This window comes from Enterococcus sp. 22-H-5-01, assembly GCF_050310005.1.
Taxonomy (GTDB): domain Bacteria; phylum Bacillota; class Bacilli; order Lactobacillales; family Enterococcaceae; genus Enterococcus_A; species Enterococcus_A hailinensis.
Genome location: NZ_CP189993.1, coordinates 287536 through 518221, shown reverse-complemented (window position 1 = coordinate 518221; position 230686 = coordinate 287536). Strand labels below are relative to the sequence as shown.

225 protein-coding genes, 2 tRNA genes, 6 pseudogenes, 2 riboswitches and 2 other annotated features (2 of these 237 running past the window's edge) are annotated in these 230686 nt (G+C 37.0%); of the genes and pseudogenes, 39 read left to right on the top strand and 194 right to left on the bottom strand.

Annotated elements, in window-relative coordinates; translation table 11 throughout:
- Both ACQKTA_RS02625 and ACQKTA_RS02620 read right to left on the bottom strand, forming a co-directional pair.
- On the bottom strand, nt 1-228 hold the 5' portion of the coding sequence (locus ACQKTA_RS02625; RefSeq protein WP_332580507.1) for an NAD(P)/FAD-dependent oxidoreductase. 981 nt of this gene lie to the left of the window's left edge; 228 of the gene's 1209 nt are visible here — the first part of the coding sequence; its start codon is at nt 226-228; the stop codon falls past the left edge of the window.
- A gap of 66 nt (nt 229-294) precedes the next feature.
- Nucleotides 295-1197 carry a prenyltransferase gene (locus tag ACQKTA_RS02620; RefSeq protein ID WP_427814083.1) on the bottom strand — a complete coding sequence of 301 codons (903 nt, stop codon included), beginning with the start codon at nt 1195-1197 and terminating at the stop codon, nt 295-297.
- 182 nt (nt 1198-1379) lie between these two features.
- Between ACQKTA_RS02620 and ACQKTA_RS02615 the strand changes: the two genes are divergently transcribed.
- Nucleotides 1380-2354 (top strand): polyprenyl synthetase family protein, encoded by a 975-nt coding sequence (locus tag ACQKTA_RS02615; RefSeq protein ID WP_427814082.1) that lies wholly within the window; start codon nt 1380-1382, stop codon nt 2352-2354.
- 46 nt (nt 2355-2400) lie between these two features.
- Here ACQKTA_RS02615 and pheT read toward each other — a convergent pair whose 3' ends face one another.
- The 6 genes and pseudogenes from pheT to lepB (ACQKTA_RS02585) all read right to left on the bottom strand — a co-directional run bounded on the left by pheT (nt 2401) and on the right by lepB (ACQKTA_RS02585) (nt 14458).
- Nucleotides 2401-4818 carry a phenylalanine--tRNA ligase subunit beta gene (gene pheT / locus ACQKTA_RS02610; protein WP_427814081.1) on the bottom strand — a complete coding sequence of 806 codons (2418 nt, stop codon included), beginning with the start codon at nt 4816-4818 and terminating at the stop codon, nt 2401-2403.
- A 6-nt stretch (nt 4819-4824) separates the two neighbouring features.
- Entirely contained in the window at nt 4825-5868 is a 1044-nt protein-coding gene (gene pheS / locus ACQKTA_RS02605) for a phenylalanine--tRNA ligase subunit alpha (RefSeq protein ID WP_332580511.1), read from the bottom strand.
- A gap of 94 nt (nt 5869-5962) precedes the next feature.
- Nucleotides 5963-6160 (bottom strand) — a binding site (T-box leader).
- 47 nt (nt 6161-6207) lie between these two features.
- The gene (locus ACQKTA_RS02600) at nt 6208-6552 is read right to left on the bottom strand and encodes a winged helix-turn-helix transcriptional regulator (RefSeq protein WP_071856986.1); all 345 of its coding nucleotides are present in this window, start codon (nt 6550-6552) and stop codon (nt 6208-6210) included.
- Nucleotides 6553-6618: 66 nt separating this feature from the next.
- Nucleotides 6619-10304: pseudogene (gene addA, locus ACQKTA_RS02595) on the bottom strand (helicase-exonuclease AddAB subunit AddA).
- On the bottom strand, nt 10294-13776 hold the full coding sequence (locus ACQKTA_RS02590; RefSeq protein WP_427814080.1) for a PD-(D/E)XK nuclease family protein: 3483 nt from the start codon (nt 13774-13776) through the stop codon (nt 10294-10296). The pseudogene addA and the gene ACQKTA_RS02590 overlap by 11 nt, the downstream one beginning before the upstream one ends.
- Before the next feature lie 139 nt (nt 13777-13915).
- Complete coding sequence (gene lepB / locus ACQKTA_RS02585; RefSeq protein ID WP_427814079.1) at nt 13916-14458, bottom strand: signal peptidase I; 543 nt, start codon at nt 14456-14458, stop codon at nt 13916-13918.
- Between the two features lie 178 nt (nt 14459-14636).
- Here lepB (ACQKTA_RS02585) and ACQKTA_RS02580 point away from each other — a divergent pair, with 178 nt between their 5' ends.
- Nucleotides 14637-15233, top strand: coding sequence for a nitroreductase family protein (locus ACQKTA_RS02580; RefSeq protein ID WP_427814078.1), 597 nt, complete (start codon nt 14637-14639; stop codon nt 15231-15233).
- A gap of 91 nt (nt 15234-15324) precedes the next feature.
- Here ACQKTA_RS02580 and ACQKTA_RS02575 read toward each other — a convergent pair whose 3' ends face one another.
- Nucleotides 15325-15819 (bottom strand): hypothetical protein, encoded by a 495-nt coding sequence (locus ACQKTA_RS02575; RefSeq protein WP_427814077.1) that lies wholly within the window; start codon nt 15817-15819, stop codon nt 15325-15327.
- A gap of 12 nt (nt 15820-15831) precedes the next feature.
- Nucleotides 15832-16035: a hypothetical protein gene (locus ACQKTA_RS02570; RefSeq protein ID WP_332580517.1), complete on the bottom strand. Its 204-nt coding sequence runs from the start codon at nt 16033-16035 to the stop codon at nt 15832-15834.
- A 207-nt stretch (nt 16036-16242) separates the two neighbouring features.
- Here ACQKTA_RS02570 and ACQKTA_RS02565 point away from each other — a divergent pair, with 207 nt between their 5' ends.
- The 3 genes from ACQKTA_RS02565 (at nt 16243) to ACQKTA_RS02555 (ending at nt 17309) form a co-directional block, all read left to right on the top strand.
- The gene (locus ACQKTA_RS02565; protein WP_427814499.1) at nt 16243-16722 is read left to right on the top strand and encodes an HdeD family acid-resistance protein; all 480 of its coding nucleotides are present in this window, start codon (nt 16243-16245) and stop codon (nt 16720-16722) included.
- Between the two features lie 60 nt (nt 16723-16782).
- The gene (locus ACQKTA_RS02560) at nt 16783-17181 is read left to right on the top strand and encodes a hypothetical protein (RefSeq protein ID WP_427814076.1); all 399 of its coding nucleotides are present in this window, start codon (nt 16783-16785) and stop codon (nt 17179-17181) included.
- Between the two features lie 55 nt (nt 17182-17236).
- A tRNA-Gln gene (locus ACQKTA_RS02555) sits at nt 17237-17309 on the top strand.
- 36 nt (nt 17310-17345) lie between these two features.
- Here ACQKTA_RS02555 and ACQKTA_RS02550 read toward each other — a convergent pair.
- Complete coding sequence (locus tag ACQKTA_RS02550) at nt 17346-17777, bottom strand: universal stress protein (protein WP_427814075.1); 432 nt, start codon at nt 17775-17777, stop codon at nt 17346-17348.
- Between the two features lie 219 nt (nt 17778-17996).
- On the opposite strand from ACQKTA_RS02550, the gene ACQKTA_RS02545 reads away from it, so the two are divergent.
- From ACQKTA_RS02545 to ACQKTA_RS02530, 4 genes are all read left to right on the top strand, one after another.
- Nucleotides 17997-18707, top strand: a complete 711-nt coding sequence (locus ACQKTA_RS02545; protein ID WP_427814074.1) for an AzlC family ABC transporter permease — start codon at nt 17997-17999, stop codon at nt 18705-18707.
- A complete protein-coding gene (locus ACQKTA_RS02540; RefSeq protein ID WP_427814073.1) occupies nt 18700-19020 on the top strand; it encodes an AzlD domain-containing protein in 321 nt (106 codons plus the stop codon). The genes ACQKTA_RS02545 and ACQKTA_RS02540 overlap by 8 nt, the downstream gene beginning before the upstream one ends.
- 88 nt (nt 19021-19108) lie before the next feature.
- The gene (locus tag ACQKTA_RS02535; RefSeq protein WP_332580523.1) at nt 19109-19327 is read left to right on the top strand and encodes a hypothetical protein; all 219 of its coding nucleotides are present in this window, start codon (nt 19109-19111) and stop codon (nt 19325-19327) included.
- A 579-nt stretch (nt 19328-19906) separates the two neighbouring features.
- Entirely contained in the window at nt 19907-20239 is a 333-nt protein-coding gene (locus tag ACQKTA_RS02530; RefSeq protein WP_427814072.1) for a hypothetical protein, read from the top strand.
- A gap of 33 nt (nt 20240-20272) precedes the next feature.
- Here ACQKTA_RS02530 and ACQKTA_RS02525 read toward each other — a convergent pair whose 3' ends face one another.
- From ACQKTA_RS02525 to ACQKTA_RS02460, 14 genes are all read right to left on the bottom strand, one after another.
- Nucleotides 20273-20950, bottom strand: a complete 678-nt coding sequence (locus ACQKTA_RS02525) for a TVP38/TMEM64 family protein (RefSeq protein ID WP_427814071.1) — start codon at nt 20948-20950, stop codon at nt 20273-20275.
- 13 nt (nt 20951-20963) lie between these two features.
- On the bottom strand, nt 20964-21818 hold the full coding sequence (locus ACQKTA_RS02520; protein ID WP_427814070.1) for a nucleoside hydrolase: 855 nt from the start codon (nt 21816-21818) through the stop codon (nt 20964-20966).
- Entirely contained in the window at nt 21815-22480 is a 666-nt protein-coding gene (locus tag ACQKTA_RS02515) for a TIGR04282 family arsenosugar biosynthesis glycosyltransferase (protein WP_427814069.1), read from the bottom strand. The genes ACQKTA_RS02520 and ACQKTA_RS02515 overlap by 4 nt, the downstream gene beginning before the upstream one ends.
- On the bottom strand, nt 22473-23468 hold the full coding sequence (locus ACQKTA_RS02510; RefSeq protein ID WP_427814068.1) for an aminoglycoside phosphotransferase family protein: 996 nt from the start codon (nt 23466-23468) through the stop codon (nt 22473-22475). The genes ACQKTA_RS02515 and ACQKTA_RS02510 overlap by 8 nt, the downstream gene beginning before the upstream one ends.
- A gap of 12 nt (nt 23469-23480) precedes the next feature.
- Nucleotides 23481-24161: a TIGR04283 family arsenosugar biosynthesis glycosyltransferase gene (locus ACQKTA_RS02505; protein WP_427814067.1), complete on the bottom strand. Its 681-nt coding sequence runs from the start codon at nt 24159-24161 to the stop codon at nt 23481-23483.
- Nucleotides 24158-25150 (bottom strand): ABC transporter ATP-binding protein, encoded by a 993-nt coding sequence (locus ACQKTA_RS02500; protein ID WP_427814066.1) that lies wholly within the window; start codon nt 25148-25150, stop codon nt 24158-24160. Before ACQKTA_RS02500 ends, ACQKTA_RS02505 begins: the two co-directional genes overlap by 4 nt.
- Nucleotides 25131-25928 (bottom strand): ABC transporter permease, encoded by a 798-nt coding sequence (locus tag ACQKTA_RS02495; RefSeq protein WP_427814065.1) that lies wholly within the window; start codon nt 25926-25928, stop codon nt 25131-25133. The genes ACQKTA_RS02500 and ACQKTA_RS02495 overlap by 20 nt, the downstream gene beginning before the upstream one ends.
- Nucleotides 25925-26779 carry an ABC transporter permease gene (locus tag ACQKTA_RS02490; protein WP_427814064.1) on the bottom strand — a complete coding sequence of 285 codons (855 nt, stop codon included), beginning with the start codon at nt 26777-26779 and terminating at the stop codon, nt 25925-25927. The genes ACQKTA_RS02495 and ACQKTA_RS02490 overlap by 4 nt, the downstream gene beginning before the upstream one ends.
- Nucleotides 26772-26894, bottom strand: coding sequence for a hypothetical protein (locus ACQKTA_RS02485; protein WP_427814063.1), 123 nt, complete (start codon nt 26892-26894; stop codon nt 26772-26774). The genes ACQKTA_RS02490 and ACQKTA_RS02485 overlap by 8 nt, the downstream gene beginning before the upstream one ends.
- Nucleotides 26895-26899: 5 nt before the next feature.
- On the bottom strand, nt 26900-28018 hold the full coding sequence (locus tag ACQKTA_RS02480; RefSeq protein ID WP_427814062.1) for an ABC transporter substrate-binding protein: 1119 nt from the start codon (nt 28016-28018) through the stop codon (nt 26900-26902).
- Between the two features lie 9 nt (nt 28019-28027).
- Complete coding sequence (locus ACQKTA_RS02475) at nt 28028-28783, bottom strand: heterodisulfide reductase-related iron-sulfur binding cluster (protein ID WP_427814061.1); 756 nt, start codon at nt 28781-28783, stop codon at nt 28028-28030.
- Nucleotides 28784-28790: 7 nt separating this feature from the next.
- On the bottom strand, nt 28791-29144 hold the full coding sequence (locus tag ACQKTA_RS02470; RefSeq protein WP_427814060.1) for a 4Fe-4S dicluster domain-containing protein: 354 nt from the start codon (nt 29142-29144) through the stop codon (nt 28791-28793).
- A 374-nt stretch (nt 29145-29518) separates the two neighbouring features.
- Entirely contained in the window at nt 29519-30550 is a 1032-nt protein-coding gene (locus ACQKTA_RS02465; RefSeq protein ID WP_427814059.1) for a sulfurtransferase, read from the bottom strand.
- Nucleotides 30551-31086: 536 nt separating this feature from the next.
- The gene (locus tag ACQKTA_RS02460) at nt 31087-31584 is read right to left on the bottom strand and encodes a TIR domain-containing protein (RefSeq protein ID WP_427814058.1); all 498 of its coding nucleotides are present in this window, start codon (nt 31582-31584) and stop codon (nt 31087-31089) included.
- Between the two features lie 216 nt (nt 31585-31800).
- On the opposite strand from ACQKTA_RS02460, the gene ACQKTA_RS02455 reads away from it, so the two are divergent.
- The gene (locus ACQKTA_RS02455) at nt 31801-32007 is read left to right on the top strand and encodes a hypothetical protein (protein ID WP_427814057.1); all 207 of its coding nucleotides are present in this window, start codon (nt 31801-31803) and stop codon (nt 32005-32007) included.
- Between the two features lie 60 nt (nt 32008-32067).
- Here ACQKTA_RS02455 and msrA read toward each other — a convergent pair whose 3' ends face one another.
- From msrA to lepA, 4 genes are all read right to left on the bottom strand, one after another.
- Entirely contained in the window at nt 32068-32577 is a 510-nt protein-coding gene (gene msrA, locus ACQKTA_RS02450; RefSeq protein ID WP_427814056.1) for a peptide-methionine (S)-S-oxide reductase MsrA, read from the bottom strand.
- A gap of 33 nt (nt 32578-32610) precedes the next feature.
- On the bottom strand, nt 32611-33429 hold the full coding sequence (locus ACQKTA_RS02445) for a MetQ/NlpA family ABC transporter substrate-binding protein (RefSeq protein ID WP_427814055.1): 819 nt from the start codon (nt 33427-33429) through the stop codon (nt 32611-32613).
- 72 nt (nt 33430-33501) lie between these two features.
- Nucleotides 33502-33734: a binding site (T-box leader), on the bottom strand.
- Nucleotides 33735-34019: 285 nt separating this feature from the next.
- Nucleotides 34020-35051 carry an FUSC family protein gene (locus ACQKTA_RS02440; protein ID WP_332581426.1) on the bottom strand — a complete coding sequence of 344 codons (1032 nt, stop codon included), beginning with the start codon at nt 35049-35051 and terminating at the stop codon, nt 34020-34022.
- A 301-nt stretch (nt 35052-35352) separates the two neighbouring features.
- Complete coding sequence (gene lepA / locus ACQKTA_RS02435; RefSeq protein ID WP_427814054.1) at nt 35353-37170, bottom strand: translation elongation factor 4; 1818 nt, start codon at nt 37168-37170, stop codon at nt 35353-35355.
- Nucleotides 37171-37411: 241 nt separating this feature from the next.
- Between lepA and ACQKTA_RS02430 the strand changes: the two genes are divergently transcribed.
- From ACQKTA_RS02430 to ACQKTA_RS02420, 3 genes are read left to right on the top strand one after another with little or no spacing between them, the layout of a single operon-like run.
- Entirely contained in the window at nt 37412-38629 is a 1218-nt protein-coding gene (locus ACQKTA_RS02430; protein ID WP_427814053.1) for a GNAT family N-acetyltransferase, read from the top strand.
- Nucleotides 38616-39125 (top strand): nucleoside 2-deoxyribosyltransferase, encoded by a 510-nt coding sequence (locus ACQKTA_RS02425; RefSeq protein ID WP_427814052.1) that lies wholly within the window; start codon nt 38616-38618, stop codon nt 39123-39125. The genes ACQKTA_RS02430 and ACQKTA_RS02425 overlap by 14 nt, the downstream gene beginning before the upstream one ends.
- Nucleotides 39115-39774: a hypothetical protein gene (locus ACQKTA_RS02420; RefSeq protein WP_427814051.1), complete on the top strand. Its 660-nt coding sequence runs from the start codon at nt 39115-39117 to the stop codon at nt 39772-39774. Before ACQKTA_RS02425 ends, ACQKTA_RS02420 begins: the two co-directional genes overlap by 11 nt.
- 43 nt (nt 39775-39817) lie before the next feature.
- Here the strand turns inward: ACQKTA_RS02420 and ACQKTA_RS02415 are convergent, their stop codons facing one another.
- The 7 genes and pseudogenes from ACQKTA_RS02415 to ACQKTA_RS02385 all read right to left on the bottom strand — a co-directional run bounded on the left by ACQKTA_RS02415 (nt 39818) and on the right by ACQKTA_RS02385 (nt 46952).
- Nucleotides 39818-40678 carry a triphosphoribosyl-dephospho-CoA synthase gene (locus tag ACQKTA_RS02415; RefSeq protein ID WP_427814050.1) on the bottom strand — a complete coding sequence of 287 codons (861 nt, stop codon included), beginning with the start codon at nt 40676-40678 and terminating at the stop codon, nt 39818-39820.
- A 17-nt stretch (nt 40679-40695) separates the two neighbouring features.
- Nucleotides 40696-41781 (bottom strand): acyltransferase family protein, encoded by a 1086-nt coding sequence (locus tag ACQKTA_RS02410; RefSeq protein WP_427814049.1) that lies wholly within the window; start codon nt 41779-41781, stop codon nt 40696-40698.
- 25 nt (nt 41782-41806) lie between these two features.
- Nucleotides 41807-42400: a malonate decarboxylase holo-ACP synthase gene (locus ACQKTA_RS02405; RefSeq protein WP_427814048.1), complete on the bottom strand. Its 594-nt coding sequence runs from the start codon at nt 42398-42400 to the stop codon at nt 41807-41809.
- A gap of 3 nt (nt 42401-42403) precedes the next feature.
- Nucleotides 42404-44085: pseudogene (gene mdcD / locus ACQKTA_RS02400) on the bottom strand (biotin-independent malonate decarboxylase subunit beta).
- Nucleotides 44075-44374 (bottom strand): malonate decarboxylase subunit delta, encoded by a 300-nt coding sequence (locus ACQKTA_RS02395; protein WP_427814047.1) that lies wholly within the window; start codon nt 44372-44374, stop codon nt 44075-44077. The pseudogene mdcD and the gene ACQKTA_RS02395 overlap by 11 nt, the downstream one beginning before the upstream one ends.
- A 15-nt stretch (nt 44375-44389) precedes the next feature.
- Nucleotides 44390-46035 (bottom strand): annotated as a pseudogene (gene mdcA / locus ACQKTA_RS02390) (malonate decarboxylase subunit alpha).
- Nucleotides 46036-46040: 5 nt separating this feature from the next.
- Nucleotides 46041-46952, bottom strand: a complete 912-nt coding sequence (locus ACQKTA_RS02385) for an ACP S-malonyltransferase (RefSeq protein WP_427814046.1) — start codon at nt 46950-46952, stop codon at nt 46041-46043.
- Between the two features lie 118 nt (nt 46953-47070).
- Here ACQKTA_RS02385 and ACQKTA_RS02380 point away from each other — a divergent pair.
- Nucleotides 47071-47925, top strand: a pseudogene (locus ACQKTA_RS02380) (LysR family transcriptional regulator).
- Nucleotides 47926-48151: 226 nt separating this feature from the next.
- Nucleotides 48152-48884 (top strand): annotated as a pseudogene (locus ACQKTA_RS02375) (HAD family hydrolase).
- 46 nt (nt 48885-48930) lie between these two features.
- On the opposite strand, the gene ACQKTA_RS02370 reads toward ACQKTA_RS02375, so the two are convergent.
- The 5 genes from ACQKTA_RS02370 to ACQKTA_RS02350 all read right to left on the bottom strand — a co-directional run bounded on the left by ACQKTA_RS02370 (nt 48931) and on the right by ACQKTA_RS02350 (nt 52496).
- Nucleotides 48931-49710 carry a C39 family peptidase gene (locus ACQKTA_RS02370; RefSeq protein WP_407856914.1) on the bottom strand — a complete coding sequence of 260 codons (780 nt, stop codon included), beginning with the start codon at nt 49708-49710 and terminating at the stop codon, nt 48931-48933.
- Between the two features lie 93 nt (nt 49711-49803).
- The gene (locus tag ACQKTA_RS02365) at nt 49804-50493 is read right to left on the bottom strand and encodes a hydrolase (protein ID WP_427814045.1); all 690 of its coding nucleotides are present in this window, start codon (nt 50491-50493) and stop codon (nt 49804-49806) included.
- Nucleotides 50494-50535: 42 nt separating this feature from the next.
- Nucleotides 50536-51147, bottom strand: a complete 612-nt coding sequence (locus ACQKTA_RS02360) for a glycoside hydrolase family 73 protein (RefSeq protein ID WP_427814044.1) — start codon at nt 51145-51147, stop codon at nt 50536-50538.
- Between the two features lie 9 nt (nt 51148-51156).
- A complete protein-coding gene (locus ACQKTA_RS02355; RefSeq protein WP_332581409.1) occupies nt 51157-51945 on the bottom strand; it encodes a M15 family metallopeptidase in 789 nt (262 codons plus the stop codon).
- A 17-nt stretch (nt 51946-51962) separates the two neighbouring features.
- Entirely contained in the window at nt 51963-52496 is a 534-nt protein-coding gene (locus ACQKTA_RS02350) for a hypothetical protein (protein ID WP_332581408.1), read from the bottom strand.
- A gap of 169 nt (nt 52497-52665) precedes the next feature.
- On the opposite strand from ACQKTA_RS02350, the gene ACQKTA_RS02345 reads away from it, so the two are divergent.
- Together ACQKTA_RS02345 and ACQKTA_RS02340 are read left to right on the top strand one after the other, a co-directional pair.
- Nucleotides 52666-53616, top strand: a complete 951-nt coding sequence (locus ACQKTA_RS02345; protein ID WP_427814043.1) for a Gfo/Idh/MocA family protein — start codon at nt 52666-52668, stop codon at nt 53614-53616.
- A gap of 104 nt (nt 53617-53720) precedes the next feature.
- Complete coding sequence (locus ACQKTA_RS02340; RefSeq protein ID WP_427814042.1) at nt 53721-54314, top strand: FUSC family protein; 594 nt, start codon at nt 53721-53723, stop codon at nt 54312-54314.
- A gap of 101 nt (nt 54315-54415) precedes the next feature.
- Here ACQKTA_RS02340 and nagA read toward each other — a convergent pair whose 3' ends face one another.
- Nucleotides 54416-55561: an N-acetylglucosamine-6-phosphate deacetylase gene (nagA, locus tag ACQKTA_RS02335; protein ID WP_427814041.1), complete on the bottom strand. Its 1146-nt coding sequence runs from the start codon at nt 55559-55561 to the stop codon at nt 54416-54418.
- 78 nt (nt 55562-55639) lie between these two features.
- Nucleotides 55640-56464 carry a helix-turn-helix domain-containing protein gene (locus tag ACQKTA_RS02330; RefSeq protein ID WP_332581404.1) on the bottom strand — a complete coding sequence of 275 codons (825 nt, stop codon included), beginning with the start codon at nt 56462-56464 and terminating at the stop codon, nt 55640-55642.
- Between the two features lie 298 nt (nt 56465-56762).
- Here ACQKTA_RS02330 and ACQKTA_RS02325 point away from each other — a divergent pair, with 298 nt between their 5' ends.
- Nucleotides 56763-56948, top strand: coding sequence for a hypothetical protein (locus ACQKTA_RS02325; RefSeq protein ID WP_332581403.1), 186 nt, complete (start codon nt 56763-56765; stop codon nt 56946-56948).
- A 58-nt stretch (nt 56949-57006) separates the two neighbouring features.
- On the opposite strand, the gene ACQKTA_RS02320 is transcribed toward ACQKTA_RS02325, so the two are convergent.
- The 9 genes from ACQKTA_RS02320 to glgB all read right to left on the bottom strand — a co-directional run bounded on the left by ACQKTA_RS02320 (nt 57007) and on the right by glgB (nt 68056).
- A tRNA-Leu gene (locus ACQKTA_RS02320) sits at nt 57007-57090 on the bottom strand.
- Between the two features lie 15 nt (nt 57091-57105).
- A complete protein-coding gene (locus tag ACQKTA_RS02315; RefSeq protein WP_332581342.1) occupies nt 57106-57291 on the bottom strand; it encodes a hypothetical protein in 186 nt (61 codons plus the stop codon).
- 80 nt (nt 57292-57371) lie between these two features.
- Entirely contained in the window at nt 57372-57971 is a 600-nt protein-coding gene (locus tag ACQKTA_RS02310; protein WP_427814040.1) for a hypothetical protein, read from the bottom strand.
- A gap of 95 nt (nt 57972-58066) precedes the next feature.
- Nucleotides 58067-59896 carry a glycoside hydrolase family 13 protein gene (locus ACQKTA_RS02305; RefSeq protein WP_427814039.1) on the bottom strand — a complete coding sequence of 610 codons (1830 nt, stop codon included), beginning with the start codon at nt 59894-59896 and terminating at the stop codon, nt 58067-58069.
- On the bottom strand, nt 59877-62315 hold the full coding sequence (locus ACQKTA_RS02300) for a glycogen/starch/alpha-glucan phosphorylase (RefSeq protein ID WP_427814498.1): 2439 nt from the start codon (nt 62313-62315) through the stop codon (nt 59877-59879). Before ACQKTA_RS02300 ends, ACQKTA_RS02305 begins: the two co-directional genes overlap by 20 nt.
- 90 nt (nt 62316-62405) lie before the next feature.
- Nucleotides 62406-63833 carry a glycogen synthase GlgA gene (glgA, locus tag ACQKTA_RS02295; protein ID WP_427814038.1) on the bottom strand — a complete coding sequence of 476 codons (1428 nt, stop codon included), beginning with the start codon at nt 63831-63833 and terminating at the stop codon, nt 62406-62408.
- A 2-nt stretch (nt 63834-63835) separates the two neighbouring features.
- The gene (glgD, locus tag ACQKTA_RS02290; protein WP_427814037.1) at nt 63836-64984 is read right to left on the bottom strand and encodes a glucose-1-phosphate adenylyltransferase subunit GlgD; all 1149 of its coding nucleotides are present in this window, start codon (nt 64982-64984) and stop codon (nt 63836-63838) included.
- A complete protein-coding gene (locus ACQKTA_RS02285) occupies nt 64971-66116 on the bottom strand; it encodes a glucose-1-phosphate adenylyltransferase (RefSeq protein WP_332581348.1) in 1146 nt (381 codons plus the stop codon). The genes glgD and ACQKTA_RS02285 overlap by 14 nt, the downstream gene beginning before the upstream one ends.
- Nucleotides 66117-66154: 38 nt before the next feature.
- Nucleotides 66155-68056: a 1,4-alpha-glucan branching protein GlgB gene (gene glgB, locus ACQKTA_RS02280; RefSeq protein WP_427814036.1), complete on the bottom strand. Its 1902-nt coding sequence runs from the start codon at nt 68054-68056 to the stop codon at nt 66155-66157.
- 398 nt (nt 68057-68454) lie between these two features.
- On the opposite strand from glgB, the gene ACQKTA_RS02275 reads away from it, so the two are divergent.
- Nucleotides 68455-69009 (top strand): DUF2179 domain-containing protein, encoded by a 555-nt coding sequence (locus ACQKTA_RS02275; RefSeq protein WP_332581350.1) that lies wholly within the window; start codon nt 68455-68457, stop codon nt 69007-69009.
- Here ACQKTA_RS02275 and ACQKTA_RS02270 read toward each other — a convergent pair.
- From ACQKTA_RS02270 to ACQKTA_RS02235, 8 genes are all read right to left on the bottom strand, one after another.
- On the bottom strand, nt 69006-69875 hold the full coding sequence (locus ACQKTA_RS02270) for an alpha/beta hydrolase (RefSeq protein ID WP_427814035.1): 870 nt from the start codon (nt 69873-69875) through the stop codon (nt 69006-69008). The genes ACQKTA_RS02275 and ACQKTA_RS02270 overlap by 4 nt on opposite strands.
- Before the next feature lie 3 nt (nt 69876-69878).
- The gene (locus ACQKTA_RS02265) at nt 69879-70679 is read right to left on the bottom strand and encodes a DUF1803 domain-containing protein (RefSeq protein ID WP_427814034.1); all 801 of its coding nucleotides are present in this window, start codon (nt 70677-70679) and stop codon (nt 69879-69881) included.
- A gap of 90 nt (nt 70680-70769) precedes the next feature.
- Nucleotides 70770-71699 (bottom strand): manganese-dependent inorganic pyrophosphatase, encoded by a 930-nt coding sequence (locus tag ACQKTA_RS02260; RefSeq protein WP_427814033.1) that lies wholly within the window; start codon nt 71697-71699, stop codon nt 70770-70772.
- 87 nt (nt 71700-71786) lie between these two features.
- Nucleotides 71787-72566 (bottom strand): pyruvate formate-lyase-activating protein, encoded by a 780-nt coding sequence (gene pflA / locus ACQKTA_RS02255; protein WP_332581354.1) that lies wholly within the window; start codon nt 72564-72566, stop codon nt 71787-71789.
- A 103-nt stretch (nt 72567-72669) separates the two neighbouring features.
- A complete protein-coding gene (gene pflB / locus ACQKTA_RS02250) occupies nt 72670-74961 on the bottom strand; it encodes a formate C-acetyltransferase (protein WP_427814032.1) in 2292 nt (763 codons plus the stop codon).
- Nucleotides 74962-75244: 283 nt separating this feature from the next.
- On the bottom strand, nt 75245-77692 hold the full coding sequence (gene parC, locus ACQKTA_RS02245) for a DNA topoisomerase IV subunit A (protein ID WP_427814030.1): 2448 nt from the start codon (nt 77690-77692) through the stop codon (nt 75245-75247).
- A gap of 14 nt (nt 77693-77706) precedes the next feature.
- A complete protein-coding gene (gene parE / locus ACQKTA_RS02240; RefSeq protein ID WP_427814028.1) occupies nt 77707-79743 on the bottom strand; it encodes a DNA topoisomerase IV subunit B in 2037 nt (678 codons plus the stop codon).
- A 255-nt stretch (nt 79744-79998) separates the two neighbouring features.
- On the bottom strand, nt 79999-80421 hold the full coding sequence (locus ACQKTA_RS02235) for a CoA-binding protein (protein WP_427814026.1): 423 nt from the start codon (nt 80419-80421) through the stop codon (nt 79999-80001).
- 128 nt (nt 80422-80549) lie between these two features.
- Here ACQKTA_RS02235 and plsY point away from each other — a divergent pair, with 128 nt between their 5' ends.
- Both plsY and ACQKTA_RS02225 read left to right on the top strand, forming a co-directional pair.
- Nucleotides 80550-81179 (top strand): glycerol-3-phosphate 1-O-acyltransferase PlsY, encoded by a 630-nt coding sequence (plsY, locus tag ACQKTA_RS02230; protein WP_332581359.1) that lies wholly within the window; start codon nt 80550-80552, stop codon nt 81177-81179.
- Entirely contained in the window at nt 81180-81794 is a 615-nt protein-coding gene (locus ACQKTA_RS02225) for an NUDIX hydrolase N-terminal domain-containing protein (RefSeq protein ID WP_427814024.1), read from the top strand. It abuts the gene before it with no gap.
- A gap of 32 nt (nt 81795-81826) precedes the next feature.
- On the opposite strand, the gene ACQKTA_RS02220 is transcribed toward ACQKTA_RS02225, so the two are convergent.
- From ACQKTA_RS02220 to ACQKTA_RS02105, 24 genes and pseudogenes are all read right to left on the bottom strand, one after another.
- Nucleotides 81827-82300, bottom strand: a complete 474-nt coding sequence (locus ACQKTA_RS02220; RefSeq protein WP_332581287.1) for a GNAT family N-acetyltransferase — start codon at nt 82298-82300, stop codon at nt 81827-81829.
- Nucleotides 82301-82421: 121 nt separating this feature from the next.
- The gene (locus ACQKTA_RS02215; RefSeq protein WP_427814023.1) at nt 82422-83291 is read right to left on the bottom strand and encodes an aldose 1-epimerase family protein; all 870 of its coding nucleotides are present in this window, start codon (nt 83289-83291) and stop codon (nt 82422-82424) included.
- 14 nt (nt 83292-83305) lie between these two features.
- Nucleotides 83306-84094: a GTP-sensing pleiotropic transcriptional regulator CodY gene (gene codY / locus ACQKTA_RS02210; protein WP_427814021.1), complete on the bottom strand. Its 789-nt coding sequence runs from the start codon at nt 84092-84094 to the stop codon at nt 83306-83308.
- A gap of 16 nt (nt 84095-84110) precedes the next feature.
- Nucleotides 84111-85502, bottom strand: a complete 1392-nt coding sequence (gene hslU / locus ACQKTA_RS02205; protein WP_407856046.1) for an ATP-dependent protease ATPase subunit HslU — start codon at nt 85500-85502, stop codon at nt 84111-84113.
- A gap of 48 nt (nt 85503-85550) precedes the next feature.
- The gene (gene hslV, locus ACQKTA_RS02200; protein WP_332581291.1) at nt 85551-86096 is read right to left on the bottom strand and encodes an ATP-dependent protease subunit HslV; all 546 of its coding nucleotides are present in this window, start codon (nt 86094-86096) and stop codon (nt 85551-85553) included.
- Between the two features lie 40 nt (nt 86097-86136).
- Nucleotides 86137-87036 (bottom strand): tyrosine recombinase XerC, encoded by a 900-nt coding sequence (xerC, locus tag ACQKTA_RS02195; protein ID WP_427814020.1) that lies wholly within the window; start codon nt 87034-87036, stop codon nt 86137-86139.
- Between the two features lie 196 nt (nt 87037-87232).
- A complete protein-coding gene (gene trmFO / locus ACQKTA_RS02190) occupies nt 87233-88531 on the bottom strand; it encodes an FADH(2)-oxidizing methylenetetrahydrofolate--tRNA-(uracil(54)-C(5))-methyltransferase TrmFO (protein ID WP_427814018.1) in 1299 nt (432 codons plus the stop codon).
- A gap of 21 nt (nt 88532-88552) precedes the next feature.
- A complete protein-coding gene (gene topA, locus ACQKTA_RS02185; protein ID WP_427814016.1) occupies nt 88553-90631 on the bottom strand; it encodes a type I DNA topoisomerase in 2079 nt (692 codons plus the stop codon).
- A gap of 94 nt (nt 90632-90725) precedes the next feature.
- Nucleotides 90726-91586, bottom strand: a pseudogene (gene dprA / locus ACQKTA_RS02180) (DNA-processing protein DprA).
- A 57-nt stretch (nt 91587-91643) separates the two neighbouring features.
- The gene (locus tag ACQKTA_RS02175; RefSeq protein WP_427814015.1) at nt 91644-92408 is read right to left on the bottom strand and encodes a ribonuclease HII; all 765 of its coding nucleotides are present in this window, start codon (nt 92406-92408) and stop codon (nt 91644-91646) included.
- Nucleotides 92408-93259, bottom strand: coding sequence for a ribosome biogenesis GTPase YlqF (ylqF, locus tag ACQKTA_RS02170; RefSeq protein ID WP_427814014.1), 852 nt, complete (start codon nt 93257-93259; stop codon nt 92408-92410). Before ylqF ends, ACQKTA_RS02175 begins: the two co-directional genes overlap by 1 nt.
- 163 nt (nt 93260-93422) lie before the next feature.
- A complete protein-coding gene (gene lepB / locus ACQKTA_RS02165; RefSeq protein ID WP_427814013.1) occupies nt 93423-93971 on the bottom strand; it encodes a signal peptidase I in 549 nt (182 codons plus the stop codon).
- Nucleotides 93972-94016: 45 nt separating this feature from the next.
- A complete protein-coding gene (locus ACQKTA_RS02160; protein ID WP_427814012.1) occupies nt 94017-95435 on the bottom strand; it encodes a S41 family peptidase in 1419 nt (472 codons plus the stop codon).
- 83 nt (nt 95436-95518) lie between these two features.
- Entirely contained in the window at nt 95519-95740 is a 222-nt protein-coding gene (locus tag ACQKTA_RS02155; protein WP_332581300.1) for a YozE family protein, read from the bottom strand.
- Nucleotides 95741-95771: 31 nt separating this feature from the next.
- Nucleotides 95772-96377: a YpmS family protein gene (locus ACQKTA_RS02150; protein WP_407856055.1), complete on the bottom strand. Its 606-nt coding sequence runs from the start codon at nt 96375-96377 to the stop codon at nt 95772-95774.
- A complete protein-coding gene (locus ACQKTA_RS02145; RefSeq protein ID WP_427814011.1) occupies nt 96377-97258 on the bottom strand; it encodes an SGNH/GDSL hydrolase family protein in 882 nt (293 codons plus the stop codon). Before ACQKTA_RS02145 ends, ACQKTA_RS02150 begins: the two co-directional genes overlap by 1 nt.
- A gap of 55 nt (nt 97259-97313) precedes the next feature.
- Complete coding sequence (locus tag ACQKTA_RS02140; protein ID WP_427814010.1) at nt 97314-98153, bottom strand: DegV family protein; 840 nt, start codon at nt 98151-98153, stop codon at nt 97314-97316.
- Nucleotides 98154-98257: 104 nt separating this feature from the next.
- A complete protein-coding gene (locus tag ACQKTA_RS02135) occupies nt 98258-98755 on the bottom strand; it encodes a dihydrofolate reductase (RefSeq protein WP_427814009.1) in 498 nt (165 codons plus the stop codon).
- Nucleotides 98756-98783: 28 nt separating this feature from the next.
- Nucleotides 98784-100658, bottom strand: coding sequence for an ABC-F family ATP-binding cassette domain-containing protein (locus ACQKTA_RS02130; RefSeq protein WP_427814008.1), 1875 nt, complete (start codon nt 100656-100658; stop codon nt 98784-98786).
- Between the two features lie 104 nt (nt 100659-100762).
- Entirely contained in the window at nt 100763-101338 is a 576-nt protein-coding gene (locus ACQKTA_RS02125; protein WP_427814007.1) for a MarR family winged helix-turn-helix transcriptional regulator, read from the bottom strand.
- Nucleotides 101339-101581: 243 nt separating this feature from the next.
- Nucleotides 101582-102034, bottom strand: a complete 453-nt coding sequence (locus ACQKTA_RS02120; protein WP_407856061.1) for a hypothetical protein — start codon at nt 102032-102034, stop codon at nt 101582-101584.
- A gap of 72 nt (nt 102035-102106) precedes the next feature.
- Nucleotides 102107-102391 carry a thioesterase family protein gene (locus ACQKTA_RS02115; protein ID WP_427814005.1) on the bottom strand — a complete coding sequence of 95 codons (285 nt, stop codon included), beginning with the start codon at nt 102389-102391 and terminating at the stop codon, nt 102107-102109.
- 74 nt (nt 102392-102465) lie between these two features.
- The gene (locus ACQKTA_RS02110) at nt 102466-103683 is read right to left on the bottom strand and encodes a CCA tRNA nucleotidyltransferase (RefSeq protein ID WP_427814004.1); all 1218 of its coding nucleotides are present in this window, start codon (nt 103681-103683) and stop codon (nt 102466-102468) included.
- Nucleotides 103680-104030, bottom strand: a complete 351-nt coding sequence (locus ACQKTA_RS02105; protein WP_407856064.1) for a nucleotide pyrophosphohydrolase — start codon at nt 104028-104030, stop codon at nt 103680-103682. The genes ACQKTA_RS02110 and ACQKTA_RS02105 overlap by 4 nt, the downstream gene beginning before the upstream one ends.
- Nucleotides 104031-104339: 309 nt before the next feature.
- On the opposite strand from ACQKTA_RS02105, the gene ACQKTA_RS02100 reads away from it, so the two are divergent.
- Nucleotides 104340-105230: a YitT family protein gene (locus ACQKTA_RS02100; protein ID WP_427814003.1), complete on the top strand. Its 891-nt coding sequence runs from the start codon at nt 104340-104342 to the stop codon at nt 105228-105230.
- Between the two features lie 38 nt (nt 105231-105268).
- Here the strand turns inward: ACQKTA_RS02100 and ACQKTA_RS02095 are convergent, their stop codons facing one another.
- The 11 genes from ACQKTA_RS02095 to ACQKTA_RS02045 form a co-directional block, all read right to left on the bottom strand.
- Nucleotides 105269-105814: a YpiB family protein gene (locus tag ACQKTA_RS02095; RefSeq protein ID WP_427814002.1), complete on the bottom strand. Its 546-nt coding sequence runs from the start codon at nt 105812-105814 to the stop codon at nt 105269-105271.
- A gap of 14 nt (nt 105815-105828) precedes the next feature.
- Complete coding sequence (locus tag ACQKTA_RS02090) at nt 105829-107076, bottom strand: tetratricopeptide repeat protein (RefSeq protein ID WP_427814001.1); 1248 nt, start codon at nt 107074-107076, stop codon at nt 105829-105831.
- Entirely contained in the window at nt 107077-108120 is a 1044-nt protein-coding gene (locus ACQKTA_RS02085; RefSeq protein ID WP_427814497.1) for a hypothetical protein, read from the bottom strand.
- A gap of 110 nt (nt 108121-108230) precedes the next feature.
- Nucleotides 108231-108866: a hypothetical protein gene (locus ACQKTA_RS02080; protein ID WP_427814000.1), complete on the bottom strand. Its 636-nt coding sequence runs from the start codon at nt 108864-108866 to the stop codon at nt 108231-108233.
- A 173-nt stretch (nt 108867-109039) separates the two neighbouring features.
- Complete coding sequence (locus ACQKTA_RS02075) at nt 109040-109315, bottom strand: HU family DNA-binding protein (protein ID WP_332581011.1); 276 nt, start codon at nt 109313-109315, stop codon at nt 109040-109042.
- Nucleotides 109316-109535: 220 nt separating this feature from the next.
- Nucleotides 109536-110846, bottom strand: coding sequence for a ribosome biogenesis GTPase Der (gene der, locus ACQKTA_RS02070; RefSeq protein ID WP_427813999.1), 1311 nt, complete (start codon nt 110844-110846; stop codon nt 109536-109538).
- A 321-nt stretch (nt 110847-111167) separates the two neighbouring features.
- Complete coding sequence (gene rpsA, locus ACQKTA_RS02065; RefSeq protein WP_332581013.1) at nt 111168-112388, bottom strand: 30S ribosomal protein S1; 1221 nt, start codon at nt 112386-112388, stop codon at nt 111168-111170.
- A 145-nt stretch (nt 112389-112533) separates the two neighbouring features.
- Complete coding sequence (gene cmk / locus ACQKTA_RS02060; RefSeq protein WP_407856068.1) at nt 112534-113205, bottom strand: (d)CMP kinase; 672 nt, start codon at nt 113203-113205, stop codon at nt 112534-112536.
- Between the two features lie 57 nt (nt 113206-113262).
- Nucleotides 113263-113946, bottom strand: coding sequence for a LysM peptidoglycan-binding domain-containing protein (locus ACQKTA_RS02055; RefSeq protein ID WP_427813998.1), 684 nt, complete (start codon nt 113944-113946; stop codon nt 113263-113265).
- Nucleotides 113947-114014: 68 nt separating this feature from the next.
- Nucleotides 114015-115409 (bottom strand): RecQ family ATP-dependent DNA helicase, encoded by a 1395-nt coding sequence (locus ACQKTA_RS02050; RefSeq protein ID WP_427813997.1) that lies wholly within the window; start codon nt 115407-115409, stop codon nt 114015-114017.
- Nucleotides 115400-116386 carry a helix-turn-helix domain-containing protein gene (locus ACQKTA_RS02045; RefSeq protein ID WP_427813996.1) on the bottom strand — a complete coding sequence of 329 codons (987 nt, stop codon included), beginning with the start codon at nt 116384-116386 and terminating at the stop codon, nt 115400-115402. The genes ACQKTA_RS02050 and ACQKTA_RS02045 overlap by 10 nt, the downstream gene beginning before the upstream one ends.
- A 28-nt stretch (nt 116387-116414) precedes the next feature.
- Between ACQKTA_RS02045 and ACQKTA_RS02040 the strand changes: the two genes are divergently transcribed.
- On the top strand, nt 116415-116630 hold the full coding sequence (locus tag ACQKTA_RS02040; protein ID WP_332581018.1) for a ferredoxin: 216 nt from the start codon (nt 116415-116417) through the stop codon (nt 116628-116630).
- 103 nt (nt 116631-116733) lie between these two features.
- Here ACQKTA_RS02040 and ACQKTA_RS02035 read toward each other — a convergent pair whose 3' ends face one another.
- The 12 genes from ACQKTA_RS02035 to ACQKTA_RS01980 form a co-directional block, all read right to left on the bottom strand.
- Complete coding sequence (locus ACQKTA_RS02035; RefSeq protein ID WP_332581019.1) at nt 116734-117327, bottom strand: ECF transporter S component; 594 nt, start codon at nt 117325-117327, stop codon at nt 116734-116736.
- Nucleotides 117328-117453: 126 nt separating this feature from the next.
- Nucleotides 117454-117572: riboswitch (FMN riboswitch) on the bottom strand.
- Between the two features lie 68 nt (nt 117573-117640).
- Nucleotides 117641-118357, bottom strand: coding sequence for a pseudouridine synthase (locus ACQKTA_RS02030; RefSeq protein ID WP_332581020.1), 717 nt, complete (start codon nt 118355-118357; stop codon nt 117641-117643).
- Nucleotides 118358-118939, bottom strand: a complete 582-nt coding sequence (gene scpB / locus ACQKTA_RS02025; RefSeq protein WP_332581021.1) for an SMC-Scp complex subunit ScpB — start codon at nt 118937-118939, stop codon at nt 118358-118360.
- A complete protein-coding gene (locus tag ACQKTA_RS02020; RefSeq protein WP_427813995.1) occupies nt 118936-119682 on the bottom strand; it encodes a segregation/condensation protein A in 747 nt (248 codons plus the stop codon). Before ACQKTA_RS02020 ends, scpB begins: the two co-directional genes overlap by 4 nt.
- A 1-nt stretch (nt 119683) precedes the next feature.
- Nucleotides 119684-120049 carry a GNAT family N-acetyltransferase gene (locus ACQKTA_RS02015; protein ID WP_427813994.1) on the bottom strand — a complete coding sequence of 122 codons (366 nt, stop codon included), beginning with the start codon at nt 120047-120049 and terminating at the stop codon, nt 119684-119686.
- Nucleotides 120050-120063: 14 nt separating this feature from the next.
- Complete coding sequence (gene xerD / locus ACQKTA_RS02010; RefSeq protein ID WP_332581024.1) at nt 120064-120954, bottom strand: site-specific tyrosine recombinase XerD; 891 nt, start codon at nt 120952-120954, stop codon at nt 120064-120066.
- Between the two features lie 109 nt (nt 120955-121063).
- Nucleotides 121064-121519: a Fur family transcriptional regulator gene (locus ACQKTA_RS02005; protein WP_332581025.1), complete on the bottom strand. Its 456-nt coding sequence runs from the start codon at nt 121517-121519 to the stop codon at nt 121064-121066.
- Between the two features lie 112 nt (nt 121520-121631).
- On the bottom strand, nt 121632-122486 hold the full coding sequence (locus ACQKTA_RS02000) for a CvfB family protein (protein ID WP_332581026.1): 855 nt from the start codon (nt 122484-122486) through the stop codon (nt 121632-121634).
- 130 nt (nt 122487-122616) lie between these two features.
- On the bottom strand, nt 122617-124530 hold the full coding sequence (locus ACQKTA_RS01995; protein ID WP_427813993.1) for a cell division site-positioning protein MapZ family protein: 1914 nt from the start codon (nt 124528-124530) through the stop codon (nt 122617-122619).
- A 178-nt stretch (nt 124531-124708) separates the two neighbouring features.
- On the bottom strand, nt 124709-125818 hold the full coding sequence (gene rpoD / locus ACQKTA_RS01990; protein ID WP_407857092.1) for an RNA polymerase sigma factor RpoD: 1110 nt from the start codon (nt 125816-125818) through the stop codon (nt 124709-124711).
- 22 nt (nt 125819-125840) lie between these two features.
- Nucleotides 125841-127661 (bottom strand): DNA primase, encoded by a 1821-nt coding sequence (gene dnaG, locus ACQKTA_RS01985; protein WP_407856073.1) that lies wholly within the window; start codon nt 127659-127661, stop codon nt 125841-125843.
- A gap of 150 nt (nt 127662-127811) precedes the next feature.
- Nucleotides 127812-128447, bottom strand: coding sequence for a lysozyme family protein (locus ACQKTA_RS01980; RefSeq protein ID WP_427813992.1), 636 nt, complete (start codon nt 128445-128447; stop codon nt 127812-127814).
- A 187-nt stretch (nt 128448-128634) separates the two neighbouring features.
- On the opposite strand from ACQKTA_RS01980, the gene ACQKTA_RS01975 reads away from it, so the two are divergent.
- Both ACQKTA_RS01975 and mprF read left to right on the top strand, forming a co-directional pair.
- Nucleotides 128635-129354, top strand: a complete 720-nt coding sequence (locus ACQKTA_RS01975; protein ID WP_427813991.1) for an alpha/beta fold hydrolase — start codon at nt 128635-128637, stop codon at nt 129352-129354.
- A 4-nt stretch (nt 129355-129358) separates the two neighbouring features.
- Nucleotides 129359-131938: a bifunctional lysylphosphatidylglycerol flippase/synthetase MprF gene (gene mprF, locus ACQKTA_RS01970; RefSeq protein WP_427813990.1), complete on the top strand. Its 2580-nt coding sequence runs from the start codon at nt 129359-129361 to the stop codon at nt 131936-131938.
- A 38-nt stretch (nt 131939-131976) separates the two neighbouring features.
- On the opposite strand, the gene dnaJ is transcribed toward mprF, so the two are convergent.
- The 5 genes from dnaJ to hemW all read right to left on the bottom strand — a co-directional run bounded on the left by dnaJ (nt 131977) and on the right by hemW (nt 138062).
- Entirely contained in the window at nt 131977-133137 is a 1161-nt protein-coding gene (dnaJ, locus tag ACQKTA_RS01965) for a molecular chaperone DnaJ (protein ID WP_427813989.1), read from the bottom strand.
- Nucleotides 133138-133283: 146 nt separating this feature from the next.
- Nucleotides 133284-135113, bottom strand: coding sequence for a molecular chaperone DnaK (dnaK, locus tag ACQKTA_RS01960; protein WP_332581034.1), 1830 nt, complete (start codon nt 135111-135113; stop codon nt 133284-133286).
- Between the two features lie 53 nt (nt 135114-135166).
- Nucleotides 135167-135718 (bottom strand): nucleotide exchange factor GrpE, encoded by a 552-nt coding sequence (gene grpE, locus ACQKTA_RS01955; protein ID WP_427813988.1) that lies wholly within the window; start codon nt 135716-135718, stop codon nt 135167-135169.
- Between the two features lie 33 nt (nt 135719-135751).
- Nucleotides 135752-136792, bottom strand: coding sequence for a heat-inducible transcriptional repressor HrcA (gene hrcA / locus ACQKTA_RS01950; RefSeq protein ID WP_427813987.1), 1041 nt, complete (start codon nt 136790-136792; stop codon nt 135752-135754).
- A gap of 127 nt (nt 136793-136919) precedes the next feature.
- Complete coding sequence (gene hemW / locus ACQKTA_RS01945) at nt 136920-138062, bottom strand: radical SAM family heme chaperone HemW (protein ID WP_427813986.1); 1143 nt, start codon at nt 138060-138062, stop codon at nt 136920-136922.
- A 351-nt stretch (nt 138063-138413) separates the two neighbouring features.
- Here hemW and ACQKTA_RS01940 point away from each other — a divergent pair, with 351 nt between their 5' ends.
- The 3 genes from ACQKTA_RS01940 (at nt 138414) to cutC (ACQKTA_RS01930) (ending at nt 142416) form a co-directional block, all read left to right on the top strand.
- Entirely contained in the window at nt 138414-139421 is a 1008-nt protein-coding gene (locus ACQKTA_RS01940; RefSeq protein ID WP_427813985.1) for a DMT family transporter, read from the top strand.
- Nucleotides 139422-139424: 3 nt separating this feature from the next.
- Complete coding sequence (locus tag ACQKTA_RS01935; RefSeq protein ID WP_427813984.1) at nt 139425-139718, top strand: hypothetical protein; 294 nt, start codon at nt 139425-139427, stop codon at nt 139716-139718.
- A gap of 325 nt (nt 139719-140043) precedes the next feature.
- Nucleotides 140044-142416 (top strand): choline trimethylamine-lyase, encoded by a 2373-nt coding sequence (gene cutC, locus ACQKTA_RS01930; RefSeq protein ID WP_427813983.1) that lies wholly within the window; start codon nt 140044-140046, stop codon nt 142414-142416.
- Between the two features lie 108 nt (nt 142417-142524).
- On the opposite strand, the gene ACQKTA_RS01925 is transcribed toward cutC (ACQKTA_RS01930), so the two are convergent.
- The 20 genes from ACQKTA_RS01925 to ACQKTA_RS01830 form a co-directional block, all read right to left on the bottom strand.
- The gene (locus ACQKTA_RS01925; RefSeq protein WP_427813982.1) at nt 142525-143223 is read right to left on the bottom strand and encodes a response regulator transcription factor; all 699 of its coding nucleotides are present in this window, start codon (nt 143221-143223) and stop codon (nt 142525-142527) included.
- A 67-nt stretch (nt 143224-143290) separates the two neighbouring features.
- Nucleotides 143291-144478 carry a histidine kinase gene (locus ACQKTA_RS01920; RefSeq protein ID WP_427813981.1) on the bottom strand — a complete coding sequence of 396 codons (1188 nt, stop codon included), beginning with the start codon at nt 144476-144478 and terminating at the stop codon, nt 143291-143293.
- A 220-nt stretch (nt 144479-144698) separates the two neighbouring features.
- Entirely contained in the window at nt 144699-144980 is a 282-nt protein-coding gene (gene eutM / locus ACQKTA_RS01915; RefSeq protein ID WP_088932243.1) for an ethanolamine utilization microcompartment protein EutM, read from the bottom strand.
- Nucleotides 144981-144998: 18 nt separating this feature from the next.
- Nucleotides 144999-145628 carry a phosphate propanoyltransferase gene (gene pduL, locus ACQKTA_RS01910; protein ID WP_427813980.1) on the bottom strand — a complete coding sequence of 210 codons (630 nt, stop codon included), beginning with the start codon at nt 145626-145628 and terminating at the stop codon, nt 144999-145001.
- Nucleotide 145629: 1 nt separating this feature from the next.
- Entirely contained in the window at nt 145630-147096 is a 1467-nt protein-coding gene (locus ACQKTA_RS01905) for an acetaldehyde dehydrogenase (acetylating) (protein WP_427813979.1), read from the bottom strand.
- 16 nt (nt 147097-147112) lie between these two features.
- Nucleotides 147113-147667, bottom strand: coding sequence for a BMC domain-containing protein (locus tag ACQKTA_RS01900; RefSeq protein ID WP_427813978.1), 555 nt, complete (start codon nt 147665-147667; stop codon nt 147113-147115).
- A gap of 13 nt (nt 147668-147680) precedes the next feature.
- The gene (locus ACQKTA_RS01895; RefSeq protein WP_427813977.1) at nt 147681-147845 is read right to left on the bottom strand and encodes a cupin domain-containing protein; all 165 of its coding nucleotides are present in this window, start codon (nt 147843-147845) and stop codon (nt 147681-147683) included.
- Nucleotides 147846-147903: 58 nt separating this feature from the next.
- Nucleotides 147904-148263 carry a hypothetical protein gene (locus ACQKTA_RS01890; protein WP_427813976.1) on the bottom strand — a complete coding sequence of 120 codons (360 nt, stop codon included), beginning with the start codon at nt 148261-148263 and terminating at the stop codon, nt 147904-147906.
- A gap of 17 nt (nt 148264-148280) precedes the next feature.
- Complete coding sequence (locus ACQKTA_RS01885; RefSeq protein ID WP_427813975.1) at nt 148281-148541, bottom strand: EutN/CcmL family microcompartment protein; 261 nt, start codon at nt 148539-148541, stop codon at nt 148281-148283.
- 10 nt (nt 148542-148551) lie between these two features.
- Entirely contained in the window at nt 148552-148851 is a 300-nt protein-coding gene (locus tag ACQKTA_RS01880; RefSeq protein WP_427813974.1) for a BMC domain protein, read from the bottom strand.
- Between the two features lie 14 nt (nt 148852-148865).
- The gene (gene eutJ, locus ACQKTA_RS01875; RefSeq protein WP_427813973.1) at nt 148866-149708 is read right to left on the bottom strand and encodes an ethanolamine utilization protein EutJ; all 843 of its coding nucleotides are present in this window, start codon (nt 149706-149708) and stop codon (nt 148866-148868) included.
- Nucleotides 149705-150241: a hypothetical protein gene (locus ACQKTA_RS01870; RefSeq protein WP_427813972.1), complete on the bottom strand. Its 537-nt coding sequence runs from the start codon at nt 150239-150241 to the stop codon at nt 149705-149707. Before ACQKTA_RS01870 ends, eutJ begins: the two co-directional genes overlap by 4 nt.
- 9 nt (nt 150242-150250) lie before the next feature.
- Nucleotides 150251-150676 (bottom strand): EutP/PduV family microcompartment system protein, encoded by a 426-nt coding sequence (locus tag ACQKTA_RS01865; protein ID WP_427813971.1) that lies wholly within the window; start codon nt 150674-150676, stop codon nt 150251-150253.
- Entirely contained in the window at nt 150673-151020 is a 348-nt protein-coding gene (locus ACQKTA_RS01860; RefSeq protein ID WP_427814496.1) for a BMC domain-containing protein, read from the bottom strand. Before ACQKTA_RS01860 ends, ACQKTA_RS01865 begins: the two co-directional genes overlap by 4 nt.
- Nucleotides 151016-151960, bottom strand: coding sequence for a choline TMA-lyase-activating enzyme (cutD, locus tag ACQKTA_RS01855; RefSeq protein ID WP_427813970.1), 945 nt, complete (start codon nt 151958-151960; stop codon nt 151016-151018). Before cutD ends, ACQKTA_RS01860 begins: the two co-directional genes overlap by 5 nt.
- A gap of 30 nt (nt 151961-151990) precedes the next feature.
- On the bottom strand, nt 151991-154564 hold the full coding sequence (gene cutC / locus ACQKTA_RS01850; RefSeq protein ID WP_427813969.1) for a choline trimethylamine-lyase: 2574 nt from the start codon (nt 154562-154564) through the stop codon (nt 151991-151993).
- Between the two features lie 19 nt (nt 154565-154583).
- On the bottom strand, nt 154584-155654 hold the full coding sequence (locus ACQKTA_RS01845; RefSeq protein WP_427813968.1) for a 1-propanol dehydrogenase PduQ: 1071 nt from the start codon (nt 155652-155654) through the stop codon (nt 154584-154586).
- Between the two features lie 70 nt (nt 155655-155724).
- Nucleotides 155725-157182 carry an aldehyde dehydrogenase family protein gene (locus ACQKTA_RS01840; protein WP_427813967.1) on the bottom strand — a complete coding sequence of 486 codons (1458 nt, stop codon included), beginning with the start codon at nt 157180-157182 and terminating at the stop codon, nt 155725-155727.
- A 23-nt stretch (nt 157183-157205) separates the two neighbouring features.
- Nucleotides 157206-157490 carry a BMC domain-containing protein gene (locus ACQKTA_RS01835; RefSeq protein WP_427813966.1) on the bottom strand — a complete coding sequence of 95 codons (285 nt, stop codon included), beginning with the start codon at nt 157488-157490 and terminating at the stop codon, nt 157206-157208.
- A 20-nt stretch (nt 157491-157510) separates the two neighbouring features.
- Nucleotides 157511-157810 (bottom strand): BMC domain-containing protein, encoded by a 300-nt coding sequence (locus tag ACQKTA_RS01830; RefSeq protein WP_427813965.1) that lies wholly within the window; start codon nt 157808-157810, stop codon nt 157511-157513.
- Between the two features lie 315 nt (nt 157811-158125).
- Between ACQKTA_RS01830 and ACQKTA_RS01825 the strand changes: the two genes are divergently transcribed.
- Nucleotides 158126-159091 (top strand): phosphotransferase, encoded by a 966-nt coding sequence (locus ACQKTA_RS01825; RefSeq protein WP_427813964.1) that lies wholly within the window; start codon nt 158126-158128, stop codon nt 159089-159091.
- A 79-nt stretch (nt 159092-159170) separates the two neighbouring features.
- Here ACQKTA_RS01825 and grdD read toward each other — a convergent pair whose 3' ends face one another.
- The 9 genes from grdD to ACQKTA_RS01780 form a co-directional block, all read right to left on the bottom strand.
- Entirely contained in the window at nt 159171-160328 is a 1158-nt protein-coding gene (grdD, locus tag ACQKTA_RS01820) for a glycine/sarcosine/betaine reductase complex component C subunit alpha (RefSeq protein WP_427813963.1), read from the bottom strand.
- A 10-nt stretch (nt 160329-160338) separates the two neighbouring features.
- Entirely contained in the window at nt 160339-161874 is a 1536-nt protein-coding gene (gene grdC, locus ACQKTA_RS01815; RefSeq protein ID WP_427813962.1) for a glycine/sarcosine/betaine reductase complex component C subunit beta, read from the bottom strand.
- Nucleotides 161875-161886: 12 nt separating this feature from the next.
- Nucleotides 161887-162210 (bottom strand): thioredoxin TrxA, encoded by a 324-nt coding sequence (trxA, locus tag ACQKTA_RS01810; RefSeq protein ID WP_427813961.1) that lies wholly within the window; start codon nt 162208-162210, stop codon nt 161887-161889.
- Complete coding sequence (locus tag ACQKTA_RS01805) at nt 162207-163175, bottom strand: NAD(P)/FAD-dependent oxidoreductase (protein ID WP_427813960.1); 969 nt, start codon at nt 163173-163175, stop codon at nt 162207-162209. Before ACQKTA_RS01805 ends, trxA begins: the two co-directional genes overlap by 4 nt.
- Nucleotides 163176-163278: 103 nt before the next feature.
- Complete coding sequence (gene grdB / locus ACQKTA_RS01800; RefSeq protein ID WP_427813959.1) at nt 163279-164580, bottom strand: glycine reductase complex selenoprotein B; 1302 nt, start codon at nt 164578-164580, stop codon at nt 163279-163281.
- 17 nt (nt 164581-164597) lie between these two features.
- Nucleotides 164598-165071 carry a glycine/sarcosine/betaine reductase complex selenoprotein A gene (gene grdA, locus ACQKTA_RS01795; protein WP_427813958.1) on the bottom strand — a complete coding sequence of 158 codons (474 nt, stop codon included), beginning with the start codon at nt 165069-165071 and terminating at the stop codon, nt 164598-164600.
- Nucleotides 165072-165096: 25 nt separating this feature from the next.
- Nucleotides 165097-166383: a glycine/sarcosine/betaine reductase component B subunit gene (locus tag ACQKTA_RS01790; protein WP_427813957.1), complete on the bottom strand. Its 1287-nt coding sequence runs from the start codon at nt 166381-166383 to the stop codon at nt 165097-165099.
- 41 nt (nt 166384-166424) lie between these two features.
- A complete protein-coding gene (locus ACQKTA_RS01785; RefSeq protein ID WP_427813956.1) occupies nt 166425-166811 on the bottom strand; it encodes a GrdX family protein in 387 nt (128 codons plus the stop codon).
- Between the two features lie 177 nt (nt 166812-166988).
- A riboswitch (glycine riboswitch) is annotated at nt 166989-167091 on the bottom strand.
- Nucleotides 167092-167353: 262 nt separating this feature from the next.
- Nucleotides 167354-167764 (bottom strand): MarR family winged helix-turn-helix transcriptional regulator, encoded by a 411-nt coding sequence (locus ACQKTA_RS01780; RefSeq protein ID WP_427813955.1) that lies wholly within the window; start codon nt 167762-167764, stop codon nt 167354-167356.
- A 143-nt stretch (nt 167765-167907) separates the two neighbouring features.
- Between ACQKTA_RS01780 and ACQKTA_RS01775 the strand changes: the two genes are divergently transcribed.
- Nucleotides 167908-168609: an SDR family NAD(P)-dependent oxidoreductase gene (locus ACQKTA_RS01775; RefSeq protein WP_427813954.1), complete on the top strand. Its 702-nt coding sequence runs from the start codon at nt 167908-167910 to the stop codon at nt 168607-168609.
- A gap of 43 nt (nt 168610-168652) precedes the next feature.
- Here ACQKTA_RS01775 and ACQKTA_RS01770 read toward each other — a convergent pair whose 3' ends face one another.
- From ACQKTA_RS01770 to ACQKTA_RS01755, 4 genes are all read right to left on the bottom strand, one after another.
- Nucleotides 168653-169165 carry a PadR family transcriptional regulator gene (locus ACQKTA_RS01770; protein WP_332581048.1) on the bottom strand — a complete coding sequence of 171 codons (513 nt, stop codon included), beginning with the start codon at nt 169163-169165 and terminating at the stop codon, nt 168653-168655.
- Nucleotides 169162-170007 carry a sialate O-acetylesterase gene (locus ACQKTA_RS01765; RefSeq protein ID WP_427813953.1) on the bottom strand — a complete coding sequence of 282 codons (846 nt, stop codon included), beginning with the start codon at nt 170005-170007 and terminating at the stop codon, nt 169162-169164. The genes ACQKTA_RS01770 and ACQKTA_RS01765 overlap by 4 nt, the downstream gene beginning before the upstream one ends.
- A gap of 89 nt (nt 170008-170096) precedes the next feature.
- Entirely contained in the window at nt 170097-171488 is a 1392-nt protein-coding gene (locus ACQKTA_RS01760) for a gluconokinase (RefSeq protein WP_427813952.1), read from the bottom strand.
- A 150-nt stretch (nt 171489-171638) separates the two neighbouring features.
- Complete coding sequence (locus tag ACQKTA_RS01755) at nt 171639-173369, bottom strand: CocE/NonD family hydrolase (RefSeq protein ID WP_427813951.1); 1731 nt, start codon at nt 173367-173369, stop codon at nt 171639-171641.
- Between the two features lie 155 nt (nt 173370-173524).
- Here ACQKTA_RS01755 and ACQKTA_RS01750 point away from each other — a divergent pair, with 155 nt between their 5' ends.
- On the top strand, nt 173525-174424 hold the full coding sequence (locus ACQKTA_RS01750; protein ID WP_427813950.1) for a LysR family transcriptional regulator: 900 nt from the start codon (nt 173525-173527) through the stop codon (nt 174422-174424).
- 100 nt (nt 174425-174524) lie between these two features.
- Here ACQKTA_RS01750 and mmuM read toward each other — a convergent pair whose 3' ends face one another.
- The 8 genes from mmuM to rpsP all read right to left on the bottom strand — a co-directional run bounded on the left by mmuM (nt 174525) and on the right by rpsP (nt 180392).
- Nucleotides 174525-175436, bottom strand: coding sequence for a homocysteine S-methyltransferase (mmuM, locus tag ACQKTA_RS01745; protein ID WP_427813949.1), 912 nt, complete (start codon nt 175434-175436; stop codon nt 174525-174527).
- The gene (locus tag ACQKTA_RS01740) at nt 175429-176826 is read right to left on the bottom strand and encodes an amino acid permease (protein ID WP_427813948.1); all 1398 of its coding nucleotides are present in this window, start codon (nt 176824-176826) and stop codon (nt 175429-175431) included. Before ACQKTA_RS01740 ends, mmuM begins: the two co-directional genes overlap by 8 nt.
- Before the next feature lie 344 nt (nt 176827-177170).
- Nucleotides 177171-177518: a 50S ribosomal protein L19 gene (gene rplS, locus ACQKTA_RS01735; RefSeq protein ID WP_071857139.1), complete on the bottom strand. Its 348-nt coding sequence runs from the start codon at nt 177516-177518 to the stop codon at nt 177171-177173.
- Between the two features lie 139 nt (nt 177519-177657).
- Entirely contained in the window at nt 177658-178392 is a 735-nt protein-coding gene (trmD, locus tag ACQKTA_RS01730) for a tRNA (guanosine(37)-N1)-methyltransferase TrmD (RefSeq protein ID WP_427813947.1), read from the bottom strand.
- Nucleotides 178382-178906, bottom strand: a complete 525-nt coding sequence (rimM, locus tag ACQKTA_RS01725; protein WP_332581084.1) for a ribosome maturation factor RimM — start codon at nt 178904-178906, stop codon at nt 178382-178384. The genes trmD and rimM overlap by 11 nt, the downstream gene beginning before the upstream one ends.
- Nucleotides 178907-178934: 28 nt before the next feature.
- Complete coding sequence (locus ACQKTA_RS01720; RefSeq protein ID WP_427813946.1) at nt 178935-179780, bottom strand: membrane lipoprotein lipid attachment site-containing protein; 846 nt, start codon at nt 179778-179780, stop codon at nt 178935-178937.
- Between the two features lie 79 nt (nt 179781-179859).
- Nucleotides 179860-180105 carry a KH domain-containing protein gene (locus tag ACQKTA_RS01715; protein WP_071857143.1) on the bottom strand — a complete coding sequence of 82 codons (246 nt, stop codon included), beginning with the start codon at nt 180103-180105 and terminating at the stop codon, nt 179860-179862.
- Between the two features lie 11 nt (nt 180106-180116).
- The gene (gene rpsP, locus ACQKTA_RS01710) at nt 180117-180392 is read right to left on the bottom strand and encodes a 30S ribosomal protein S16 (protein WP_071857144.1); all 276 of its coding nucleotides are present in this window, start codon (nt 180390-180392) and stop codon (nt 180117-180119) included.
- 197 nt (nt 180393-180589) lie between these two features.
- Here rpsP and ACQKTA_RS01705 point away from each other — a divergent pair, with 197 nt between their 5' ends.
- Together ACQKTA_RS01705 and ACQKTA_RS01700 are read left to right on the top strand one after the other, a co-directional pair.
- Nucleotides 180590-181144, top strand: coding sequence for an NADPH-dependent FMN reductase (locus tag ACQKTA_RS01705; RefSeq protein ID WP_407855990.1), 555 nt, complete (start codon nt 180590-180592; stop codon nt 181142-181144).
- Nucleotides 181145-181260: 116 nt separating this feature from the next.
- A complete protein-coding gene (locus ACQKTA_RS01700; protein WP_427813945.1) occupies nt 181261-181851 on the top strand; it encodes a GNAT family N-acetyltransferase in 591 nt (196 codons plus the stop codon).
- Nucleotides 181852-181911: 60 nt separating this feature from the next.
- On the opposite strand, the gene ACQKTA_RS01695 is transcribed toward ACQKTA_RS01700, so the two are convergent.
- The 5 genes from ACQKTA_RS01695 to ACQKTA_RS01675 all read right to left on the bottom strand — a co-directional run bounded on the left by ACQKTA_RS01695 (nt 181912) and on the right by ACQKTA_RS01675 (nt 185622).
- A complete protein-coding gene (locus ACQKTA_RS01695) occupies nt 181912-182427 on the bottom strand; it encodes a dihydrofolate reductase family protein (RefSeq protein WP_427813944.1) in 516 nt (171 codons plus the stop codon).
- A 220-nt stretch (nt 182428-182647) separates the two neighbouring features.
- Nucleotides 182648-183214 carry a DNA-3-methyladenine glycosylase I gene (locus ACQKTA_RS01690; protein WP_427813943.1) on the bottom strand — a complete coding sequence of 189 codons (567 nt, stop codon included), beginning with the start codon at nt 183212-183214 and terminating at the stop codon, nt 182648-182650.
- A gap of 111 nt (nt 183215-183325) precedes the next feature.
- The gene (ffh, locus tag ACQKTA_RS01685; RefSeq protein ID WP_407855986.1) at nt 183326-184741 is read right to left on the bottom strand and encodes a signal recognition particle protein; all 1416 of its coding nucleotides are present in this window, start codon (nt 184739-184741) and stop codon (nt 183326-183328) included.
- Nucleotides 184742-184822: 81 nt separating this feature from the next.
- Nucleotides 184823-185161 (bottom strand): putative DNA-binding protein, encoded by a 339-nt coding sequence (locus tag ACQKTA_RS01680; RefSeq protein WP_427813942.1) that lies wholly within the window; start codon nt 185159-185161, stop codon nt 184823-184825.
- Nucleotides 185161-185622: a DUF523 domain-containing protein gene (locus tag ACQKTA_RS01675; protein WP_427814495.1), complete on the bottom strand. Its 462-nt coding sequence runs from the start codon at nt 185620-185622 to the stop codon at nt 185161-185163. The genes ACQKTA_RS01680 and ACQKTA_RS01675 overlap by 1 nt, the downstream gene beginning before the upstream one ends.
- A gap of 159 nt (nt 185623-185781) precedes the next feature.
- Here ACQKTA_RS01675 and ACQKTA_RS01670 point away from each other — a divergent pair, with 159 nt between their 5' ends.
- Entirely contained in the window at nt 185782-186477 is a 696-nt protein-coding gene (locus ACQKTA_RS01670) for a response regulator transcription factor (protein WP_332581094.1), read from the top strand.
- Nucleotides 186474-188210, top strand: a complete 1737-nt coding sequence (locus ACQKTA_RS01665) for an ATP-binding protein (RefSeq protein WP_427813941.1) — start codon at nt 186474-186476, stop codon at nt 188208-188210. Before ACQKTA_RS01670 ends, ACQKTA_RS01665 begins: the two co-directional genes overlap by 4 nt.
- An 80-nt stretch (nt 188211-188290) precedes the next feature.
- On the opposite strand, the gene ACQKTA_RS01660 is transcribed toward ACQKTA_RS01665, so the two are convergent.
- A complete protein-coding gene (locus ACQKTA_RS01660; RefSeq protein WP_407855983.1) occupies nt 188291-189163 on the bottom strand; it encodes a phosphate ABC transporter substrate-binding protein PstS family protein in 873 nt (290 codons plus the stop codon).
- A gap of 191 nt (nt 189164-189354) precedes the next feature.
- Here ACQKTA_RS01660 and ACQKTA_RS01655 point away from each other — a divergent pair, with 191 nt between their 5' ends.
- Nucleotides 189355-189555 carry a hypothetical protein gene (locus ACQKTA_RS01655; RefSeq protein WP_332581097.1) on the top strand — a complete coding sequence of 67 codons (201 nt, stop codon included), beginning with the start codon at nt 189355-189357 and terminating at the stop codon, nt 189553-189555.
- 43 nt (nt 189556-189598) lie between these two features.
- Here the strand turns inward: ACQKTA_RS01655 and ACQKTA_RS01650 are convergent, their stop codons facing one another.
- A complete protein-coding gene (locus ACQKTA_RS01650; protein WP_332581098.1) occupies nt 189599-190765 on the bottom strand; it encodes a pyridoxal phosphate-dependent aminotransferase in 1167 nt (388 codons plus the stop codon).
- 347 nt (nt 190766-191112) lie between these two features.
- Here ACQKTA_RS01650 and ACQKTA_RS01645 point away from each other — a divergent pair, with 347 nt between their 5' ends.
- Nucleotides 191113-191481 carry a hypothetical protein gene (locus ACQKTA_RS01645; RefSeq protein WP_427813940.1) on the top strand — a complete coding sequence of 123 codons (369 nt, stop codon included), beginning with the start codon at nt 191113-191115 and terminating at the stop codon, nt 191479-191481.
- A 47-nt stretch (nt 191482-191528) separates the two neighbouring features.
- Here the strand turns inward: ACQKTA_RS01645 and ACQKTA_RS01640 are convergent, their stop codons facing one another.
- The 19 genes from ACQKTA_RS01640 to rpsB all read right to left on the bottom strand — a co-directional run bounded on the left by ACQKTA_RS01640 (nt 191529) and on the right by rpsB (nt 212812).
- Entirely contained in the window at nt 191529-191714 is a 186-nt protein-coding gene (locus ACQKTA_RS01640) for a DUF6440 family protein (RefSeq protein WP_427813939.1), read from the bottom strand.
- A gap of 124 nt (nt 191715-191838) precedes the next feature.
- Nucleotides 191839-192777, bottom strand: a complete 939-nt coding sequence (gene ribF / locus ACQKTA_RS01635; RefSeq protein ID WP_427813938.1) for a riboflavin biosynthesis protein RibF — start codon at nt 192775-192777, stop codon at nt 191839-191841.
- Between the two features lie 4 nt (nt 192778-192781).
- Nucleotides 192782-193705 carry a tRNA pseudouridine(55) synthase TruB gene (gene truB / locus ACQKTA_RS01630; protein WP_427813937.1) on the bottom strand — a complete coding sequence of 308 codons (924 nt, stop codon included), beginning with the start codon at nt 193703-193705 and terminating at the stop codon, nt 192782-192784.
- 132 nt (nt 193706-193837) lie between these two features.
- Nucleotides 193838-195910, bottom strand: coding sequence for a cation:proton antiporter (locus tag ACQKTA_RS01625; protein ID WP_427813936.1), 2073 nt, complete (start codon nt 195908-195910; stop codon nt 193838-193840).
- Nucleotides 195911-195914: 4 nt separating this feature from the next.
- On the bottom strand, nt 195915-196205 hold the full coding sequence (locus ACQKTA_RS01620) for a hypothetical protein (protein ID WP_332581104.1): 291 nt from the start codon (nt 196203-196205) through the stop codon (nt 195915-195917).
- 121 nt (nt 196206-196326) lie between these two features.
- Nucleotides 196327-196674 carry a 30S ribosome-binding factor RbfA gene (rbfA, locus tag ACQKTA_RS01615; protein ID WP_332581105.1) on the bottom strand — a complete coding sequence of 116 codons (348 nt, stop codon included), beginning with the start codon at nt 196672-196674 and terminating at the stop codon, nt 196327-196329.
- A gap of 124 nt (nt 196675-196798) precedes the next feature.
- Nucleotides 196799-199453 (bottom strand): translation initiation factor IF-2, encoded by a 2655-nt coding sequence (gene infB, locus ACQKTA_RS01610; protein WP_427813935.1) that lies wholly within the window; start codon nt 199451-199453, stop codon nt 196799-196801.
- 12 nt (nt 199454-199465) lie between these two features.
- Nucleotides 199466-199768 (bottom strand): L7Ae/L30e/S12e/Gadd45 family ribosomal protein, encoded by a 303-nt coding sequence (locus ACQKTA_RS01605; protein WP_332581108.1) that lies wholly within the window; start codon nt 199766-199768, stop codon nt 199466-199468.
- A complete protein-coding gene (gene rnpM / locus ACQKTA_RS01600) occupies nt 199761-200057 on the bottom strand; it encodes an RNase P modulator RnpM (protein ID WP_427813934.1) in 297 nt (98 codons plus the stop codon). The genes ACQKTA_RS01605 and rnpM overlap by 8 nt, the downstream gene beginning before the upstream one ends.
- Before the next feature lie 18 nt (nt 200058-200075).
- Complete coding sequence (gene nusA / locus ACQKTA_RS01595) at nt 200076-201260, bottom strand: transcription termination factor NusA (protein WP_332581110.1); 1185 nt, start codon at nt 201258-201260, stop codon at nt 200076-200078.
- 57 nt (nt 201261-201317) lie between these two features.
- A complete protein-coding gene (rimP, locus tag ACQKTA_RS01590) occupies nt 201318-201791 on the bottom strand; it encodes a ribosome maturation factor RimP (protein ID WP_332581111.1) in 474 nt (157 codons plus the stop codon).
- A gap of 166 nt (nt 201792-201957) precedes the next feature.
- On the bottom strand, nt 201958-206283 hold the full coding sequence (locus ACQKTA_RS01585) for a PolC-type DNA polymerase III (protein WP_427814494.1): 4326 nt from the start codon (nt 206281-206283) through the stop codon (nt 201958-201960).
- A 149-nt stretch (nt 206284-206432) separates the two neighbouring features.
- Nucleotides 206433-207701: an RIP metalloprotease RseP gene (gene rseP, locus ACQKTA_RS01580; protein WP_427814493.1), complete on the bottom strand. Its 1269-nt coding sequence runs from the start codon at nt 207699-207701 to the stop codon at nt 206433-206435.
- Between the two features lie 163 nt (nt 207702-207864).
- Complete coding sequence (locus tag ACQKTA_RS01575; protein WP_332581113.1) at nt 207865-208659, bottom strand: phosphatidate cytidylyltransferase; 795 nt, start codon at nt 208657-208659, stop codon at nt 207865-207867.
- A complete protein-coding gene (locus ACQKTA_RS01570; RefSeq protein ID WP_427813933.1) occupies nt 208656-209456 on the bottom strand; it encodes an isoprenyl transferase in 801 nt (266 codons plus the stop codon). The genes ACQKTA_RS01575 and ACQKTA_RS01570 overlap by 4 nt, the downstream gene beginning before the upstream one ends.
- Before the next feature lie 183 nt (nt 209457-209639).
- Complete coding sequence (gene frr / locus ACQKTA_RS01565; RefSeq protein ID WP_332581115.1) at nt 209640-210197, bottom strand: ribosome recycling factor; 558 nt, start codon at nt 210195-210197, stop codon at nt 209640-209642.
- A 1-nt stretch (nt 210198) separates the two neighbouring features.
- On the bottom strand, nt 210199-210921 hold the full coding sequence (gene pyrH, locus ACQKTA_RS01560; protein ID WP_071858314.1) for a UMP kinase: 723 nt from the start codon (nt 210919-210921) through the stop codon (nt 210199-210201).
- A 129-nt stretch (nt 210922-211050) separates the two neighbouring features.
- Nucleotides 211051-211935 carry a translation elongation factor Ts gene (gene tsf / locus ACQKTA_RS01555; protein ID WP_332581116.1) on the bottom strand — a complete coding sequence of 295 codons (885 nt, stop codon included), beginning with the start codon at nt 211933-211935 and terminating at the stop codon, nt 211051-211053.
- 79 nt (nt 211936-212014) lie between these two features.
- Nucleotides 212015-212812, bottom strand: coding sequence for a 30S ribosomal protein S2 (gene rpsB / locus ACQKTA_RS01550; protein WP_332653427.1), 798 nt, complete (start codon nt 212810-212812; stop codon nt 212015-212017).
- Nucleotides 212813-213201: 389 nt separating this feature from the next.
- On the opposite strand from rpsB, the gene ACQKTA_RS01545 reads away from it, so the two are divergent.
- The gene (locus ACQKTA_RS01545) at nt 213202-213687 is read left to right on the top strand and encodes an arginine repressor (RefSeq protein ID WP_427813932.1); all 486 of its coding nucleotides are present in this window, start codon (nt 213202-213204) and stop codon (nt 213685-213687) included.
- Between the two features lie 67 nt (nt 213688-213754).
- Here ACQKTA_RS01545 and ACQKTA_RS01540 read toward each other — a convergent pair whose 3' ends face one another.
- The 11 genes from ACQKTA_RS01540 to galE all read right to left on the bottom strand — a co-directional run bounded on the left by ACQKTA_RS01540 (nt 213755) and on the right by galE (nt 226949).
- On the bottom strand, nt 213755-215305 hold the full coding sequence (locus tag ACQKTA_RS01540) for a mucin-binding protein (protein WP_427813931.1): 1551 nt from the start codon (nt 215303-215305) through the stop codon (nt 213755-213757).
- Nucleotides 215306-215553: 248 nt separating this feature from the next.
- Nucleotides 215554-217245, bottom strand: a complete 1692-nt coding sequence (argS, locus tag ACQKTA_RS01535; RefSeq protein ID WP_332580331.1) for an arginine--tRNA ligase — start codon at nt 217243-217245, stop codon at nt 215554-215556.
- Between the two features lie 347 nt (nt 217246-217592).
- The gene (gene argF, locus ACQKTA_RS01530) at nt 217593-218606 is read right to left on the bottom strand and encodes an ornithine carbamoyltransferase (RefSeq protein WP_427813930.1); all 1014 of its coding nucleotides are present in this window, start codon (nt 218604-218606) and stop codon (nt 217593-217595) included.
- Nucleotides 218607-218742: 136 nt separating this feature from the next.
- On the bottom strand, nt 218743-219987 hold the full coding sequence (locus ACQKTA_RS01525) for a cation:dicarboxylate symporter family transporter (protein WP_427813929.1): 1245 nt from the start codon (nt 219985-219987) through the stop codon (nt 218743-218745).
- Between the two features lie 609 nt (nt 219988-220596).
- Nucleotides 220597-221619 carry a tRNA (adenosine(37)-N6)-threonylcarbamoyltransferase complex transferase subunit TsaD gene (tsaD, locus tag ACQKTA_RS01520; RefSeq protein ID WP_427813928.1) on the bottom strand — a complete coding sequence of 341 codons (1023 nt, stop codon included), beginning with the start codon at nt 221617-221619 and terminating at the stop codon, nt 220597-220599.
- Entirely contained in the window at nt 221612-222037 is a 426-nt protein-coding gene (gene rimI / locus ACQKTA_RS01515; RefSeq protein WP_427813927.1) for a ribosomal protein S18-alanine N-acetyltransferase, read from the bottom strand. Before rimI (ACQKTA_RS01515) ends, tsaD begins: the two co-directional genes overlap by 8 nt.
- Nucleotides 222038-222039: 2 nt before the next feature.
- Nucleotides 222040-222588, bottom strand: a complete 549-nt coding sequence (gene rimI, locus ACQKTA_RS01510) for a ribosomal protein S18-alanine N-acetyltransferase (protein ID WP_332580336.1) — start codon at nt 222586-222588, stop codon at nt 222040-222042.
- On the bottom strand, nt 222572-223279 hold the full coding sequence (gene tsaB, locus ACQKTA_RS01505) for a tRNA (adenosine(37)-N6)-threonylcarbamoyltransferase complex dimerization subunit type 1 TsaB (RefSeq protein WP_332580337.1): 708 nt from the start codon (nt 223277-223279) through the stop codon (nt 222572-222574). Before tsaB ends, rimI (ACQKTA_RS01510) begins: the two co-directional genes overlap by 17 nt.
- A gap of 126 nt (nt 223280-223405) precedes the next feature.
- Nucleotides 223406-224389 (bottom strand): LacI family DNA-binding transcriptional regulator, encoded by a 984-nt coding sequence (locus ACQKTA_RS01500; protein WP_332580338.1) that lies wholly within the window; start codon nt 224387-224389, stop codon nt 223406-223408.
- A gap of 12 nt (nt 224390-224401) precedes the next feature.
- Nucleotides 224402-225883, bottom strand: a complete 1482-nt coding sequence (gene galT / locus ACQKTA_RS01495; RefSeq protein ID WP_427813926.1) for a UDP-glucose--hexose-1-phosphate uridylyltransferase — start codon at nt 225881-225883, stop codon at nt 224402-224404.
- Nucleotides 225884-225959: 76 nt separating this feature from the next.
- Nucleotides 225960-226949: a UDP-glucose 4-epimerase GalE gene (gene galE / locus ACQKTA_RS01490; protein WP_427813925.1), complete on the bottom strand. Its 990-nt coding sequence runs from the start codon at nt 226947-226949 to the stop codon at nt 225960-225962.
- 140 nt (nt 226950-227089) lie between these two features.
- On the opposite strand from galE, the gene ACQKTA_RS01485 reads away from it, so the two are divergent.
- On the top strand, nt 227090-227257 hold the full coding sequence (locus ACQKTA_RS01485) for a DUF3042 family protein (protein ID WP_071858302.1): 168 nt from the start codon (nt 227090-227092) through the stop codon (nt 227255-227257).
- A 27-nt stretch (nt 227258-227284) separates the two neighbouring features.
- Here ACQKTA_RS01485 and ACQKTA_RS01480 read toward each other — a convergent pair whose 3' ends face one another.
- The 4 genes from ACQKTA_RS01480 to ACQKTA_RS01465 all read right to left on the bottom strand — a co-directional run.
- Nucleotides 227285-229057 carry an FAD/NAD(P)-binding protein gene (locus ACQKTA_RS01480; protein ID WP_427813924.1) on the bottom strand — a complete coding sequence of 591 codons (1773 nt, stop codon included), beginning with the start codon at nt 229055-229057 and terminating at the stop codon, nt 227285-227287.
- Nucleotides 229058-229157: 100 nt separating this feature from the next.
- On the bottom strand, nt 229158-229973 hold the full coding sequence (yidA, locus tag ACQKTA_RS01475; protein ID WP_332580342.1) for a sugar-phosphatase: 816 nt from the start codon (nt 229971-229973) through the stop codon (nt 229158-229160).
- A 140-nt stretch (nt 229974-230113) separates the two neighbouring features.
- Entirely contained in the window at nt 230114-230515 is a 402-nt protein-coding gene (locus ACQKTA_RS01470) for a rhodanese-like domain-containing protein (protein ID WP_332580343.1), read from the bottom strand.
- 27 nt (nt 230516-230542) lie between these two features.
- Nucleotides 230543-230686, bottom strand: the 3' end of a protein-coding gene (locus tag ACQKTA_RS01465; RefSeq protein ID WP_332580344.1) for an ROK family glucokinase. The gene runs 813 nt beyond the window's last position; 144 of the gene's 957 nt are visible here — the last part of the coding sequence; its start codon lies beyond the right edge, outside the window; its stop codon occupies nt 230543-230545.

The window sequence follows — 230686 nt, the reverse complement described above, 5'->3', positions numbered from 1 at the left end:
CGTATCTTGAACAAAAACGGTTTTATTTGGATTGATGACATCTTTGATTTTATAACAAATTTTTTCATCAGGTTGCGTACCTGCTGCTACTTCATGCAGACTAGTTGCTTCATAGTGGTAATCATTTCGATCTACTAAAGTAATATGGATATCTGCTGCTGATTTTTGTAATACGTGCAACGCGCGTAAGCCTGCGTACCCTGCACCTAGAATAACGATTTCTTTCATTTCTTTCTCCTCCTAATACATCCATGGCTTTTTGTAAGCCTACTAATATTAATAATGAATAAATTTTTAAAATAAAAAGATAATAGCAAAACTAATCACTTGAGCAACCGCACCGACCGCCAATATTCGTACGGCGCAAATAAATGTTTCTCGTTTGATTTGTTTCTCTAAAAACAAAAGGACTTGTTTGAAAATAAATGGCGCCACAAAAAAAGTCCCTAACATCGTCCAGGGGGCGATCCCAATCAATACTGCTAAAATCACAGCCATAAAAGCAGCTATATTCAGACCAATAAATAGATCAATCGCAGCTTGTTTCCCCAAATAATGGACCAATGTAAAGCGTTCATTTTTTTCGTCTTCTTCTAAATCACAGATATTGTTCGCCAACATCAAGTTTGCGATCCACAATGTATTCGGTAAAGAAATCAGGAATATTTCACTCAACGTTCTAAAATTCCATTGAAATACCTCAAATGCATTCAGGTAAACACACAAACAAGTAATCATAAACCCCATAGTCAATCCTGAAAAAATTTCGCCAAGCGGCAAGCTAGATAATGGTTTGGGACCTGATGAATAAAAAATACCCACACCATAACAAAATAACCCCATCAATAAAAATGGCCAACCAACAACAAATGTCAGACCAATTCCAATCAAAGCGGAAACAACGATCATTCCTACCATTAAGTTAAAGACTAATTTTAAATCGATCTTTTCACGTCCAATGATATTGGTTTTCTCTCGGTAATCATGAATCTCAGTCGCATGATGATAGTCATTATAATTATCTAAAATGTCTACTGCCATATTAAAAATAAACATAGCCACGAAAAACAACAAAACTAATCCTAAATGAAGTTTGTGAAAGTTATATAGGCTAAAACAAATCCCAATAAAAAAAGGCAGGACGCTTGCGGTTTTCGCTTTAAACTCCACAAGTTCCAAGAAAACGGTTAAACTCATTTCACCCAACTTTCTCATATTTTCTTTTCAATATCCATTATGCTATTTTTATGGGTTTAGTTCAAAAGATTTGCTTATTAGCCATGTGTTTCCTCTCACTAAATATTAATGAAGCATTCTAGTAGTCATTCTGTGAAGCATACGATAAAATAGTATTGAAAACGTTGTTAAAAGGAGCACCTATGTTAGACTACTGGAATGACTACCCCGAATTACAGAAAAATTTAATCAAAGTAAAAGAATTAATTTCACAAAGACTTGTTATTAATAATCAATCGATCGAAGAGGCCATCACAAAATTTTCTTCTACAGGAGGAAAGATGATTCGTCCGGCTCTCTTCTTTCTTTTCGCTGATTTTGGCAATAAAAAAGAGTCAGATCAATTAATAAAAATTGCCGCTTCATTGGAATTACTGCATTCTGCAACTTTAGTTCATGATGATATTATTGACGATGCTGACACACGTCGTGGGATGCCATCTATTCAATCACGTTTTGGTAAAGATGTTGCAGTTTACACTGGCGATTTTATGTATACTAGTTATTTTGAATTGTTAGCTGAGTCGATGAGTGATACACCCTTTTTATTAAAAAATGCTCGGGCAATGAAAAAAATATTACAAGGTGAATTGACACAAATGACGTGTGCCTTCCATCCTGACCAAACGCTTTGTGAATATCTCCGAAATATTAATGGTAAAACAGCTGAATTGATTCGTTTAAGTTGTCATGAAGGTGCTTATTTTGGTGGAAGTGATAAAAAAATCCAAGCGCGGGCAAAACGGATCGGATCTTCCATTGGTCTTGCCTTTCAAATCTATGATGATATTTTAAACTTTTCGATTGGATTAGGTGATGAACAAAAACCGATTCTAACAGATGTACAGCAGGGCATATTTACCCTACCATTATTAATTGCACGTGATAATCGACCAGATATTATTCGTCCTTATCTAGAGACACCTGAACAGTTATCGAAAAAAGAACTCATGCAATTGGCTGCTTATGTTTCAGAGTTTGATGGTATCTCTGGCGCACTCGCCTTTGCAGAAAAATTGACCCACAAAGCAATTAAAGAAATACAGCAACTTCCTGATTGCGATAGTAAAATGATTTTAACAAATGTTGCGACTCAATTATTGACACGCAGCTACTAAAAAAGACTCCGGAAATTAATTCCCGGAGTCTTTTGGTTTAATCAAATTAACGAATGACCGCACCTAATTTTTCTGTTAAGTTTTTAACTACTTTTTCCATCGCACGATTGATCTCTTCATCAGTCAATGTTGCTTCTGGATTTACAAATGTTAAGCTATAAGCCATTGATTTCTTACCTGCTTCGATATTTTTTCCTTGATAAACATCAAATACTTGAACATTTGTTAAGAATTTACCGGCTGCTTCGCGAATCACTGATGAAATTTCAGCATTGGCACTTGTTTCATCAACTAACATAGCAATATCACGACTGACAGCTGGGTATTTAGAAACAGCTTCAAACACTAGCGGTGCTTGTTCATATCCAATTAAAGCTTCTAGATTTATTTCGGCTACATACGTCGCTTTTAATTCATAACTTGAAGCCGTTTTAGGATGAACTTGACCTACAAAGCCGATTAATTCTTCTGCTAAATAGATTCCTGCTGTTTGGCCTGGATGCATTTCAGGCATTTTGATTGAACGATAAGAAATTTCTTCTGTTAAGCCCAATCCCTCAACCAACTCTTCGACCATTCCTTTGATCGTGTAATAATCACATGGTTCAGCTTTAGCTGCCCATGATTTATCTGCAATATTTCCAGTTACTGCGATTGCAACATGATTTTGTTCAATTGGCAGATCTTTTTGCGGATCATTATTTTGATAGAATACATGGCCAATTTCATAGAATGCGACATCGTTATTTTTACGTGCAACATTATAAGCTAAATCTTCTAATAAACCGCTGATCAAATTCAAACGCATTGTTGAGCGATCTTCACTCATTGGCCAAGCTACACGAGTAACACGACTTTCGCCAATTAAAAATTGTTGTGCTTTTGTTTCTGTTGTCAATGCGTAACTAATTGCTTCTGAAAGACCACTGCCTTCCAATAAATTACGAACTTTACGTGTTGCTTTTTGAGATTCTGTTAAAAAGCCGGCAACAGTTTGACCTTCAGGTAAAGTTGAAGGTAAATTATTATAACCATAGATACGAGCGATTTCCTCCATCAAGTCGGCTTCAATCGTAATATCCCAACGACGTGGCGGTACGCTAACAGTTGTTACACCAGATTCGACAGTTGTTTCAAATCCAAGTGCTGCAAAAATTTCATTGACTTGTTCTTGAGTCAAATCTGTTCCTAGGAAACGATTAACGTTTTCTAGTTTTGTGCTGACTTCGATATTTTTTGCTTCCACTTCACTGCCTTTAACTGAACCGTTTAAAACCGTCCCCTGTGCTAATTCAGCGATCATTGCAGCAGCTACTTCACCCGCTAAACTAATCTCACCTTGGTTGATACCTTTTTCAAAACGCATAGATGCTTCACTGCGCAGATTATAGCTTTGAGATGTCCGTCGAACAGATGTATGATCAAACATCGTCATTTCCAATGCTACCGTAGTTGTTTCAGCTGAAATTTCTGAATCCAATCCACCCATGACACCAGCTAATGCGACTGGTACATCGCCATTCGTGATAACAATATTTTCTGGATTCAATGTACGTTCTACACTATCCAAAGTTGTAAATGGTTCATCTTGTTTCGCACGACGAACATGGATTTCTTTACTACCTAATTTATCATAGTCAAATGCATGTAACGGTTGTCCGAACAATAACAAGATATAATTTGTAATATCGACTACATTACTGATTGGACGGATTCCCTCGTTCATTAAACGATTTTGCAACCATTGCGGACTTGGTCCAATTTTTACATTTTCAATGATTCGGATTTCATAATGCGGTGCATCATTTTTATCTTCGACTGATACTTTGATTTTATCGCTAGCTTTTTCAGCTGCTTCAGCTAAGTTCACTGAAGGAAAGTTCGCTTCTTTATTATAAATTGCAGCTACTTCATGAGCCACACCACGAATGCTCAAAGCATCTGCTCGGTTCGGTGTGATCGACAGATCAATGATCGTATCATCCATTTCAAGATATGAAAAGACTGGTTCACCTGCTACAGCATTTTCGGGCATATAATAAATACCTTCAGCGTATTCTTTTGGAATCACTGATTCACCGTATCCAAGTTCTTGCAATGAACAAACCATTCCGTTTGAAACTTGACCGCGCATTTTTCCTTTTTTGATTTTCACATTTCCGCCAATACGTGACCCAGGCAAAGCAACGATTACTTTTACACCGGCTTTGATATTAGGTGCACCACAAACGATTTGTGATAATTCCTCTTCGCCAATATCGATTTGGCAGATAGATAGATGATCAGAATCAGGATGAGGAACACATTCCTTTACATCGCCAACAACGATTTTTTTCAATCCTTCTTCTGGTGATTCTAAACCTTCGACTTCGATCCCTGTAAGCGAAAGACGATCGGCTAATTCTGTTGGTGTAATGTCTTTCAAATCGACATATTCATTTAACCATTTATATGAAACTAACATTGCTTTTTACTCCCCCTTGAATTGTTCCAAGAAACGAACATCGTTTAAATAGAAATTTCGAATATCATTAACGCCATATCGCAACATCGCGATTCGATCTGGTCCCAATCCAAAAGCAAAACCTGAATATTCTTTTGAATCGATGCCTGACATTTCTAAAACATCTGGGTGAACCATACCAGCGCCAAGAATTTCGATCCAGCCAGTATGTTTGCAGACGTTACATCCTTTACCACCACATTTAAAGCAGCTGACGTCCACTTCCACTGATGGTTCAGTAAATGGGAAGTAACTTGGGCGTAAACGGATGCTGCGGTCAGCACCAAACAATTCTTTCAATAAAACTTCTAGCGTTCCTTTTAAATCGCCCATCGTGATCCCTTTATCGACCACTAAACCTTCGATTTGATGGAATTGATGGCTATGTGTTGCATCATCTGTATCGCGACGGAAAACTTTTCCGGGTGAGATCATGCGTAACGCACCTTTTGAAAAATCATGTTTTTCCATTGTCCGTGCTTGAACTGGTGATGTATGAGTACGTAATAATACTTCATCAGAAATATAAAATGTATCTTGCATATCCCGAGCCGGATGATCTTTAGGTAAGTTCATTCGTTCGAAATTGTAATGATCGGATTCAATTTCAGTTCCTTCAATGACTTGATAACCCATTCCTACAAAAGTATCTTCGATTTCTTCCATGATTTGAGTCAAGACATGACGCGTACCATGAGCAACCTTTTTACCTGGTAGCGTAACATCTAAAGATTCTGATGCTAATTGTTTTTCTAATGCTAATTCGGTTAATTCTGCTTTCCGTTCTTCAACAGCTTGAGCTAATAAATCACGGATTTCGTTAGCAAAGGCACCTACTTTAGGTCGTTCTTCTGCAGAAAGATCTCGCATGCCTCGCAATACTTCAGTGATGGGGCCTTTTTTTCCTAGTGTTTCTACACGAATCGATTCAATTGCAGAAAGAACATCCGCTGCTTCGATTTTTGCTAACGTCTGACTTTTAAGTTCTTCTAATTGTTCTTGTAAACTCATTATTTTCTTCCTTTCTTTAATGCTAAAGTGGTAATTATCCACTTATTTCTCCGATTGATTCATCAATTATAAATCACAAAAAGACCTCGTCCCATAAAGGAACGAGGTCTCGCGATACCATCCTAATTCGCCAATTACTTGGCGCTCTTACTTATGATTTAACGGCTTTACCGGTCTTGCGACAAGCTCCAGAAGTGAACTTCATCTTTTTCTTTCTCAGTCTGCTTCCAGTCAATGACAGACATTCCCTTTAAGATCAAAAAAGATTACTCTTTTCTATCAACGCTTTTTAAACTATTTAATTGACTATCCCAATACTACAAGAAATCAATAAAATTATCAACTACATTCTTCAGCAGTAATCCAAGTGTCGCCCCATTGATGAATTTCCTTCATCACATTTTCCAGTGCCTCACCTTTACTTGTCAAGCAATAATCCATCCGTTTTTGACTTCCGCAAGCAACTACACGAGTAACGATTCCTTCAGCTTCTAATTCTTTTAGCCGTTCGGTCAACACACGATCACTTACTTCTGGAATCATTGCAGCAATATCGACAAATCGTTTTGGTCCATCTTCTAATAATACATCAATGATCAAACCGTTCCATTTTTTGCCTAAAATTTGGAAACCTTTTTCAAATTTTGGACAGAGTGAAAAGTTAATTGTCTCTATTTGTTCCATCATTCTCACCTCGATAGAGAGAGTATAGCACAGCACTTACCTTTTATAAGTATAAACTGCCTATCACTAAAGAGATTTTAATAAATCTATCGCTTTATTCCCTTGTAAAAATATTAAATATGCATTTGTAACCGGCTTGTTTTTGGCTTTTTCTAATGCATCCTTATAGAGATGCAACTGTCCACGATAACGTGCAAGCAATTGAGGTTCACGTTTTTCAGTATAATAATCTGTTTTTAAATCATATAATACAATATGGTCTTCAAACTCTAGATAACCGTCAATGATCCCATGTATCAAGATTTCATCTTGATTTTGATAATCTTTAAACAGCTGATTGGCTGGCATCAACATCGCAAATGGTTCTTCTCGATATAAAAAATCTGCATTTTTAATAACGTAATTCCCGATTTCGGAATCAAAAAAAGCGAGAATACTATCAATGGATATTTTTTCAGCTATCTCTAACGTTAATGCCTTTCGTTCAACTAAGTCAGCAATCAGCTCTTCAATCATTTTTTTCTGCGGCCTTACTTTTAGCGAAAGTAACTGCATGACTAAATGCGTTGCCGTTCCGATTTCTGCCGGCGAAAGTTCCTTTTTAGTACTCAAAAATCTCGGCTCACTCAATTCTGTTTCCGTAAAACGATAGTGATTTTGCCTTTGAGTGGATTCATTTAATTCTAACGTTTCGCGATTATCTGGATCATCATAAAGACGTTTCAACTCTGAAACTGATTGATAACTGGTCGTCTTGGTCGCTTCTGGGTAAGGATAATTGAATAGCAGCCGTTTTTTTAGCGGTTGGATATCGATTACACCTTGTGGTATTTCCAATGTCTTTATTTCTGGCAGATAGCTTTGGACCGCTTCAGCAATTTTTTGCGGCTCAACAAAATCGATTGAAAATGTAGCCGGATGATTTTTTATTCGAGCTGGCTGATTGATCGAATATTCTGTTTGATATTGTTCCATTTTAGGATGTCTGAAGAGCGTCATCCCTACCCAATCAAAATAACTATCTTTTTGTCCGCTCCGTAACCCAGCATCTAAAACGGTTTGTTCATTGAGAGCACCTTTGCTCCAAGTTTTCAAAGCTGCTTCCTGATCGTCATAAGAGCCAACTAAATAAATTTTTTGTTCTGCTCGAGTTAGAGCGACATACAGCTTGCGCATTTCTTCAGATAATAATTTATTCAAGTTTTTTTGCTTGACCGTTTGGAAGAGCAAGGTCTCTTTTCTGATTCGATCATCCGGTGTGAGCAATTTCACTCCCAGCCCTAAGCGTTCGTCGAATACATAATTTTTTCGTGTGTCTTGCAGATTAAAACTTTTACTCATATCCATCAAAAAGACAATCGGAAATTCTAAACCTTTACTGCCGTGGATCGTCATCACCCGAACAGCATCGACCAACTCTTCTGTCGGCGGTTCACCCAAGTCTTTTTCTTTTTCCTGCATCTTTTCAATAAATCGAATGAATTGATACAGTCCCCGGAAACTGCTGCGTTCATAATCTTTCGCTCGTTCGATCAAAGCCAAAAGATTGGCATGTCGTTGCTGACCTGCCGGCATCCCTAACACATAATCTAAATAGGCTGTCTCGTTATAAATTTTAACTAATAAATCAGATAAAGATTCACGACGCGCATACTCGCGCCATTGGTTCAATTGTTCTAAAAACTGAGTCAATTTTTTAGCGATCTCATCTGTATTGACTTCACTATAAAGTTGGACTGCTTGATAATACTCTTTTTGCGGCAAAGCTAAACGAATCTGAGCCAGCGCTTCTTCTTGTAATCCAACGATCGGTGAGCGTAAGACTGCAGCTAATGGAATATCTTGGTACGGATTATCAATGATTTGTAATAATGAAATCATGATCCGCAGTTCTGTCGACTGAAAATAATTTTGCGTATCGCTGATAGCTAACGGAATCCCTAACTGTTTGAATACTTCTAAAATGGTTAAATTATTACTTCTAGTCGGTGTTAACAATACGATATCTTCATATCGAACCGGACGCATAGCTTTTATTTTTTTATCATAAATCTCAAAACCTTGATCGATCAGCTGACGAATCTTAGTGGCAGTCATAAAGACCTCCCCCATCGCCTTGTCTTCGATCCATTCTGGGACTTCACCTTTTTTCTGATAAACCAATAATTCCGGTTCAAACGTTTCTTTTGGTGGAAAAGCAGTAAATCCATTGATTAGTTCCGCTTGTTGGTCGTATTCTATTTGCCCTACTGCTTGATCCATTAATTGTGTAAAAATTAAATTAGTAAAATCCAATACTTCTTTACGCGAGCGGAAATTTTCGGCCAAAATAATTCTTCGGCCACCCTCTTCCTCTGCAAAATCGTGGTATTTTTGGATGAATAACGTCGGATCTGCTAAACGGAAGCCATAAATCGACTGTTTCACATCCCCTACCATAAAGAGGTTTCCCGGTTTTTCTGAGCTTAGTTCTTGTAAAATCGTTTCTTGCAGCTGATTGATATCTTGATACTCATCTACTAAGACCTCTGTAAAGCGTTGACGATAATAGGTTTCTGCTGGGCGATCGCCTTCGATTTGCGTCTGTAAGATTTGCAACGTGAAATGCTCCAAATCATTGAAATCCAGCATCCCTTTTTCTCTTTTTTATCGGAATAAGAAGCGATAAAACTTTTTTCAACTCGGACTAATTCTTCAACGATCGGCAGCGCTTCTTGCAGCCGTTCTACTTGTTCATTAGGCGAAACTGAAAAATACATTGCTTGGATTTCTTGTAAGTTTTTTTTCGCTTGATCTCGATAATTTTTACATTCAGCGATCACGTCTCCGTAAAGTTCCTTCACCTCTTTTTTTCGTGGTGATGGATATGTTGAGAATTTCAACTGTTCAAAAATTTTGAAGGCGTCGTCTAAACGGTCTTCTGTCATCGCTTGTTGAATTTGTAAAGTAATTGCTGCTTCATTTTTAGCTAAATCGGTAATTTTTTGTAGCTCATCACTTCCTTGACTGGCCGACTCCATCCATTGATACGTTTGATGGATCTCGCCTAATGCGGTCAATACTTGTGGCCGGATCAAATCTTTATACAAAGTTGAATCTGCTAGCTCTTCAATCCGATAATTATCAACTAAACTATCCAACCAAGTAAAAGGCTGTGGATTTGCTCGTGCAAAATCGTACATTGCTAAAACTAGATCCTCTAGTCCACTATCACTGCGGTCATTTGAGAAATTTTCAGTCAAACGATAAAAAATTTCCTGATTTTCTTCATAGAAAGTTTCTCGTAATTCATCCCAAACATCTTCTTTTAATAAAATCGTCTCTGTATCGTCTGTCAACATCCGGTAACTCGGATCCAAATCGATCAAATAGAAGAAACGTTGGATAACTTTTGAACAAAATGAATGCAACGTCGAGATAGTCGCTGTCGGCAACAACGTTAATTGATGAGTAAAATGATTTTTCAATTCTTGATCTGTTTCTAAGTTGATCGCTTCTTGTAACGCTGATTGGATTCGTTCTTTCATCTCACTTGCGGCAGCTTCCGTAAAAGTAACGACTAATAATTGATCCACCGATAATTGTTGCCGTTTGATTTTTTCGATCACCCGTTTGACTAAGACCGCTGTTTTACCTGATCCTGCTGAAGCAGAAACTAACAAATTAGTTCCTTGATCATAAATCGCTTGCCATTGAGAATCTGTATACATTTCGTTGGGTGCTTTAGGAGGAATGGGATAGTTAGTTGTCATGTAGTTCGTCCTCCATTCTTTTTAAAACTTCTTCTTTTGATAATTTTTCTAGGCGATGGTAATTATTTTCCTTCAACATCGCATCAAATTTGCAGACACTGCGAAATGGGCATTGCTGACAAGCAATGCGCTGATTGTCTTTATACGTGGGATTTAATTTGATTTCACCAGAAACGATTTGATCGCCTGCTTGCTGGATTTTTTCCCGATTGTATTTGCGCAATAAATCGATTTCTGATAAATCATAGAATTTATCTTTCGACTGTGGCACCATCACTGTTTGTCCTTTGCTATCCTTTTTGATTGGGAATAGTAATGAACTTTCTTTTTCCTGTAGACTTTGATCTAGCTGATCGTAAAGCTCAGGTTCTTTGGCAAACAGTCCATCGTATTGATAAGCTTTCAACATTTCTTTTTCAATATTTTTAGGTTCTTTCAATACTGGGTTATGGACGTGGAGATAATATGCACCGGCCGGTTTGATTTCTTTTCCACTTGCTTGACTAAAATCTGTCACTGCTACATCTAAATATGTGATCAACTGCAAAGCAATTCCATAGTACGCATCTGCCACGTTGAAACTGTGAGGACTTGACTTATAATCGATCACACTCAACCAATCATTTTCATTCCCTTGTAACTGATCCAAACGATCGATTTTCCCGCGGATCGCTACTTCACCGCCGTTACGCAATGGCAAATTAATTCCTGGGATTCCCTTTTGTCCACCGATCGAACCAAAAATGATTTCGGTTTGTTGCGGTTCAAGTTTGGTTCGCATACCTTGCTGAACCAGCCCCCAACTCACCTTTTGAATTGTTTGCGACAATTGATAACGAATATAATTCATCCGAGCAGAACTTGAAAGAATTGCAAATTTCAATTCACCAAAAATAGCTTTTAATACTTGGTCAGCTAATTCGTTGCGTTGGGCTTCATTCAATTCTGCCAAACGTAATCCCTGTTCATTCAACATGCGGAAGAAGTGATCCAATGCCTCATGATAAAAATCGCCCGCAGCCGCCGGAGTCAATCCATAAACCGTCCGTTCTTTTAATCCTAAACCAAAGTTAGCAAAATATTTATATTGGCAATTATAAAAATTTTCGATACGTGAAACAGAAACATAGAGATTTTTACCGTATAATCGCTCCGCTGTTTCAGGCAACAATTCTCTTGGTACATTGAGATCTTGTAAACTTTTGAATACACGCTGAGCCATCGGTGCCCATGAACTGTTCTGGATAAATTTCTGTAGCTCGCGCCAGACTGGTAAAAAGGCCCGGTTTTCATCTTGTGCTAAACGATTTAGCGTGATCAAATCAGATAATAATGTGCGCATCGTTCCTAAGTGTTCATTCGGATCACTGTCTAATTTAAGCGCAGGACTTTCATTGATTGGAAGATTCAATCCATTACTTAATTGACGTAAAAAAGTCGAGACTTCTAATTTTTTTTCACCATCAACATTTGTAGCCAAGCTTAAATACAGTTTTTCGGTTGCTGATAGAAAAACAGAATAGGCTAAAAACGGTTCTCGATTGACCTTGGAACTATTACTTTCAGGCAGGAACTTTCCTTCTGGTAATTGTTGATTGAAGGACGAACGCTCTTCTGCTGATAATAATCCTTTGTCATCAAAACGCGCAGGAAAATCGTTATTATTCAATCCAACAGCAAAAGTTATTTTCATTTGATCTACCCGTGCTAACTCCAAATCATTCACTCGGACTTGATCGATCGCTGTTGGGATTTTCCCGTAAGTCAGATTCATTAAACCTGCTAAAAAGATTTCTTGAAAAGCTGACCAATCGAAAGAATCTTCACCATAGATTAAGACGTATTCATCTAATAAATCTAATAAAGCCTGCCACGTTTGCTCATGATTACGAGCTTTGTCCAGTGAGCCTCGTGCAACTTCTTGATCACGCCAAAAAAGTAATTGGCGTTTGACACCGCTTTGTTCTAAAAAGCGATAAAAGATCGTGGCTGCTTCTAAGCCTGTCTCGGCCTGTTTGATGTGTTTAAAAAAGACTGGAACGATTTGTTGTACTGAGCGACGCACTTCGTTGGTTATTGTTTCTAATTGTTTGGCATCGTTGAATACATCGACCTCAAAATCGTAATCAACAAATTCCCAATCAGCCTTTTTAGTCCAAGCATTGCCTCGGAAATTATAGGCTAAACAAACATTTTCTGTTTGATCGATTTTTTCGCGATAGGCTTGTTGTTCCATAAACCAGGTAGTTGAATTCCAATCGAAAGGCGCAAACAACTCTGTCCGCAGCATCCGAAATAAATCGTTAATCCGATAGTTATACGTATCAACTAAAAATAAGGCTTGTAAAAACTCAATCAGCGGATGGGCTGCCATCTCTTGGGTCTCATCGAGATAAAATGGAATTTCTAATTTTTGAAATAAGTCTGGCAAAATACTGTTGTAGATTTGAGGATTGCGCATCAAAATTTGAATATCTTTATAACGATATCCTTCAACACTGACAAGTCGTCGAATCTCATCGCCTGTCTTACGAATCTCTTCAGCAAGAGTGGCATATTTTGTCATTTGGATCTGAGTGTTACCAGCCATATTCAACCGCTTTTGGTTTGCCCAAAAATCTCCGATTTGATTAAAGACTGTTTTTCGTTCATGTGAATATTGATCCGTTCTCACAGGAATCTGCTGTACATCCGCACTCCGTTTTAACTGATAGTATGTTTTTCCAGGATCAGCAAATAAATTCAATGGATTGGGTTCTTCATTTGGATACGGCCGATCTAGCTCTAAGGAAACATACAGCTCTCCGCAAGTCATCAAAGCATTTAAGACACTAAGTTCACGGGCATTAAAACGTGTAAACCCGCTTACGATAAACAAACAATTAGAAAGATCTTGTGTCACCAAATAATTTTGGAGCAATAATAACGGATCTTCGTTTGCGACTTGATAGGTAATCAAAGCTTCTTCATACGCCGCAAAAACTTTTTGCAGATCTTTTAACTTTAAGATTTGATCCTGTTCTGTTCCATTTTCAACCAAATCTGAAACAGACACATTACCGATTTGCATTTCTTGATAAAAGCCAACCAATTGTTGGATAAATCCTGTTTTATTGACTTCACCGCGGAAAATCGTCAGCTCTTCTCGTTGTTCATGCAAAATTTTTCGCAAAATCATGGCATTTCCAGCTTCAGATAAAATATTTCCAGGTACGTGACCATCTCTTTGCAAAAAATACCAAGCTAAACGCTGAAAACTGAAAACTTGCGTTTGAATCGTACTGAATTCTTCAAAACCACGACTTTTTTTCATTGCTGATAGAAGACTGATTTCCTGTTCGAATTTATTGTAATTGGGGACTAAGAAAAACACGCGATTCGCTGAATTCTTCGCCAACCAAGCTTGCGCAGTTTGGACCATCCGTTCTATCGCATCGTTTTGTCCAGCACCTAACAGAAATTGTAACGGCATCGTTTCCCCTCATTTCTTTGAATTGTGTTACTTATTTATTATAACAGTCTGTCCGACAGGAAGCACGATAGGTGATGTTCAATTTAAGCTAAATTCAATATCGCTGATTGGTACAAAATAAAAATAGACTAGCAACATGCTAGTCTATCGTTCCGAATCGTTTTATCGGCCAAAAAACAAATTTTACATCAGCCATAATATCCTTTTCTTTGATCGTACCAATGATACGACTATCTTTTGAAATTCTACGATTGTCTCCCATAACGAACAGTTCACCCGCAGGAACTTTTTCAGAACCGTATAATTCGTTTAAATCAAAATCATCCGTTAAAGGCTGCCCATCAGTCAACTTACTTTTATATTCATCTAAATAAGGTTCGGCATATTTTTTTCCATTAATGTATAAGACATCCTTTTTGTACTCAACCGTATCACCTGGAAGACCGATGACTCGTTTGATATAATTTTTTCCTACATCATCTGGTGCTGGAAAAGTCACGATATCAAAGCGCTGGATTTCAGTATTTTTCAACGCAATTACGCGCTCACCGTCAATCAATGTAGGATCCATCGAATCACCTTTTACTACTACTGGAGTAAAAACAAATTGGCGCAAGCCAATTAAAATTGCTGCTAATACTACTAAATAAAGGAACGTTTTTCCTATTTCTTTCATGTTCACTAATAGCCCTCCATATTTTCTACTGCTAGTTTAGCATAATATCAGCGTTTTCATGAAAGTTATTCAATATCTTTTGAAAAAAATCTATTTGTTTGAGCATATTACTTTCCTTACTTTTAGTAAGATGTTAAAGTAGTTTTTGTAAACAAGAAGAAAACAAGAAAAGGTGGAACTTATTATGTCTCAATTTTTAGGATCATTAAAAGAACGTCGCTCATTTTATGCTTTAGGACGCGACATCAACTTATCTGAAGAAGAAATCACAACGTTAGTTAAAGACGCTGTTAAACATAGTCCTACAGCTTTCAACGCACAATCTCCACGTGCAGTTATTCTTTTCGGTGCTGCACATGAAAAATTATGGAATATTGTTGAAGAAGCATTAAAACCTTTGACTCCAGCAGAAGCTTTCCCTAATACTCAAGCTAAAATTGCTGGTTTTAGAGGCGCTTATGGAACTGCTTTATTCTTTAAAGAAACAGATACAGTGAAAAATCTACAAGAACAATTCGCTTTATATGCTGATAATTTCCCAGATTGGGCAGAACAATCAAACGGAATTGCGACAGCAAACACTTGGACTGCTCTTAACGAAGCTGGTCTTGGCGCGAACTTACAACATTACAATCCCGTTATTGATGATGCAGTAGCTAAAGAATGGGATATTCCAGCTAACTGGCAATTACGTTCACAATTGGTCTTCGGTTCTAAAGAAGGCGCAGCGAACGAAAAAGAATTCTTAGCTGATGACGAACGCTTCCGTGTATTCCATTAATCATTAAAATGTTGGAACAAAAGTGACTTTACTTTTGTTCCAACATTTTTTATTTTCCACAAAAAAAAGATGGCATCTCTGCCATCTTACTTCACTGACCATTTTTGTCTTGATCGTCTTTAGTTAAAATTTCTAACGTACTGCCTTCATTGAGGTGTGTCGAAAGAAAAACAACAAATTCAGTAAATGAATAATCAAAGGTCAAAATGGGCCCCCGACGATTTTTGCGAAAATAATTTAATTTGATCAAACCGCTCTCCTCTTGAAACAAAACAACACGTTCGATTTCACTTAATGGAACTCCACGATTATCTAAACTGAATAAAACTAAACTATTCTCGGTAAATCCTCTTTTATCCAATAAAAAGCTCAGCATGACTAACGCAGCCAAAATCGATTGAACACGACTATTTAAGTCGGTTTCACCGCTAAAGCCTACAAAAAGAATCAAGCAGGCAAAAAAAAGATAAAATGGCGAAAATTTACGTCGTTTGAAGATTGGAACTACAATATCTCTGCGTGCTAATAATAAAAAGACATACAAAACAATTGTAAAAATCCCTAACAAATAGGTGAATATATTCAAAAGAAACCCCTTCTAACTTGGAACGAAACTAGAATATTTTACCACAACCATGTTAGATTTGTCATCTCTTTGTTCTTGATCGATTGATTCACATTGATTGATACGAACGACTGCGCAATTTGTCATTTTAGAAACGACTTCGCCTTCGACGCATTCTTCAAAACCGATTGGATGACACCGATAATTTCTTCCTAATTCAATTTCTTCTTCATTCATAAATAAGCCCTCCAGTACCAACATTCATTTGTTTGTTTAACTTTTGGATCAATGTTACTCGCATTATACATAAGTATGGACCGGTTTACAATCGAAAACCATTCTATATTCGCAAAAATGCCTGGAATCAGTTAAAATCAATTATAAGGAGTGATATTTATGTCTAATTTTTTTGAATCTATCAAATAGTATGGCTACCTAAGAAGTATCTGTTACTTAATTTTCGGCTTTGCAATCTTACTTCAGCCTCGAAGTATTTTTAAAGCCGTCGTGTACATCATCTTTTTATATTTATTGATTTTTGGCGTTACTCAGTTAATTCGTGGTTTAAAAGTAAAAAAATATACTGGAAATGTCGGTGTCGAGACAACAGGCGGAGCCGTTCGAATCGTATTGGCTTTCGTAGTACTGATTTTCTCCAAAATGATTATCAGTATTTTACCAATGTTTTTAGGTTTCATTATCTTCATTTTTGCGATTAGTCGCTTTTGGCAAAATTGGACTGCTAGAAGAAATGGTTTCCCAGTAACGGGACAATTAATTTATACTGGCGTGATGGCGCTGGCAGGGATCTTACTTTTATTCAATCCATTCAGCAGCTTGATGGTTCTTTTCCAACTTTTCGGATTTCTTTTGATTACTATGGCTGTTTCAGAATTCATCAATACTCGCCGCTTATCTAAATAAAGAATTGTTTCTACTATACAAAAGTTTTATACTAGTATTACTAAATTAAGCGAGGATATTATGAACACAGCAAAAGAACTTTATCGATTCACAAAACATTATGGGATCAATTACAACACGGGAGAAGCAAAAGGCATAGAGTTGTATGAAAAATTTCTACAAACCTTTCCTAAAATAAATTTTTCTTTCTCTTTTATCGGATTTCACAAATATGAGAGTTTAAAAAAACAAGAAGGTTTGACTGCTTATGGTATTTCAGGCACGATGCTCTACGCGTTGAGCAAACAAAAAGCTTATAAATACAACTTATACCAATGCAAAGAAATCAGTGGCAAAAAGAAACTGAACGGTATCCGTTTAAGCTTAGTCTTTGAAAAAGAAACAATCAAAATCAACCTCGGTTTTGCTGATGGAAATATCGTATTAGCCGCCTTAAAACAAGCTGGTAAAAAAATTTAGAGACCTTAACAGTTGAAGAATAGGAAAACTAGCGTTATAATTTTTCTGTTCTTAGTGGGATATGGCCAAATTGGTAAGGCGCCTGACTCTGAATCAGGTAAGTGTAGGTTCGAGCCCTACCATCCCAATAAAAAAAGAACTTGCTATAGAAGCAAGTTCTTTTTTTATGCTCTTACTACCATTACATTGCATTTTGCATTGTTTACTACATGAGCAGTGGTTGATCCTACGATGGCTCGTTCAACTGCACCTTGACCTGTTGCGCCTACTACGATCAAGTCTACTTGATTTTCAGCCGCATACTCAATAATTTTGTGTTTAGGATTACCAGAATCGATTTTTGTCTCATAATCAAAATCACTGATATTGGATTCAGATACCAATTTTTCTAGTTCAATTTCAGCATTATTTAAATGAAATTTTAGTGCATCATTGATAAATGCTGGATCACCAATTGAAAACTTATAATCTACGACTGTTAATAAAAACAACTTTGACTCATTTCTTTCGGCAATATCCAACGCTTCATGAAATGCATCTGTCGAAGATGGTGAACCATCTACAGCAATCAAGATTTTTTTATATTTTTCTTTCACTGAAAACGCCTCCCTTTTATCCATTATACCTCATCCAACTTTGATAAATAAAATCTAAGGTATATTTTCTAATAATTAATCTTTGCTGATTATTTTATTTATATTCAGAAAACATATTTACCAAAAGAAACAATTTATGATGACGTAATCACTTAAACTTCTATTGTCATTTTATTCTTTATAGTCTAATATGATTAAAAAAAGATGAGAGGAGTTATTATGGATACACGACTAATTAAAACTGCTTCATTTATTGATGGCGTGAAGGCTTGCCTTCCTACGATCATGGGTTACTTAGGAATCGGGATTGCTCTTGGGATTGTTGGAAAATCAGCAAATCTAACTATTTTCCAGATTTTTTTAATGTCTACTTTGGTGTATGCCGGAAGTGCTCAGTTCATTTTATGCGGCTTGCTTCTTTTAAATGCACCAATTCTATCAATCATTTTTACTGTTTTTCTTATTAATTTACGTCACTTACTGATGAGTCTCTCTGTTGCCAGCTATTTTAAAAAAGATTCTTTATTAAATGGTATCGGCATCGGGACATTATTGACAGATGAATCTTATGGTGTGTTGATGTCTACCTTGGCTCAAGAAAAAAATGTCACTAGTCGATGGCTACATGGATTAAATTTAACTGCTTATCTAGTTTGGGTTTTATCAACCGTCATCGGAGCCTTGTTAGGAAATTTTATTCCTGACCCAACGATGTTTGGTTTTGACTTCGCCTTAACTGCCATGTTTTTAGGATTGTTTCTCTTTCAAGTAAAATTACCCCTGATTAGACAAAAAACAAAAACAATTAACATTCTATTAGTAACGATTATCAGTCTCTATGTAGCTATGCGCTTTTTATCAGCAGAAATGTCAGTTATTGTGGCAACTTTATTGGGCTGTTTAACGGGGGTGGTAATAAAAAATGAGTAATTCTTACTACTTAGCTACTATTTTAGGGTGTGCTGTAGTTACTTGGATTCCACGTATCGCTCCATTTATTTTAACGAAAGCTTTTACCTTGCCAACAATGGTAGAAGAATTTTTGAGTTATTTGCCTATGACGATTTTAACAGCACTTTTATTGCAAAGTTTATTGGAATTTCATACTGCCCAATTTCCAACTTTAAAAATCCCTGAAATGATCGCCTGTATCCCAGCGCTAATTGTTGGCATCAGAACCAATGATCTTATGAAAATTGTAGTCACTGGTGTACTCTGCATCGCATTATTGCGACTCTTTTAAAATTACAAGTGTTATAGAGCATATTTCTGGTTATACCTATACCATTGATGTAATATATAACAAAATAATCCTATAAGGAGTTGCTTTAATGAAAAAGATTGTTGGTTATTTCTTTCAAAAACCGTTGAATTTGGCAGATAAAAAAGCCTTTGAGGTTCATTTACCTTCCGATACTTTGTATAGCGAAACAAAAAATGTTCTAAAATCAGATCACACTATTTTGACTGCTATCGGCAAAAAATATGAACATCCATTAGAAACGTTGCACAATTTTTTTGTCATTTCAGAAATCACGGATGCAGAATAAAAAAACCTTCCTCAATGATTTTTCATTGAGGAAGGTTTTTATTTTACTGTTTATTTTGTCCATTTTCATTTAAAAAAAATTAGTAAGCCTAGCCAAAATTAAGTATGTGTTACCTTTTAATTTTTTATAAATATAAAAAAATCAAAAGGTAATATTAATGTTATTTATTACTCTTATAAAATTTGCTATACTATTAACAAAGGAGGGTTTTTTATGGATGTCGGATTTCTAGTATCATTTGTTATTTATACTATTTTTATATTCATGACAATCATTTACTTTTGGTTATTCAGAAATGATCGTGGATTAATTCGTCTATACCTTTCTTTGATACCAACCTTTATTTGCATTTATTTATTAATCAATCATTCCCATACGCAATCTGTTGAAGGCGCACTGGGGTTAGGTTTTTTACTCTTATTCTCTCTTTTGACATGCTTACTATATTGGACTATGTACTCTTTGAAAAAAAATAAATAAGTTTTACCTTGTTACCTTCACAAATATTTCGAAAATATCTGAGAATTTCTATGCTATAATATTTTGTGTTAACTAAACCTAGTTTAAAGGAGCGTTCCTATGCCCATAGTATTAACTATACTAATCGATTTATTGATGGCGATATTATTAGCATTTCGTATTATAAAAAATGATCAAGTCGTTTCAATTATTAGTGTCATTTTACAAGCTACGTTGTTTATCGATTTACTAGCCATTGTTTTTCTTAGAAATCCAAAACGAAAAGTGACCGAAATCAATACAGCTCCTGTTGAAATGACTCGTAGAAAATCACGTAAAGTCAAAGTAACTAAACCAGTTCGTGGTGGTTTTTTCATTCAAGCATCTTGTATTATTTCCCTGCTGATTTTAGCTTATTATGTTTACTCCGTCATTTATCTTTTTATTAAATAATAAATAGCCAACCTAGATAAAAGTCTAGGTTGGCTATTTCGTTTTATTATACTCAGTATCTAGACGATGGATCTTTCGACTAATTTTTTTTGGTAAATAGGCTAATAATGATAGCAAAATCCCTGCGACTGCTAACTCAATGAATACGGAAAAAGAAATCCCTTTACTTGCGATTTCTGATGCCATAAACGTATATACAAAACTAGCAGGCATCATCGTCAGAAAAGAAATCAGACTAAATTTTTTGAGGCTCATCGGAGTTAAAGCATATGCGTAACTTTGGATTGCAAATGGAAATATCGGAACTAAGCGTGTAAAAATCAAAAAAGAAATACCATTTTCTCGCACACCCTGTTCTATTTCTTGAAATGTTGCATCATTTTTAAACCGTTGAACAATGTAATCTCGTGCAAGATATTTTCCAATAATAAATGAAATCGTACAGCCTAGTGAAGCGCCTATGATCGTCAGACATCCCCCGACAAAACCACCATAAACCAAACCTCCAACAATAGCTAAAAATTGTCCTGGTAGTAGGAAGACCGCTACAACAATCGATAATAAGATGAAAAAGAGATAACCAACCCATCCTAGTCTTTCTAAAATATTGCGCAAATTGTCAATGTTTGTCAATAATTCAATAAATCCAAAATGATTAGCCAAAATGAAAATACCCAGTATAAATAAGATAGAACCGAGAATTTTTTTCATTGATCTGCTCCTCCTAGCTACTCAATCCTTTAGTCATACGATCAATCACTAACTGATTGAATTCAATGATATTTGTTAACTGATCCGGCATTTTAATTAAATAAGCTGAAGTGTCTACAATTCTCATTTTCCCAACCATTAGTTCGGGTTGTTTAGCTGCTAGATAATAATTTTCAGCACTAAATAATTCAGGCTGTTCTAAGTACACTGCTGTCGTCATATCCCAATTGCAAAATCCTTTAAAATTAAACTGTTTTTCATTCCACTGTATCCAACTTTCCAAGGTCGACTTGAACCAGTTAAAACTTTGTACTGAAAGGCATCCACTTATCTTAGTAAGAAAAATTTCTAAATCATTCTTTGAAAAAAATGCTTGGGCGGTCATATGGCCATTCATAATCGTGAGCTTAGCTTGGCTTAAAAGCACTTTTTCTGTAGCGAGAGCATCGCTTGAAAAATTCAACTCTTCAACATGTGTTTGATTGACTACTAGTGGTTTCACCACCCCACCCATCAAAATGATTTCTTTTACTTTACTAAAAAAAGCAGGATCTATCGTTTGGGCTTGCGCCAAATTTGTCAATGCGCCTGTCGCTAAAAGAGTGATTTCACCAGGATAGCGGTTCACTTGATCAACTAAAAATTGCGCTTGATTTCTAGCGTAATAATTAAATGAAAGATTTAGTTTTTGATAAAAGTCCTGTGTTATTTTTTCAACATCAGTTAAATCACTATTGCCAAAAGTTAGCGTAACGCCTGATATTTCAATCGTCGGAGCACCTAGTAAATAAAGTAGTGTTAAACCATCATCGATATCATGACCTGGTAGCCCAAAAGTATTATCACAATCAAAAATAACTTTCTTCATAGGATTAGTCCTCGATTTTCTTCCAACCATCGATTAAAAAAATGGTTATCTTTTCTGCTATGCTCTATCGCTTCTAATAAATCTTCAGGATAGTCGATGTCTTTTAATGTTGGTAGTAAATAAATCTTACTTTTAGATAAGATCGCTATCGTTGTCTGCAAAACAGCTTGCTTTCCCCAGTCAATTTTCGATTGAAAAATTAGTGATAAATCGATCAAAGATGTCGAACCGATCAAATAATATCCACCATCAGCTGAAGGACCGATCACGACTTCTTCCAGATTGGCGAACGCCTGCTGGAGTATTTTTTGATTTAGATTTGGAATATCACTTCCAGTCAAAATGACTTGTTCATAGCCTTTAGCAAAAATTGTTTTGATTGCATTATCCATTCGCTCACCAATTGTTTCCCCTATCTGCGGGAATGACTCAAAGTTTTCAGGCAGACTTTTTAAAAATATAGTCGGATCAGCTTCATCTGAGTACGCTAAAAAAAGATCAATCCCATTGTTTTTTAATGTTTCAAATTTAATGAAACTATCTTTTAAAAGTTCTAGTTGTACTTGAGCGGCTTCTTCTCCAGTAAGTTTTGGTTGCAACCGCGTTTTTACTTTATTTGGAGTTGGAATACGTGTGAACAGTATATATGCTTTTTTATTCAATGATCTGCTCCTTTAAGGCTTCACGCAAAAAATCCTCTTGCAAATATGTTTTTACTTTCTCGAAAATTTCTTGATTTTGTAATTCCTTCGTATTTCTTTGATAGCTATCATAAGCCATTGCTGACCAAGATAAGGCGCGTAACATCAAATATGGATGATAAATATGGAGTGCCTCTTTGAATATTTCACCGTCAAAATTGGTTACTTTCAAATACTCTTGAATAAACTGTTCTTTTTCCGTTTGTTTCAAAACAATATTGCTGCGCCATAAAGTAGTTGTCGACGCTAAAAATTGTGAAATGTCTTGGACTGCATGACTGATGACCGGTTTTTCCCAGTCAATCAAAAAACCTTGTTGACCGATAATAAAATTATGTGAGTTTACTTCCGTATTCACTACACACCAATGATCCAAATCAATGAAGAATTGTTGCTGATCCACATTTTTTTTGCACCAATCCAAGCCATCAGCTAATTGATTCTTGGCCGATTTAGAAACATAGTTGCTCTTGAAAACTGGCTCAAGTAACTGTTCGCATTCAGCCACCCGAGCAGCAAGGATTGATTGCTTTTCTTTAACAAATAAACGATCTGCAGCCTCATCTAGTGGTTGTTGATGAATCTCACCAAATATTTTTGCCGCTTTTGATAAGTCCTTGCGATAATCTAAAGGCTCACCTGCTAGATATTCCATAATCAATATGCCTTGATCAAAAAATTTTTTTTGATCGTCCACGTGATAAACTCGAGGTGTACGTTTTGTCCGTTCTAGCCATTTCAATGCTTGATATTCATACTGGATTTGGTTCTTCAAATGAAGTTGACTACCATAATTCAAGCGGAAAACAAATTTCTTTGTTCGATCTGAAATCAAGAAATTTTGATTGTATTCACCCTTAGCTAAAAACTCGATTATAACTGGATCAGAAAGTTGGAGTTTCTCAATCAAATGATATTCTTTTAAATACGTATGGATTTTGATTAACATTATGATCTCCTTCTATTTGTAATAACGCTCAACTAATTTTTTAGGCGATACTCCAAACAAATACAACAATTTTATTTGATGCATTCTTAAATGCGTACGCAATTTCCCTTTTTGAAAGCGACGACTGGATGTTTGAATAGTATATGGAAGCAGCTGGAATTTTCCGATTTTTCTTAAACGGCGGCTTAGACACCAATCTTCCATTAAAGGAAGCGATTCAAAACCACCTGCTTTCTCATAATTTTCACGAGTCGTTACTAATCCTTGATCGCCAAAGATTAATCCTAAAAAGCGTGCTCGTAAAGTCGAGGTCGCTGCTAAATAGCGATAAAAAAATTCAGTTGAATCAAATTTTATTCTAAAAAAAGCTGCACTATAACTTGGATCGAGAACGTTTTTTTCAATGGTCGTTAATATGTCGTTCGTTGTTTCAAGCACAGTATCGCTATGTAAAAACCATAAGATGTCACCAGAACTTTTCATTGCTCCGTAAGCAAGCTGGGCACCTCGATTGGCATCCAACAATTGATAGACTTGGCCGTAGTTTTTTGCTAGCGATACGGTCTGATCATTACTGCCGCCATCAACAATAATCAATTCAAACGGAACGGAAGTGGTCATACTTTCAAATTGATCCAATAATTTTTCAATTGTTTTTTCTTCATTTAGTGTTGGGATAATAATTGAGATCATGGATTTACCACTAAAAGCGGTTCTTCAAATCGAAGCAAAACTTCTTCCACCTTTGGTTGTAAAGAAAGATTTGTTAGTAGACATCTTGTCCCCGCAATTTCAGCTTGAACTCGTTGACCATTCGGTGTCCAATCGACTGATTTTATTTTGCATGGAATCCCTGATTCAGCACATTTTATTTTTGTATTTGAAGGAATATATAACATCGATTGATTATTGATTGCTTCTGGATTTGAAATTTGAATTTCTTCGCCATTCAAATAGAAGGAATTATTTCTAATCGTCCCTTTGACAAAATTATATTCTCCGATTGCTTTTGCTATTTGTTGATTTTTAGGAGATCGATAAATTTCTTCAGGGGATGCATCCTGTTTGAGCTGACCATCTAAAAGCATGATCATTCGATCAGCTAGTTGGAATGCTTCTTCACGATCATGCGTCACCATAATAATTCCAAAATGGTACTTCTTCTTTAATGCAATCAAATATTGGCGCATTGAATCTTTTAAATGACTATCTAAATTGGCAAATGGTTCATCTAACAGAAGTAATTTAGGTTCTAAAACAATTGCTCGCGCAAGAGCTACTCGTTGCTTTTGACCACCCGATAATTGATCTGGATATTGATTTTCTAACCCAATTAGATCAAAGACAGTTATCATTTGAGCAATTTTTTGGTTGATCACTGATTTTGCAAATTTTCGTGCTTTCAATCCGAAAGCAATATTTTCGCTAACCGTCATATGTGGGAACAGCCAGAAATCTTGAAAAACTAAAATCGTATCTGCCTGACTATCGTTACCATTAAATTGGATTGATCCTTTCTTTACAGGTTGGATTCCAGCAATCATTTTTAGTAAACTGGTCTTCCCTACTCCTGAAGGCCCAAACAAAGCAATTACTTCTTCATCAAAGAGATCAAAAGATATATTTTCTAGAATTGCTTTTTTCCCATAATGAAGTGCTAAATTACGAACACTTACTCCCATGACTGATTCCTCCAATCATCATTTTTAGCATAAAGACACCGATTAGTGTACATCCTAAAAAAATCAAGCTATATGCCGAAGCAATACCTAAACGGCCATTATTGGCGTAAGGTAAAAGTAATAATGGTAAAGTAATAATGCGACCGCCTCCGATAAAGAAAGTCGGCAAATATTGACTGCACGACACAATGAATACTAATGAAGCCGAAGTAATAATTCCCGGTCGTAATAGCGGTAATGTCACTAAATAAAAAGTACGTAGACTTCCCGCCCCTAAAGTGTACGCCGTTGCACTGTATTCTTCCCCCATTTTCCGATAACTCTCTAACAGAATTTGCATTGCATAAGGCAAGCAAAAATAAATATGGATTAATACAACACCACTAAAACTACCAGTTAAATGAAATTTCAAGAATAAAATTTGACTTGCGGTTGTAATGGCGATCACAGGTAAAATCAATGGTAAATAAATCAGAATCTCCACAAAACGTTGCGACCACTTTTTTTGGAAAGCAAAGTACCGGGCAGCTGGTAATGCAATCAGTAAACTGCCTATAGTTGCCCCCATTCCAATCAATACGGTATTTAAAATAGCTGATAAAAAGTTAGGTTCTTGCAGCATTTGACGAAATATTTTCAACGTATATTGTTCTGGAAACACAGCTGGATACATCCATTTACCATTAAAGGACCAAAAAAACAATAAACTTAATGGGAGAGTAATCAGCAATGCTATGACACCTAAGAAAATAAAGGAAATTCTTTTTTTTATTTTCACTTAGTACTTCTCCCTCCTGGTAATAGACGACTAATAACAAATAATAAAACACTGACAAAAAGGCAAATACCTGACATCACAAGGTTTAAAGCAAATGCTTGAGGTCTTGACGCTAGATCTGCTTGCGTAAATAAATCATATGCTGCCATCGCAACAGTTTCGTAGCTGGGATTCCCCAATAAAAATGGTACTTCGAATGAAGCAAAAGTAAAACAAAACAGAATAACAAACATCGAGCAAATCGTTTTTTGGATCATTGGTAAGATAATCGTCGTTAAAATTCTAACCTGTGATGCACCTAAATTTTTAGCTACATCGATATATCCAAATTGGAGCTGTTTTAAAATAGCTAAAATCGTAATTGCTACATAAGGAATTTCTTTATATAAAAAGACAAAAAGAATTCCATAACCCTTTACATCATGAATCAGTAATGGGAATTGTCCAATATCATTTATCCAACCTATTTGATAAAAAAAGCGAGAAATAATACCTGTTTGACTGAATAATTGTAATGCTAATAAAGCTACAATGATATGAGGCAATGAGATTGGGAGACTTATTACTTTTTGCAAAAAGCTAGAATTGGTTTTCAGCAATAAAAAAGCCATCCAAATTCCGCAGACCAACGCCAAAAAAGTCGCGGTTAGTGCTATATAGCAACTATAACCTAACGACTTTTGAAAGTAGGCGGTCGTTAAGACCTGTTTAAAATAATTAACTGTTATATCACGCAGCCCTATCAACGGATAGTAACCGAGACTTACTTGCAGTCCTTTGAACAGCGCAACAAAAATAATAACGCCGTTCAATAACAAATAAGGAGCTGCTAACAATAGCTTTCTATTCATTTAATACATGTTCTTTCCATAGCGCTTCAATGATTGGGATCTTTTCTGCTTGCACTTCAGGAATTTGTTTTTCTTGCATTTCTTCTAATGAAAGTACTCCTTGATTTTTGTACAAATCAGTCAATTTTTGATTGGTCGTCTCAGAAAGTTTTTCAGAATCGAATGGTGGAATACTGTATCCATATTTAGCTTCAGCTTTTTTAGTTGCGCCGATTCACTAGTCATCTCATTTACTAATAACAATGCTCCTGCTTTTACTTTAGACGTATTGGCAATTGCTAAGTAACTTTGATTAGCGATCGTTCCTTTATCAAATAAAAATGATTCTGTTGTGTCTTTGAATTCATTATCACTACGTTTTTCGGCTACATGCATTTGAGCGTAGCTGTAACTCATATCGATTTGGCCTGCGGCAAACATTTGATCTAATTCTGCAGTTGTCGTTGGGTAGGTTTTTCCAGCTTGCCATAAATAAGGTTTGATCTCATTTAAATAATCCAATCCTGGTTTGATTACTTTGTATAGTTCTTCCTTGTCTGCTGAAGCATTTTCTACCTTATCATATCCAACAATATCACAAATAATATTACGAACAAATGCACTTCCCGTAAATTCTGGCGGTGCTGTATAAGTAATCTTACCTGGATTCGCTTTGGCATAAGTTAATAAAGCCTGGCTATCGGTTGGAAATCCATCTTTGAATCGTTCTTTATCCCCAGCAAAAACCAGTTGAGCACTTCCATAAGGCACCTCATAGCCATCGATTTTCACTCCAAAATCATAGTTAGAATTATGCCCATTCACATCCATTAATTTTTCGAAGCTTTCTACCTTATCTGTAATTGGTCCATACAATAAATCGGCTTGTTTAGCAGTATAAAAATTTTCTCCATTGATCCAGATTACATCAATGTCTCCAGTTTTAGAACCCGCTTCTTTTTCAGTCATTAATTTATTTAATATTTGATCAATATCCATTGGGACACGTTTGACTTTGATATCATATTTTTCTTTCATTGCAGGAGCGACTACTTCATCTACCCACGAATTAGCTTTTTCATCTCCGCCGTAACCATAAAAAGTGACCGTTTGCCCTTTGCCTTCTTGTTCGGCTTGAGAAAATGTACTAATCGAAGCTTCTGTTTTTGCTTCTTTTGATTTTGTGGTTTTGCATGCTGCTAACGAAAATAATAACCCAACTGCTAAAATACTAACTATTGCCTTTTTTACCTTTTTCAATTTTTACACCTAACTCCTAGTTACAATTTTTTTTGATTGATAACGATTCTTCCATGCTTTAAGAGGATTTGCTAGTGGATGTGCTTCACTTTTATCCTGCTCATAAATGACCGGACCAAAAATCAAATCTAACAAATGCCATGCTTGGCCTCCTCCAAGAACCATTGCTGAAGTACAGCTCGCACAGTAAGTTACGATATGCTTGGTACCAAAATCTTCTACCCGTTTTTCTGCAAATTCTTTGGCTAAAGATGGATTCGTTACGCCACACATCCCACCCATTCCGCAACACAAAGTATTTTTACCACTTAAGCGACTCTTAGCGACTTGATACCCCAATTGTTCTAAAATGGACCGAACAGCTTGATGGATTTCGGTCACTTCTTTTGTCGGACAAGAATCCTGAACAGAAAATACGACATCGCTCTCTGCCGCCTTACCTATTACTTCTTTAGGTAAGCCGCATTCGACCATTTTTACCCATAAAGAAACCGTCGGAAATTGATTTTGGATCGTCATTGTTTTGATACAACCCTGGCAAGCCACAATCAATTCGTCAATGTCAGCTTGTCGAATTTGTTCAGTCAATTGGCTAAAGCGTTCTTGAAATAATGTTTCTTGGCCGATCATCCTAGTTGGCTTCCCACAGCATCCTTGAATAACTGCCAAGTTTGGGTAGAATTTTTTTAGATACTCAATACTATTTTTGACTTGTTCTGGACTGCTTGAGCTAAGCGCACAGCCAGCCATGAATCCATATTTCATCTCAGCTTCACTTCCCCTCATTCACTGTAGTAAATAATTTACTAATTGAAAGTTTTTGATGCAATTCCACGCTTTTTAATTGCTTCAATGGAAGACCTTCTTTTATCATATCCCGTCGAATCGAAAGAAATGCATCATCTAATTTCAATTGCAATGGACATACTACAGCACAGCGGCCACAAAACATGCATGAATAAGGAATAATCGGTTCTAATCCTTCTGATAAAAAACGTTGAAACAATTCTTGAGGATCCTCACAATAACGTTGTAAAAAAAGACAATCCTTCATACAACGTTTACAGCCTGTACACGTTTCAGCAATCATTTCAGCCAATTCAAGTGTCTCATGTGAATAATCCATTTTTTAACTCCTTTTTGTTACTACTATGATTCCTTGTATCAGAATAATTAGGCAAAGCAAGCCACAAACTAAATAATAAATAGGCATTGTTTGTAATTCAAATAAGAATATCCATCCTAGAAAAACGATGCTAAAAAATAATAGCAGAATTTTTTCTAAGTCTATTTTTTTTATTATTAGTAAAAGTGCTAGCACAAGAAACACAAGCGGTAGCAAATAAACTTTGCTACCGATCATGCTATTGTCAAATTTTTGTGAGTAATAAGAAACATTTCGCATAAAGCCTAAATGATTCGCATAGAGATCACGAACTAGATACATGCCGTAAAGCAACCCAATTTGCAATAAATGCAGAATAATACGCAACAATTTCATTAGTTTAAAATTTCTACTTTGTCTTTATCTCTAGGATCACCGATTTGAACAGGATATTTAGCTGGATCTTTTTGATGCGCTTTATCCCAATCGTACCAGCCACCATCAAACAAGCGGACATCTTTCCAACCTTCTTGTTTAGTAATGAAAAAGGCCGTTGCTGCTCTCCAGCCAGTTCCACAATAAAAAGCAACTTCTTTATCTGGTGTGATACCCCATTTTTCCCAAGCTGCAAAAATCTTAGTTGGATCTTTGACTGTACCATCAGTATTCATCAATTGAGCGACATCAGCACTTGTTTTACTGGATTTAGCATAGACAGCCCATTCAGGTTCACCTGCATTTTCAATATAGTCATAACCACTAGTTTTGCCTGTAAATTCTTTCCACGAACGAATACTTGCAAGTACTAAGTCAGGATTTTTTTCTTTTGCTGCTAATAAATCAGCTGAAGTTGAAATCAAACTTTCTGGTCTTCCTGGTACAGCTGCTCCAAAATCTTTGGCTGCGGTTCCCTTTTCAGTTCCTTTTTCAACTTTATAGTCTGCTTTTTCCCAAGCATCAAATCCGCCATCTAAAATTTTTACTTGATCAACACCTAACCAATAAGCTACAAAAGCCACCCTTGAAGCCGCATTGATATCGCTTGAATAGATGACTACTGGTGTTGTTTTGGTAACCCCACGTTTTAAGAAAACTTCTTTACATGTTTCTGCATCTAGAATATTCCAGTTATTTTCTTCCGTTTCGATTTCCATCGTGTCGACATGCAAAGCTCCTGGAATATGCGCTTTCTTATAGTCTTTCCCTTCACCATAAGAAGCTTCGATCACAACAGTTTTATCATCATCTTTCATTTGTTTCTTCAACCATTTTGCATCTACAAAGAAATCATCTGATTTAATATCTTTTCTGTCGACCAGTCGTTGAACTTTACTAGTTTTTTTTGCTGCTTTGACCTCATTTGTTTTTGTCCCCACAATTAAAATGGTCAATAATAAACAACTTACTACCGCTACAATTTTCTTCATTTTTTCACTCCTATTTAAGTTTATATTTTCACTTGAAACGGTTTCTAAAATGACAGAACTGACTTTTGGATACGACAAAAAAACATACCTATTTAAATAGTATGTTCCTCAAAGAGCAGTCGATTAATTGGAAAAACGCATATTTTTACGCTTCAAATAAAAGACTCGGAGGAATATTGATTTGTCTCACTTGCTTAGAAACTCTAAGTAAAAATGGGTTTCATAGTCATTTTCTATCATTCTTATACACGTGAGCACCTCCATAACCTTATTTGAAACCGAGTTCTTTTCTTTACGAGTATAACGAAACCTATTTAGATTATCAAGCCTATTTTGAGTTTAAAAAAACAAATTATTTATTTGTGAATAAAATTCAATCATGATGATTTTTATAAAATTTAAAGTAATTTAGTATCTATAAAGAAACTAAAATTTAATCAAATTTATTCAAAAAGAGCAGGTGCTTATTTATCCACTAAGCACCTGTTCTTAAAAAAATATTCCTGTCTAGTTTGTTGCTTTGCTATAGGTTGTACTCAAGCATATTTTTTAACACGTGTTTGTTCTACTTGTTCGACCCATTGTTCAAGCTTTTCAAAACCATTATGTTTGATATAGTCGTATTCCGCATCGATGATTTCGTCAAACCACAGAAGTTCATCTAATTTATTTCTCCCAATGATTTTAACGGTTGATTGACTAAAAGATGTTCGCTTATTCAAGTTTTTAATTTGACCTATTTTAATTGCGATAAGAGCATTCCCTCTTGCATAACTCTGCTGGATACCATATTGGACAAACTCTGAATCTAAAGTTTCACTGCCAATCAAAACAACTGTCACACTTGTATCAACTAATTGTTTATCGATCCAACTTTTTACATTTTCTCTTCCATCTCGTTTTATTCGTTCAAACTCTGCATTATTAATAAATCCAGCTTCTTCGTTTTCTTTTAGTGTCCAATTATTTTTAACTACTAAAGCCCGTGCTAAGTCTGTTTCGTAATCAAAACTGAAGAAAACTCTTCTAACCATGCTTTTTCCTCCTATAAATCATTATGATATATCCGTCTGGTTCTTCTCTTATTATATGAGATTCCATTTAGTGAATGGCTTCAAAATCTTTAAAGTCCCAGATTTTTCTACTGAGTAAACTAATGTCTTATGATAGTTAAAATCACAAAATATGAAACTTCTCGACTTATCCAATTTCATAAAACAGAAAATAAATTCGATAAAAGATTTAGCTCAATGACCGCATTTTTAAATCGAAGTAAATTATATATAATAGAAGAAATAATTTATTTGATTGTTGTCTTAGGTAAGGAAAAATTCTGTACATATTCTCAAAATGGAAAAGATTTATTAGAAAACTTGATTAGTAGTGCTCAGTTTATGCAACGCTCTTCAGCTGCAGAAAAAAACGCTAGTCCAGTAATGGACCAGCGCTTTGTTTAGTGCTAATGTTTTTTTCTCAATTGCATAGCACAAAATTTCTGCTCTTTGTTATTCTTCGTTCTATTCCCAAAACTCTTTGATGAATTTCTTTCTACGTTCAGCATTTATTGTATAATTTTCAGGATTTCTTTGATAATATTCTTGATGTTCTTCTTCCGCAGGATAAAAAGTCGTCGCTGGTTCAATCTGAGTAATAATCTTTTCCGTAAAACGTCCGCTATTTTGCAATTTATCTCGGCTCACCTTGGCAATTTCTTTTTGATTTTCATCAAAGAAATAGATTACTGGTCGATAACTACTGCCACGATCTTCGAACTGACCAAATGCATCTGTCGGATCTGTTTGCTGCCAATAAATCTCTACTAATTCATTATACGAAATCACTGATGGATCATAAATGATTTCAACTGCTTCTGTATGCCCGGTTTTACCACTTTTCACTTCTAAATAAGTTGGATTTTCACTGGTTCCTCCTGTATAGCCTGAGATAACTGATTCAATTCCCGGTAAACTATCAAAGGGTTTGACCATACACCAAAAACATCCGCCTGCAAATATTGCTCTTTCCATTAACAATCACTCTTTCTTACATAAATTCTTTTTTTATTCATCTACTGGTACGACTGAGCCGCCCCATTTTTTCTCAATCCACTTTTGTACAGCTGGTTCATGCAACACTTCGACAATTTTTTTGATATCTTTATTATTTTTATCGCTTGTTTTTGTTGCCACGATATTAACATATGGAGAATCGTTCGACTCGATCATCAATGAGTCTTTGACTGGATTTAGACCTTTTTCATAAGCAAAATTAGAATTGATTGCTACCAAATCACCTTCATTATTTTCGTAAGCTGATGTTAATAATGTCGGATCAACACTATGGTCAAACACCAGATTTTTAGGATTTTCAGTAATATCATCAAATGTGGCTTTATCGATTTGAACACCATCTTTAATTTTTATTAGTTTATTTTTTTCAAAAATATTTAAAATCCGTCCCCACTCCGAAGGAACATTTGAAACAATGACTTTCGCTCCAGCAGGTATATCACTGACTTTTTTTATCTTGTGTGAATAGATCCCCATAGGCTCTAAATGAATTGCTCCAACATTTGCGAAATCATAATTATTCTCTTTTTTCTGTAAGTTAAAGTACGGAACAGTAGAAAAATAATTCGCATCGATATCGCCGTTTTCCAATGCTTTATTTGGCAATACGTAATCATCGAATTTGACGATTTCAAGATCAATACCTTTCTTTTTCAATTCCGGTTTGATATGTTCTAAAATTTCTGCGTGCGGTGTCGGTGAAGCACCAATTTTTATCTTATCATTTTTTGTTGCTGCCGAATTCGTTCCGCAAGCTGCAAATAATGTCAAACAACTTATTAATACCAATAAAAAACCAATTTTTTTCATCCTTAACACTCCTCGATTAGTTTGATAAATAAAAAAAATATCCATCCCTTTATTTATCAGATATCTGATAAATAAAGGGACGAATATTTTCGCGTTACCACCCTTATTCGTATTGCTCTTACAAACAATACCTCACCGGTACAAATATACCCGGCGATATAACGGTCGCATCCCGTTTGGCCTGCGTGAACAAAACCAAATACTCAGAGCTCATCTTCATTGATTTTCCTCGATCCCTCTTTTCACCTACCAATGGTCTCTTTAATCGTCTCATGATCAATTACTCTTCTCTTCAATGTTTCATTATTAATTTAGGTAATCATAATACAAATCTTTTTTAATTGCAATATAAAAATTTATTAAATCATTCAATTATTTTACTTCTAAAATAAGAGACCTATATGTTAACTGATACCGTACAATGAATCAACTATCTAAAAATTTCAAAACATCTCCCATTTTTTAATTGTTTTAATTCAAAAATGGGACAAAATAATTGTGATTTTCAACGATCGATACAAATGGCGTTCAGTTATTAGAATTCACCACTATATAAAGAACAAGCTGTCAATTTTGATTGACAGCTTGTTTTATTCTTCTTTAAAATGTATCATCGTTTGCTCCATTTGTTTAAGGGACCAGTCCATTACAAAAATCAATAGCATTGCTAACAAACTACCAATCAATGCTCCAGAAAAGCGTAATGGTATCAATTGTAAGGGAGTAAAACTACTGCCAATCGTCATTAAAAGTAAAACTTGTGGATTAGTAAAAAAGTTCGCAATCGTGTAATTGATTGGCATAAATAACTCAGTCAGAAAATTAAGTACAATCAAAACGACCGCTAAAATGGGTAAAGGTAAATGTAACGACATCAATAAAAAACCCAAAAGTAATCCGACGATCCCGCCAACCACGCGTCCAATCGTTCGATTTTTTATTTTTTCCATATGTTCACCTGCTAAAACAGCTGCTGCTGAAATCAAGATCCAGTACCCGTTACTATCCCTTAATAAATAAGCAATATACGTTGCGATAAATAAAATAATTGAAAAATGGAGGGCCTTCAATACCATTTCTGGTTGCTGGTACAGAGCCAAATAATATTTATCCTGGAATGATAATTTTTGAAATCTAGTTGTTTCAGTATGTAGTGGTAATCGTTCTACCAATGACACTAGTAGCCCAGAAAAAATTGAGCCCGCTAAACCATAAAGCAAATAGGAACTTTGATGCAGAATAATTCCTACCGTATTAGCATGAAAATTAAAACCTGTAGCATATAACATTAAAACAAAAAAATAATCTGGTTTAGGAAGACGATAGATTTTAGAAAATAGAAAAGCTGAATAAGATAAACAACCGATGATAAACGGCGCACTCCAAGGAACTAGAGCGGTCAATGCCCCTAAAATAAACGCTAGCAGCAATGTCACTCCATGGATCAAAATCGCCTTTAAATTATAAACTATCGATATACGTTGGAAAGCCAAATAAGAAAAGGCTCCCATCGCTCCTACAGAACTTATCCGTGGATCTTTCAGTACTATCCCTAAAACTAACGGAACGCCCATTGCCAATCCAGAACCTAAAGGACGCAAAAATTTTCGTATATCTTTCATGTATTACCTTCTCTCAAAAATTAGTAATAAAAATACTTACGTAGCAAAAGATGCCCTCGCTAGATCCTTATTTAGTATACGTATCACTTAAGAAATTATCAAATTTATTTCAGTAAATACTGATTAAAAATTATTTTATTTCAAGTTAATTCAATCAAGGAATGCACTATAGGAGGGGCTAAAAATTCAATACATAAAAAAATGCCTATTAGTTACAATCAATGTAACTAGTAGGCATTTTTATAGAAATCATTATAAATCGATATTTTCAAAGAAACCCTTATTTCTTCTTAGGTTCATCTTAGTCCATTTTCAAGACAGCCATAAAGGCTTCTTGAGGAACTTCAACTGAACCGATTTGTTTCATTCGTTTCTTACCTTCTTTTTGTTTCTCCAACAGTTTACGTTTACGTGAAATATCGCCACCATAACATTTTGCCAATACATTTTTGCGCAAGGCCTTGATGTCTGTTCGAGCAACGATTTTTGTTCCAATTGTTGCTTGGATCGGTACTTCAAATTGTTGGCGTGGAATCAATGTTTTTAATTTATCTACAATCGCACGGCCACGTTCTTGGGCGAACTCGCGGTGGACGATAAAACTCAAAGCATCGACTTTCTCAGCATTCAATAGAATATCCATTTTCACTAAACGGCTTTCACGGTAATCTGCCATTTCATAATCTAGAGAAGCGTAACCCTTCGTACTTGATTTTAATTTATCAAAGAAATCGAAAACAATTTCCGATAACGGAATATTGTAAACGACATTTACTCGATAATCATCCAAATAATCCATGGTAATAAACTCGCCACGTTTGCGTTGTGATAACTCCATCACTGCCCCAACATATTCATTTGGTACCATGATATTCGCTTTTACAAAAGGTTCTTCCACGTTTTGAATTTTTGATGGGTCTGGGAAATCTGAAGGATTATCTACGACTAATTGAGTGCCGTCTGTTAAGTTCACATGATAAATAACCGATGGTGCTGTCGTGATCAATTCAAGATTAAATTCACGTTCTAAACGTTCTTGCACGACATCCATATGCAGCAATCCTAAAAATCCACAACGGAAACCAAAGCCTAATGCTTGAGAAGTTTCTGGTTCAAATTGCAATGCAGCATCGTTCAATTGTAATTTTTCTAATGCTTCACGCAAATCATTATAACGAGAAGTATCGATTGGATAAAGTCCACAGAAAACCATTGGATTCATTTTACGATAACCAGCCAACGCTTCTTGTGCGGGATTGTCTGCTAGTGTTACTGTATCCCCCACACGTGTATCTTGAACAGATTTTATGCTGGCAGTGATATAACCAACATCTCCCACCATCAAATAATCTCTTTGAACTGTTTTTGGTGAGAATACACCGACTTCTGTTACATCGAAAGTTTTACCATTGCTCATCATTTGGATTTTATCCCCTGGACGAACAACGCCATCCGTAATACGAACGTTTAAAACAACACCACGATAGCTATCATAAATTGAATCGAAAACCAATGCTTTCAATGGCGCATTTAAATCACCACTAGGTGCAGGTACATTGGTTACGATTTGTTCTAAGATATCTTCAATTCCGATTCCTGCTTTAGCACTGGCTAAAACCGCCTCTTCTGCATCGATACCGATAACATCCTCGATTTCTTTACGAACCCGTTCTGGGTCTGCAGCTGGTAAATCAATTTTATTAATGACTGGTAAAATTTCTAAATCATTATCTAATGCTAAATAAACATTCGCTAATGTTTGAGCTTCGATTCCTTGTGCCGCATCAACAACTAACACAGCTCCTTCACAGGCCGCTAAACTTCTTGAAACTTCATACGTAAAATCGACGTGTCCTGGAGTGTCGATTAAATGAAAAATATAAGTTTTACCATTTTTGGCAGTGTAATTTAATTCAACAGCATTTAACTTGATCGTGATTCCACGTTCGCGTTCTAAATCCATTGAGTCTAAAAGTTGTGCTTGCATTTCGCGGGAACTTACAGTATTTGTTTGTTCTAAAATTCGGTCAGCCAACGTCGACTTTCCATGGTCAATATGCGCGATGATCGAAAAATTACGAATCATCTCTTGGCGTTTCTTCATATCTTCTATATTCATTAAAGTTCCTCATTTCTTTTAATCAGCACTTTCAATTATACCAACGTTTCAAGGAGAAAAAAAGTCTTTTCCCTTATTTCTCAATGCTGATAAGAGAAATATATGATTCCTTTTGCTATACTAAAATTGTAAATCAAGAGAGTAGTTGCTTCATTAGCTGATACAAGTTAAGAATTATTCTCTTTCTGAAATCAATTTACTTGATTGATTCTTTAGATTACAAAAAATAGGAGATGACAGAATGGATAGTGACTTTAAGAAACGATTAGTCTTGAAGCCAGTGGGTGAAGAACATTTAGCCCAATACGATGAATTATTAAGTTATGTCTTTCAAGTAACTGAAAGTGATATCGAAAATAGCGGATATGAAAATAAACGTGAAATGGTTCGTGCAAAAAAGCCAGTATTAGAACAATCAAAAGTGTTTGGTTGGTTCAATCAAGATAATTTAATTTCTCAAATTGCAATCTACCCTTGCGAAGTGAATATTCATGGGAAATTATTTCAAATGGGTGGTATCACTGGTGTTGGTACCTACCCAGAGTATGCCAATCATGGATTAATGAAAGAATTGATCGAAAAAGCTTTGCAGGAAATGCGCGCAGATCACCAATGGATCTCTTATCTGTATCCATATAGTATTCCCTACTATCGCCGTAAGGGTTGGGAAATCATGTCTGACAAATTAAGCTTCAAGATTAAAGACACTCAATTACCTAAACAAGTTGATTTGCCTGGAATCGTAGAACGAAAAGAAGTCGATGATCCCGATGTTTATCAGGTCTATCATGAGTTTGCCTTAAAAAATCATGGAGCAATGATTCGGAAAGAATTGAATTGGGAAGAATATTGGCGTTTCGAAAATGAAGAAGAACGAATTGCAGCTATCTACTATGATGCAGATAAGAGACCAACTGGTGTTTTATTTTATTGGATTTCTGAGGAAGTTTTTCATATCAAAGAAATGTTTTATTTGAACCAAGAAGCTCGAAATGGTTTGTGGAATTTTATCAGCGCACATTTTTCGATGGTTTACTGGGTCAAAGGCGATATTTTCAAAAATGAGCCTCTTTCTTTTCTATTAGAAGATAGTGAAATCCACGAAACGATCGCCCCTTTCTTTATGGCTCGCATCGTGGATGTAAAAGAGTTCTTATTAGAATACCCATTTGCTAAAACAGCTAAGCCGTTTTATTTTGTCGTAGAAGATCCCGTAGCAACATGGAACACTGGAATTTTTGCATTAGAGTGGGATTCATCTGGCAAATTGACTGTTTCTGATCAGCCAAAAGGCAAACGGATTGCATTAACTATCCAAACTTTAACGTGTATGCTGATGAATTATCGTCGCGCTGCATACTTAGCACGAATCGAACGACTAGATGCTGATAAAGAAGCGATTGAATTATTAGAAACAATTATTCCCGATATGGAGGCGTATTTTAGTGACTATTTCTAGACATATTTATTTTGCTGCACCCTTATTTTCACAAAGTGATTTACTTTATAATCGCTACTTAGCAGAAAAAATCCGAGCGTTAGGCTCGGATTTGACAATTTATTTACCACAAGAAAATGAAGGAATCAATGATAAAAGTGCTTATGCCGACAGTAAGATGATCGCCTTGGCAGATACTGAGGAAGTGCTGAAAAGTGATTTGATGATTGCTTTATTAGACGGCCTGACAATCGATGCAGGAGTAGCTTCAGAAATTGGTGTAGCCTATGCAAAAGGTATTCCAGTGATCGGTTTATATACGGATTCCCGTCAACAAGGTGCTGACAATCAACAAAAAATCGCGGCGCTACAAAAACCGGCGGAAAATCAATTTCATTATTTAAATTTGTATACAGTTGGACTGATTAAATTGAACGGATTGATCGTAAATAGTGAAGCAGACTTACTAGACCACGTTCATTCATTTTTAGAAAGTGGTGAATTAAATGAATTATAAAAAATACCGTATGGCTTTAATTATTTTTGGTCTCATTTGTCTGCTCTATAATGTTTATGAAGTGATCATTGCCAAATATTCGACCAAACAAGGAATTATTTTTGTTGTTGAATGCTTAGCTGGAATTGCACTTATTTTTCTTCCAGAAATCATTGAGAAAGTTCTAAAAATCTCATTACCTGAAAAAATTATTTATTTTTATTGGTTCTTTTTAGTTATCTCGGTCTTTTTAGGTACCTCATTACACATGATTTCGATCATTTCATTTTGGGATAAGATTTTACACTCTGTTAGTCCAATGGTCTTGACTGCTCTTGGCTATGGTCTAATCGGTTTCTTGATGAAAGATGCCGATATCAGCAAAACTTCTCCTTGGTTATTTTTATTATTTGGTTTTGCTTTTGCTGGTGTCTGTGGCGTTTTTTGGGAATTTTGGGAATTCCTTTGCGATACGATCGCAGATATGAATTTGCAACGTTATGCAACTTCTGCTGGAACTTTACTTATCGGTCGTGCTGCTTTAATGGATACAATGGGTGATTTGCTTACCAATACGATTGGCGCGTTGCTGATGGGTATTTATGCTAGTATCCAAAGCCGAGGAAACGCTGCGTATTTTGAAGAATACCGCTTGAAAAAAATTAAATAAAAAAAGAGTCAAAACCTGATTTTCATCAGGTTTTGACTCTTTTTTATTTGACCGCTGCAAATAAAACAGTTTTATTCGTTAAATGCTCTAATGACAGTAAAAAGAAACTAGCAGCCAATAGGTCCGCACTTCCTCCTGGAGAAACAGCCTGTGTTTGACAGTATGTATGAAGTTGCTCAAAATTTTTATTAGGTAACGATTGTTCATTCGCTTTTCGAGCTAGTGATTGTACTTGAGCTAAAACAGTTTGATCGCTTCGATACAAAATACAGGTATCATCCAATGAAGCAATAATTGCTAGTAGCATATGCAATCTTTTTTCAGTCGAATCTTCTTGTGATCGATTGAAATAATCCGAAAGAGCTACTTGAACGTGCGGAAAACCTGCGGCAGCTTCCGCAAAAGCTCCCCCATTACCATATTTTTTCTTTACTTTCTCTCCATGAGAAAGTGGAAGATTTTTTTCAACAAAGCGGTCTGGAAAAGATACTAATATTTGAATGTCAGAAAATATCTTAGGTAAAAACAATTGCTGGGTAAGACTGTATTGACTGCTGACTGCAGTAATAAGAAGTCCCATTGCCCAAATCGCTCCTTTATGGGTATTCACACCGCCAGTCGCTCGAAACATAGCTGCTTCAGCACGTCGACCAATTTCAACAATTTTTTCTCTTATGGTTTGTGTCATTGGATGATTCCACGAAACAAGCGCCATTTCTTCGAAAAAAGGTGTTAATGTTTTAGCAGAAATCAGAAATAATTCATGATTCATATCTGTGTGAGTACCTGTGTTCAGAGCATCAACCAATCCTGGTTTTGGCGATAATTCTACTTCAGCTATTAAAGCTCGTTCAACTAACAAAGCGAATTCGTGACATGTAACAGCAATTGTATGTTCTTCCATCAGATATTCCTTCTTCTTTATTTAGTAATCGTACCTTTAATTGCTTGCCAAATGACATGTAATAGATAGCTTAGTAAAAAGGCACAACTTGCTGTAGCTACATATGCTACGATGATCATGATTCCAGTTGGTAATTTTAATAATAAATCTTTGAAACAAAGCAATAATACTTGGAATACAAAGACATTTGCTAAATACGTACGATATGCGTAAGTTGATAACCATTTAAATGCACGTAATTGTGGCGCATTATTTTTGATCATTGTTGAACCAAACATAAATACACCAAAAATAACGATCACACTATACAAACTTTGTAATGAATTCAAATATGGTGCATGAGCAAATGTTAAATCTCCCGAATAGCTTAATAAGTGATTTGCAGAAACAAGTGCTACGGCAAGACCCATCGGTAATAGTGCATAACGTACTTTATATAAAGCATTGTAAATGGCTTCATGATAATTCAAAGCCGCACAACCGTATACCCCGTAAATCATAAAGCTGACAACAAAACGGTCTAACAAGTACCAGCTATCATGATGAGTGCCAGCAAAAACTTGAGTATCATAGAAAATATACCAAGCGACATAGATAGCCGTTGCAATAATCAATACCGGCCAAACAGCTTTTTTATTCGTAAATACTTTATACCCTAACCATACGAAAAATGGCATCAATAATTGGATTTGTAACATCATCACTGTATACCATAGATGCGGTGCACCATCACCAGTGATATATTTCAATAAAAATGTAGCTGTATTTGTGTAAGGATTTCCTTGTTGAACAGCTGGGAAAAGCCATAAATAAGCAGATGTCCATAATATATAAGGAACAACTAATTCAAAAAACTTTTCCTTTAAAAATTCAAAGTAAGATAGATGTTGACTTGTCTTAACCATGTTATAAACAATTGCAAAAATAAATAGATGGGCGGTATATTTGACCATTACATATAATGTTCCAATACACGCAGCTGTTGTTTCATTATGAGTATTTGCTAACGCAAAGCTCAAAATCGTTTGCAACATAACAGCTGTTACAGCGAATACTTTTTGAAAGTCGCTGATATTGATCTTGATTTCCTTATTCTCAAACATTGTTTCCGCTCACTTTTCCTAATATTTACCAAATCTCAGTAGTGAGTTTTGGTCCTTCATTTGTTTTAAGTAAAATTTTCTTTGATGGTTGACTCAAAAATTCTTTCAAGGCAAATCCACCCTTTTGGCTAATGATTTGAGTATCTAACTTTTCAAAAAATGCTAGATTCTCTTTAATTATTTCCATTGGTAGTTCAGCGGCAGAGTTTGCATATAACAACAGATCCAGATCACTACTTGGTTTGATCGTTGCCCGTTGTGTCGCTAATTCAAAACCCAAACTACCGCCAACTCCCCAATGATGATTTTTCAACAATAATTGTGCTTCACGATATTGTTGATAGACAGAATACTCCGTGACTTCAGCTTCCCGAAAGCTATTTCTAGTTACTAATTCCCAAGGATGAATAACTTCTTCAACTTTATTTAACGTTGTTTCAAAACCAAAACGCTGCTGTCTTTCGCGACCTCTTAAACCAACTAAGACGGAGTCAGCTTCGATTGGCATCCCACGACGTACAGTCGCAAATAATTGATCTGTTTCTTCAACCCATTCAGGTAATTCAACATTTTTAAGAGCTGTTTTATCTAACAATACAATATCGTGAGCACGAATCATTGATTAATCATCCCATTCTTTATTCATACGATCAAAAACTTTATTCGTTTCCACACGACCGACATTTACAGCAATCGAATTAGTATAACGATTGGTCAACATTGTGTCATTAGTTTTACGAACATCTGTAATCGCTGCATTAATTGCTGTAATAACTTCAGCTACATGTTCAGCAGATGTACTTTGATCAGTGATTGATTCTAAGAAAGTAAATAGTGCACCTAATTTGTTATAGTTTTGCACGTCATAAGCAATACTTGGAACTTTTTCTGCTGCGGCTTCGATGTCGGCGATAGAACGTTTTGTAATCCGGCTAGCACTTTCTTTAGACATTGCTTGGATCATAATATCATTACTATTCAAAGCAACCAATCGACTTGATTGTAAGCCATGAGCTAAGAAAGCTCCTGAAATAGCATTTCCAGCAATAAATCCAATTACTGGGTGACCCGCTTGGCGAAGTTTTGCATAAGCAGCTGCACTATTAGCTAAAGCAATGTGGATACCGATTAATTCTTCGTTATAACCATAAGCTTGACTTGGTACATCAATTACAGCAATAATTGGACGTTTCACTGCTTTGTCTTTGTCTTCTTGATAAATAGATTCTAATAGATGGCCCATTTCAAAACCTTCAACTAAACCTACTTCACCGTTACGTACTCGGTACATTGGGTTGTTGCCATTCGGTACGATAGCTGTCACAACTGCATCTTCAACAAATAATTTTGATGGTGCTGAGTAGACAGTCGCACTTGTAGAAGTTGGATGAGCTAATCCAGTTAATGCTGCAAACCATTGGTAACCAACACTTGTAGAGGCATCTTCTTTACCTTCAGTTACTTCAATTGCTTTCACTGCATCCACTTTGTGAGCAGCTAATGCTTCATTATATGCGTCAATTGTCATTGGTTTTGACAAATCAAGTTTTGCCAATAATGACAAATAGAAATCTGCACTTTCACTGCGATGGCTATCTTTTTTCTCTTCGATAGCTGTAATCACAGCTTGACGAATCGTTTCAACACTATTCGTAACTAATTCATCAACGACGTTTGCTTCCAAACGTTGACGTGCACCAATTGTATTCCAGATTAAATCTTTATCGCTAGAATCAAATTCACGAACTCCAGCTTCAACTTCGATTACTTCTGGACCATTCAAGCCAATACGTGCTTTTTTAGTAGCAATTAAATAACTCATAAGAGCTGAAGTAATTGACATACCACCAAAAGAGCCAACACGTCCTGGAACTAATCCGATAACTGGAACGTATTTTTTCAATGCTACGATTAAATTACCGATTTCAGAAATTGACAATAGACCATAGTTAGCTTCTTGTAAACGAACACCACCAGTATCTAATACGATCACTGGATAGATCTCATTGCCAGCTTCATTTTCTTTCAACGCTAATGTTAAAGCTGAAATAATTTTGCCCCAGAGACTTCACCGATACCGCCGCCTTGGAATTTACCTTCCATTGCAATGACGATGACATTTTTTCCGTTGATTTCTCCACGGCTGACAACGATTCCGTCATCACTTTGTGGAACGATGTTTTGAGCTACTAGATTAGGTGCGATCATTTGATCAAAAGGATCAATTAATTCATGACCTGTTTTAGTATCTAATAATGCATGAACACGTTCGCGTGCATTTAATTCTACAAAACTATTTTTCATCTGAAAGTTCCTCCATTGCTTGTGTTAATCGAAGATAGACAGCTCCAGGAGTAGCTCCGAAATCGTTGATCACGATATCGGCTGTAATTGGATAACGATCAAAGAATCTAGTTAATACATTTTTCCAAACATCTCCAAAACCATCACTACCGGTACATACACGGACTGAAGTTTCAGATTTTTCTGTTGGGAAAAGTAAAATTTCCAAATCACCTGAACCTACCACACCAACATGAATTTTTTTGTCAATTGGTTTTGTTGTTTTATAGCTGTATGATAATTGTTCCATCTGTTCTTCTCTCCTTTAAGACCAAGTTCTGAATTTCATTGGGGGTTCATATAAACCATCTGACCATTCAATCAAATCATCGACTGTTTGAGCAGCTAATAATGAACGTTTTGCATCGCTGCGTTTAATTCCAAGATCTTCTGGTAATTTAACGATTCCAGCTTTACGTAATTCATCTAAAGATTCTTTTGTACTTGTCATTCCTAATGGTGTTACTCCACCGATGGCAGCAATTGCTGCTTGTTTTTGTTCTTTTGAAGTTGCTTTATAAAGATAAGCAATTCCTTCTTCAGTAACAATATGAGTGGTATCTTCGCTATAAATCATGACCGGTGCATTTGCTAAACCAGCTTGTTTTTGAACATCTAATGCATCAAGATTTTCTACGAATACAGGTTTTTTGTTTGAACCATAGGTTTCAACCATTTGAACAACTAATTTTTGACCTTTTCCTAATGGATCATTTTCATCACGCAATGATTGCCAAGCAGGAGTTGAATGACGACGTCCGCCAGGATTGTGTCCCATGTTTGGTGCACCACCAAAACCAGATAAACGTCTTTTGTTACAGTTGAAGAATTTCCTTCATAGTCTAATTGTAAAGTTGATCCGATGAACATATCGACTGCATATTGTCCAGCAACTTGTGATAACGTACGGTTACTACGCATTGATCCATCTTTGCCGACAAAGAAAACATCTGGACGAGCAGAAATGTATTTTTCCATACCGACTTCGCCACCGAAACTGTGGATACTTTCAACCCAACCAGATTCGATTGCTGGAATCATTGTTGGATGTGGATTTAATACCCAGTTTTTAGCAACTTTTCCTTTGATTCCTAGTGTTTCACCATAAGTTGGCAATAATAATTCAATTGCTGCTGTATTGAAACCAATCCCGTGATTCAATGATTGCACTTCATGTTCAGCGTAAATTCCTTTTAATGCCATCATAGCCATTAAAATTTGTAATTCAGTGATATTTTGTGGATCACGAGTGAATAATGCTTCTAATTGATAAGGTTGATCTGCTAAGACAACAACATCGATCCAATCACTTGGGATGTCTACACGTGGTAATTCATCAACTATTTCATTGACTTGAACAATTACGATACCATCTTTGAAAGCAGCAGCTTCAACGATTGTTGGTGTTTCTTCCGTATTGAACCCTGTATAAAGGTTTCCTTGACGGTCAGCTTTGTCAGCCGCAACTAAGACAACGTTCGGAACTAAATCAATGAATAAACGACCATATAATTCTAAATATGTGTGGATATCGCCTAATTTCATTGTGCCGTCTTCGATCATTTGAGCAACACGAGTACTTTGAGCACCGGCATAAGAAAAATCGATTTTTGCAGCGATTCCTTTTTCAAAAATTGTTAAGTGTTCAGGACGAGAAATGCTTGACATGATCATGTGTAATTGATTTACTTTGTCTGAGTCCACTTGTTCTAAACTTGTAGAAAGAAAGCTGGCTTGTTTTTGATTGTCTCCTTCAAGTACCACTTTATCGCCGGGTTGGATCAATTTTTCCAAGACTTCGATAATGGCTTCTGTCGGAACATATTTTCCATCAAGCAAATGTTCAATTTTTTTCATTTTTTGAGCTTTTTTTTCGCGTTTACTTGCCCAATTTCTTGCTGGTTTTTCCATTCTTGTCATCTCCATTTTTGATATAAGAATAAAGTGTCATCAATGCCATGTTGGTCAATGTTGATCGTTCGAATCGATTTATTTTCACCGAACTTGACATGAATCAATTTTGTGAGGGTATTACCGGGAGGGAATTCTAGAGCCAGATCTATTCCGACTTCTTGAGCTACATCCATCATCTTATTCCATTGCACTGGATGTGCGATATTATGCAAAAGATCTTTACGAATTTCAGCTGGATCCGTTGTGATTCGGCCATCGATGTTTTTTAGATACGGACATATCGTTGCATCAAGAGTGACTGAATCCATAATCGGAGCGAATTGCTCCACTGTCGCATCCATCAATGTACAATGAGAAGGAACTGGAACAGCTAATAATTTCGCCGTTTGTGCGTGATAGGTCTTTGCCAGTGCCAGTGTTTGTTTTAATCCATGAATATGTCCAGAAATCGTATGCTGCATTGGACAATTTTCATTGGATAAATAGACTGGAAAAGCTGCGTCAAAACTTTCAGCGACAACTTTTTCTGCTTCGCTTCTAGTTAATCCGACAATCACACCCATTGCATAATCTTTGGGATAAGCCTTTTTCATTAAGTCAGCACGGTGGTAAACAAGTTTTGCAGCATCTTCAAAGCTTAAAGCTCCACTTGCTACTGCCGCACAAAAGGCTCCGATTGAATGACCTGCAACTAAATCAGGCTGGATGCCTGACTCTTTCAGTTGATCGGTATAATAAACAGCTTTAAGAAGTAATGCTAATTGGATATAAACAGTATCTTGTTCGATATCCGTCGCATCTTTTAAACGATATCCTGTGACTTTTTCTAAGGAATCAAAATAGCTCATTGGAATGTCTTGTAACATCTCACTCGTTTGACTACCTTGTCCGGGATATAAGAAACCTGTACTCATGATAAGCCTCCTTAAGCAATTTCTCTTACGTGTGTTATCTTAGCTAAAATTTGATATAATAAAAAATGCCAATTTCAGAACGATCCATAACAAAAAGGTATGGATCAAGGAGGGTCTCATGAATCTTGACCATTTACGCTATTTTAAAAAAGTAGCAGAGTCTAAAAACATTACTCAATCTGCCCAATAATTATACATTTCACAGCCCGCGCTCAGTCGTGCAATGAAACATTTAGAACACGAATTAGGAGTACCTTTGTTTTATCACTCAGGCCATCACATTGAGTTAACAATGTATGCTGAAAGTTTTTATCCTTATGTACTTCAAACACTCGCCCAATTTGACCAAGGACTTGCTGCCATTCAAGCTCTTAATGAAGAAATATTGCCAGCGATTACTATTTATTCTGAGGTTGCTTCCGTCTCGATCCCTAATCTAGTAAAATCATTCAGTGAAAAGCACCCTGAAATTCAATTATCTATCCAGCAACACGGTGCTACTGAAAAGGCTCAAGAAAAAGTTTTCTATATTACTTCTGAACCTAAAGTTGGTTTAACGAATCTACCTATCTTTACTGAAGAGATCTTGTTGGCCATCCCTAAAAATCAGCCATTAGCCGAAAAAAAAGTAATTGAAACATCCGATATTCAAGATATTTCGTTATTGATGTTAACGTCGAATTCGCCCTTAAGACGGACTCTTGATGCCGCTTTTGAAACACAAAAAACTAAACTAAAAGTTGGGGCAACGACCGACGACCCTGCAACTTTACGTTCCATGATCAATCAAGGATTGGGAATGACCTTTTTTCCAAAAATTACTTGGGGCTATGACAAAAAAGCACCTTTTGTTTTACGAAAAATAGAAAATCTTTCACTTTCTCGTACAATTTATTTGGCTTCTAGTTTTACTGAAGAAAATCCTATGGCAAAGATGATCGCTAAAACACTGAAAGAATTTTTTATGCCTTAATTAAATAAAAAGCCCTCACTAGTAAAAATGACTAGCGTGGGCTTTTTTGATTGCTAAATTAAAATTCAAAAAGAATTCTTTTTTTCAGTCACATAAACTGAAAACTGTTAGCTTGCGATTTTTCTTTTTCAGTAGCAAAAACCTTTTCTAATCAACGATTTACGCTTTTTTTGTTGTTTTTTTTATACTAGAATACTTACTGTAATTAATTGAAAATTTGCTGAAAATGAAAGGCGTGTCTATTTTGATTGAAACTGTCGTATTTGATATCGATGATACTATCTACGATCAACAAGAACCATTTCGTAAAGCGGTTCAAAAATTATTCCCTCTAGTAAGTGAAGCTGATATGCTTCCGTTGTATACTCGTTTCCGCGTCCACAGTGACAATAATTTTAACAAAGTCATCACTCAAGAATGGACATTAGAATACATGCGGTCACATCGCATCAATCAATCATTGCAAGATTTAAATTATCCCCCGATCACTGATGAACAATCATTGCGTTTCCAAAATGTTTATGAAGAAGAACTAGACTCGATTTCGATGCATCTAGAAGTTGAAAAAACGCTAGATTTTTTAAAAGAAAAACAAGTACCGATCAGTATTATCACAAACGGTCCGACTGATCATCAATATAAGAAAATCTTACAATTAGGTCTGCTTAACTGGGTCGATGAGGATAACATTATTATTTCTCAAGCAACTGGTTATGAAAAACCTGATGTTGAAATTTTTGAATTAGGTAAAAAACAGTTTGCTTTAAATCCTGAAAAAGCCTTGTATGTAGGCGATAATTTTAAAAATGATGTGCTTGGTTCTACTCGCGCCGGTTGGCACGCACTATGGTTAAAATCACCGTAACCGCAAATTACCTGAAGGTACTTCTCAAATTCATGATATTGAATTGACATCATTTGAACAATTATTACCTACCTTCCAAAATATTTTTGCCTAAAATAATTTTATAAAATAAAGACGTGTGACCATATGGTCACACGTCTTTATTCATTTGTTTCAAGATATAGTGATTCACTTCCCATTGCTTGAAAAATTTCTTCAAATTCTGAGCGATCAACGATTCGATTTTTATAGCCATATGGGTCATTGACATAAACATGCTGACTATCCACACCAGTCACCACTACCGCATGACATAAAGGGGAAACAGTAATTTCTCCACTAGTAGTTTGCCAAATTAGAAAATCGTCCGCTGTTGGCACTTGAAAGTCCACAGTCGTCACGACCCAAACAGGCGTACCGGCTTGAACAATGTTTGCTAGCTCAGTAAAATCAGTTGATGAACTAGCAACGATTGAGTGAGTCATTTCAACATAGTCAGCAGCAACCGCTGCAATCGGTTCAACAGCCACACCCATAGCATCATAACCGCCATAAATATTTCCAACAAATCCATCATGAGGATTCCCGTGAATATCTTGCCATTCATTTTCATATAACGGAACATAACTTAGTTGTTCGGCCAATTCATTTTTATTCGTTTCATAGCCGTAGTAATTCAGCAACATAGACAGTGCAGTAATCTCACAACCATTTTCTAATGGGATGCTTCCTTCATTTTGATTTTCTAAAGGAACATCGATAATTGTCGTACCGTTTTCTTTTTCTTCACTTTTCTCAGCTAGTAATTCAACTTTTGTACCTTCTGTCTCTTCTGTTACTTCAATCGATTCTCGATTATTGAATGAAAACAGTAAAAAACAGATTCCTGTTGGTACAATTAGAAAGGTCCACCAATTCATTAAGTGCTTGATCTTACTCACCTCACTATTCGACACTGTAAGTATCGCAAGCGAAGCTTAACTATAACTTAAATATAAGAAAAGCGAGAATCATTTTACGATTCTCGCTTTCGTTTATTCCTCTTGATCTTCCTTATATTCCATTTCCCGATATTTCTCCATTTTACGACTGAATAAAACACCATTAGAAGGTGGCGTATACGTTATGGCATTCGCCCCTGCCGCAATTGTCGCTTCGATTGTTTCATCATCAGGTCCGCCTGTGGCAATGATTGGTAATTCTGGATACAGTTCACGAAAATATTTTACTGTCTTTACGGTATCTTTTCCAGCACTGATATTGATGATATCAACTCCAGCCGATAATTTTTCTTCAATTTTAGAATATTTCGATGTCACTGTAGCAACTACAGGAATGTCTACCACATCATAAATAGCTTGAATTGTTTCTACCGGCGTCGGTCCGTTCACAACGACTCCAATACTTCCCTGCGCTTCCGCGAACATTCCCATATAAGCAGAGCGGGGACCTTGAGTTAACCCACCTGCGACTCCAGAAAAAACGGGAATATCTGCTGCTTCAATAATTCCCTTAGTAATCGCTGGATGTGGTGTAAATGGATAGACTGCAATTACTGCATCCGCATCGGTATTACGAATAATTGCAATATCCGTTGTGAAAATAATCGACCGAATTTTTTTCCCAAAGATAACGATTCCAGATGCTTTTTCGATTGGTTTTGGAACACGTACTATATCTTTTCTTAATTCTGTCATGATTTCAGGTATTTTTGACTCTGTCATACAACCAGCCCCTAACAAATTTTTGTTAAGTCAATTTTACTACTAATGGTCGTACTGCTCCAAATTATACGTTTTGATGACATCGATAATTTTATTCGCGTAATCAGGATCGGTAGCATAACCGGCTGTCTGTAATGCTTGTGCCGCTTCTTGATAATTCGTCGCTGTTAGAACTCCGGCATATAATTGCGGATTCCAATTCGTCCCATTTACAAAAAGCATCGTATGGTCATCTAAGGATTCATCCCAGGAATTATAGACTCTAAAATCGCCTTGAATCGTTATCCATTGTTCATTGACATACTCTTTAGTTTCTAAGCTTATTTTATTTTGATTTTCTGAGGCTTTGATACCAAAAAGATTATTATATTGGCTTGCTAACTGAGACTCGCCCCAATTTGATTCTAGGATAGCTTGTCCCAAAATAATACTTGGTAAGATTCCATAACCTTGTTGTAACTCTTTTGCATGTGGTACTAACTCATCAATAAATTCTTGATGCGTTAGATTTTTTGTTTGGTCATCACTTCCAGTGATCGAATTAGACAGTAAGTGTAAAGAAAAAACGAAAGCGACCCCAAGTAATAAAAGGCCTCCAAAGATCAGAGGCAAAGAAACTTGGCCCTTTCGTTTTTTAAAGATTTTTTTTGGCATAGCAACTCCTTATTTATCTGATAGCTGTTGCAAAAATTCTTCTAGTGTCAAATTATTTTTAGTAATATATTCCGCATTTTCTTTTCCTACGTAACGAATATGCCACGGTTCATAAGTGATTCCTGTGATATCTTGACGATCTTTAGGATAGCGAATAATAAACCCATATTTCGGAGCATTTTCTGCAATCCATTTTGCTCCAGGTTGATCTCCATAGGAAGCATCTAAAACTTGTGTGGTATAAGATTTATACCAATCTTGATCGACGATATCGATAGCTAAACCAGTATGGTGTTCACTATAACCGGGTTCAGTCATTGTTTCTTTTGTTTTTGTTGTCGCGTCCGCTTCAGTCATTCCGCTACCACTGACTAGGCTATTAACATTGTTATCGAATACTTGTTTTTGCGCTTCGACTGAACGGAAAGCTGAAATGATTACTAATGGATAACCCGCTTTAGTCGCTGCAGCTGACAATGCTTCGTAATCAGTAACAATTCGGCTATCTACTTGGTGACTATTATCTGACAAAGTAGCCAATTGACTTTCTGCGACTTCATTTTCAATTTTATTTTTAGGACCAACTAAAACAAGATTCCAATCCGTTGTTTTAGCATCCGGTAACGCTTTTTGCGCAGCCGTTTTTTTACTTGTACTTGCAGCTGTTTTCTTTTCAAATGAGTACGTTGTCGCAGTGGTTTTCTTTACATTAGATTTTGATTCCGAGCCATGAAAAAGTGAATAACCCGTCAATCCTAGCATAACGATCACTGAAATCAGCCCTACTGTTTTCTTCAATTTAAAAAATCCTCTCGTCAATCGTCTAAAGACGTATATGTTTCTGTCAAATTCTCATTGACCCAATCGAGCAGTGCGGTCTGAGTATGTGAACTTGCAATTTGATTTTGGACATGCGCAGGCAAACGAAAGGTCAAAATATCGCTATATCCCCAGGCATCATAATCAATCGTGACTCTAAGATTAATAAAGTCGCGATTCTCTTCTTCATTTTTATTTTTAAATGGAATCATTTCTACTTGTGCCAATCCACTAGCGATCCAACGTTGAGCAACGATCGTTTTCATTTCACGATATTCTGCAACAGCAATCCGGCGCTTTTCAGGAAAAAGTAATGTTTGGCGAATCACTTTTTGGCTTAACATCCACTCATAATCACTAAATAAATTTTTTACTTTTTGATTGGCTTCTGGTGACAGATTATTTTGTCCATCTTTCCATTGTTGCCATTGATTTTGACTGATTCCTAAATAGTCTTGATAAAAATCTTGTTCTGAATGAAATTGTTCAAAAATTGCACTAAGTACTAAATCTAAATAAATTTGATTCACGAAAAATCCCTCCTATAATATTTTATCTAATTTTCTGAAAAAAAACAGTACTATATCAAATCGATTGAAATAATTTAATAATTACTGCATACTTATTGAAAGCGCCTCGTATTATATTAATTATATCAGTAAATAAACAAAATTTTGGCGTATAACAAGGAGGAGCACCATGTCTAAATTACAATGGGGCATTATCGGATTAGGTGAGATCGCCCATCAATTTGCAGCAAACTTTGAGCAAGAAACAAGTATTCTAAGTGCTTGTGCTTCACGCTCATTAGAAAAAGCTCAAACATTTGCTCAACAATACAATATTCCTAAAGCTTATGGTAGTTATGAAGAATTACTAGCAGACGATACCATCTCAATCATTTATATTGCAGTTCCTAATCGACAACATAGTGCTCATATCATGCAAGCTTTAACAGCAGGCAAGCATGTCCTTTGCGAAAAAGCGATTACGATGAATTTGTCTGAATTACAATCTGCGATGGCCTTAGCTGAACAAAAACAATTGATTCTTGCAGAAGCAATGACCATCTTCAATATGCCATTATACCATGAATTGCATTCTTTAATCGCATCTGATCGTTTAGGAAAGTTAAAAATGATTCAAGCTCCTTTTGGTAGTTATAAAGATCCAGATCCGAGCAACCGTTTTTTCAATCCCGAACTTGCAGGTGGTGCTTTACTTGATATCGGTACCTATGCTGTTTCTTTTGCTCGTTGGTTTTTAACAGAGCAGCCTAAAGTTGCAGCTTCTACAATGATCCCTTTTTCAACGGGTGTAGATGAACAATCAGTTTCTATTTTACGCAATTCAAAAGATGAATTAGCTACGATCAGCTTGAGTTTCCAAGCAAAAATGCCTAAAAAAGGTATCGTAGCTTTTGAGAATGGTTATTTGACGATTGATGATTACCCTCGCGCGGATCAAGCAGAATTATTTTTTAATGATGGCACAAAAGAAACGATCCAATCTGGTTTTACCGGCAATGCCATAAATTATGAAATTGAAAATATGGTTGCTATAATCAATGGTGAAAAAACGAATCAATCCTTATTCTTTACTAAAGATGTCATCGATATCTTGGATCAAATGCAACAGAAGTGGCAATAATAATCAAAAAGCTGACAAAAGGGAGCGCTCAGGCGATCCCTTTTGTTTTTTTGTCAATTTTCAGCTAAACTATTTAATATAAAGATGATAAAAGGAGGAGGATTATGCAAATCGGGCGATTTCGTTTAGGAATGCGGACAATCAAGACGGCACTTGCTGTCATGCTTTGTATTTTATTGTTCCATATCACTGATCGCGGCTCTCCTCTGATTGCTGCTTTAGCTGCTGTTTTTTCTTTAAGACAAGATCTAACAACGAGTATTTCCTTTGGTCGTTCCAGAGTATTAGGTAATTCATTGGGGGGACTGTTAGCTATGATTTATTATTATATCCAAGCGTTCTTCCATAATGAATTTTACGTAGAACTATTTCTTCTTCCCTTATTTGTTATCTTGGTAATCGTTTTTTCCGATGGGATAAATAATAATTCAGGAATCATTTCGGCAATTGCAACCATGTTGCTGATTGCTTTTAGCATCCCACAAGGAGAATCAGCTTTATTTGCTCTAAACCGGGTTTTAGATACCTTTATCGGAACGATTATTGCCATCTCATTAAATGGGGTCATCTCTCCTCAAACCGATGAGAAAGAAAAAGAAATCAAAGAAGATTTGGTTGAATTAAAGAAAAAAGAAGCAGAATTAAATAAAAGCTTATATGCTGTGCGCAAACAAATCAAGGATCAATCTCATAAATGAAGATTGATCCTTGATTTTATTTTACTTATCATTCAATATTTTCGATTGATGCTTCAAACAAAAAACTCGACCAAAAATGGCCGAGTTCAAAAAATAGTTGATTATGCGTGATAACGTTCGACACCGTCAAGATATGTTGCAACTAAATCCATTGAAGGATCTAAAACGATAAAATCAGCAGCGCGGCCAGTTGTGATTGAACCACACTTATCATCGATTTTACAACTAACAGCTGGAACATAAGAAGCCATCATAATTGCTTGTTCTGGAGTTGCTAATCCCCAATCAACCACATTTTTAATTGCTTCTTTTAGTTTCAAGATACTGCCTGCTAAATTACCAGATTCTAAACGAGCAGTTCCATCTTTTACTACAACAGGAAATTCACCTAAATTGTAGTTGCCGTCAGGCATTCCGCCAGCCATCATACAGTCAGTAATCAACGCTACGTGATCATGTCCAGCTTTTTCCATCAAAATTTCTGCCGCTTGCGGGTGAACATGATGACCATCGCAAATCAATTCAGAAAAGACATGTTGTAGGGATAATAATGCACCGACCATTCCTGGTTCACGATGATTTAGTCCACGCATACCGTTATAAGCATGAACAAAAACACTTGCTCCAGCTTCGACTGCGTCTTGGGCTTCTTCTAACGTTGCGTTGGAATGACCCAATGAAACAACGACTCCTTCATCAGTCACTGTTTTAACAAATTCTTTTACACCTTTACGTTCAGGCGCCAAAGCGATTTTTTTAATCAAACCACCTGAAGCTTCTTGCCATTCGTGGAATGTATCTAAATTAGGATCACCGAAATAGCTAGGATTTTGAGCCCCTTTATGTTCTTCTGTGAAAAATGGACCTTCAAAATAAATTCCTTGAATTTTTGCTCCATCAACGTCTTGATAAACTTTTCCGATTGTTTCAGCTACATCTTTCAAACGTTCCTTTGATGAAGTCAAAGTTGTTGGTAAAAAGCTAGTGACACCACAAGATAATAATCCTTCTGACATTGCTTTGATACCTTCTGCATCATTATCCATGACATCATGATTTTTATAGCCGTGAATATGTGTGTCGACTAAACCAGGAGCAATCCATTTTCCAGTTTGATCAATGATTTCTGCGCCTTCAGGTTTTTCTTTTGTGTATGTTCCAAAAATGCCGTCAGTGACATCTAGATAGCCGGCTCCTTTAATTCCAGAGTTTAAAAAGAACTTATCAGCATAAATAAATGTTTTCATTTTGAGCTCTCCCTTTATTATTAATGCTTTAAAGTTACTCCTGATTTAAAAATAAGTCAAGAATGGTGTAGACCATTTCTACAAATCTTTAATTTTTTCTAGTGCTCTTAACATTTTTCTATAACCAATCACTGAATGCAATTCTTCCCGTGCTTCCAACATTCTGATTTTCAATTCAATAAGCTCTCTCAATTTGTAATAGCTACACTGTTGCCGATTCCATTTGATTCCCATATCGATTACTTTTTCAGCCAAGTCTAAGCGCTCTTGATTGACTAAAAAAGTACCATAATTAACAAAAAGATTGCTTAACTCACTGCGTTCAGAATAATCTGCCATCATTGAACGAAAAAGCTCATAACTTTGACTATAATAATTTTGTGCATCTGTAAAGCGCCCCAAAACAAAAGACATTTTCCCAGCAAAACTAAGCAGCAAGATCCGGCTGTCAAAATAACCATGATATTTTTTAGACACACAAATGCCCAAACCTTCAACAATATATTCTAAAGCCTGCTCAGGATCTTCATCTACAAAATAAGCGCAAACACCTTTGAAAAAATACATTTGCTGCCGATCCTTATCTAGATGAGTCAGCTGGCGTTCTTCTAGATATTCTAACGTTGCGCGAATTTCAAGATATTTAGCAGTTCGTAAATACATAAACATTTTATTAAAATATTTCCGTAAAAACATTTCTTCTGGTAAAAAATCCACCATCAATTGATCGATCGTAATGCCTAAACGATGACAAAGCTGTTGAATCACAAAAATATTAGGGATCTCTTCGTTGTTTTCGATTCGACTCAATACACTTTGAGAGCAAATTCCTTGAGAAAGATCTTTTTGCGTCATACAGTGTTCTTTTCTGAACTCTTTTAAGACTTGACCGATCGCTTCCATGATTACATCCTCCAAAATATGCATATTCGCATTTCAATACTTTAATTTTATCCGATGATCAGTAGACAAGCAACTCTTGCAATCGAAATATCGAAAAGGATTGAATAAATTTGAGTGTTCTTAAACTGTCTTAAAATCAATTAGAAATTTCATAACAATTGCTTTTTATTTAACATCAATTATTTAATTCTATTTGTTATTTCTTTTAAAAAAACTTATTTCCATTTATAATTAATTTAGAAAGATAAACTATTCAGTCATTCCTTAAAATCAATTAGCATCCCCTCGGAGGATTCCTATGTATCAATATTACAGTATTAGAATAGTTTTAGGTTCTTTATTGATCTTATATGGTATCGGGCTAATTATTTGGACGATCTATCAATGGAAAAAGACTCATGATAATTATTATTTAGAATTATTTTGCGGTTTAGGCTTACTCTTTACGGGTGTTATTGCCATTGCCTTAAAAGTCCTTTCCTAATGTTTTGTATAATTATATATAAAAAGGACAACCTATTTAAAAGGTTGTCCTTTTTGGATACGGCGAATGGGACTCGAACCCACACGGGATCACTCCCACATGACCCTCAATCATGCTTGTCTACCAATTCCAACACCGCCGCTTTATATAAATTTATTTAGACAATTGTTGTATCGTACACATAGATAATGTCGCCATTTAAACCTGCGATACCCCGAAAAAATTTTTTATCTTCTTGTTTACTCCAAATTTCTCGGAACGAAAAAAATTCTGCTCTCGATACTTCGATTTTATCTATTTCATGATCTCTTAATTGCTTAATTTTTTCTTCAAATGGATTCATGGCTCTTTAACTCCTCTTATCATCAAAGCAATAGCTAGGAGGATCAAACAAATAGGCCTCCTAAAGCTATTGACGACTAACTATTCTTGAAAATATTTACTATTTTCTATTTTTGAATTATCTTCTTCCATAATTCCGCGTAATGAGCGGTCCAACCGTTGGCGTGAATTCTTTCTTTCAATTGCAGGTTTTTCAACCTTTTTTTCTGGAGCAAATAAAATATACGAATTCCGTTGTTTCTCCATCCGTTGCATCAACTCACGTGGTGAAATAGCATTCGGATCCTGATCGGGAATCAAAGAAGATGGAACAAAAGTTGGTGCAAAGGGAGTCGCACTGCGACCAGTATTTGTACTAAAAGTGGTCTTTTTTGTTTCTTTAGGCTTATGTTCCTCAAATAATTTTACTTTTTTAGCTTCTGCTCGTTCGTTATGATACATAGGCAAGTTCGCCTTATGCTGATTCAGCTCTCTTCGCGGTTCATCATCTAAAGCCACTCTACGATTTCGTTTAGGCTTAGGAAGTTCCCGGCCAAAAACATCTTTTGCTTCTAATCGATGATTGGTGATCAAATCATCATTGCCATCGAATAAAACTCGCTGACTCGTAGTTGTTAGTTTAACCCCTTGGTCATCATCAAAAGCTGGAAAACGACATTTTTCTCTAGTATAGGTTTGCATACAATCATCCTTATTGTTCTCTAATACCAACTAGTTTAGCACAAAAAGCTAGAAAATGCTTTCGATTTTCTAGCCACTATTTTAAATAAAAAAGATCAAGCATCATATACAAATAAGCTACCTTTAGGAGCAATTATCTCATCCTCGAAAATATTATCAAGAATAGCATAATCCCCTTGATAAGCACGGGGACTAGAGAGCTCACTAACTTTTATTTGTTGTTCTTGATCGGATTGATTAACCGCATAAATAGCATAAGCCTCGTCAGTATAACGAATCACACCAAATATTTTTTGTGTTTCCGAATAAAACGGGAAAAAATTTCCATAATTCAGTACATCATATTCTTTTCTTCGTTGAATCCATTTTTGACAGCTTTCAAAAATAACTGGATCAATTGAATTCCAAGGGAAAATCTTTCTATTTTCAGGGTCTTTGCCACCGGTTAATCCAGCCTCGTCTCCGTAATAAACACAAGGGATTCCTGGCATCATAAACATCAAGCCCCAAGCTTGGTCCAATGCTTTAGTTGAATTACCCAACATTGACAAAATCCGTTCAGTATCGTGTGTTCCGATATTATTCAGTTGATTATAGTAAAAATCTGGCGGGTAATTTTCTTGGTAAAGAATCATTTCTTCACAGATTTCTTTTAATGAACGATCGTCATTCATCAAGTCTAAGATTTGCTGGCGCAACGGGTAATTCATAACTCCCTGCAAATGGTCGCCAAAAACATATTTTCTTCGTGTATCATAGGCCACTTTATTCGAAGCGTCTTCCCAAACCTCGCCAATTAAAATCTTATCCTGATAAGCTGAAAGATTTTTTCGGATTCCGGCAATAAAATCATCCGTCAATTCATCTGCAACATCTAAGCGCCAGCCATCAACACCTAAAGAAGTCCATTTTGCCAGCACACTATCTAAATCACCGTAAATAAATTCTTGATAGCGAGGATTTTCTTTACGAACTTCTGGTAAATCAGCGATTCCCCACCATGCTTTATAATCATCTGGGTAATGATTGAAAGTAAACCAATCAAAGTATTCACTATTTTGATCACGAGCAGCTCCAGAATTTTCTCCATAAAGTCCTGAGATGTTGAAATAGCGGCTATCTTTTCCTACATGTGAGAAGACTCCATCTAAAACAACTGCAATGCCTTCAGCATGCAGTGCTTCAAGTAAGTCCTTGAAATCTTCTTCATTTCCTAAAATACCATCAATTTTAAAATAATCATTGGTGTCATAGCGATGATTGGAGGAGGCTTCAAAAATAGGATTCAAATAGATGGCTGTAATGCCTAACTCTTTGAAATAAGGAATTTTCTTTTGAATCCCTTTTAAATTCCCTCCGTAAAAATCCCAACGAACGATTTCATCTTCTTTATTGCGAATATAAAAAGGTTCATCTTCATCCGTCGCATAAATAAATGAATTTTTCTTAGGATCATTGATTTGACGATCGGGATTACCATTCGCAAAACGATCTGGAAAAATTTGATAAAAAACGGCTTCGCGATACCATTTAGGCGCGACCTCTGGTTTTTGGTAACAGGTTAATTGATATGGGACTACATCATGCTCTGAACCATATATTTTCCCTTCTCCACCTTGGCCATTAAAGCCATAAAACTGAATCGTTTCATAACCCGCTGATTGATGAACGATCTTGAAATAATAAAAGTACAATCCCCAACCTTGATCCATCGGTGTTTCAAAATAAAATCGATCTTCAGATACAGCTTTCATCGGAAACACTTTTTGACCGACATTGCTGCCTTCCTTATGAACAACTAAATAGGCTTTCGACGTTTCTGGTTCAGGTCCCGACAGCCAAATTTTGACTGTCGTTTCTTCCTGAACAGCTCCGAATGGCTGTTTGTATCGTTCTAGCCAAGGATTAAAGTAAATATGCTTCATGTTTTGTCACTCCTCGATCATCGTTATGTGCGAAGACTGGTTCGATTTGCCAAATATCTTCAGCATAACGTTGGACTGTTTGGTCTGAAGAAAAACGACCTGCATTAGCAATATTTCGCAAACTAATTTGCAACCAGCGATGCTGGTCTTTATACGCTTTATCGACACTCATCTGGGCAGTACAATACGCCTCAAAATCACGCAAGACAAAGAATTCATCATTGTATTTAATCAAAGAATCAAAAATTTCTTGTCCTTCAGCCAGAATATTAGGAATGGTTCCATCGATCAAAGTATCTACAACACGTCGGACAGTATTGTCTTTTTCATAGATTGAAGCTGCATGATAAGTTCTATTTTCATAATATTGATATACTTCTGCCTCTGTTAAACCAAAAATAGCAATATTTTCATCTCCAACTGCATCTCGAATCTCAACGTTTGCACCATCTAAAGTAGCAATCGTAACTGCCCCATTAAGCATCAATTTCATATTTGAGGTCCCTGAGGCTTCTTTTGAAGCTAAAGAAATTTGTTCACTGACATCTGCCGCAGGAATGATTCGTTCAGCTAGACTAACGTTATAGTTTTCCAGAAAGATGATTTTTAACTTATCATGAATTGATTCGTCATTGTTGATCAGGCTAGCAGTTTCATTGATTACTTTGATGATCGATTTAGCGTAATGATAACTTGGCGCTGCTTTTGCTCCAAAGATAAAGACTCGCGGCTCAATCGGTAAGTTAGGGTTTTCTTTCAAATCTAAATAAAGCTTGATGATATGCAATAGATTCAACAATTGTCGTTTGTACGCATGCAGTCGCTTGATTTGAATATCAAATATGGCATGCGGATTCACTTCAACACCGCAATGCTCTTGGATGTATTTAGCTAATCGTTCTTTATTCGCTAACTTGGCAGCAGCTAATTTGGTCAATACTTGATCGTCATTTTCATAATTCAATAACAATCTTAAATCACCTGGTGTTTTGCGCCAAGTCTTTCCAATCGTTTCATCTAGAACTTTACTCATCGATGGATTAGCTAATTGTGTCCAGCGACGCATTGCGATCCCATTCGTTTTATTATTGAATCGTGCAGGGTATAACTCATAGAAGTCGTGTAACACAACTGATTTCAATAAATCCGAATGTAATTTTGCTACACCGTTTGTTGAGTGAGAACCAATGATCGCCAAATGAGCCATATGGACTTGATCATTTTGAATAATCCGTGTCCGCTGGATCAAATCAAAATTCTGTACGCCAGTCATTTCGGCTACAAAACGACGGTCAATTTCCTCAATGATTTGATAGATACGTGGACAAACATTTTTCATCATAGTAATTGACCATTTTTCTAGTGCTTCTGCCATGATCGTATGATTCGTATAACTCATTACTTTTTGCGTTAAGTTCCATGCACGATCCCAAGAAACCTTTTCTTCATCAATCAGTAGCCGCATAAATTCAGCGACACACATAGCTGGATGAGTATCATTGATATGGATAGCTACATATTGATTGATTTTATCGATTGGCTGTTTCAACGCTTTGTAGTAGCGTAAAATACTTTGAACACCTGCTGAAACAAAGAAATACTCTTGCGATAAGCGTAATCGTCTGCCCGCTTCATTTGAATCATCTGGATATAAAACGGAGGTCAAATCTTCCACCGCTCGTCTAGCTTCAACACTTCGGTAATTGTCTTCTTCCTCTGCAGGGATTTCTACTGACCAAAGACGCATAGTATTCACGATATTATTTTGATAACCAACCATCCCAGTATCATAAGGAACGGCTCTTACGACCATGCCGCCTTGATAATGTGGTGTTATGTTTCCAGTTTCATCGGATGATAAATAGACATCGCCGCCTAAACGGACGTTGACTGCTTTGCTTTCTTTTCTAACTTCCCACAAATTCCCTTTTTGAAGCCATTCATCTGGTAATTCTACTTGATAGTTATCAACAAAACGTTGTTTGAATAAACCGTATTCGTAGCGAATCCCATTTCCATTTCCCGGCAATCCAGTAGAAGCGATCGAATCCATAAAACAAGAAGCTAATCGGCCCAGTCCGCCATTTCCTAAAGCCATATCCGGCTCTACTTCCGCTAAGTCATCTAATTTGATTCCTAATTCAGAAAGACCTTCTTCAACGGTATCCAGCCATCCCATATTCAATAAATTACTTTTCAACATTTTCCCAGGTAAAAATTCTATTGAAAAATAATAACTTTGTTTTTGTTCTGCATCCCGATAGTCTTGCCATGTTTGTCGCCAATCTTGTGAGTATGCTGAAGTCATCAATGAACCCAACGTTTGATATAGCTCGCTTGGTGAAGCATCTGACACTTCCATCGCAAATTTTTCAGCCAATCGACGACTGAAACATTGTTTAAATTCTTTTTTGTTAATTTTTTTCATCTCCAACCTACTTTTTTAGTTTGACATATTTAAAAAGTCAGAATCCATGGCTCAAAGCCCTAGATTCTGACAATTAGAACCTTACAATTGTTGATACAATGCTAAATATTGTTGACTAGATTCATTCCAACTAAAATCTTTAGCCATCGCTTGTTGCATTAATTCTTGCCAAATTTCAGGGTTATTTTGATACAATTCAATAGCCTGTTTTAATACATTCATCAAATAAAACGGCTGGAAATTATCAAAGCCAAATCCAGTTCCTTTATTAGTAATTGGATTGTATGGTTCAACTGTGTCTCTTAGTCCGCCAATTTCATGAACAATCGGTAGTGTCCCATAACGCATAGAAATAATTTGTGATAATCCACATGGCTCAAATGCAGAAGGCATCAAGAACATATCTACTCCAGCATAGACCTTTTGAGCTAAACTCAAATCAAAAGCAATATTGATACTGGTTTTTTCGGGATATTGTTCTCCAAAATAGCGAAATTGATTTTCAAAATTTGGATCACCCGTTCCGATCACTACTAATTGCACATCGAATTGCATCAAATTTTCCATTTCTTCTAACAATAAGTGGAAACCTTTTTGATACGTTAAACGACTGACGATTCCAACCAATGGAATTTTAGCGTTTACTGGCAATCCTAGGTGTTTTTGGAGCTGAACTTTATTTTCAATTTTTTTAGCTAAATGTTTAGCATCATAATTTTCAAATAAAGCTGGGTCTTTCGCAGGGTCGAACATTTCATAATCGATTCCATTAACAATCCCACTTAATTTACCGCTCTCCATTCGCAAAATAATATCTAATCCGGCACCAAATTCTGCTGTTTTTATTTCTTCTGCATAAGAGGGGCTGACAGTTGTTACCCGATCAGCATAAAGAATTCCGGCTTTCATGAAATTGACACAATCATTAAAGCGAATCGTCCCATCTTCATAACGCTCATTCCCCATTCCGAATAGATCGCCCAAGACTCCTTGATCATATTGACCTTGGAATTCAATATTATGAATCGTCAAGACTGTATGAATCGAATCAAATGCTTGGATCCAACGATATTTTTCTTTTAATAAAAATGGAATAAACGCTGTATGATAATCATTCAAATGCATCACATCTGGAATGAAATTGATCTTTTCCATCAGCTCGATCACTGCTAATTGAAAGAACGCAAATCGTTCACCGTCATCATAATAACCATACAAATCAGGGCGATCAAAATAATACAGATTATCTAAGAAGTAATAATCAATTCCTTTTAAGGATAGATACTTTACTCCACAATATTGTTTTCTCCAACCGACATTGACCTCATAAGAAAACAAATCTTGAATTTGTTCCTTGTACTGATCTGCAATCTTTGTAAAGTAAGGCAAGACAACTTTGATTTCTGTACCTTTTTCTTTCAAAGCTTTAGGTAAAGCACCAGCGACATCGCCTAATCCGCCTGTTTTAAAAAAGGGTGCACATTCTGCAGCAACAAATAATGTTCTCACCTTTACTCGCCTCCGTAAATATCACTCAACACATGGGTATTTTTTTTGACCACTAACGGATGTTCTGCAGAACCTATGATTTTAACGCCTGGTTCAACGACTACATTCTTATCTAGGATCGCATACTTAACGATAGCATTCTCCTGGATTTTACAGTTAGCCATTACGATCGATCCTTCGATTTCGGCATCTTTTTCAATCACAACACTCCGAGAGAACAAAGAGTTATGCGCTTTTCCATCAACTAAACAGCCCGTCGCAAATTGACTGTTTTTAACATCCGAAGTAGCTGAGTAATAGGTAGCTACTTCATTTTTTAATTTTGTATAAACTTTGTGTTTTGAATACAATAATGAAGCAAATTTTTTCGGATCTAGCATGTCCATATTTGCATCATAATAAGATTTAACATCAAAAATATTGCTTAAAAAGCCCGTATATTCATATGCTTGAGTTTTAACTTGACCCATCATTTGATTGAAGAAGTCTAATAAAGCCACTGGTGCACCAGAATTTTGACCTTCTTGTAGGGCAGTCATTAAATGATCTGTACGACAGATAAAGATCTTCATTGAAAGATTCATTAATTCATTATCTGAACGATCTTCTAACGAATTATGATTTCCTGTCACCATCCCTCGGTCATCGACTTCTAAAATTTCATCTTGGTGATAAATTTGATTTCTTGGCATTTTTTTGTAAACAACCGTCAACTCACTATCACTTTGTTCGTGAATTTTTAATACTGCGGTCAAATCAATGTTGCATAGCATCCGATTACCCATAAAGACAGTATATTCAGATTTTGACTTATTCAGATAATCAATTACCGATTCAAAATAAGGACGGCCTTCTGCTTTTCTTTTCAAGAAATCTTGATAAAAATGAATGAAATATCGACTATCGACACTATCTAAATGCCACTCTCGACCCCCACCAATATGATCAAACACAGATTTTGTTTTTCCTTGGTTGAAAAGCATATAGACAGATTTTACATTGGCATTGATCGTGTTTGATAGATTGAAATCGATCAATCGATACTTACAATCGAACGGCAACGTTGCCCATGGTCTTTTTTCCGTTAATGGTAATAATTCAGGACATTCATAAACATTCCCTAAGATCGCACAAAGTTTATTCGCTCTCACTTCTCAACACTCCAATCACTTCTGAATAACCCACTACGGCGATTTCATCAGTTCCTTCAACTACAGCCCCATCGCCGATAATTGCATTTTCACCAATAATCGCTTTTTTGATTTGAACATTTTTACCGATAGTTGCCCCTGGCATAATGACACTGTCGACAACTTTCGCTCCTTCTTTGATCTGAACATCACTAGATAAAATACTGTGCTCGACTTCTCCGGCGACATAAACACCATCCACGACTAGCGAATCTTTCACCTGTGCGGTTTCAGTGAAAAAATGCGGCGGCGAAACCGTATTTTTAGCAGAAACACGCCAAGATTTATCTCGAATATTCAAGCTATGATTCGGGTCGATGAATTCCATATTAGCTTCCCAAAGTGAATCGATCGTTCCCACATCTTTCCAATAGCCTTCGAAACGATACGCAAAAACATTTTCGCCGCTCTCGATATATGCCGGGATAACGTGTTGACCAAAGTCCAACATTTGGTCATCTTTTTTGTAGCTGTTCAATAACATACTACGCAGACGACTCCAGTTAAAAATGTAGATGCCCATTGAAGCTAAATTACTTTTTGGCTGTTCGGGTTTTTCATCAAATTCAATGATTCGATCATGTTCATCAGTATTCATGATCCCGAAACGTGATGCTTCCTCGATAGGAACTTCAATTACAGCGACTGTTAAAGAAGCCTCATTTTTGATATGGTCTTCCAACATTGCTTCATAGTCCATTTTGTAAATATGGTCTCCTGATAAAACCAATACATACTCTGGATCCATTTGATCGATATAATCCATATTTTGGTAAATGGCATGGGCTGTTCCTTCAAACCATTTACTTCCATCATTACTTGAATAGGGTTGTAAAATCGTAACCCCGGAATTCAATCCATCAAAACCCCAACTAGATCCATTGCCAATATGATTATTCAACGCCAACGGTTGATATTGCGTAACAACACCTACATTATTGATCCCAGAGTTAATGCAATTACTTAAAGTAAAATCGATAATCCGATAGCGGCCACCAAAAGGGACGGCAGGTTTTGCAATTTTTTGTGTCAGTTTGCCCAGCCGAGAACCTTTTCCGCCGGCTAAAATCATTGCTAATATTTCTGTTTTCATTTTAATTGATGAAGGCTATTCCTTCATCGACCTCCCCTCTATTTCTTACGTGTGTTGATTGATTCTGGTTTTAAAATAATAGCTCCTAAAGCTGGAACAGTTGTCTGAATCGACTGTTCGTAGTTTTTAAACTGAATGGATTCAGTTTGACAACTATCATTATGTCGCGTCCAAGTTCCCCCGAACTCCTCCATTTCAGTATTCCAAACTTCTTTATATGTTCCCGGATAAGGAACACCAATAGTAAACTTTTGGCGTTCTACCGGTGTCATATTCAAAATAATAATCAGAAAATCTTTTTTGCGTTTTCCTTTACGCATAAATGTTAAAACCGATTCTGAAGTGTTATCCGCATCAATGATCTCCACAGTTTCGGCCGAATCTTCAAGTTCCCAAAGAGCGGTTTGTTCTTTATAAAAATGATTGAGTTCTGATGTGAATTTTTGCATTGAATGATTTAACGGATCATTTAAATCGTCCCACTCAAGCTCTTCATCAAATTTCCATTCTAAAAACTGTCCCCACTCACTGCCCATAAATAATAATTTTTTACCAGGATGTGTGATGAGATACGTATATAGATTACGCAATTGAGCGAATTGTTTATAACGATCGCCCCACATTTTATGCATCAGACTCTTCTTCCCATGAACAACCTCATCATGGGAAAGTGGCAAAATAAAATTTTCTCGCATCATGTACATAAACGAAAACGTCAACAGCGTAAAATGGTCTTTTCGAAGTACTGGGTCCATTTCATAAAAGCGGAGAATATCATTCATCCAACCCATATTCCATTTAAAATCAAACCCTAATGTGCCATTTTCAATCAGGCCTGTTACAGGTGTCTCAGATGAACTCTCTTCTGCGATCATCAATACATTGGGATGAGCAAGTTTGATTACAGCATTTAACTTTTGCAAAAAATAAAAGCCTTCAAAATTACGATTACCTCCTTCATGATTTGGTGTCCAAGGTCCTTCGTCATAATCACGATAGATCATACTAGAAACGGCATCGACGCGAATTCCATCGATATGAAACATTTCAATCCAAAACATAGCACTTGAAATCAGGAAGCTTTGGACTTGAGGTTTTCCTAGATCAAAATTGATTGAGCCCCAGCGGTTATTCTTGGCTCGATCTGGATCAGTATATTCAAATTGCGGTGTTCCATCATAATATGGCAATGTGTCATCATTGATACAATAATGACCTGGAACCCAATCGACTAAAACGCCGATATTATTCAAATGGCACGCTTCAACAAAATCCTGAAATTCTTCGGGTGTCCCATAAGACGAACTTAAAGCAAAATAACCAATTAATTGATATCCCCAAGAACGGCCTAGTGGATGTTCCATTAGAGGCATAAATTCTATATGTGTGTAATTCATTTTTACTAGATAGGGAATCAATTCTTCTTTTAAATCAGCAAAACTATACGGCTCTCCATTTTCATGTTCTTTCCATGAACTCGCATGAACTTCATAAATATTCATTGGTCGCTTAAATTTGTTGGAACGTTTATTGCGACCAATCCATAAGCCATCTTTCCATTTTTTTGCTGGAAACTCGTAAAGCTCTGCAGCAACCCCCGGTCGTTTTTCAAAGCGTACTGCAAAAGGATCAATCTTATAGACTTCACGTCCGTCTACTTGTTGAACCTTAAATTTATAGAGGTCTTTTTCTTTTGCATCTTTACAGTGAATTTCCCAAATACCGCTTAACTCATCTTTTTCCATTAGATGTCCTTGCCAGTCATTAAAATCTCCTACTAAGGAAACTTGCTGGGCATTGGGTGCCCAGACACGAAAAATGTATCCTTCTTTTTCTTTATGCGCTCCTAAAAATTGTTGGACATAGAAGTTCTCACCGGATAAAAATTTGGTGCTTGCTTCATTTGATAAATCAATTATTTTGTTTATATTTTCTTTCATGAGAACCACCTTTTCGCAAAATATTCAAGCGCTTTAGATTAGAAACGGATGTGCAAAATCTAATAATATACAATTATTTCGTTCTATTATAATAACACAAACGCTTAAAAAACAATTGATTGAGCCATCGTTAATTTTTTTGTTTATTATTAAAAGCTCTCATTAATATTATAATATAATAAGAATTAAAAAAGAAGCACAAATTATATTATATCTAAAATAATTTTTTCTCTCGTAAATAAATAACTATTATTATTATTATGTTTTATTTTCATAACTATAGTTATCATCAACTTACCTTTCGTTCTATTTGCCTTTTTATCAAATAATCGGTAGGCTTATATTAAATATTTTTGTTCGATTGACATTTTCTACTCATTTAAAAAGGAGGTACTCTTTTGATCGATTTAAAAATGTTAGCGATGATCTTTTTTATCAACTTAGCTTACGTCACCCTTAATACGATTCGTTTTATGTTAACCATTAAAGGATATCGTGTATTGGCTCCCATTTTAAGTATGATTGAGATCACGATTTATATTTTAGGCCTTTCACTTGTATTGAATCGTTTAGATAATCCGATCAACCTTTTCACTTACGCTTTAGGTTATGCCATTGGAATTAGTATCGGGATTAAGATTGAAGATAAATTAGCATTAGGTTATATTATGGTCACCGTTATTCTCCCCACAAATACCAATAAAGAAGGTAGCTTGCCTCGTGTGTTACGTGACAAGGGATATGGGGTTACGCAATCGTATGGCGAAGGACTCGAAGGAGATCGGATGGTATTAGAAATTTTATCACCTAGGAAAACCGAACGGACGCTTTACGCCTTAATCAAAGAAGTTGAGCCACGTGCTTTCATCATTTCTTATGAACCAAAATATATTTCTGGCGGATTTTGGACTAAAAAAGTTCGTAAGAGACAAAAAAACAGCTCGAAGGCTTAACTTTGAGCTGTTTTCTTCCATATAAATTGAATTAATTTATTACGCAATTTGGCACTTTTTGTAATCGCAGAGTGACCCCCACTTTTTCCAGTAACGGTCATTTCTTGATAACTATGAGCATGCTTTTGAAAAAGATTCCGTAAAGCAAAAGCACTGTGGGTGGAAACAGAACCATCACTCTCAGAGCCATCTTTTAAATCACCAGCAATCGCTAGCACATTTAAATTATGTGGTAATTGATTCATTGCCCGATCAAAGTATTGATAGATTGGTGTTTCTTCACTAGGGCCCTCTGCTGTTAATTCAGAAGCAAAGACTTCATCTGTTTCTTCTGCTATCTCTAGATCATTGAACGGAGCTGCGATTGCCACAAAACGATCCGTGATCGGTGTTTGACCATCTGCGTATTCCAATAAATACCTTAACGTCGAGACACCACCCATCGAATGACTGATAAGATTTACATGACGAACTTTTTGTTGGTACAAATAGCGCATAACATTATCGATCCACTCACTTTGGGTGACTTCATCTGTTACATCTTTAGCAAAAAGGACCATAATCGTTGGATTATCATTTGTATTCTTTAGTTTACCTTCGACTTTAAGCGAGCCATCTGCTTGAACGACGATTGTCATTTCGCGTTTGGCCACATTTTCTTTTTCTAAACGAACTAAAAGCGGACCAAAAGAAAAAGAACTCCCTTCATATCCATGTATAAAAACCGTCGGAACGTTAGAATAATGGATATCTTTTCGTTCCGTAAGTGTCCCTGGGCTAAAGTACCGCAAGCGTGTATAAAAAATTCCTCCGCATACCAACAAAAAACCAACGATCAAAATCAATCCTTTGATAAGTCTTTGCATCTACTACGCCTTCTTTTTAATCAAATAAGTAAAACTTTCTCGGTCTCCTAACAATCTTTCCGCTAATTCATGTGCAAAAAAGAAGTCTGAAGTTTCCGCTGTCCATTCTTGTTTTCCAATCAATATTGGCTCTTCAACAACCGGGATAGCCATTTGCCACTCCGGTTCATTTACAACTACACCGCTGGCTAACAAGCTTTCTAAAAAGATCGATGCTCGTCTTGGTGCTTTACCTTTAGAGATCCGTTCGATCAATAAAGTCAATTGATTGGTGAAAAATTCACGATTGACATCGCCTAGCAGATGAGATAATTCTGGATATTTTTGAGGTTGATCGATTTCAGCAAAGTAATTAGGCAATGTCTTAGCTGAACTATTTTGTTTATTGATTGTAACAATATCAAATTGCGAATGTTCTAGTCGTGTACAAAACGGCATTGAAAATCCAACCATTAAAGTTGCTGAAACCGACTTCGATAATAGCCCTTCAGCTAGCCAAACCAATAACTCATCCTCAGAATATTTTTTTGTTTGCTGCTCTATAAATGCCTGAACTGTTTGAGTTGCGGGATACGTTTGGATAGCTTCCAGTTTCAATTGATAACGCCGATATTCTCTGGAAATAATCTCACTAGCAATCAACAGCTCAAGTTGTTTATCTAAATGTTTATTTTCAGGAAATTTTTGACGAATCGTACGTAAAATCACCGGTTCATCTAGATCAAAAAAATAAGTTATTAATGCTTGAATTTCTGTTTTTTTTAATTCTTGGGACAACTTTTTATCATCTGTATATATTTGCATGCATATTGCCTTTCCAATAGGTAAAATAAAATTTTTTTATATTTATCGAAAAAAGTGGACTTCAAGAGTCCACTTTTCCAACTAAAAAAATTATTTTTCAAAAGCTTCCGTTAATTGAGGAACAATTTGTTTTTTACGTGATACTACACCAGGTAAAAACGCACGATCATTTGTTAATTGAACACCAAAAGCTTCGGTCACTTTATCTCTTGGTTCACCAGCAACCAACAATTCAGAATCTGAATCTAAAACATTTGTGACTAATAACAAGAACAAGTCGTAGCCATTTTCAACATTTGCTGATAGCATTGCGTCGCGCAAAGCATCTTGACGAGCAAATACTTCATCTAGATCAACTGTATTTACTTGTGCGATCCGAACCGTCTTATCAGCCATTGGGAATGATTTAGCATCTAAATCCAATAATTCAGCTTCTGTTTTTGTTCCTAGATTCGTTCCAGCTTTTAATAAATCTAAGCCATAACTGTTCAAGTCAACACCGGCAAGCGCAGCTAATTCATTCGCTGCATCGATATCTTCTTGTGTACATGTTGGTGACTTGAATAATAATGTATCTGAAACGATAGCTGATAACATCATACCTGCAATTTTAGCAGGAACAGTAATACCTTTTTCTTTGTACATTTTTAATACGATCGTTGATGTACAACCTACTGGTTCTGCACGATAGTATAAAGGATTTGCAGTTTGGAAATTTGCGATTCGATGATGGTCGACTACCGCTAAAATATTTAATTTTTCAATATCAGAAACGCTTTGTTGGAATTCATTGTGATCCACTAACATGATATCATTTGTTTCATCCGCAATAGCAGTAACTACACGGGGAGCTGTCAAACCAAAGTGGTCTAATGCAAATTGTGTTTCTTCGTTTGGCGTGCCTAAAGCAACTGCTTCAGCATCTACACCTAACTCTTTTTGTAAATTAGCAAAAGCAATCGCTACTCCGATCGCATCTGTATCAGGATTTTGATGTCCGAAAATTAAAACTTTTCCCATAGTTGATTCGCTCCTTTAAATAAGTTCTTCTTTATCATATCAAAAAAAGGAAAAGAGCAACCAGATGCCACTCTTTTCCTTAAAGTTTTAACGTTTTAAATAGCCTTTATAATCTTCTGTATGCAAAAGTTTTTTCGCATTTTCAACACGATCATCGGTTGGCGGTTCGATTCCTTCTAGCGGATACTTCAAACCCATTTCTTCCCATTTATACTTGCCCATTGTGTGGTAAGGTAAAATTTCTACTTTGTCTACATTATTCAAAGATTTAATAAATTTATCTAATCGAATTAAAAATTCGTCATAGTCGCTTCTAAAAGGTACCAATACGTGGCGAATCCAAACTGGCTTGTTGATATCAGAAAGATATTTCGCCATCTCCAGGATGTTGTCATTACTTTGTCCAGTTAACTCTTTATGTTTTTGATTGTCGATTTGTTTGATATCAAATAAAACTAAATCTGTATATTGCATCAATTCTTCAAATTTTGAGAAAAATGGTTCATCATGTGTAAAGGGTTTGCCGCAACTATCTAAAGTAGTACTGACTCCCATCGCTTTCGCTTTTTTAAATAAATCGATCAAAAAATCGATTTGTAGCAAAGGTTCCCCACCACTAACAGTGATTCCACCTTTTTTACCCCAATAACTTTTATAATTCAACGCTTCTTGCAATACATCATCGGCTGTTCGTTGTTTCGCTTTGGGATCATTGATTTGCCAAGTATCAGGGTTATGGCAAAATTGACACCGCATCCGGCAGCCTTGCATAAATACAATGAAGCGCACCCCGGGTCCGTCAACAGAGCCAAAACTCTCGATTGAATGGACATTTCCTAAGATAGGTTGTTCTGTGATAGTTGACATATGTAGTCCCCCTAATTCGTTTTATAGGTGAAACCTATTAAAAAGTAAGGCGAATAGACCTCCGTCCATCCGCCCTTACTTCGTTATATATTTGATCTAACAATTACATTTTTGAATGGAAAGTACGGCTGATAACATCTTCTTGTTGTTCACGAGTTAAATCGATAAATTTAACGGCATAACCAGAAACACGAATAGTAAAGTTTGCGTATTCTTCTTTTTCTGGATGTTCCATCGCATCAACTAATTTTTCTTTACCAAAGACATTCACATTTAAGTGGTGTGCTCCTTGGTTGAAGTAGCCATCTAAAACACTCGTTAAGTTTTCAATCCGTTCATCTTCATCATGACCTAAAGCATCTGGATTGATACTTTGAGTATTTGAAATACCGTCTAATGCGTATTCATAAGGTAATTTTGTTAATGAATTAAGTGAAGCTAATAAACCATTTTGCTCAGCACCGTAAGATGGGTTAGCACCTGGAGATAATGGTTCACCTGCTTTACGTCCATCAGGCATTGTACCTGTAGCTTTACCGTAAACAACATTTGAAGTGATCGTTAAGATAGATGTTGTTGGTTCTGAGTTGCGGTAAGTATGATAGTGTTCAAGTTTTTCCATGAATTTCTTCAATAACCAAACAGCAATATCATCCGCCCGTGCATCATCATTCCCATATTTAGGGAATTCTCCGTCAATCTTGAAGTCAATAACGATACCATCTTCGTCGCGTAACGGGAATACTTTTGCATATTTGATAGCAGCTAATGAATCGACCACGTGAGAGAAACCAGCGATTCCAGTAGCAAACGTACGTTTTAAATTAGTATCCATCAACGCTAATTCAGCAGCTTCATAGTAATATTTGTCATGCATATAATGAATTGCATTCAATGTATTCACATACATCCCTGCTAACCATTCCAACATGTCATCGTATTTCGCCATAACTTCTTCAAAATCTAACGCATCATCTGATTCAATTGGACGATAATCTGGTCCGACTTGCGCTTTAGATTTTTCATCGACCCCACCGTTGATCGCGTATAATAAAGCTTTTGCTAAGTTAGCCCGCGCACCAAAGAATTGCATTTCTTTACCCGTTTGTGTAGCAGATACACAACAGCAGATTGCGTAGTCATCTAACCATACTGGACGCATCACATCATCATTTTCGTATTGAATAGATGAAGTATCGATTGAAATTTTTGCTGCATAATCTTTAAATCCTTCTGGCAAACGAGAAGAATATAATACAGTCAAGTTGGGTTCTGGAGAAGGTCCCATGTTTTCTAATGTGTGTAAGAAACGGAAGTCATTTTTTGTTACCAATGTACGTCCGTCCATTCCCATACCAGCGATTGAAAGTGTCGCCCACACTGGATCTCCTGAGAACAATTCGTTGTATGAAGGAATACGTGCGAACTTAACCATTCTTAATTTCATTACTAAATGGTCGATTAATTCTTGCGCTTCTACTTCAGTCAATGTACCATTTTCGATATCACGTTGGATATAAATATCTAAGAAAGTAGAGACCCGACCGATTGACATAGCTGCGCCATTTTGTTCTTTGATAGCAGCTAGATAACCGAAGTAAGTCCATTGAACTGCTTCTTTGGCATTTTCTGCTGGGCGAGAAATATCAAAACCGTAAGCCGCAGCCATTTCTTTGATCCGTTTCAATGCATTGTATTGGTCAGTGATTTCTTCCCGCAAGCGCATATCTTCTTCTGTGAATTGTCCATGGCCACAATTTTCATGATCTTTGAATTTTTCTTGCATCAAATAATCGATTCCATATAAAGCTACGCGACGGTAATCGCCTACGATACGTCCACGGCCGTAAGTATCTGGAAGACCCGTGATGATTTTATTACGGCGTGCCGCTCTGATTTCTGGCGTGTAGATATCAAATACTGCTTGATTGTGTGTTTTGTGGTATGTGTTAAAAATTTCTGTATATTTAGGATTTGGTGTATAACCATAGCTTTCTAATGATTCTTCCGCCATACGAATCCCACCGTAAGGCATAAATGCACGTTTTAATGGTTTATCCGTTTGGATACCTACGATTGCTTCTTTATCTTTTGCTTCTTCATCGATGTAGCCAGCGCCATAGGCATTAGCAGCAGAAACAACATCTGCTTCCATATCTAAAACGCCGCCATTTTCACGTTCTTGTTTTTGTAATTCTTGCAGTTTGCCCCATAATTCGTTTGTTGCTGCTGTTGGATCTGCTAAAAATTCAGCATCGCCTTCATAAGGTTTGTAGTTTGCTTGGATAAAATCACGCGTGTTGATTTCTGATTTCCATAAATGTCCTTTAAAGCCTTCCCATGCAGCCTTTTCAGTATTTTTCATTTGTTTAAGTTCATTTGTTGCAGTTCCCATTTTAACAGGACCTCCTTAGAGTATAAAAACATAATTGCTACAGCTTTACGAACACAGTATAACACATTAACCCATTTATGCAAGCCTTTACTTGTGAAAGATTATCAATATATTTATTTGAACCTGTTATCGTTATCAACCCTTTATTAATAAAGGTTATATCGAAATATAGATTTCAATTTAACTTATGAAACACCAGACTATTTTCAATATTGTGATGAAAAAAACGGCTTCTTTATTAAAACAGAAACCGTTTTTTATTGTATTTATTAATACAGATGATCTATTCTTGAATCAGATTTTGTTCTTGAAAAACAGAGAATAATTCGCCGTCTTTCTTCTCGTCGATCACAAAACTGCCGTTTGAAATCCGATCACTGATCGGCACCTTAGTGATATCTAATTCTTTTTCTGTACCATTTTGAGTTGTTAATACTAACGTTCCCTCTGTGTCTGTTGTCATGTAAGCCAGACGATGAGGATTTTTTTTCAATTCACGGAAAATCATCAACCCGCGTTTTGCACGACCTAATTGTGGCAATTCTTGTGCCAGCATACGCTTAGCTGCCCCACGTTGACTCAATAATAAAATTGGTGAATCACCTTCCGAAGGAACCAATGACCCAGCTACAACATAATCCCCATCTTTTAAATTGATAGCTTTCACCCCAACAGCTTTCGAGCCAACAACAGGAACCTCATCTAGTGGATAACGTAAGCCAAATGCTCGATGAGAAGCGATCAGAACATCGACATTCAAAATATCGCTAGTTAAAAAGACCGATACGATTTGGTCAGTATCACTTTTCATTTTCATTGCAGTTGTTGGACGACTACGATATGTTCGCCATGGTGAGAATTCAGTCATTCGCGTTTGTTTGATCATGCCATCTTTACTGATAAAAATAAAGAGCTTGTTGGCATCGATTTCTTTATAAGGGAATGCTGCGATGATTTCTTCATCCATCGATAAATTGGTGATTGTTTGCGAAATATGTTCGCCAATATCTTTCCATTTTAATTCAGTAATTTCATGGATTGGACGATAGATCATATTGCCTCGATTGGTCAAAATCAATAAATGATCCAATGTATTCATTTTATCGATAAAGATGATCGTGTCGCCATCTTTCATTCCATGTTCATCAGGACGAGAAGCATTGTAAGAACGAATACTACTACGTTTTAAATAGCCTTCTTTGGTCAAAGTAACAATAACATCTTCTTGAGCGATCAAGACTTCGGTATCGATTTTGATTTCAGTGATTTCATCTTCGATTTTCGTCAATCGATCGTTGCCATAATTTTTTTTGATTTGACGTAATTCTTGTTTCATCACTTTATGCAATTCTTTTTCACTATTCAAAATCAATTGCAATTCTTGGATTTGAGCAGCTAACTCTTCGGCTTCTTTTTCTAAGTCGGTAATATTCGTATTCGTTAAGCGATACAATTGCAATGTTACGATTGCTTCGGCTTGTTCTTCAGAAAAAGCAAACCGCTCAACCAAATTATGCTTAGCATCTTTTTTATCTTTACTTCCACGAATCGTAGCGATCACTTCATCTAAAATTGACAAAGCTTTCATTAATCCTTCAACGATATGCTGACGTTTTTGCGCTTTTGCTAGCTCATATTCACTGCGCTTAGTGATAACCACTTTACGGTGAGCAACATAACTTTCCAAAATATGTTTCAAACCCACTTGTTGAGGAGTCATATTATCGATAGCAACCATATTAAAGTTGTAATTGATTTGCAGATCCGTATTTTTAAATAAATAATTTAAAATTCCTTCTGCATTTGCATCTTTTTTCAATTCTACAACAACTTGTAATCCCGTACGGTCAGATTCATCACGAACTTCAGCGATGCCGTCGATTTTTTTATTTAAACGGATCTCGTCCATTTTCTTGACCAATACCGCTTTATTGACTTCGTATGGAATCTCATGGATCACGATTTGTTGTTTTCCGCCTTTTAGCGGTTCAATTGAGGTTTTAGAACGTAGAATGACTTTGCCTTTACCAGTTTCATAGGCTTTTTTGATCTCAGCTTTCCCTTGTAAAATACCACCTGTTGGAAAATCTGGCCCTGGAATATATTCCATAATTTTATCTAGTGTGGCATTAGGATGGTCGATCAAGTATACTGCACCATCAATCACTTCTGCTAAATTATGCGTCGGGATTTCTGTAGCATAACCGGCAGAGATCCCAGTTGATCCATTAACTAATAAATTAGGATAAGCGGCAGGCAAAACAGTTGGTTCTTTTTCCGTATCATCAAAATTCCAAACTAAATCAACGGTGTTTTTCTCGATGTCTTTTAACATTTCACCACTCAATTGTGATAAACGAGCCTCTGTATACCGCATTGCAGCAGGAGGATCGCCATCCATTGATCCATTGTTTCCGTGCATTTCAATTAAGACTTGTCGCAATTTCCAATCTTGACTCATCCGTACCATTGCTTCATAGATCGAACTATCACCATGAGGATGATAGTTCCCCATGATATTTCCGACAGATTTGGCAGATTTACGAAATCCTTTATCATACGTATTACCATCTTTGTTCATGGCATATAAGATCCGACGTTGGACGGGTTTCAATCCGTCGCGGATGTCTGGCAATGCCCGTTCTTGAATAATATATTTTGAATAGCGGCCAAAACGGTCACCCATTACTTCTTCTAATGTTAATTCTTGGATCGAATGTTTTGCATCCATCGTTCGACCACCTCCTACTCATCAAACAAACTGATTGAACTTGTATCATCAGCCGTTTTTTCTGCTTCATTTTGTTCTGGGATCGGTTCTGCTTGTGATTCTTCTTTATTGTCTAACAAGCTACCCTCTTCTTCTAATGTAAATTGAACATGGTTTTCGATCCATTTACGACGAGGTTCAACTTTATCCCCCATCAAAGTCGTTACGCGACGTTCTGCTTGAGCTGCATCATCGATCCGTACACGAACCAATGTCCGATACTCTGGATCCATCGTTGTTTCCCATAATTGTTCTGCGTTCATTTCCCCAAGACCTTTGTATCGTTGGAGCATATAACCTTTGCCGACTTTACCGATGACAAATTGTAATTCATCATCTGTCCAAGCATATTCAACTACTTGTTTACGTCCAGCACCTTTTGAAACTTTATAAAGCGGCGGTAATGCAATATAGACTTTTCCAGCTTCAATCAAAGGTTTCATATAGCGATAGAAAAATGTTAATAACAAGACTTGGATGTGAGCTCCATCCGTATCCGCATCGGTCATAATGATAACTTTATCATAGTTGCAATCTTCAATTAAAAATTCTGGTCCAACACCAGCACCGATCGTATAAATCATCGTATTGATTTCTTCATTTTTTAAAATATCTTGCATTTTCGCTTTTTCGGTATTGATAACTTTCCCACGTAAAGGCAAAATAGCTTGGAATTTCCGATCACGTCCTTGTTTGGCAGAACCACCGGCTGAATCTCCTTCGACTAGGAACAATTCATTTTTTGCAGCATTTTTTGATTGTGCGGGGGTCAACTTCCCAGAAAGCAATGATTCGCCTTTTTTACGTTTCTTACCATTACGGCTCTCTTCACGAGCTTTGCGAGCTGCTTCACGAGCTTCGCGAGCTTTGATTGCTTTCCGAACAAGCATTTGACTATTTTCACTATTTTCTTGTAAATAGAAGCCCATTTGTTCTCCGACTACATTATCTACGGCACCGCGGGCTGCTGGCGTCCCCAATTTCCCTTTGGTTTGTCCTTCAAATTGTAAAAGATTTTCTGGAATCCGTACTGATAATACAGCTGATAAACCTTCTCGGAAATCTGATCCTTCAAGATTTTTATCTTTGTCTTTCAATAAACCAGTTTTACGTGCATATTCATTGAATGCTTTGGTCATCGATGTCTTCATCCCAGCTTCATGGGTACCGCCATCTTTGGTTCGAACATTATTGACGAACGATAAAACATTTTCAGAATAGCCATCATTGTATTGATAGGATAATTCTACTTCGATACCATCACGTTCACCAGAAAAATAAACGACCGGTGTCAAAGTATCTTTGTCTTCGTTTAAATATTGAACGAATTCTTTGATTCCTTCTTCAAAATGGAAGATTTCTTGGACTTGTTCTTCTCCACGTAAATCTGTCAGCGTAATTTTTACCCCTTTTAATAAAAAGGCTGACTCACGTAAACGCTCAGATAGTGTATCGTAAGAAAAATGCATCGTAGAAAATATTTTTTCGTCTGGTAAGAAATGGACTGTTGTCCCATTTGGTTTTCGAGTTTTACCGATTTTTTCCAACGTACCTTGTGGTTTCCCACCATCTTTAAATTGTTCGCGGTATTCAATACCGTCGCGGACGATCGTAACCGTCAGCCACTCAGACAATGCATTTACCACACTGGCACCTACACCATGAAGCCCACCTGACGTTTTGTAACCACCTTGCCCAAATTTCCCACCAGCATGAAGGATCGTAAAGATTACTTCAACTGTTGGAATTCCTGATGCATGCATACCAACTGGCATACCACGTCCTTTATCACTGACTTCTACACTATTATCTGCATGAAGCGTGACTTCGATATCATTTCCATATCCAGACAATGCTTCATCGACAGCATTATCTACAATTTCATAAACTAAATGATGCAAGCCGCGACTATCTGTCGAGCCGATATACATCCCGGGTCTTTTTCTAACAGCTTCTAAACCTTCCAATACTTGGATCGAAGCATCATTGTACTCGTTTTTTAAATTAGCCAAGCTTACAACTCCTTATTTCTATTAACGTCTGTATCTTTCTTTTTCAGAAAAATAATTTTGTTATTCGTATTGTGTAGTTTTCCAACTAAACTATTAAAAATCTAATTGCTTTGATTGATGACAATAAAAGTTGGATTGGCATCCTTACCTAAAGTACATCATTTGTATGATACGCTAAAAGTGCGTAAAAAAAAAGCCTATCCTAAAAGTGGAAAGACTTTTTAATCTTTTTCTTTAAGATTTATGAGCTATTTTTTAAGCTTGTTTGTTCAACTCAATCTTCACACAACGGTTCATTACGATATCATTTCTTCCTTGATCTTGCAATAATTTCGCTGCTTCTTCACTTTCTAACCCTAATTGAGCCCAAAAAACTTTAGCATCTGTTTGCAAGAAGGCTTTGGCCACTTCAGGTAAAAATTCGCTACGTCGGAAAACATCCACGATATCAATCGTAACAGGTACATCAGTCAATTCGGCCACTACTGGGATTTCATTGATTGTTTGACCTGCCAGCTTCGGATTCACACCATATAACGTATATCCGTGTTCTTTTAGGATCTCAGCAATTTTACAACTTGTTTTTTCAGGTTTGTCGCTTAAACCTACCACCGCAATCACTTTTGCTTCATTCAAATATTGAAAAATTTTTTCTTGGCTTGGATTTTGAAAAGTCATTTTATTCCCTCACGATCAATTTAAATTTTAGTTATTATCATAAAATAAGTATAGCATGTGATTATAGATTTGTTCACTGATTTGAAATCTGCTAAAATGACGTTACAACTATAGAAATGAGGATTTATATGAAAATCGCTATACTGATGGTGCTAGCGTATCTCCTTGGCTCCATCCCTTCTGGAATTTGGATTGGAAAATTATTTTTTAAAAAAGATATCCGCGAATACGGTAGTGGAAATTCGGGAACGACGAACACCTTTCGTATTTTAGGAAAAGAAGCTGGGCTAGTCGTCTTTGCGATGGATTTATTGAAAGGAACATTAGCGACTTGTTTGCCGATGCTTTTCCACTTAGACGTTAATCCGTTATGGTTTGGCTTAATTGCAGTGATCGGTCATACTTTACCAATCTTCGCAGGCTTTAAAGGCGGAAAAGCTGTGGCTACTAGCGCAGGGATGCTGTTAGGATTTGCCCCATTGTTTTTCTTTTATTCTTTAGTCTTCTTCTTAGTCGTTTTGTATCTAACTAGTATGGTTAGCGCGGCTAGTATTTTATCTGCTATTTTTGTAACTCTATCATCTATTCTTTTGCCTTATTTTTGGCCTACTATTTTACCAACGCACAACTGGCTACTGACTTTAGTTTGTTTTGTGCTAACTTGCTACATTATTTTCCGACACAAGGAAAACATCCAACGAATCAAAAATGGAACAGAAAATCGCGTCTCTTTTGGATTGAACAAAAAGGAGAAATAAATGGATGAACAACTTTTAGATTGGGCAATCGAGCTCCAGGCATTAGCTCAAGCAGGATTAGCTTATACAAAAGATCCTTTTGACGAGGAACGTTTTGAACGGATTCGGACAATCGCGATCGAAATGTTAGCCGTACAGTCACCTTTGCCGATATCAAAATTGCGTACTCTATTTGCTGATGAAACAGGTTATCCGACACCAAAATTAGATACTCGTGCGGCTATTTTTGTTGAGGATAAAATATTGTTGGTACAAGAAAAAAATGAACGCTGGTCTTTGCCAGGTGGATGGGTCGATTTTGATCAATCGATCAAAGAAAATACCATCAAAGAAACACTGGAAGAGACCGGTTTGACAGTTGAACCGGTTAAAGTTATTGCTATCCAAGATCGTAATAAACATAATTTGCCTCGTTACGCCTACAGTGTTTGTAAAGTATTTGTCGAGTGTCAACTGATTGGCGGTTCTTTTATCGAAAATGTTGAAACTTTGCAAATTGGCTGGTTCACGAAAGATCAGTTACCTCCGTTAGCGGAGGAAAAGAATACTCAAGCTCAAATCCATTTATGTTTTGCGGCTCATGAAACTTTAAATTGGCAAGTTTTTTTCGATTAAAAAAAGGTCACTTTCTTGAGAAGTGCCCTTTTTTATAGCTCTTTTTTCAAAAAGACATTATCAACAGCCACTACAGGAAAATCAGCTGGAAAATCGGTTATTGCCAATGCTTCAAATCCATTTTTCTTATAAAAAGCAATTGCAGCCTCGAAAGTCGTGATTGTCCCTAAATAAATAGCCTTATAACCCTTTGCTTGAGCAAATTCGATTGCTGTATCCAATAATAATTGCCCGACTTTATGCCGACGATACTCTTTTTTGACAAACATCTTGCGTAAAGCCAAATTTTTATTTTCCAAACGAATCAACGCGATCGTCCCTACCACTTGATCTCCATCCAACGCCAACCAAAAATTTCCGCCACCAGCGATATAAAAATCTTGGATTTCCATTAGATCTGGTTGATCTTCCAGAGTGATTGCGATCTGAAATTCTTCCTGTTGGATTTTCGTAATAACTTCAGCTACTTGCATTTTGTATTGCTCTTGATATTCAATAATTTCCATTTAGTTCACTCTCCCTAATCTATAATCAAATGCCAAAGAACTCTTTCTTCTAGCATCCTCTAATTAGCTGAGAATAGCAACTAATTAGAAACAAAAAAACTGGAGATTTACTCCAGTTTTTTTAACTTACTGTAATGGAAAATTCTGTTTTAAAGTTTTCTTTAGGTGCTAAACGATTCATACCTTCTTTATCCTCTAGACGTCCGGTACTGTCGACTGAGTCAGCAAAGCCCCACCAAGGTTCAATACATACAAATGGCGCTTCTTCAGGATAAGGTGACCATAAACCAACGTAAGGGATATTATTATAGGCTACTCGTACGCTGTGAGAAGATTCTTCTGTTCCTAACGTATAAGCATTTAAGCCTCTTGTTTCATAGATCAGCGCATCTTCTTTGAAAAGCTCGCGACTCAATTGAATATTCGTATTCGTTTGACCAATCGTTTTTTGATCTAGATTGGTATAAGGACCTTCTAATGGAATTTTTACTCGCGATTTTTGAGGTGAAAAGGCAATAAAGTAATCTTCAAATTTCAAATCATCCGTCAGCGGAATATTAAAGGCTGGATGACCACCTAACGCAAAAATCATTTCGTCTTCCCCGCTATTCTCAACGTTGAAACGAATGCGTACTCCTTGGCCCCAGACTTCATAACTAATTGTTAATACAAAATCAAAAGGATAGATTTCTCTCGTTTCAGCATCACTTTTCAAGATAAATACTGCTTTATCCGTTGAATGTTCTACTACTGAAAATTCTTTGTCTCGAGCAAAGCCATGTTGCCCCATAGGATAAGTTTTTCCTTTGTACGTATATTGATTGTCTTTCAATCGACCGACAAAAGGAAACAAGAATGGTGCACGACGTCCCCAATACTTAGGATCTGCTTGCCAAACATACTCGATGTCATTTGCTTTTAAACTTGCGAGCTCAGCTCCCTTTTCATTGATCGTTGCTGTTAAAAAATCATTACTGATCGTTACTGACATAACTTTAACACTCCTTATTTGTGACGCACTAGTTCTTCTTTAAATAATGGATTCAATACTTTTAAGTATGTTCCTTTCATTCCAAGTGAACGAGATTCGATGATTCCCGCTGATTCTAGTTTACGTAAAGCATTCACGATAACTGAACGGGTAATACCGATTTTATCCGCGATATTCGAAGCTGTCAAACGACCTTCGTCACCCTCTAGAGCATCAAAAATCGCTTTAACAGCTTTCAATTCACTATAAGACAGTGTGCTGACAGCCATTTGAACAGCTGTTTGGCTGCGAACTTTTTCTTCTACATTTAAAAATTGTTGATATAGAATTTCCATCCCGATAACCGTTGCACCGTATTCGGCGAGGACTAGATCATCATCCGCAAAAGCCCCTTCTGTACGAGCTAGAATAATCGTTCCTAAGCGTTCACCTGAACCAAAAACAGGAACAATCGTTGTTAACCCTTGAGGATAAAGTTCTGCACGTTCAGTTGGAAAAGCGGTCAATTTATTTTCGACGGGTATATTAGCCTGTGTTTTATACACTTCACGCATACCGTCTACATAACTATCAGGAAATTGACGATCGACAATAAACGAACGAACGCGATCAGTATTGATATCCAATTTTTCATTCAAACCTAGCAGTTTACCTTCTGCACCAATAATATAAGTCAATGTTCCTAATATATCGCCTAAGATTCTTGCCATATTGTTATATGGTAATTCAGCTGCAGGTTCAAAAGCGTTCTTTTGTTGCATCATTTTATTGATTTGACGTGTTTTTTCTAACAATGTTTCCATTTTTTCCCTCCAATGATTAAAGAATATAACGACTTAAATCTTTATTTTGAGCAATGGATGCTAATTTTTCATCCACGTATGCTTCGGTAATCGTGATTTCACCCATTTGCATATCTGGTGCTTCAAATAGTAGATCTTCTAATAATTTTTCTAAGATCGTATGCAAACGACGAGCGCCGATATTATCCGTTTCACGGTTCACATCAAATGCCATTTGGGCGATTCGCTCAATTGCTTCTTGAGTGAAGATGATATTAACATTTTCAGTACCTACTAAAGCAATGTATTGTTTGATCAACGCATTGTTTGGTTCAGTCAAGATTTTAACAAAATCTTCTGCTGTAAGGTCACTTAATTCAACTCGAATCGGGAAGCGTCCTTGTAACTCAGGAATCAAATCACTTGGTTTTGATAAGCTGAATGCTCCACTAGCGATGAATAACACATGATCTGTTTGGATTGCACCATATTTAGTATTAACTTGAGAACCTTCAACGATCGGTAGAATATCCCGTTGAACCCCTTCGCGTGATACTTCACCTGAATTTTGTTGTGATTTAGAAGTGATTTTGTCGATTTCATCGATGAAAATGATTCCTGAACTTTCAGCTAACTTGATAGCCGCCGTTGAGATATCTCCTTCATTTACTAATTTCGCTTGTTCTTCTTTAACTAATAATTCTTGAGCCTCTTTGACGGTCACTGTACGTTGGACTTTCTTTTCTGGTGTCAAGGCTCCTAGCGTATCAGACAAATCGATCCCCATTTGTTCTAAGCCATTATTCATTGGTGCGGCTTTTTTAGGTTCTGTCACTTCGATCGTTACTTCGCGTTGATCAAGCAATCCTTTTTCTAATTGTTCAAGGATCGTTTGCCGATTGACTTTAATGTCTTCAGTAACTTCTTCTTTCGTCTCTGTTTGCGTTTGATTAAACATATTCATCATTTGTTCATAGGGATTCGTACTTTGTTTTTGTTCCTTTTTGATTCCCGGAACTAAGATTTTGACTAAACGTTTATTCGCACGTTTTAATGCTTGTGAATAGACTTTTGAATATTGTTCTTTTTCAACGATTGTGATCGCATTTTCGACTAGATCCCGAACCATCGATTCAACGTCGCGCCCAACATAACCGACTTCTGTAAATTTCGTTGCTTCCACTTTGACAAATGGTGCTTTCACGATACGTGCCAAGCGACGGGCAATCTCTGTTTTACCAACACCCGTCGGTCCAATCATTAAAATATTTTTAGGCGTAACTTCTTGTTGCATCGTTTCTTCTAATTGCATTCGACGATAGCGGTTACGCAAAGCAATCGCTACAGAACGTTTTGCTTCGTTTTGTCCAATGATATATTGATCTAATTCACTTACGATTTCTTTTGGTGTTTTATTGACTTCAGTCATCTTCATTCTCCTTAATCTGCTAGATTCAGTTTTTAAAACTATTCGTTTTTATACTTCTTCTACGATAATATTATGATTTGTGAATACACAGATATCCGCAGCGATGTTCAAAGCACTTTCTGCGATTTCTTTAGCACTCATGTCCATGTTATGCTTTTTCATTGCACGTGCAGCAGCTAATGCATAGTTACCACCAGAACCAATCGCTAAAATGCCATCATCAGGAGCAATTACTTCACCATTTCCTGAAACCAATAGCATTTCTTCACTATTCATCACGATCAATAGCGCTTCTAAATTTTTCATCGCTTGTTGTGTCCGCCATTCTTGCGCTAACTCAACAGCTGCGCGTTGCAGATTACCATTGTATTCATTTAATTTACCTTCAAATTTTTCTTCCAGCGTAAAAGCATCAGCCACACTACCGGCAAAACCGACTACTACTTGACCATTATAGATGCGGCGAACTTTTCGAGCCGTACCTTTCATGATGATTTGTTCTCCCATAGTTACTTGACCGTCACCAGCCATTGCTAATTTTCCATCTTTTTCGATCGCACAGATCGTAGTGGAATGAAATTGTGATTCAGACATTGTATTCTCTCCTTACGCTTTTTAATAGTTGAAATTTTAATTACGCTCGTGGATGAAAAGAACGATAACTTTTTTGTAAGCTTTCTTTAGTGACATGCGTATAAATTTGAGTCGTTGACAAATTCGCATGTCCTAATAACTCTTGGACAGTTCTTAAATCTGCTCCATTGTTCAATAAATGGGTAGCAAATGTATGACGCAGCATATGCGGATGAATATCGCTGCTTAAACTACTTTTTTTAATAATTTGATTTAAGACATATTCGATACCCGTAGCAGTAATCTGATCTCCGTGGTGATTGATAAATAAATAATCATGCTCTTTTCCATAACGAGCCATCAATTGTTGGCGTCCTGTTTGCTGGTATTCTTGGATCGCATCAGCAGCATAAGAACCTAGCGGAACATAACGATCTTTATTCCCTTTTCCGTGAATCAGCATGACACTGTTATCAAAATCGATTACAGATAATGTCAGATTGGCACATTCGCTTACACGAAGCCCTGAACCGTATAATACTTCTAAGAGCGCGCGATTTCGTTGGTCCAACGGCTGATCTCCGTCAACGCTTTCAAACAATACTTGGATTTCTTTCTCATAAAAAAAGCGTGGCAGACGAGCTTGTTTCTTCTTTAGATGGACATAGGAAAAAGGATTTTCTTCTAATTGTCCATGTTTCAGAAGGTACTGATAAAAAGAGCGCAAGCTAGCAATTTTACGGCTAATCGTATTGCGACTATATTTCTTATCATTCAAAAAGGCTAAATAAACCCGAACATCCAAATGATCCACCGCTAATAAAGAATCCTCACCAGATTCTTTTAAAAATTGAGTAAAGTCGTTCAAGTCACGTTGATAGGCATCTTTGGTCTTTTCTGAATAACCTCTTTCGGTTATTAAATAACTAATGAATTCATTTGTTGCCTGTTCATTATCCAAATATTATTCACCTCTCCAACCTAAAATAAATGTAGCATAAGAACTTTTTAATTACAATTGAATTGTCAGAATTTATTGACTTTTCACGAATATACTAACAATTCCTTACAATTTTTTCATAATTAATCCATAACTAAAAAATTATTAAATATTTTTCTCGAATAAAAAAATCACTGCCTCAGCAGTGATTTTATTTTTATAAGTTCATTTCACTTAGCGCATTCAATGCACGTTCAGCTAATGTTTCATAACGCAATTTTTTATCTTTGATTCGTTCAGGTAATGCTGGGAAGAGACCAAAGTTTGCATTCATCGGTTGGAAATGTTTGCCTTCTGCGTGTGTGATGTAATAAGCCATTGAGCCGATTGCTGTTTCTCGAGGAAACTCTAGCAGTTCTTCGCCTTTAGCTAAGCGTGCAGCATTTAATCCTGCAACGAGTCCGCTGCCTGCACTTTCAACATACCCTTCGACACCCGTCATCTGACCAGCAAAGAATAGATCATCGCGTTTTTTACTTTGATAAGTTGGACGTAATAATTCTGGTGAATTCATGAAACTGTTCCGATGCATGACACCATAACGAAGAAATTCCGCATTTTCCAACCCTGGAATCAATTGGAAAACTCGTTTTTGTTCGCCCCATTTTAAATGTGTTTGAAAACCAACGATATTGTACATTGAAGCAGCGGCGTTATCTTGACGTAATTGAATCACTGCGTAAGGACGTTTGCCAGTTTTAGGATCTTCTAATCCAACAGGTTTCATCGGACCAAACAGCATGGTTTTGACGCCACGTTTTGCCATAACTTCGATTGGCATACAACCTTCAAAGAATTTTTCTTTTTCAAATTCTTTTTGTGGAGCTACTTCAGCTTCAATCAATGCATTGTAAAAGCGCATAAATTCTGCTTCTGTCATTGGACAGTTTAAGTAAGCCGCTTCACCTTTATCATAACGTGATTTCAAATAAACTTTATCACGATCGATCGTTGAACCATCCAAAATCGGAGCTGCTGCATCATAAAAATAAAAGCCGTGAGAACCATTGTATTCTGCGATATCCGCAGCTAATGATTCAGAAGTCAACGGACCAGTCGAAATGATCGTGATCCCTTCTGGAATTTCAGTGATTTCTTCTGAGATCACCGTCACTAACGGATGCTCCTTGACTCTTTTAGTGATCAATTCAGAAAAATTATCACGATCAACTGCTAATGCACCGCCAGCAGGCACTGCTGTTTCATCAGCTGATGTAATCACAACCGAATTTAGACGACGCATTTCTTCTTTTAAGACACCAACCGCATTCGTCAAACCATTACCACGGAGTGAATTACTGCAGACAAGCTCTGCAAAATTTGCTGTGTGGTGTGCTGGTGTAGATTTAACTGGACGCATTTCATATAAATTCACGGGTACTCCTGCCTCGGCTAGCTGCCATGCAGCTTCACTTCCGGCTAGACCGGCCCCAATAACATTAACTGTTTTAACCATCTCTTCCTCGCTTACAAATAATTATTTTTGAACTACTTCTTCATAGTCGCCATTGATACAGACAACTTGTTTTCCGCCTTTGACTTTTTTCTCGACTAGATAGCCATCGCATTTCGGACAGCTACGGCCGACTGGTTTATCCCATGAAGTAAAGTCGCAATCTGGATAACGTGAACAACCATAGAATAAACGATTTTTCTTAGATTTGCGTTCCACAACTTGCCCTTTATGACAGACCGGACATTCGACACCGATTTCTTTGATGATCGGTTTTGTATTGCGGCACTCAGGGAAATTACTACAAGCGTAGAATTTTCCGTAACGTCCCAGCTTGATGACCATCGGATGACCGCAAACGTCACAGTCAAAGCCAGCTGGTTCATCTTTGATTTGAATCTTTTCAATGCCTTCTTCGGCTTTTTCTAATTCAACGGCGAAAGGTTTATAGAAGCGATCGACAACTTTTGTCCATTCCTCTTTACCGTCTTCGACTTTATCTAAATCATTTTCCATTTCCGCTGTAAAATTGACATCGACAATTTGCGGGAAGAAATCAACGATCAATGTATTAACGATTTCACCAAGTTCAGTTGGTTCAAAACGACGCTGGGTTAGCTTCACATAGTAACGACGTTGGATCGTGTCTAATGTCGGGGCATAGGTTGAAGGGCGTCCTACGCCATTTTCTTCTAACGTTTTGATCAACGTAGCTTCACTGAAGCGTGCTGGCGGTTGAGTAAAATGTTGTTTTGGTTCGATATCCACTGATTTAACAACATCGCCTTTTTCTAAATCTGGTAAGACATTTTCTTTATCTTCTTTGCCGTCATCTCTACCTTCAATGTAGACTTGCATAAATCCTTTGAATTTAATTTTAGATCCATTAGCAATAAAGATTACGCCATTTTGTTCTAGCGTTACTTTCATTGTATCTAAAATTGCCGCTGTCATTTGGCTTGCAACAAAACGTGACCAAATCAATGTATAAAGCTTCAATTGATCTTTATCTAAATATTTTTTCATTTCATCGGGTGTACGTTGGACACTGGTAGGACGAATCGCTTCATGAGCATCTTGAGAGCCCTGAGGATTTTTAGTTTTTCTGGCTTGATGCTGTGAGAATTCTTTGCCGTAAGTATTTTCGATAAATTCAGCTGCGTCTGCTTTTGCTGTATCTGAGATCCGAGTCGAATCGGTACGCATATAAGTGATCAAACCAACTGTTCCTTGTTTACCTAGAGCAATTCCTTCATACAATTGTTGAGCGATCATCATCGTCTTACGCGTACGGAAATTTAATTTACGTGCAGATTCTTGTTGCATATTACTTGTTGTAAATGGCAATGCTGGATTGCGCTTACGTTCTTTTTTCTCAACTTTGGTTACTTCGTAATCCTTGCCATCGATTCTTGAAGTTACTTCTTTTACAGCTTCAGCGTTTGGTAATTTTTTCTTCTTACCATCGACACCCCAAAAATTAGCCTTAAATTTCTTCGTTTTCTTTTTAAAGTTTCCATCGATGCTCCAGTATTCTTCTGGAATGAAATCACGGATTTCTTGTTCACGATCGATGATCATCTTCAATGCGATTGATTGTACCCGACCAGCACTCAAGCCTTTTTTAACTTTTTTCCAAAGAATAGGCGAAATCGAGTAGCCCACTAGACGATCCAATGCGCGACGTGCTTGTTGCGCATCTACACGGGAAACATCGATCGTTCTTGGTTCTTTAAATGCCGCTTTAACAGCATCTTTAGTAATTTCGTTGAATACTACTCGATTCTTATCATTTAAATCTAATCCTAATAAGTAAGCAAGGTGCCAAGCAATGGCTTCCCCTTCTCTATCCGGGTCACTTGCAAGATATACTTTTTGGGCTTTTTTTGCTGCTTGTTTTAAACTTTTAATCACGTCACCTTTACCACGAATGGAAATATAGTGAGGTTCATAATTGTTTTCAACATCGATCCCCATTTTACTTTTAGGTAAATCGCGGACGTGTCCAACACTTGCCACGACTTTATAATTTCTTCCTAAATATTTTTCAATCGTTTTAGCTTTCGCCGGTGATTCCACAATAACTAGGTATTTATAGGCCAAATGCTTTGCCTCCTCAATTTTTACTTCTATTATATATTGATAACTACTGACAAATCGTAGCCTATAATACGCTATTCAAATTTTGTTTGTCAAGTCAGGGCTTATCGAATTTATTCATTAAATCATAACAATCAAAAATATCTTGTGCTTTTTCAACGCAAACGGCACCATCTTGAATCAGCTGATGACAGCCGCTCGAGCGCCCATCTAAAATGGATCCAGGAACAACAAAAACTTCTTTTCCGTAATCTAATGCTTGTTGAGCGGTAATCAATGATCCACTGCGTTTTTTAGCTTCCACCACTAACACACCGCTGCTTAATCCGGCGATGATCCGATTGCGCATCGGAAAATGAAATTTGGCTGGCGTAGTTCCGTTGGGGTATTCACTTACTACAAGATGATGCCTACTCATCTCGATTTGTAAATTACCGCTTTCTTTAGGATAACAAATATTTAAACCGGTTCCAACTATTCCGACAGTTTTTCCTTGATTACTGATGGCAAATTAATGGGCAAAACTATCGATTCCTTTTGCTAAGCCGCTAACAATTACAAAGTCCCGTTTGATCAACTCTGGGATCAATGCCTGTAAAACTAAATACCCATATCGCGAAGCGTCACGGGCGCCAACGACTGCTAACATTTTTCTTTCCAAAAAAGCTAAATCACCTTTATAAAATAATACCAGTGGCGGTGTCGGAACATGCTTCAATTGTTCTGGATACACCGAATCTTCAATCGTTATATACTGATGCATTCGTTTTATTTCGTTTAAACGTTCCTCGTCCCATTCATTCCAATCGTTCTTGCGCGTCGTCTGAGAAAGCAGACGAATTTCTAAGCTATCAAATTGCCAATGCTGATGACGCTTCGCAAATTGGTAAATACGTTGTTTTCCGACGGCTCCGATACCTTTTGTCATACTCAAACGCAAAAGAAAATTATTTTTCAAAAAAATCCCTCTTTTCAGTTCTTTATCAAAAAGATACATAAAAAGAAGGACCTTCATTTATTTATTTTTAATCGGGGCAAAGGTCTTGCGATGAATCGGCAAAATTCCTTGTTCATCAATAGCTTTCAAATGTTCTTTGGTTCCATAGCCAGCATTATTGGCAAAACCGTAGGCTGGATAATCTTCCCCATATTTAGTCATCCATTCATCTCGATAGACCTTGGCAATAATACTTGCCGCAGCAATCGAAACCGAACGAGCATCGCCTTTGATGATTTTTTCTTGCGGCAAACCATTATCAAGTACCATTGCATCAATCAATAAACAATCTGGTTTGATCGTCAATTGGTCGATCGCCCGTTGCATCGCAACTTTTGTTGCTTGATAAATATTCAATTGATCGATCTCTTCAGCTGTTGCCTCACCGATACCAATCGCACGAGCATTTTTTTTGATTTCTTCAACCAATTCTTCACGTTTACGAGCTGAAAGTTGTTTTGAATCATTCAGTCCTAAAATAGCATGCTCTTCATTCAAAATCACAGCTGCTGCAACGACAGGACCAGCCAAAGGTCCACGTCCCACTTCGTCGATTCCACAGATTGCCTGAAATCCTTGAGCTTTTTTTTCTGCCTCAAAAACAGACATATCGATATATTTTTGTTCTAAAGCTATTTGCTTATCTTGTTTTTTTTGCCATTGAACCAATGCTTGTTGAACACCTTTACGAGAATCCGCACGAAATTCAACTAGTTTAGGATCTTCGGCATCAATGATTTCGCTCAATTGTTCTTTGATCGCTTTGATGGATAATTTTTCCATTACTCGCTCAGCTCCTCAAAACGATCTAATGTGTAACGGCCTAATCTTCCTTGACGTAATTCAAGAATCAACATTTCACTTGCACGTTCGTAATCGTCTTTGAATCCCCGTTTAGATGCAATCAAAAGCAACAACTCTGGCAATTCTAAAGTTAAATCATCATCCGTTAATTTATAGCGTTCTTTTAATTGTTCTGGATAAAAACGCGTGAAGACTTCCAATTCATATAGAGCTAAATCATCTAAATGTAATAGATCATCTTTGATTGCTCCTGTAAGTGCCAAACGTTGGCCAACTTCTGGGTCTTCAAATTTTGGCCATAAGATCCCTGGTGTATCTAATAATTCAAGCTGCGTACCAAAACGTAACCATTGTTGCCCTTTAGTTACACCCGGACGATTTCCTGTACTCGCTATTTTTTTACCAGCTAAATGATTCAATAAAGTTGATTTTCCGACATTTGGAATACCCAATACCATCGCTCTGATTGCTCGTGGTTTGATTCCTTTTTCTTGGTCTCGATCAATTTTTTCTGCTAAAACTTTCTTACTAGCAGGAACAATTTGTTTGACGCTCTTATCATCTTTCGCAGTTAAAGCAAGCACATGATGGCCGGCTTCTTTAAAATAATTGACCCATAAATTGGTTTGATTCGGATCAGCAAGATCTGATTTATTTAATAAGATTAAACGTGGTTTTTGTTGCACGATTTGATCTAACATCGGATTACGTGATGATAAAGGCAGACGTGCATCGATTAATTCAAACACAATATCGACAAATTTTAATTTTTCTGATACTTCTCTTCTTGCTTTAGCCATATGGCCTGGAAACCATTGAATTGTTGGCATTATCTGTTTCCTCCTTGATTTTTTTATTATTTCAATCTATATCATAGCCACAGAAATTATTTTCCGTTTCTGATTGTATCACAAGTCGCCTCACTTTAATAATAAGGATTAAAAATAAAAAGACCGCGCTACTAATAGCCACGATCTTCAATAACACGTTTGACTATGATATCCACTTAATATGGCTCAATGGATAATACACAGCTCGAGCTTTTCCCAAAATATCCGCGCTATCGACCGTTCCAAATGAACGGCTATCTTTTGAAATTCGTCGATTGTCGCCTAATACAAAATATTCATCAGCTGGAAGTTTTATTTTGCCAATAAGGTCCTCTAACTTGAAATCAGTTGTATAAGGCGAGACTTGATGGTCTTGCTGGCGATTATTTGTTAGAAAAGGTTCCGCAATTTTTTTATTATTTACATATAATTGATCATGCTCATAGCGCACTTCATCACTTGGTAAAGCAATTACACGTTTAATATAGATCGTTCCATCGGGTTGCTGGAAGACGATTACATCAAAGCGTTTGATTTTACTAAATTTTTCCATCAGCACCATATCACCTTGGGCTAATGTCTGATCCATCGAATTACCAGTCACCGGAACTGGTATTAGTAGAAATCCTCGAATGATCACTCCTACAAAAAGAGCGATCAATAAATATTTCACTCCTAACCATAAATGACCTTTTGTAAGTAGATTTTTCAAATACTACACCCCTTGCAATCATAAGCATCAAAATAGTATCAACACTTATTTTTGTAACGTTTCTATGGCCTTGGCATAGGCTACATCATTAGCTTTGACTAAATTAAATACTTTTGCCTGAAGCGCATCAATCGTCTTAGCATCTAATGCGCCAGTCTCAGGTAAATTGTTTTCTGTTTGGATTCCAATCACAGCGTCGCGGGTCGCCTCATTGAATGAATCTCCCTCAGTCGGATAACCTAGCGCGTTAAGCATCGTATTAACATTTTTTATAGCATCGCCAGAGTCACCGATTCGCCAATTCGATTGTTTCGAAATCGGTGGCAGTTTAGCATACGCTGGATAATCTGCTTCGATCGTTGGTGTTACTCCTTTGCCTTCCACAGAAGAACCGTCCGGCGTATACCATTTCATGATCGTTAATTGGACATAGTTATTTTTCCCAATTGGACTGATCGTTTGGACGCTGCCTTTGCCAAACGTTGTCAAACCAATCAAAGAATAATTTTTATTTTTTACTGCTGCTGCTAGTAATTCGGCACCATAAGAACTTTCTTGGTCGATCAAAAAAACACTCGGCTCTTTGACTTTGAAACCTTGATCGATTTTTTTGCTTGCTTTATCGACAGAGATGACTTGTTTATTATTGGAAAATTGGGCAATGGTATCGCCATTTTCCAAAAAATAGCTAGCTACACGTTCTGCCTCAGCCAATAATCCACCAGAATTTTGTCGCAGATCAATCACAAAAGAAGTCGCACCTTCTTTGCGTAATTCCTCAACAATCGTTCGAAATTCTAAAGCAGTTGTATCTCTAAAATTCGCAATTTGGATTGAACCAACTGTTGGATGGTCCTTATCGATCGTGCCAGTAACCGTATCTTCAGAAACAACATCTCGTTCGATAACGACATCAAATTTTTCCTCACCACGTTGAAGCGATAAAGTCACTTGAGTACCTTTTTTTCCGCGGATCATACTAGTAACTGTATCGACGGACAAATCTTTGGTCGATTTTCCATTGACTTTTAGGATGATATCTCCCATTTTCAGCTTTGCTTTTTCGGCAGGAGAATTTTTTTCTGGTACCCGATTGAGCACAGGCAAACGATTTTGGATATCAAAATCGATCCCAATTCCTTCAAAACTCCCTGCGACTTGCGATTGACGCTCTTTTGTTTCTTTTGCAGTCAAAAATTCTGAGTCTGCATCTCCGAGCGCTTCAGTCATCCCTTTTAATGCCCCTTGAATCAGAGTCTCTTTATCTACTTTATCAACATAATTCGTACTAATCAAATCATAAAGGTCTTGAACATCATCTAAGTCATTCCGTGTGATTTTTACGACCGATTCATTTTTTAAAATTTGTTTTTGTTCTATAAAATGAGTCACAACTGCGGTAACGATCACTGTACATACAAGAACAATAATAACGATTGGGAGTGGTAACGTTTTTTTCTGCAAGGCGCATTATCCTTTCACCTTTTTTTTCATCATAGCATGCTAGAAAAAAAAGGAAAAGTCTTCCTGAACTTTTCCTTTTTAAATTATTTGTTGTTTTCTAAATATTTTTCCCAAAGCTGATCAAACAGATCCATTGAATCCAAATAATCGACATTCATTTCTAAATAATCTGCTACTTCATGATATTCTTCTGATTGCTTTGGAAACATGATGTCTTTAGAAACTTCGCCGGCAAAGGCTTCAACAGGATCCTGCAAGTTGTGCCCACGTTGTGTCAGGATATAATGATAAAAACTTCTTCTCATAGTAATTTCACTCCAATGATTTGCTGATCAATTATTCATCGGCTTTCTTGTCTTTTGGCAGATACAAACTAAATTGAATATCATCATTTACAAGGTCAATATGATTTGCTTTGATAAACATTCCATTATTCAATTTGAATTCATTTAATTTCAAAGTGATTGTTTGTTCTTTCGAATCTACTTCTACCCATTTAGGAAAATCATAGCTTCGCTTGATAGTCGCCATGACTTGGCTAACTGGCAAACTCAATGTTCCAATCGATAGATCACGCGCTTTTAATTGAACATTGCCATTATCCATAACATACGGATCAAAGTAAAGATAAAAGTCTATCGGTGCACCTAAAAGCTTGAATTCCCCTTTTAGCATCGCTTGATTTTCTAAGTAAAATTCATATTTTACATCAGAACCTTTTTGAAGATCATTCAAAAAATAAGCCATAACCGTATTCAATTTTTTCTTATTGGTATTCATTGTTAAGACTGGTGAACCTGCTGGCACAGTGGTTTCACTACTTGGTGGAAGGTTTGTTTCACGCGTTGAAAAAACTCGAACGGTTGTAAAAATGATTCCGCCCAATAAAATACCTACCAATACAAGAAAAGCAATTTTCCAGCCATTGATTCTTTTTTTCATTACTTCTTCTCCTTCAATAACCATAAGTCTTTTGTATCCATGATTTTATCTTGAATTGCATTCGCCATCAATTGGTATCCTAAATTATTGGGATGGAAATTGTCTTCATCGTACAGAACATTATTCTTTGTTTCTGTAGTCGAACTAGTGCTTGTACTACTTGCGGTTGTACTTTCGCTAGCGCTCGTTTCAGTTTGAATCCCTTTATATAATAAATCATTGACGGGTACAAAATAGCAGTGTGTCGCATCTGCTGTTAAACTTTTGGTTTTTTTGTTCCAATTATCTACCACAGTTTGCATGGCTGTGATATCAGGGAAATTCATATAATACGGATTATAGATTCCAACTACGTATATTGGGGCATCTGGATTCAACTCACGCATTTGGGCTAAGATATCCTCGACATATTTACCGTATTTTTTGATAGAAGAATCAAATTGTTTCGCATTTTTTGCATTTAAATGCTTTTGAAATGCTTGAAACAAATCATTCCCGCCGACAGTCATCGTGATGATGTCTGCGCTAGCTAAACTATTTCGTAAATCTTTATCGTTTTTTACCCGCTTTAAGATTTGATCACTTCGTTCACCGGAAACACCATAATTATCTTTTTCCACTGAATTCAATTCATATTTTTGTTGTAATGCGTTTTCGACTAGTGGTACATAACCCCCACTTTTTGTTTCATCACCGACGCCTTCGGTTAAAGAATCACCGACTGCAACAAAATGAATCGTTTTTTTATAATTTTGATTGCCATCCTGACTGACTTTCAAACGAGAATCTGCTTTAGGAATCGTTAAAAATAATACTAGCAATGTTACAACAACAGCGGCTAGTAAAATAAATAGCGTCGAAAAGCGTTTCAATCGATCCATTTACCTATCCAACTCCTTTTTAAAAAACTGCCTCTATTCCTAGAGACAGTTTCAACTAATCTGTATAATACATGATTGCGAAAGCACCCGGCCCTGTATGAGTCGCAACGATGGGATTCGTGTGCAAGACAGGTATATGCATCTCAGGGAACATTTCTTGCAGCGCTTGTTTTGCTTCATCGATAAATTCTAACTTACCAGCATATGAGATACCGATTTGTTTGACGTTGACTTTTGTAAGCTCTTCTTTAAAAGTCGCGAACCACTTACTGAATGTTTTCTTTCCACGTCCCTTATTGACAGGTAATAGCTCCCCATTTTCAAGTTCCATGATTACACGCATATTCAATACGCTTGAGATCACTCCAGTTACACGGCTGATCCGTCCACCTTTAACTAAATTATCTAATGAAGAAATCCCGATAAATAATTTACTGTGATTTTTTACTTCTTCGATTTTTTCCAAAACTTCATCGACACTTGCACCTTTTTCAGCTAATTTTGCGGCTTCGATCACTTGAAATGCTTGTGATTGGTCAATAAATCCACAATCGATCACAGTGACTTCACTGCTGCTTAAAAAAGTTGCTTGACGCGCGGCTTCAGCCGTTCCGCTCAGTGTATGCGACATATGGATAGAGACGATTGAACTACCATCTTTTCCTAATTCATCATACAACTCAGCAAAATAACCAATTGGCGGCTGGCTAGTTTTAGGGAGATTTTTAGCATTCGCCATCATCTCCATAAATTTCTCTCCGGTTAAATCATCATCATCCGGATAGACGACATCATCGATCATTACTGATAATGGAATGACAGTTATATTTAATTCATCTCTAACCGACTTTTCAATCGTACAAGACGAGTCGGTAACAATTTTTACATTTGGCATGCTGATCCTTCTTTCCTACCGAGTTTCACGTTAATTTTAGTATATCAAACCTCGTGAAATAAATCATTGCTGAAACTATTTCTTTATAAAACTTGTATCGTCCCTTAATCGACTCTATTTCTATTATATTTTTCATAATAGTATTCATACGGATTTTTTTCATCTTGTGGTCCTTGTAGACGATCTACTAAGTGCCATTGTCTCCAATCTATCGTTGGAAAATAGGCATCGCCTACAAAAGATTCATTGATGTACGTCCGATAAATTTTATCACAATACGGTAGAAAGGCTTTGTAAATCGCAGAACCGCCGGCAATAAATGTTGTTTGAGCTTGCTTTTCACTATAGTCTAAAACTTCAGCTACTGAGTGCATAACTAACACATTTTCTGCTTGATAATTTCGATCACGGGTTAAAACAATCGTTTGCCGTTTAGGCAGCGGGCGCCCCCCCATTCCTTCAAAGGTTTTACGGCCCATCACTAAGGTATGGTTGGTCGTTGTGTTTTTAAAAAACTGTAAATCATTTGGCAAGTGCCATGGCAAACGATTATTTTTCCCGATCAACGCTTGATTATCTTGCGCCCAAATTGCGATTAGCATAGCTTTCCTCCCTGCATTCAAAATCTAACTAATTATCTTCAACGATTTCACTCAAGTATTCCCAACGATCCATTTTTTCTTCTAAAGCCTGCTCTGATACATCGATGTCTTTTTGCAAATCTTGTAATTTGGTAAAGTCGTCACCTTGATGATTCATTGATTCGGTTAATTCTTCGATACGACTTTCTAACAAGGCGATATCTTCTTCGATCGTTTCCCATTCTTTTTGTTCATTGTATGAAAGTTTCTTTTTGCGCTCTTTTGGTTGTGGCTTCGCCTTGACTGCTTTTTCTTCTTTCACAGGTATTTGTTGTTCCAAATACTCAATGATCGAGCCAAAATAAGAAATGATTTTTCCATTGCCTTCAAAAATCAATAATTTCTCAGCTACTTTATCTAAGAAATAACGATCATGGGAAACAGTAATAACTGAGCCGGCAAATTCATGCAAATAATCTTCTAATACAGTCAAAGTCGCAATGTCTAAATCATTCGTAGGTTCATCTAATAATAAAACGTTCGGTTGTTGGATTAATAATTTTAATAGATACAGCCGCCGTTTCTCACCACCAGATAGTTTTCCGATCAAAGTTCCATGCATAAAACGCGGAAATAAGAAACGCTCTAAGATTTCAGCCACACTGATCTGCGAACCATCACGCTGCTTCACTTCTTCCGCAGCTTCCTGCAAATAAGCGATCATCCGTTTATTAGGATCCATTTCTTCATTTTGCTGTGTGTAATAAGCTAAACGAACCGTTTCTCCTATCTCAAATATACCGCTGTCTAAAGGCAACCGTCCCGCTAAAATATTCAATAAGGTTGATTTACCCGCGCCATTTTTCCCGGTAATCCCTAAACGTTCCCCACTTTGAATCAATAAATCAAAATCAGATAGAATCGTTTTTCCTTCAATTGAGTAAGCAGCATCTTTCAGTTCTAAAACTTTTTTACCTAATCGAGTCGTAGCGATATTGACTTCAAGCTGTCCATCCGTTTGTACTTGATGAAGATTCTCTTTCAAATCTTCAAAACGATTGATCCGCGCTTGCTGTTTCGTCGATCGGGCCTTCGCTCCCGCACGCATCCAAGCAAGTTCTTGTTTATATAATTGTTTCCGCTTGCCCTCTTGTTCTACTGCTACCCGATCACGTTCAGCTCTCTCAACTAAATAAGCTTCGTAATTTCCTTGGTATTCATATAGCTTGCCAAATGACAATTCAAAGATACGGTTCGTTACTCGGTCTAAAAAGTAGCGGTCATGAGTAACCATCAATAATGAACCGGTATAACTCTTCAAATAATGTTCTAACCATTGGATTGCTTCATAATCTAAATGGTTGGTTGGTTCATCTAATAATAATAAATCCGGTGCATCGATCAACACCCGTGCTAAAGCAACACGCTTGATTTGGCCACCAGACAATTCGCTGATTTTTTTATCTAACGTATCAATTCCTAATTTATTTAAAATTGCTTTTGCTTCACTATCGGCTGTCCAAGCATCTTGTTTGTTCATAGCTTCTTCAGCTAACGTGAATTGACGTTGGGATTCAGTGGTATTCACTTCTGATAAACGTAATAAAGCTTTTTCATAATTTCTAACTGTTTGCATCAAGGCATTGTCCCCTTGAAAAACAGCGTCTAAAACTAATAGATCTGCTGGAAAATCTTGGGTCTGTGCCAAGTAGCCGATACGATAATCACTTGCTTTTTCAATAGCAGAAACATCCCCGTCACCGCTATCTTTTTCCGCTAAAATCGTTAATAAACTAGATTTGCCGGTGCCATTGACCCCAATCAATCCAATCCGATCTTTTTCGTGAATTAAAAAAGAAATACGGTCAAACAATGTTTTATCGCCAAATGTCTTATAAAGTTCTGTTACTTTCAATTCTTTCATTTTGAACCATCCTCAAAATTTCTCTAAGCTATTGTAACAAAAAAAAGCCATAAAGGAAATTTTCCTTGATGGCTTTCTCAATAATTATTTGATTTATCGGCAAATTACCAGTTGCAACCGCCAAAATTTTCAAAATGATGCCCATGAAATGGACCGTGTCCATGGGGACCGCCAAATCCATGTGGTCCACCATGCCCATGATGACCATTAGCTTCGCGGCCTCCACCGAAGAAATCTTCTGTATTTTCTTCACCTAATTGTTTTTTCAACGTTTCACTTAATTTATCTACTAAACGTGTCCATTCTTGTTTGTCTTCATCTGTAAATTCAGCAAATAAATCTTCACCGAAATCAGGTGTCTCTGAAAGTTTTTCTGCTTCTGCTTTTCCAAGTTCTGTTAAACGAATAATCATTACGCGACGATCTTCTTCAGATGCTTCGCGAGTGATAAATTCTTTCTCTTCTAACTTTTGCAATAATTCGCCGACTGATTGAGGACGCATGCCTAAAACAAACGTTAAATCTTTTTGACTGATTTCTGGGTTCATTTTTAAAAGTGCTAAAACTCGGCCTTGACCTCTATGAGCTCCAAATGTTTGATTTTTCGCTATTTGACGGTGGTAATAACGACGTAGATCATGTTGCAATTTCATAAATTGTTCATTCATTTGATTTTCCATAAGTAATCTCTCCTTTTATTAAGGTACCTTATATAATATATAATACAGGTACCTTAATAAAAATACAAGCGTAAAAGCAAAATTAATCTGGTACCTTAACAATTGCTTAATTATTTTAAGAAGCACTAACATTAGAAATTATTTACGCGCTGATAATTATTGCAAAAGCTGACGTTCACGATTAGGAACTTATAAAAAAACGAGATAAAAGTATTTTCTACTTTTGTCTCGTTTTTAGCTGCTTTAGAAATTTTCACCGTAAACATCATCAACTGTTTTAGTCGGATCGATAACGATGTATAGACTTTTAGTTTTTTCAGAAACTTTTGTTGATTGATAGACATTATCTAACCCTTCAGTGTCTTTATCTTTATAAGGGAAATAAACAGAATCCGGATGACCTGCACGATAGATGATTTCCATTCTTTCGATATCTTCAAATTTACGTGCGCGTTCAAACATACCAAGTTCTAAGCCACCTAAATTGATATCAGAGGTTTGAACATGATCGCCTTCTTGATAGATTTCGATTTTAAAGCCTGCACAAGGATGAATCTCAACAAATTCGCTACCGTGGATTCTACCAAAGCTAGTGGTAATTTGTTTGATCCACAAATCACCGATGTAACGACGACCAATTGTCCAAGTTTCTCCATTGCGGAAATAGAATTTTAACGCTGTCATTTCTCTTGCCATTCTACATTCTCCTCACTACTAATCTAAAAATAAGTGTAGCACACCTTGAGTAAACGGTCACATGTTGTGCTCTTACTTCATTTTTTTTAGAAAAGTTGCTTTTTCTACAACAACTCGGCAGTGTGATGCACTACCGATCAGCTGTTCTTGCTGAAAAGCCTGAATTGAAAATAAAACTTTTCGTTCCGTTTGTTCAATGATTTCTGCCGTAATCTTAATAACTGTTTCTACTTTCGATGGAGCTAGATGTTTCACCTCTATAGCAGCTCCTACACTCGTTTGTTCTGACGTCAAATAACTCTTTAACAATTCTTTGCTGCAATTTTCCATCATAGCTACTAAAGCCGGTGTCGCCAACACCTATAAATCACCAGATCCCATTGCAAGAGCCGTTTGATCAGAGGTTACTACATACTCTTTCGTGAATGTGCTCATGCCATCTCCTTTTCTAAAAATATTTTTGCAAAAGCTAACAGACTTTCGGAATTATTTTTCAATCTGCCTTCAACTACTTCTTTTTCTAGCGCATGCAATGCCGAACTGATCCAAGCGCCACGAGGATAATCAAAATGAGCCATCAAATCGTTGCCTTTCAAAGCCATGTCCTTCAACGAATGCATAGGAAGATTTTGATAAAGTAAACGTACTTTTTCTAAGTTTGGTTCATGATCAAAGTATTGTAATAAATATTCTACAGATAAGGCCAATTCTCTTCCTAATTGATAAAGTGACCAACTATCCCATTCGTAAGCCAAACGAAACTCTAACGCCGGAACCATTTGGATAACTTCTTTTGTTAATTGATTGGAGCATTTCCATTCTTTCATGAATTTGCGAATATCTTCTGACGTCAATTTGAGGCGTGACATCAGTAATGCCCACGCTTGACGTTCTGTCGGAATTGCTGGACCCTTCAAATCAGCAAAAGCTAGTAAACTTTCACCATACTCTCTTAGCCCTGGACAATAGATATAACATTCAGATTCAACAAAAGAACGCAATCCAGCTTCTCGGAAAGACCCCATCATTAATTTGACAAATTCTACATTGATTCGTTCCACAGAGATTTTTGCTAGCAAAGAATGATACTCGCGAATGGCTTCAAAGGTCTGAGGCTCCATTGTAAATCCTAACTGACTGACAAAACGTAAGGCCCGCATCATTCGAAGCGCATCTTCATGGAATCGTTCATGTGGATTGCCTACAGCTCGCAAAATTTTGTTCCGCAAATCTGCTAACCCATCAAATAAATCGATGACTTCTCCATCGATACCAACGGCTAAAGCATTGATCGTAAAATCACGACGTTTTAAATCTTCTTTTAAGGAACGAACGAACTCCACATGATCAGGGCGGCGATAATCCTGATAGGTTGACTCTGTTCTAAAGGTCGTCACTTCATACGTTTCTTCCTTAGTAACGACCATCACTGTCCCATGATCGATACCGACATCGATCGTACGATGAAACAATTCTTTGACTTCTGCTGGAAAAGCGCTCGTTGCGATATCGACATCATGGATCGGTTTATTCAGTAGAATATCTCGCACGCTTCCGCCGACAAAATACGCTTCGTATCCTGCTTCTTGTAAAGTTCTCAAGATCGGCATAGCCCTTTGAAATTCTAGTGGTAATGTTTCTAATCTCATTTTCCGTCTCCCTCTGTCAATCCATCTTTGCGTTCAAAACGATAGCGATCTCTTTGATTGAATTTTTCCATATTCCGATCAAAAACTTCCGTTAAATCAATCCCTAAAGAATTGGCCATGATGATGGTTACAAATAACACATCACCTAATTCTTCTTCTACTGTATTTGCTTTTTCAGTTGTTTTTTTTGCTTTTTCGCCATAATAATGATTGACCTCGCGTGCTAACTCTCCAACTTCTTCGGTTAAGCGAGCCATTTGTCCTAGAGGAGAAAAATAACCTGTTTTAAATTGTTGGATGTATTCGTCCACTTCTTGCTGCATGATTTTCATTGTCTTTTGATTCATCAAATCACCTCAGACCTATCTTATCAAAAAACAGATTTGTTTCCTATCATGATGTTGTAACTCTTGAAATTTCATGCTATGTTGGATAAGGATGAATTTTGAAAATGCCACCGACTCGCTCTGCCGAATATGACATACTTTACCAACAGCCTCTGCAATTTTAAATAAAATTACTAAACTGTTGATTATTTCAAAAAACTTATTTACTAAAAAAATAATCAGTCACACAGAAAAAGGCATCCGGCATTTGATTTATTTTTAATTTTTCATCAGAAAAATTATTCCAATTATTAAATCAGGAGGTGTCGTATGGAGACGACGATGGCTACAAGGGCCAAAGAGATTTTATTTATCATATTTGGGACAGCAATTTATGCATTTGGATTGGTTTACTTAAATATCGCAAATGATTTAGCTGAAGGTGGTGTTACTGGGATCACCTTGATCATTCGGGCATTATTTGGAATCGATCCTGCTTATACTACATTGATCATCAATATTCCTTTGATTTTGATTGGTGGAAAAATTTTAGGGAAGCGATCGTTTTATTACACCATTTTAGGAACGATCAGTTTATCTGTTTTCTTATGGATCTGGCAACGGGTTACAATCGAAATCAATTTAGATCACGACTTATTTATTGTATCGATCTTAGCTGGTTTAGTCGCAGGTTTTGGCAGCGGCTTAGTCTATCGCAATGGTGGAACAACTGGTGGTGCCGATGTCGTTGCTCGAATATTGGAACAAAAATTCGGCTTTACAATGGGTAAGTCTTTACTTGTTTTTGATATTATTGTGTTGATTTGTTCATTAACCTATTTAGATTTAAAACGAATGATGTACACACTGATCGTTTCATTCGTCTTCAGCAAAGTTGTCGATGTTCTTTCTTCCGGCGGTTACGCAGCCAAAGGTGTTATGATTATTTCTAATGAAAACAACGTGATTGCTGAATTATTGATGTCACATTTGGAACGCGGTGTGACTTATCTTCATGGCGAAGGCGGTTTTTCTTCTGAATTGAAACGAATCGTTTATATCGTAGTATCACCTCAAGAAATCAATGAGGTCAAAAAAATCGTTCATTCAATCGATGAAAAAGCATTTATTTCAATCACAAATGTTCATGATGTGGATGGTGAGGGTTTTACCTTCTTAAAACCTCAACGTCGGCGTTTTAAACTAAAGCGCACTTCATAAAAAAACAGCCCGTCTCTCCTGTGAGAAACGGGCTGTTTTTATTCGTGTAAAGCTAGTTTCAATCGGTTCAATTCATCACTTAGATAAAGAAAAGCTTCCCGATCTCCATCTTCTAGCGCCATATCAATTTGTTTTTTCAACAAATCGATTTTAGCTTCTTTTTCTTGATATTTCAAAAAATTCTCAACTTCCATCACGATTTCTTCACTGACATTATCATTCCAAGGAATCGCTGGATTATCTTCTAAAACAGATAGGTATTGAGCATTTTGCCAAGAATTAGGAAACACACATTCTAAGTATAAAGGTTGTTGCCAATGTAGACGAATCTCGTGGAAAATTTGATCACTATTGGAAAACTGATGGCCTTCTACATTGAACATCATCGGTTCTTCATCTTGTGTACTATCACGAAAAACTAAACCACGTTTCGTAGTCAATGCTTGTTCCACAATATGAACATTTCTTAAAATGGCTTCATGATTGATTAGATAGTTTAAAATCCAAATTATTTCTCTTCTCGGAAAGCTTACGTTATTGATCAGCCAAACGAGAAAATCACGTTTTTCAGCTACATCGATCATATTTCCTCACCTCTCTACTCTTCTAATAATGATAACACCTCTAAATCTCCTGGTTCTAATTCTAAATAGCTCAATAATACTGTTCTCGCTAATTCAATTTGACCATCTTCCCGTAAGAAAATCCCATATGCTTTTAAGAAATCTGGTTCATGTGCTAGATCTTCATGGGCCTGCTTATAATAAGTAGCTGCTGCGGCATAATCTTCCAGTTCATCATATGCTTGCGCTAAATTCCATGATGCATAAGGATTGCCTTCCTCATCCATTTGACTAATCATTTCGATTGTTTTATCTGGTTGATTTTCATTCAAATACAGATTACTCAAAGTCAATAATGTTTCGTCTGTTTTATCTCCAGTTTCAAGAGCTTGTTGCAACAATTCTTCCGCTTTTTTGCTATCTCTTAAACGATAAGCAATCTCAGAAGCTAGATGCAGCAATTCTACTTGATAAGGATTTTCTTTGATTCCAGCTTCAGCAGCAGATAACGCTTCTTCAAGCAATTCTTCTTCTTTCAAGCTTTCCGCTAAATAATAATAGCCGCTTTGATATTCTGGATCTAACGTAATCAACTCTTGCAAATAATTGATTGCTTTTTGATGATCATGCAATTGATAATACGTAAAACCTGTTTGGAATAAACGGTCAGAAGTATGTTCTTTTTCTAATGCACGTTCTAAAAATGGAATCGCATCTTCAAAACCGCCCATCATACTATACGCAGAACCAATTCGTTCATCAATCGAGATATTCGCAATCTCATCAATGCCTTCTTTTTGCAATTGCGAGTAATCATTGATGGCTTCACCTAATTGGTTCGCAGTAAAGTGTAGTTCGGCTAAGGCAAATGTTATCAATGGTTCTTCTGGTGCGATCGTTTTGGCTTGTAAAAGTTTTGCTTCACTGACTTCAGGAATTCCTAAAACTTGATAAAGATCAGCAGTCACTAATAAGCTCTCTAAATAATTTTCGCTCTCTGGTTGGATTCGTTCCAAATATTCAAAGGCACTATCGATATCATCATTTTCAATCGCAATTTCTGCCAATGAAAGGTTAAATACATCTTCTTCAGGAAAATCAACGGAGAGTTTTGCTAAAATACGTTTGGCTTCATCTAAAAAGCCGATTGCTTGTAATTCGCCAGCTAAACTTGCTAATATTTCTGGATCATCTTTTTTCAGAGCTTCCTCAAACATTAGATTGGCTTCGGTTAAATCTTCATTTCTTAATGCTGCGAGCATTTTTTCACTGTAACTTGACATTTATTCTCCCCTGATCTCTGTAACGATTTTTTGATACACTTCAAATGTTTGAAGCAATTCTTTTTGAGTCGGTATTTTTTCCATTCCGATTCCGCCAATTTTTGCTAAGCCTCTCAACGGTTTTTCTTCAGCTAAGTTGATAACTTGTTGGCCAAAATCAGCTAGAGAAACCGCCGGTGGAATCACGATAGGAAAACCTAATCGCACCAACCATATCATAAAATTTTTAAAATTGAAATGAAGTTCGCTTGATTCGATATTCCAAGCAAGCTCAAATAGCAATCCGAACATCATTTTCATACTATTTGATAATAAAGAACCATTTTCTGTTTGGAAAAAGGCCTTTTCAAATGTCTTGCCAAAGTTTTGAATAGCTTCACTATTAGATTGATAATATTGGATTACGGTATCACTATATGCAGCAAAAGAATGTTGCAATAGCGCTTCTCGACTCGGAAAATTTTGATAAAGATCTTGTAAAAAGGAATATTCACATACGATCCCGCAACGAATCAATGTTAAAAGATCAATCATTTTACCAGTCGTCTGCTGATTAGCTAGCGTTGGATCAAATAAAATGCTGGCTGGCGCTTCTTCCACTTCCATAATACTCACTACTGTTTCTGATGAAACGATCTGTTGAGAAAATGTCAATGTTTGAGCAAAAGAGCGTAGAGACACTGGTAAAAAACATAGTTCTGATTTGAACTTTGTCACATGCTGGACAAACCCCAAGAGCTCCATCACACCTTCATTCCCAAGACTAAAGATGATTAATTCTTGTTGTCGGCTGAAACGTTCGAGAAAATAAATTAATTCTTGAAAATTATCCATGGTATTGCAATAGCGATTATTCGTTAGTATGAACCATTCATGTGTACTTGACGACGGAACAAATTGTCGTAACTTTTCAGCGTATAAATCATAGTAACGCTGATTACCGCAAAAAAGAATTTGTTTATTGGCCAAATCTTTTTTGCGCATCATCGATGCAATTGTTTCGCCATAGGTGATGCAGGTTTCTTTTTTATGATATTGATACACTTTTTTCAACCAATCACATCCCCTCAAATTCATTTTATACTACTAAAAAACCTCCCGCAACAATTCGGCGAAAGGCGATTAGACATTTTGAATCTTTATTATTGTAAGGGTCAAGGTTGTCCTTGCTGATAAATAACCTGAGTCGAATTATTTTGTTGGTTTGTTCCATCATTTATTACTTCTTGTTGTTCAGGATAATTTTGAGCGACTGCATTATAGTCTTGCGGCGACTGTTGCTGATTGGTTTGACCTTGATTTGCTTCTTCTTGTACTTTAGATAATTCTTCATACGTCAAAATACCATCGCCATTCAAGTCAGACTGTGTAGCATTCTCATTGATGACATGTTCGCCATTAGATAAAACTCTTAATACAGTAACTTGTTCTCCCCATGGTGTAACGAGGACTTGCCCAACGCTAGACGTATCGATTGTCTCAGACTGTTCAGTACCTACTGCTGAGCTGGTAATCGTTGTATTCAACGTTACCTCACGTTGCGGGATCACCGGCTCTCCACCCGGGCCATAAAAATAGACTCCCACGATTAATCCAAGGACTACAACTGGAACAGCCACAATCAAGGCTGTAAATTTGCGACGTTGGCTTCGACTTTCTTCTTGGGCCAATAGCGCCTGTGCATCTAAAAAGCCCGCATGCCATTGAATATCATTTTGTCTGCTCTCAAGAAACGCATATGTTTGCCATGAATCATTTTTTTCAACATAAAACAATCGCTCTTCCGACATCGCATCCCACTCATTTCCATTTTTTATTATTACTTAATTTTATCTTATGTAAGGCTTTTCGTAAAATAAAAGAATACGATTTATTAATAAGAATGAATGTTATAAAAATAACTGTTTTGATGAGAGAACAAAAAACCACTGTGTCTAATGACACAGTGGTTTTAGCAACCAAATTATTTAACAGCATCTTTCAATGCTTTACCTGGTTTAAATGCAGGTACTTTGCTTGCTGCGATTTCGATTTCTTCACCAGTTTGTGGGTTACGTCCTTTACGGGCCGCACGTTCACGTACTTCAAAGTTACCAAAGCCGATCAATTGTACTTTTTCTCCGTCAGCTAATGCTTCTTGGATTGTTGAAAATACAGCGTCAACTGCTGCTGTAGCATCTTTCTTAGTTAAGTCAGTAGCTGCTGCAACTTTTTCGATCAATTCTGCTTTATTTGCCATGAATGAATTCACCTCCTGAGACATGATGTATAAACATCGACTAATCACTGAGTGGTCCAGTAATTAGTAAGAAATATTGATTTGGTCAATATTCTTTTATAACGATAGCATATGAACCTAGTGATAGCAAGGGTTTTGGCGATTAATCCACTAAAATTCTTGTTGGTTTTAGGTTTCAGTGAAATCTGTTGTCACTAAAATAAAAGTATGATAAAATACTCTATTTTCGACGACGTGGAATAATCTTGATTGGTGTTCCTTCAAACTCAAAAGCTTTACGGATTTGGTTTTCTAAGAAACGAGCATATGAGAAATGCATCAACTCTTCTTCATTTACAAAAACGACAAAGGTCGGCGGTTTCACAGCGACTTGCGTTGCATAGAAGATCTTCAAACGTTTTCCTTTATCCGTTGGTGTCGGATTGATTGCTACAGCATCCATGATGATATCATTCAATACAGACGAAGGGATACGAAGATTTTGGTTCATGCTGACTTCTTCGATGATTGCTGGAATCTTATTCAAACGTTGTTTCGTCATTGCTGATACAAAAATAATTGGCGCATAATCTAAATAGGCAAATTCTTCGCGAATCTCTTCTTCAAATTTTTTCATGGTATTTGTATCTTTTTTGACCAAGTCCCATTTATTTACAACCATGATGACCCCACGGCCTGCCTCGTGCGCATAGCCGGCGATTCGTTTGTCCTGTTCGCGAATACCTTCATCACCATTTAATACCACTAATACGACGTCCGAACGGTCAATCGCACGCATTGCACGCATCACAGAATATTTTTCTGTCGTTTCATAAACTTTCCCGCGTTTACGCATACCAGCTGTATCGATCATTGTAAATTCTTGTCCACTTTCGCCAACAAATTTTGTATCGATTGCATCTCGAGTTGTTCCTTCAATATCAGAAACGATCACGCGATCTTCTCCTAAAATGGCATTGATCAATGAAGATTTACCGACATTTGGGCGGCCAATCAAACTAAATTTGATTGTGTCATCTTCTTCTTCTTCATTATCTGTTGGGAAATGTTTGACTGCTTCGTCTAATACATCACCTAAGCCTAATCCATGACTACCAGAAACAGGGTATGGATCACCTAATCCTAAAGCGTAAAATTCATAAATATCATTACGCATTTCAGGATTATCTACTTTATTGACCATCAAAATAACTGGCTTGTTGCTTCGATATAAAATTTTAGCAACAGCTTCATCGGCATCCGTGACACCTTCTTTACCACTAGCTGCTAACAAGATAACATCTGCTTCATCAATAGCGATTTGTGCTTGTTGTTTGATTTGTTCCATAAAGGGCTCATCAACGATATCGATACCACCAGTATCAATGATTGAAAATTCATGGCCCAACCATTCACCTTTAGCATAGATCCGGTCACGGGTTACCCCCGGTGTATCTTCGACGATTGAAATTCGCTCTCCAGCGATTCGATTAAACAATGTTGATTTACCAACGTTTGGACGACCAACGATTGCAATTGTAGGATTTGACATAACTTGATTCCTCGTTCCTCTTAATGTATTTATTTTTCCTTATGAAAAATAAATCTGATGCTCTTCAGCATATAACATCCAACTATCCGTATTAGATTATAGCTATAGACCTACTATTTGACTCATACTTATAGCACGTAAATACATCGCAAACAGTTGGACTAGCATCGTTTTTCAAATTCTCCTTAGTTTAACTAAGAAAACTCCTTCTGGCAAGAGAAGGAGCCATTTTTATAAGAAGGTTTTAGATACTCTTTGATATTTTAGTAAAATAGCAAAGAAAGAGAGCATTCCAGTAAACTGGTCTGCTCTCGATCATGATTATTCGTTAGCGTCTGAATCATCTTTCAACGCATCGCCTAAGATATCGCCCATTGTAAAACCAGTATTTTCTTCTGGTAATTCATACGCTTCTTCTTCAGCAGGCTCTTCTTTGGCTTCTTCAGGTTTTTCTTCTAAAGCTTTGATCGAAAGAGCAACACGATGATCTTCAGGGTGTACTTCTAAGACTTTGACTTGGACTTGATCGCCTTCATGCAATACTTCGTGCGGAGTCGCAATATGTTTGTGAGAGATTTGTGAGATATGCACCAAACCTTCTACTCCAGGGAAGATTTCAACAAAAGCACCAAAACTAGTCAAACGTTTAACTGTTCCTTCAAGAACCGTTCCTGGAGCAGCTTTCTCTTCGATATCTGTCCATGGTCCAGGCAAGTTTGCTTTGATTGATAATGAAATACGTTCTTTATCAGGATCGACAGAAAGAACTTGAACTTCTACTTCGTCACCAACATTTAAAACATCTGCCGGTTTCGCCACGTGGCTGTGTGAAATTTCTGAAACATGTACTAAGCCATCGATTCCGCCTAAATCAACGAAAGCACCAAAGTCAGTCAGACGAGCAACTTGTCCTTTAATTACTTGTCCTTCATATAAATCAGCTAAAAGGTCTTTTTTCTTCTCAGCTTTTTCAGCAGCAACAACTGCTTTGTGAGAAAGAATCAAACGATTTTCAGAAGGTTCGATTTCAATAATTTTGAATTTCAATGTTTTACCAGTATACACTGAGAAATCATCTACAAAATGATCATCAATCATTGAAGCAGGGACGAAACCACGAACACCCACATCAACTACTAACCCACCTTTAACAGTACTCGTTACTGGTGCTTCGATGATATTGCCATCTTGGTATTCTTTTTCGATATCTTCCCAAACTTTTTTAGCATCTAAACGGCGTTTAGAAAGAAGATAGCTACCATTTTCTTTATCTTTTCCGATAGAAGAGATAACGACCAAATCAAGAATATCGCCAACCTTGACTTCATCATTGATATCTTCAACAGGTAATGTAGAAAGTTCTTTTGCAGGAACAACACCTTCCACTCCCGCACCTTCAATACCAACGATCACTTGTTTGTCTTCTAAGGCAAGTACCTCACCTTTAACAATATCGCCAACTTGAACTTCGTGCACACTTTCCATTGCTGCTTCCATGGAAACACTTTCGTTCTCCACTGAATTTCGTTCTAATTCTGTCATGTCGTTTGTCCTCCTAACCAACAATTCTTCATAAAATACACTACATTGTCTATTCTAAAATAATACACACGAAAAATAAAGCGATTTCTTCTTTTTTTCTAAAAATTAGTAGAAATTCGCTTTATTTGTCTAAAATGTTAATAATTTAAAAACCTTTTGCAGTGACGATCGCTTTAATTTTTTCAACTACTTGGATGATCGACATTCCTGTCGTATCTACTAATATGGCATCTTCTGCCTGGATAAGCGGTGATACTTCCCGATGAGAATCTAAGTAATCACGTTTAGCAATTGCTTCTTTGATCGCATCAAAATCCATCTCGATACCTTTTGCTTGATTTTCTTTATAGCGACGTTGTGCTCGTTCTTCAACACTTGCAACCAGAAAAATTTTGGCTTCTGCTGCTGGCAATACCGTTGTTCCGATATCGCGTCCATCCATTACGATACCGCCGGTTTTTGCCAATTTACGTTGTGCTTCTACCAATTCTTCACGAACTTTTCCGTGGGCCGAAACTTCAGAAACAGCTGCGGTCACGTCAGGCTGACGAATCGCCATTGTGACATCTTCACCATCAACAAAGACCAGTTGGCCATGAGCAGATTGTTTAAAAGTGATTGGGTAATCAATTGCTAATTGTGCTAATTTATCTTCATCTGAAAATGCGACGTGATGTTTGATCGCCAAATAAGTGATCGTACGATACATCGCTCCAGTATCAACATAAATAAATCCATAATCGCTAGCTAGTATTTTAGCCACCGTACTTTTACCAGACGATGCTGGACCATCGATGGCAATCGAAATTTTCTCCATACTTTTACCTCTTTCCAATAAATAAGCCGTAATCATAAATGATCACGGCTGTATAAATTACTTAATTCTAATTGAATCTCCAGGATTGATTGCGGGTGAAAAACTACCATTAGGTAAGATTGTTCTACCATTCAGTTCAGCAATTGTTTCTACCGCAACACCAGTTCTATTAGCAATTTGCTGCAACCCTTCACCAGCTTGAACAGTTGTTGTTTCACCTTCAGTTGTTGAAGATGAAGAAGGTGTCGTCGCCGCTGCTGCTTGAGATGCTGAGGCTGCCGCTGCTTGTTCGGCTGCTTCTTGCGATGCTGATGCCGCTGCCGCTTGATTGGCTGCTTCTTGTGATGCTGAAGCTGCCGCTGCTTGTTCGGCTGCTTCTTGTGATGCTGAAGCTGCCGCAATAGCCGTTGAGTCATCAGTACTTTCTTCGGTTGTACTTTCTTCACTACTTGAAGTTTCAGTTGAAGAGGCTTTTGAAACTTCTGTCGTGCTTTCTGATGAGGCTGCTGATTTGCTGTCTCCATTAGTGATCCAGAAAAATGCACCGGCCGGAATCAAAATTAGGGCTAACAATAACGCGACAAGAATCGTCAAGAATTTTGTGTTTCCGCCACCTTTGTTCCCACCATTACTGCGGCGAGATTGGCTACGTGAACTTGTTGATTCTTCACCATCAGATTCATAAATATTTTGTTCCCATGGTTCGTTTTTCGTATCATTATAGCGATCTTTTCTACTCAATTTCTCTAACCTCCTAAATGCTATCGCCATGTATTATACCATAGCTCTAATTCAATTTGCGTCATATTTCAATCTTTCAAGGGATTTTTAAAAATTTTTTGAACAATTTTTTGCCATGGTATCTTTTCTTCAATCTTGGCTCGTTCAAACGGATGCAGTTGCAATTGAGCACCATCATTATCACAACAGCAATCATTTTTACTAGTTAATGTTTCAGCAAAATAACTCACTAAAAAGTCTCGCCTGCAATCGTTGGTATGAACATAGTCCAACATCTTTTGCAGTTGGATTTTTTTAGTCATTCCTCGTTGTTCTAATAACCCCAACAACTCTTCTCCCGTATTCGGAAAGAAACGCTCCCACTTATCGATCAATGGATCATCAAAAGTGATATCCGTCATTTTTTGTTTAATTTCATAAAGTTTTTTTGATTGAACTGTTTGTTCCTGAAGAAAATGGTGAATATGTTCATCTCCATCTTCATATAATAGAATAGCTTGGCTTAAACGTCCGTCACGACCTGCACGGCCAACTTCTTGTAAATAATTCTCTGGGGAATCTGGCAAATCATAATGAATAACGAAACGGATATCTTCTTTATTTATTCCCATTCCAAACGCATTCGTCGCAATCAAAATTCTCAAGTCTCCTGTTAAAAATTGCTGCTGCAACATTCGCCGCTCTTGTCCGCTTAATCCACCATGATAATAAGCGATCGCTTGCTGACCTTTGAATGTTTCATACAGCTCTTCAACTTTTTTGCGTGTCGCACAATAGATGATTCCCGATCCATCCAGTGAATTGATCAATGTTTGCAGTTCCTTTAATTTGTCTTCCCGTTTAACAAAGAAACTGATATTCGGCCGATCGACTGAATAAACAAATTCTTTTGCAAACTTTTCATTAAACAATAGACGTTGGATATCTTTGCGAACAGCTGGTGTCGCCGTAGCAGTCAAGGCTAGTACGAAAGGCGCTTCGATAAAGCTAGTGCCTTCCGAAAGTTTTAAATACTCAGGACGGAAATCAATGCCCCATTGAGAAATGCAATGTGCTTCATCCACAACCACGAATGCTAATTTGATGGCTTTTAATGTTTGTTGGACAGATGGACTTAAAAACATTTCAGGACTCATAAAAATAAACTTATAAGTATGGGCTTGATTCAAAATCCATTGCTTTTCCCATGAAGTCAACAAACTATTCAACGCAACAACTCTTTTTTCACCTAAACGTTGCAGCTGAGTGACTTGATCTTCCATCAACGAAATCAATGGAGAAATCACCACCACAGTCCCCTCTAAGAGATAGCCAGGTAATTGATAGCACAATGATTTTCCTATCCCAGTCGGCAGCATCCCTAACACTGAGTCACCAGCTAAGAGCGTTTCAATAATTTCTTGTTGACCTGGTCGAAATCCATCAAACCCAAATTTCTTTTTTACTACTTGTTTTAGTTCCATAATTGTTTCCTCAAAAAATAGATTTGTGATAAACGAAAATTCAAATACGATAAGTCATATGATTGATAATGTGCATTGATGACTTCCTTTATATCCATGACTTCAAAACTCAATAAGTCAAACCGATCGAACGGAAATTTTTCATCCAACAATGCCCATTCAATAAAATGATCATTGATCGTTCCTTGTTTTAATCGACGTAGTATCAATATTTCGTCCACGGTTTTTTCTGTTAAGAACAACTCTTTCGTTTTTAACATACTGCGATTGATATTTTGTTGATCTAAAAAATCAATCAAACGTTTGAATTCACCTTCTGGTAACGCCTGTAAAAAACTGTCGATTGCTCGTTGACGGTACAATTCAGCCCAAGGTTCCATTTTCCATTTCTCTGGTAAAAGCTGAAAAATCGTTTTCCCTTGAAAGTCATGTCCTGAAAATTGATTGGCCAAAAAATTTGCTTCATCAGTGGTCAAGCTTTCCAACGTTTCGATCAGCTCCTGTTGGATTTTAGCTAATAGTTGTTGATCTGACTGTGCCAACCATTTTTTTATTTGATGCAAATAATACGGGCGATGTTCAATTGGTAGATAGTTTTTTTCATTGAACGATAGATGACTGGTCACTTGGATGCTAAACAAAATCAATTGCCAACTTTCTTCGCGCATCCGACCAAAACGTAAATTGTCGATCCCGGTCAGATCTACTTTTTCTGCTGCTAATAATTGTTCGCCAGAAGATGTCAACTGTCCATATCCAGCCTCGATATCAATCAGGTGTTGGCCTGCTAACTGTTGGATAGCTTCTTGAAAAGCGGCTTCTTTTAATTGAGGCAACGCCCCTAAAAAAGCTAAATTCTGATAAAAAAAACCATGCAGTAAAACTGAACTGGTTCTTTTACCTACTAATAAATGGTATAAAGTAGAGGTTCTTAACTTGTAGCCTGTTCGAAATAACGTTAAAATAAAAATTGTCATAGTAAAATCTCCTGTGGAAGGTGAAAAAATGAAATGCGAAATCATTCCTGAACGTTGCATCGCTTGTGGTTTATGCCAAACGATCGCGCCAGAAATTTTTGATTATACAGACGAAGGACTTGTTCTATTCGTAGGCGAACCTGAAGCGACCCATGAATTTGTACCTAAAGCACAGCAAGCAGCTGTCATTGAGTCAGCTAAACGTTGTCCTTCTCATGCAATCTTATATCAAGACTCACTATAACATATTTTAAATTTATGCTCGTTGTTAAACAACAATTGTCGCTAAAAAATAAAAAGAAGCTTGGACAAAAGATTATTACTTTTGTCCAAGCTTCTTTTTTATTTTAGATTGAGTGGTGTTGTGAAGCAACTGTTTTTCTAGATAACCAAGGTAATAACTTAGCATGTAGTACTAGAAAGACCCCACTGACAATGGCTCCTTTAATTAAATTAAACGGTACGATCCCAACTAAGATATAGCGTCCTAAGCCCATCCCCAACATTTGACTTGCTGAAAGTCCAAAGACTTTTAAGTATAGTGGCGTGATGACAAAATAATTAGCTACGCTCATAAAAATCGTCATAGCTAGAATACCCAGTCCTAATCCTAGTGCATGTTTAGCTTTCGTTTTTTGACGGTACATCAGAAAAATCGGTAATGTATATAATACTGATGCAAAGAAGCTGGCAAAATCACCAATCATATTATCGATCGAAAACCCAGTCATTGTTAGATGGACGATTGAACGAATGAGCGCGGTCGCAATTCCCGTCATAGGTCCAAAGATAAACATGTTGATCAATACTGGAATATCACTAAAATCCAACTTTAGAAATGGAAACATGGGAACGATTGGAAATGCAATCAATTGCAAAATCAATCCCATTGCTGCTGCTACTGCTACTGCTGTCATTTTTTGTAACTTTAAGTTCTTCATCTGAAATCCTCCGATTCGGAATCATCTTCATCGAACTATTTGAGTAGAATTTGATACGCAAAAAAACCCCATGCTTCAGCAAAAGCATAGAGTTACTTGAATTGAATACAGACTCACTCAAATAAGCTCTATCTTCTTTATCCAGACTGTACTGTCGGTATCGGATTTCCACCGATTCGGCTGCTTACGCAGTTCGCGGACTATGACCGCCGGTCGGGATTTTCACCCTGCCCCTGAAGACGAACCTTAAATTATTTTTTTGATAGCTTCACTATAACAACTTTACTATCAAAAAACAAGTAAATGAGTTTAGTTATCTTGATTGATTTAATAATGAATTAATTTCCTTATTATTTAACCGGCGATATTCACCTGGTCGTAGTCCTTGAAGCGTCAAATCACCATAACGTTCACGTTTTAATTTTTGAACTGGTAAACCAACTGCTGCTAACATATTTTTTACTTGATGATTACGACCTTCGTGAATTGTTAATTCCACAATACTTGTACCAGCAACTTTATCAGTTGAAAGAATTTCAAAACGGGCTGGAGCTGTTTTCTTTCCTTCGATTCTTACGCCTCTAGTCAATGGCATCAATACTCGTTTTTCAGCATATCCTTTAACTTTTGCCACATAAACTTTATCGATTTCGTGTTTAGGATGGGCCAAACGTTGAGAAAAATCGCCATCATTAGTTAACAATAATATACCCGATGTATCATAGTCCAAACGGCCTACAGGATAAATTCTTTCCGGAACGGCTGCAAAATAATCTGTGACGACTTTCCGCTTCTTATCATCTGAAACAGCCGAGATGACTCCCCGGGGTTTATAAAATAAATAATAAACTGGTTCTTCTTGATAAATCGGCACACCGTCTACTTCAACGATATCTTTTTTTCCAACTTTAGTTCCTAATTCTCTAATGACCTCACCATTGACGCTGACACGCCCACTCGTGATATAATCTTCTGCTTTGCGGCGTGATGCAATACCGGCATGAGCAATAATTTTTTGTAATCTTTCCATTTATACTTCATCCTCTTCTTTGAAACGATCATAAAACAAATCCAATGGTTCTTCATCGTCTGCCAGATCTTCTTCCATCATTTGTACATCAGGTAATTCCTTGATATCTTTTAACCCAAAATAATCCATAAAATAATCGCTTGTACCGTATAAAATAGCACGACCCGGACCTTCTACTCGTCCTTGTTCTTCGATCAATTGGCGAGCAACTAACGTCTGAACTGCCCCACTTGATTGAACACCTCGTAATTCATCGACTTCAGATCGCGTGATCGGTTGTTTGTAGGCAATGATCGATAGTGTCTCTAACGCAGCTTGGCTCAAACGATTAGCCATCGGCGAACGCGCAAAATCTTTTAATAGCGGAGCAAATCTTTTCTTTGTACTTAATACAAAGTGATTGCCCACTTCTAAAATGGTCAGTGCAGATGCTTTATCATTTTCATAACGCTCTTTTAACTTTTGGATGCTATCGTAAAGTTCTGAAGTCGCAGAGTCTAATGTAAATGATAATTCTTCTAAGCTCAATCCTTCATCACCAACAACAAAAAGCATGGCTTCGATTTGACTCATTTGGTTCATGGGGTAACTCCTTTAAAAATTAAAATTGGTGCATAGGTCTCTGACTGACTAGCGATTGCATGACCTTTTTTCATTAATTCTAACAACGCCATAAACGTTGTGATCATTTCATCTTTAGTATAATGCGTAAACATTGATTCTAAAGTTAAACTTTCATTTTCAGCTAAATCAGCCAAGCGCTGCTGGATCTCTGTTACTTTTTGATCGATAGTGATTGATTCCGAAGCGACCGTTGTAGTGATCGGTTCTAAATCTTTTTTGCGTTTTAAAACATCATGTAGCGCCAAAAATAAATCAATCGTATTCAATTGATCTTTAGGTAAGGGTAAAATCTCTTCTTCATAATCACTGAGATCCATTGGAGCTTTCGTATAATATTGGCTGCGTTCTTGTTCTTTTTCAGATAAGACAGTCGCTGCATATTTATACTTGCGATATTCTAACAATTGCTGCACTAATGCATCACGAGGATCTTCTCCCTCGTCTTCCTCATAATCAAATTCTAACTCCTGTTTTGGTAATAACATCTGACTTTTGATCGACATCAATGTCGCTGCCATAACGATGTATTCCCCGGCAACTTCTAGTTCTAACGTTTTCATTGCATGAATATAATCCATATACTGTTCTGTTACCCCAGCGATCGGGATGTCATAAATGTCTATCTCCAATTGCTGGATCAGATGCAATAGCAAATCTAATGGACCTTCAAAAACATCTAATTTTAAATTAATGGCTTCCATATTATCCTCGTTTACGCTCTTGCCATTTTGCTAAAAACATTGACGTAGCAGGAGTGCCAATGATTTGCTCTTCCGGATAAAGTTCTTGGAGCTCATCCATCATTTTCAAGCTGATCCCTTCTCCACGATAAGATGGATTTAAACTAATATCGTGCAAAATAAGTTCGTCGCCTTCTAGTTGACTGATACCAATGACTCCTTGGACATTATCAGAAGTTTCATCATAGTAACAAAATAATTGGTACCGTTCATCTTCCTCATATGTATCAATCTCTTTTAATAAATGTTTTTGATCTTTTAAACCGTCATGAAAGCCTAATAGCCCCATAGCAATTTTTCGTTGATTTTTTCGATATTTAGTAAGCACTTTTTCTCCTCCTGTTAAGCACGCGGGAAAAATTCTTTATACACTTCGGTCATCCTGCGTTTCGTGATGTGTGTATAAATTTGGGTCGTTGAGATATCCGCATGACCTAATAGCTCTTGGACTGTTCGTAAATCAGCCCCGTTTTCTAATAAATGGGTCGCAAAACTATGGCGTAATGTATGTGGTGTGACATCTTTTGTGATCTCAGCTTTAATTACATACTGTTTTAAGTTTTTCCATATTCCTTGACGGCTCATTCCATGCCCATGGTTGTTCACAAATACATGGATTTCATTTGGTGTTTTTTTAGTTAATAAGGGTCGAACTTCTGAAAGGTAACGTTCAATCCAATGAATCGCATAATCACCTAAAGGTACGATTCGTTCTTTATCCCCTTTACCGATTGTTTGCAACAGACCCATTTCTAAATGAATATCTCCCAGCTTCAAGCCAATCAATTCACTTACCCGTAATCCTGTGGCATACATCACTTCTAAAATCGCGCGGTCGCGAATCCCTAGATCAGTCGTTGTATCAGGTGCCGCAATCAAACGTTCCACTTCTGCCAAAGAAAGTGTCTGCGGTAATTTTTGCGCTTTTTTAGGACTATCGATGTGTTGCATTGGATCATGATCAGTATAACGTTCTTGACGTAAAAATTGATGAAAACGTCGTAAACTAGAAATCATTCGCGTGATCGTTGTGGTTGCCTTGCCAGCCTCTGTTAGACTCGCCAAAAAAGCAACGACTACGTAACGATCTACGGCAGTCCATTCAGTTATTCCTTGCTCTTTTAAAAACTGTAAGTATTGAAGCAAGTCGCGTTGATAACTAGTTCGAGTATTTTCGGAAAGACCTCGCTCAATCGATAAAAAATGCAAATATTCCGTAATTTGTTCTTCCATGCTTTCACCACTTTCGCTTTATCATAACAAAAAGCCCCTTGAAATGATAGCACGTATCTTTGCAAGGGACTACAAATTTAATTATGAATTAATCGATTTATTAAAAGCTTTATGCTCTATTTTTTTGTTGACAGCTTTGGCAAATCCCGTGAAAGGTCAAGCGATGGTCTTTTACTGCAAAATGATAACGTGATTCCACGATTCGTTCAACATCTCCCAGCAAGTCTTCTTCGATTTCTTCGATATTGCCGCACTCCAAACAAAGCAAGTGGTGGTGGAAATGCTCTGCACCCTCTTTGCGTAAGTCATAGCGTGCCAAGCCATCATCAAAACTGATTTTGTTAACGATCCGCAATTCTGTCAAAATTTCTAGTGTTCGATAAACAGTCGCTAAACCAATTTCTGGACTTTTTTTCTTCACGAGAAAATAGATTTCTTCTGCTGATAAATGATCTTTTTCATTTTCTAATAAAACGAGCACCGTTGCTTCACGTTGAGGAGTCAACTTGAAACCAGAATCATGGAGCTGTTTTTTCGTTTTTTGTAAGGCTAAAACTGCGTTCAAGAGAATTCTCCTTTATCTACATTATAATAATTATAAATAAGAAACCAAATAAACGTCTCTTTCTTAGAATTATTATAGTTTAAGCTTGAGAGTTATGCAAGGTTATTCTCAATTAGCTTTTTAACTTGATTTCTCCCTCAGTTTGGCTAATCAATTTTTCTTTCAATAAATGACCGATCGCACGTTTGAATTGGCCTTTGCTGATACCAAAGGCTTCTTTGATTTCTTCAGGAGCAGATTTATCCCAATAGGGTAAAGAGTGTGTTGCATTTCGTTGCAGCATGGTCAAAATCATCGCCGCATCATCATTGATCATCTCATAATTCCGTGGTTTTAACGACATGTTTAAAACGCCATCAGGGCGAACCCCAATAACACGTGCTTCGACTACTTCACCCAAACGAGGTTCTTTATAGCGTTCAGATGGATGAACAAAACCAATATAAAAATCATCAGTGATCAGATAAGATCCGGCAACTTTCAAACGATAAATCGTTCCGTTTTTATTTTCATTTTGCATTTCAGCCGAACCAGATCGACTTAATGAATGGAAAATCGCTTCATCTGCTAAAACACCCCACATACGATCCTTTTCATCTACTCGTAAGCTGATCATTAAACGATCGCCTTTTTTAGGCCATAATTCTTTCATGCTAGGCATTTCATCTAAAGATACCACCATATCTTTGTCAGGCAATCCGATATTAACGAATGCCCCTAAGTCACGGCGAACGTCAGTTACTTCACCAAAAGCAAAATGTCCGATCCGTACTTGAGGGATTACCGTAGTTATAACTGCTTCTTTCTTTTGATTGACATAGGCAAATCCTTCGATACTCTCGCCAATCTCATGTTCGCCTTCCGTTTTTGCTAATCGAAAAGTAACACCATTTTTTTGTACTAAATACATTGTTTCATTTTCATCAATAATCAAACCAGTAATAACTTGACCTAATAGCTCGTTCATAATTTTTGCTCCTTACTTATATTAAAGACAAAGTGTCTCGTGATTTTATTTAACATATAACATTCTCTAGCAGACCAATGCAAGCAGTAAAGCTGGAAAGAAGTATTCTTCCCAGCTAAATGTCATTGATTTAATTAGGACCATTTCCTTTGAACCAACCCGTTTTACAGTTGATCGTCACCAAATACATTGGCAAATCGGAATCTGAATAGCCCTTAGTCAAAGCTGCACGATTAGAAGTAGCATAAAGATTATAATAACCTTCACCATTTTCTATCTTGACAGGAACTAAGCTGTAACCACCTTCAACAATGTATCCTCGTGAAATACACGTTTGGATCACTTGCTCTTTTACACCCGCAGCCCAAGTGTAAGCAGAACTGCTTGTATCCCCGGCGGCACTGGTATTCGCCGCTTTTTGAGCGGCCTTATCTTGCTCGGATTTTTCTTTAGCAGCCTTTTCAGCTGCAGCTTTTTCTTCAGCCGCTTTCTTTTCTTTATCTTTCAATGTTTGATCTACTCTAGCTAATTCCTCTATTTGAGTCTTGACCAGCTGTTGATTAGCGACTGCTTTTACTGCATTATTAGCAGTATTGTATTGATCACGTGTCACTGAATCAATCATTTTTCCATCTTTTAATAAACTAGCAGTCCCTTTTTTAGCAGCTTCTACTTTTGTATATTGGTCCTTAGCATTAGTGATTGCTTGCGCCATTAGTCCATCAAACTCTTTATCTCCTGTATCAACTGTTAAATCAACAGGATCTGCTGTTTTCAATAAAGGTTTCTCAACCATTTTATCGCCATCGATTGCAGCACTAGTGAATAATTGGTTGACTGCTTGCTCAGCTTTCTGTTTAGCTACCAATTCATCATACTCTTTTTTCAAATCATCATAACGATCATTACTTTTATAGCCAGCTAATTCTTCATCAATTTTTGCGGCATTTAAATCTAATTTGTCTGCTGCAAGATAGATTTTTTTATCCGTAGTATAGTAATCATTGATACTTTTTTCGATCGTATCCAATGACTCATTATCCTTCTTGATTGTTGCGATCCGTTGCGCTTCTACTTTCTTCTCATGTTGGTAATAATAACCCCCACCTAAGCCTAAAACAATAACAGCTGCTAATGTAATGAATAATCTCTTACGATTTTTCTTTGGTTTTTCTTCAGGTGGTTGAGTATTTGAAGGTGGGGCTTCTTGATCAGCTGTAGTTTCTACAACTGGTTCATCAGCAGATACTTCTTCGCTTTTGTTAGATATTACCGGTTCAATAATAGCTTCTTCCGGCTCATTTATTGCATTTGGTTCAGTATCAGTTTCTTCTGATCGACTTTCGACTATCGGTTCAACTACTACTTTTTCTGATTCATTTGTCGCCTCATCTTCTTCAAGTGGGACAGAAACTTCTGATTCAAACTCAGGATCGACAATTAATGGATTTGGTTCAGTCTGTTCAGAGCTAAAGTCAGGCTCTTCGATTAATTCTTCAGACTCTTCAGAATCGACTTTGGATTCATTAACAACTTCTGATTGCTCTTCCTTCAAGGATTCTTCTGTAGAAGTCACGTTATCAGATTCAATAATTAAATCTGGTACCTCTGGTTCATTCGGCTCTTCAGAAAGCTCGTTCGACTTTTCAGATTGATCACTTTCTTCTACTGATGAGTGTTCTTCCTCAGCCTTTGCCTCTTCGATTGCCTCAGAAAGTAAAGAATCATCCTCAGGATCAGCGCCTTCTTTATGTTGACGAATATACTGTGCCAAAATTGGATTCATTTCTAGCGCTTCTTCCGGTTCATGCTTTGGATCTTCGCGCTCAGAATCCGCTTCTTTCATTTTGTCCTCATTTTCTTTAAACATTTGTTGGACAGATTCGATCGGCATATTCGCCAATTTAGACCACTCAATAGTATCATTTAAATCATCGTCTTTTTTAATTTTATCTTCTTCATTTAACTGTAGTGAAAAGCCACACTTCGGACAAGTCGTGCATCCTTCGACTGGTTCAAAACCACAGTTAGGGCATTTTTGCAATGAAATCGGCTCCTTTTTTTCAATCTTATGCTTTAATCTATCATATGTCACGAGATGTTCCAAGCAGTTTTCGGTTGAATTAATCAAAAATAAGAAAATCCTTTTTGAACAAATTGTTTGATTTATAATTACGACAAATAAAAAACTCCTTGAGTTGCCTCAAGGAGTTCAACGATGTTTATTCTAAAAAGTCTTTCAATTGTTTCGAACGAGAAGGATGGCGTAATTTACGCAATGCCTTCGCTTCAATTTGGCGAATACGTTCACGGGTAACACCGAATACACGGCCTACTTCTTCTAGCGTACGTGTTCGACCATCATCTAATCCAAAACGTAAACGTAAAACATTTTCTTCACGATCTGTTAAAGTATCTAATACATCTTCTAGTTGTTCTTTCAACATTTCAGATGCTGCATGTTCTGCTGGACTGGTTGCTTCCTGGTCTTCGATAAAATCACCTAAATGAGAATCATCTTCCTCACCGATTGGTGTTTCCAATGAAACTGGTTCTTGAGCAATCTTAAGGATTTCACGCACTTTTTCAGTCGGAAGATCCATTTCAGCACCGATTTCTTCGGGTGTTGGTTCGCGTCCTAAGTCTTGTAATAATTGACGTTGCACACGAATCAATTTATTGATTGTTTCGACCATATGAACAGGGATACGGATCGTACGCGCTTGGTCAGCAATTGCACGAGTAATCGCTTGACGAATCCACCATGTTGCATACGTTGAGAATTTGAATCCTTTGCGATAATCAAATTTTTCAACAGCTTTCATCAAGCCCATATTTCCTTCTTGGATTAAATCAAGGAATTGCATTCCACGTCCCACATAACGTTTCGCAATACTTACTACTAAACGTAGGTTAGCTTCTGCTAAACGTTGTTTTGCTTCTTGATCTCCTTGTTCAATCAATAATGCAAGTTCAACCTCTTCTTGTGCCGTCAAAAGAGACACACGACCGATTTCTTTTAAGTACATACGAACTGGGTCATTGATTTTAACGCCAGTTGGGGCTGATAAATCTTCTTTTTGTGCTTCTTTTGCCGTTTTTTCATTTTGTTTCAAACTAGCTTTAGAAGGTTCACCATTTTCATCGACAACACTGATTCCAGCATCTTCGATTTTTTGAATCAAGTCATCCATTGCTTCAGCACCTAATGAGTACGGTGTTGCTAAACGGTTCGTCAATTCATCATAGACTACCTGTCCCAAAGGTTTTTTCTCTTTGATAAAGGCTGCTAATTTTTTTTGATATTCTTTGTCATTTTTTACATCTGCCATAAAATAAATGCCCCTTTCACTTCTAGGCTTGTTTCAAGCGTTTCGTCAATTCGATAATCTGAATCGTCAACTCCAGTTCTCGTTGTTGGTTCCCGCTTTTCCTGGCCTCAAGCTGCTCTTTTTGTCGTTGTTTGATTTCTTCAGCAATGCCAGATTGGGAAATAACCCGCATCAAGTCATAGATTTCGCGTTCATTACTATCTTCTGACATGGATATTATAGAGATGTCGATGACTAACTGCTTCATCTCTTCCTCTTTTAAATAGTTCAGGAAGTCTGCCAAAATAAAATTTCCATGAACCATCATATAACTATCTAGATAAAGAAGCAATTCCTGATACTGATCGTGAATAAATTGAAATTCCGATTGAACCAACTGTTCGCGCACCGAATTCTCGTTCATGCAACGATAAATCAGCATCCGTTCTGCTTTTTCTTCTTTAGTTAATACACGTTTATTAGATTGGATCGGTGAAGGTGCTATAGCAACTTGTTGTTGCCTTCGCTCTGTTCGTTGCGTTTGACGCGCCATTTGCAATTGTTGCTTCAAACTCTCACGAGAGAGATGAAATTCAGCTGCAAGCTGACCCAAATACATATCCTGTTCGACCGGCGATTGGACTTTTGCTAAATCTTGCATCACCGCTTCTAAATAATTCAAGCGATCCGATTCATTTTCCAAATTCAGTCCTTTTTTACGATAATACATTTTGAATGCAAAAGGCGTTTGACGTCCATGGTGAATCAAATTCTGTAATTCCGTGATTCCATATTTACGTAAGTATTCATCCGGATCTAACTTTTCAGGAATCGTCACCGTTGAAAGATTCAACCGACTGTGCGTACTTAAAAGCGTCAAAGCTCGATCAGTCGCTGCTTGTCCGGGATCATCACCATCATAAGCAATTACTACTTGACCCGTGATTCGCTCAATCGCTGAGATCTGCTGTTCCGTCAAACTGGTCCCCATCGATGCTAATCCAATTTTTATATCCGCTTGCCATGCTGCTAATACATCCATGAATCCTTCAAATAAAATCGCTTCACCTTGTTTTCGGATTTCATTGCGCGCCTTGTCGAAATTAAATAAAACTTGACGTTTATTGAACAATTCCGTTTCAGGCGAATTCAGGTACTTAGGCTGATCATCGCCAGGATAGTCTTTCGTCTTTAATAAACGACCAGAAAAACCAATTGGCTTTCCTCTGAAATCATTTAAAGGAAACATTACTCGTTGATAGAAACGATCACTAAAGCTCCCATTATCGCGACGAATGAACAATCCGCTTCGTTCCATTAAATCAGCATTGACTTTATCTTGCTGAGCTACTTGAACTAAAAAATCTCGTTGATTAGGTGCAAAACCGATCTTGAACTCGTTAATCAACTCATCAGTTAATCCACGCTCATGCAAATAATCCAATGCTTCTTCACCGACTTTAGTATTCATCAAGATATGATGATACAAATCCCGCGTACGTTCATGCAAACCAATCAATTGTTGCTGTCCAGTAGATGTTTGGCTGATTGGTTCAGTTGCAATATCAATAGCCAAAGGAATCTGCTCAATGTCGGCAACTTTTTTTACTGCCTCAGGAAAAGTAATACCTTCTAGCTCTTGTAGAAATGTATAGACATTCCCACCTTTGCCGCAACCGAAACAGTGAAAAATTTGTTTGTCTTCAGCAACTGAAAACGACGGTGTCTTTTCTTCATGGAATGGACATAATCCCAAATAATTTTTCCCTGATTTTTTCAATTGGACGTATTGCCCAATCACTTCAACGATATTCGTTTTTTCACGAACCTCATCGATCACTTGTTGGGGGATTCTTTGTGCCAAAAAATATCACCCTGATTTCCATAAAATATGATAAAAGACCTAAAAAATCGCCCTAATTCATCTTCCGATCAGCGCGATTGTTTTAGACAAACTTATACATGTACCATTTTAGCATACTTCCTTATTATTACAAGTTTTCCGCTTGTTATTTTAACTCTTTTGAAACCTTTCATACCATGTGATGAACTGCTTATTGGTTTGGACGAGTTCTGCATAAAACATATTTCCTCCATCACGGTATAAATACCCGCCATTATACAGAACTGATTGCCATTTCATATACCGATAAGTTTCTTGCTGATCATTGCCAAAACCAGGAGATAATACATCTCTTGAGTATTCTTCCGCCAATTCGACACTATTCTTGCCACCATTGTCTTTAACAAAATCAATATACTTCGTTCCAAAATTATAGGCTTGAATCGCAGTGGCTAGATCACACCCAGCAGCGCTGGCTAACTTATAACTTTGAGCGAAATGTTCTACACCAATCTCAATACTCTCTTTTTGGCTATCAATTTGGCCGCGACTACCATAGGCGCTCTCAGAACTTTGCATCAAGTCAGTGCCTTTTCCTTTTGACTCCGTGTACATAATCCCTAAAATGACATCTGTGTATTTGCCTACACCAGCTTCATCTGCCGCCTGTTGGACTTCACTACGATAGCTAGTAACGGTTTTGACACTTTTATATGTCCGAACTGCAAAAAATCCTCCAACAAAAATAACAATGACAACACCCAGAGTTATAATGAATTTTATTATTTTACCAATTAATTTCAACATATGACTTATCCAACCATCTTCTTATTTTCTTTATTTATACTACTAGAAGTTATTAGGGTTTTAAAAGTAAAAAATGATAGCTTTATATTAAATTAATCATTCTATTATGCTCCCTTGTTCTTATAACTAAATTAATGTTCAAGAAGGAAAAAAATCGGTATACTTAAATCTGGAAGGTGATAACAGAATGTCTGAAAAAAGAATCGCTCGGATGAGCGACGGATCAGAAATTTATTATGAAAAGTACGGTAGTGGGCCTGCACTATTCTTGCTACATGGTAACGGCGGAAGCGGAAGGTATTTTTCAAAACAAATCAATAGTTTTAGTAAACATTTCAATGTTTATGTAGTAGACAGTCGCGGACATGGACGCTCGACCAACACACAAAAAGAAACTAGTTTTCAAATTATGGCTCATGACTTGGCAACAATTATGGAACAAGAAAAAATTGTCTGTGCAGATTTATTAGGATTTAGCGACGGCGCCAATTTGGCTATGGTTTTCGCACATCTCTATCCAGAAAAAGTGGATCATTTAGTTCTGAATGCGGGGAATACTATACCTAGTGGAGTTCGCTTTATCCCCCATGTACTTAGTTACTTGCAATACGGGATTGTTTGGGTGGGCGCATTCGTAGATAAAGGCATGCGGAATTTTTTACCTATTTTACGATTGCTTTTTCGTGACATCGGCTTATCGACAGAAAATCTGAATAGTATTAAAGCACCCACTCTGGTTATCGTGGGCAAGCATGATTCAATCAAAACAAGGCATTCAATGTATTTGGCTCGCGCTATCCCAAATGCTAGTTTCGCGATTGTTTCAGGACAAGGTCATATGTTTGCACGGCGGAATCCAAAACGCTTTAATCAAGAAGTTCTACAGTTTTTATTGGAAAAGGAGTGATTCGATGGAAAGAATTGTTGAATGGGTTAAGAATCATCTAAGTAAATTAAAAATGATTTTTTTGATTTCTGTTATTGTTATTGTTATTTTCGAATTATCAAATATTGCTAAGACTATTTCATTTGATCAGCTTTCAGATATTTTTAGTCGTATAAGCATCAAAAATATTTTACTGATGGCATTGATTGGGTTAGTCTCAGTGACACCAATGATCGGTTATGATTTTACGTTGAATCATATTTTGGAACAAAAACCTAAAAAATTGTATGTATTTGAGACCAGTTGGTTTGTAAATACTTTAAACAACATTGCTGGTTTTGGGGGTGTCGTTAGCGCTGGATTGCGTTCCGAATTTTATGGAAAACAGACTTCTGGAAAAAAAGTCATTCAAGCCCTATCTAAAATTTTAGTATTCACGATGTCCGGATTATCTATTTATGCATTGCTCTCATTTTTCCTTGTGATCTTTGATGACCATAATGAATACTTGCGACAATATTGGATTTGGCTGATCGCTGGTGGTTTATATTTCCCGATTATCTTTTGTTTAAGCCTTTTTGGAAAAGGCGAATACTTAGGTGACCTTAAAAGTTCTCACCGATTACAACTAATTGGATATTCTTTTCTAGAATGGACCGGTGTCTTAGTTAGTTTTATTTCAACGGGTTTATTGATGGGCGTATCTGTCAGCGTTCGTGATGTAGTGCCATTGTTTATTGCTGCGACAGTGATCGGAATTGTCTCGATGATTCCGGGAGAACTGGGTAGTTTTGATCTGATGATGATCCTTGGTTTGTCTGCCTTAGGGACTCCGCGAGAAACGGTCATTGCTTGGATTTTATTATTCCGATTATTCTACTATTTACTGCCTTTCGCAATCGGCTTGATCTTTTTCTTTAAAAACATCAGCTCAACGATTAATGATCGTTACAAAGGTATCCCGCTAAGTCTGTTAAAAGAAGTCGCCCACAAACTGGAAAGCTTCTTGCTTTATTTCACTGGTATCATGCTGGTCCTATCTGCGACGATTCCAGAGGCTTTTGTTCGAGTACCTTTCTTACAACATTTAAATCCGATTCATTCCCGCGTGATCGTTGTTTTCCCGGCTATTCTTTTAGGTTTCTTATTGATGGTCTTGGGACGCGGCGTTGCCGCTCGAGTCAAACGAGCTTATATCCCTACGATTGTGATTGTAGCTGCAACGTTTTTATATTCTATGTTGGCCGGATTTAGAATATCGAGTGGTATCTTCTTAGCTCTAGTTTTGATTTTTGTCATTTTTTCTAAAAACGAACTATTCCGTGAACAACTCGTTTACTCTGCCGAATGGCTAACGATCGATGGCATCATTATGGGTAGTTTAGCGATCCTTTATATCATCATCGGTGTATACAATAGTCCAAAGATTCACCATCGCCATAGATTACCAGATTTCTTTTTGTTCCCTAGCGAACAGATTTGGGTGGTTGGTTTTATTGCTATTTTTATTGGCGCCTTCTTTGTTCTTTTATTGATTTGGTTCTTAAAAAACAAACGAGTACAGCTTGGTGAAAAACTCGACGAGAAGCGCGTTCAGCATATTTTAGCAACTTATGGCGGCAACGCAGATAGCCAATTGGTTTTCTTAAATGACAAAAAAGTTTTCTATTACAACGATGGCGAAGACGATACAGTCTTTTTCCAATTATCGACCTTCAATAATAAAGTCTTGATCATGGGCGATCCTTCAGGGAAAGCGGCTGATTTCGAAGCGGCAACCGAAGAATTGATTGAACAAGCTGATCGTTATAATTATTTACCAGTCTTTTATGAGAACAGTGAAGAAATGGTCATGATCCTTCATGAATTTGGCTATGACTTTATCAAATTTGGCGAACGAGCCCATGTCTTCTTGCCAGACTTTACTATGAGCGGCAAAAAGATGAAAGGCCAACGAGCAAGTTTCAATAAAGTACTAAAAGAAGGCTATCAATTTGATGTCTTAAAACCTCCTTTTTCAACCGAAACCATGCAAAATCTTCGATCAATTTCTGATGAATGGTTAGATGGAAGAAAAGAAAAAGGCTTTTCTCTAGGTTTCTTTTCTGAGGACTATTTGCAGCGAGCACCGATTGCTGTGATAAAAAATGCGGAACATGAAATCGTTGCGTTTGCCAATTTCATGCCCACGTATACAGACAATCTTGGAACGATCGATTTGATGCGGCACAACCCAGAAAAAGCACCTGGTGGCACGATGGACTTCTTATTCATAAATCTATTCCAATATATGCGCGATGAAATGGGCATCGAATATTTCGATTTAGGGATGGCCCCATTAGCGAATGTCGGTACTTCACGTAAAAGTTTTACGCAAGAAAGAATTGCCTATTTAGTTTATAACTTCGGTTCACGCTTTTACTCTTTCGGCGGTTTGAAAGAATACAAAGACAAATATGCGAATAAATGGTTGCCAGAATACGTTCTCTATTCACGTGATAGTTGGATTGGGTATGTGATGATTGCTTTATTGATTACCGATAACGCACCCGTACAAGGTGAGAAAAAATATCGTGGCATTCATCGTTTCATCTTCAAAACTTAATAGGCAAAAAATCCCTTACCAAATGGTAAGGGATTTTTTTATTTCTTGCCGCCGAAAGCATCTTTTACTTTTCCAAAAAATCCTTCGTCTCGTTGTTCAGTAACTGTCTGCCCACTTGCTTCAGCAAACGCACGCAATGCTTCTTGTTGCTTTTCGTTCAAGTTCTTAGGTGTGATGATCTTAACAGTCACTTGTTGGTCACCGTTAGAATTACCACGTAATCTAGGAGCCCCTTTGCCTCGTAAGCGGAATTTAGAGCCCGTTTGAGTACCAGCAGGAACTTTTAGCTTCACATCACCATGAACAGTCGGTACGTTGATTTCATCACCTAGCGCAGCTTGTACAAAGCTCAAAGGTAATGTGTAATAAATCTCGCCGCCATCGCGATCGAAAATGTCGCTTTCTTTTACTTTGAAGACGACATAAAGATCACCGTAAGGTCCGCCATTGATACCAGCTTCACCTTGATCTGCTAAACGCATTTGTTGACCATCTTCTACACCCGCAGGAACTTTTACTTTGACAGTATGCGGACGTTTTTCGTGTCCAGTACCATGACAAGTTGGGCATGGATCTTTTATTTCTTTACCCGTCCCATGACAAACATCACATGTTTGACGACTCATCACACGACCAAGTGGTGTTTGATGTTCTACATTGATTGAACCTGAACCATGACACTTGTGACAAACTTCAGGTTCAGTACCAGGTTTTGCACCATTGCCGTGACACGTATGACAAGTTTCTTCGCGATTATATTTGATATCTTTTTCAACACCAAAGATTGCTTCTTCAAACTCTAAATTAATTGAGTATTGTAGATCCGCCCCTTGTCTTGGAGCTTTCGGATCTGCTTGACGAGAACCCCCGCCGCCAAAGAAAGATTCAAAAATATCTTCAAACCCAAAACCGCCTGCGCCGCTAAATCCACCAGCACCGCCGAAGCCTCCGGCACCACCTGCGCCAAAGTTAGGATCTGTTCCAGCATGACCATATTGATCATAGGCCGCACGCTTTTGAGGATCACTCAAAATTTCGTAAGCCTCAGATATTTCTTTAAACTTTTCTTCTGCATCAGCTTCCTTGTTGATGTCTGGATGGTATTGCTTGGAAAGCTTGCGATACGCTTTTTTTATTTCAGCATCAGAAGCACCTTTTTGAACCCCAAGGACTTCGTAATAATCTCGTTTTGTAGCCATTGGCTTCCCTCCGTAATTCATAGAATCGTTAGTATTGTATCACAGTCGATTTCGATACGATACTTTTCTTAGATTTTTTCTAAAGGAGCGACCAATCTTAAAGAAAAAGGCCAAAGCGATGACTTTGGCCTTGATCAACGAATTAATTATTTGTCGTCATCGTTAACTTCTTCAAAATCAGCATCTACAACATCATCCGCGCCGCCTTGAGCAGCATTTGGATCAGCATCTGCTTGTTGTTGCGCAGCTTGTTCATAAAGTTTAACTGTTAAGTTTTGGACGATTTCGTTCAATGCGTCACGTTTTGTTTTCATTTGTTCGACATCGTTAGCTTCAACTGCTGCTTTTAATTCATCGCGAGCATCTTCAGCTTTCTTCACTTCGTCTGCATCAACTTTGCCTTCTAATTCTTTCAATGTTTTATCAACAGAGAATAGCAACGCATCAACGTCGTTACGTAAGTCAACTTCTTCTTTACGAGCTTTATCTGCATCAGCATTTGCTTCAGCATCTTTTACCATGCGTTCGATTTCATCATCTGATAAACCTGATGAAGATTTGATTGTAATTTTTTGTTCTTTTTGTGTTCCTAGATCTTTCGCAGAAACATTCACGATACCATTTTTATCAATATCGAATGATACTTCGATTTGAGGAATTCCTCGTGGTGCTGCTGGAATATCTGTTAATTGGAAACGACCCAATGTTTTGTTGTCTGCAGCCATCGGACGTTCACCTTGTAACACGTGAATATCTACTGCTGGTTGATTGTCAGCTGCTGTTGAGAATACTTGTGATTTGCTTGTTGGGATCGTTGTATTACGATCGATCAATTTAGTAAATACGCCACCCATTGTTTCGATACCTAATGATAATGGTGTCACGTCTAGTAAAACAACGTCTTTTACATCACCAGTGATAACGCCACCTTGGATTGCAGCCCCCATAGCAACTACTTCATCTGGGTTTACAGATTTATTTGGTTCTTTACCTGTTTCTTTACGTACAGCTTCAACAACTGCTGGAATACGAGTAGAACCACCAACTAAAATAACTTCATCGATTTCTGATTGAGATAAGCCAGCGTCTTTTAATGCTTGACGAACTGGAGTTTTAGTACGTTCTACTAAGTCTGCAGTGATTTCATCAAATTTAGCACGTGATAATGTTGTTTCCAAGTGCAATGGACCAGCATCGCCAGCAGTGATAAATGGCAAGCTGATTTGTGTTGAGCTTACACCTGACAAATCTTTTTTCGCTTTTTCAGCAGCATCTTTCAAACGTTGCATTGCCATTTTATCTTTAGATAAGTCAATACCATTTGCTTGTTTGAAGTCAGCAACTAAGTAATCGATGATCTTGTTATCAAAGTCATCCCCACCTAGATTGTTATCTCCAGCAGTTGATAATACATCGAAAACGCCATCACCTAATTCAAGGACAGAAACGTCAAATGTACCACCACCAAGGTCAAATACTAAGATTTTTTCATCTTTATCTGTTTTATCTAAACCGTAAGCTAATGCAGCTGCAGTTGGTTCGTTAACGATACGTTCAACTTCTAGACCAGCGATCTTACCAGCGTCTTTTGTTGCTTGACGTTGTGAGTCATTGAAATAAGCGGGAACAGTGATAACAGCTTTCTCAACTTTTTCACCTAAATAGTCTTCAGCAAATCCTTTGATGTATTGTAAAACCATCGCTGAAATTTCTTGTGGTGTATATGTTTTTCCTTCAGCTTCAACTTTGTAGCCAGCTTCACCCATGTGACGCTTGATTGATGAAATTGTATGCGGATTTGTAACAGCTTGACGTTTTGCTACTTCACCGACTTGGATTTCACCATTTTTGAAAGACACTACAGATGGAGTTGTACGATTTCCTTCTGGATTTGTAATGATTTTAGCTTCTCCGCCTTCTAAGACAGCGACAGCTGAGTTTGTTGTACCTAAGTCAATACCAATAATTTTACTCATAGTTGAAAATCTCCTTTTCATTTATCTGTTAAATTTTTAGTAGAATACATTAATTATTGAGCAACGATCACCATTGCTGGACGCAACACGCGATCATGCAGTTGATACCCTTTTTGTAAGACATTTACAATAGTGTCTGCACTATGATCGTCATCTGCAGGAACTGTTTGAACAGCTTGATGTAGATTTGGATCAAATGCTTCACCTTCAGCTTTGATTTCAGTGATGCCTTCTTCTTTTAATGCAACATTCAAACTTTCAAGTACCATTTCAACACCTTTTTTAAGGCTAGCTCCTTGATCATCTGTTACTTCTGTTGCTAGAGCTCTTTCTAAATTATCGATCGCTGGTAATAATTTTTTACCAAGATCTTGTGAACGATAACGAACTAGTTGTTCCCGTTCATTTTTGTTACGGTTTGACATATTTGCGATTTCCGCTCGAGCACGTAAAAATTTGTCTTCCATTTCATTGAATTTCCCAGTCAATTCTTCGACTTCAGAAATTTCAGGAATATCGATTTCTTCTGTTTCTGTAGAACTAGTATCCGTTGATTCAACTTCTTCTAATTCTTCTTCCACTTCATGTTTTTCTTCTTTTGCCACTACGCGTACTTCCTTTCTTTTTAGGAATCGTTTCTAGTGATATAAATCCAATGAACGATAGTAATCGTCCAGAGCATTTGTCAACTCAGATTGAAATACTTCTAATAAACCAACGATTTTTGAATACGGCATCGATGTTGGACCTAATAAAGCGATCGTGCCTCGACCGTGTCCGCTGATTTCATAATTTGCTTGGATCATACTTAAATGATCAAATATATCATTGCCCATCTCGGCACCGATCCTTACATGGATGCGATCATCAGACGGTAGGAGCAATTGTGTCAATTCTTCTGAATTACGCATAAGTGAATACATCGACTTCACATGGCCTAAATCATACTCTGAATTAAAATTCAAAATATTCATTCGACCACTGACAAAGACTTTATCCTCAAATGCCTCATTTAAAACGACATCAAACAAACGACCAATACCCTCAGTTGATTGGAAATAGCGATGTAAAATCATCGGAATCTCAGTTCTTAACTTTTGATAGACACTTACTAACGGTTGGCCTACAAGACGATCATTGATGATATGAACCATTTTCTCTAAGTCTTGGCTTTCGACATTTTCCGGAACCCGAAAAACTTGGCTCTCGACATTTCCTTTATCGGTAACGATGATTGCTAAAATTTGTCGATCATTTAGCGGCACGATCCGAAAACCAGTCAATGTACGATCTTTCATTTCAGGACCCAATGAAAATGCAGTATAGCTTGTTACTTGAGAAAGTATTTTAGCCGATTGTTGAATAATATCATCAATTTCATGGATATCTTTTTTCAACGAATTACGAATTTGAGCTACTTCTTGATTACTCACCTTTGCCGGCGTCAATAAATGATCCACATAATAACGATATCCTGATACAGAAGGAATCCGTCCTGATGAAGAATGAGTTTTCTCCAACATACCAAGTTCTTCTAATGCTTTCATATCGTTACGAATCGTTGCAGAACTTGCTTTTACGCCTTCTTCCATCAAACTTTTTGAACCTACAGGCTGACCTGAATTCGTAAAGTCTTGGATGATCAAGCTGAGAATCAGTTTTTGTCTTTCTGTTAACATTCTCCTCATCCTTTAGTTAGCACTCTTTATCTTTAAGTGCCAACTCGATTATTAATATACCATATTTGATTTTAATGTCAAGCATTAAACACAAAAAATTAGCACTCTTTGTACAAGAGTGCTAATTTTATTTGCTCAATAAAAATTGTTCAAAAACATCATTCCCCCGAAACAGTCCCTGCTTCGTTAAACGAATGTTTGTATCGCTTTCTATGATCAGGTTTTGCTGTTTTAAATCTTCGATAACTTCTCCGTATATACTCACAATTGATTGGCCAAAACGCTCTTCAAAGACTTTTTTTTCGACTCCTAAAATTTTTCTTAAGCCTAAAAACATCTCTTCTTCGATTTGTTCTTTCTGGGTGAGCGATTCTTCTTCTAACACGGGGAGCTGGCCATTATTCAATGCTTTTAAATAATGCTGAATCGGTCCTCTATTTTTGTATCGCTTATTACCTAAGTAACCACTAGCACCTGCGCCCAGACCAAAATAATTTTGATTATTCCAATACACTAAATTATGTTGGCTTTCAAAACCTGGTTTAGCAAAGTTACTGATCTCGTACTGCATGCGACCTGCTTTTTCCATTGCTTCGATCGTTTCAGCATACATTTGGGCTTCAACCTCTTGTTCAGGCAATTGCATTTTCCCACGACGAACCCAATTCATAAACATGGTTTGATTTTCTAATATCAACGAATACAACGCATAATGTGGTAAATCCAATTCTAATGCTCGACGAACCGTATCTCGGAAGCTTTCCAAACTTTGACCAGGCAACGCATAAATCAAGTCGATCGTTACGTTTTGGAAATTTTTATCTTCTAACAATTGAATCGTGTCATACACATCTTTTGCCGTATGCTTGCGGCCGATTTTCTTCAATAAACGATCATCAAATGTTTGAACACCCATCGATAAACGATTAACACCGTAATTTTTCATTACATCTAATTTATCTCCAGATAGATCACCAGGATTCGCTTCAACGGTAAACTCACCATTTTTATATGGAAGTAATTCACGCAATCCGCTCAGTAAACGATCCAATTGTTTTGCGTTTAATGAAGTCGGAGTTCCCCCACCTACATAAACTGTCTCCATTTTTTTTACCGGATATTGTTCTAAAGAAAGACGTGTTTCGGTTAGTAACGCTTCTATATATTCATCTACTGGCTGACCCTCTAAAAAAACTTTGTTGAAATCACAGTAGTAACAGATATGTTCACAAAAAGGAATGTGAATATAGGCTGAAGTTGATTCTGTCATTTTGTTCCTCTTTCTGCATCTATAATTATTGTAACAAATAGTATTTTAACATAACTTTCAGCTAACTAAGACTGCAATTGATTAATCATAATAAAAACAAAAATTTAAAAAGTTATCTCTTAAAAAATTTTCAATTACTGGCTATTTAAACGATAATACAGAAAAGTAATAATTATCCAATTCATCACAGGTTACATATTCTTTTTACCAGAATAAAGTTTAAAATGTGTAAGGCATGAAAATCTATCTGACTTATAATCAATTCGTAGATGTTTTAACGACAGATAATAATATATTCGTTTCCACAATTGTTGTCGTAAAACACTAACTATTGATTTAGAGGTGAATCGGATGGAAGAAAGTTTTAAAAAGAAAGTATCACCCGTTTTGTTAAAGAAACAAAAAATGACTGCCAGCTTTACTAGACAAGGTTTAGTCGCGGGATTTGTTTCAGCGATTACTTTTGGCTTGTACAGTACCGTATCAGCTTATGCAATGATGAAAGATCCATTAATTGGTGCTGCTGGGCTTTTTGCAGCTCCCTTCGTAGCCTCCGCATTAAATGATACGATTGCTGCAATTTGGCTAATTTTATTCAACACAATTAAAGGTAGATTCAAAGAAATTGGACGTAGTTTAGCAATTTTTCCAGGTTTAATGGTTATTTTAGGTGCTCTTTTTGGTGGTCCTATTGCGAACGGTGCCTATCTTATGGGTATTGCCTCTGCAGGTACTGCAGCAATCCCTATTTCCGCATTATTTCCAATGTTTGGTGCTCTTTTTGCAAAAGTATTTTTAAAACAAGATATCTCTAAACGCGTAGCTGGAGGAATGATTATTTGTATTGCAGGAGCAATTATGATTTCAATGGATGGTGGTGGTGCAGTTGGTAACAACTTTTTCTTTGGTATCATTTGTGCTTTTATTGCTGCGATTGGTTGGGGGATGGAAGGAGTATTTTCTGCTTTCGGAATGTCAATGATTGATTCCAACATAGCAATAACAATCCGTCAAGGTGTTTCAGGCTTTGTCTTCATCGTTGTTGTATTACCTATTTTTAAAGCTCTGGGTTTATTTACAGACGTTTTAGCCGCTCCAAATCTTGTTCTAATTATTGCTTTAGGTGCATTATTTGCTGCAGCTTCTTTCCTCGCCTGGTATGTTGCTAACAGTAAAGTCGGTGTTGCGACTGGTATGTCAATCAACAGTACCTATGTATTATGGGGGGTAATTTTTTCTGTAATTTTCTTACGCAGTACACTAAGCCCAATGATGATCTTAGGAGCTATCATTATTACAGCGGGTGCAATCATTGTATCAGTTAATCCGTTAGACTTTATCAAAAAAAAGGAGGCTTAGATAATGCTATTACCAATACGATCGCGAGTGTTACACTATATAGCAAGTAATCCAGATAATAAAAATAATATCCATACAGTAATGGCTGGTCTAAAAGAAGAATACGGATCGGAAAGACAGTTCACTTATAATAATTTTCTTGACCACCTACTATCTCTAAAAGAAAATGGTTTGATTGATGAAGGAAATTATGCGATTAATGAAGATGATCAATTAGTTATTGATTACGTGATTAACGAGGAAGGTCTAACTACTATTAACAAATATTTACCAAAAAAATGGCGACTAAACAACTAATTAGAATTGAAGTTTTCTTGTAATATATTTAGCTATTTATTCCCTACTAGATATAAAAAGACCTCATAAGGAGTTAAGATTAGGATCCTTATGAGGTCTTTTTTCTATACTCCTAACTGAAACTATCTTTTTACACTACCTTAAAAATAAAGCTACCATTCTAATAAAATTATTAAGTTCAAATTTATCCAATAAAAGCACATAATTCCCTTCTGACTGACCAACAAAAAACAATAGTCCAATCAGCTAATCTTATATATCCAATTTCTTTTAATGCTGCTATGTTAAGCTTTATATATATAAACGCTACTTTAAGGAGGAAAATATGAGTTCACATCACACGATTCCAAAACGCCTTAACGCTTTGAAAGATACTTATTTATCCGCTAAGCCAAGTATCTCATTAAACCGCGCTTTAGCTTATACTGAAGTATTCAAAAAGAATCCACATCTACCCAAAAACGTTTTAAGAGCAAAAGCCTTCCGAAGAGCTTGCGAAACAGCACCTCTATTGATTCAAGAAAATGAATTAATTGTGGGGCATCCTTGTGGCAAGCCTCGTGCAGGCGCTTTTTCTCCCGATATTGCATGGGAATGGCTTGCTGAAGAGTTAGATGACATTAGTACACGTTCTCAAGACCCTTACTACATCAGCGAAGATGATAAAGCAACTATGAGAGAAATACTATTTCCTTTTTGGAAAGGCAAATCTCTAGCTGAAGCCTGTGAGCAAACAATTCGCCAAGAAGATGAAGAGCTTTGGGAATTTGGTGCTGAAGCTTGTATTAGCGACTTAACATATCATATTACAAGCGGAGGCGGCGACACTAGCCCAGGGTATGACATTATTTTATTTGAAAAAGGTATTCTTGGCTTAAAAAAAGAAGCGGAAAGTTACTTGGAAAAAGAAAACGATCCAGAAAAAATTGCTTTCTATCAAGCTGCGTTAGAGACTTGTGAGGGAATTTTGGTTTACGCTGAGCGTCTATCCAGTTACGCTCTACAATTGTCGATTGAAGAAAGCGATCCTCAACGAAAAGTTGAACTAGAGATGATCGCAGAAGTAAATTTACGCGTCCCAGCAAATCCACCAAAAACTTTTCAAGAAGCATTACAGTCTATTTGGACAATTCAATCGCTTTTTTTAATGGAAGAAAATCAATGCAGCACCTCATTAGGCCGTGTCGATCAATACGTTTACCCTTGCTATGAAGCTGACCTTCGTAATGAGAAGATCAATCAAGAACAAGCTTTGGAAATGATGGGGTGTTTTATTATCAAATGTTCAGAAATGATTTGGTATACACCAGGGGCAACAGCAAAATATTTTGCTGGTTATATGCCTTTTATTAATATGACTGTCGGCGGAGTAAAACGTGATGGAAGTGATGGTACCAATGATCTCACTTACTTGATTATGGATGCAGTGAAAACCGTTCGTGTCTATCAGCCTTCTCTTGCTTGTAGAATACACAATGATTCACCAAAACGTTACTTAGATAAAATTATTGAAGTCATACGATCCGGTGTTGGTATGCCCGCTTGTCATTTTGATGATGCGCATATTAAGATGATGTTAGAGAAAGGATTTTCACCACAAGATGCACGAGATTATTGTCTAATGGGTTGTGTAGAGCCGCAAAAATCTGGCCGTATTCATCAATGGACAGCTGGTGGATTTACTCAATGGCCAATTACAATTGAAATGGCGTTAAACAGAGGGACATTACCCTCTTACAGTGATAAACAGTGGCTAGATACCGGAGCGATAGATTCGTTAGATACATTTGAAAAATTTGAGTATGCCGTAAAAAAACAGCTTGATTTCTTGATTGATAAGAATGCCAAAGGTACTAACCTGATTCAAAAAATCTTCTGCGAAACAAATCCAACTCCCTATATGTCCTTATTCGTTGATGGGTGTATGGAATCTGGAAAAGACGTTACTGCTGGAGGTGCCGTACTATACGGCGGTCCAGGAACGATTTTTGCAGGATTAGGTACTTATGTTGATAGTATGTCCGCTATAAAAAAACTTGTCTACGATGAACAAAAGTACACCTTACAAGATATCAAAGATGCATTAGATGCCAATTGGGAAGGTTATGAATTTGTGCGTCGCGATTGTAAAAATGCTCCGAAATATGGAAATGACGATGATTATGCTGATTTAATTGCTGCTGAAATCGTGGACTATACAGAGAAACGCATGAACAGTATCAACTCACTTTATGCTCATCATATTCATGGAACATTATCACAATCCTTTAACACTCCATTAGGAGAAATGATTGGTGCGACTCCAAATGGCAGAAGTGCCTTTGAACCACTATCGGATGCGATGAGTCCTTCTCAAGGTGCAGACATCAAAGGTGCAACTGCTGTAATCAAGTCAGTATCTAAAATCCAAGTGGAAGCAATGAGTTTAGGGATGGCTCATAATTTTAAAATCACTCAGAGTTCATTAGATTCTTCTGAAGGTCGTGCAGGGCTAATTACATTGTTGAGAACTGCATCAGTGCTTGGAAATGGCCAAATGCAATTTAACTGTGTTGACAATGCTACTCTGGTAGATGCACAACGTCGCCCGGAAGAATACCGTGATTTAATAGTACGTGTTGCTGGTTATAGCGCATTCTTCAGTGAACTTTGTAAAGAAGTTCAAGACGAGATAATCAGTCGAACGATTATTCAATAATAATTTTTTAAACGTCAAAAACTTGCCTCCAAATAAAAATACTTCAGGTTTCACCTTCAAATAAATAAGATGAAACCTGAAGTATTTATAATTTATAAAACAAACATATTAAGATAGTTGTCGGTGCGACAGTTTTCGATACTTATTCGGTGTAGTCTTCATTTGTTTAAAAAAAACTCGATTAAAATAAGAAGGATCATTAAATCCACATTCATTTGATATGCGGTAGGATGGAAAATCGGAGGTTTCCAATAATTTACATGCATACTGAATCCTCAGATTATTTACATAATCAGTATACGAAGCACCAATTTTCTTTTTAAATACACGACTGAAGTATTGCGGATTCATATAAACATGAGATGAAACCATTTCTAATGTCAATGTATCACGAAAATTTTTCTGGATAAAACGGACAGCTTCTCGAACAAACCCAACTGTTTCTTCACAACTATCATTTATTGAACTTACTAATGATATTTCTGATATTCTTTTTCGTTTTTTGATAATAGATAAAATTACTTCTTCAATTTCTCTTGGTTTGGCGGGCTTTAGTATATACTTAAAAACTTTTAAATCAATTGCCTTTTGAGCATACGAGAAATCCGATAAAGCTGACAAAATCAAAACTATTGCATCTGGTAAAAACGTACGTATTTCTTTTAATACAGTCAATCCATCTTTTTCTGGAATCAATATATCTAAAAATAAAATATCCGGTTGATACTTCTGTGCAAGCTCGACTGCTTGTGTTCCTGTGTTGCAACTCCAAATCAAACAATCATCTGACATTGTTTTTTCAATCAAGCTTGTAAAAAATTTCGTTCCAACTCTTCATCTTCAACAATTAAAATACGATCCATTTTACTTTCCCCTAACTCTTAGGAAATTTTATTCCTACAATACTTCCACTATAATCCGACTTCTTGATAAACAAGCCAAAGGACTCACCAAAATGTTGTTTCAAACGACGGTTAGTACTATTAAGACCTAAACTATTTGTTTGTTCCACATTTTTACGTTCTCGAATTGTTTTTAATACTCTTGGAGGAAATCCATTTCCATCATCTTCAACATAAATAATGAACTCTTCTTTGCATATCTCCGAATAGATTTTTACAGATCCCCCATCTCTTTTTGGTGTAATACCATGAATAAGTGCATTTTCAACAATTGGTTGTAAGGTCATATTTAAAATACGTTGTGGCAACAATTCCTTTGAAATATTCATTTCAAAATTTAATCGATCCTTAAAACGAACCTTTTGGATGTATAGATATTTATTGATATAATCAATTTCCGCTTCAATCGTATGCAACTGATTTTCTGTCTTTAACGTATAGCGTAGAATATCTGAAAGACAATAGATTAATTCTTCTGTGGTATGAGAGTTCTCATAGTAAGCAGTTCTAGCAATTGAATTTAATGTATTAAATAAAAAATGCGGATTAATAACTAGGGAATCATTTTTTATTTCTAGATCGAGGACTTTTTTCTCTAAAATTTCCTTTTCAATGGATAGCCGTTCAATATCTGTCTCATTATTCAATATTCGTTCTTCGATATCTAAAGCAATATTGTTGGAAACATGTCCGCAAATTTGTTCATAAATTCGAATTTCTTTACTGTCCACAGTTCCTAACGTTGAGAGTGCTTTAGCAATTTTTTCCTGACTTTCACCTGTTTCTTCGCTTAAAGTAGCAACATCTAATAAATATTTTTTATATTCAGTGTCTGTAGAATAAGCTTGTACACCAATCACAAAGCCCACTGTTTCTTCTCCAACAACAATCGGCATATATATACTTTCTAAGCCGTATTCGCATACATAGCGATGCTCTAGTCCATTCCCTAGTCGGCTTAAGCAACCGTCACAAACCCTGGCAGCTTCCTTTTTGCAAACTAGTTTGCAAAATTCAGGCTCCGGATTAAACTCCATTAAAATTTTACCCATGTTATCTACTAATATCAAAGAAATATTTGATATTGGAATAACACTTCCATAACGTCCGTAAAGTCTTTGATCTACTAACTTAACTAAAAGATTTTCTGCTTCAATCATAATAAGTACCGCCTTAACCACTTCAAATTAGCTTTTATACTAAAACACAATCGTATAAAAATGTTTATTCATTATTCATTTATTAGTCAATCTGAATTTTTGTATACGTTTTCTTATATTTCATAACAATTATAGCTAAAAAAAAACAGAAAAAAAATCTTTTTTTTAAAAGGCTGAAACAAGTTTTAATAAAAACTCGTTCCAGCCTTCCTTTTTATGATTACGCTTTTTGAGCAGGTAAAATATTTTCTACATCTGTATGTGGGCGCGGAATCACATGGACGGATACTAATTCACCGATTCTTTGTGCAGCCGCTGCGCCAGCATCAGTTGCTGCTTTCACTGCGCCAACATCACCACGAACCATAACAGTTACTAAGCCACCTCCGACAAATTCTTTTCCAATCAATACAACGTTAGCAGCTTTTACCATTGCATCTGCTGCTTCAATTGATCCCACTAACCCTTTTGTTTCGATAAGACCTAATGCTTCTGATTTCATAATAATTTCCTCCTAATTTTATCTGATTATGAAGACTTCGGATTTCGAAGTTAATCCCATTGCATTTGCTTCTTCTATATCTAAATGACATTCCAAATGAAAATTTTTGTTGATGCGGATCACAACATTATCGTATATTCCACCTCTTAAACCTTTTAACTTTAATTGAACGATTTGGTTATCATTAACCTGAAATTTTTGAGCATCTTGCGGAGTCATATGAATGTGGCGCTGTGCGATAATAACACCTTTTTCTAATATGACGGTCCCTGCACTTCCGATAATGGTCAAACCAGATGTATTCTCAATATCTCCTGATTGCCGTATTTGAGTTTTAATTCCCAATTTAAAACAATCTCCACTAAGTATCTCAACTTGTGTATCTAATCTAACAGGTCCTAAAACTCTAACTTTTTCAATAGCACCTTTAGGTCCTACTATCGTAACTGTTTCTTTACATGCATATTGACCAGGCTGTGATAACTCTTTGAAAGGAGTCAATGCATAACCTTTCCCAAATAAACATTCAACGTCTTTTTGAGACAAATGAATGTGCCGATTAGATATCCCTAGTGGAATTCCTTTCGCTTGATCATCCTCACTAAGCGTCTGAATAAACATTCTGACTAATTCATTAAATTCAGCCATTTTACTTTCCACCATTACGTTGTAACAAATCCATCAAACCAGTTAATAATTGTTGCATATCATTCTGTTTAGTCTCTTCACTTTTTTCAGGAGATATTTGATACTCGTTAACATCTTTGATTCCGTATGCCACTCGTTTAATATTAATCAAGTGTTCGGGGGTTACATTATCAGAAGTTGCACTCCCACCCCACGTACCACATCCCAATGTAAATGATGGAGAAATTGCAGTACTGACACCAACGCCACCTTGAGTAGACCCCGTATTTACTAAAATTCGAAAGACTGGTTTTGTAGCAAATTTCATAACAATTTCTGGATTTTCTGTATGCATTGAAAAACTATGACCAATTCCACCGTTGTTCAACAAATTGATGCTCAAATCACAAGCTTCTTGCCAATCCTCCACAGAATAAAAACCTAAAACAGTTGTTAATTTTTCATAAGATAATGGAGAGTCTATTCCTACACCATTTTGTCTGCCAATTAGTACTTTTGTACCTTCTGGAATTGAAACATTTGCTGCTGATGCAATCACAGATGCAGGTCGGCCAACAAATTGAGCATTCATTGCATGACCTTTAACAAATAAAATTTTTGCTACTCGATCAGTTTCTTCTGGGGTCATAAAATATCCGCCTTGACGTTGAAACTCAGATACTACTTGGGGTTCAATACATTTTTCAACAATAATTGCTTGCTCAGAAGCACATATTGTTCTGAAATCAAAAGTTTTACTTGCTATGATATTTCTTACTGCTTTTGAAATATCTGCGGTTCGTTCGATATATGCTGGAACATTTCCTGGACCAACTCCTAGTGCCGGCTTGCCAACACTATAAGCTGCTTTTACCATTGCTGATCCGCCGGTTGCAATAATCAAAGCAATCTCATCACTTCTCATCAATTCATCTGTTGCTTTCATTGATGGTTTAGAAATGCAAGTTATAATATTTTCGGGTGCTCCTGCAGCAACTGCTGCCTCATTCATTAAGCGAGCAGCCTCCATTGTGGATTTCAATGCTGATGGATGTGGAGAAATAACAATACCATTACGTGATTTAATGGAAATAATTGTTTTATAAATAACGGTAGAAGTTGGGTTTGTCGATGGAATGATACCCATTAACAGTCCCATAGGTTCTGCAATTTCCATTATTTTTTTTTCTAGATCATGTTTGATGATTCCAACCGTTTTCATCTCTTTTATTGACTCATAAAGTGTAGTAGACGCATGATAGTTTTTAAAAGTTTTATCGGAAATATTGCCAAAACCTGTTTCCTTAACTGCCATTCTTGCTAATTTTTCAGCATTTTTTTCGGCAGTTTTTACCATATTAAGAATAATTTTCTCAATTTTATCTTCATCAAATATCGCCAATTTTGCTTGCGCTTTTTTACCTTCTTTAGCGAGGATCCGCGCCTCTTGAATAGATTGAAGATCGTGGTCATATTGAAATCCTTCCAAAGCATTTCCTCACTTTCTATTTACTTTTAAATTTTTCAAAGTACTGACGAAGAACTGCTCGGTTAGCTGTTTTTAATTCTTCATCTGTCATACCTAAGTTTCCATATTTTTTTGCTAATTTTCTTAACTCTTTAACATTAAGCTCTTTATAATCTTCTTTAACTGTTAGTTTATTTATATCCACTATTGTTCCACTTTTTGAAGAACTTATCTTTTCTTCTATTTTAATTTCTGATTTTATTTCCATCGATTTTGTTTGTTTTCCAACATCTTTCGACTTTGGCAATATAGCTGCTTTTTTACTAAACATGAGGCCAGCTAATTGTTCACTTGGTCGTGGAATAATATGTTGGCTTAAAAAAACTTCCCTGCCAAAATTTTGTGCAGACGATGCCCCAGCATCAATAGCCGATTTGACTGCACCTATATCTCCAGTAACGGTAATTGTTACGATTCCACCTCCGATGATCGAGCGTTCAACTAGTTCTACCTGTGCCGTCTTTAACATTACATCAGCTGCTTCAATCGCAGGAATCAAGCCCCGTGTTTCAATAAATCCCGTTGCATTCATTTTACTCTCCTCTCTAATGTGCTGGATGAATAGTCAATACCTTACATTTTTCTTCGAAGAAAACTTCTATGGAAGTATCTTTGGGGAAATGTATACTGTCACCTTTTTTCGCAATCACTTTCTTACCATTCATTACAAAGGTTGCTTGACCTTCTAGTAGAAGTAGGAATTCTTCCACTTTAAAAAAGTGTTGATAACTTTTTTTTGACGTTTCTAAAAAATCGATTGTTAAATTATCAAAAATATTGGAAAAATGAGGTTTGTTTTTTCCAGCTACCTTTAGGGAACAATTGAATACTATCACCGTATATCAATTTTGCATTGAAACCATCCATTTCATAACGATACGGTTCCGCTAAATTGTTAATCATATTTTGTATAAAATCTCTATCGTTCAACAAGAATTTTAAAGAATCCAGTACTTCCGAGGAATTTTGTAGTCCGACTTTTTTTGGCTCTTTAACAATCTTTATTCCATTTTCAGTAGCCAAATCGATTGCTGCCGGTGTGATAATCGCCCTATCTTCTACTAGGCATACTGTTTGTTTAACTTCAATCAATTCTTGAATTGTAGCTATACTAATTAATTGTTTCATTTTTCACCCACCATTTCTTAAAAGTGGCAGTCTTCATCAATGATCCCTATAACAACAGCGTCAATGGGTAATTCTTTACTGTTAAAAATCTTTCTGGCAGCAGATCCTTTGGATATGATTACTCGATCACCAATTCCCGCTCCAACAATATCAACTACGATAAAACGTTGTGTTTCTTGTTCATTTCCGATTGGTTCTGCCAACATAAACTTAAGACCATTTAATGAATCTATTTTCCTTGTTGCCCAAACATTATCTACTAACTTCGCTGCTAGCATATCCTCAGCCTCATTTTTTCATTTTCTGCTTAATGTTATTCACTGCTGTTTCAACTGAAACAGTATCCCCAAAAAGCGCTAACAAAATCATATTTTGCGGACAACTCCCTCGAACATCTACTGCCAAGATTCCTGCAGATTTTTCAGCTAAATCTGCGGCGCAAATCATATCGATTAATTTTCCTTGAATTAATCCGATTGCATCAAATTGGCTAAAATCAACCCTTTTTGTTGTTTGGTTTAATCCTATCCGCTTAGTGACTATGTCTAAAGTTCCGCTAGATGGTGATTTTATAATCCTAAAATCCATTCATTCACCCTCTTTTATAGAACCTGATTCGTACAATTCAACGCGATTCCTATTGGTGTGACGAACATAGGATTAGCGGGTTTATAAGTAGTAATCTTAGTTTTTTTTTCAATAATTTCTTCAAGATTTGTTAGACAACAAGTACCTCCAACTAAATAGATTTCATTAACATCATGTTGGATAATAGATTTAGAAATAATAGATGCTACTTTTTCAATCACTGGAGTTAAAATCGGCAGCAATTCTCGATGGTTTTCCGCTACTCTCTTGTAACGATCAGCTTCTTCAAAATCTATTCCATAAGCTCCAGAAACTACTAAAGTAAAATGTGTACCGCCAGTCGCTTGATCGTCAACAAGGATAACTTTGCCATTTTTAATGATTGCGATACCAGTTGTCCCTCCACCGATATCAACGATAGCTCCATTTTCTATTTTTAAAACAGCATTTGCTGCAGTGGGCTCATCAATCAAGGCAGTCAATTCAAAACCTGCAGCTTCTACGACATGGCGAATAGCTCCACCATCTAAAAGTTCGGTCCCCGGCGGTATTGCTGCAGCACAGTACACTAATTCTGTTCCAAGTTGCTGCTCCAATTGTTCTTTTAATTCACGAACAATGTTAATCGCTCCTAAATAATCAACGACCATACCATCTTTTACAACGTTCGCATATTGATAAGCCCCTGCAATTGGTTGATGATGCGCATCCAAAACGGAAATAACAATGCAAGATGTACCTAAATCGACTCCTGTATAATAATCTCCTGTATGGTTTATTCTAGGCGTATTTATTGTTTGTTCAAAAGCTGAAATCAATTGGTTACAGTAAGAAAATTTGTTTGTTCCTTCCATCATGAACTTTCACCACCTAATATTTTTTTCATCATCTTAATAAGCTCCAACCTTATCTGATAGAACTTTTTGTATATTTCTTTGTTAGATTCTTTATTGATTAGCAAAGCTAGTTGAGACTGTAACATGTTTAAAACGGCTAATTCTTTACCACGAGGTAATAGCATATGAAACATCGTGATCTCTATATCTTCTGAGTTTTCTAACAAATCTTGCTTTTCTTGATTTATTTCATTTGTTTGTAATTCTTGGTAGATTTTAGAAAGCCTCTCAGCCATTTGAGAGTCTGTGTCAATGGTAAGACTGATAGATAATAGAAAAAGAGATGATAGAAAAGCTCTATCGTTTTCGCGTGTACAGACCTCTGACTCTAATTTAGCCGATTCTCTTATTTTTCCTTCAGTGATTACAATTTTTCGATCAATCAAAAATTGGCGTGATTCTGGTGTCAACTTTGTATCTAAAGGTAGGTAATACGTATCAAACGGAGATTTGAGGAAAGTTGTTCGAATGACCTGTTCAGTAATAAACTTCATTCTATCCTCCTAATTCTGCAATCCATTTTTTCTCATTTCCGCTAATCTTTCATCTTCAACATCAAAAACGTACCATTCGTTGATGCCCGCAGCAATTAAGTACTCACTTGCTTTTTGTACTTCTTTCTCTGTTGCAGGTGTTTTTATCAATCCAATGGATGGACAATTAAATGCTTTAACAAAGTTAGGCGGATATACATTAATTTCCTGTTTACCATCTGCTATACATACTAATTTTCCTGCTGTCTGTGAGATTGAAAAAAGATAACGATACATCCAATCATTTTCTAGATAAGCAGCAGGTACATCTATGGTATTGCTACCATAAATTACATCCTGTGTCTTCTTTAGAGGTCGATTCGTTCCATTCAACCAATTAGCAACGGTTGACTTACCACTGCTAATTGGACCAATAATCATAATATGTCGCTTCATGTCCTAGTAACTCTTACCACAGTAAAGCCCAACATACTACTAAGCATCTGATTAACAGATTCAATAGAAGTTTCTACACTAGATACATCACCAATGATTACTAATGAGCCAGTAAATCGATCTAAAAAACCAATTTCTACATCAGCTGATTTCGTCGCTACATCAGCTGCAATAATTGCCGTCTCTGAAGATGTAAAAGTCATTAGTCCCACAGCACCTATATTTGCGACCCCCAAGCGTTCGCAAATATCCGGCATTGGCGAAGCTAGAACATGTGCTAAAGTTACTTGCTTTCCAGGAACAGACTCTTGAATGATTCTCTCTATTTTCTTCACCTCATTAATGTCGAATAACCTTTACTGGAAAATCATAGATTGTAATTTGATCTTCAATTGAATCTAAATCATTTTCACTCATCGATAAATCTTCTTTGATTGGATAGATCTTATCCAACTGATCATATTTATTAATACCTAGTTTATGGTATGGCAAAAGATCAATTCCTTGAAAATTCCGATAGTTTTTATAAGGTTGTAGAAATTCAATTGTTCGATGAATAGTGTCTGGATCATTATTCAGCCCCTTCATCAATGGCATCCTTACTTTAACATTTTGGCGATTTTCAATTAATTCTTGCAGATTTTTTAAAATACGTTCATTTCTAACACCAGTTAATTCTAAATGACGATCCGAATCGATTTGTTTCAAATCGTATAAGAATAAATCGCAAAATTCACCGATCTTCAATAAGTTTTTTAAAGATGTATGCCCACAAGTTTCGATTGCGGTGTGAATACCATGTGCCTTACATTCCATTAAAAAATTAGTTGCAAACTCTGCTTGAGTAGTGACTTCACCCCCACCTAATGTCACTCCACCACCAGACGTTTGATAGAAAGGAATGTCTTCAATTGCAATTTCTAATAGATCGGACAGCAAACGATCTTCTCCCGCAATTGAGATTGCTCGTTTAGGACAGATAGACTCACAGGCTCGACAACCCACACAATTAATTGTGCGATCTACATAATGTCCTGCTTCAGCATCCATTTTATGAATTCTCAAGGGACAGACTTTAACACACTCGCCGCAATCAATGCACATATTTTTTTGAAACATTACCTCATACTTACGTTCAATACTCTCTGGGTTTGAACACCAACGGCAGCGTAAGGGACAACCTTTGAAGAAGAACAAAGTACGAATACCTGGACCATCATAGATTGAATATTTTTGAATATTAAATATTCTTGCTTTTCTTTCTATTTGAATTGTTTCTACCATAAAAATCCCCTTTGTCCCTCTAAATCATTCTTATAAATGTTCTAACATGGTACGGCTCATGATTTCATCTTGTACTTCTTTACATAGTTCAGTGAAGTAGGCACTATATCCAGCTACTCGAATAATTAAGTCACGATAATTATCTGGATCTTTTTGCGCTTTTTTCAATACTTCATTGTCTACATAACTAAACTGCATTTGCCCATTACCTAAAACAGATGCCGTTCTCAACAATGTGATTAATCCTTGGCGACCTTCTGGATTTTCCAATAACCCTTTCAAGATTTTAAAGTTGTGAACCATCCCGATATTCATTGCTGCAACATCCATTTTAGAAACGGATTTAATGATAGCAGTCGGACCTTTTTTATCTGCACCTTGTGTGGGACTGATACCATCTGATAACGGTGTCCATGCTCGACGTCCATTAGGAGTTGCTCCTGTCATTTCACCAAATGGCGTGTTATTAGAAATAGACAGTGTTCCATGACTGAATACAGAATATAACGTCTTATACTGACTGTGGATTCTTTCAGTCCAGTTCACAATATCAGCAGCAATCAAGTCCACATAATCATCATCATTTCCATATTTAGGAGCATTAAGACAATCTACATGCATTTTTTCATAACCGATAAAATCAGCTTTTGTTGCATCACGCATTTCTTCTAACGTATATTTCTTATCATCAAAAACTAATTTTTTAATTGCTGCCATTGAATCTGCATATGTTCCCAATCCAGACCAAATTAACCCCGGTCCCCAATTATTCACACATCCACCAGCAGAAACATCTTTTCCGCTTTCCATACAACCTTCCATCATTAAGGACATCAATGGTTTTGGAGCCATATCACGATGAACACGTTGACTAATAACTGTTCCAACTGCTGAAAGTCGTGTAATATATTCAATTTGTTTTTTCACTGCATCTTCAAATTTTTCATACGTATCGAACTGACTAACCTCACCTAAATCTAACCCTGGTTTTAAATCGCACCAAAGCATCAAACCACGGTTTAATACAAACTCGATTGCTACAGGCCATTGTGTGTATCCCGTAGAAGTCCATTGGTACAAACGTCCCGCTTTTTGAGGTTCTACACAGCCCATTAAACAATAATCTCGTGCATCTTCCATACTAAAACCTTTTGCTAACATCATTTTGATATGTGAATCATCAAAATGACAAGCTGGAAAACCTAATCCTGCACGAACAACATCGACTATTTTTTCTAAATATTTTTGTGGCGATTGATTATGAATTCGGCATGCTAATGATGGCTGATACACTCCGACATGACGTACTGCGTCCATCAGCAAATACGTCAAATCATTGGTCGCATCGCCACCCTCGCGTTTTAATCCACCCACACACATATTGACGAACGGCTGATAACCTGCAAAAAACTTGGAACCTCCCTCACTAGAGATCCACATCATTTCAGAACATTTAATCAAGAAGTTACCTGCTAATTCAAAAGCCATAAAATCGTTTAATTTACCGGCTTTTTTATCTGCTTCATAAAATGGATACATGTATTGATCCACTCGTCCTACTGATAAACCTGTTTGATTTTCTTCTAACATAAATAATGATTCAACTGTCCAAACTGCTTGTAATGCTTCATGGAAAGTTTTAGGTTTATTCGCTGGTACATTTGCATTTACTTCTCCGATACGTATTAACTCTTCTTTTCGTTTCGGATTACTTTCTTTTTCTGCCAATTCGTATGCATAATCAGACAAACGTTTTGCATATGCCATTACACCTTCTGTAGTATCAATCACCGATTTATAGTAGTAAATTTTTTCAATGTCGTCTGGGTTTTCCATCGTCAACCCTTCTAAATGATCCAAAGCTTCTTTTTGAATATCTTTCATTCCTTTTTTCATCAAGATAACGTCATAGCCTGGATTAGAATCTCCACCACCGTTAATTTGGTGATAAGATAAGTCGCTGACAAATGCCTCGGAAGAAAATTCCCACAATCCGGCTTCTCGATATTGTTCTTCACAGACTTCATCTAATGAACGAGTCTCCCAAAATGGAAATAATTCTTCACGCATAATTTTTTTATCTTCATCTGAAATATAAAATGGATCCTGTGGTCGTTCATGAATAGTATCTAACTCATCTCTCATCCATCGCCATGCAATATCTGGTGAGAATGCTCCCGCTCTTGGTGCTCCGCATGGATGTCCTACAATCAATTCGTTATCTTGAATCAATAATGGTGCTTCTTCACAAGCCAAGCGGAAAGCTTTAGCTCGCATCATGATTTTAGGTAACCCAGGATTTTCCTTCATCAATTTAGTAAACGCTCGCGCTCGATGAATAGTAATTGAGGGTACGGCTTTCAAATAATTATCTTTTAATTCTTTAAGACGCTGGGTCATACCTTCTGGATATGTTTCACTACCGTCTATTACAGAAACAGCTACTGATTCGTCAGTCCCTGTTAGACAGGTCGATACTGAGCCTTCTTGGCTATTTAACTCTTTTGAAATACCTTGAAAAAGTTTTAGCATTGCAGAGTGCTCTTCTTGTGACATATTCGCTGTTACATCCGCAAATTTTTCTGAAATTTCATTGATATTCATAAACAAACCTCACATTCTTTTAATATACTGATTTATAAATCGTTATTAATTCTTCTTTTGATGGTTTAATGGGATTCGTCGGTGTACATCGATCCATCATGGCTGTCTCGGCCATTTTTTCAATAGCTGCTTGATAATCTGCTTGATCGATACCTAAGGTACCAAATCCAGCCTCAATATCTAATTGCTTCTTCAAGTGTTTCACTGCATCAATATAACTAACTAGCCCTTCACGAACAGTCCGTGCAGAAAGGCCCAACTGTTTTGCTAGCTTTGCGTACCGCCTGGCAGCCTGATTGTTAGCAGATTTTGACAAATCTCCGTTGTAAGCAATCACTTTTTCCAGTAATAAAGCATTACAACGCCCGTGTGCTAAATGGAATGTCCCTCCAATAGCATGAGCTAAACTATGATTGATCCCCAATCCAGCGTTGTTAAAAGCTATTCCAGCTAGACAAGAAGCATTATGAACATGGTCTCTGGCTTCATCATTTTTTATGTCTGCTGCTATTAAAGGCAAATACTCAAATATTAAGCGAACAGCTTTTTCTACTAAAGCATCTGTGAAATCAGAAGCATTATTGGCAACATATGCTTCTGTTGCATGCGTTAAAACGTCCATTCCAGTATCAATAACAACTTTTCTTGGTACGCTTGCTACACAGTCAGAATCTAAAATGGCAAGATCTGGTGCCATGAACTGATCAACTAATACAATTTTATCTCCTTCTGCTGTAATCACAGAAAAATCTGTTACTTCAGATCCAGTCCCACTTGTCGTCGGTACAGCTACAAAATAGGGTTTGTGAAATATCCCTCCAAACATTTTATAAGCGCTATAAATTATTCCTTTAGCTGCGTCAATTACAGAACCTCCACCAATTGCAATCAATACATCAGGCTTAATTTGTTGGAATAGTTTTAAACCCACTCCCAAAACTTTTGTATCTGGATCAGGACAAATATCTGTAAAGATCTGACTGTTTAATCCAGCTTCTGCTAAATATTCTTGGATAATTTTGACATAACCAAGATCATCAATCAGTTTATCTGAAATGATCATCGCTGTTTTCCCTTTTACGTACTTCAATTCTTCTAAAGAACCTTGCGTGTAGACAATTCTTGTTTTTAATGAAAATTCCTGATTGATAGTTATCCCCTCACTCCACTATATTTTTCAAAAGTTGTTCGATGACTTCTTCAATCGTTACATCTGTTACTTCTTTCCCGCCGATGTTTTCTTTTTGGAAACAATCATTGATTTTTCTCACACCATATCCGATATTTCGCACAGTTGTTAGATGTTTCGGTGAAATATTTTCACTTGAAGCCATGATGCCAAAAGCATTACTTCCGAGTGTCATTGATGGAAATAAATTAGTTGTTGCTCCCATACTTCCAAAAACAGAAGGTGTATTCACAAGCATACGAGACACTGGTTTCTTTAAAGCAAACAGACGGATTACTTCCTCATTCTGAGAGTGAATCACTAATGTGTGACTATTCATCGTGTTCATTAGTAGTTCAATACATCGTTCACATGCATTCTGCCAATCGTTCTCAACATAGTAAGCTAATACTGGACTTAAAAATTCTTGAGTAAAAGGATTATTTTCGTCAAGGTAAGGTTGTTCATATATTAAAACTTTCGTTTCATTCGGAACAATAAAATCCGCCAGTGTAGCTATATAAACAGCTGATTTACCAACATAATTAGGATTCAAAGAACCATCTTTTTTGCGTAAAATAGCAATCAATTTATCTTTTTCTTCCTCTGTCATAAAGTAAGCACCCTGCTTTTTAAACTCACTTTTAATTAATTGATTAATCGGTTGATCAACGACAATCGATTGCTCCGCTGCAGAAACCATTCCATGATCAAAAGTTCGACTATCAATAATATCTTTGACTGATTGAACAACATTGCAAGATCTTTCAATGAATACAGGACCATTACCACTACCACCATAAATGTACGGTTTTTCAGATTGCTTGAACTTCTTAATAATTTTGGGAATCCCTGTTGCTAACAATAGGGAAACATCTGGATGTTCAATCAATTCCGTAGTTCCCTTTTCAGATATCAATTGCATACAACTGATTGCACCTGTTGGATAGCCAGCTTCTTCTGCGGTCTTAGCAATTAATTTAATCACACCTCGTACAGTCTCTTTCGCACGGGGATGTGGTGATAAAATAATTGCATTTCCTGACTTCACAGCAATCATCACATTATGAATAGTTGTCGAGACAGCACTAGTTGCAGGTATCATGCTAACGATTACTCCGATAGGCACACCAATTTCAAGCAATTTCTGCTCTTTATCTTCATGAATAACACCAACATATCGTTGATTATTCAATCGATGTGGTAAATATTCTGTAACAAAATGATTTTTAGTGACCTTATCATGAAACACTCCATAATCTGTCTCCTCGACTGCCATCTTAGCTAATTTTTCAATATGAGGATGTAATGCGTGACTTATTTTTTCAACTACAGTATCTAACTGATTTTGCGAGAAATTTTTTAGCTCTTTTGCTGCTTCCCTAGCAAGCTCGATATTGATCCTTGCTTCTTGGATAGATAATAAATCATTATCTACTCTATACCTCATGCTGATCCCACTTCCTATCTTTTTTATATGTCAAAAGAATAGCGAGCGATAATTTTTTCAATGTCTTTATGAGGATGAGCAATCACATTATGGGAATAGACATCAGCACCCATGCTCTTTACTGCTTCAACGCCTGTTTCAACAGCCGATTGTACTGCTCCTACATCTCCTTTGACTAAAACCGAAATATATCCAGAAGCAACATTCTCATATCCAATCAATTCAACATCTGCAGATTTACACATGGCATCTGCTGCCTCCATGACAAAAACTAACCCAAACGTTTCAATAAACCCTAAAGTATTCATCTTTTTAGAGTCCTCCTTTTTTAATCCGAATCAATATTATGTGCCATCACAATATGACCAATTGGTCGAATTGGCCTAGGCATAACATTCGACGCAGTTACTTTTCCAATCTTTTTCGCTGCTTCCGCTCCAGCCTCAACCGCTGATTTTACTGCAGCTACATCTCCTTTAACCATAACAGTTACCAAAGTAGAGCCGACATTTTCATACGAAATTAAATTGACATCTGCTGCTTTTAACATCGTATCTGCTGCTTGGATTGCAGGAACCATACCAATTGTTTCTACCAATCCTAACGCTTCATCTCCGCGATACTCCATTGAATTAATCCTCTCCCAACTACATTCATTTTTGGTGTTTGATTTTTTTCTTGTTCGATAAGATAATGCTATCATGTAGTTAAAAAAGAAAATCGTAGATTTGATAGATGATTTTGTACTATTGCAACCGATTTCTTTATTGTAAATTGGATAATTTATAGTTTTTTGCACAATTGATAGATAAGAAAAAATAGAATTATTTTGGGCATTTTTTGTAGTTAATTGTCATTGACTTTTTTTCTAATTTTTTTTGAAGTATACTATTCTCGTAAACATGACAATGATAAGGTTTGACCTGAGAAAGAAGTTGATGAGATGAATATACCGATAATAAAAAATAATTCGTATGAGAAGTATCAAGCAGAATCCACACAATTAATTACTCAAATTTTACGTTCTTTTTTTAAGGATGAAACCTTGGAATTTGATCGTTCCTGCTTTGTCGGTGGATTGACCAACTATAATTATGCGGTCAAGATACATGGAGAAAAGTATGTTATTCGTCAACCTGGCCCATTTACTGATATTATGATTGATCGAAAAATAGAAGAGTTCAATACAAGTATCGTAGCAGCCCTTCCCATTAACTCTGACTGTATTTTTTTTGATGCTAAAACAGGAATCAAAATTAGTCGGATGATTCCAAATAGCTTTAATTTAGCACAAGTAAATCCTACATCTTCTAAACATTTAAAAGATGTCACTAATATAATGAAAAAAGTGCATACAATGCCTCGTTTGTTTAATAATATTTTTTGTTGGAAAAGTGAATTGAAGAAGTATGAAGAAGTTGTCTCGATGGTTCATGGGGTTTTCTTTTTTGATTACATTAGTTTAAAAGAGAAAGCCTTAGCTTTTTGCGAAGAAAATATTTGTGATGTTGAACTTGTTCCTTGTCATAATGATACTGTTCCAGAGAATTTTCTTTTAGACGAACATGATAACTGCTATTTGATTGATTGGGAATATTCTGGCTTGAATGATTTAAATTTTGATTTAGCAGCTTTTATCGTAGAAACACGGTTGAATCGACTTGAAATCGAAGAATTACTAAATAATTATTATGAAAATAATATTCCTAACGATGCTATTAAAAAAATCAAATCTTATATCCTAATTCAAGATTTATTATGGACCGTGTGGGCCATTATCCGTCATTATTCAGGAGAAAATTTTGCAGATTACTGTGAACTCCGCTATGAACGTTTCCGTAGAAATACACTCAAACTAGCTGAAGATACAAACTATCCTTTATATAAAATGGTGGAATTTGAAAATTAAATATTGATGAACCGCATAAATAGCCCGGCAAAATCTTCCTTCGATTTGCCAGGCTATCTCCCTAATTAAGCACTATTTTTTATAAAAATTTTTTTCTTTTTAAAATTTCCTTTGCTCGATCGATTTTTTCGTCATTGACTAAAACAATTGGACCGGTACACCCCATACCGCTCTCCGCATAAATATCGACTTCCCATAAAGTATAAACCGCTTCTTCTAATTCCATAATTTCAATTCCTGAAATCTCACAGGTTACGATTTCTTTTGGTGGCATCGTTCTCTCTTTTGTTTCTGTTATTTGCGATGCAGTTAATTCCTCACAAATATTTTTTAATTCTGCTTGTTGCGCCTTGCTATATTCAATTTGACTTACTTTTGCTAATTTACCTTTGGCTAGTTCATAAGCATATTCTAAAGCATTCGCAATGACTGGTGCGCCGCTTGCTCGAGAAATAATGCAGATATTTCTTTCATAGTTACGTCCAATACCAGGACCATACCCAGAACCACCTGTTTCGTAATTACCGCCGCTTGTATAAGCAGAAAAAAGTTTCATTAAGATATTTCCTGTTAGGCTGTCACAGACAACTACGTCGACACTACCTAGCAATAAATCGTTTCCTCGCAGTACTTTCCCTCCATCCTCACGTTGACTTTCACCAAATAGGATCTCATATCCATTTTCTTTCAATGTGGTCAACGCGCGTTCGACAGTTTTCGCTCCTTCAACATTCAAAATACCAATTGTCGGCTTTTTGATCCCTGTCGCTTTAGCAGCAACGATTCCATTAATCGCATTCAATACCATCGCTTCATTTCGATTACTGCTGGTCGTCCCAGTCGTCGTAGCAATAAATAATTCTTTACCTAATGCTGGTGTAACGACTTTACCGACCGTTGAAACACCGATTGGGAAATTATAGTGCAGTGTCACACAACCTTGGATTTCTCCACTATCTAACAACTCCTCCATCAAAGTAGCTGCTTCTTTTTGGCATTCATTCGTTGAATAATGGATAAATTCATCTGTCCAATCCATTTCCGGACCAATCAACACTAGATCAAACAAATTTTTTTGTTTGATGATATTTGCTGCTTCACACATCACTTCAGTTCCTAATTCACTGCCTTCAATCGTTAAGCCTATTTTGATTTTTGCTCCCATTCGGCCTGTTTCTAAACCAGTCGCTAAATCTTCAAAAACTTTTTTCACAGTTTGTTTCACTTGTTCAGACATCGAAACATCTCTATTCCAGAGTAAGATTGGCTGCAAAACTTCTTAAGGCTTGTGCCACTTCTTTTTTGACCAATTCTTCTACATCTTGTTGATTCTCTTCGGAAATATTTCCATTGTTTCGTTCGATCAAAATCGAGACACCATCAAATAAATTAGTCATTCTTCCCAAGAATAAGGAACCCTTACCAACGATCATCGCCCGCTTTTTATTTCCGCTAACTAGATCTTCGGTTGCAAAACCTAAATAAGGAATACCGCTTGGAATATGCCCTTGAGTGGGCGCCCAGCCAACAAGTGACTTTTCATTCACAAAATTCATTAATTCTTTTTTCTCGATATCTTTACGTAAGACACCAATGGCACCAATCATTTTCAGATTTGCTAATGGTACATCTCCTGCTCCAGCTGGTTTGGTAATATCAGGATTTTGCATTTCTACTGAATAGACATCGATATCATTGATCGTTAATTGTCCTTTATCTAATACACTTGCTATTAATGCTGTTGTGACTGCTTGTGGACTAGAACCACTGCCAACTTCATGCTTTCCAGTCATATCATGCCGTAAAACCGGATGTTTACCATCATTTCCAGTGATTAACGCAGCAAATCCGCCTAAAACATCCTCTAGGATCGGCATTTCTTTTCCAACGTGAGATTTCCCGTTCATCCCTAATTTAGCTGTAGCACCTCCGGCTACTAATACTACATTTTTATGCGTACCCGAAGCTACCAAAGCAGCAGCCGTAATCAATGCATGGGTGGGACCGGCGCAAAAACTTCGGATATCAGAACCTGTTGCATGAATACATCCGCATAGCTCAGCAATTGATTTAGCAAAATTGCCTCCGCCACGCTGGTTCATATCCCCACAAGCTTCCTCACTGCATTCAATCACATAATCAATTTCTTTAGGATCAATATTTTGCTTTGCAATAAGCTGGCGCAATGCCAAAACTCCACTAGCTTTAACTACCAAATTTTCTAACATTACATGAGCATTCAAATTTACATCGATTTGATGTGCTGGACTGACACAACCAACTAAATGACGCTCGAAATAAAGACCTTCAGCATGATTTTCAGCCACTTCTTTTTCAACCCATACACTGCTTTTGCCAACTTTGATTTTATGGCTGTCTTCAGCAAATAGTAAATGTTCACCTAAAGCTTCACGAACTTTTTCTGCAAATGATTCTTCTAAATGAACCAATTCGAAAACATCCACGATTTGCAACAAACCATAAAATTCGATTTCTGGCACGATTTCCCCAAATTTCCCATCACGAGTCCCAACAAAAGGCTTCCCTACCCAAGGTTGAGGTAACGCTTTCAATTCTTCGTAGCTTAAATTTCCAATAAAGGTTTGGTTTGGAGCATAGTTCACCACTTCTTCAAAATTTCGCAAATTATCATATAGATTGGCTAAATAAGGACTGTCTGGAGTCGTAATTTTTTCCGTGGTCTGAGTTGTCCCATTGTGTTCAATCATATCAGGGGTATGGACTAAAACGTAACTTGCTCCTCTTAAAGTAGAATAATTCATCTGTGTACCACCTTAAATATATTTTTGAATCATTGTTTCAATCGCTTCTTTTGTGCAGTCATCCTTTGCAATTTCTGCGACTTTTTCCCCATGATGATAAATCGAGATGACGGGCAGACCTAAAATTTTTTGTTGGATACAAAAACGGCGCACTTTTTTTTGAGAAGTATTAAATTTAGTAAAGCGAATTTTATCTCCATATTCGGTATACAATGCTTCTACATCTGGCATGAGCGCTAAACAATTCTCACAACTCTCGCCCCACCAATCTACTAGAACTGGTGCTTTTTGTCCTAAGACTCCTTCTTCGAAACTCTCTACTGTTAATTCAATCATGCCATTGAAACCTCCCGTTTTACTTTTTCAACATATTTTTGTGCTGAAAATGCCGCTGTAGCACCATCACCAGAAGCTGTTATCACTTGACGTAATACTTTAGGACGCATATCGCCAGCTGCAAATACACCTGGTATCGGTGTGGACATTGTCTCATCAGTAATCATGTAGCCATAGTCATTCAATGGTACTTTTCCCACATAAAGTTTTGTACTTGGCACATTTCCAATAAAAATAAAAATGCCAAATAAACCATCATCTTCATCTGCTTCGATCCGTGTAATTTCTCCTGATTTCGTATTTCGAATGGTCATTGCTTCTACCATCCCATCACCTTCGATACTCTCTACAATAGAATCAAAGATATAATCGATTTTATTGTTTGCTTTTGCTTGTTCAATCGCGATAGCATCTGCAGTCAACTGACTTAGATTTTGAATAATCGTAACTTTACGAGCAAATGTAGTGATGAACATTGCTTCCTCGACTGCAGAGTTTCCTCCGCCAATAACATAAACTTCCAGATCTTCAAAGAAAGCACCATCGCAAGTCGCACAGTAAGAAACACCTTTTCCAGCCAACTCACGTTCTCCTGGATAACCGATTTCTCTTGGAAAAGCACCATTTGCACAAATTACAGCGGACGCTTCATAAACTGAACCATCACTACAAACTACCTTTTTGATCGTCTCATCAAAAGTCAGATCGATCACTTCTTTTCGTAATTGGATTTCTGCTCCAAATTGTTCGGCTTGTTCTGCCATTCGTTGGATCAACTCCGGACCTGAAGTTTCTTGTTCAGTCAGTTTGATCGATCCTGGAAAATTAGCAATTTCATGTGTTGAGACAATCTGTCCACCTAATTTTGTTTTTTCTAAAAGCAATACTTTCAATCGCGCTCTAGCATTATAAATAGCAGCTGTAAGCCCTGCAGGTCCTCCACCAATAATGATCACATCGTACATTTTTTTCGCTCCTTTTTTAAACAAGTGTTTTTTATTTTTTTGTAGGAACTTCAATGATATAAATAGCAATTTCGCCTGAACGAAACTCGTTCAGGCAGAAATACTATTCAAACACTGTTTGATCGTCCACCGGTACTGTCATTGCATTCAAAGCTTTTTCAACGATGCTACGGCGGATTTTTTTCTCTTCATTCAAACTAAGATTAGGATTTCCTAATGGATGAGGAATCGCAATTGCTGGAACAATTCTATTTGCGCCAACCGTTTGCGAGATTGGAACGACTGTACAGATATGAATAACAGTCAAACCTGTTTTTTCAATTTCTTTTACCATCGTTGCACCGCAACGTGTGCAGGTTCCTCAGGTGGAAGTCAAAATCACTGCATCGACTCCATCTGCTACCAATTTTTGTGCAATTTCTGCCGCATATTTTTTGGCGTTAGCAACTGCTGTACCATTTCCTACTGTAGTATAGAAAAAATCATGCAAGCTTCCGATCACACCTGTTTGTTCCATTTCTCTTACTATATCTAGGGGCAATACTCGGTTAGGGTCTTGATTTGCATAGACAGGATCATACCCGCCATGAGCAGTTTCATAAGCAGCTGCTGCAAAAGTATCTAGCGATTCAATTGGATACATGCCATATTTTGATGCGCTACTAGATTCAATTCGATCTGGATTTCCTTTGGGAACGATACCTCCGGAAGTTACCAAAGCAATTTTTGCTTTGGATAAATCGTAGATAGGTTTTGCCGGAGCTACATTATCAAACTCTGGCATTGGGTATTCTGTTATAAAATCTTGTTTCTTTAATTTCTTAACTAACATATCTACAGCCCGTTCAGAGCCACGTTTTTCCGCTTGGAAATTTTTACGATAACGAATGAAATAGTTATCTTTTTCTGGTGAGACACACTCACCTTTTAATAGCTTCAATGCTAGATGCGCTAAAAATGGAACAGCTTTTCGCATTCCTGCTGCACTGTTTCTTGTAGGGACAATATATGCCCCTTTCTTGTACATGTCTACACCGGGATTTTCTTCATACATCCCAGTGACAGCCGGAATTTTTAATTCTGACATGACTGCCTGAACAACTTCCCCACAAGCAATTCCGTAGCGTCCAGCATTAAATGCCGGACCGGCGATTACAATGTCGGGATTGAATTGTTTGATTCGTTCCAATACATCTGTTTTAGCACTATCCAAATTTTCATTGAAAAAACTATCCCCGCAAACGACAGTACCGACGATTTCAGCTTCTTCACCAAATGAATTCATAAAAGCAAGTCCCGGCCCTACTACTTTTTCTTCAGAGAATGGTCGGATGTCTGCTTTTTCTTCACCACCAATTCCAGCATAGAATTGATTGATATAGTGAACAACTCTATATTTAGTCATAAGACACTCCCTTACAATTAATATTTGGAGTATTGATTCCTCATTTCAGAAACTTCTTCAATGATGTCATCAATATCTAAAACCATCTCCATCATGCCGATTTGCTCTTCAAAAACATCTGCAGCAACAACTTCTTTAAACTCTGGCTCTACAGCGTGATATACAGCTAAACCTAGCTGTTCATTGGTTAATGGACCGGCAAACGTAGGATCACCATTCGTTACAGTTTCTGCAGCTAATCCTGCTGCTTCTCCTTCAGCAGCTCCAATAAGAATAACGACATTTTCTGCGCCGAATGTATCAGCCGCTTCTTTTACTCTACGTTGATTTTCTAAGTCCATTGCACCAGCGGCCGTTCAGACGAAACATTCTGTTGATGAGAATATTACCTCTGCTCCGGTTCCTGCGATACAAGCTTCAATTGCTTGCCCTGGAATACCATCACGGTCGCCGATCACTAAGACTTTTTTATTGTTTAATTCTAAAGTCATTAGTTATTCCTCCCTATTTTTATTGTTAAATGCCTTTGGCTGACATTTTATTAAAACCAAGTTCATTTGTTGCACCGGTAATTGCCTGGATTTCAACTTCAATCGATCCATCTTCTTTCAAGCTGCCATCAAAGCCGCCTGCAATGACATCGATATAATCTAATTGCCCAATCAAACGATCCATCTTCGGTAATCGGATCGTTTCATTTGCATTTCCGCCTGTCACAACTGCGGTTGCTAATTTATCTGCATCTGCTAGCGACTGACTAGCACCATCTCTACCAGCATATTCATCTGTGACAATAACTGTTTTGATTCCTTTTTCTTCGACTTTTTTACAATTCATAATTAAATCAGTGTCTGGATTTCCAAATCCTTCTTGTGAAATAATGACACCGTCTAAACCTAAATACTCGCTTAATTTTGCAACAAAGTCACTTGAACGATGTTTATCTTGTAAATAGACTGTTTCATTTGTGACTATTACTCCTAAAAAATTCAGCTCTTTCCCATGCTTCTTATACAAATCAGCAATTACTGGGTTATTTAAATGATGATAAGTAGTATTTTTATCACAAGCGGAAACACAATTTCCACTAATGATCGCTCCATTCATCACTTCAGTTGGATATAAAATCGTTGGGACAATATGTTTGGCATCTGTACCATAGACATACGTGTCATGAAGTAGCCCTTGTGTTTGCAGCATATAGACATAACCCACTTTGGGTAACTCAGGATATTGTTGAATTTGATCTAGTAATGGTAAGGTTTCAAAAATATCAATGGTATCAGGAACGATATTTTTACCAAATTTCCCAATATAATCTGCCACTTTTAATCCGGCAAAGCGGGCTGATTCTTCGTATAAATGTGGCGATAATCCTTCTTGAGGTTTTAAGACTAAGCAAATTTCAATCAATTGAGAAAAAGGTGTCAGTTCAGCGCCCGGACCTTGCATATCGACGATTCCCTCTTGAAAACCAACGATTTTTCCGACCGTCATCACTCCACAACCTTTTAAAACATGCGTCCGTCCACTACCGACAACATCGACTTTATTTATGTCTCCTGGAAATACCCCCGTAGACGAACCAACTTTACATCTTGGTTCAATCACATCCTTGACTGGTGTAATCCGAATACTCTCTCCAGGATTAGCGATTTCAATCTCACAACTCTTTAAACGATCATCAGATAAAACTAATTCTTTAATTTTAATTGGATCAATAAATAATATTCCAGTTTCAATTTTCTCTTCTTGGGACAAAACAACTTTTTTAATCTCAATAGTTCCAAGTTCAAGCTTCATGCATTCACCTCAGTTCTAGTTAGTTGAAAGTCGCTGAACACTTAAATCATCACCCCCATTCTGCTCAACTTACTTTGTACGATATAAAAGTCTACAAAAGCAAAATCATGCAGTATGCTTAAAGACCAATTAGGCCGCTGCTTATTTTTGATAAATTTTTCATAGACAGATATCGCAGATTCAATATATTCTAAACTCTCGATATGAATAGATTGAGAGTTGGTCTCTATTAAAAAAATAGTTTTATAATACGTTTCATTCGGTTTGATACTGCCACTCAATGGATGAGTCAATAAAGAGCTATGCTTTTCCACAACTGATTTTTTTACTGCCATTAACACATCTCCATAAGAACCTTCGACAAAATGGATGCCAATTAGTTGACCGATGTTTTCTTTTATCTTTGGATTATTTGTGATAATGAACACTTCTTTGTCACCCTTTCAATTGTTACTTACTTCACATAACAGGCATTAAGCCTATTTAGAATTTTTTACACATAACTAAAGGGCAACAGCAGCATTTGCCGTTGCCCCTGTCACTAACCTGAGAGATTCACCTTTTTGAGGTTTGCTCCATCGGTGCATTACTGCTCTTCAGAGGTTTATAAGATTACGGTCCATTTACCTGAGATGTTCATCATAAAGTTAGCAGCTTTACAACTTATACCTTCGGTGACAAATTTTTGTACTCTCCCGCAATCAGAAAAAAATATTCGTAAACGCTTTCTACGATTTAAATGTTAGCAACTCCAAGAAATGATTACAAACCAACTTTTTTTAGATTTTTTAAGCGATTGAAAACCTAGCTAATTAAAAATTAATTGCTAAGGAATAAATTTTTACTATAAATAAATTGTTTGATCGACACAATATGAAAAATCTTTTTTTATTTTCTCCGATAAACGTCAATTATTGTTTTCAAACAAAAAAACTGATACCGCTCATTTGCGTATCAGTTTAACCAATATTTATTGAATTTTTTTCAGTAACTTCTTTAATTGCGCTTGCTCATCTTCAGCTAATCCATCGATTACATGCTGATTTAAATCATCAAATATTTTTCGAATTTCTTGAGTCAGCTCTAAGCCTTGTTCCGTTAAAAATAAATTTTTTTGGCGTTCGTTATCCTCAGGTATCTTACGTTCTATATAAACTTTTTTTTCTAGAACTTTTAAAATATTAGTAACCGTAGCGTCTTGTTTCCCAAGATAGTTAGCCAATTTTTTTTGAATAACACCAGGATTAAAGCCAATATAATTTAGAGCTCGTGCTTGATGAGCCGTCAGACCAAGTTTTTTTAATCTTGTGTCAATAAATTCTTGCTGCATTAAATTTACTAAATAAATATTTTCTGATAATGTATCTTGATTTGTTTTCATCATAACCACCTTTTCTTTTATCATAACATAAAAGAACAAGTTTAACTTTTATTTGCAACTGTTTTATTGACAAATAAATCAACGAAGCGTATCATCCGTTTAAAGTTGTAAATACAAGTTTAAAACGGAAAGTTGGTAAAATAATGGATAAAAGAATTGTTTTAATTACTGGAAGTAGTACGGGTTTAGGTCTTACTACGGCTGTTCGCTTAAAGAAAATGGGTTATACCATTTATATTACTTCCAGAACTGTGGAGAAAGCTAAAAAAGTTGCTGAAGAAATAGGAACTTCCTATGTAGCTTTAGATGTAACTGATGAGGAATCGGTCGTTAAAGCAGCTGAATCGATCAAAACAAAAGAAGGAAGGATCGATATTTTAATCAATAATGCAGGGATTCCCGGGGGCTATAGTAAACCTGCAGAAATCGATGCTGCAGCAATGAAAAATGTATTTGATACGAATGTTTTCGGTTTAGTGTCTGTCACACATCACTTTTTATCACTTCTGGAAAAATCTAGTTTTCCAGTTATTGTAAATATCAGCAGTGGTTTAGGTTCGTTTGGACAAGTTCAAAATCCTGATAAAATTGAATCAAAAGTTAATTCATTAGCTTATAGTTCTTCTAAAGCTGCTGTCTCGATGCTGACAGTTCAATATGCAAAAGGATTGCCAAATATCAAAGTCAATGCCGTTGATCCCGGTCCGACAAATACAGGTGAAAACTTTAGCAACGGCATCCAAACACTCGAAGAAGGCTCTGATGCTATCGTAAAATTAGCAACAATTGATCCAACTGGTCCAACTGGTTGCTTCTTCAATCGCGATGGTATTATCCCTTGGTAGACGAATAAAAGACTAGAGAAATCAGTTGATTTCTCTAGTCTTTTTAGTGATATTCTGACAATTGCTCTTGAAACCATTGTAGATTTACTTGATGATGGCGTTTTGAATTTTCCATCATTTGAATAAACGGCTTTCGTAAATTACCCGGATTCTTCAACGATTCCTCGATTAAACCAATTTTTTCTTTTGTTTGTTCAATCTGCGCTTCTAATAAGCCAATCATATTATCCGAACTAGTTTCCTCTGCAAAAAGCATTGGCGTATAAAAAGAGAAAGTGATCACATCGTTTTTATGACCATATTTCAAAAAAAGGTGCTCAAATTCCTGCTCTCCTTTTTTAGTAATCACATAACGATTTTTTTCTTTTTCCGCGGTTTCGCTTGAGACTCGCTCTAACAAGCCTTTTTCTTCTAATTGCTGTAAATTGTAATAAAAAGATCCTTTAGTAAAACGGACAAAATATTGAAAATAGCTAGCTTCCATATATGCCAATAACTCATAGCCATAAGACGCCGGTTTTTCTTTTAGCAGACCTAAAATCAATAATGGAATCATTCGCTTGATATCTCGCCAAATTTAGTCATAAAGGTCTGAAAGTCTAATTCGCCTAATGCAAAACCGCGACTTAAACGATAAATTTTTTCATTCTTTGTTTGTTGGCGGGCATATATTTGGGATAACTGTTTTTCTTCATTTTCTAAAGCTTGAAGTACGTCTATTTTTTTGCTGAAAGCTTCATAATAGCGTATTCCGAATCTACGTTGTGATACTGCATCGATATGAATACCGTCAGGGTTGGAAGTCAAACCTTCAGCACTCACAAGGTAACAATTTTCATCCTCTGCGACTACTTTTTTTATTTCAGAATTAATTTCTTGATACTCCGTTGCACTTAAGCCAAATCCGCTTTTCCCTAAAAATTCAGGAAGTTCTCCTACAATAATCGGTAAATCGGGCAAGTCTAACTCACTTCTAAAATGAGCAAAAACAGCTGCTAATTTTTCTGCATAAACTTCGTGCAAACCATTTAAACTATCATTTTCACCTTGATGCCATAAAATCCCGATCAATTCGCTAGTTTCCATCGCAAATTTTGCTTCTGATAAGGCGTGACGAGTCAAGATTTGGTCATCAGCCCATTCCGCAATCGAGCTGCCCCCTTCTGCACAAGGGATCAAACCAATTTTTTCTTTAGGATGTTCGTTTGACCAAGCGGCTGCAAAAGAAGACGCTGGTCCTACTCCGGCTACTTCCCGATCAAAATGGATTGGTTCTGCCATCATTTGCCAGCGACCATTGCGTAACATTTCAATATTTTCATTATAAATAGTTGGTACATCCTTTAAAAAACCACGTCCGGCCATATTGGATTGACCAATCAATAAAATAGATTTCATATTTTCACTCCTCAATTACTTTGCTTGACACAATATAGTCTAGTTAGACTATATTGTCAAATAAAAAAATTCTTCTAAAAAGAAGAATTTTATTTTTGGGCTAGTAACTGATCGATTTCATAAAAATATTTTTTGCTGATTTCTTGATATTTATCATGATTCGCACGATTTACGCTGAAAATTTGTTTTGCATTTTCTCTCGGTAATTTCGGTTGTTCTAAAAGATAATATAATCCGAAAATCGGCTCATTTTCCACTGCATAGTAACAAGTAGTTCCGAAAATATCAGATGCTAATTCTCCCAATACAGCTGTTTGAAAAAAACCACCGCTAATCGATAATTCCTCGTTTGGTGCTACTAATTCAACTAAACGAGCTATGTTTAACAATAAACCTTCTATTATACTGCGAATCATATCATTTTTCCGATGCTGTAACGTTAACTCTTGAAATCCACCTGTAATATCATTAGACCAATAAGGCGCGCGTTCACCATTTAAAAAAGGCCAGAAACGAAGGTTCTTAGCTCCTACTTCAGTCTGCGCTAGAATATCGGGCAAACTAACAAAAAAATCGAGTGACTCACGTTCAAACTGCTCCGCTGCCCAATTCAAGACACAACCGCCATTGTTTGATGGCGCACCACAAACATAATAGTGTTCATTTAAATAATAACAAAAATTTTGTTTTCCGTAATTTAATCTAACATCAGATACTACTTGACGAACCGCCGCACTCGTACCAATCGTCAGGCTTGCACTTCTTCCTGTGCGATAAAAACTAGCATAGGCAGCCAATACACCGTCACTTGCACCTGCCATTACTTTAACTGACGATTTAAAATCAAATACCTGACAAATTTCTGGTAAGATTTCGAACAGTTGAGTAGGATCAGCCAGCTCACCTAATTGGGTTTCTTCAATTTTTAAATACGCTAGAATTTCATTACTCCATCGTTTTTTATGGATATCAAATAATCCAGTAGCAGAGGCGGTAGAATAATCGATCAGCGCTTTTCCAGTAAAGTAACGCAAAACTAATTCTTTAATGCCATACCAATGGATATTTTCTGGATAACCATTGCGAAGTGCTAATATTTTAGCAAATGGCGACATCGCATGAATTGGTGTACCAGAAATTGTATAAAATTGTTTTGCTTGATCTGTTTTTTTGAATGCTTCTATTGCCTCTGCTGCTTGAAAGTCTGACCACAAAAAAATTTGCTGGTACTCATTATCAGGCATCAAACTATGCATAGCCGTACTAAAAGCAATGGTTTCGATTTGCTGACGAAATATTATAGGAATAGTTAAAATAGCTTCTTTTAAGGTCATTAACAATTCGTGTCCCTTTTGATATTTTACGACAGCATCTCCATATGTCTGCAACATACTTTCACTAGCATATAGTACCTGATTATCTTGAATCACTCCGATTTTGATTGCTGTTGTTCCGATATCGATTCCTAAAAAAACTGACAAAAGCTTTCATCCTTTTCATGCTAAATAGTTTTATTTATTTTAGCACAAAACTTTAGAATCAATATAGATCTAGATTTTTATTCGGATAACGTTTTGCAACTCGATTGATTTCTAACTACTGACCAAAATTTTATAGTATTGGAGTCAAACTTATCCTACTGTTTCTTGGCTATCATAAATAGGCAGAGATATCATTGTTTCCTCAGCCCCGAAGAAAATGGTTTGAGTCGCGGTATCTACGCTTTCGATTTCTGACCATACTCCTTTTTTATTAGGATGGACATGATACATCGGAAAATTAGAAGAAGTAATGTCGAAGCGTAGTCTGGAACCCGCTTGTAAATTCCACGCAGTATCCCACAATCGGATATCTAACATAATTTTTTCATTAGGTGTATAGTCCAATAGATGATCTGATTCATTTCGTAATAAAATACTCGTTGCTCCATCAACAATATTAAGTGTTCGACCGTCTGAAAATTCTTCGCTGACTTTTACCATAAACGAAGTATCTGGTGCTGTAGTTTTAACACTCAATTTGATATCAATCGATCCCATGATCGTTGACGGCGTGTCCAGCGGTTCTGATTTAAAGACTAAAACATCGTTTCTATCCTCATATGTAGGTTGAAAACGCGGACCATGAGGTGTATGGCCGAGTTTTCCCATCCATGCTAACAAAGCATTTCCACCAACTGTTGTCACAGGATCCTTTGGATCATAAAGATAACTCGCTGATTCATTATCCCCAGCTGTTGGACACAAATTTCCGGCTTTAGCAGGATAGAACGCCATCGTATTAGTTTTTGGCGGCCAAGAATCGATTTCATGCCATTTTCCTTCACCGATAGCATAAATTTCAGATTTCAAAGGCTTATCCAACCCTTTTCCACGAAGCATCCGATCAAACCATTCAACCATCGATTTCACATGTGCTTCTCCATGTTTTTTACCATTCGGATAGGTTCTGTCGCCCGGAAAGTTTCCTACATGATCCCAAGGGCCGATCAAAATTTTACTTTTTTTTCGAATTTCTGGTCTTAATCCTTTGATTGCTGTCATAACACCTTCAACATTATGATCGAACCAACCTTCACCAATAAAAACCGGACGATCGATTTTAGCAGGCATTTCTAATAATGTCTGCCAAAAGCTATCTTGCCAATATGGATCATTCCGTTCAATCGTCGCGATAGGCTTTTGATAAAATGGTAATTTTTGACCTAATAATTTTTCATCAAATGTATTGTGCGGACGGATCGTTAATGCCTGATCATAAATTTGAGCTTCATTATCTGCCTTTACACCACCATTTTGGACAGCCCATGATGTATACATGTCATGTCTGAACATCCCATTCATATACATTTGAGAATAACGATTGATACCAAAACAATCAAGATAGGAAGTAATTACTTCTGCCGGCATTTTATCTGCTATGATCCACTGTGTATACGACATATACGAACCACCGTAAGTAGCAATTTTTTTATTATGCCAATTTTGTTTTACCAGCCAATTGATTGCATCGATTCCATCATTACGTTCATTTTGGAAAGGTTCATATGTTCCTTCAGATCCATTCGTACCACGACAGGCTTGGATTACTACCACATATCCTTGTTTGACAAAAGGCAGCATAACGGTTGGTTCCATTTCCCAAAATAAAGGATAAGGCGTTCTCGTATATAGACATGGCCAATTTTCACCTTTGTCAGGTACGATAACTTTTGTTTTTAATTTAGCCCCATCACGCAATTCGACATCTTCAATAAAATATCCTCCAACGTCGCAAACTGGATCAGGCATATCTGTCTGTCTAGCTGCTGACGATGCAGCGAACATAGGATTCATTTCAAATTTTTTTAATTTTTCAAGCATAAGGGATAGCTCCTTTTTATTGACCATTCATTATTTATATATAGAAATATTTTTATATTGATCACTTACATTGTTATACTAACAAACAAAGTTATATAATGAAAATCAATAATACTGATTAGTTATATCAATATAAATGATATCAAGGAGTGCTTATGTTAGATTTTAATTTAGAATATTATCGTGCTTTTTACTACGTTGCTCAATTAGGAAGTATTACCCGCGCAGCGAATGCTCTTTTTTTAGGCCAACCAACACTTACTCGATCCATACATTTATTGGAAGAAAGCTTAGATTGTCAACTGTTTATCCGAACAGCAAAAGGTATGACGCTGACAAAAGAAGGCGAGACATTATATCAACATGTCACTTTAGCATTTGAAGAACTGGTTCGTGGCGAACAAGAATTACAGAGACTCCTTAGTTTCCAAACTGGTACTTTGGATATTGCGGTCACAGAAACAGCATTACAATTTGTATTACTGCCAGTTATAGAAAAATTTATCAACAAATATCCAAATATAGACCTTCATATTACTGGTAGTTCAACTCCTGAATCAATTGATTTGCTGCGTCATGACAAAGCGGATTTTGCTTTGACAGGTTCACCCATTCTTGATGCATCAGGACTAGTCGTTACACCAATTAAACAATTTCATGACATCATTGTCGCTGGCGAAGCCTTTCGTAAATCTTTTGCTAATAACACCATTTCTATCACTGAATTACTCGATCAGCCTCTAGCAACAGTCGAAAAAGGAACAAGTGCTTTCAGTAATACAGAACGCTGGTTCCAAGAACAAGGAAGCCCCTTGGTACCTCATTTTAGCGTCCGAGCATTCAGTACTGTTTTCCAACTAGTTAAAAGTAACTTAGCTATCGGAATCCTTCCTGATATGTATGTGGAAAATGAGCTCCAATCAGGAGAATTCTTTCAAATAGAAACCGAACAGAAACCACCTTCTCGAGAAATTGTTCTAATCTACAAATCCGAAAAAAATTTATCTTTTTTATCAAAACAGTTTATTGAATTTCTTAAAGGAAATGAATTATAACTAGCGTGAAATAATTTACATCTATAAATAAACAAAAAACCTTCTACTTTATTAAAAGTAGAAGGTTTTTTGTTAAAAATTTGAAGTAAAATATTTTCTGCTATTTCTGAAAATTCTTGTTGAGTGCTAAGATATCTTTTTCTGTGGTACAGCAGCAACCACCAATCCACGTACAACCCAATTCAGCCCATTCTCTTGCTTGTGTAGTAAAAACCGAATTGTCAGTATGTTCATGACTCCAGGTTTTTGTTTCTGGATCATAATGTTCACCTGAATTAGGGTAAACAACCAATTCTTTTGTTGCTGCCGGTTTCAATATATTTATTGTTGGCGTTACTAATTCGGGGGCAACACAATTGATTCCATAAGCAATAATTTGCGGATTTTTTTCTAACAATGATTGGACATCTAAGAGAAGTGTCCCGTCACTAATATGCTGACTATCACTTAACGTACAGCTGACCCAAGCAATCGTTTTAGGAAATTCTTTTAACAACTCTAAAAGAACTTTTATCTCTTCTATATCAGGCATAGTTTCAATCGCTAATAGATCTACTCCTGCTTCCACTAAAACTTGAATCCGTTTCTTATGGAATTTAATCAATTCATCCTTACTGATTGCATAATTCCCACGATATTCGGAGCCATCTGCTAAATAGGCCCCATATGGACCAATTGATCCGGCGATCCATTTTTCTTGAGATCCAGATGAAGCTTTTTTAGCCTCTTGCGCAAGTAAAACCGATGATCGTAAAAAGTCAGTTGCCTCTTGTTCAGAATAATTCAATTCTTCGAAACCTTTGTAACTTGCTTGATAACTAGCTGTGATCGCAATGTTTGCGCCTGCATCAAAATATGATTGATGAACGGATTGAATTTTTTCTGGAGAATCAATCAATGCCTTTGCAGTCCAAAGACGATGATTTAAATTTGCATCTCTTTCCATTAACCCTTGAGACATTGAACCATCAATTAAAATAACTTCTTGTTCGCGCGCCCATTCTTTAAACATGTATATCGCTTCTTTCATCTTCAGAATAGTTAAACTTTTTCTTTAGAAAAAGTTCATGTGTTCCATAACAAACACCACAAAAAATCACACCTATAATTAAACCTATTCGCTGGCTAGGATCAAAAGCGATACCTACCATAGAAATCAGGCATAAAATAATCACCAACCATGGGACTATTGGGTACCAAGGTGTTTTGTACGAAAGATCTGCTACTTTCCCACCATTTTTTATATATTGTTTTCGAAAGTTCAATTGTGACCAACCAATACTTAGCCAAACTGCCACAACAGCAAAACCGGAAATAGAAACTAAAGCAAGATAAACTGTATCCGCCGCATAAAAACTTGAGAATAATGATAAAAAACCGCCTAAAATTGTTAAGAATAAGCCGTAGATAGGCAGTCCTCTTTTACTTAATTTAGAAAATATTTTTGGCAGAGTACCTGCATTTGACATAGACCAAAGCATTCTTGATGCACCATAAACTCCGGAATTGGCACCCGATAAAATCGCAGAAATAAGGATAAAATTCATGATGTCTGCCGCATATGGAATCCCCAAGCTAGAAAGAATATGGGTGAATGGACTTTCATTTAATGCAGCAGATGATTGAGGCAATAGTGCTCCAATTACTATTATTGTTCCAATGAATAAAACAACCAATATGATAATTGTACGAATAATTGCTTTCGGAATATTTTTTTTCGGATTATCGGTTTCTCCAGCGGCTACACCAATCAATTCCGTTCCAGAAAATGCAAAGTTAGCAGATAAGATGGCTAAGAAAACTGCTCCAACTCCCGAGGGAAAAACTCCATTCGCTGTAAATTCCTTAAAAAATGGCGCGGGATTCGTATTAGAAATCGGCAAAATACCAAAGATTCCGGCTACTCCTAAAATCAAAAAAATAGCTAAAGCAATTACTTTGATAAAGGACATCCAAAATTCACTAACCGAAAACCAACGAATATCAATAATATTAGAAAGGAGAATGATCATTACAAAAATTAAACACCAGACCCAAATAGCAACATCAGGGAACCAGCGCTTCATCAAAATCCCGATCGTAATAAATTGAGAACCTAAAGAAACTGTCCAAGTCAGCCAGTATAGCCAAGCAATTAAAAAACCAGCACCTGGATTAATATACTTAGTCGCATAAGTATGAAAGGAACTAGTATTTGGTTCATGAACAGATAATTCACCCAGACACAACATAACTAAACTAACTAATACAGCACCCACGGCATAAGCGATGATCGTTCCTACTGCTCCAGCTGTCTGTATCAAATATCCTGTACTTAAAAATATTCCTGTTCCGATAACTCCTCCTAGTGACAACATAATTAAATGTTTTGCACTCATTTCACGAACGAAAGACTCATTCATCTGATTTCCTCCATTTTTCCTAAAACAGTTAACTAATTGATTTGTTAAGATACTTTTTGAACGGAAATACAGTGTATTACCTCGAAGTCTTTTATGTGAAAAAGGAAAAACTAAAAAATGGCTTAATTTATAAATTAAAACGATCTTTTCATTTATTCATCTTATTATTTTTTATACAACAGTTAATATGATAGGTAAATTTTAAAAAAATTAATTTTTTCTAATTATTTACCTTAAAAAAAAGAAAGTCAAGTGAAATTTTCATAAAAAAACATTTTTATTTATTTATAAAAAAGAAAAAAGCCCTTGGAAAATCCAAGGGCTTTGCGCTATCTGACAATAGATTAACGACGGATTTCTTTGATACGAGCTGCTTTTCCGTGTAATGCACGTAAGTAGTAAAGTTTCGCACGACGTACTTTACCGTAACGAACTACTTCAATTTTAGCAACACGTGGAGTGTGTAGTGGATATGTACGTTCCACACCAACACCATTAGAGATTTTACGTACTGTATAAGTTTCGCTGATACCAGCTCCACGGCGTTTGATTACAACACCTTCGAATAACTGGATACGTTCGCGAGTTCCTTCGACAACTTTCGCGTGAACACGAACAGTGTCCCCAGGACGGAATGCTGGGATGTCAGAACGTAATTGTTCTTGTGTTAAAGCTTCGATTAATGGATTCATTTTATCATTCTCCTAATTTCCAAACAATCTTAGGATGCGTCACCCTAGCGGATTATCGTAATAGATGAGTTTGCACTCACCAACACATTCTATCAGACTAAAATCTATCTGTAAAGATAAATTTCTTGTCATCTCTATGCTAAGCTTCTTTTTTTATTTCAGCTAACAACTTTTCCATTTCTGTCGTCAGTTCTAATTTTTCTAACATATCTGGTCGACGTTGGTACGTACGGCGTAAAGACTCTTTTAGCTGCCATTCTTCAATCAAGCGATGATTCCCATTCATTAAAACTTCTGGTACTCCCATACCTTCAAATTCAGCCGGGCGAGTGTACTGCGGATGTTCTAATAATCCTGTAGAATGTGAATCAGTTTGAGCAGAAGTTTGGTTGCCTAATACATCAGGTAACAAGCGAACCGTTGCGTCGATCATGACCATCGCTCCTAACTCCCCGCCAGTCAACACATAATCGCCTAGTGAGACTTCATCTGTCACTAAAGTACGAATACGTTCATCGTACCCTTCATAATGACCACAGATAAAAACGAGTTGTTCTTCTTGGGAGAATTCTTCCGCCATTTTTTGATTAAAAGGTTTGCCGGCAGGGTCTAGCAAAATCACACGCTTCTTTTGATTATCCGTTGCAGCCTCGATAGCTTTCAAATTATCGTAGATAGGTTGGACTTTTAACAGCATGCCCGCACCGCCGCCATAAGGATAATCGTCTACTTGTTTATGTTTATTGTCAGAATACTGGCGAAAATCATGTACATTAATCTCTAACAATTCTTTTTCGATCGCTTTTCCAATAATTGATTCATTTAATGGACCTTCGACCATTTTTGGAAAAAGAGTCAATACATCAATTCGCATCGTCTAACAATCCTTCCGGAATCTCAACGTGAACGACTCCTTCAGTCAGATCGATATCTTTTACCACTGATTCAATATATGGAATCAATGCATCTTTTTCACCTTTACGTTTCACGACCCAAACATCATTCGCACCTGGTGATAAAATCTCAGTTATTTTACCGATTTCTTTATCTTCCTCATCAACAACTGTCAGACCAATGATTTCATGATAGTAGTACTCATGTTCATCAAGATCACCTAGTTGTTTTTCAGAAATTTTTAAAATACCCTCACGGAACGGTTCAACTAAATTGATATTGCCGTAGCCTTCAAAGCTTAGCAAATCAAAATTTTTATGTCTACGGTAACTAGTAATCGTTAAAGGTAAAACATCTTGATTGTCACGAAACAAATATAACTGTTCTCCTACTTGATAACGATCTTCTGTAAAATCGGTTGTAGAAATTACACGGACTTCTCCACGAATACCATGTGTGTTGACGATTTTTCCAACTTTGTAATAATTAGTCACAGACTTTCCTCTTTCTTACTTACAGTATTTATTGAGCCATTGAAACAGCCATTTTTAATCCGTTCATACCATCTGAGTTCATGATAGTGTAGACGGCTTGGTTATTTTGCCATGCAATTCGATTTGATTGATAATCACTCGCTGACACTCGTAAAGAAATTTGGCCAACCGTTTGAGGAACGGGTAAAAAGGCTCCCTCTAAATATTCAACTACTTGTTTAGCAAAAGGTACTGGATTCTCTTGTTCTAAATTATTTGCTTGAACACCGATACTCCAGTTGCCCTCTTTCCACGTTAAGTACGTTGATCCGGCTCCAGAATTTTGATAACCTGTAATATTATGACCTAAATCGACTTGTTGTCCATTGGGATCATAGTTTTGGCCAACAGCACTCTGCGCTTCTGCATTTGAAGCATAAGTTTGTCGTTGATATTGAGCTATCGGCGTTTGATTATTTAATGAAGCATCATTAAAAGGTGTTTCTTTATCTACTATATAATAGTTTACTTTTAAAATCCCTTGTTCTTCAGAAGCAGTAATGCCGATTTGCTTCCCGCTACTGATAGTTGCAGGATCTGGAAATTGATCATTTGGATAATTTGCCTTCAGTTCCTCATTTGCAGATAACGAATGGTCGCTGTGAGTAGAATCGGTAGCAGAACTGCTATTAGCTGTTTTTGAACTTGAAGTGGTCGACGAATTTGTACTTGAACTACTACTTGAAGTATTTTTTTCTGAGCTCACTTGAGAACTACTGGTCTTAACGGTTGCACTTGCGGTTTCTTTAGTGGTGCTATCTTTTGAATCATTATTTCCCAACTGGCATGCAGATAAAACAAACAACGCACTGAACAATAGTACATATTTTTTCATGGTGGAACACCTCCACCTATAGTCTAACGCATTTTCAATGAAAAAACACTCGAATCAAACTGACTCGAGTGTTCCAACTTTATTTACCATCCACGATGTTAAGACGAACTTTCTTCGGTCCATTTGTCCGAACACTGTACACGATCGTGCGGATCGCTTTTGCTACTCGGCCTTGTTTTCCGATGATTCTACCGATATCTTCGGGTGCAACAGTTAAGTTGTACTCTAAGAAATCATTCGATTCTTCGATCTCTAACTTCACTTCTTCAGGCTTTGTCACCAACGGGTGAACAATGGTCAACACAAGGTTATTTAAATCTTGCATAATTGATCACCTTATTTCTTAGCGAATTTAGCTTCGTGGTGTTTTTGCATGATGCCTTCTTTAGAAAGAATGTTACGAACTGTATCAGAAGGTTGCGCACCTTTGCCTAACCAGTTTAAAACATTTTCTTCTTTTAATACGACTTCTGCTGGGTTTTTCAAAGGATTGTAAGTACCCACAGTTTCGATAAAACGTCCATCACGAGGAGAACGAGAATCAGCAACAACGATACGGTAGAAAGGTTTTTTCTTAGAACCCATACGTTTCAAGCGAATTTTAACTGCCATTATATAACTACACCTCCATATAATTAATCACAAGAAGTATAATAGCATTATTATTTGCACCTGTAAAGAGTTTTTTCTTTACAGGGTGATTTTTTTCTAAAGGCATATCTTTTGCAATTTTTACTTATTTTTTGTAAGATATATTCATAGTTATTAAATAGCAATAAATATTAATTTTAAAAAATGGAGGAACAAATATGTCTAAAAAAATTGGTATTTTAGTTGGTAGTCTTAGAAAAGACTCTTATAACAAGATCGTAGCGAAAAAATTTGCAGAATTATTGCCTGATGGTTTCGAAGCAAAATTCATTCAAATCGATGATCTGCCTTTCTACAATGAAGATCTTGAAGTTGAAGGTTCAGTACCGGAAGCATGGACGCGTTTCCGTAACGATGTTAGCGAAGTCGATGGTCTATTCTTCTTCTCTCCTGAATATAATCGTTCTGTTCCAGCAGCATTAAAAAATGCTTTAGATGTTGGTTCTCGTCCAATGGGCAGCAGCGTTTGGGGCGGCAAACCTGGTTTAGTCGTGACTGTTTCTCCTGGTGGACCTGGTGGATTTGGAGCAAACCATGCTTTACGTCAATCATTAGTATTCTTGGATGTTCCTACACTTCAACAACCAGAAGCTTACATCGGCGGCATTATGAACTTAGTCGACAATGATGGTCGCATCGCTGACGGCACAGTAGAATTCTTCCAAACAATCACTGATAAATATGTTGAATTTTTCAATAAATTAGTTAAATAATTTTGGACTAAACGTCTCGCAGTTTATCTGTGAGATGTTTTTTTGTGAAAAGATATTAGTGATTGAACTCTTCACTCAGCCTTTGTTACAATTAAATGATGAAAGGAGGCGTTTTTTTGAAGATCAATATTCGACATGAAGAGGAAAAAGAATATCAGCTTATAGAAAAAATTACGCGAGAAGCATTTTGGAACTTATATACCCCTGGATCTGTGGAACATCTCATCGTACATCAACTAAGAGAACATCCAGACTATCTTCCAGAATTATCTTTTGTCATCGAAGTAAATAGTGAAATAGTCGGTAGTATCTTTTATAGCAAATCTAGTGTCATTGACTCCACTGGAAAAGAATTTCCTGTTGTCTCTTTCGGCCCGGTCAGTATCGCTCCAAATCATCAACATCAAGGTTACGGAAAGCTACTGATTGAACATTCGATTGCTGAAGCAAAAAAATTAGGCTACGATGCGATCATAATCGGCGGTTTTCCCTACCATTATCATCGCTTCGGATTTATTGGAACGAAAAAATATAATATTTCAATGCCAGATGGAAAATACTATACTGGGATCATGGCGCTTCCTTTACAAGAAAATGCCCTTGATCATGTTCAAGGACAAGTGTTTTTCTCAGAATGTATGGAACCTGATTTAACCACGTTAGTAACTTACGATGAAAATTTTCCTAAAAAAAAAGCAACTACTTGACTGCCAAGCTGAATTTGAAGCAGCAGTTGTTGAAATCGATACAACAGTCTATTAACTCGTTTATTTTTTTAAATGCAGTTGAGCAAACTGTCCATATTGTTTAGTGTCGATCAATTGCAAGGTCTGTGGCGTTTGTTGCGGTAAAAATAGCGGGATGCCTTCCCCCAATAAAGTTGGAACAATTTGAATCCACCACTCATCGATTAGTTTTGCTTCGATGATCGGTTTTAATAAGGCACCGCCGCCAACGACCCAAACAGTTTTATCGTCAGGCAAGTCGTTGATAAATTCGATAGGACTTTTATGAACTAACTGAATATTGTCGTCCACTAAAAATTCCGAGTGACTAAAAACATAGTTTTCTTTTTCGGGATACAGTTTTTCTTCAGGCGCATCTCGTTTGACTACATCATAAGTACGTCGTCCCATCATCGTATAATCAATCGCTTGATAAAATTCTTCATAAGGGACCAGTTCCCCACCAGGCTGATGATATAACCATTCTAAATGATCGGTTTTATCTGCTAGGTAACCATCTAAACTAATCGCTCCATAAAACACAACCCGCGCTGTCATTTCTACCACTCCTTTCTTTTGATTGTATCCAGACCTTTTATCAGATACCAGCTAATTGCTCACAAAAAAGCCTTCTCATAATTGAGAAGGCTTTTTTTATACTTAAAAATTGATTTATATCATAATAAATTAGATGAACGTTTGCTGATTATCGATTTAATTTCTTTTACACACCCACTATAGCGCTAACGTAAAAAAATAAAGACACCTTAAAACACGCTTACTTCATCTGCAATTCTTCGTAACGAAAACAATTTTTTTCATGATCATTGACGATTCCCGCGGCTTGCAAAAATGCATAGATCGTCGTACTGCCAACGAATTTAAATCCCCGCTTTTTTAAATCTTTTGCAATGGCATCGGAAAGATCGGTGGTAGCTGGAACTTCAGCAGCAGATTGTCGATGACCATCGATCACTTGATGATCTGTAAATCCCCATAAGTAATCAGAAAAGCTCATCCCCGTTACTTGCATCTCTAATATCTTTTGAGCATTATTGATAGCTGCTTCAATTTTCCGTCGATTCCGGATCACACCAGCATTTTGCATTAATTCTTCAATCTTTTTTTCATCAAATTTTGCGACTTTCTCGATGACAAAATTATCATACGCTTGATCGAAACTCGCTGTTTTGTTTAAAATCGTTTGCCAACTTAATCCTGCTTGATTCATATCTAAGACGAATTTACGAAAAAGTCGTTGATCATCATATTCAGGAACGCCCCAAATAGTATCATGATAGATCTGCATATTCTCATTACTTCCAGCCCAGTTACAACGGTCCATAGTTATCCTCCTTTTTGTAAAAAACGAACATACGCTCGCCCTTAGTATAGCAGAACTCATCCTTTAAACAATAAAAAAATCTGACTCAAAAAATTTGAGCCAGATCATCGATTATTTACGTTTCTTTTTCTTTTTCTTAGTTTTCTTGACCATCCGATTCATAGCCATTTTACCCATCTTACCTTTGATACCCGAACCAAACATTTGATCCATTCCAGCAGGCATACTGCCTTTACTCATTTGTTGCATCATTTTGCGTGATTCTTTAAATTGCTTGATCATGCGGTTGACTTCAACGATTGAGTTCCCTGAGCCAGCAGCGATTCGACGGCGACGACTAGGATTTAATAAATCTGGATCTTCTCGCTCAGCTGGCGTCATAGAATAAACCATTGCTTTTTTACGTTCGACGTCTTTTGGATCTACCTTGATATTTTCGATTCCAGGCATTTGACTCATTCCAGGAATCATTTTTAATAGATCTTCGATTGGCCCCATGCCCATGACTTGATCTAATTGCTCAATGAAATCATTAAAGTCAAAACTATTCTCTTTCATCTTACGAGCTAATTCTTCTGCTTTTTTCTCATCGTAATCCACTTGGGCTTTTTCGATCAGGGTAAGCATGTCACCCATCCCCAAAATCCGACTAGACATTCGATCAGGATGGAAAACTTCCAAATCCGTTAGTTTTTCACCAGAACCAATGAATTTGATTGGCGCGCCAGTGACTGCACGGATTGATAGTGCAGCACCACCACGAGTATCGCCATCAAGTTTTGTGATCACGACCCCAGTTATACCTAATTGTTCATTAAAACTTTCAGCAACGTTTACGGCATCTTGACCGGTCATCGCATCGACAACTAAGAGGATTTCATTTGGTTGCGCAATTTCTTTGATTTGTTTTAATTCATCCATCAACGCTTCATCGATATGCAAACGACCTGCCGTATCAATTAAAACATAATCATTTTTATTTTCACGAGCCTGTTCCATCCCTTGACGAACGATTTCAACCGGGCTTACTTCTGTCCCCATATCAAAGACAGGCACATTTAATTGTTGGCCCAAGACTTTCAATTGGTCGATCGCCGCTGGACGATAGATATCGCCTGCGATCATCAACGGGCGCGCTTTTTCATTTTTAATCAACGAATTGGCTAATTTACCAGCAAAAGTTGTTTTACCAGCTCCTTGCAAACCAACCATCATGATCACAGTCGGGATTTTTGGTGATTTTTCGATACCGACTGCTTCTGATCCTAACGTTTTCGTCAATTCTTCGTCAACGATTTTTACGATTTGTTGTGCAGGTGACAAGCTTTCTAATACTTCCACACCTAATGCACGTGTCCGAACTTCTTTTGTAAATTGTTTTACGACTTGTAAGTTAACATCGGCTTCTAATAATGCCAGACGGATCTCGCGCATCATTTCAGTAACGTCAGCTTCTGTTACTTTCCCTTTTTTACGTAGTTTTCCCATCGCAGACTGCAAACGCTGCGTTAAACTTTCAAATGCCATTGTTGATTACTTTCCTTTCTGTAAATGAGCATAATTTATGCTCAAATAAATGTCTTTTTTACTTAGAACAATAAATGATTACTATTCATCTAAATTTTGGAGATTGGTGATTGCTTCAGCCAAAAATTCATCCTTTGGATAATGCTCTGTCACATAGAGTGCCACCTTATCTAGCTGTTCACCCCGAACAATATAATCTGAAAACATATGTAGTTTGCGTTCGTAATCTTCTAAGATTTTTTCTGTTCTTTTAATATTATCATAAACTGCCTGACGACTCACTTGATATTCTTCAGCAATCTCGCCCAGTGAAAAATCATCTGCATAATACAATTCCATATAATTCATTTGTTTTTCAGTCAATAGCGTTGCATAGAATTCAAACAACGCATTCATTCGGTTCGTTTTTTCGAGTTCCACTACGTCAGCCTCATTTCTTGCCAATTTTCTTCAGAGTATACGGCCAGCCCTTTTTGTATAAAATAAGCGGTGGCAACTCCGACACCTTTAATACGATTTCCAGAAAAACTACCATCGTAGATCATAGTACTGCCACAAGATGGACTTTTTTCTTTTAAAATCAATTCGGTCACTTGTAAATGTTGAAGCTGTTCAAATGCCAGAATCGCTCCTTCTTTGAAGGCTTCTGTCACGTCGAGACCATTTTTATCGATCACTTTTGCATGATGGTTCCAAACATCAAAGCCATCCCCGCCTTGAATCTCTGCCGGTGTTCGTGGTATTGGTAATCCGCCCAACACTTCTGGACAGACAACGATTGCTTGATTGGTTGCTACTAATTCTTTTAACAATGGGCTTTCATTTGATCGGCCATCGTATCGACAAGCTATCCCGCCTAAGCAGGCACTAATCCCTAGCATCGCTTCTTCTCCCATCATTTAATAGAAAATAGGTGACAAAACTGCTTTCACATTATACCATTTATTCATGTGTGGAAATAGTCCTTCCTAAATCTTCTTAAAAAAAAGAAGAAAGCTGCAAACGAAGGCATTTCTTTTACATCAAGAGAGGAGATACTTATGAAACGTGTGTTAGTTGTGGACGATGAGCCTTCGATCGTAAAGTTATTGAGTTTCAATTTAGAAAAAGAGGGCTATGCAGTAACAACTGCGGATGATGGTCAAATTGGGTATGAATTGGCCTTGAATGAAAAATTTGATTTTATTATTTTAGATGTCATGTTGCCGTCGATGGATGGTTTAGAAATCGCTCGGAAGTTGCGACAAGAAAAAATTGATACACCGATCTTGATGTTGACTGCTAAAGATGATGCGATCGACCGGATCTTAGGATTAGAAATCGGTGCAGATGATTATTTGACTAAACCTTTTTCACCACGAGAAGTATTGGCTCGAATGAAAGCTATTTTCCGACGAGTTGAACCACGCCAAGAAGCAGTGACTCATGATTTTTTAACTACTGGGGAAATTACGGCAGATTTATCAAATTATCAAGTAACCGTTCGCGGTAAGAAAATTGAATTAACACCCAAAGAATTTGAATTACTTGTTTACTTTATGAAACGCAAAGAGCGCGTGATTGATCGTGATACGTTGTTAGATCGAATTTGGCACTATGACTTTTCTGGTCAGAGCCGAATTGTTGATGTCCACGTTTCTCATTTACGTGAAAAAATAGAACTCGATCCAAAGCATCCTCAATATTTACAAACCGTTCGCGGTTTCGGTTATAAGTTCCAGGTGCCGGTTCAATGAAACGCAAACATTTAGATTATCTCATTCCACTTCTTCTCGTTTGCTTACTTTTTTTCAGCAGTTGGAAATTAGCCAATCATTTTTATAATAAAGAATTACTGGAACAACAAGAAGAATTTTTGACTAGTAATGGTGAATTGATGATTCATCGGTTGGATCTTGAGAACTTAAGTTCAAGTGCAAATCACGAGGCCATTGATTATTTTGCTCAGGAGGCTCATGATCGAATCACCTTGATGGATTCGAATGCAAAAATTATTTTTGATAGTACCGATCCTGATTTAAAAGGCAGTCGTGAGGATCGGCCCGAAGTAAAAACCGTCTTAAGCAATGCTAGTATCGGTGCCTCTGTCCGTTACAGTTCGACTTTAGATACCGAATTGCTGTACACCGCTCAGCCGATTCGTTCGGGTGACAAAATCGTCGGAATTTTACGGGTCGCAAAAAGAACTTCTGCGTTCCAACCCAAGACGAGAAATTTCCAACGAACGATTTTTATTATTTTACTTTTCTTTTATGTCTTTATTTACTTGATCATCTGCTATTTGACTTATCAAAGAAATCGTCCGATCCAAGCGGTTTTACCTGTTTTACAACGAATGTTGAAGGCCCCTGAAAAAAGTAATTACGTGATGCAACACTCTTCTCAATGGAAAGAACTCTATATCACGGTCAATCAAATCAGTGAACAATTAAATGAAACTTATGCCGCGTATACTTCGACGGAAGAACAGTTCTCTACATTGTTCCACGAATTGACGATTGGTGTCTTTATTATCGATACAGAGGGTCGTTTCAGCATGGTCAATCCTGCAATGGAAGAATTACTGCAAATCGGCGGTGCAAAAGATCATTATTATTGGCAAGTGATCGCAGATAATAAATTTATTCAATTGATCCAACAAATTTTAGTTGATAAAGGGCAAGTACATCTAGAGATTTCTACTAAATTACCTACTTCCATGAATTTAGATATTCGTTTACGCTATATCGAAAATGAACTTCATGGGGATCAAATTATGGGAACGGTCTATGATTTGACCCATGTCCGCCGTTTGGAAAAAATCCAACGTGATTTTGTCGGCAATGTTTCTCATGAACTGAAAACTCCCGTCACTTCTTTACTAGGCTTCACGGAAACTTTATTAGATGGTGCGAAAGAAGATCCGGAATTGACTACTGAATTTTTGACGATCATGGAAAATGATGCCAAACGACTGCAACGGTTGATCCAAGACATTATCGAACTTTCAAAAGATAGCGATGATTTAGCAGAAGATCGGCAGACGATTGAAATCGATATTTTCTTGCAACAACAAATTGATTTGTATCAACATATTTTGAAGAAAAAAAAGATCTCAATCACTATTGATGGACCGGCAGATGGTTTTTATCAAACACGTTTGACTTTTTTTCAGCCAATCATCAAGAATCTATTGGAAAATGCGATCCAATACTCACCTGAAAATAGCCAAATCGAAATAAGCTATGCTTTAGACGATGAATTAAAACTTATCGTGACAGACCATGGTATCGGGATGTCTAAAGAAGATCAAAAACGGATTTTCGAGCGTTTTTATCGCGTGGATAAAGCCCGTAGCCGTCATTCTGGTGGTACTGGTCTAGGCTTAGCGATCGTCAAAGAATACAGTGAAATTCTTGGCGGATCAGTCAGCGTTGAGAGCCATCCAAAATTAGGTTCGACTTTTATTGTACTCTTACCTAATAAATAAAAAAGGATCACGGAAATTTCCGTGATCCTTTTGATTGTATCAAAAACTTTGGGGAAGTTTTTTTACTCCATTAATATATTTTATTTGATCGTTCCGTCAGCAGAGCGTTCCACTTTCATGGATGTGATCGGTAAGTAACCTAACTCTTTGACAGGTCCTGATTGAACTGCCTCGCTTGTCATGTATTCAAGAAAACCAGCTAAAGCTTTATCAGGTTTTCCATTTGTATACATATGTTCATACGACCAGATCGTCCATTTATTAGTTGTAATATTTTCATTTGTTGCTTTTACACCATCTAATTCTAGTGACTGTAAGCTATCGTCAACGTATGACAAGGCTAAATAGCTGATTGCGCCAGGTGTTTGTGCTACAATTTTTTTCACCGTTCCTGATGAATCCTGTTCTTGTGACTGAATGGGCTCTTTCCCGTCTAATGCCCATTTTTCAAACGTTGCTCGCGTACCGCTGCCGGCAGCCCGATTAACAACTTGGATTGCTTCATCTTTTCCGCCAACGTCTTTCCAATTTTTGATTTCACCAGTAAAAATGCTGATCAACTGTTCTTTCGTAATGTTTTTAACCCCAACATCTTTATTTACTACCGGTACAAAGCCGACAACAGCTACTTTGTGATCAACTAATTTGCTAGCATCTACTCCGTCTTTTTCTTCTGCAAAGACGTCAGAATTTCCTATTTCAACTGAACCACTCTCCACTTGACTTAAGCCAGTGCCGCTACCGCCACCTTGGACAGAGATCTGGACATTGGGATGATCTTGAGTGTAACTTTCTTGTGCTGCATCCACTAAAGGTTGTAAAGCAGTCGAACCCACAGCTGTGATTTTTGCAGTCTCTTCTTTTGCAGAACTAGAAGTTGCTGCATTATTTCCGTTGCCGCAGCCGGCTAATAAAATTCCTGAAAATGCTAATGCCAAAATAATTTTTTTCATGTAGTACACTCCTCATACCTTTTCTTTAGTACATATTTACTTTAACAGCTCAACGTAAATATCTGATTGACGAGATGTAAACGATCCGTTAAGAACTGTAAATATTTGGTAAAGACAAAATACTTACTTTTTATTAGTTTTGGTGTATAATGATTTTGTACTAAAAATCAAACATGAGAGAAGCGAGAACAATGTTAGTTATTACGTATGAATTAAATGAAGCTGAAAAAGAAAAAACTTACAATAGTGCCAGTGATTTTGTCGCAGCACAATTCAAAGAAGTCCCTGATCTACCTGATTATTATCATGTAATCAAAGCAACAGTAGATGGAAAAGAAATCTCTTTAGAAGATAAAACAATCAGCGGCTTGTTCAATTACTTAAACAAATAAATAAAAACGATCAAATCTTAAATGATTTGATCGTTTTTTTCTTTTATGCATTGATATAAGCGGACAGACGATTCATCGCGTCTACTAATGTTTCCATAGAAGCTGCATAACTGATTCGTACATACCCTTCACCTTCAGGACCAAAAGCAACTCCCGGAATAAGCGCTAATTGATTTTTTTCAGCTAAATCAATACAAAAGGCCATTGAATCTTGTTCTTGACCAGCAGGTATTTTAGCAAAAATATAAAAAGCTCCCGATGGTCGTGCCACTTCAAAACCAAGTTTTGTCATCGCTTGATAAACAAAATCGCGGCGTTCGCGATATTCTTCTTTCATGACTTCAGCATCTGAGATTCCTTGAACCAATGCTCGAACGGCTGCTTTTTGAGACACAGTAGCCGCTGCCGTTACCAAATATTGATGGACTTTAATTATTTGCGCCACTAACTCTGCCGGTGCAAAAATGAAACCAATTCTCCAGCCCGTCATTGCGTGGGATTTTGATAATCCATTGATCAAAATTGTTTGTTCCCGTAAGTATTTACCAAAAGAAACATGCTGTCCTTCATAATTCAATTCACTATAGATCTCATCACTAATAACAAACAATGGGTATTTTGCTAATGTTTCGCTTAAAGCAGCAACTTCCGCTTCATTATACGCAACACCGGTCGGATTTGATGGCGATGTAATAATAATAGCTTTCACTTTTTCACCATGTTCCGCCATAGCTTGATCGATCTGTTCTGGTGTTAAAACAAAATTTGATTCTCGAGTATCAATATAGACAGGTTCTGCTCCAGCTAATAAAATCAACGGTTCATAACCTGGATAAGTTGGTGCAGGTAATAATACTTTATCACCTGGTTCTAAAATAGCTAATAAACTAGCTGATAACGCTTCAGTTGCTCCGACAGTGACTAATACTTCCGTTGACGGATCATAATTAACAGTATATTTTTCAGACAAGAATCGACTGGCTGCTTCCCGCACATCCATCAAGCCAGACATCCCTGTGTAATGACTAAAATTATCTTTGATTGCCTGACGTCCTGCTTCTTTAACATGTTCAGGAGTATTAAAATCAGGCTCGCCTAATGTTAACTTCAACATATTAGGAATTCCTGACACTTTTTCATCAAATTGACGAATCAATGAGACTGCGATCTCATAAACATTTTTGTTAAATCGATTTTGCAATTTATTCATATAACCCCTCCATTTTTAATCATATTATCACAATCAGTCAGATAGTAAAGAAAAATAATTTTATTTTTTTTCGTTGTAGTATCACTTGTCAGCAGACTAATTTAAATTATTTAAAGCTACTCTAAAATAATTTTAATTAAATAACTACTCTAAAAAATAGACGATTATGAGAAAACGTTTTTCCAAAGTGAAATAAAGCGTAGAATCTTAATAGTTTTGATAACGTTCTCTTGATAATTCAATAAAATAACGTTAATAATTAATCCGTTTTCTATTTTCTTTATTGTATTGAATAATTTTAACCCATAAAATAACTATATAAAGACAAATTAAAAAGGAGTTCCCTCATGTTAAACAAAAAAGTAATTCGCTTGCTGCCGTTTTTCTTTTTCTTCATACCATATGTCCATCTTACGTTAGCAATGGATTATCTTTTTCATTCTATTATAGGGATTTTATTATTCACTACCGCTTCCGTCGTGATTGGTTTTTATGGGAAAGTCAGCTATCAAATACCCCTTTTTGATTTTTGGGAACGGATTGAACATTTTAATAAGTATTTTACTGGTTTTAATAGAAAATCCAATTACTACATACTATCATTCATCCTCCCCGCTATCAGCCTCCGCTCCATTGTTATTGCTTTTTTTGATTGCACAATTTACTGGTATTTTCTGGGGCAGTCTCTTTTCAAAGAAAAATACTGCTACTTCTAAATAACAAAATAAAAGCTTCAACTCAAATTGAGTTGAAGCTTTTACTTTTATTTTTCGATTTCACTTAAAGGAGTGATCACAGGTTTACCATCTATTCCTAGTAATGGTGTCAGCCCACCGGAATAGCCGGCATTAAAAAATATATAATTCACGCCCGTTTCCCGATCAATAAAAATTCGAGTAGTCTCAATTTTTCCTTGTGAATATGTTTTTATAAATCGATCTTTTGCCATTTTTTATCTCCTTTCAAAAATTTTTATACTATAAATAATAGTAAAAAGTCTTTGATGAAAGGAGCTTTATTCAATTTCTGAATAAATGATTGACTTAAAAATTTATCGATGCATCTGAGAAATGCTATTGCTCAAAATAATCTCTAGTTGCTTGCTCATCCGCTTGCAATTGTTCAATCAAGCCCTCTACAGATTCAAACGCTACTTGTCCACGCAACATATGATTCCAACGAACTTTTACCTTTTCTCCATAAATTTCTTGATTAAAATCTAAAATATTGATTTCCACTGTCAGCATCCGATTAGGACCAAATGTATCATTATGTCCGATTGATCCCATTGCTGGATACCATTTCCCATCGACTTCGATTTGGTTAACATACACGCCTTCTTTAGGCAAATTCATATCTTCCCGTACTTGGATATTCGCCGTCGGATAACCTAGCGTACGTCCTCGTGCTTCACCGTGAATCACCGTACCGCTCGTTTCATAGATATAGCCTAATAAATGATTGGCCTCATCTAAACGTCCCTCTGATAACAAACGACGGATCCGAGAAGAACTGATTTTTTCATCAGCTTCAGTTTTTTTGGCAACTGTTACAACTTCAAAACGACCGTTCGCATAATCAGGTAAATGCTGCGCATCCGCGTCACGTTCTTTTCCATAAGTATAGTCAAAGCCTGAAACCACTACTTTGGCATGCAACCCTACAATATATTGATCAACAAATGCTTGAGGCGATAATGCCGCAAAGGATGAAGTAAATGCTACTTCGTATAAACTTTCGATTCCTAAAGCAGCTAAGTGCTCTTCTTTTTGTTTTAACGTCGACAAATATTTGATTGGCTTACTTTGCACCCGTTGAAAAACAACAGCAGGGTGTTGATTAAACGTCATCAAAGCCAGTTTTAAATTTTTTTCTTGGGCGATTTTCTTTCCAGCTTCGATCACTGCTTGATGCCCACGATGTACACCATCAAAAAAACCTAAGACCAGTACACAATCATCAACAGGGATTTCTTCGCGTTTATACGGATGATGCAATTTGATTATTTCCATATTGTCATACCTCGTTTCGAATTACTTTACTTGGTTTTAACAACCAATTTTTCTCAGGATGCTGCGCATACATACTGACTAATCGATTTTGATAGAAAAAAGCGAGTAATGGCTCCGGCATTTTTTTTAGTCCAAAATCTTTCATTGGTAAAACTTGCCCATTTTTAACTTTTTGCCATTCTGCATCGCTTAGATCAATTCTTGGAAAATCTTTCATCGCTTCTTCGATCGGTTGCAGTGCCTGATCCACCTGTTCTTTTTCCATCAATTCGGCTACTTGAGCTAATGTCACTGCTTGCCCTACAGAAAACCCACCGCTAGCCAAACGGGTTAAGTCTGACATATGTGCTGGATAACCAAGTTTGGCCCCTAGATCGACTGCTAATGTCCGAACATACGTCCCTTTGCCACAGCTAACTTCAAACCGCCAACTTTGTGTTTTAGTTGCTTCATTATAAACAGGTGTCGTTGTTCGTTTAAAGCTTTCGATCATCGCTTTCCGTTCAGGTCGTTCGACCGTTTCTCCCGCTCTCGCATACTCATATAAACGGCGGCCGTTAACTTTGACTGCTGAGTACATCGGTGGTACTTGAGTGATCGTTCCAATAAATGTTGCCATCGCTTCATCTATCTCTGCTTCACTTAATTCAGACAAAACCGCTTTTTCTTCCACGATTTCTCCACTACGATCTTCTGTAGTTGTCGAAAAGCCTAAAGTTATTTCTCCTTCATAGACTTTTCCACTTTCTTGAAGGTATTCGATCACTTTCGTTCCTTTACCGATACAAATCGGCAAAACACCATCTACATCAGGATCTAAAGTCCCACCATGTCCAACTTTTTTTGTATGTAAAATCTTTCTTAATTTAAAAACACAGTCATGACTCGTCATGCCGCGCTCTTTCCATAACGGTAAGATCCCGTCCATCGCTCTGTTCCTCATTTCATTTAATATTCAACATTCCTATTATAGCATAGCCCAACGAAGAAATAAGAACTCGCGTTTTAACAGGAGCTGAAATTTTGGCCAAAGAAAAACCATCATAACAAGTATGATGGTTTATTTATTTCTATTTTTTTTCTTTTTACGTCGATCAATTACAAAATTAATCGTCGGATCAACTGGCTCTTGAATGGCATAAGATTCCAATTGATTGACTTGATGGCGATAATCATTAGCTACAAAGTTACTAATATCTCCTTTTACTTCATATTCATCAATCAATTTCCGTTCTAAATAAAAACCACGGATCAATTCTTTTGAATATAGGGGATCTTGCTGGATCAAATAGGTTCCAAATAAACCATGATTTTCGACTTGTTTCATCAAATTTTTTCGTTCATCAACAAAGAAATCAATTAAGTCTTCATCATAAACATCACGTAAATTTTCCAAACTGTCTAAAATCGCTTCACTATTTCGTAAAAAGACTTTTCTGAGTGCAGATATGTCTTCATTATCAACAGTTTCTCGCTGATTTTTACGGCGTTCCCAAAACATTTTAGGATGTGAAATGATTCGAATAATCCGTCTCACAAAAATTAGCCAAAAACTAAGTAAAGAAAGCATTTGTTTGGCTACCGATTCCGATACATTTGAAATGAAGCGCGAATACAAACGATAGGCCCCAGAGTCAATTACATGACGGCGGAAGCTCTCATCTAAACCATCTCGCTCCACCGAAATGATCAAGGCTTGAATTTCTTGAAACTCTTGTTGTGCACTTTCAGGCATTGAGTTATTAAAAACTAATTGTACACGATTTTGGTAATTAGCGATCACTGCTTGCAGAGCAAATCGCTCTTTTTCACTTAGTTCTTTGTTCTCCAGATCATCATAAAGTTGACTGATTACATCTCTAAAAATCAACATCAGCTTCGGATCGGTCGGAGGTATCACTTCACCCTCAGAAATGATCGGTAATAAAATCATTCCGATGATCAAAGTTAAAAACGTGACACATGCGGTAATAAATAAAAGCAAGGAACGTTCTGGAAAATCCATTCCATTAATCGTCGTAGGCAAAATAAAAATCGTTGCAATACTGACCGTTCCTTTTACACCACCAAAAGTTAACAATAAGCGATCTCTCAGTTGTTCATGGCTTTTTCTCCAACCTTGAGTCAAAATGTAAAAGCCACTAACAAACAAGAACCGTAAAATAAATAATAATGCTGTCAAAAATACAACAATTTCTAACAAATGTAAGTTTGAATAGTTCCGACTATTCCAAACTGGTGAAAAGACTTGCGATAATTCGATCCCTAAAAAGATAAAGACCAATGCATTCAGCATGAAGCCGATCGTATTCCAAGATGTTTCTGTAACATTTGCTAACTGAGCTTCAAATAGATTTACTCTACGGAAACCTTTAGCTTGCAACACACCGGTTACAACTGCCGCAATGATTCCTGATGCATGGAATAATTCAGCAATAAAATAAGCAGCGAATGGCAAAATCAATTCAATCAATAAGTAAGCGGAAATATCTTGAGCCGATATTCGCTCAATTATTTTAATAACCTCATTTTTGACCCACATAATGACTAATCCGACTAAAACACCCACGATACTAGATTCAATCAATGAGATAGAAGCATCAGCAGCTGAAAATTGTCCCGTTAAAAGTGCCGCGACAGCAAACTGGAAGGCCGTAACACCGGTCGCATCATTGATCAATCCTTCCCCTTCTAACACATGCATGATAGAATCCGGAATATTCAACCGCTTTGCCAATGAACTTACTGCAACCGCATCTGTCGGACCTAAAGATGCTCCGAAGGCTAAACAGGCCGCAAAAGGAATGGCGGGAACGATCCGATGTAGAACGAATCCTAATCCGAAAAGTGTAAATATGACGCCTCCAAAAGCTAGTAACAAGATCAATCCAAAATGTTTCAAAATGGATGGGATATCTGCTGTTTCGCCTTCACGAAACAGCAATGGAGCAATAATCATGACCAGAAAAACTTCTGATTCAAAATTAATCGAATTTCCAACCTCTGTTAAACCAAGAATAATACCAATAATAATTTGAATCATAAAAATGGGGAATGATGGCAAGACTTTTGCTAATACATTCGATAAGGTTATGGCAATGGCTATGACGATAATAATCTCAACTAGGCCCATTCACTCACCTCTTTGAACAATTCTCTTTTGCTTTAAACAATACTTTTAAGAATTCTCTTTTTTTATTTATAATACGATCTTCTAATTCTGACAATTCTTTTGATTCGCCATCTAAAGACAGCTGTGCTCTTTTGGTTTCCATGCGTAACAATTCATGTTTCATTCGTTCTAGTTTACGGGACGTCAACACATTGATTCTTTTGATTTTTTGCTTCACGGCTTTACGCTCTTCTGGGCTTAATTCATCAAATTCCTTGTGTAGAGCTTTCATCCGTTCTTCAAATTCTGTCGTCATTTCTTGACTTTGCCTCCTTGAAATATCCAGCAAAAGGATTAATTACAAACTTCATACAATGTAACAGTATTTTACCAATAATGCAAAAAAAAACTCGAAAAAAATTCGAGTTTTAAAGAATTTATTCTTTATTTAAATCGCGGATCATTTGATCAATTTTAGAGCCGTATTCAACGGATTCATCTAATTCGAAAAATAATTCCGGTGTTTTATAAATTGACAATGCTTGACCTAATTCACGACGCATTAAACCACTTGCTTTTGTCAATCCTTCTTGCGCTTTTTGCTTATCTGAAGCTTTATCAGACAATAAGCTGTAATAAATCGTAGCTTGCTGTAAGTCACCTGTTACATGAACATCAGTGATATTTACATCTTGAACACGAGGATCACGTACTTTTTTACGTAAAATATCATTGATCTCTTTTAAGATTTCTTGTGCAAGACGACGATCGCGATAATTTGGCATACTAGCTACCTCCTTGTTACTTATTAAAAAGTATCTCTTCTTTATCATACTACCAATAGCCACCTAAGGCTATCAGCAGTATGTCCTAAGAAACATCATTTGCGTTAAAGAAGGTGATCTAAATTTATTTTTTCTTCACTTCTTGCATAACAAATCCTTCGATAACATCATCGACTTTAAGATCGTTATAATTTTCAACCATAGCGCCACATTCGTAGCCCATTTTAACTTCTTTAACATCGTCTTTGAAGCGTTTCAAGCTGGCTAACTTGCCTTCGTAAATAACGATTCCATCACGGATGATACGAACTCCGCTATCACGTTGGATTGAGCCTTCATTGACATAACAACCAGCAATGATACCGACTTTAGAAACTTTATATGTTTCACGGACAGTCATTTGACCAGTAATTTTTTCTTCAAATTCAGGATCAAGCAATCCTGTCATTGCTGTTTCGATTTCTTCGATTGCTTTGTAGATGATACGGTGCAAACGGATATCGACTTCTTCAGCAGATGCTTGTTGTTTTGCTTGCGGTGTTGGACGAACATTGAATCCAATGATAATCGCATTACTTGCAGCAGCTAATGTAACATCACTTTCGTTGATTGCGCCAACAGCTGAATGAACGATTTTCACACGAACGCCTTCGACATCGATTTTCTTCAATGATGCTGCCAATGCTTCAGCAGAACCTTGTACGTCGGCTTTAATAATAACGTTAACTTCTTTCAATTCACCTTCTTTAAGTGATTCGAACAAGTTATCTAATGTTACGCGAGCGTTGGCATTACGATGTTCAAGCAATGCACGTTTAGCACGTTCTTCACCGGCAGCACGAGCTGTTTTTTCATCTTCAAAAGTAGCAAAACGATCACCCGCTTGAGGGACATCATTCAAACCAGTAATTTCGACTGGTGTCGCAGGACCAGCTGATTTATCACGGCGGCCAATGTCATTCGTCATAACACGTACACGTCCATAAGTATTACCTACTACGATTGGGTCCCCAACATTAACTGTTCCTTGTTGAACTAATAATGTAGCAACCGGTCCTTTTCCTTTATCTAAACGAGCTTCGATAACCGTACCGATACCGTGTTGTGTTGGATCAGCTTTTAGATCTTCTACTTCAGCTACTAAAAGAATCATTTCCAATAATTCTTCAATATTTTGGTTGAATTTCGCAGAGATTTCTACAAAAATCGTATCGCCACCCCATGATTCAGGAATCAATTCATATTCACTTAATTCTTGCATTACATGTTGTGGATTCGCACCTGGTTTATCGATTTTGTTGACTGCCACGATAATTGGCACTTTCGCTGCTTTTGCATGGTTGATTGCTTCGATTGTTTGGGGCATTACTCCGTCATCAGCCGCAACAACTAAAATAGTAATATCTGTGATACTTGCTCCACGTGCACGCATGCTTGTGAAAGCCGCATGTCCTGGTGTATCTAAGAAAGTAATTGGTTTTCCATTGATATCGATTTGGTAAGCACCGATATGCTGCGTGATACCACCTGCTTCGCCGCTTGTTACACGCGAATGACGTAAAGTATCTAAAAGAGTTGTTTTACCATGGTCAACGTGCCCCATGATTGTTACTACTGGTGGTCGAGAAACTAATTTGTCTTCATCAACTTCTTCAGCATCAAAGAAGCGGTCGATATCAGCAATATCAATCGTTACTTTTTCTTGTGCTTCGATACCGTAGTCTGTGGCTAATAATTCGATGGTATCTTTATCCAATGGTTGGTTTTGGTTGACCATAACACCAATCATGAATAATTTTTTGATGATTTCAGCTGGCTCGCGGTGAATTTTTTTCGCGATATCAGCGACGTTCATGCCGTCTGTGTATTCCAAAACTTCAGGAAGTTCACGGAATTTACGTGGTGGTACAGCAGGTTTTTGACTAGTTTGATACTTGCCTTTTTTACCTTTTTTATTAAATTTGTTTTTATTGCGGTTTTGATTACCACCAAAACTATTGTTACGATTTTGATTACCGTAATTATTTCGATTGTTGCTATTGTTGCGGTTTTGATTATTGTCATTCGAGCGTTGACCTTGATTGCTACCATTTTGGTTTGAACGAGGTGCTTGGCTTGAATTATTTTGCGCTGGACGTTGTCCTTGATTTGAACGATTTGCATTGTTCGTATTGTTTTGTGCTGGACGTTGTCCTTGATTTGAACGGTTTGCGTTGTTCGTATTGTTTTGCGCTGGACGTTGTCCTTGGTTTGAACGATTTGCATTGTTCGTATTGTTTTGTGCTGGACGTTGCCCTTGGTTCGAACGATTTGCATTGTTCGTATTGTTTTGCGCTGAACGTTGTCCTTGGTTTGAACGATTTGCGTTATTCGTATTATTTTGTGCTGGACGTTGTCCTTGATTTGAACGATTTGCATTGTTCGTATTGTTTTGCGCTGGACGTTGTTGTCCTTGGTTCGAACGGTTTGCGTTCGCTGAGTTGTTCTGATTATTATTTTGTGTCAAGTCTTTAGTCCCTTTTCTATTCTGGAAGTTTGGGTTGTTCTTTGAGCTCTTCCCTTGAAATTTTGGTTTCTCGTGCTGGTTAGCTGATGGTTTTGCTTGAGTCGTAGTTTGCGTCTTGCTAGAAAAAGCTTGTTTCAATTTTGATTCATCGTCTCCAGACAACGAACCCATATGATTTTTTACGTCAATACCTAAAGTCTGTGCTTTTTCTACAACATCTTTACTTGATTGATCCACTTCTTTTGCAAATTCGTATACTCTTTTGTTTCCCATGCAATCACCTTCCTAACCTGTTATTAACGACATGATTTTTTTGGCGAAGCCTTGGTCTAAGATCCCGATAACTTTTCGAGGTTTACCAATCGCACCTAAAATCTCCTCTTGAGTAAATTCTACAAAACATGTCGTTTTATAGTACTTGCTTTTATCTAGTAATTTTTTCTGAGTGTTTTCACTCGCATCAGTAGTGACGATCACTAAACGAACTTTATTCTTACGAATATCATTGATCGTCAATTCTTCTCCTGTGATCAGTTTGCCTGCACGCATCGCAAGGCCTAACATGTTCAAGGCCTTTTGCTTATCCATTACTAAAGAGCTCTTTTCTAGCTTTTTGGTGTTTCACATAATCAAGTAATTCTTGATAAAATTCATCGCTTAAGTCGGTTCCTAGCGTGCGGTCTAAGATCTTCTTTTTCCAAGCCTCTTCTACTTCCGCCGGTTCCAACGCCACATAAGCGCCTCGTCCAGGTTTCTTGCCAGAAGGGTCAATCGAAACTTCGCCTTCTTTAGACTTAGCAATGCGGATTAAATCTTTTTTTGGGAACATTTCACCGGAAACGACCGATTTACGCAAAGGAACTTTTTGCTTTTTCATTTGCTTGTCCTCCAATGCCTATTCTTCTGGATCAGAAACAATTGTTTCTGTATCTTCTGTTTCTACTACGATTTCTTCTGGAACTTCTGTTGTTGCTTCTTTTACTTCTGCTTCTGTTTCTTCGATTGCTTCTTCGACAGCTGTTTCATCGTAGTTGGCATAAAATTCTGCCATATCAGATTCAGATTTAATGTCAATCTTGTGTGCCGTTAATTTAGCTGCTAAACGGGCATTTTGTCCACGTTTACCAATGGCTAATGATAATTGATAGTCAGGAACGACTACTGTACAGAATTTTGTATTACGGACATCGAAGATCACATCTTCTACTTGAGCAGGATTTAAAGAATTTGCGATGAATACAGCAGGATCTTCATTCCACTCAACGATGTCCATGTTTTCGCCTTTTAATTCGTTAACGATTGCTTGGACACGTTGTCCTTTTGGTCCCACACATGTTCCAACTGGATCGATGTTAGGATCAGTAGAACGAACAGCAACTTTTGCACGGTCTCCCGCTTCACGAGCAATGCTTACGATTTCGACGATTCCATCATAGACTTCAGGAATTTCTTGTTCGAATAAGCGGCGCAATAAATCTGGATGACTACGGCTTACGAAAACTTGTGGTCCTTTTGATGTATTTTCTACACGAGAAACATACACTTTGATACGATCATGTGGTTTGTAATGTTCATTAGGAATTTGATCTTGTTTTGAAAGAACAGCTTCGATCTTGCCTAAATTCACATAGATATAGCGGTTATCTTGACGTTCCACTACACCTTGCATGATGTCATTTTCGTACGCGCTATATTCATTATAAATAATATTGCGTTCTGCTTCACGAACACGTTGTAAGATAACTTGTTTCGCTGTTTGAGCAGCAATTCGGCCAAAATCTTTCGGTGTTACTTCAAAGCGGATTGTATCGCCGATTTCATATGCAGGGTTGATTTCCATCGCATCTTTTAATGATACTTCTAATTGTGAATCCATGACTTCTTCTGTCACTTCTTTTACTGCGTATACGTGGATATCGCCTTTTTTCTCATTGAAGTCCACTTCTACATTTTGTGATTGACCATAATGACGTTTGTAAGCAGATACTAAGGCTGCCTCCAATGCATCGATCACGATTTCTTTTGAAATACCTTTTTCTGCTTCTAGAGTATCCAACGCATTCAGCATTTCTTTACTCATTACTTATTTCCTCCTAGTTCAAATTAACACATCATGCTTCACTATGACTGTTAAAATTTAAAATTCAATTGCAAAACGCGCTTTCGCAATGTTTTTACGATCAAAAACAATGTCTTTTGTCCGTGTCTTGATCTTAACAGTTAATGTCAATTCATCTTCTGTTAGTTCTTTCAAGAAACCTTGATATTGTTTTTCACCATCGACATTTTGATAAAGCGAAACATTGATATATTGTCCCATTGCTTTTTGATAATCCGTTTCTTTCTTCAATGGACGTTCTGCCCCAGGTGAAGACACCTCGAGAAAGTACTCCTGTGGAATTGGATCGGGATCAGCCAAATCTAACTTGTCGCTAAGTTTTTCACTAACGAAGACACATTCCTCAATATCGATGCCGCCTTCTTTATCAATAAATACTCTCAAAAACCAACTTTTTCCTTCTTTGACAAATTCGACTTCGACCAACTCAAAATTTTGTTCATCTAAAATCGGTGTTACTAAGTCAGTCACTGTTTCGACTACACTGCTCAAACTGTCAGCCTCCTTTACTCCATTAAAAAGAGTGAGCGAAAATTCCGCTCACTCACCATCAGTCTATGATTACTTATTTATAGTAGCATAATTTTTTTGAAAATTCAACCGTGTCATTTTCAAAACTATGTTTTCTTTCATTTCAAAATTGAATTTATCTTTTTCTTTACATATCAAATAATGAAAGTTGATTTTCATCTGGCAAATCTTTCAATACGCCATGAGTATCCATATATTCAATCAATGTTTTAGAAACTTTCCCCCGTGAAGCAAGATCTTCTTTAGATAAGAAAATTCCACCTTTGCGTGCTTCAACGATTTGTTTAGCTACGTTCAAGCCCAGACCAGGAACCGCCCGGAAAGGTGCAATCAATGTATCGCCATCGATCACAAAATCTTGCGCATCTGATTTGTATAAATCGATCATCCCAAAATGGAAGCCACGCTCTAACATCTCATTACATAATTCTAAAACAGTCAGTTGATTTTTTTCTTTTGTTGATGCATCCATACCTTTATCAGTGATGGCTTTCATCGCTGCTTTGACAGCATCTTTTCCTTTAGCCATCGCCACTAAATCAAAATCATCTGCTCGGACAGAAAAATACGCGCAGTAATAAAGAATTGGAAAATAAACTTTAAAGTAAGCCACCCGCAAGGCCATCAATACATAAGCTGCCGCATGGGCTTTCGGGAACATGTATTTGATTTTTGAACATGAATCAATATACCAATCAGGAACATTATTCTCTTTCATAGCTGTTAGATACGTTTCACGTAATTCATCAGGGATTTTATTCCACTGTCCTTTACGCACTGTTTCCATAATTTTGAAAGCCATTCCACTATCTAAACCAGCATGGATCAAGTACACCATGATATCATCCCGGCAACCAATTACTTCAGCTAGATTGGCCTCGCCACGACTGATCAATTCTTCAGCATTCCCTAACCAAACGTCGGTACCGTGAGAAAGTCCAGAAATTTGTAATAATTCCGCAAAAGTCGTAGGAGCTGTCTCTTCTAACATTCCTCGGACAAAACGGGTTCCAAATTCAGGAATTCCTAACGTTCCAGTTTTGGAATAAATTTGATCAGGTTCGACATTCAACACTTGTGGACCAGCAAAAATTTTCATAACTTCTGGATCATCTGTCGGAATCGTCTTAGGATCGACGCCAGATAATTCTTGCAGCATCCGAATTACTGTTGGGTCATCGTGACCTAGGATATCCAATTTCAAGACGTTATCATGGATCGAATGGAAATCAAAATGGGTGGTTTTCCATTCAGAGTTTTGATCATCCGCTGGATATTGGATCGGTGTAAAATCATACACATCCATATAATCGGGAATAACAATAATCCCTCCCGGATGTTGTCCAGTTGTTCGTTTGACTCCCGTAGCGCCTTTAACTAATCGATCAACTTCTGCATTACGGAAATTTAAATTATGATCGCGTTCATACCCTTTAACAAAACCATAGGCTGTTTTTTCTGCGACCGTACCGATCGTTCCGGCACGATAAACATACTCTTCACCAAACAATACTTTTGTATAGTTGTGCGCTTCTGCTTGATAATCACCAGAAAAGTTTAAATCAATATCGGGAACTTTATCTCCATGGAAACCTAAGAACGTTTCAAAGGGAATATCATGGCCGTCTTTATTCAAGCGTGCGCCACATTTCAGACATGCTTTTTCTGGCATATCGAAACCAGAACCGTAAGAGCCGTCCTCAAAAAATTCTGAGTATTGACAGTCTGGACAATAATAATGTGGTGGCAAAGGATTTACTTCCGTGATCCCGGTCATTGTCGCAACAAAACTTGATCCGACTGACCCCCGTGAACCAACCAAATAACCATCAGCATTACTCTTATGAACAAGTTTTTGAGCAATCAAATAGATAACGGAGAAACCATTACCAATGATTGAAGTCAATTCTTTCTCAAGACGTTTCTCAATAATGTCTGGTAAGGGATCCCCATACAATTCTCGTGCACGATCGTAACTTAATTTTTTGATTTCTTCTTCTGATCCAGGGATCTTCGGCGTATATAGATCATCTTTGACCGGAATGATTTCTTCACATGTATCTACAATCGTATTAGGACCATCGATTACGATTTCTTTTGCTAATTCAGGGCCTAAAAAACTAAAGGCTTGCAACATTTCATCTGTCGTTCGGAAATGGACATCTGGAAGACTATGGCGGTTCAGAGGATTAGCACCGCCCATGGAACTAATCAAGATTTTACGATAAATCGCATCTTCTTTATTTAGATAATGGACATCACCTGTCGCTATGACCGTTTTGTCCAGCTCTTTCCCGATCTGAATCAAGTTACGTAAAATATCTTCCAAATCAGCTTCATTCTTCACTAATTCTTGTTCAATCAATGGCGCGTAAACAGCTTTAGGCATTACTTCGATGTAATCATAAAAAGCGGCGCGGTTCTTTGCTTCTTCTACCCCTTTTTGCATCATTGCTTCAAAAATCTCACCTTGAGAACATGCAGAGCCAATCAATAAGTTTTCACGCATTTTATTTAACTGCGACCGTGGGATCCGAGGGACACGTTCAAAATAATCAATATTCGACATAGAGATCAATTTAAACAAATCTTTCAGCCCAGCTTGATTTTTCGCTAGAATCGTTGCGTGGAATGGACGCGCTCGCTTATAAGAATCACCTTCACCTACGTGATCGTTCAATTGGTCATGATAATTCATTTCGTGTTTTTCTATTGCTTCCTTAACAAAAATCCAAGCTAAGTGTCCCGTTGCTTCGGCATCATAGACTGCTCGGTGATGCTGTTCTAAGCCTACACCAAATTTTTTCGTCAGTACTCCTAATCCAAATCGCTTGAATTCAGGATATAAGTAGCGAGCTAATTCCAACGTATCAATAACTGGATTAGGTGTCTCTTCCATGTTATGACGAACATAGGTTGTATTAATAAATCCGATATCAAACGTCGCATTGTGGGCCACTAAAATCACATCTTCACAGAATTTTTCAAATAGTTCCATTACTTCTTTTTCTGGTTTAGATCCGCGAACCATTTCATCAGTGATGCCGGTTAAATTAATCGTTGTTTCAGATAGCGGATGTCCCGGGTCAATGAATTCTTCAAATGTCTCTATTACATTTCCTTTATGCATCTTCACAGCCGCGAGTTCAATGATCGTATCATAAACAGCAGATAAACCCGTGGTTTCCACATCGAATACGACATACGTAGCATCTGTCAATGAAACGTGTGCATCATTATAGGCGATTGGCACTCCATCTGAAACAACATTAGCCTCAACACCGTATAAAATTTTCACACCCGCTTTTTTGCCTGCTGCATGGGCTTCTGGGAAAGATTGGGCGCCACCATGATCGGTAATCGCAATTGCTTTGTGTCCCCATTTACCTGCTTGAGCAACTAGATCAGATGCACTATTGATAGCATCCATCGTACTCATATTCGTATGCAAATGTAATTCTGATCTTTTTTCGGTAGATGTATCTTGACGTTCAGGATGTTTTACTTCTTGAATATCTTGCGCGTTCATCACTAAATCACGCATAAACGTATCTTCTTGAACGCTTCCTCGAACACGAATCCAACTATTGTTTGAAATAGCATCAAAAATAGCTTCGTCTTTTTCACCATTAGAAAATTTCTTGACTACGAAAGATGAAGTATAATCTGTCATTTTCAAAATCAAAATTTTTCGTTTCGAACGCAGCTCACGGACTTCCTTATCAAAGATGAACCCTTCAATCGTAATGCGGCGTTCTTCTTCGATGATATTTCCCATCGGCGTGATCGCTTCGTCTGAAGGAATATTACGACCCATTTGGATTGGACCATCAAAATGGGCGGCACTTTCTTTCTTCTCTTTTTTCTTCGACTCGTATTGTGCCAAACTTGCTGCAGCCTGTTCTTGCATCGCTTGGGCTTGCTCTTGCTTACGGACTTCAAATTCTTTTAATTTCTTATCTGCTTGCTCTTTATCGACCTCAGGATCGATCCGTAAATGTGGAAAGCCATAAGAAACTAAGTTCTCTTCGATCAAAGGCAAATATTGCTGTTTCAAAAATGGAATAACCGTTTCATTATCGATCAATAAAACGATTCGTTTTTCTTGAACCAAAGGTAGTGTTTTGCTTAACACTTGTTTGACCAGCGGTGTATCGCAGTCTTGCTCCCCAAGAGCAAATTGCCAATACTGTTGCAATGCCTCCTCAGAAAATTGATCTTCTAGCGGAACAATATGTAATTTTACTTTCGCGATTGATTGAAATGCGATTTGTAATTTTTGATAAAACGCATGGAATAGTTTAGCTGGTAAAATCTCTGGTGTTTGGATAAAAAATTCCCATACCCGCGATTTTTCATGAACGACAACTTCTTTGATCTCTGATGCTTGAATCATTGGATGTTGTTGTTCTGTTTCAGCCAATTCAATTTGTCGTAATAAGTTTTCGAACATTTCACGATTTTTAGACAAAATGGCATCTCCTTCACTTTTTCAAGTATGTTCCAGTATACCTGTTTTTTTTTATGATTGCATTAGAAAAAGGTTTGTGACAATTTAATGTCTCAAACCTTTTTTGATTGTCCAAACTGATCTTTGTTTGATTAAAAGAAGAAGCGTTGGATATCATTCCACGTTACTAAGATCATTAAGAACATGATAAAACCAAACCCGATCATGGTGATCATACCTTCTTTATCTGGATCGAGCGGTTTCCCACGAATCCCTTCAATAAAGTTCAGCAAAATTTTACCACCATCAAACGCTGGAATCGGTAATAGATTGACGATCCCTAAATTGACAGATAATAATGCCATTAAGTAAATAACTGTCTTCACACCTTGTTTTGATGCTTCGGAAGACATTTGATACATCATTACAGGGCCGCCGAGTTTGTCCAAGCTAAAACCGCTGAAAAGTGAACCCAATGCGCTGAATATTTGTTTGGTCATATCCCAAGACTGAGTCAATCCACCGATAACTTTGTCACCAAAACCAGTTTTATAGTAAGGAGCCACACCGATTTGACCGATTTTCTCTCCATTACTTTTTACACTGTTAGCGGTCATTTCAACCGTTTTTTGTTTGCCGTTTTGATCAATGACAACTGAAAGTTTTTTCCCCGGTTTATTCGTTACTGCGCCAGTTAAATCTTCCCATTTGTTGATTTTTTTCCCGTCGATCGAGACGATAGCGTCATTATCTTTCAATCCAGCTGCAGCCGCAGGACTTCCCGCTTGAACTTCACCGATTTGATTTGTATTATAATCCGCTACGCCTCCTTGCAGAAAGGCTAGCGCAATGAATAAAACAATTGTTAAAATAAAATTATTCATCGGTCCAGCAAAATTTGTCATAATTCGAGCGCCTAATTTTGCTGACTGAAATTGGACATCTCTTGGCGCAATACGTACTTCAGTACCATTTTCTTCAATAACTGTTGCATCATGTTGAACGTGATAGATCGTTTCTTGACTTTCGTCTCCATTCACATATCCTTTGATCGTTAAATCGTCTACTAAATCCGCCGCGATCAATTCCAGCGGAACGCTATTTGGCAAATGTACTTTTTTACTGACGTTGATTCGCTTCACTTCGTTTTGTGGCGTCAATTCAACAGAGAGAGGCATCCCCGGACTCAATTCTGTTTCTTCATCTTCTAAACCTGCCATCCGAACATAACCACCAATTGGCAGTAGTCTTAACGTATATGTTGTACCATCTTGAGCCATATGAGCAATCAATTTTGGCCCCATGCCAATCGAAAATTCTCGAACTAAAATTCCAGCCCGTTTAGCAAAAAAGAAATGTCCGAATTCATGAACGATGACAAGAACACCAAAAACAATTAAAAACGTAATTATTGTACGCACCATTTATCCTAATCCTACCTTCTCAAGTTTCTTAACGTTAGTTTATCATAGTCTTAAAAAAATTGATTCCATTCCTTATGATTTCATAGAAAATTTAAAAATACAGAAAGGATCAAGTCGTTTTTTAAAGCTGATCCTAAAAAAAAAGAGCGTCACCGCTCTTTTAGAATAAACCTAATAAATGCATCATTGGAAAGACAAACAACATGCTGTCAAAACGGTCTAAGATACCGCCGTGACCCGGCAAAATATTCCCTGAATCTTTCACATCGTAATGACGTTTGATCGCTGATTCTACTAAATCGCCAAATTGACCAACGATTGAGAAAATCAAAGTAAAGAGGATGATCGTTACCAAATTATGATGGAAAACAGCTGGTTGAACTAAAAAGAAGATGATCGCTACAACAATTGCTGAAGCAATTCCGCCTAAGGCTCCTTCAGTTGTTTTATTTGGTGAAATCTCTGGCCAAAGTTTATGTTTTCCAATTTGGCGTCCAACCATATATGCACCGATATCTGTTGACCAAACAATAAAGAAGGCAAACAATAAAATAGCTAAGCTATTTGCTCGGGCAGTTACTAAGTTTTGGAATCCCACACCTACATATAGACTGACGATGACTGGAAAGCCAGCTTCATCAATTGTATAAGTATTTTTCGATACTACTGAAAAACCTAAAATAATCATGACTGTTAAGTAAAATAATAAAAAGTTGCTATTGTTTCCGCTTAAAAATGGCATCCAGCGTTCGGCTGGCAAGACAAGAAAAACAGCTCCTAATATAGATAGCACGCCTTCAAAACTTAGGATTGCTAGTCCTTTCATTCGAAATAGTTCATACACACCGATTCCAGCTAAGACAGCTGCCGCTACTTCAAGTACGACCCCACCGACATACAATATCGGAATAAAGATCACTAATGCGACGACTGCAGTGATTACTCGTTGTCTCATTTTTTCTCCTCCTTATTTAAACCGCCAAAACGACGGTTTCGTTGTTGAAATGAAGCAATAGCCGCTTCCAAATGATCTCCGTCAAAATCTGGCCATAAAGCTTTAGTAAAATATAACTCGCTATAGGCCAATTGCCAAAGCAAGAAATTACTGATTCGTTCTTCACCGCTTGTACGGATCACCAATTCTGGATCACGTAATTCTTTAGGTAGAAAACCAGTCATTAAATGATCCCCTACAATATCATCATCGATTGAATCAATTTCAAGCGTCCCCGCCTTCACTTCTTGTGCCATCTCTTTGATTCCCGTAACAATTTCTGCCCGACTACCATAATTCAAAGCAAAATTCAGAACTAACCCATCGTTTTGAGCTGTTTGTTCGATTGCTCGTTTAACGGCATCCTGAGTATGTGCAGGCAGATATTCTTCGTAACCCATTACTTGCACCTGAACATTCTCTTCAATCAACTCTGGCACAAAGGTATCAAAAAAGTCCACTGGCAGCTGCATCAAAAAGCTGACTTCTTCTTCTGGGCGTTTCCAATTCTCCGTTGAAAAAGCATATAGCGTTAGCACCTGTACTCCTAAACGATTCGCATGCTTTGTAATTTTTTTAACCGTCTCCATGCCTTCTTTGTGACCAGCAATTCTTGGTAGCCGACGATTTTGTGCCCAACGTCCATTGCCGTCCATTATAATCGCGATATGCTTCGGAATAGCTCCTTCATGATTAAAAATGAACGAAGATTCTTCAGGAGTATATTTTTGTTTTTGTGGAAAAAATCGTAAAACCATGTTTTTTCCTCCTTCATTAATATAAGTAACTAAATACTTTTGAAAAGTCATCTGACATTATATCAATAAACTTAGGTGATTCCTATGGTAATTTCGATTCCTTTAGCCTTTTTCAATGATTCAACGACTGTTTTCAATAAAAAAAGTCTGAAGAATAAATTCTCCAGACTTTGATCTGTTTGCTTATACTTCTAACAATTCTTTTTCTTTTTCTGAAACAATTTCATCGATTGCTTTGATATTGTCATCAGTCAACGTTTGGATGTCTTTTTCAAGACTACGTAGATCATCTTCTGTTAGATCGCCATTTTTTTGTTGTTTTTTGTAATCATCCATTGCATCACGACGAATATTACGAACCGCAATTTTAGCACCTTCAGATTCCTTTTTCACTTCTTTTGCTAATTCTTTACGACGTTCTTCTGTTAATTGAGGAATCACCAAACGAATCACATTTCCATCATTCGCAGGATTCAAACCAATGTCGCTAGCCAAGATCGCTTTTTCCACATCTTTGATCATGTTTTTATCGAATGGTGTAACCATCAACACACGAGCTTCCGGAATCGTGATAGAAGCCATTTGATTTACTGGTGTTGGCACTCCATAGTAATCTACTGAGATACGGTCAAGTAAACTTGCATTCGCACGTCCAGCACGGATTTGACCCAATTGACGTTGCAACGCCTCTTGAGCTTTTTTCATTTTATCTTTTGCTTCGTTCATTACTGCATCTGCCATATTATTTCCCCCTTACGGTTGTCCCGATGTTTTCGCCGAGTACGACCCGTTTAATATTTCCAGTTTCATTTAAGTTGAATACAACAAGTGGAATATCATTGTCCATACTTAATGAGCTTGCTGTTGAATCCATGACTTGTAATCCTTTTGAGATGACATCTAAATGAGTCAATTCATCATATTTCACTGCATTTTCATCAAGTTTTGGATCTGCTGAATAGACACCATCAACATTATTTTTCGCCATTAAGATAACATCAGCATTTACTTCCGCAGCTCTCAAAGCAGCAGTCGTATCTGTTGAGAAGTAAGGATTTCCTGTTCCTCCGGCAAAAATTACGATACGACCTTTTTCAAGGTGACGTTCCGCTTTACGACGGATATACGGTTCAGCAATTTGACGCATTTCGATTGATGTTTGAACACGAGTTGGGACATCGATATTTTCTAACGCATCTTGTAATGCCAATGCATTCATAACAGTTGCCAACATTCCCATATAATCTGCTTGTGCACGTTCCATACCCATTTGAGCACCGATTTGTCCACGCCAAATATTTCCGCCACCAACAATAATTGCCATTTCGATACCTAAATCATGGACTTCTTTGATTTCTTCAACGATTTCTTGGATCACAGGTGGATTGATCCCAAATTTTTCATCGCCGGCTAAAGCTTCTCCGCTGAGTTTCAATACTACACGTTTATACTTTGGTTCATTCATCACAATACCTCCACTGTCACTCTACTGATATTTTAGCATATTCTGTTCTTGAAGCGAGCCTATTTTGAATTTGCTTAAAAAAAGGGAGCGCACAGTTATATGCGTTCCCGACTGTTAGTTAAAACAGAATTATTTTTTGATTTGGCTCATAACTTCTTCAACAAAGTTATCTTCACGTTTTTCGATACCTTCGCCAACTTCAAAACGAACGAAGCTTGCAACTGTAGCACCTTTAGAAGATACATATTTTTCAACAGTCATATCAGGATCTTTAACGAATGGTTGGTCAACCAAAGCGATTTCTGCTTTAAATTTATTCAAACGGCCAATAACCATTTTTTCAACGATATTAGCAGGTTTGCCTTCGTTTAATGCTTGTTCAGTTAGAACAGTTTTTTCGTGTTCTAATTCTGATTCAGGAATTTGACTTTCGTCAACATAACGAGGGTTGATTGCAGCTACGTGCATAGCAACATCTTTAGCCACAGATTCGTCAGTAGTACCATTTAATAAAGCTAACACAGCAATACGTCCGCCCATGTGTAGGTAACCGCCAAATGCAGCATTATCTTCTTTTTCAACAACTTCAAAACGACGGAAGTTGATGCGTTCGCCAATAACTTGTGTAGCTTCGATTAAAGCTGCTTCTAAAGTTTCGCCTTTAGAAGTAGTTAATTTCATTGCAGCATCCATGTCTGCTGGTTTGTTTTCAGCAACTAAAGAAGCAATTTCTTTAACTAAATCTTGGAACATTTCGTTTTTAGAAACGAAGTCTGTTTCAGAGTTTACTTCTACGATTGCAGCAGTGTTTCCGTTGATTGCAACTGAAGCTAAACCTTCAGCAGCGATACGGTCATTTTTCTTAGCTGCTTTAGCCATACCTTTTTCACGTAAAAGATCGACAGCTTTTTCGATATCGCCTTCTACTTCTACTAATGCACGTTTCGCATCCATCATACCTACGCCAGTCATGTCGCGTAGTTCTTTTACCATTTTAGCTGTTACGTCTGCCATTTTAAGGGCCTCCTTAGATTTTATAAAAAAAGCTGCTTCAAAGGATATTATTTACTTTGAAGCAGCATATGCTACGAAATTATTCAGCTGATTCAGTAGAAGCGTTGTCGCCTTCCACTACATCAACGATTTCTTCGATTGAAGTTGCTTGTCCGCCATCTTCAGCTGCGAAGTCTGCTTCTGCTACTTGATCTTCACCTTGGTTTCCTTCGATGAATGCATCAGCCATTTTAGCAGTGATTAATTTCACGGCGCGGATAGCATCGTCATTTGAAGGGATAACTACGTCGATTTCATCTGGATCGCAGTTTGTATCAACCATAGCAACGATCGGGATGTTTAATTTTTGAGCTTCTTGAACAGCAATACGTTCTTTACGAGGATCAACGATATACATAACATCAGGGATGCGAGGCATATCAGCGATACCGCCTAAGAATTTTTCTAAACGTTCACGTTCTTTGTTCAAACCAACAACTTCTTTTTTAGGCAATACTTCAAAAGTACCGTCAGCTTCCATAGCGTTGATTTGTTTCAAACGAGCAATACGTTTTTGGATTGTGTCCCAGTTAGTTAAAGTTCCACCTAACCAACGGTGGTTTACATAGTATTGACCAGCGCGGATAGCTTCTTCTTTAATAGCTTCTTGAGCTTGTTTCTTAGTTCCTACGAACAATGCAACGCCGCCGTCTTCAGCAACATCTTTCATGTAATCGTAAGCAGCATCTACTAATTTAACTGTTTTTTGTAAGTCAATGATGTAGATTCCGTTTCTTTCTGTGAAGATATATTTCTTCATTTTTGGGTTCCAGCGACGAGTTTGGTGACCGAAGTGTACGCCGGCTTCTAGTAATTGTTTCATAGACAATACTGACATTTGTGATTCCTCCAATTGGTTTTTTGTTTTCCTCTCCTGCTCTCTTCTTTATAAGGAACTGACAAGCAGCACCGCCTTATAAATCAAGTCAGAATGTGGATTTTTTGTATGTAGTCGCCTACACACAATTAGTAATTATACAAGACTATTTGTAATAAATCAATCTTTTTTATTCTTCTTTTTATGATTAATATTTATCCTATAATAATGCTTAAGAAAACTTTTTCTGCTATACTGAGTGCATAAATATTATCTTGTATTGTCATTTAATCCTTTTCTGGAGCTGACTTAGATTGTTTAATGCTCGAAGGTTTAAAGCTGACACTACTTGATTCTGACTAATTTCAAACAAAAATTAGTTCATTACTATTAAGGTAAGGAGCATTTTTATGCGAAAAAAAGACCGGCACGAATTGATTAAACAAATTATTTCTGAGAATCCCATTCGAAATCAAAATGAATTGATGGATCATCTCAATGCACAACATGTTTCTGCAACGCAAGCGACGATTTCAAGAGATATCCGTGACTTAAAGATTGTTAAAACAATTGATGAGACTGGCAAACCGCGCTTTGAATTGTTTCAAGAACATCCTGTACCAACTGAAGATGACGATATCAAACGTTTGATTCGAATGACTGATGAAGTAATTGTAAAAGTCGATACTGTTCAATTTATGACTATCGTAGGGACAATTCCTGACAATGCCCATTTATTGGCTGCTGTTTTAGATGATCTTTCTAGCGAGTACATCGTTGCTACAATGGCAAGCTTTGATACCATCATTGTGATCTCTCGCACTCCAGCGGATGCAGAGAAAGTCACTGAATTTTTAAAAGACCCCACACAGGGATCAATCTTCACACAAAATTAATTCAACATAAAGTAAAAGCGATCCTAATACATTAGGGTCGCTTTTTGTCTGTTCATCGTTCTTTTACTTAGTGTATATTTTTACGTGTGTTTCGCTTAAATAGTAATAATACTCCGCCTAAAACTAGGAATCCGATGACAATTAGATAAGAATTTTTACTATCATTTAATTTAGGAATAGTTGTAGAAGTATTCTTGGTGTTACTTGTTATCGGCTGATTGCCTAATGTATTTGTTCTTTGATACGTACTTGATTGTCCGCTCGATTGAACACCGGGTACCGAATTAATCGTTGGAACTGCTAGTTTTATTTTTTCAAAATAGAGCTTTGCAGTCCCGACTTCATCTGATTTGAAAACTAATTTATAGCTATCCGCATCCGATACTAATTTATAATCCGTTGGAAAATGATTTTCTAGCTCTTTTTTATATTCAGCTAACGTTGTACCCACCGTACCAGAAACATCAAATTCTTTTAATATCGCTTTAGTTGTTTGATCAATAAATTGTATATGGATCGTCCCGTTAGCTGGAACTGGTTGCGGATCTTTTTTAAAGTTTAATCGAACTGTCGTAGAGTCGCCATCCACAAATTCAGTATTATAACTATCATTATCCGATACTAGTGTGTACCCACTTGGATATTTAGCTTCCACTTCACTTCGTTTAGCGTTTAAAGTCGTGCCAACTTCTCCACTAACTTCCGTGTTTCCGATTACTTTATTTGTATCTTGATCATAGAATTCAACATTGATTTTTCCCTCATCGGGAATTTGTTCTTCATCTTTTTTAAAGTTTATTCGAACCGTCGTAGAATCTCCATCCACAAATTCAGTATTATAACTATCATTATCCGACACTAATGTGTACCCACTTTGATATTTAGCTTCCACTTCACTTCGTTTAGCGTTTAAAGTCGTGCCAACTTCTCCACTAACTTCCGTGTTTCCGATTACTTTATTTGTATCTTGATCATAGAATTCAACATTGATTTTTGCTTGCGCTACAGTATCTTTTGTAAAATAAAAACGGGCGTTGCCGACTTCTCCTTCAACAAAAGTTGGGCTATATTCTGTTCTTGGATCTGGACTTAATGAGTAACCCGCTGGATATTGGGCGGTTAATTCGTCCTGATGATCTGTAAACTGCGTCCCGACTTCTCCGCTAACATTAAATTCTTTTAGTACATCGCCTGTATCAGCATCATAATATGTGACATGGATCGTTGATTCCACAGGAGCATCTTTTGTAAAATAAAAACTGGCTGTGCCGACTTCTCCTTCAACAAAAGTTGGACTATAATCTGTTCTTGGATCTGGACTTAATGAATAGCCTGTTGGAAATTGGGCAGACAATTCACCAAAATGATCTGTAAACTGCGTCCCGACTTCTCCACTAACGTTAAATTCTTTTAACACGTCACCTGTATCAGCATCGTAATATGTGACATGAATCGTTGACTCTGCTGCTAGAACTGAAACCATTTCTTCATTTGGTAATGCGCTTTGTCCTGTCGTTTCATTTTCAACAGCTTTTACTTGCTGTGAACTAAAAATTCCTAAATCGAAAATACCAGTTACTAGAACCCCTACTAAAAACAACTTATAAATCTTTTTCATCATTTATTACACCTCTCCAACTACAATTAATCTATCCCTTTTATAAACCTATGTAAAAGTTGTTAAAAATGACAAATCTTAAAAACAAATATGTCTCTAAAAAGAATTTTAACAGACATTAACTGCTCGCACTAAACAATCTGCTCACTAATCTATTGTGAAAAACTTTACTTAAGGTCTATAAATAAGGGTTATTTTTTCACAAAAAAAGACAACGCGCATTTTTGCGTTGTCTAGTACGGTTGTTTTTACATTCTGTTTGGAGCATGAACCCCTAATAAACGTAAGTCTTCTTTTAAGATCACTGTTACAGCATGAACCAATGCTAAACGAGCATCTTTTTGATCATCGTCAACCAAAATTTTTGTATGGGCATAGTACTTATTGAAAGCCTGAGCTAATTTAATTGAATGTTTTGCAATCACTGATGGTTCATATTGATCTGCTGCCTGCATCACAACTTCTGGATAGCTTTGCAATAATTTAATGATTTCCCAGCTATCCGCATCATTTAAAGCATAAACTGCTTCTGGATCAATCGTGAAATCTGCTTTTCCTAACACTGTCATTGCACGAGCATGCGTATATTGAACGTAAGGACCTGTTTCACCTTCAAAACGAACGACTTCTTCTAAACTAAAGTCAAAATTATTTAGACGATCGTTTTTCAAGTCATGGAATACTACGGCACCCACACCGACTTGATTAGCAACTTCTTCTTTATTTGGTAGATCAGGATTTTTCGCTTCGATTTGTGCTAAAGCAGAATCTTTGGCTTCATTTAATACTTCTTCTAAAAGAACGATTTTTCCTTTACGTGTAGATAATTTTTTGCCGTCTTTTGTGATCAAACCAAATGGTACATGAACCATTTCGTCAGACCAATCAAAGCCTAGTTCTTTAATGACTGCTTTTAATTGTTTGAAATGGCCACTTTGTTCATTTCCTACGACATACAATGATTTTACAAAATTGTATTCACGTTTGCGATATAGTGCAGCTGCTAAATCACGAGTAATATAAAGTGTTGCACCATCAGATTTTTTGATCAAAGCAGGATTCAAACCGTATTTTTCAAGGTCAACGATTTCCGCACCTTCATTGGTTTTCAATAGATGTTTTTCTTCTAACATCGTTACGACTTCATCCATTTTGTCATTATAGAAGGCTTCTCCGTTGAATGAATCGAAATCAATTTCTAGCATACCGTAGATTTTATTGAATTCTTTTAATGATTCACTGCGGAACCATTTCCATAAGCTCAAAGCTTCTTCATCATTGTCTTCTAATTTTTTGAACCATGCACGAGCTTCATCGTTCAATTCTGGTTCTTCTTCCGCTCTTTCATGGAATTCTACGTACAACCGTAACAACTCATTGATTGGTTCCGCCTTGACTTTTTCTTCAGAGCCCCATTTTTTATAGGCAACGATCAATTTACCGAATTGAGTGCCCCAGTCACCTAAGTGATTGATTTTGATTGGATTATAACCAATTTTACTTAAAATCAAGCTAATTGAGTTACCGATCACAGTTGAGCGTAAATGACCCATCGAAATTGGTTTAGCAATGTTCGGTGATGACATATCGATAGTAACATTGCCTTCATTACCAATGTTACTATCTCCAAAATTTTGATCTTCTTTAGCGATTTCTTTTAAGACCATACTTGAAATAACTTCTTTTTTCATGAAGAAGTTTAAATAAGGTCCAACCACTTCGATTTTTTCAAATGCTTCTGGATTGATTTTTTCTGCTAATTCAGCAGCAATTTGTTGTGGTGCTTTACGAAAAACTTTTGCTAATGAAAACGCTGGAAATGCTACGTCTCCATGATCGACTGATTTAGGATTTTCAAGCAAACGTTCAACTTCTTCTAAAGTTAATTGATCTTCTACTACTTCATATACAGCTTGTGCAACGATTTCTTTATTATTCATCCAAATTTCCTCCCTTGAAATACAACTATCCGTAATTGTCTTAGCTCCACATACGATTTTTCGGTAAAACGAGCAATAAACAAAAAAAGCCCTGATGCATCCTGATGCATCAGAGACGAGAATTTCCCGCGGTACCACTCTTATTGTCGTAAATCGACCTACTTAGGCTATAACGGTAGCTGCCGGTTCATCTCAAAAGTGCGCCCTCTATTTTTGTTTATTCGGCTCTCACCTTCCCGAATTCGCTCTGAAACAGACCATAGACTTCTCTTTTTCATCGATGAATGATTTATCTGGCATTCATACTAACAGAAAAATGCATGTCTGACTAGTCACGTGAAGAAATTTTATACTTTTGGAATAAATAAATTTCCGAGAGTCACCGCCATAACTGCTTTGATCGTATGCAGACGATTTTCGGCTTGTTGAAATTGTAAAGCTTTGCTGCTGCGGAAGACTTCATCCGTAACTTCCATTTCTAACAAACCATAATTCATTTGAATTTCTTTCGCCACGTCTGTCTCTAGATCATGAAAAGCCGGTAAACAATGTAAAAAAATCGCTTCCGGATTATATGTTTTAGCCATTAACTGTTGATTGACTTGATAAGGCAGTAATAAATCGATTCGCTCTTTAAACTGTTCTTCCTCGCCCATCGATACCCAAACATCGGTATAAATGATATCTGCTTGATTGACACCTTGATCAATATCATCGGTAACTAAGACGGTGCTATTAGTTTCAGCAGCATATTTTTTGGCTAGTGAGATCCATTCAGTATCGGGATAAAGATTTTTGGGTGTTACAATTGAGATGTTTACTCCCAAAATAGCACTGGTGACTAAAAGTGAATTAGCAACATTATTACGACCGTCTCCAACATAAGCTAAGGTCAATCCGTCTAATGTGCCGAAATGTTCTTTGATCGTTAGAAAATCGGCTAACATTTGTGTAGGATGCCATTCATCAGTGAGCCCATTCCAAACAGGAACGCCAGAATATTTTGCTAATTCTTCCACGATGTTCTGAGAGGAGCCTCGATATTCAATCCCGTCAAACATACTACCTAAAACTTTCGCTGTGTCTTCTACAGATTCTTTTTTACCAAATTGGATATCGTTTTTCCCTAGATACTCTGCTTTAGCACCTAAGTCATTTGCAGCCACGGTAAACGCAGCGCGCGTTCGTGTAGATGTTTTTTCAAATAGCAAAGCAATATTCTTTCCTAATAAATATTGATGCGGAATATTTTTTTGCTTTAATTCTTTTAAGTGTGCAGCGAATTCAATCAAATAAAGGATTTCATCTTTTGCAAAATCGATTTCTTTCAAATAACTTTTCCCATAAAAAATATTTTTCATAACAACACCCCATTCTTGAATAAACGTTACTTAATATTGTATTTTTATTCATATTATACGAATAAAAAAGAAATATCAAGAGTGGATTTGAAATTTAATGCAAAAAATAAGCGCCGAATTTCTTCGACGCTGTTTCTTATTTAGCTTGTGACAATTTGATTCGATTCAATTTGCAAGTTACTGCACTGGCCACGACTCCACCATTTAAATTGATAGCCGTTCTTCCCATATCGATCAATGGCTCTACTGCAATGAAAACACCAACCAATCCGACAGGCAATCCTAAAGCGGACAAAGAAATGATCGTCGCCACGGTCCCACCGCCACCGGTTCCTGCGATACCAAAAGAAGTCATGGCAATAATAAAACCGGCATACAATAAAAACTGCGGCGATAACGGATTGATGCCTTGTGTCATGGCTACGATTGAGATAATCAATCCAGGATACACACCGGCACAACCATTCATTCCCATCGAGGTCGCAAATGAAGCGGCTAATCCGGAGACACCACGAGGAATATTTAATTCATCTTGCATTTCGATATTCATTGGCATTGATCCGGCACTTGAGGCCGTGATAAACGAAAAGGATAAAACGGGAAAAGCTTTTTGCAAATAGCGTACCGGCGGCAATCCACATAATGCTAAAATCGCTAGCTGAATCAAAAACATGATCAACATTCCGATATAAGCTGCTGCAAAAAATTGCGCTAATTTCAATACAGCTGTTACATCATTGTTGACGATCGTAGCGATCATAATGGTCAAAACTGCATAAGGAGCATAGGAAATAAATAAACGAACAACTGACATGATAATTTCATATGCACTATCTAAGTTATCTTTAAACAATTTTGCTTCCTTGACTTTTCTATCTTTGATTTTTAAATAGGCTACTCCTAAAAAGAAAGCAAAAATCACTACTCCTAATGTTGCACTCGCTCGTTGTCCTGTCAAATCAAAAAAAGGATTTGATGGAAAAATCGCGATGATTTTTTGTGGCATCGTCAAGGTTTTTTCACCGCCTGCAACATAGTTTTGTTGGATTTCATTAGCGGAATGCAAGGCGGTCTGAGAGATGTTGAACGAATTCCCATCGATTTTTGAAAAATAACCTGTAACGATTCCGACCATTCCAGCAATTCCAGCAGTGACAATCAATGTGCTGATGATCGTCATCCCTACCCTCAAGACATTCGTTTTGATCTCGATTTTAGTAAAAGCTAACAGCACACAAACAAAAATCAGCGGAACGGCGATCATTTGTAATAATTTAACATACACACTACCAACAATTCCGATCCAATCTGCTAAGATTACACTAGCCGATTGAGATAATACTTGATTAAAAATCAGTCCTAAAATAATACCAATAGCCATTGCTAATACCACCCGTTTAGAAAAGGCCCACTTTTTCTTTTTTAAATAGATCAATCCATACAAAGATCCTATAATAATTAGAAAAGCTCCTGCTAACAACACCTAACCACTACCTTTCGATTTGTTTGATAAAGATACACGATCTTTTTTTGAGTACTAAGGAATGGTCAGCAATCGCCTGCCCTTTTTTAAGTGACTATTTTCACATGACTGATTGGAAAGACTTGATGAGCTGAATCACTATCCTTAGAAACTCTAAGTTTGATTGTTGCTCAAAATCATTGACGAGATCTATTCACAGCTTCAACTCCCTTTCGATTATTTTCTGGTCACTTACAAAATGAAATAGCTCTTTCGTAACTAGAATAAGGGAACTAATAGGTATTTTCTTACTTATTTTCAAGGTTGGAAAAATAAAAAAACACTGTTTTATTTTTTTATTTTAAATATCATTGAAAATTTTTTTCTGATTTATCCCTAAAAAAAGAATCCTATTGGGTTTTCAAGTCATTGTTAGAAATACTCCATTATTTGATTGGCTTGTGAAATAATAATGTTTAGATAAATATAAAAAGAGCAACTCTTGCGAGCTGCTCTTTTTATGTTTATTTAAATATGTTGAAAAGCCAAACTTGGATCAGCATTCAATGCCATATTGGCAAAATGTTTTTTCTGTAATTCTACATGGGCTGCTGCACCGATCATGGCTGCGTTATCACCACAAAGCCGTAATGGTGGAACAATCAAGGTCATTTCTGGCAATTCTTTTTCAATAGCTTCAGTCATTGCTTCTCTTAATCCTCTATTCGCTGCCACTCCTCCAGCTACGATCAACTGTTTCACCGGATAAGCTTTACATGCTTTGATTGTTTTAGTTACTAAAACTTCCACAACGCTCGCTTGGAAGCTGGCAGCAAGATCATTTCGATCCAATTGTTCTTCCCGTTGCTCCGCATTATGTGTCAAGTTGATAAAGGCACTTTTTAAGCCGCTAAAGCTAAAGTCAAAATTATCTTCTTTGATCATCGCTCTTGGAAAATTATATGTATCTTGACCGTGATGAGCCAGCTCATCAATTTCTTTTCCACTTGGATAATTCAAACCTAGTACACGCCCAACTTTATCATACGCTTCACCGGCAGCGTCGTCACGTGTTTCGCCAATGATTTCAAACGAACCATTTTCGGCCATATAAACAAGTTCAGTATGACCACCACTAACTAATAAAGCCATCAAAGGGAATTCTAACGGTTGAACCAAGCGAGCAGCATAAATATGTCCCGCCATATGATTGATCGGCAACAACGACAACTCGTTTGCCCAAGCAAATGCTTTAGCAGCACTTAACCCAATCAACAAAGCGCCTACCAAACCAGGACCATAGGTTACAGCTACCGCCGTTAAATCTTCAGTGCGAATATTTGCTTCAGCCAAGGCTTCTTCGATACAAATCGTGATTTGTTCGACATGATGCCGACTCGCAACTTCAGGAACGACACCTCCAAAACGTTTGTGACTATTTATCTGTGATGCCACGATATTCGAAAGAATTTTTTCGCCATTTTCGATCACAGCAACACTTGTTTCATCACAGCTACTTTCGATTGCTAAAATCAATTCTGTTTCATTCATTTGTATTTCCTACTTTCAAGCTCATTAAAATCGCATGTTCTTGCGGATGTTGATAATAATTTTTTCTGATCCCAATTTCTTGGAAACCAAACGTTTCATAAAAAAGACGCACCTCTTGATTCGAAGCACGAACTTCTAAAAAAATGTTAGCGATCGCTTGCGACTCTGCCCGTTGCAACAATTGCTTCATCAACTTGCGGCCATATCCTTGACCTTTATCTATCGAAGCAACATTTGTGATTTCGATTTCATCACATACTTGCTGAAAACCTAAGAACGCACACGTTTCTATTCCTTCGGTTAGATAATGACTATGTGGCTGTATCAAATCGCTAGCAAATTGCTCGACCGTCCAAGGCGAGCCGAATTGATAAGCTGTTTGACTGATTTCAAAAAATGTTTGAGCCAATTCTTCCAAAACTATTCCACTTCCAATTGTTTGATCATATCTAAGGCATCTTCATTGTTCTCAGTATAATAATTTTTCCGAATATTACTTGCCACAAAACCCAGTCGGCGGTACAAACGTTGTGCATCAGCATTACTCACTCTAACTTCTAACGAGAGTGTTTTACAATCGTTCATTATAGCGAAATTTTTTACTTCGTCAATCAACAAACGACCGATCCCTTTATTTTGATACGAACTAGCTACAGCAATATTCGTAATATGGGTATCGTTACCGATCAACCGACTACCGATAAAACCAGCAATCTGCTCTTCTTCTGTCAGCAGACATAAATAAAGATGGGGAATCGGCGAATGGATTTCCGATAAAAAGGCACTCTTCGTCCAAGGCGTTTCGCCAAAATAAACGTCTCGCTCTAAAGCAATCAATTCTTTGATGTCACGATCCATGATTTTTCTCAATAAATATTTATCGTCTCCTAAGCGGACGAATTTTGTTGTAAAAGGATATTGTTTTCCATATAAAATCGTTTTGACTAACCCGCTAAATTTTTTCAACATAATTTTCGTCCTCTGGATGATGGGTTTCCAACCATTTTTCCTCCGCTTCTACTCGTTTTAAATAAGCTGGTACTAATCCATGGATATCCTCGATAGGTTGTGCTAGATACCCAAGTTTTCCTAAAACCAAACCATTCGGCAAATTCAACATATCTGACGTTGCGATTTTGGCCGCAGGAAGTTTTGCTTCGATCTGCTCGATAAATTTAGTTGTTTCACCAATAAATAATGCAGATTCAGTAATTTTTTCAATCAATGCTTCAAAAGATGTGTGTTGGTCTGGGATCAGATTGACTAATTGATTATTTTCCCAGCGATAAACACCTGCATAAACATTATTTCTGCGAGCATCCATGATAGGAACGATCCATTTATTTGTTTGCGCATTGGCAGCGATCACGGCTAGACTTGAGACCGTCGTTAATTCGATTTTTAATGTTTCTGCCAACGTTTTAGCAGTTGTTACCGCAATCCGAATCCCCGTGTAAGAGCCGGGACCCACAGCAACGACGATCCGATCTAAATCGGCCGGTTTTAACCCGCTTGTTTGCATGACCGTTTCAATTGCCGGCATCAACGTCAAACTGTGATTCATTTTTCGATTCAGTTGAAATTGTGCTAGTACTCGATCATCTTCTAAGACCGCTACGGCTAATGTTTGATTGGATGTATCCATTGCTAATAGTTTCATATTGTTCATTTCCTCGCATTTAAGATAGCCATATTTTAACATAAACTAGAAAAGCTTTCCTACTAACTGTTTAAAGATTAATCGTTTCAAAATAAAAAGATCTGCCTATAAGACAGATCTTTCATTTTAATTCGTGGATTCACGTTGAACTAAAGTGGTTCCTAAAGTAATTTTTCGCGGCACCGGTGACACCTCTTTGACCAGTTCCATTAATGTGGTCACTGCGAGTTCTCCCATCCATTCGGTCTCAACTTTAACGGTTGATAATGCGGGAGATACATATTTTGCCACACTGATATCGTTAAAACCGATCACAGATATATCTTCCGGCACACGTAAGCCGGCCGCTTGGATCGCCTGCATTGCCCCAATCGCCAGCGCATCGCTGGAGGCAAACAGAGCAGTTGGTAATTTCTCAGTTTTTACTAAAAAATCAGCAACAGCTATTTTACCAGCTTCCATAGAAAAATCAGCTTGTAACATCCATTTTGCTTGATATAAATCCAATTGTTTTAATTTCTGTTCCAAAGCATGCAACCGTGGATCTTCAAGCTGATAAAATGCAGGTTTCGTTTTTTCTTTTCCCGAAAGAACTGCGATATCTTGATGACCTTTTTGAATAAAATGATCGATGACCAAATCCATACTTTGATCGAAATCAACGACTAATGAATTTAAGCCTTGCTTCATTCCATCAAAATCAACAACTAATATCTGTTCGTTTGTTTCTCGTAATTTTTGAAGCTGCTTATCATCAAATTTTCCTAACGCAATCGTTCCACTAAAGGTGTGATCCGATAACTCATCAAAAGTCTCCCGCTGTAATTGAAGATTTAATTCTTCCGCCTTTTTTTCAATCCCTAATCGAATCGATAAGTAATAAAGATCTGCTAGCTCTTCTGTCTGGTCGTACCATTGAACCAGGCGGATATTCATTTTTTCAGTTTTGTTTCTGCGACGGTTTTTTGTATAATTTAATTCTTCTGCAACTTCAAAAATTCTTTGTCTTGTTTCTTGAGCGACGGATAATTCTTGATCATAATTCAATACCCGGGAAACTGTTGCTGGTGAAACACCGGCTTGTTTTGCAATATCACGAATAGTAGCCATCGCATCTCCTCCCTACAGCGTCTCGATGAAGCGAGTAAAGCCAGCTTGCCCCTCAACGTCCCGTTTGTATACGCCAGCATCTTCTAATACTCTAGTAAAAATATCTCCTACAGATTGTTGGATGATCGCCATGACATTTTCACGAGTGATCTCATGTGTTTCTTTCAACTGATCGGCCCATGACTTATGGTAGTCCGCGATCGTATTTTCTTCATCCAATAAATAGTTGGCGACTTCTTCCAGTTCTGCAGCTAAACGCGGCGGTAAAATCGCTAGTCCCATGACCTCGATCAATCCGATATTTTCTTTTTTGATATGTTGAACATCACGATGAGGATGGAAAATTCCTTCTGGAAACTCAGCCGAAACATTATTGTCACGTAAAACTAAATCTAATTCGAAGAGCCCTTCTTTACGACGAGCAATTGGTGTAAGAGTATGATGCTGAACACCATCAGCCGTTTTAGCAACGATATTCAAGGCCGCATCAGAATAATTTTGCCATTTTTCAAAAATATGATTAGCTGCCTCAATCAATTCATTTTGATTTTTACCTTGTAAACGAATAACCGACATTGGCCACTTCACAATACCCGCAGTAACTGTTGGATACTCATTTAATTCGATCACACGTTCAATCTCAGCCACTGCCATAGGGAAAGTATGTCTGCCGCCTTGATAATGATCGTGTGAAATAATCGATCCCCCTACGATCGGTAAATCCGCATTAGAACCCACAAAATAATGCGGTAAAACTTCAGTGATTTTCAATAAACGCTGGAAAGTCGCTTTCGTGATCTGCATCGGACGATGTTCTTCCGACAAAATAATACAATGCTCATCATAATAAGCGTACGGTGAATACTGGAAGCCCCAGCTCTCCCCGTTTAAATTCATTCGAATAATTCGATGATTGGTCCGAGCCGGATAATTTACTCGACCTTTATAACCTTCATTTTCCATACATAATAAGCAATTCGGATAATCTGAAGTTGATTCTTTGCTTGCTGCAGCAATGTCTTTGGGATCCTTTTCTGGTTTTGAAAGGTTGATTGTGATCTGCAGCTCACCATAAGCGGTTTTCGCTGGAAAATGAATATTACGAGCGATGTCGCGCGTTTTTATATAATCATTGTCAGTACTGATCTTATAAAAATAATCTGTTGCTTGAATAGGATCTTTAGAATAATATTGGGCGAAATAGGCGTTGACCACAGAGGGCGGCGGCGTCATAAAGTCCATTAATTGTGCAGCTAAAATATCTCTTTCTGCCATATTATCAGTAATTTGCTGGTTTTTGAGCGCTTGATCAAGCAAACTATCGACCAATTCAACTGCCGAAACAGTCACTGGACGTACTTCTGTTTTGGTTAATGTCGTCTCACCGATCAAAGCGATCACACGATTTTCTAAATAGATTCGATCCATTTCCATCCAACCACCTGATTGGATCGCTAAGGTAATAAAATCTCTAACTGTTTGACTGATTGACACTGTACTTCCTCCTAATTTGTTTCCACGCACTTAGTTTCCGAGCTGATTATTCAGTTGCTATCTTATTTCTAATCACTTAATCTTCGTAACCATGAGAATGACTGACATGCCAATCCCAAGCGGTTTGAATAATGGCTTTGATATCTGTATATTCTGGATTCCAGCCTAATGTGTCTTTTACTTTTTCACTTGATGCGACTAAGCGACTAGGGTCCCCTGCTCGGCGTGGTCCCACTTTAGCTGCGATTTCTTTTCCTGTCACTTCACGAGCAGCTTCCAACATTTCTTTTACTGAGTAGCCATTATTTGATCCAAGATTAAAGAAGTTGCTGGGATTTCCAGCTTTCAAATATTCTAAAGCTAAAATATGAGCAGCCGCTAAATCTTCAACTTGAACATAATCTCGAATACATGTACCATCTGGCGTATCATAATCTTCCCCAAAAATAGTTAGATGATCCCGTTGACCTAATGCAACCTGTAAAATAATTGGGACTAAATGTGTTTCTGGATCATGGTCTTCACCAATGCTTGCATCTGCTTTTGCTCCAGCAACATTGAAATAGCGCAATGCAACATAACGCATACCATAGGCATTGTCACACCACTTCATCATTTTCTCCATTATTAATTTACTTTCACCATAGGGATTGGTTGGATTGGTTGGAACTTCTTCGGTGATCGGCGATACTCCTGGTTCCCCGTATGTTGCTGCGGTTGAAGAAAAAACGATATTTTTTACGTTAAATTCTTCCATTACTTCTAATAAACTTTCCATTCCAACTACATTATTATTGAAATATTTTAATGGTTTCTCGACAGATTCTCCAACTAAAGAACTCGCTGCAAAATGCACAACCCCTTCAATCGTTTCTTGATCAAAAACTTTACGCATAAATGCTTTGTCTCGACAGTCGCCTTCATAAAAAGTTGCCGCTGAGTGAACTGCTGCACGATGGCCTGTCAATAAATTATCAACAACTACAACTTCATACCCCTGTGAAATTAATTTGTCGACTGTATGTGATCCGATGTACCCTGCTCCCCCTAAAACCAAAATAGCCATATAATGAACTCCAATCAATTTTATTTAGTAAACAAATTATAATTTGTTTACTAAATTTCCGCAAGCCGTTTCATACCTTAAGCTTTCCATTTTTTAGCTTTTGCTTCATAATGAATGTATCAGATAAAGGAGTGGTGTAAATGCGTAGATTTGCTTCTGGTTTTGTTACTGGTACTTTAGCTGCCGCAGCGGTAGTTACAGGTGTCGTAATGAGCGTGAAAAAGAAAGTCATTGACCCAATCGAAGAAAAAGAATCAAAAGTCGATGAAAATCGTAAAAAAGCTCAAAGAAAAAGAATTGCACGATAAAAAAGAACGCCAGCTTGGCGTTCTTTTTTATGTCAAAATTGATTGTGCGATCTTTTTCGCTAAATAAAAAATTCGGTCTGAGCTTTTAGGCCGTGGTGAAGCTGCCGTCAACCAATCGAGCCCTTCTAAAGGAATCCCGTAACCATAAATATGCTGTAAAACCTGATTTTCTTGGTCGATCACTTGATGGGTTTCATGTTTCACCTTCAGAGCACCGGTAAAATGATTTTCTCCTTCAAAGAAAAGGTTATGCGGGGCAAGAAGTCCCGCTTCACGCATTTGAATAAGGAGCGGATTTTCCGTTCGCTCAAGACTTGTTGCTGGTAAACGGGCTTCAATCAAATTGGTTGCTTGATAAGATTTAGCTGGTTTTTGTTTACTATAAGCGATGAACTGTTGGTCTGTTTTTTCCACTGTCATTTGAGGCGCCAAGAATGTAATAATCCCTGCTTCTGCCAAGGCTAACAATTGTTTTTGACGAAGCACCGGCGCTCCAATCGTCAAAAAGCTATACTCACGATCAAAGGTTCCAAAAAATTCTTCAAACAGATCTTTAGGTGTGAATTTTTGTTGGTCGAGCATCCAATGCCAAGGATCTTGCAATTCTTTATATGTATCAATTGCGGATCCGATAGCACCTGTTTGGTTCCCTAGCTCTGCTGCTTCAATATCTTTGCTTAGATACGTTTGGATGAATGTTTGAAAATCTTCCGGCTCGACATCTTTAGCTGGATCTAACAATACTTGCCAATCCAATCGCTGAGCTTTTGGTATTTTATATTCTTCTAATACGTCTTCAGACTCACCCAATCGGTAATCAGTTAAAAACGCCGCTAAGTCTAGTTTTTCGACAGATTTTAACTTCTGTTGATAATATACTAGTTCAGCTTCTTTTCGGATTAATTTAAGAAAAGATTGAACATTTCCTTCAAACCCCTCCATAAATTCTGGTGTCAGTATCTGCGGTTTGGCTTCTTCTCCAGGCCGTTTTTGATTATTCGGTCGTGCGTGGTAAGGAATCCCTCTGCCTGAGCCTACAATGACTGGCTGCTCTTTACCTGTTTTTTGATAAATTAAGTGGCCATTTCTTTCGATAAATGATCCATTCCAATGATCTACTAATAAAGCCAGGTAATCAAAGAAACTTAAGCCTAATCCTCTGATCAAAATAGCGCCTGCTGGATTCAAACGAGTCAAATCTGTATCCGCCGGATTTCCCGGACCTTGATAAAATAGACCGTGTGCATTTGCAAATTGTTGATTTTCTTGTTCCGCTTTTTGTAATTCATCTTGCGATTGACCAGTGGCAAGGATTACATCATCGAATTGGAAAGAATCGGTTGTCTGTACAATAACTTGATCAGCTTGTACTTTTAAGCCAATAACTTTTTCTTGGATCAATTCAATCTGGATATTTTTAGGAGCTGTCTTTTTTATTTGTTCAAAAAACCAACTTTGATAGACACTATAATAACGGCGTTGACAATAATCATTGGCTCCTAATGCTAGCTCTGGTAAAAATTCAGCACTGAGATCAGCTTTTTTCAAATAGGCTTTGGCTTCCTTTTGGTTCCATTCAGCAAAATTGGGTCCTTCATCTTCCGAAAAAAGCGTTACATGTTGCATAACTGTATTCATGAGAACTTGGTCCGTTTGATTTTTTCGCCAAACTTTCCCACCAGGACCATCAGGATCGAAAATTATGAATTTGATTTCAGTAGTTGTAGGTACTTGTTTGACTAATTGTTCTAATGCAATCAGACCATATGGTCCTGCTCCGATAATCGCAATTTTTTTCATAAGGACTCCTTCTCCACTTAGTTGATAGTTTCAGCTTAGAGAAGAATTAGCAATTTGGCAATTAAAAAAGCCGTTGAACATTTACAACGGCCTCAAGTTCTTATTTTTTTAATACAAAACGATCAAATGCTTCTTTCACACCATCTTCGGCATTTGTTGCTACCGTATAATCAGCAGCAGCTTTAATATTTTCAGTAGCATTTCCCATTGCGATCCCTGTACCAGAAAACTCAATCATTGAAAGATCATTTTCGGCATCACCGATCGCCATCACTTCGGATTGTTTGATTCCTAAGTGCTCACTTAATTCTTTCAAGGCCATACCTTTACTAGCTTTTGGATTCAACCACTCAACAAAAAATGGTGAACTACGTACAATCGTGTATTTCTCAAAGTATTCAGCAGGAATTTTTTCAAAGGCTGCTTTTAATACTTCTGGTTCATCGATCATCATCATTTTAACAGGCGTCACATCATGAGCAATTTCCTCCGGCGTACGGAAATGTAACGGCATATTTACCAAATGTGCTTCTAAAACAGTATACGAACTAATGTCACGATTAGATGTATACATCGCTTTCTTATCGGCACTATGCAAATGAATATCTAATGTGCGTGCTAAATGATCGATCTCTAAATAATTTTCCCGTGTCAAGCTATGCTCCGCAATGACTTCCCAGGTATTCGTATTCAAAACTAAACCGCCATTATAAGTAATAATGTAATCATCAACTTGATTTAATTCTAATAAGTCTAACTGTGCACGTGCTCCAGTAAGTGGACGGCCAGTACAAAGAACCACATAAACGCCATTCTTTCGGGCCGCTTTGATCGTATCGATCACTGGTTGGGTAATTTCATGGTTCTCATTCAATAAGGTTCCATCTAAATCGATAGCAACAAGTTTTATAGTCATAATGTCCTCCTGAAAAAGTTTTCATCTAATATAATAAATGTATTTTAATTTGCAGTCAATCGAATGAAAAAATACATTTTATCTTTCAAAATACTATTTTACATAGAAAAACAGTTAGACGAACGTCTAACTGTTTCAACTTAATCGATCTTTTTTTGTTTCACTTTGCCTGTCCAGTCTTGAATACCACCTTTTAGAATGAACAAGTTGGTAAAACCGTTTTTACGCAATAAATTGGCAGCGCGTGCGCTGATTGATTTATTTTGATCATAGATATAGACTGGTTGATCCTTGCGTAATGAACTCATCGTTTCTTTTAACATTGTGTAAGGGAAACTACGTGCACCCAAAATATGTTTTGCATTGAATTCATCACGTTCACGGACATCAATAACTTGTGCTCTACGCATCCCCGCTTGAAATTCTTCTTGCGTGATTACTTTTGCAGAACGTTTGACCATGATGCGAACAAATAATTCATACAACCCGTATAAAACGATTATTGTAATTAATACAATATTGATTTTCCACCAAATTGACATAGAACGATTCCTTCCCTGCTGCTTTTTCTATTTAGCTAATGATGCAGCGCCGATCACGCCCGCTTCATTTCCTAATTCTGCTAATTTGATTTTTGTACTTTCACGAACTTGTGGGAAAGTAAATTCTTTGAAGTATTTTTCTACTCGGCTACGTAAAAATTCACCGGCTGC

Excerpts from the sequence above, each read along its gene's own strand:
- ACQKTA_RS02620 (WP_427814083.1), bottom strand. The coding sequence starts at position 1,197 with ATGAGTTTAACCGTTTTCTTGGAACTTGTGGAGTTTAAAGCGAAAACC.
- ACQKTA_RS02615 (WP_427814082.1), top strand. The coding sequence starts at position 1,380 with ATGTTAGACTACTGGAATGACTACCCCGAATTACAGAAAAATTTAATC.
- pheT (WP_427814081.1), bottom strand. The coding sequence starts at position 4,818 with ATGTTAGTTTCATATAAATGGTTAAATGAATATGTCGATTTGAAAGAC.
- pheS (WP_332580511.1), bottom strand. The coding sequence starts at position 5,868 with ATGAGTTTACAAGAACAATTAGAAGAACTTAAAAGTCAGACGTTAGCA.
- ACQKTA_RS02600 (WP_071856986.1), bottom strand. The coding sequence starts at position 6,552 with ATGGAACAAATAGAGACAATTAACTTTTCACTCTGTCCAAAATTTGAA.
- ACQKTA_RS02590 (WP_427814080.1), bottom strand. The coding sequence starts at position 13,776 with ATGCCGTTACAATTTCTGTTAGGTGCTGGACAAAACGATGCGATAGAA.
- ACQKTA_RS02580 (WP_427814078.1), top strand. The coding sequence starts at position 14,637 with ATGTCTCAATTTTTAGGATCATTAAAAGAACGTCGCTCATTTTATGCT.
- ACQKTA_RS02570 (WP_332580517.1), bottom strand. The coding sequence starts at position 16,035 with ATGAATGAAGAAGAAATTGAATTAGGAAGAAATTATCGGTGTCATCCA.
- ACQKTA_RS02560 (WP_427814076.1), top strand. The coding sequence starts at position 16,783 with ATGAACACAGCAAAAGAACTTTATCGATTCACAAAACATTATGGGATC.
- ACQKTA_RS02545 (WP_427814074.1), top strand. The coding sequence starts at position 17,997 with ATGGATACACGACTAATTAAAACTGCTTCATTTATTGATGGCGTGAAG.
- ACQKTA_RS02540 (WP_427814073.1), top strand. The coding sequence starts at position 18,700 with ATGAGTAATTCTTACTACTTAGCTACTATTTTAGGGTGTGCTGTAGTT.
- ACQKTA_RS02535 (WP_332580523.1), top strand. The coding sequence starts at position 19,109 with ATGAAAAAGATTGTTGGTTATTTCTTTCAAAAACCGTTGAATTTGGCA.
- ACQKTA_RS02530 (WP_427814072.1), top strand. The coding sequence starts at position 19,907 with ATGCCCATAGTATTAACTATACTAATCGATTTATTGATGGCGATATTA.
- ACQKTA_RS02525 (WP_427814071.1), bottom strand. The coding sequence starts at position 20,950 with ATGAAAAAAATTCTCGGTTCTATCTTATTTATACTGGGTATTTTCATT.
- ACQKTA_RS02520 (WP_427814070.1), bottom strand. The coding sequence starts at position 21,818 with ATGAAGAAAGTTATTTTTGATTGTGATAATACTTTTGGGCTACCAGGT.
- ACQKTA_RS02510 (WP_427814068.1), bottom strand. The coding sequence starts at position 23,468 with ATGTTAATCAAAATCCATACGTATTTAAAAGAATATCATTTGATTGAG.
- ACQKTA_RS02505 (WP_427814067.1), bottom strand. The coding sequence starts at position 24,161 with ATGATCTCAATTATTATCCCAACACTAAATGAAGAAAAAACAATTGAA.
- ACQKTA_RS02500 (WP_427814066.1), bottom strand. The coding sequence starts at position 25,150 with ATGGGAGTAAGTGTTCGTAATTTAGCACTTCATTATGGGAAAAAAGCA.
- ACQKTA_RS02490 (WP_427814064.1), bottom strand. The coding sequence starts at position 26,779 with ATGAATAGAAAGCTATTGTTAGCAGCTCCTTATTTGTTATTGAACGGC.
- ACQKTA_RS02475 (WP_427814061.1), bottom strand. The coding sequence starts at position 28,783 with ATGAAATATGGATTCATGGCTGGCTGTGCGCTTAGCTCAAGCAGTCCA.
- ACQKTA_RS02470 (WP_427814060.1), bottom strand. The coding sequence starts at position 29,144 with ATGGATTATTCACATGAGACACTTGAATTGGCTGAAATGATTGCTGAA.
- ACQKTA_RS02465 (WP_427814059.1), bottom strand. The coding sequence starts at position 30,550 with ATGAAGAAAATTGTAGCGGTAGTAAGTTGTTTATTATTGACCATTTTA.
- ACQKTA_RS02460 (WP_427814058.1), bottom strand. The coding sequence starts at position 31,584 with ATGGTTAGAAGAGTTTTCTTCAGTTTTGATTACGAAACAGACTTAGCA.
- ACQKTA_RS02455 (WP_427814057.1), top strand. The coding sequence starts at position 31,801 with ATGACCGCATTTTTAAATCGAAGTAAATTATATATAATAGAAGAAATA.
- msrA (WP_427814056.1), bottom strand. The coding sequence starts at position 32,577 with ATGGAAAGAGCAATATTTGCAGGCGGATGTTTTTGGTGTATGGTCAAA.
- ACQKTA_RS02445 (WP_427814055.1), bottom strand. The coding sequence starts at position 33,429 with ATGAAAAAAATTGGTTTTTTATTGGTATTAATAAGTTGTTTGACATTA.
- ACQKTA_RS02440 (WP_332581426.1), bottom strand. The coding sequence starts at position 35,051 with ATGAAAGATATACGAAAATTTTTGCGTCCTTTAGGTTCTGGATTGGCA.
- lepA (WP_427814054.1), bottom strand. The coding sequence starts at position 37,170 with ATGAATATAGAAGATATGAAGAAACGCCAAGAGATGATTCGTAATTTT.
- ACQKTA_RS02430 (WP_427814053.1), top strand. The coding sequence starts at position 37,412 with ATGGATAGTGACTTTAAGAAACGATTAGTCTTGAAGCCAGTGGGTGAA.
- ACQKTA_RS02420 (WP_427814051.1), top strand. The coding sequence starts at position 39,115 with ATGAATTATAAAAAATACCGTATGGCTTTAATTATTTTTGGTCTCATT.
- ACQKTA_RS02415 (WP_427814050.1), bottom strand. The coding sequence starts at position 40,678 with ATGGAAGAACATACAATTGCTGTTACATGTCACGAATTCGCTTTGTTA.
- ACQKTA_RS02410 (WP_427814049.1), bottom strand. The coding sequence starts at position 41,781 with ATGTTTGAGAATAAGGAAATCAAGATCAATATCAGCGACTTTCAAAAA.
- ACQKTA_RS02405 (WP_427814048.1), bottom strand. The coding sequence starts at position 42,400 with ATGATTCGTGCTCACGATATTGTATTGTTAGATAAAACAGCTCTTAAA.
- ACQKTA_RS02395 (WP_427814047.1), bottom strand. The coding sequence starts at position 44,374 with ATGGAACAATTATCATACAGCTATAAAACAACAAAACCAATTGACAAA.
- ACQKTA_RS02385 (WP_427814046.1), bottom strand. The coding sequence starts at position 46,952 with ATGAGTACAGGTTTCTTATATCCCGGACAAGGTAGTCAAACGAGTGAG.
- ACQKTA_RS02365 (WP_427814045.1), bottom strand. The coding sequence starts at position 50,493 with ATGACAGAGTCAAAAATACCTGAAATCATGACAGAATTAAGAAAAGAT.
- ACQKTA_RS02360 (WP_427814044.1), bottom strand. The coding sequence starts at position 51,147 with ATGCCAAAAAAAATCTTTAAAAAACGAAAGGGCCAAGTTTCTTTGCCT.
- ACQKTA_RS02345 (WP_427814043.1), top strand. The coding sequence starts at position 52,666 with ATGTCTAAATTACAATGGGGCATTATCGGATTAGGTGAGATCGCCCAT.
- ACQKTA_RS02340 (WP_427814042.1), top strand. The coding sequence starts at position 53,721 with ATGCAAATCGGGCGATTTCGTTTAGGAATGCGGACAATCAAGACGGCA.
- nagA (WP_427814041.1), bottom strand. The coding sequence starts at position 55,561 with ATGAAAACATTTATTTATGCTGATAAGTTCTTTTTAAACTCTGGAATT.
- ACQKTA_RS02330 (WP_332581404.1), bottom strand. The coding sequence starts at position 56,464 with ATGGAAGCGATCGGTCAAGTCTTAAAAGAGTTCAGAAAAGAACACTGT.
- ACQKTA_RS02325 (WP_332581403.1), top strand. The coding sequence starts at position 56,763 with ATGTATCAATATTACAGTATTAGAATAGTTTTAGGTTCTTTATTGATC.
- ACQKTA_RS02315 (WP_332581342.1), bottom strand. The coding sequence starts at position 57,291 with ATGAATCCATTTGAAGAAAAAATTAAGCAATTAAGAGATCATGAAATA.
- ACQKTA_RS02310 (WP_427814040.1), bottom strand. The coding sequence starts at position 57,971 with ATGCAAACCTATACTAGAGAAAAATGTCGTTTTCCAGCTTTTGATGAT.
- ACQKTA_RS02305 (WP_427814039.1), bottom strand. The coding sequence starts at position 59,896 with ATGAAGCATATTTACTTTAATCCTTGGCTAGAACGATACAAACAGCCA.
- ACQKTA_RS02285 (WP_332581348.1), bottom strand. The coding sequence starts at position 66,116 with ATGAAAACAGAAATATTAGCAATGATTTTAGCCGGCGGAAAAGGTTCT.
- glgB (WP_427814036.1), bottom strand. The coding sequence starts at position 68,056 with ATGAAAGAAAATATAAACAAAATAATTGATTTATCAAATGAAGCAAGC.
- ACQKTA_RS02270 (WP_427814035.1), bottom strand. The coding sequence starts at position 69,875 with ATGCAAAGACTTATCAAAGGATTGATTTTGATCGTTGGTTTTTTGTTG.
- ACQKTA_RS02265 (WP_427814034.1), bottom strand. The coding sequence starts at position 70,679 with ATGCAAATATATACAGATGATAAAAAGTTGTCCCAAGAATTAAAAAAA.
- ACQKTA_RS02260 (WP_427814033.1), bottom strand. The coding sequence starts at position 71,699 with ATGGGAAAAGTTTTAATTTTCGGACATCAAAATCCTGATACAGATGCG.
- pflA (WP_332581354.1), bottom strand. The coding sequence starts at position 72,566 with ATGTCAACTATCACAGAACAACCTATCTTAGGAAATGTCCATTCAATC.
- pflB (WP_427814032.1), bottom strand. The coding sequence starts at position 74,961 with ATGGGAACTGCAACAAATGAACTTAAACAAATGAAAAATACTGAAAAG.
- parC (WP_427814030.1), bottom strand. The coding sequence starts at position 77,692 with ATGGATGCAAAACATTCGATCCAAGAATTAACATTAGAAGAAGTAATG.
- ACQKTA_RS02235 (WP_427814026.1), bottom strand. The coding sequence starts at position 80,421 with ATGACTTTTCAAAATCCAAGCCAAGAAAAAATTTTTCAATATTTGAAT.
- plsY (WP_332581359.1), top strand. The coding sequence starts at position 80,550 with ATGAAAATCGCTATACTGATGGTGCTAGCGTATCTCCTTGGCTCCATC.
- ACQKTA_RS02225 (WP_427814024.1), top strand. The coding sequence starts at position 81,180 with ATGGATGAACAACTTTTAGATTGGGCAATCGAGCTCCAGGCATTAGCT.
- ACQKTA_RS02220 (WP_332581287.1), bottom strand. The coding sequence starts at position 82,300 with ATGGAAATTATTGAATATCAAGAGCAATACAAAATGCAAGTAGCTGAA.
- ACQKTA_RS02215 (WP_427814023.1), bottom strand. The coding sequence starts at position 83,291 with ATGTCAGTAACGATCAGTAATGATTTTTTAACAGCAACGATCAATGAA.
- codY (WP_427814021.1), bottom strand. The coding sequence starts at position 84,094 with ATGGAAACATTGTTAGAAAAAACACGTCAAATCAATAAAATGATGCAA.
- hslU (WP_407856046.1), bottom strand. The coding sequence starts at position 85,502 with ATGACTGAAGTCAATAAAACACCAAAAGAAATCGTAAGTGAATTAGAT.
- hslV (WP_332581291.1), bottom strand. The coding sequence starts at position 86,096 with ATGTCTGAATCACAATTTCATTCCACTACGATCTGTGCGATCGAAAAA.
- trmFO (WP_427814018.1), bottom strand. The coding sequence starts at position 88,531 with ATGGTTAAAACAGTTAATGTTATTGGGGCCGGTCTAGCCGGAAGTGAA.
- ACQKTA_RS02175 (WP_427814015.1), bottom strand. The coding sequence starts at position 92,408 with ATGGAAAAATTATCCATCAAAGCGATCAAAGAACAATTGAGCGAAATC.
- ylqF (WP_427814014.1), bottom strand. The coding sequence starts at position 93,259 with ATGCCAACAATTCAATGGTTTCCAGGCCATATGGCTAAAGCAAGAAGA.
- ACQKTA_RS02155 (WP_332581300.1), bottom strand. The coding sequence starts at position 95,740 with ATGAGAAGAAGTTTTTATCATTATATCCTGACACAACGTGGGCACAAC.
- ACQKTA_RS02150 (WP_407856055.1), bottom strand. The coding sequence starts at position 96,377 with ATGAAAAAAAGAATCAATGGCTGGAAAATTGCTTTTCTTGTATTGGTA.
- ACQKTA_RS02145 (WP_427814011.1), bottom strand. The coding sequence starts at position 97,258 with ATGGATCGATTGAAACGCTTTTCGACGCTATTTATTTTACTAGCCGCT.
- ACQKTA_RS02140 (WP_427814010.1), bottom strand. The coding sequence starts at position 98,153 with ATGCCAAATGTAAAAATTGTTACCGACTCGTCTTGTACGATTGAAAAG.
- ACQKTA_RS02135 (WP_427814009.1), bottom strand. The coding sequence starts at position 98,755 with ATGCTAATCGCAATTTGGGCGCAAGATAATCAAGCGTTGATCGGGAAA.
- ACQKTA_RS02130 (WP_427814008.1), bottom strand. The coding sequence starts at position 100,658 with ATGAAAGAATTGAAAGTAACAGAACTTTATAAGACATTTGGCGATAAA.
- ACQKTA_RS02125 (WP_427814007.1), bottom strand. The coding sequence starts at position 101,338 with ATGGAAAATCAAATGAATGAACAATTTATGAAATTGCAACATGATCTA.
- ACQKTA_RS02120 (WP_407856061.1), bottom strand. The coding sequence starts at position 102,034 with ATGGCAAGAGAAATGACAGCGTTAAAATTCTATTTCCGCAATGGAGAA.
- ACQKTA_RS02110 (WP_427814004.1), bottom strand. The coding sequence starts at position 103,683 with ATGAGATTAGAAACATTACCACTAGAATTTCAAAGGGCTATGCCGATC.
- ACQKTA_RS02105 (WP_407856064.1), bottom strand. The coding sequence starts at position 104,030 with ATGAATCAAAAGACAATGAAAATCATGCAGCAAGAAGTGGACGAATAC.
- ACQKTA_RS02100 (WP_427814003.1), top strand. The coding sequence starts at position 104,340 with ATGGAGACGACGATGGCTACAAGGGCCAAAGAGATTTTATTTATCATA.
- ACQKTA_RS02095 (WP_427814002.1), bottom strand. The coding sequence starts at position 105,814 with ATGATCGATGTAGCTGAAAAACGTGATTTTCTCGTTTGGCTGATCAAT.
- ACQKTA_RS02090 (WP_427814001.1), bottom strand. The coding sequence starts at position 107,076 with ATGTCAAGTTACAGTGAAAAAATGCTCGCAGCATTAAGAAATGAAGAT.
- ACQKTA_RS02080 (WP_427814000.1), bottom strand. The coding sequence starts at position 108,866 with ATGTCGGAAGAGCGATTGTTTTATGTTGAAAAAAATGATTCATGGCAA.
- ACQKTA_RS02075 (WP_332581011.1), bottom strand. The coding sequence starts at position 109,315 with ATGGCAAATAAAGCAGAATTGATCGAAAAAGTTGCAGCAGCTACTGAC.
- der (WP_427813999.1), bottom strand. The coding sequence starts at position 110,846 with ATGTCAAATCCTACAATTGCAATCGTTGGTCGTCCAAACGTTGGTAAA.
- rpsA (WP_332581013.1), bottom strand. The coding sequence starts at position 112,388 with ATGACAGAATTAGAACGAAATTCAGTGGAGAACGAAAGTGTTTCCATG.
- cmk (WP_407856068.1), bottom strand. The coding sequence starts at position 113,205 with ATGGAGAAAATTTCGATTGCCATCGATGGTCCAGCATCGTCTGGTAAA.
- ACQKTA_RS02050 (WP_427813997.1), bottom strand. The coding sequence starts at position 115,409 with ATGGAACTAAAACAAGTAGTAAAAAAGAAATTTGGGTTTGATGGATTT.
- ACQKTA_RS02045 (WP_427813996.1), bottom strand. The coding sequence starts at position 116,386 with ATGACAATTTTTATTTTAACGTTATTTCGAACAGGCTACAAGTTAAGA.
- ACQKTA_RS02040 (WP_332581018.1), top strand. The coding sequence starts at position 116,415 with ATGAAATGCGAAATCATTCCTGAACGTTGCATCGCTTGTGGTTTATGC.
- ACQKTA_RS02035 (WP_332581019.1), bottom strand. The coding sequence starts at position 117,327 with ATGAAGAACTTAAAGTTACAAAAAATGACAGCAGTAGCAGTAGCAGCA.
- ACQKTA_RS02030 (WP_332581020.1), bottom strand. The coding sequence starts at position 118,357 with ATGGAAAGATTACAAAAAATTATTGCTCATGCCGGTATTGCATCACGC.
- scpB (WP_332581021.1), bottom strand. The coding sequence starts at position 118,939 with ATGAACCAAATGAGTCAAATCGAAGCCATGCTTTTTGTTGTTGGTGAT.
- ACQKTA_RS02020 (WP_427813995.1), bottom strand. The coding sequence starts at position 119,682 with ATGGAAGCCATTAATTTAAAATTAGATGTTTTTGAAGGTCCATTAGAT.
- xerD (WP_332581024.1), bottom strand. The coding sequence starts at position 120,954 with ATGGAAGAACAAATTACGGAATATTTGCATTTTTTATCGATTGAGCGA.
- ACQKTA_RS02000 (WP_332581026.1), bottom strand. The coding sequence starts at position 122,486 with ATGAACGAGCTATTAGGTCAAGTTATTACTGGTTTGATTATTGATGAA.
- rpoD (WP_407857092.1), bottom strand. The coding sequence starts at position 125,818 with ATGGCAGATGTAAAAAATGACAAAGAATATCAAAAAAAATTAGCAGCC.
- ACQKTA_RS01980 (WP_427813992.1), bottom strand. The coding sequence starts at position 128,447 with ATGTTGAAATTAATTGGTAAAATAATAAAATTCATTATAACTCTGGGT.
- ACQKTA_RS01975 (WP_427813991.1), top strand. The coding sequence starts at position 128,635 with ATGTCTGAAAAAAGAATCGCTCGGATGAGCGACGGATCAGAAATTTAT.
- mprF (WP_427813990.1), top strand. The coding sequence starts at position 129,359 with ATGGAAAGAATTGTTGAATGGGTTAAGAATCATCTAAGTAAATTAAAA.
- dnaJ (WP_427813989.1), bottom strand. The coding sequence starts at position 133,137 with ATGGCTACAAAACGAGATTATTACGAAGTCCTTGGGGTTCAAAAAGGT.
- dnaK (WP_332581034.1), bottom strand. The coding sequence starts at position 135,113 with ATGAGTAAAATTATTGGTATTGACTTAGGTACAACAAACTCAGCTGTC.
- hrcA (WP_427813987.1), bottom strand. The coding sequence starts at position 136,792 with ATGTTAACAGAAAGACAAAAACTGATTCTCAGCTTGATCATCCAAGAC.
- hemW (WP_427813986.1), bottom strand. The coding sequence starts at position 138,062 with ATGACAGAATCAACTTCAGCCTATATTCACATTCCTTTTTGTGAACAT.
- ACQKTA_RS01940 (WP_427813985.1), top strand. The coding sequence starts at position 138,414 with ATGGAAGAAAGTTTTAAAAAGAAAGTATCACCCGTTTTGTTAAAGAAA.
- ACQKTA_RS01935 (WP_427813984.1), top strand. The coding sequence starts at position 139,425 with ATGCTATTACCAATACGATCGCGAGTGTTACACTATATAGCAAGTAAT.
- cutC (WP_427813983.1), top strand. The coding sequence starts at position 140,044 with ATGAGTTCACATCACACGATTCCAAAACGCCTTAACGCTTTGAAAGAT.
- ACQKTA_RS01920 (WP_427813981.1), bottom strand. The coding sequence starts at position 144,478 with ATGATTGAAGCAGAAAATCTTTTAGTTAAGTTAGTAGATCAAAGACTT.
- eutM (WP_088932243.1), bottom strand. The coding sequence starts at position 144,980 with ATGAAATCAGAAGCATTAGGTCTTATCGAAACAAAAGGGTTAGTGGGA.
- pduL (WP_427813980.1), bottom strand. The coding sequence starts at position 145,628 with ATGGCTGAATTTAATGAATTAGTCAGAATGTTTATTCAGACGCTTAGT.
- ACQKTA_RS01900 (WP_427813978.1), bottom strand. The coding sequence starts at position 147,667 with ATGAATGCAACGGGATTTATTGAAACACGGGGCTTGATTCCTGCGATT.
- ACQKTA_RS01890 (WP_427813976.1), bottom strand. The coding sequence starts at position 148,263 with ATGAAACAATTAATTAGTATAGCTACAATTCAAGAATTGATTGAAGTT.
- ACQKTA_RS01885 (WP_427813975.1), bottom strand. The coding sequence starts at position 148,541 with ATGCTAGCAGCGAAGTTAGTAGATAATGTTTGGGCAACAAGGAAAATA.
- ACQKTA_RS01880 (WP_427813974.1), bottom strand. The coding sequence starts at position 148,851 with ATGGATTTTAGGATTATAAAATCACCATCTAGCGGAACTTTAGACATA.
- eutJ (WP_427813973.1), bottom strand. The coding sequence starts at position 149,708 with ATGATGGAAGGAACAAACAAATTTTCTTACTGTAACCAATTGATTTCA.
- ACQKTA_RS01870 (WP_427813972.1), bottom strand. The coding sequence starts at position 150,241 with ATGAAGTTTATTACTGAACAGGTCATTCGAACAACTTTCCTCAAATCT.
- ACQKTA_RS01865 (WP_427813971.1), bottom strand. The coding sequence starts at position 150,676 with ATGAAGCGACATATTATGATTATTGGTCCAATTAGCAGTGGTAAGTCA.
- cutD (WP_427813970.1), bottom strand. The coding sequence starts at position 151,960 with ATGGTAGAAACAATTCAAATAGAAAGAAAAGCAAGAATATTTAATATT.
- cutC (WP_427813969.1), bottom strand. The coding sequence starts at position 154,564 with ATGAATATCAATGAAATTTCAGAAAAATTTGCGGATGTAACAGCGAAT.
- ACQKTA_RS01840 (WP_427813967.1), bottom strand. The coding sequence starts at position 157,182 with ATGAGGTATAGAGTAGATAATGATTTATTATCTATCCAAGAAGCAAGG.
- ACQKTA_RS01835 (WP_427813966.1), bottom strand. The coding sequence starts at position 157,490 with ATGAATACTTTAGGGTTTATTGAAACGTTTGGGTTAGTTTTTGTCATG.
- ACQKTA_RS01830 (WP_427813965.1), bottom strand. The coding sequence starts at position 157,810 with ATGGAGTATCGCGGAGATGAAGCGTTAGGATTGGTAGAAACAATTGGT.
- ACQKTA_RS01825 (WP_427813964.1), top strand. The coding sequence starts at position 158,126 with ATGAATATACCGATAATAAAAAATAATTCGTATGAGAAGTATCAAGCA.
- grdD (WP_427813963.1), bottom strand. The coding sequence starts at position 160,328 with ATGTCTGAACAAGTGAAACAAACTGTGAAAAAAGTTTTTGAAGATTTA.
- grdC (WP_427813962.1), bottom strand. The coding sequence starts at position 161,874 with ATGAATTATTCTACTTTAAGAGGAGCAAGTTACGTTTTAGTCCATACC.
- trxA (WP_427813961.1), bottom strand. The coding sequence starts at position 162,210 with ATGATTGAATTAACAGTAGAGAGTTTCGAAGAAGGAGTCTTAGGACAA.
- ACQKTA_RS01805 (WP_427813960.1), bottom strand. The coding sequence starts at position 163,175 with ATGTACGATGTGATCATTATTGGTGGAGGACCTGCAGGGCTTACAGCT.
- ACQKTA_RS01790 (WP_427813957.1), bottom strand. The coding sequence starts at position 166,383 with ATGAAGCTTGAACTTGGAACTATTGAGATTAAAAAAGTTGTTTTGTCC.
- ACQKTA_RS01780 (WP_427813955.1), bottom strand. The coding sequence starts at position 167,764 with ATGAAAACAAATCAAGATACATTATCAGAAAATATTTATTTAGTAAAT.
- ACQKTA_RS01775 (WP_427813954.1), top strand. The coding sequence starts at position 167,908 with ATGGATAAAAGAATTGTTTTAATTACTGGAAGTAGTACGGGTTTAGGT.
- ACQKTA_RS01770 (WP_332581048.1), bottom strand. The coding sequence starts at position 169,165 with ATGATTCCATTATTGATTTTAGGTCTGCTAAAAGAAAAACCGGCGTCT.
- ACQKTA_RS01765 (WP_427813953.1), bottom strand. The coding sequence starts at position 170,007 with ATGAAATCTATTTTATTGATTGGTCAATCCAATATGGCCGGACGTGGT.
- ACQKTA_RS01755 (WP_427813951.1), bottom strand. The coding sequence starts at position 173,369 with ATGCTTGAAAAATTAAAAAAATTTGAAATGAATCCTATGTTCGCTGCA.
- ACQKTA_RS01750 (WP_427813950.1), top strand. The coding sequence starts at position 173,525 with ATGTTAGATTTTAATTTAGAATATTATCGTGCTTTTTACTACGTTGCT.
- mmuM (WP_427813949.1), bottom strand. The coding sequence starts at position 175,436 with ATGTTTAAAGAATGGGCGCGCGAACAAGAAGTTATTTTAATTGATGGT.
- ACQKTA_RS01740 (WP_427813948.1), bottom strand. The coding sequence starts at position 176,826 with ATGAATGAGTCTTTCGTTCGTGAAATGAGTGCAAAACATTTAATTATG.
- rplS (WP_071857139.1), bottom strand. The coding sequence starts at position 177,518 with ATGAATCCATTAATCGAAGCTTTAACACAAGAACAATTACGTTCTGAC.
- trmD (WP_427813947.1), bottom strand. The coding sequence starts at position 178,392 with ATGCGAATTGATGTATTGACTCTTTTTCCAAAAATGGTCGAAGGTCCA.
- ACQKTA_RS01720 (WP_427813946.1), bottom strand. The coding sequence starts at position 179,780 with ATGAAAAAATATGTACTATTGTTCAGTGCGTTGTTTGTTTTATCTGCA.
- ACQKTA_RS01715 (WP_071857143.1), bottom strand. The coding sequence starts at position 180,105 with ATGCAAGATTTAAATAACCTTGTGTTGACCATTGTTCACCCGTTGGTG.
- rpsP (WP_071857144.1), bottom strand. The coding sequence starts at position 180,392 with ATGGCAGTTAAAATTCGCTTGAAACGTATGGGTTCTAAGAAAAAACCT.
- ACQKTA_RS01705 (WP_407855990.1), top strand. The coding sequence starts at position 180,590 with ATGTCTAAAAAAATTGGTATTTTAGTTGGTAGTCTTAGAAAAGACTCT.
- ACQKTA_RS01695 (WP_427813944.1), bottom strand. The coding sequence starts at position 182,427 with ATGACAGCGCGGGTTGTGTTTTATGGAGCGATTAGTTTAGATGGTTAC.
- ACQKTA_RS01690 (WP_427813943.1), bottom strand. The coding sequence starts at position 183,214 with ATGGACCGTTGTAACTGGGCTGGAAGTAATGAGAATATGCAGATCTAT.
- ffh (WP_407855986.1), bottom strand. The coding sequence starts at position 184,741 with ATGGCATTTGAAAGTTTAACGCAGCGTTTGCAGTCTGCGATGGGAAAA.
- ACQKTA_RS01675 (WP_427814495.1), bottom strand. The coding sequence starts at position 185,622 with ATGCTAGGGATTAGTGCCTGCTTAGGCGGGATAGCTTGTCGATACGAT.
- ACQKTA_RS01670 (WP_332581094.1), top strand. The coding sequence starts at position 185,782 with ATGAAACGTGTGTTAGTTGTGGACGATGAGCCTTCGATCGTAAAGTTA.
- ACQKTA_RS01665 (WP_427813941.1), top strand. The coding sequence starts at position 186,474 with ATGAAACGCAAACATTTAGATTATCTCATTCCACTTCTTCTCGTTTGC.
- ACQKTA_RS01660 (WP_407855983.1), bottom strand. The coding sequence starts at position 189,163 with ATGAAAAAAATTATTTTGGCATTAGCATTTTCAGGAATTTTATTAGCC.
- ACQKTA_RS01655 (WP_332581097.1), top strand. The coding sequence starts at position 189,355 with ATGTTAGTTATTACGTATGAATTAAATGAAGCTGAAAAAGAAAAAACT.
- ACQKTA_RS01650 (WP_332581098.1), bottom strand. The coding sequence starts at position 190,765 with ATGAATAAATTGCAAAATCGATTTAACAAAAATGTTTATGAGATCGCA.
- ACQKTA_RS01645 (WP_427813940.1), top strand. The coding sequence starts at position 191,113 with ATGTTAAACAAAAAAGTAATTCGCTTGCTGCCGTTTTTCTTTTTCTTC.
- ACQKTA_RS01640 (WP_427813939.1), bottom strand. The coding sequence starts at position 191,714 with ATGGCAAAAGATCGATTTATAAAAACATATTCACAAGGAAAAATTGAG.
- ribF (WP_427813938.1), bottom strand. The coding sequence starts at position 192,777 with ATGGAAATAATCAAATTGCATCATCCGTATAAACGCGAAGAAATCCCT.
- truB (WP_427813937.1), bottom strand. The coding sequence starts at position 193,705 with ATGGACGGGATCTTACCGTTATGGAAAGAGCGCGGCATGACGAGTCAT.
- ACQKTA_RS01625 (WP_427813936.1), bottom strand. The coding sequence starts at position 195,910 with ATGGGCCTAGTTGAGATTATTATCGTCATAGCCATTGCCATAACCTTA.
- ACQKTA_RS01620 (WP_332581104.1), bottom strand. The coding sequence starts at position 196,205 with ATGACGACAGAATTTGAAGAACGGATGAAAGCTCTACACAAGGAATTT.
- rbfA (WP_332581105.1), bottom strand. The coding sequence starts at position 196,674 with ATGCCAAATTATCGCGATCGTCGTCTTGCACAAGAAATCTTAAAAGAG.
- infB (WP_427813935.1), bottom strand. The coding sequence starts at position 199,453 with ATGGGAAACAAAAGAGTATACGAATTTGCAAAAGAAGTGGATCAATCA.
- ACQKTA_RS01605 (WP_332581108.1), bottom strand. The coding sequence starts at position 199,768 with ATGGATAAGCAAAAGGCCTTGAACATGTTAGGCCTTGCGATGCGTGCA.
- rnpM (WP_427813934.1), bottom strand. The coding sequence starts at position 200,057 with ATGAAAAAGCAAAAAGTTCCTTTGCGTAAATCGGTCGTTTCCGGTGAA.
- nusA (WP_332581110.1), bottom strand. The coding sequence starts at position 201,260 with ATGAGTAAAGAAATGCTGAATGCGTTGGATACTCTAGAAGCAGAAAAA.
- ACQKTA_RS01585 (WP_427814494.1), bottom strand. The coding sequence starts at position 206,283 with ATGTTCGAAAACTTATTACGACAAATTGAATTGGCTGAAACAGAACAA.
- ACQKTA_RS01575 (WP_332581113.1), bottom strand. The coding sequence starts at position 208,659 with ATGAGACAACGAGTAATCACTGCAGTCGTCGCATTAGTGATCTTTATT.
- ACQKTA_RS01570 (WP_427813933.1), bottom strand. The coding sequence starts at position 209,456 with ATGGTTTTACGATTTTTTCCACAAAAACAAAAATATACTCCTGAAGAA.
- frr (WP_332581115.1), bottom strand. The coding sequence starts at position 210,197 with ATGGCAGATGCAGTAATGAACGAAGCAAAAGATAAAATGAAAAAAGCT.
- pyrH (WP_071858314.1), bottom strand. The coding sequence starts at position 210,921 with ATGAATGAACCAAAGTATAAACGTGTAGTATTGAAACTCAGCGGAGAA.
- tsf (WP_332581116.1), bottom strand. The coding sequence starts at position 211,935 with ATGGCAGACGTAACAGCTAAAATGGTAAAAGAACTACGCGACATGACT.
- rpsB (WP_332653427.1), bottom strand. The coding sequence starts at position 212,812 with ATGTCAGTATTGTCTATGAAACAATTACTAGAAGCCGGCGTACACTTC.
- ACQKTA_RS01545 (WP_427813932.1), top strand. The coding sequence starts at position 213,202 with ATGCGAAAAAAAGACCGGCACGAATTGATTAAACAAATTATTTCTGAG.
- ACQKTA_RS01540 (WP_427813931.1), bottom strand. The coding sequence starts at position 215,305 with ATGAAAAAGATTTATAAGTTGTTTTTAGTAGGGGTTCTAGTAACTGGT.
- argS (WP_332580331.1), bottom strand. The coding sequence starts at position 217,245 with ATGAATAATAAAGAAATCGTTGCACAAGCTGTATATGAAGTAGTAGAA.
- argF (WP_427813930.1), bottom strand. The coding sequence starts at position 218,606 with ATGAAAAATATTTTTTATGGGAAAAGTTATTTGAAAGAAATCGATTTT.
- ACQKTA_RS01525 (WP_427813929.1), bottom strand. The coding sequence starts at position 219,987 with ATGGCTATTGGTATTATTTTAGGACTGATTTTTAATCAAGTATTATCT.
- tsaD (WP_427813928.1), bottom strand. The coding sequence starts at position 221,619 with ATGAATGAAACAGAATTGATTTTAGCAATCGAAAGTAGCTGTGATGAA.
- rimI (WP_332580336.1), bottom strand. The coding sequence starts at position 222,588 with ATGTTGAAAAAATTTAGCGGGTTAGTCAAAACGATTTTATATGGAAAA.
- tsaB (WP_332580337.1), bottom strand. The coding sequence starts at position 223,279 with ATGAAACTATTAGCAATGGATACATCCAATCAAACATTAGCCGTAGCG.
- ACQKTA_RS01500 (WP_332580338.1), bottom strand. The coding sequence starts at position 224,389 with ATGGCTACTATTCGTGATATTGCAAAACAAGCCGGTGTTTCACCAGCA.
- galE (WP_427813925.1), bottom strand. The coding sequence starts at position 226,949 with ATGGCTATTTTGGTTTTAGGGGGAGCAGGGTACATCGGATCACATACA.
- ACQKTA_RS01485 (WP_071858302.1), top strand. The coding sequence starts at position 227,090 with ATGCGTAGATTTGCTTCTGGTTTTGTTACTGGTACTTTAGCTGCCGCA.
- ACQKTA_RS01480 (WP_427813924.1), bottom strand. The coding sequence starts at position 229,057 with ATGAAAAAAATTGCGATTATCGGAGCAGGACCATATGGTCTGATTGCA.
- yidA (WP_332580342.1), bottom strand. The coding sequence starts at position 229,973 with ATGACTATAAAACTTGTTGCTATCGATTTAGATGGAACCTTATTGAAT.
- ACQKTA_RS01470 (WP_332580343.1), bottom strand. The coding sequence starts at position 230,515 with ATGTCAATTTGGTGGAAAATCAATATTGTATTAATTACAATAATCGTT.